Source organism: Streptomyces sp. NPDC052101 (genome assembly GCF_040680235.1).
Lineage (GTDB): Bacteria > Actinomycetota > Actinomycetes > Streptomycetales > Streptomycetaceae > Streptomyces.
In genome coordinates this window covers 57,672-220,234 of sequence record NZ_JBFAWH010000007.1, presented here as the reverse complement: position 1 = coordinate 220,234, position 162,563 = coordinate 57,672, and the positions used below count along the sequence as shown (strand labels likewise).

The 162,563-nt window shown below is 71.2% G+C and carries 143 protein-coding genes, 5 tRNA genes, 3 pseudogenes and 1 riboswitch (1 of these 152 only partly in view); of the genes and pseudogenes, 102 read left to right on the top strand and 49 right to left on the bottom strand.

Translation table 11 applies throughout. The features are described 5' to 3' along the window. Positions 1–3: 3 nt before the first annotated feature. Positions 4–195 (top strand): annotated as a pseudogene (locus tag AB0L75_RS15840) (hypothetical protein); the annotation flags it as partial. Positions 196–326: 131 nt separating this feature from the next. Next, positions 327–614, top strand: a complete 288-nt coding sequence (locus AB0L75_RS15835; RefSeq protein WP_365181092.1) for a hypothetical protein — start codon at positions 327–329, stop codon at positions 612–614. 49 nt (positions 615–663) lie between these two features. Here the strand turns inward: AB0L75_RS15835 and AB0L75_RS15830 are convergent, their stop codons facing one another. The 8 genes from AB0L75_RS15830 to AB0L75_RS15795 form a co-directional block, all read right to left on the bottom strand. After that, positions 664–1,245, bottom strand: a complete 582-nt coding sequence (locus tag AB0L75_RS15830) for an ATP/GTP-binding protein (protein ID WP_031224757.1) — start codon at positions 1,243–1,245, stop codon at positions 664–666. Further along, positions 1,226–1,795 carry a DUF742 domain-containing protein gene (locus AB0L75_RS15825; protein ID WP_365181090.1) on the bottom strand — a complete coding sequence of 190 codons (570 nt, stop codon included), beginning with the start codon at positions 1,793–1,795 and terminating at the stop codon, positions 1,226–1,228. Before AB0L75_RS15825 ends, AB0L75_RS15830 begins: the two co-directional genes overlap by 20 nt. Positions 1,796–1,889: 94 nt before the next feature. Further along, positions 1,890–2,303, bottom strand: a complete 414-nt coding sequence (locus tag AB0L75_RS15820) for a roadblock/LC7 domain-containing protein (protein ID WP_003993185.1) — start codon at positions 2,301–2,303, stop codon at positions 1,890–1,892. A 10-nt stretch (positions 2,304–2,313) separates the two neighbouring features. Then, positions 2,314–5,568 (bottom strand): nitrate- and nitrite sensing domain-containing protein, encoded by a 3,255-nt coding sequence (locus AB0L75_RS15815; protein WP_365181088.1) that lies wholly within the window; start codon positions 5,566–5,568, stop codon positions 2,314–2,316. A gap of 389 nt (positions 5,569–5,957) precedes the next feature. After that, entirely contained in the window at positions 5,958–6,533 is a 576-nt protein-coding gene (locus AB0L75_RS15810; protein ID WP_184970470.1) for an ATP/GTP-binding protein, read from the bottom strand. Continuing rightward, positions 6,514–6,912 (bottom strand): DUF742 domain-containing protein, encoded by a 399-nt coding sequence (locus tag AB0L75_RS15805; RefSeq protein ID WP_009190816.1) that lies wholly within the window; start codon positions 6,910–6,912, stop codon positions 6,514–6,516. Before AB0L75_RS15805 ends, AB0L75_RS15810 begins: the two co-directional genes overlap by 20 nt. Positions 6,913–7,023: 111 nt before the next feature. Next, positions 7,024–7,437 carry a roadblock/LC7 domain-containing protein gene (locus AB0L75_RS15800; protein WP_037654657.1) on the bottom strand — a complete coding sequence of 138 codons (414 nt, stop codon included), beginning with the start codon at positions 7,435–7,437 and terminating at the stop codon, positions 7,024–7,026. A 9-nt stretch (positions 7,438–7,446) separates the two neighbouring features. Next, the gene (locus AB0L75_RS15795) at positions 7,447–11,343 is read right to left on the bottom strand and encodes a nitrate- and nitrite sensing domain-containing protein (protein WP_365181086.1); all 3,897 of its coding nucleotides are present in this window, start codon (positions 11,341–11,343) and stop codon (positions 7,447–7,449) included. 569 nt (positions 11,344–11,912) lie between these two features. On the opposite strand from AB0L75_RS15795, the gene AB0L75_RS15790 reads away from it, so the two are divergent. The 3 genes from AB0L75_RS15790 (at position 11,913) to gltX (ending at position 14,711) form a co-directional block, all read left to right on the top strand. Further along, positions 11,913–12,101, top strand: coding sequence for a hypothetical protein (locus AB0L75_RS15790; RefSeq protein ID WP_365181084.1), 189 nt, complete (start codon positions 11,913–11,915; stop codon positions 12,099–12,101). Between the two features lie 350 nt (positions 12,102–12,451). Beyond that, entirely contained in the window at positions 12,452–13,237 is a 786-nt protein-coding gene (locus tag AB0L75_RS15785) for a fumarylacetoacetate hydrolase family protein (RefSeq protein WP_365181082.1), read from the top strand. Continuing rightward, a complete protein-coding gene (gltX, locus tag AB0L75_RS15780) occupies positions 13,230–14,711 on the top strand; it encodes a glutamate--tRNA ligase (protein WP_365181081.1) in 1,482 nt (493 codons plus the stop codon). The genes AB0L75_RS15785 and gltX overlap by 8 nt, the downstream gene beginning before the upstream one ends. Positions 14,712–14,771: 60 nt before the next feature. Here the strand turns inward: gltX and AB0L75_RS15775 are convergent, their stop codons facing one another. Further along, positions 14,772–15,056: a hypothetical protein gene (locus AB0L75_RS15775; RefSeq protein ID WP_365181079.1), complete on the bottom strand. Its 285-nt coding sequence runs from the start codon at positions 15,054–15,056 to the stop codon at positions 14,772–14,774. 41 nt (positions 15,057–15,097) lie between these two features. Here AB0L75_RS15775 and AB0L75_RS15770 point away from each other — a divergent pair, with 41 nt between their 5' ends. The 6 genes from AB0L75_RS15770 (at position 15,098) to AB0L75_RS15745 (ending at position 16,413) form a co-directional block, all read left to right on the top strand. Next, a complete protein-coding gene (locus AB0L75_RS15770) occupies positions 15,098–15,829 on the top strand; it encodes an HAD family hydrolase (RefSeq protein WP_365181077.1) in 732 nt (243 codons plus the stop codon). Between the two features lie 90 nt (positions 15,830–15,919). Further along, a tRNA-Gln gene (locus AB0L75_RS15765) sits at positions 15,920–15,991 on the top strand. Between the two features lie 21 nt (positions 15,992–16,012). Next, positions 16,013–16,085: transfer RNA gene (locus AB0L75_RS15760), tRNA-Glu, on the top strand. A 62-nt stretch (positions 16,086–16,147) separates the two neighbouring features. Then, positions 16,148–16,220, top strand: a tRNA-Glu gene (locus tag AB0L75_RS15755). 20 nt (positions 16,221–16,240) lie between these two features. Then, positions 16,241–16,312: transfer RNA gene (locus tag AB0L75_RS15750), tRNA-Gln, on the top strand. 28 nt (positions 16,313–16,340) lie between these two features. Then, positions 16,341–16,413, top strand: a tRNA-Glu gene (locus AB0L75_RS15745). Positions 16,414–16,474: 61 nt separating this feature from the next. Here the strand turns inward: AB0L75_RS15745 and AB0L75_RS15740 are convergent. Continuing rightward, positions 16,475–17,119: a MerR family transcriptional regulator gene (locus tag AB0L75_RS15740; protein WP_365181075.1), complete on the bottom strand. Its 645-nt coding sequence runs from the start codon at positions 17,117–17,119 to the stop codon at positions 16,475–16,477. Positions 17,120–17,202: 83 nt separating this feature from the next. Between AB0L75_RS15740 and AB0L75_RS15735 the strand changes: the two genes are divergently transcribed. Beyond that, positions 17,203–17,715 (top strand): DUF4188 domain-containing protein, encoded by a 513-nt coding sequence (locus tag AB0L75_RS15735; RefSeq protein WP_365181074.1) that lies wholly within the window; start codon positions 17,203–17,205, stop codon positions 17,713–17,715. 115 nt (positions 17,716–17,830) lie between these two features. Here AB0L75_RS15735 and ndgR read toward each other — a convergent pair whose 3' ends face one another. Continuing rightward, positions 17,831–18,547, bottom strand: a complete 717-nt coding sequence (gene ndgR, locus AB0L75_RS15730; RefSeq protein ID WP_145883474.1) for an IclR family transcriptional regulator NdgR — start codon at positions 18,545–18,547, stop codon at positions 17,831–17,833. A 206-nt stretch (positions 18,548–18,753) separates the two neighbouring features. On the opposite strand from ndgR, the gene leuC reads away from it, so the two are divergent. From leuC to AB0L75_RS15710, 4 genes are all read left to right on the top strand, one after another. Then, the gene (gene leuC / locus AB0L75_RS15725; protein WP_365181072.1) at positions 18,754–20,178 is read left to right on the top strand and encodes a 3-isopropylmalate dehydratase large subunit; all 1,425 of its coding nucleotides are present in this window, start codon (positions 18,754–18,756) and stop codon (positions 20,176–20,178) included. 6 nt (positions 20,179–20,184) lie between these two features. Continuing rightward, positions 20,185–20,778, top strand: coding sequence for a 3-isopropylmalate dehydratase small subunit (gene leuD / locus AB0L75_RS15720; RefSeq protein WP_365181071.1), 594 nt, complete (start codon positions 20,185–20,187; stop codon positions 20,776–20,778). 265 nt (positions 20,779–21,043) lie between these two features. Further along, positions 21,044–21,274 carry a hypothetical protein gene (locus tag AB0L75_RS15715; RefSeq protein WP_365181069.1) on the top strand — a complete coding sequence of 77 codons (231 nt, stop codon included), beginning with the start codon at positions 21,044–21,046 and terminating at the stop codon, positions 21,272–21,274. Between the two features lie 136 nt (positions 21,275–21,410). After that, the gene (locus AB0L75_RS15710; RefSeq protein WP_365181068.1) at positions 21,411–22,064 is read left to right on the top strand and encodes an HU family DNA-binding protein; all 654 of its coding nucleotides are present in this window, start codon (positions 21,411–21,413) and stop codon (positions 22,062–22,064) included. 71 nt (positions 22,065–22,135) lie between these two features. On the opposite strand, the gene AB0L75_RS15705 is transcribed toward AB0L75_RS15710, so the two are convergent. Next, complete coding sequence (locus tag AB0L75_RS15705) at positions 22,136–22,339, bottom strand: hypothetical protein (protein WP_365181066.1); 204 nt, start codon at positions 22,337–22,339, stop codon at positions 22,136–22,138. A gap of 97 nt (positions 22,340–22,436) precedes the next feature. Further along, a complete protein-coding gene (cofC, locus tag AB0L75_RS15700) occupies positions 22,437–23,075 on the bottom strand; it encodes a 2-phospho-L-lactate guanylyltransferase (protein WP_365181064.1) in 639 nt (212 codons plus the stop codon). 152 nt (positions 23,076–23,227) lie between these two features. Here cofC and AB0L75_RS15695 point away from each other — a divergent pair, with 152 nt between their 5' ends. Genes AB0L75_RS15695 through AB0L75_RS15685 form a run of 3 tightly spaced genes read left to right on the top strand, consistent with a single transcriptional unit; the run spans position 23,228 to position 26,222 of the window. Beyond that, entirely contained in the window at positions 23,228–23,998 is a 771-nt protein-coding gene (locus AB0L75_RS15695; RefSeq protein ID WP_365181062.1) for a lysophospholipid acyltransferase family protein, read from the top strand. Further along, complete coding sequence (locus tag AB0L75_RS15690; RefSeq protein WP_365181061.1) at positions 23,995–25,005, top strand: NAD(P)H-dependent glycerol-3-phosphate dehydrogenase; 1,011 nt, start codon at positions 23,995–23,997, stop codon at positions 25,003–25,005. The genes AB0L75_RS15695 and AB0L75_RS15690 overlap by 4 nt, the downstream gene beginning before the upstream one ends. Positions 25,006–25,064: 59 nt before the next feature. After that, positions 25,065–26,222 carry a D-alanine--D-alanine ligase family protein gene (locus AB0L75_RS15685; RefSeq protein WP_365181059.1) on the top strand — a complete coding sequence of 386 codons (1,158 nt, stop codon included), beginning with the start codon at positions 25,065–25,067 and terminating at the stop codon, positions 26,220–26,222. Between the two features lie 10 nt (positions 26,223–26,232). Here AB0L75_RS15685 and AB0L75_RS15680 read toward each other — a convergent pair whose 3' ends face one another. Together AB0L75_RS15680 and AB0L75_RS15675 are read right to left on the bottom strand one after the other, a co-directional pair. Next, positions 26,233–26,751: a DUF3515 domain-containing protein gene (locus AB0L75_RS15680; protein WP_365181057.1), complete on the bottom strand. Its 519-nt coding sequence runs from the start codon at positions 26,749–26,751 to the stop codon at positions 26,233–26,235. Positions 26,752–26,771: 20 nt separating this feature from the next. Further along, entirely contained in the window at positions 26,772–27,005 is a 234-nt protein-coding gene (locus AB0L75_RS15675; RefSeq protein WP_019889749.1) for an Lrp/AsnC ligand binding domain-containing protein, read from the bottom strand. A gap of 248 nt (positions 27,006–27,253) precedes the next feature. Between AB0L75_RS15675 and AB0L75_RS15670 the strand changes: the two genes are divergently transcribed. After that, positions 27,254–28,219 (top strand): thiamine-phosphate kinase, encoded by a 966-nt coding sequence (locus tag AB0L75_RS15670; RefSeq protein ID WP_365181056.1) that lies wholly within the window; start codon positions 27,254–27,256, stop codon positions 28,217–28,219. Next, positions 28,216–29,016: a bifunctional hydroxymethylpyrimidine kinase/phosphomethylpyrimidine kinase gene (thiD, locus tag AB0L75_RS15665; RefSeq protein WP_365181055.1), complete on the top strand. Its 801-nt coding sequence runs from the start codon at positions 28,216–28,218 to the stop codon at positions 29,014–29,016. Before AB0L75_RS15670 ends, thiD begins: the two co-directional genes overlap by 4 nt. On the opposite strand, the gene AB0L75_RS15660 is transcribed toward thiD, so the two are convergent. The 3 genes from AB0L75_RS15660 to rpmB all read right to left on the bottom strand — a co-directional run bounded on the left by AB0L75_RS15660 (position 29,004) and on the right by rpmB (position 33,570). Continuing rightward, positions 29,004–30,209, bottom strand: a complete 1,206-nt coding sequence (locus tag AB0L75_RS15660; protein ID WP_365181053.1) for an FAD-dependent monooxygenase — start codon at positions 30,207–30,209, stop codon at positions 29,004–29,006. The two genes, thiD and AB0L75_RS15660, sit on opposite strands and share 13 nt — an antisense overlap. 35 nt (positions 30,210–30,244) lie before the next feature. Then, positions 30,245–33,268 carry a BTAD domain-containing putative transcriptional regulator gene (locus AB0L75_RS15655; RefSeq protein ID WP_365181051.1) on the bottom strand — a complete coding sequence of 1,008 codons (3,024 nt, stop codon included), beginning with the start codon at positions 33,266–33,268 and terminating at the stop codon, positions 30,245–30,247. Positions 33,269–33,384: 116 nt separating this feature from the next. Next, entirely contained in the window at positions 33,385–33,570 is a 186-nt protein-coding gene (gene rpmB / locus AB0L75_RS15650; protein ID WP_003993230.1) for a 50S ribosomal protein L28, read from the bottom strand. A gap of 260 nt (positions 33,571–33,830) precedes the next feature. Between rpmB and AB0L75_RS15645 the strand changes: the two genes are divergently transcribed. Next, positions 33,831–35,540, top strand: coding sequence for a DAK2 domain-containing protein (locus AB0L75_RS15645; RefSeq protein WP_365181049.1), 1,710 nt, complete (start codon positions 33,831–33,833; stop codon positions 35,538–35,540). Between the two features lie 37 nt (positions 35,541–35,577). Here the strand turns inward: AB0L75_RS15645 and AB0L75_RS15640 are convergent, their stop codons facing one another. Next, complete coding sequence (locus tag AB0L75_RS15640) at positions 35,578–38,568, bottom strand: tetratricopeptide repeat protein (RefSeq protein WP_365181047.1); 2,991 nt, start codon at positions 38,566–38,568, stop codon at positions 35,578–35,580. Then, a complete protein-coding gene (locus AB0L75_RS15635) occupies positions 38,565–40,403 on the bottom strand; it encodes an HSP90 family protein (RefSeq protein WP_365181045.1) in 1,839 nt (612 codons plus the stop codon). Before AB0L75_RS15635 ends, AB0L75_RS15640 begins: the two co-directional genes overlap by 4 nt. A gap of 222 nt (positions 40,404–40,625) precedes the next feature. Between AB0L75_RS15635 and AB0L75_RS15630 the strand changes: the two genes are divergently transcribed. The 8 genes from AB0L75_RS15630 to mutM all read left to right on the top strand — a co-directional run bounded on the left by AB0L75_RS15630 (position 40,626) and on the right by mutM (position 48,801). Next, a complete protein-coding gene (locus AB0L75_RS15630; protein ID WP_365181043.1) occupies positions 40,626–43,703 on the top strand; it encodes a helicase-related protein in 3,078 nt (1,025 codons plus the stop codon). Positions 43,704–43,808: 105 nt separating this feature from the next. After that, a complete protein-coding gene (gene rsmD, locus AB0L75_RS15625; protein WP_365181041.1) occupies positions 43,809–44,396 on the top strand; it encodes a 16S rRNA (guanine(966)-N(2))-methyltransferase RsmD in 588 nt (195 codons plus the stop codon). Between the two features lie 26 nt (positions 44,397–44,422). Further along, positions 44,423–44,902: a pantetheine-phosphate adenylyltransferase gene (gene coaD, locus AB0L75_RS15620; RefSeq protein ID WP_323376986.1), complete on the top strand. Its 480-nt coding sequence runs from the start codon at positions 44,423–44,425 to the stop codon at positions 44,900–44,902. 57 nt (positions 44,903–44,959) lie between these two features. After that, positions 44,960–46,060 carry an ATP synthase F0 subunit B gene (locus AB0L75_RS15615; RefSeq protein ID WP_365181039.1) on the top strand — a complete coding sequence of 367 codons (1,101 nt, stop codon included), beginning with the start codon at positions 44,960–44,962 and terminating at the stop codon, positions 46,058–46,060. 131 nt (positions 46,061–46,191) lie between these two features. After that, on the top strand, positions 46,192–46,836 hold the full coding sequence (locus AB0L75_RS15610; protein WP_365181037.1) for a DUF177 domain-containing protein: 645 nt from the start codon (positions 46,192–46,194) through the stop codon (positions 46,834–46,836). Positions 46,837–46,838: 2 nt separating this feature from the next. After that, positions 46,839–47,012 carry a 50S ribosomal protein L32 gene (rpmF, locus tag AB0L75_RS15605; RefSeq protein WP_003951102.1) on the top strand — a complete coding sequence of 58 codons (174 nt, stop codon included), beginning with the start codon at positions 46,839–46,841 and terminating at the stop codon, positions 47,010–47,012. Between the two features lie 19 nt (positions 47,013–47,031). Continuing rightward, positions 47,032–47,838 (top strand): ribonuclease III, encoded by an 807-nt coding sequence (gene rnc, locus AB0L75_RS15600; protein WP_365181034.1) that lies wholly within the window; start codon positions 47,032–47,034, stop codon positions 47,836–47,838. 102 nt (positions 47,839–47,940) lie between these two features. Then, on the top strand, positions 47,941–48,801 hold the full coding sequence (gene mutM, locus AB0L75_RS15595) for a bifunctional DNA-formamidopyrimidine glycosylase/DNA-(apurinic or apyrimidinic site) lyase (protein ID WP_365181032.1): 861 nt from the start codon (positions 47,941–47,943) through the stop codon (positions 48,799–48,801). Here the strand turns inward: mutM and AB0L75_RS15590 are convergent. Beyond that, positions 48,774–49,181 (bottom strand): helix-turn-helix domain-containing protein, encoded by a 408-nt coding sequence (locus AB0L75_RS15590; protein ID WP_365181029.1) that lies wholly within the window; start codon positions 49,179–49,181, stop codon positions 48,774–48,776. The genes mutM and AB0L75_RS15590 overlap by 28 nt on opposite strands. A gap of 114 nt (positions 49,182–49,295) precedes the next feature. Between AB0L75_RS15590 and AB0L75_RS15585 the strand changes: the two genes are divergently transcribed. Next, positions 49,296–49,889 (top strand): flavodoxin family protein, encoded by a 594-nt coding sequence (locus tag AB0L75_RS15585; protein WP_365181026.1) that lies wholly within the window; start codon positions 49,296–49,298, stop codon positions 49,887–49,889. On the opposite strand, the gene AB0L75_RS15580 is transcribed toward AB0L75_RS15585, so the two are convergent. Next, positions 49,883–51,172, bottom strand: coding sequence for a CAP domain-containing protein (locus tag AB0L75_RS15580; RefSeq protein ID WP_365181218.1), 1,290 nt, complete (start codon positions 51,170–51,172; stop codon positions 49,883–49,885). The genes AB0L75_RS15585 and AB0L75_RS15580 overlap by 7 nt on opposite strands. A gap of 181 nt (positions 51,173–51,353) precedes the next feature. Between AB0L75_RS15580 and AB0L75_RS15575 the strand changes: the two genes are divergently transcribed. The 5 genes from AB0L75_RS15575 to AB0L75_RS15555 all read left to right on the top strand — a co-directional run bounded on the left by AB0L75_RS15575 (position 51,354) and on the right by AB0L75_RS15555 (position 59,211). After that, positions 51,354–51,635, top strand: a complete 282-nt coding sequence (locus AB0L75_RS15575) for an acylphosphatase (RefSeq protein WP_365181023.1) — start codon at positions 51,354–51,356, stop codon at positions 51,633–51,635. 382 nt (positions 51,636–52,017) lie between these two features. Beyond that, complete coding sequence (locus AB0L75_RS15570; RefSeq protein ID WP_023546484.1) at positions 52,018–52,221, top strand: hypothetical protein; 204 nt, start codon at positions 52,018–52,020, stop codon at positions 52,219–52,221. A 243-nt stretch (positions 52,222–52,464) separates the two neighbouring features. Further along, on the top strand, positions 52,465–56,106 hold the full coding sequence (gene smc, locus AB0L75_RS15565) for a chromosome segregation protein SMC (protein ID WP_365181019.1): 3,642 nt from the start codon (positions 52,465–52,467) through the stop codon (positions 56,104–56,106). Positions 56,107–56,305: 199 nt separating this feature from the next. Further along, positions 56,306–57,724 (top strand): sugar porter family MFS transporter, encoded by a 1,419-nt coding sequence (locus tag AB0L75_RS15560; RefSeq protein ID WP_365181016.1) that lies wholly within the window; start codon positions 56,306–56,308, stop codon positions 57,722–57,724. Between the two features lie 155 nt (positions 57,725–57,879). Further along, positions 57,880–59,211, top strand: coding sequence for a penicillin-binding transpeptidase domain-containing protein (locus AB0L75_RS15555; protein ID WP_365181013.1), 1,332 nt, complete (start codon positions 57,880–57,882; stop codon positions 59,209–59,211). Here AB0L75_RS15555 and AB0L75_RS15550 read toward each other — a convergent pair. Next, entirely contained in the window at positions 59,192–60,193 is a 1,002-nt protein-coding gene (locus AB0L75_RS15550; RefSeq protein WP_365181010.1) for an LLM class flavin-dependent oxidoreductase, read from the bottom strand. The two genes, AB0L75_RS15555 and AB0L75_RS15550, sit on opposite strands and share 20 nt — an antisense overlap. Before the next feature lie 110 nt (positions 60,194–60,303). After that, complete coding sequence (locus AB0L75_RS15545) at positions 60,304–61,758, bottom strand: cytosine permease (protein WP_365181007.1); 1,455 nt, start codon at positions 61,756–61,758, stop codon at positions 60,304–60,306. A 170-nt stretch (positions 61,759–61,928) separates the two neighbouring features. Between AB0L75_RS15545 and ftsY the strand changes: the two genes are divergently transcribed. Further along, positions 61,929–63,134, top strand: coding sequence for a signal recognition particle-docking protein FtsY (gene ftsY / locus AB0L75_RS15540; RefSeq protein ID WP_365181004.1), 1,206 nt, complete (start codon positions 61,929–61,931; stop codon positions 63,132–63,134). 78 nt (positions 63,135–63,212) lie between these two features. Here the strand turns inward: ftsY and AB0L75_RS15535 are convergent. Next, positions 63,213–63,290: pseudogene (locus AB0L75_RS15535) on the bottom strand (DNA primase); the annotation flags it as partial. A gap of 238 nt (positions 63,291–63,528) precedes the next feature. Next, positions 63,529–64,191, bottom strand: coding sequence for a bifunctional DNA primase/polymerase (locus tag AB0L75_RS15530; RefSeq protein ID WP_365181001.1), 663 nt, complete (start codon positions 64,189–64,191; stop codon positions 63,529–63,531). 459 nt (positions 64,192–64,650) lie between these two features. On the opposite strand from AB0L75_RS15530, the gene AB0L75_RS15525 reads away from it, so the two are divergent. The 6 genes from AB0L75_RS15525 (at position 64,651) to ftsH (ending at position 74,405) form a co-directional block, all read left to right on the top strand. Next, positions 64,651–66,129: a hypothetical protein gene (locus AB0L75_RS15525; protein ID WP_365180998.1), complete on the top strand. Its 1,479-nt coding sequence runs from the start codon at positions 64,651–64,653 to the stop codon at positions 66,127–66,129. 343 nt (positions 66,130–66,472) lie between these two features. Beyond that, positions 66,473–67,819: an ammonium transporter gene (locus AB0L75_RS15520; protein WP_365180995.1), complete on the top strand. Its 1,347-nt coding sequence runs from the start codon at positions 66,473–66,475 to the stop codon at positions 67,817–67,819. Next, positions 67,816–68,154, top strand: a complete 339-nt coding sequence (locus AB0L75_RS15515) for a P-II family nitrogen regulator (RefSeq protein ID WP_100828472.1) — start codon at positions 67,816–67,818, stop codon at positions 68,152–68,154. The genes AB0L75_RS15520 and AB0L75_RS15515 overlap by 4 nt, the downstream gene beginning before the upstream one ends. Before the next feature lie 31 nt (positions 68,155–68,185). Then, on the top strand, positions 68,186–70,630 hold the full coding sequence (locus AB0L75_RS15510) for a [protein-PII] uridylyltransferase (protein WP_365180991.1): 2,445 nt from the start codon (positions 68,186–68,188) through the stop codon (positions 70,628–70,630). A 231-nt stretch (positions 70,631–70,861) separates the two neighbouring features. Beyond that, positions 70,862–72,412, top strand: coding sequence for a signal recognition particle protein (gene ffh, locus AB0L75_RS15505; RefSeq protein WP_365180989.1), 1,551 nt, complete (start codon positions 70,862–70,864; stop codon positions 72,410–72,412). Between the two features lie 49 nt (positions 72,413–72,461). Further along, positions 72,462–74,405: an ATP-dependent zinc metalloprotease FtsH gene (gene ftsH, locus AB0L75_RS15500; protein WP_365180986.1), complete on the top strand. Its 1,944-nt coding sequence runs from the start codon at positions 72,462–72,464 to the stop codon at positions 74,403–74,405. On the opposite strand, the gene AB0L75_RS15495 is transcribed toward ftsH, so the two are convergent. Further along, the gene (locus AB0L75_RS15495; RefSeq protein ID WP_365180983.1) at positions 74,402–75,469 is read right to left on the bottom strand and encodes an SAM-dependent methyltransferase; all 1,068 of its coding nucleotides are present in this window, start codon (positions 75,467–75,469) and stop codon (positions 74,402–74,404) included. The genes ftsH and AB0L75_RS15495 overlap by 4 nt on opposite strands. A 524-nt stretch (positions 75,470–75,993) precedes the next feature. Here AB0L75_RS15495 and AB0L75_RS15490 point away from each other — a divergent pair. The 17 genes from AB0L75_RS15490 (at position 75,994) to AB0L75_RS15410 (ending at position 88,949) form a co-directional block, all read left to right on the top strand. Continuing rightward, complete coding sequence (locus AB0L75_RS15490; protein ID WP_365180980.1) at positions 75,994–76,590, top strand: hypothetical protein; 597 nt, start codon at positions 75,994–75,996, stop codon at positions 76,588–76,590. Between the two features lie 308 nt (positions 76,591–76,898). Beyond that, complete coding sequence (gene rpsP / locus AB0L75_RS15485) at positions 76,899–77,318, top strand: 30S ribosomal protein S16 (protein ID WP_071370664.1); 420 nt, start codon at positions 76,899–76,901, stop codon at positions 77,316–77,318. Between the two features lie 5 nt (positions 77,319–77,323). Next, positions 77,324–77,563 (top strand): RNA-binding protein, encoded by a 240-nt coding sequence (locus tag AB0L75_RS15480; protein WP_003973401.1) that lies wholly within the window; start codon positions 77,324–77,326, stop codon positions 77,561–77,563. 82 nt (positions 77,564–77,645) lie between these two features. Next, positions 77,646–78,197, top strand: coding sequence for a ribosome maturation factor RimM (gene rimM, locus AB0L75_RS15475; protein WP_365180976.1), 552 nt, complete (start codon positions 77,646–77,648; stop codon positions 78,195–78,197). After that, positions 78,197–79,030 (top strand): tRNA (guanosine(37)-N1)-methyltransferase TrmD, encoded by an 834-nt coding sequence (gene trmD / locus AB0L75_RS15470; RefSeq protein ID WP_365180973.1) that lies wholly within the window; start codon positions 78,197–78,199, stop codon positions 79,028–79,030. Before rimM ends, trmD begins: the two co-directional genes overlap by 1 nt. 135 nt (positions 79,031–79,165) lie before the next feature. Beyond that, on the top strand, positions 79,166–79,516 hold the full coding sequence (gene rplS, locus AB0L75_RS15465; RefSeq protein WP_361234944.1) for a 50S ribosomal protein L19: 351 nt from the start codon (positions 79,166–79,168) through the stop codon (positions 79,514–79,516). Between the two features lie 63 nt (positions 79,517–79,579). After that, a complete protein-coding gene (lepB, locus tag AB0L75_RS15460; protein WP_365180969.1) occupies positions 79,580–80,275 on the top strand; it encodes a signal peptidase I in 696 nt (231 codons plus the stop codon). Then, positions 80,268–81,359 (top strand): signal peptidase I, encoded by a 1,092-nt coding sequence (gene lepB, locus AB0L75_RS15455; protein ID WP_365180966.1) that lies wholly within the window; start codon positions 80,268–80,270, stop codon positions 81,357–81,359. Before lepB (AB0L75_RS15460) ends, lepB (AB0L75_RS15455) begins: the two co-directional genes overlap by 8 nt. After that, a complete protein-coding gene (gene lepB, locus AB0L75_RS15450; RefSeq protein WP_365180963.1) occupies positions 81,247–82,230 on the top strand; it encodes a signal peptidase I in 984 nt (327 codons plus the stop codon). The genes lepB (AB0L75_RS15455) and lepB (AB0L75_RS15450) overlap by 113 nt, the downstream gene beginning before the upstream one ends. Before the next feature lie 79 nt (positions 82,231–82,309). Next, the gene (gene lepB, locus AB0L75_RS15445) at positions 82,310–83,047 is read left to right on the top strand and encodes a signal peptidase I (protein ID WP_365180961.1); all 738 of its coding nucleotides are present in this window, start codon (positions 82,310–82,312) and stop codon (positions 83,045–83,047) included. Beyond that, positions 83,037–83,561, top strand: coding sequence for an NUDIX hydrolase (locus tag AB0L75_RS15440; protein WP_365180958.1), 525 nt, complete (start codon positions 83,037–83,039; stop codon positions 83,559–83,561). Before lepB (AB0L75_RS15445) ends, AB0L75_RS15440 begins: the two co-directional genes overlap by 11 nt. 56 nt (positions 83,562–83,617) lie before the next feature. Next, positions 83,618–83,926 carry a DUF2469 domain-containing protein gene (locus AB0L75_RS15435; RefSeq protein ID WP_003965949.1) on the top strand — a complete coding sequence of 103 codons (309 nt, stop codon included), beginning with the start codon at positions 83,618–83,620 and terminating at the stop codon, positions 83,924–83,926. A gap of 58 nt (positions 83,927–83,984) precedes the next feature. Further along, positions 83,985–84,380 carry a YraN family protein gene (locus tag AB0L75_RS15430; protein ID WP_365180955.1) on the top strand — a complete coding sequence of 132 codons (396 nt, stop codon included), beginning with the start codon at positions 83,985–83,987 and terminating at the stop codon, positions 84,378–84,380. Beyond that, positions 84,381–86,006, top strand: a complete 1,626-nt coding sequence (locus AB0L75_RS15425) for a YifB family Mg chelatase-like AAA ATPase (RefSeq protein WP_365180952.1) — start codon at positions 84,381–84,383, stop codon at positions 86,004–86,006. It begins immediately after the preceding gene. After that, on the top strand, positions 86,003–87,163 hold the full coding sequence (gene dprA / locus AB0L75_RS15420; protein ID WP_365180949.1) for a DNA-processing protein DprA: 1,161 nt from the start codon (positions 86,003–86,005) through the stop codon (positions 87,161–87,163). The genes AB0L75_RS15425 and dprA overlap by 4 nt, the downstream gene beginning before the upstream one ends. Positions 87,164–87,483: 320 nt before the next feature. Then, entirely contained in the window at positions 87,484–88,326 is an 843-nt protein-coding gene (gene whiG / locus AB0L75_RS15415) for an RNA polymerase sigma factor WhiG (protein WP_365180946.1), read from the top strand. Positions 88,327–88,391: 65 nt separating this feature from the next. Continuing rightward, positions 88,392–88,949 (top strand): helix-turn-helix domain-containing protein, encoded by a 558-nt coding sequence (locus tag AB0L75_RS15410; RefSeq protein WP_365181216.1) that lies wholly within the window; start codon positions 88,392–88,394, stop codon positions 88,947–88,949. 21 nt (positions 88,950–88,970) lie between these two features. Here AB0L75_RS15410 and AB0L75_RS15405 read toward each other — a convergent pair whose 3' ends face one another. After that, positions 88,971–89,564 (bottom strand): M23 family metallopeptidase, encoded by a 594-nt coding sequence (locus tag AB0L75_RS15405; protein ID WP_365180943.1) that lies wholly within the window; start codon positions 89,562–89,564, stop codon positions 88,971–88,973. A 272-nt stretch (positions 89,565–89,836) separates the two neighbouring features. Here AB0L75_RS15405 and rpsB point away from each other — a divergent pair, with 272 nt between their 5' ends. The 6 genes from rpsB to AB0L75_RS15375 all read left to right on the top strand — a co-directional run bounded on the left by rpsB (position 89,837) and on the right by AB0L75_RS15375 (position 95,169). After that, the gene (gene rpsB / locus AB0L75_RS15400) at positions 89,837–90,724 is read left to right on the top strand and encodes a 30S ribosomal protein S2 (protein ID WP_365180940.1); all 888 of its coding nucleotides are present in this window, start codon (positions 89,837–89,839) and stop codon (positions 90,722–90,724) included. Between the two features lie 172 nt (positions 90,725–90,896). Continuing rightward, positions 90,897–91,733: a translation elongation factor Ts gene (gene tsf, locus AB0L75_RS15395; protein ID WP_365180937.1), complete on the top strand. Its 837-nt coding sequence runs from the start codon at positions 90,897–90,899 to the stop codon at positions 91,731–91,733. Positions 91,734–91,937: 204 nt separating this feature from the next. After that, positions 91,938–92,696: a UMP kinase gene (pyrH, locus tag AB0L75_RS15390; protein WP_365180934.1), complete on the top strand. Its 759-nt coding sequence runs from the start codon at positions 91,938–91,940 to the stop codon at positions 92,694–92,696. Between the two features lie 184 nt (positions 92,697–92,880). Then, positions 92,881–93,438, top strand: coding sequence for a ribosome recycling factor (gene frr / locus AB0L75_RS15385; protein ID WP_365180931.1), 558 nt, complete (start codon positions 92,881–92,883; stop codon positions 93,436–93,438). Beyond that, positions 93,438–94,583 (top strand): phosphatidate cytidylyltransferase, encoded by a 1,146-nt coding sequence (locus AB0L75_RS15380; RefSeq protein WP_365180928.1) that lies wholly within the window; start codon positions 93,438–93,440, stop codon positions 94,581–94,583. The genes frr and AB0L75_RS15380 overlap by 1 nt, the downstream gene beginning before the upstream one ends. Positions 94,584–94,722: 139 nt before the next feature. Further along, the gene (locus AB0L75_RS15375) at positions 94,723–95,169 is read left to right on the top strand and encodes an SRPBCC family protein (protein ID WP_365180925.1); all 447 of its coding nucleotides are present in this window, start codon (positions 94,723–94,725) and stop codon (positions 95,167–95,169) included. Between the two features lie 61 nt (positions 95,170–95,230). Here AB0L75_RS15375 and AB0L75_RS15370 read toward each other — a convergent pair whose 3' ends face one another. Together AB0L75_RS15370 and AB0L75_RS15365 are read right to left on the bottom strand one after the other, a co-directional pair. Further along, on the bottom strand, positions 95,231–95,884 hold the full coding sequence (locus AB0L75_RS15370; protein ID WP_365180922.1) for a YceI family protein: 654 nt from the start codon (positions 95,882–95,884) through the stop codon (positions 95,231–95,233). A 174-nt stretch (positions 95,885–96,058) separates the two neighbouring features. Then, the gene (locus tag AB0L75_RS15365; protein WP_365180919.1) at positions 96,059–96,289 is read right to left on the bottom strand and encodes a hypothetical protein; all 231 of its coding nucleotides are present in this window, start codon (positions 96,287–96,289) and stop codon (positions 96,059–96,061) included. 213 nt (positions 96,290–96,502) lie between these two features. On the opposite strand from AB0L75_RS15365, the gene AB0L75_RS15360 reads away from it, so the two are divergent. The 6 genes from AB0L75_RS15360 to AB0L75_RS15335 all read left to right on the top strand — a co-directional run bounded on the left by AB0L75_RS15360 (position 96,503) and on the right by AB0L75_RS15335 (position 102,717). After that, entirely contained in the window at positions 96,503–96,709 is a 207-nt protein-coding gene (locus AB0L75_RS15360) for a hypothetical protein (protein WP_365180916.1), read from the top strand. 88 nt (positions 96,710–96,797) lie between these two features. Continuing rightward, positions 96,798–97,904, top strand: a complete 1,107-nt coding sequence (rlmN, locus tag AB0L75_RS15355) for a 23S rRNA (adenine(2503)-C(2))-methyltransferase RlmN (protein ID WP_365180913.1) — start codon at positions 96,798–96,800, stop codon at positions 97,902–97,904. A 52-nt stretch (positions 97,905–97,956) separates the two neighbouring features. Beyond that, positions 97,957–98,065, top strand: a riboswitch (TPP riboswitch). 70 nt (positions 98,066–98,135) lie between these two features. Continuing rightward, entirely contained in the window at positions 98,136–99,209 is a 1,074-nt protein-coding gene (locus AB0L75_RS15350; RefSeq protein ID WP_365180910.1) for a thiamine ABC transporter substrate-binding protein, read from the top strand. Between the two features lie 44 nt (positions 99,210–99,253). Continuing rightward, positions 99,254–100,855, top strand: a complete 1,602-nt coding sequence (locus tag AB0L75_RS15345; protein ID WP_365180907.1) for an iron ABC transporter permease — start codon at positions 99,254–99,256, stop codon at positions 100,853–100,855. Between the two features lie 20 nt (positions 100,856–100,875). Continuing rightward, positions 100,876–101,895 (top strand): ABC transporter ATP-binding protein, encoded by a 1,020-nt coding sequence (locus AB0L75_RS15340; RefSeq protein ID WP_365180904.1) that lies wholly within the window; start codon positions 100,876–100,878, stop codon positions 101,893–101,895. Between the two features lie 24 nt (positions 101,896–101,919). After that, a complete protein-coding gene (locus tag AB0L75_RS15335; RefSeq protein WP_365180901.1) occupies positions 101,920–102,717 on the top strand; it encodes a maleylpyruvate isomerase family mycothiol-dependent enzyme in 798 nt (265 codons plus the stop codon). A 67-nt stretch (positions 102,718–102,784) separates the two neighbouring features. On the opposite strand, the gene AB0L75_RS15330 is transcribed toward AB0L75_RS15335, so the two are convergent. The 6 genes from AB0L75_RS15330 to AB0L75_RS15305 form a co-directional block, all read right to left on the bottom strand. Next, on the bottom strand, positions 102,785–103,468 hold the full coding sequence (locus AB0L75_RS15330) for an LAETG motif-containing sortase-dependent surface protein (protein WP_365180898.1): 684 nt from the start codon (positions 103,466–103,468) through the stop codon (positions 102,785–102,787). A 188-nt stretch (positions 103,469–103,656) separates the two neighbouring features. Beyond that, complete coding sequence (locus AB0L75_RS15325) at positions 103,657–104,064, bottom strand: VOC family protein (protein WP_365180895.1); 408 nt, start codon at positions 104,062–104,064, stop codon at positions 103,657–103,659. A gap of 120 nt (positions 104,065–104,184) precedes the next feature. Beyond that, positions 104,185–105,666 (bottom strand): hypothetical protein, encoded by a 1,482-nt coding sequence (locus tag AB0L75_RS15320; RefSeq protein WP_365180893.1) that lies wholly within the window; start codon positions 105,664–105,666, stop codon positions 104,185–104,187. After that, a complete protein-coding gene (locus AB0L75_RS15315) occupies positions 105,648–106,388 on the bottom strand; it encodes an ATP-binding cassette domain-containing protein (protein ID WP_365180890.1) in 741 nt (246 codons plus the stop codon). The genes AB0L75_RS15320 and AB0L75_RS15315 overlap by 19 nt, the downstream gene beginning before the upstream one ends. Positions 106,389–106,589: 201 nt before the next feature. Continuing rightward, positions 106,590–107,972: an aspartate aminotransferase family protein gene (locus tag AB0L75_RS15310; protein WP_365180887.1), complete on the bottom strand. Its 1,383-nt coding sequence runs from the start codon at positions 107,970–107,972 to the stop codon at positions 106,590–106,592. Next, entirely contained in the window at positions 107,957–108,475 is a 519-nt protein-coding gene (locus AB0L75_RS15305; RefSeq protein ID WP_365180884.1) for an Lrp/AsnC family transcriptional regulator, read from the bottom strand. Before AB0L75_RS15305 ends, AB0L75_RS15310 begins: the two co-directional genes overlap by 16 nt. 170 nt (positions 108,476–108,645) lie before the next feature. Between AB0L75_RS15305 and AB0L75_RS15300 the strand changes: the two genes are divergently transcribed. After that, positions 108,646–110,085, top strand: coding sequence for a gamma-aminobutyraldehyde dehydrogenase (locus AB0L75_RS15300; protein ID WP_365180881.1), 1,440 nt, complete (start codon positions 108,646–108,648; stop codon positions 110,083–110,085). Between the two features lie 145 nt (positions 110,086–110,230). Here AB0L75_RS15300 and AB0L75_RS15295 read toward each other — a convergent pair whose 3' ends face one another. Next, on the bottom strand, positions 110,231–111,235 hold the full coding sequence (locus tag AB0L75_RS15295) for an aldo/keto reductase (RefSeq protein ID WP_365180878.1): 1,005 nt from the start codon (positions 111,233–111,235) through the stop codon (positions 110,231–110,233). 140 nt (positions 111,236–111,375) lie between these two features. Here AB0L75_RS15295 and AB0L75_RS15290 point away from each other — a divergent pair, with 140 nt between their 5' ends. The 9 genes from AB0L75_RS15290 to AB0L75_RS15250 all read left to right on the top strand — a co-directional run bounded on the left by AB0L75_RS15290 (position 111,376) and on the right by AB0L75_RS15250 (position 121,205). Continuing rightward, positions 111,376–112,224, top strand: coding sequence for a helix-turn-helix transcriptional regulator (locus AB0L75_RS15290; protein ID WP_365180876.1), 849 nt, complete (start codon positions 111,376–111,378; stop codon positions 112,222–112,224). Positions 112,225–112,327: 103 nt separating this feature from the next. Continuing rightward, the gene (locus AB0L75_RS15285; protein ID WP_365180873.1) at positions 112,328–113,521 is read left to right on the top strand and encodes an extracellular solute-binding protein; all 1,194 of its coding nucleotides are present in this window, start codon (positions 112,328–112,330) and stop codon (positions 113,519–113,521) included. An 80-nt stretch (positions 113,522–113,601) separates the two neighbouring features. Beyond that, positions 113,602–113,988, top strand: coding sequence for a hypothetical protein (locus AB0L75_RS15280; protein WP_365180870.1), 387 nt, complete (start codon positions 113,602–113,604; stop codon positions 113,986–113,988). 45 nt (positions 113,989–114,033) lie between these two features. Further along, complete coding sequence (locus tag AB0L75_RS15275) at positions 114,034–116,580, top strand: sigma-70 family RNA polymerase sigma factor (RefSeq protein ID WP_365180867.1); 2,547 nt, start codon at positions 114,034–114,036, stop codon at positions 116,578–116,580. Continuing rightward, complete coding sequence (locus AB0L75_RS15270) at positions 116,577–117,836, top strand: hypothetical protein (RefSeq protein WP_365180864.1); 1,260 nt, start codon at positions 116,577–116,579, stop codon at positions 117,834–117,836. Before AB0L75_RS15275 ends, AB0L75_RS15270 begins: the two co-directional genes overlap by 4 nt. A 66-nt stretch (positions 117,837–117,902) precedes the next feature. Further along, positions 117,903–118,865, top strand: a complete 963-nt coding sequence (locus tag AB0L75_RS15265) for a hypothetical protein (RefSeq protein WP_365180861.1) — start codon at positions 117,903–117,905, stop codon at positions 118,863–118,865. 32 nt (positions 118,866–118,897) lie between these two features. Then, positions 118,898–119,554: a hypothetical protein gene (locus AB0L75_RS15260; protein WP_365180859.1), complete on the top strand. Its 657-nt coding sequence runs from the start codon at positions 118,898–118,900 to the stop codon at positions 119,552–119,554. Further along, positions 119,538–120,503 (top strand): inositol monophosphatase, encoded by a 966-nt coding sequence (locus AB0L75_RS15255; RefSeq protein ID WP_365180856.1) that lies wholly within the window; start codon positions 119,538–119,540, stop codon positions 120,501–120,503. Before AB0L75_RS15260 ends, AB0L75_RS15255 begins: the two co-directional genes overlap by 17 nt. A 153-nt stretch (positions 120,504–120,656) precedes the next feature. After that, the gene (locus AB0L75_RS15250; RefSeq protein ID WP_365180853.1) at positions 120,657–121,205 is read left to right on the top strand and encodes a Scr1 family TA system antitoxin-like transcriptional regulator; all 549 of its coding nucleotides are present in this window, start codon (positions 120,657–120,659) and stop codon (positions 121,203–121,205) included. Here the strand turns inward: AB0L75_RS15250 and AB0L75_RS15245 are convergent. Continuing rightward, the gene (locus tag AB0L75_RS15245; RefSeq protein WP_365180850.1) at positions 121,198–121,668 is read right to left on the bottom strand and encodes a hypothetical protein; all 471 of its coding nucleotides are present in this window, start codon (positions 121,666–121,668) and stop codon (positions 121,198–121,200) included. The two genes, AB0L75_RS15250 and AB0L75_RS15245, sit on opposite strands and share 8 nt — an antisense overlap. A 61-nt stretch (positions 121,669–121,729) precedes the next feature. Next, entirely contained in the window at positions 121,730–123,010 is a 1,281-nt protein-coding gene (locus AB0L75_RS15240; protein ID WP_365180847.1) for an SLC13 family permease, read from the bottom strand. Between the two features lie 101 nt (positions 123,011–123,111). On the opposite strand from AB0L75_RS15240, the gene AB0L75_RS15235 reads away from it, so the two are divergent. Both AB0L75_RS15235 and AB0L75_RS15230 read left to right on the top strand, forming a co-directional pair. Next, entirely contained in the window at positions 123,112–128,958 is a 5,847-nt protein-coding gene (locus tag AB0L75_RS15235) for a TIR domain-containing protein (RefSeq protein ID WP_365180845.1), read from the top strand. Positions 128,959–129,006: 48 nt separating this feature from the next. After that, positions 129,007–129,525, top strand: coding sequence for a hypothetical protein (locus AB0L75_RS15230; protein WP_365180842.1), 519 nt, complete (start codon positions 129,007–129,009; stop codon positions 129,523–129,525). Here AB0L75_RS15230 and AB0L75_RS15225 read toward each other — a convergent pair. Continuing rightward, complete coding sequence (locus AB0L75_RS15225) at positions 129,512–130,690, bottom strand: serine hydrolase domain-containing protein (RefSeq protein ID WP_365180840.1); 1,179 nt, start codon at positions 130,688–130,690, stop codon at positions 129,512–129,514. The two genes, AB0L75_RS15230 and AB0L75_RS15225, sit on opposite strands and share 14 nt — an antisense overlap. 239 nt (positions 130,691–130,929) lie before the next feature. On the opposite strand from AB0L75_RS15225, the pseudogene AB0L75_RS15220 reads away from it, so the two are divergent. Together AB0L75_RS15220 and AB0L75_RS15215 are read left to right on the top strand one after the other, a co-directional pair. Further along, positions 130,930–131,535, top strand: a pseudogene (locus AB0L75_RS15220) (alginate lyase family protein); the annotation flags it as partial. Positions 131,536–131,569: 34 nt separating this feature from the next. Then, the gene (locus tag AB0L75_RS15215) at positions 131,570–133,219 is read left to right on the top strand and encodes a sigma-70 family RNA polymerase sigma factor (RefSeq protein ID WP_365181214.1); all 1,650 of its coding nucleotides are present in this window, start codon (positions 131,570–131,572) and stop codon (positions 133,217–133,219) included. Positions 133,220–133,223: 4 nt separating this feature from the next. On the opposite strand, the gene AB0L75_RS15210 is transcribed toward AB0L75_RS15215, so the two are convergent. Both AB0L75_RS15210 and AB0L75_RS15205 read right to left on the bottom strand, forming a co-directional pair. Next, on the bottom strand, positions 133,224–133,910 hold the full coding sequence (locus AB0L75_RS15210) for a glycerophosphodiester phosphodiesterase (RefSeq protein WP_365180837.1): 687 nt from the start codon (positions 133,908–133,910) through the stop codon (positions 133,224–133,226). Positions 133,911–133,941: 31 nt separating this feature from the next. Beyond that, the gene (locus tag AB0L75_RS15205; protein ID WP_365180834.1) at positions 133,942–135,030 is read right to left on the bottom strand and encodes an adenosine deaminase; all 1,089 of its coding nucleotides are present in this window, start codon (positions 135,028–135,030) and stop codon (positions 133,942–133,944) included. A 186-nt stretch (positions 135,031–135,216) separates the two neighbouring features. Here AB0L75_RS15205 and AB0L75_RS15200 point away from each other — a divergent pair, with 186 nt between their 5' ends. Both AB0L75_RS15200 and AB0L75_RS15195 read left to right on the top strand, forming a co-directional pair. Continuing rightward, a complete protein-coding gene (locus AB0L75_RS15200) occupies positions 135,217–135,936 on the top strand; it encodes a DUF4190 domain-containing protein (protein WP_365180831.1) in 720 nt (239 codons plus the stop codon). A gap of 105 nt (positions 135,937–136,041) precedes the next feature. Continuing rightward, positions 136,042–136,503, top strand: a complete 462-nt coding sequence (locus tag AB0L75_RS15195) for a DUF4190 domain-containing protein (protein ID WP_365180828.1) — start codon at positions 136,042–136,044, stop codon at positions 136,501–136,503. A gap of 47 nt (positions 136,504–136,550) precedes the next feature. Here the strand turns inward: AB0L75_RS15195 and AB0L75_RS15190 are convergent, their stop codons facing one another. Next, the gene (locus tag AB0L75_RS15190) at positions 136,551–137,108 is read right to left on the bottom strand and encodes an NADAR family protein (RefSeq protein WP_365180826.1); all 558 of its coding nucleotides are present in this window, start codon (positions 137,106–137,108) and stop codon (positions 136,551–136,553) included. 209 nt (positions 137,109–137,317) lie between these two features. On the opposite strand from AB0L75_RS15190, the gene AB0L75_RS15185 reads away from it, so the two are divergent. The 8 genes from AB0L75_RS15185 to AB0L75_RS15150 all read left to right on the top strand — a co-directional run bounded on the left by AB0L75_RS15185 (position 137,318) and on the right by AB0L75_RS15150 (position 145,592). Continuing rightward, a complete protein-coding gene (locus AB0L75_RS15185) occupies positions 137,318–138,853 on the top strand; it encodes a gamma-aminobutyraldehyde dehydrogenase (RefSeq protein ID WP_365180823.1) in 1,536 nt (511 codons plus the stop codon). Positions 138,854–138,940: 87 nt separating this feature from the next. Further along, a complete protein-coding gene (locus tag AB0L75_RS15180) occupies positions 138,941–140,188 on the top strand; it encodes a spermidine/putrescine ABC transporter substrate-binding protein (RefSeq protein ID WP_365180821.1) in 1,248 nt (415 codons plus the stop codon). After that, the gene (locus AB0L75_RS15175; RefSeq protein ID WP_365180818.1) at positions 140,185–141,345 is read left to right on the top strand and encodes an ABC transporter ATP-binding protein; all 1,161 of its coding nucleotides are present in this window, start codon (positions 140,185–140,187) and stop codon (positions 141,343–141,345) included. Before AB0L75_RS15180 ends, AB0L75_RS15175 begins: the two co-directional genes overlap by 4 nt. Then, a complete protein-coding gene (locus AB0L75_RS15170; protein WP_365180815.1) occupies positions 141,345–142,274 on the top strand; it encodes an ABC transporter permease in 930 nt (309 codons plus the stop codon). The genes AB0L75_RS15175 and AB0L75_RS15170 overlap by 1 nt, the downstream gene beginning before the upstream one ends. Then, positions 142,275–143,075 (top strand): ABC transporter permease, encoded by an 801-nt coding sequence (locus AB0L75_RS15165; protein ID WP_365180812.1) that lies wholly within the window; start codon positions 142,275–142,277, stop codon positions 143,073–143,075. It abuts the gene before it with no gap. A gap of 35 nt (positions 143,076–143,110) precedes the next feature. Continuing rightward, positions 143,111–144,541: an FAD-dependent oxidoreductase gene (locus tag AB0L75_RS15160; RefSeq protein WP_365180809.1), complete on the top strand. Its 1,431-nt coding sequence runs from the start codon at positions 143,111–143,113 to the stop codon at positions 144,539–144,541. A 155-nt stretch (positions 144,542–144,696) separates the two neighbouring features. Further along, the gene (locus AB0L75_RS15155; protein WP_365180806.1) at positions 144,697–144,996 is read left to right on the top strand and encodes a hypothetical protein; all 300 of its coding nucleotides are present in this window, start codon (positions 144,697–144,699) and stop codon (positions 144,994–144,996) included. A 149-nt stretch (positions 144,997–145,145) separates the two neighbouring features. Then, on the top strand, positions 145,146–145,592 hold the full coding sequence (locus tag AB0L75_RS15150) for a hypothetical protein (protein ID WP_365180803.1): 447 nt from the start codon (positions 145,146–145,148) through the stop codon (positions 145,590–145,592). Here AB0L75_RS15150 and AB0L75_RS15145 read toward each other — a convergent pair. Continuing rightward, complete coding sequence (locus AB0L75_RS15145) at positions 145,589–146,323, bottom strand: phosphatase PAP2 family protein (RefSeq protein ID WP_365180799.1); 735 nt, start codon at positions 146,321–146,323, stop codon at positions 145,589–145,591. The genes AB0L75_RS15150 and AB0L75_RS15145 overlap by 4 nt on opposite strands. Before the next feature lie 410 nt (positions 146,324–146,733). Beyond that, positions 146,734–148,068 carry a 4-aminobutyrate--2-oxoglutarate transaminase gene (gabT, locus tag AB0L75_RS15140; RefSeq protein WP_365180796.1) on the bottom strand — a complete coding sequence of 445 codons (1,335 nt, stop codon included), beginning with the start codon at positions 148,066–148,068 and terminating at the stop codon, positions 146,734–146,736. Positions 148,069–148,381: 313 nt separating this feature from the next. On the opposite strand from gabT, the gene AB0L75_RS15135 reads away from it, so the two are divergent. From AB0L75_RS15135 to AB0L75_RS15120, 4 genes are all read left to right on the top strand, one after another. Next, entirely contained in the window at positions 148,382–150,871 is a 2,490-nt protein-coding gene (locus AB0L75_RS15135; RefSeq protein ID WP_365180794.1) for an ATP/GTP-binding protein, read from the top strand. A gap of 98 nt (positions 150,872–150,969) precedes the next feature. After that, positions 150,970–152,625 (top strand): PucR family transcriptional regulator, encoded by a 1,656-nt coding sequence (locus tag AB0L75_RS15130; RefSeq protein WP_365180791.1) that lies wholly within the window; start codon positions 150,970–150,972, stop codon positions 152,623–152,625. Between the two features lie 120 nt (positions 152,626–152,745). Beyond that, positions 152,746–154,194, top strand: coding sequence for an aldehyde dehydrogenase family protein (locus tag AB0L75_RS15125; RefSeq protein ID WP_365180788.1), 1,449 nt, complete (start codon positions 152,746–152,748; stop codon positions 154,192–154,194). 234 nt (positions 154,195–154,428) lie between these two features. Continuing rightward, positions 154,429–155,796 (top strand): S53 family peptidase, encoded by a 1,368-nt coding sequence (locus AB0L75_RS15120; protein ID WP_365180785.1) that lies wholly within the window; start codon positions 154,429–154,431, stop codon positions 155,794–155,796. A gap of 135 nt (positions 155,797–155,931) precedes the next feature. Here AB0L75_RS15120 and AB0L75_RS15115 read toward each other — a convergent pair whose 3' ends face one another. Together AB0L75_RS15115 and AB0L75_RS15110 are read right to left on the bottom strand one after the other, a co-directional pair. After that, positions 155,932–156,834 carry a fibronectin type III-like domain-contianing protein gene (locus tag AB0L75_RS15115; RefSeq protein ID WP_365180782.1) on the bottom strand — a complete coding sequence of 301 codons (903 nt, stop codon included), beginning with the start codon at positions 156,832–156,834 and terminating at the stop codon, positions 155,932–155,934. 219 nt (positions 156,835–157,053) lie between these two features. Then, positions 157,054–158,067, bottom strand: coding sequence for a LacI family DNA-binding transcriptional regulator (locus AB0L75_RS15110; protein WP_365180779.1), 1,014 nt, complete (start codon positions 158,065–158,067; stop codon positions 157,054–157,056). Between the two features lie 331 nt (positions 158,068–158,398). Here AB0L75_RS15110 and AB0L75_RS15105 point away from each other — a divergent pair, with 331 nt between their 5' ends. After that, positions 158,399–160,336 carry an acyl-CoA dehydrogenase family protein gene (locus AB0L75_RS15105; RefSeq protein ID WP_365180776.1) on the top strand — a complete coding sequence of 646 codons (1,938 nt, stop codon included), beginning with the start codon at positions 158,399–158,401 and terminating at the stop codon, positions 160,334–160,336. Between the two features lie 35 nt (positions 160,337–160,371). Here AB0L75_RS15105 and AB0L75_RS15100 read toward each other — a convergent pair whose 3' ends face one another. Next, complete coding sequence (locus tag AB0L75_RS15100; protein WP_365180773.1) at positions 160,372–160,839, bottom strand: hypothetical protein; 468 nt, start codon at positions 160,837–160,839, stop codon at positions 160,372–160,374. Positions 160,840–160,980: 141 nt separating this feature from the next. Further along, entirely contained in the window at positions 160,981–161,439 is a 459-nt protein-coding gene (locus tag AB0L75_RS15095; protein WP_365180770.1) for a lamin tail domain-containing protein, read from the bottom strand. Between the two features lie 174 nt (positions 161,440–161,613). Here AB0L75_RS15095 and dxr point away from each other — a divergent pair, with 174 nt between their 5' ends. Beyond that, on the top strand, positions 161,614–162,563 hold the 5' portion of the coding sequence (gene dxr / locus AB0L75_RS15090; protein ID WP_365180767.1) for a 1-deoxy-D-xylulose-5-phosphate reductoisomerase. It continues 322 nt past the right edge of the window; only the first 950 of its 1,272 coding nucleotides appear in the window; the start codon lies at positions 161,614–161,616; the stop codon falls past the right edge of the window.

Genomic DNA, 162,563 nt, shown 5'->3' with positions numbered 1-162,563 from the left:
GCGGTGGAGTTCGCCGGGGGGCGTGTGGTGCTTGCTTCGGCGTCTGGGGATGCGACGGTGCGTTTGTGGGATCCGGTGTCCGGTGTGCAGCTTCATGTGCTGGCGGGTCACGCGGGGCCGGTGGGTGCGTTGTGTGCGGTGGAGTTCGCCGGGGGGCGTGTGGTGCTTGCTTCGGCGTCTGGGGATGCGACGGTGCGTTTGTGGGATCCGGTGTCCGGTGTGCAGCTTCACGTGCTGGCGGGTCACGTCGGGCCGGTGGGTGCGTTGTGTGCGGTGGAGTTCGCCGGGGGCGTGTGGTGCTTGCTTCGGCGTCCGGGGATGCGACGGTGCGTTTGTGGGATCCGGTGTCCGGTGCGCAGCTTCACGTGCTGGAGGGCCACACCGGGCCGGTCAGTGCTCTGTGCGCGGTCCGGGCCGCCGACGGCCGTGTGCTGCTCGCCTCCGCGTCCCACGACCGCACCGTGAGGTTGTGGGACGGCGAAGGTTCGCCGGTGGTTCAGATCCCGGTGGCGAGCGAGCCGAGGAAGCTGGTCGCCGTGGGCTCCCTCGTGATCGCTCTCGACCGCGGTGTACTGGCCGTCACGATCGGCAGGACCTCAGGGCCGCAGGCATGACAAAGGCCCCCGTCCCTCTCGGAGGGACGGAGGCCCAAGTCGGTGGTGCCTAACGCAGCCTGGCCATCAGCGCGTGCTCCACCAGGGTGATCAGTGTCGACTTCGCGTCGGCGCGGTGCCGGGCGTCGGTCGTGATGATCGGGGTGTCGGGGCCGATCTGCAGGGCCTCGCGGACCTCGTCGGGGTTGTACGGCTGGTTGCCGTCGAAGCCGTTGAGGGCGATGACGAACGGCAGGCCGCTGTTCTCGAAGTAGTCGACGGCGGGGAAGCAGTCGGCGAGGCGCCGGGTGTCCACGAGCACCACCGCGCCGATCGCGCCGCGTACCAGGTCGTCCCACATGAACCAGAAGCGGTCCTGGCCGGGGGTGCCGAACAGGTACAGGATCAGGTCCTGGTCCAGGGTGATGCGGCCGAAGTCCATGGCGACCGTGGTGGTCGTCTTGTCTCCGGTGTGGGTGAGGTCGTCGATGCCGGCCGAAGCGGACGTCATGACGGCCTCTGTGCGCAGCGGGTTGATCTCCGAGACGGCGCCGACGAACGTGGTCTTGCCCACGCCGAAGCCGCCCGCCACCACGATCTTCGCTGAGGTGGTGGAGCGGGAAGGACCGCCGCTAGAGCTTGCGAAGTCCACTGAGCACCCTTTCGAGCAGTGTCACGTCTGGCTGGCCACCGGCGTTCTCGTCGCCGCCGGGCTGATGGATGGCGACCAGGCCCGCCTCCGCCAAGTCGGCGACGAGAATCCTGGCCACGCCGAGGGGGATCGTCAGCAGGGCCGAGATCTCGGCCACGGACTTGATCTCCCGGCACAGGTTGCAGATCCGCTGATGCTCGGGCAGCTGGCCCTGCATCTGGTGCGGAGCGGCGGTGGTGTGCACCAGTGCCTCGATGGCGAGCTGGTAGCGCGGGCGGGTCCGGCCGCCGGTCATGGCGTACGGACGCACCAAGGGGTTGTTCGATGCGGTCGCGGGCGCCGGCTCGGGGCGGCGCTGCGGCTGCACCGGCTGGATCCGCGGGGCCGGCGGCTGCTCGTACGGCGAGGGGCCGGGGCCCTGCGGAGCGTACGGCTGCCGGTGGCTCGGGGCGGAGGGGAAGTTGTACCGGTTGGCCGACCCGTCGCCCTGGCCCTGGGCAGGGCCGTACGACCAGTTACCCGATGACGAACCGCCTGGGGGTGTTGCCACTTTCTCCTCCTCCGACTGTGCCGGGCACCCATCGCTGTGGCGCCGCGTCCCGAAACCTTACGGCCCCGGGACACGAATACGCACCGTCCGATTACTAGTTGAGAAGGCTCCCCTGAAGCTCCGCACGGAGATCCGGGGTCAGGACCGTGCCCGCGCGGTCCACCAGAAGGGCCATCTCGTACCCGATGAGGCCGATGTCCGCTTCCGGGTGGGCCAGGACCGCGAGCGAGGAACCGTCGGATACGGACATGATGAAGAGGAATCCCCGCTCCATCTCCACAACCGTCTGATTCACGGCACCTCCCTCGAAGATCCGGGAGGCGCCTGCCGTCAGAGACGTCAGACCGGAGGCGACGGCCGCAAGCTGGTCGGCGCGGTCGCGGGGGAAGCCTTCGGACATCGCCAGAAGGAGTCCGTCGGCGGAGACCACCACGGTGTGGGACACCCCCGGGGTGTTGTCCACGAAGTTGGTGATCAACCAGTTCAGGTTCTGTGCCGCCTGGCTCATCGGGCTCACACTAACGCTCCTGGTTGTAGGTGCTGTCAGGACCGAAGCCCTGGCCGTTCGTTTCACTGCCTGCGCTGCGTCCGCGCTGGACGCCCCGACGCAGGTTGCTCAGCCTGCCCCGGACGTCCTCCGGGGCGCGGGAGACCTGGGGGCCTCCCTGGGGGGTGCTCTCGGCGGCGCCCTCGACCAGGTTGGCCTTGGGTACCCGCCGCGGCAGACCGGATGCGGTGACCCCGCCCGCCTTCGGCTTCCGGAGCTGCGCGGCCTGCTGCCACCGCTCGTCGTTGGCCGAACGCCAGGCGCTGTCGCCGTTTGCCGCCGGAGCGCTGCCGTTGCCCGGTGCCGGAGTTTCCTGCTGCACGCGCGCCGCGCCACCCGCGGTACCCGAGCCGTTGGAACCATTCGCGACGGAACCGCGGCGGGGCAGCCCGGCGTCGGTCATCTCGTGGGCGGCGGGAGAGGCCGGTCCCGGACGGTCGAAGCCTACGCGGTTCCGCTCACTCGCGTCAGCGGCCTGCGAAGACTCCGGTTGGGAGGTGTCCGGAGCGTACTGGGCCGGATACCCGTTCTGGTAGGCGTCCTGCTGCGGCCAGTCGTCCTGGTACGACGGGCTCGGGGCGGGCTCGTCGAACGCGGGCTCCGGGTAGCCGCCCGCGGAGAAGCGGTCGCGCTGCGGCAGCCCGCCGCTCTGCGGGTAGTACTGCTCCTCGTACGGCTTGTCGTACGACTGCTCCTCGAAGGAGGCCTGCTGCGGCTGGGCGTACGTCTGCTCCTCGTACGGCTGCTGCGGCTGCTCCTGGTAGGCCTGCTCCTCGTACGACGGCTGCTGCGGCTGCTCCCGGTAGGCCGGCGGGCCGTCGAAGAACGGGTCGGCGTACCCGCCGGAGGTCTCCGCGGTCTCCTGCTGCGGCAGGTCGGGCTGGCCGTGCGTCTGGGCCTCCAGGGCCGCCCGGCGCTCCTCACGTATCAGGGAGCGGCCGACCGGGTCCAGGTCGCGGAGGTCGTCGGGGACCTCCGTGTACTGGCTGTCGTCGAAGCCCAGCTCGGCGGCGGTGCGCATGGGCTCCACCTGGCCGAAGCTCTCGCCCTGGAACTGCTGCTCCGGGATGATCTGCGAGACCGTGAACTCCTCGCGGTCCAGCGGCGCCTCGCCGCCACCACCGTGCGTGATCGCGTCCGGCAGCATGACCAGGGAGGTCGTACCGGCCTGCTCGCCCGAGGGGCGCAGCTGGACCCGGATGCCGTGCCGGTCGGACAGCCGGCCGACCACGAACAGGCCCATGCGCTGGGAGATCGCGGCGTCCACGGTCGGCGGGTTGGCCAGCTTGTGGTTGATGTCCGCGAAGTCCTCGGCGGTGAGGCCGATGCCCTTGTCATGGATCTCGATCATCACGCGGCCGTCGGGGAGACGGGTCGCGGTGACACGGACCTTGGTCTGCGGCGAGGAGAACGTGGTGGCGTTCTCCAGCAGCTCGGCGAGCAGGTGCACGAGGTCGGTGACCGCGCGGCCGTGGATCTCGGCCTCCGGCACACCGGACAGCTCGATGCGCTCGTACTGCTCCACCTCGGAGGAGGCGGCGCGCAGCACGTCGACCAGCGGGACCGGCTGGTCCCAGCGGCGGCCGGGCTCCTCGCCGGCGAGGACCAGGAGGTTCTCGCCGTTGCGGCGCATACGGGTCGCGAGGTGGTCCAGCTTGAAGAGGTTCTCCAGCTGGTCCGGGTCGGCCTCGTTGTTCTCCAGGTCGGTGATCAGGGTCAGCTGGCCCTCGATCAGCGACTGGTTGCGGCGCGAGAGGTTGGTGAAGATCGCGTTGATGTTGCCCCGCAGCAGGGCCTGCTCGGAGGCGAGCCGCACCGCCTCGCGGTGGACCTGGTCGAAGGCGCGGGCGACCTCGCCGATCTCGTCCTTGGTGGTGATCGGGATCGGGGCGACCCGGGTGTCGACCCGGCCGGGGTCGGTGCGGGAGAGCTGGTCGACCAGCATCGGCAGGCGCTGCTCGGCGATGCCGAAGGCGGCGTTGCGCAGCTGGCGCATCGAGCGGCTCATCTGCCGGGCCACGGCACCGGCCAGGATGAACGCGAGCAGCAGGGCCACCACGACGACGGCACCGGTGATGAACGCGGAGTTCTTCGCGTCGTCGGCGATCGACGAGGCCTCGTTCACCGCCTTGTCGGCCATGTCCGACTCGATCTGCCGGTAGGCCTTGTACTTCAGCGTGTTGACCGCGAACCAGTTGTCGGCCGTGATGCCCTTGGCGGCCAGCTGCTGGCGGGTCAGGACGCTGGTGTCCTGCATGGTGGCGAGCGCCGCGACCATCTTGGACGAGTCGGAGGGCGGCGGGACGTAGTTCGGGTTCTTCTGCTTGGCGGCCGCGGCCATCGCCGCGCCGTCCGACTCGATCTGCGCCGCCTCCTGCTTCAGCTTCTGCGCGTCGGCCTCGGTGCCACCGCCCTTGTACTCCTCCAGGGCGATGCGTTCCAGATAGGCGTACGAGGACAGCGACACCCGCTGGGTCGCCAGGTTCCCCGCGTCCGGGCCGGGCTTGACCAGCAGGTGGGTGCCGATGGAGCGCTCCAGCGACAGCGCGGCCTTGGTCAGCGAGATGGCGTAGACGGTACGGCCGTAGGAGGTGATGTTGCCGGTGCCCAGGCCCAGCTCGTTGGCGAACTCCATCAGGGGGTGGGCGACGTCGACGTAGCCCTCCTCCGTCTGTACGCCGTGCACCTTGGAGGTGTAGGCGGCCTGGCGCAGCTGCGTCAGCTCGGGCTCGGCCTCGCGGAACAGCTTCAGCCGGCGCACCAGGCCCGACTTCTGCGGCATGTTCTGCGCCGCCTGGTCGAAGGTGTCGGCGGCCTCGTCGGTGGCCTTGCGGGCCTGCTCGACGGTCGCCTTGTTCTTGCTGTCGGACGGGTTCAGCAGTAGGGGAGCGGCGGTGACGTCACGCTCGTTCTCAAGGGCGTCGGCGTAGGTGAGGGAGGCACGGACCAGACGGGCGGTGTTCTCGGCGTCGCGCGCCTGCTGCCAGGTGTCGATCGAGTTCTTCACCTGGAAGCCGCCCATGACGAGGCCGACCGCCACGGGTATCAGCAGGATCGCGTTCAGTCTGGTCGTCACGCGCCAGTTGCGGGGCGAGAAACGGCCGCCGCTCGACACGGGCGTGGCCGCCGGCTCTCCGCCGGACACAGGGGTGGGCGCCGCAGCGCGCGGCGGCGGGGTGAAGTTGCCCCGTGCCGACGGCTCGGGACCGCTCTTGCTTCGCCTCACTCGACCAACAACCTCTCGGCGGTCGGCACCTACGTCGTGCCGCAGTCTCTCAGAGCCCGGTTCGTCATCGACCCTTGAGTACGTCTTTGACTATTGGGCAGTTCAGGCATTCCAGCACGTGGACCAGCGCTCTTCCAAACAGCGGAAACCTCTGAGCGAGGCCCTTGTAAGTACCAGATAAAACGGTCATAAAGAACGAGCCCCGCCAAAAGGCGGGGCGTTTGTGCGCACAGCGGTACTGCGCGACCGCGTCGCGTGGTGATGCCACGCGATTCCTCTGCCGAACTGTTATGAACACCGGAGCCGACCGTGTCAAAGGCCACAGCCGGCTCCGGACCGTTTACGACAACTGCCGTACGTGAAGATCTACTTGAGGGCACACATGTGTGCTACTTGAGGCGTGCCATCAGGGCGTGCTCGACCAGCGTGATCAGCGCACTCTTCGCGTCGGCGCGGTGCCGGGCGTCGGTCGTGATGATCGGGGTGTCCGGACCGATCTGCAGCGCTTCCCGCACTTCCTCGGGCGCGTAGGGCTGCTGGCCGTCGAAACCGTTGAGGGCGACGACGAAGGGCAGGCCCGAGTTCTCGAAGTAGTCGACGGCGGGGAAGCAGTCGGCGAGGCGCCGGGTGTCCACGAGCACCACCGCGCCGATCGCGCCGCGTACCAGGTCGTCCCACATGAACCAGAAGCGGTCCTGGCCGGGGGTGCCGAACAGGTACAGGATCAGGTCCTGGTCCAGGGTGATGCGGCCGAAGTCCATGGCGACCGTGGTGGTCGTCTTGTCTCCGGTGTGGGTGAGGTCGTCGATGCCGGCCGAAGCGGACGTCATGACGGCCTCTGTGCGCAGCGGGTTGATCTCCGAGACGGCGCCGACGAACGTGGTCTTGCCCACGCCGAAGCCGCCCGCCACCACGATCTTCGCCGAGGTGGTGGCCCGGCCCGCGTCAGAGCTTGCGAAGTCCACTGAGCACCCTTTCGAGCAGCGTCACGTCCGGTGCGCCGCCGTTGTTCTCGTCGCCACCCGGCTGGTGGATGGCGACCAGGCCGGCCTCGGCGAGGTCGGCGACCAGGATCCGGGCCACTCCGAGCGGCATGGCCAGCAGCGCGGAGACCTCCGCGACCGACTTGACCTCACGGCACAGGTGGCAGATGCGCTGGTGCTCCGGGAGCAGTCCCATGAGCGCTGCCGGGTCGGCCGTGGTGCTGATGAGCGCCTCGATCGCGAGCTGGTAGCGCGGCCGGGTCCGGCCGCCGGTCATCGCGTACGGACGGACCAGCGGCTGGTCGCCCTCGTCCCCGTACGGTTCCGCGTACGGATCGTGATGGGCGGTGGGCGGGGTCATGAATCCTCCGGGCGGGACAGCAAGTCGGTCGGTCAAGCCGTCTGTCGGGGGCCGGTGGGGGGATTGTGTCGGCCGGACGGTGGTTTGGTGAGGTGGGTGGTGCCTGGGCGGTCAGTGAAGCAGACTGCCTTGGAGTTCGGCGCGCAGGTCCGGGGTGAGTACCGCACCCGCGCGGTCGACGAGCAGTGCCATCTCGTAGCCGACGAGACCGATGTCGCACTCGGGGTGGGCCAGGACCGCGAGGGACGACCCGTCCGAGATGGACATCAGGAAGAGAAACCCGCGCTCCATCTCGACGACCGTCTGTGCCACGGTGCCGCCCTCGAAGATCCGGGATGCCCCGGCCGTGAGGGAGGTCAGCCCGGACGCGACGGCCGCCAGCTGGTCGGCGCGGTCCCGCGGGAACCCTTCGGACATCGCCAGCAGAAGGCCGTCGGCGGAGACCACCACCGTGTGCGACACCCCGGGGGTGTTGTCCACGAAGTTGGTGATCAACCAGTTCAGGTTCTGTGCCGCCTGGCTCATCGGACTCAACTAACGCTCCTGCGGGTGAGTGGGGCTCGGGTAGCTGCCGGTCTGGCCGCTGCCGGCCTGACGGCCCTGAGCGATACCCCGACGAAGATTGGTCAGCCGTCCGCGTACGTCATCAGGCGCACGCGAGACCTGCGGACCGGCTTGTTGCTGTTGCTGCTGAGCCGTGCCCGGGACGAGGTTCGCCCGGGGCACCCGGCGCGGCAGGCCGGAGGTGGTGACACCGCCGGACGCGGGCTGCCGGACGCGCTCGGCCTGCCGGACGAGTTCGTCGTTCGGCGAGGTACGCCAGGAACCGGTGGCGGGGCCGTTGCCGTTGGCATGGGGGTTGCCGTTGGCGGGGCGCTGCGGAGCCGGGGCGGGTGCCTGCGGCTGCTGCTGCGCGGGCGCGTTCTCCCCCTGCGGACCGCCGTGGAACCAGTTGGTCTCCAGCGTGTCGTACAGCGGGGTACGGCCGTCGACCGGGCCGCTGGCCGGCGGCAGCGCCTCCGGCTCGCGGTGCGCCGGACGCTGCTGCTGCGGGGCGGGCCGGCGCGGGGCGCCGAAGTCTTCCCGCGCGGCCGGCTGCGGGCGCTCGAACTGGCCGGTGTGCGCCGGGTCCTGGCGACCGGGCAGGGCGTGCTGCCCGGTGGAGCTGCCGTCGTAGCCGCCGTCGAAGCCCTGCGGAACCGCGAACTGGCCAGTGGTGTGGCTCGGGTTCTGGCCCATGTTCTGGCCCATGTTCTGGCCCAGGTGCTGGCCCGTGTTCGCCGCGGGGTCGTCCTGCCGCGGCGCCGGCGTGCCGAAGACGTCGGGGCGGACGAACTGACCGGAGTCCTGCCGGCCGTCGTCGGCCTGGTCGAACCGGCCGGGCAGCTGGGGCGCCTCCGGACGGGCGAACTGGCCGGTCTGCTGCGGGTTCTCCGGACGCGTGAACTGGCCGGTCTGCTGCGGGTTCTCCGGGCGGGTGAACTGGCCCGTGTTCTGGGCGCCGCCCAGGCCGGTCGGCTCGGGGCGCGGGAACTCGCCCGTGGCGGCCGGGCCCTGTGCGTCGAACCTGGGTATCTCCGAGGTCGAGCCCGGACCCTGCCGGTCGTCGACGCGCGGCATGCGCGCGGTGTGCGCCGGGTCCTGCTCGTCATGACCGCGCGGAGTGTCCATCGCGGCGCGCGACAGCGGGTCCTGGGCGTTGGCCCAGTCCGGGGTGCGCGGCTGGTCGGCGCCGGGCAGCTCGGCCCGCGGGCCGCCGCGCGGCGGCAGCTGGGGCTGGCGGCCCCGGTCGGAGCCGGCGCCGGGCCGCTGCGGGCCACGGCCGCCGAAGAGATCCTGCTGCGGGCCGCCCGGGTTCGCGGCCTGCAGGCCCTGCGGGGCGCCGGGCGTCTGACCGCCGAAGCCGCCCGCACCGGCACCCGTGGGCACCGGCCGGCCCTGCTGCGGACCACCGAGGCCGCCGGGAGCACCCAGGCCGCCCTGGGGACCACGCGCACCGCCCGGCGCACCGGGACGGCCGCCCTGGCCCGTGCCGGGCAGCGCGGCCCGGGGACCCTGGCCGGGGCCGACCTGACCGCGCGGAGCGGGACCGGCGCCGAGCAGACCGCCACCGGCCGGGGCGCCGCCGAGGGCACCCCCGCTCGCGTTGCCGGCCTGCCGCCGGGCCGCGGCCGCACCCGCGGCGGCCTGCGCGGCGGCGGGGCCACCGGTGCCACCGGGCGCGCCCGGCTTGCCCGGAGCGGGCTTCTTACCGCCCTGGGCGACGTCCACGGGCAGCATGACCAGCGCGGTCGTACCACCGGAGTCGGACGGGCGCAGCTGGATGCGGATGCCGTGGCGCTGGGACAGTCGGCCGACCACGAAGAGGCCCATGCGGCGGGAGACGGAGACGTCCACGGTGGGCGGCGAGGCGAGCCGCTCGTTGATCGCCGCGAGGTCCTCGGGGGAGAGGCCGATACCGGTGTCGTGGATCTCGATCAGCACCCGGCCGTCGGGCAGCGCGTGACCGGTGACCTTGACCTTGGTCTGCGGCGAGGAGAACGAGGTGGCGTTCTCCAGCAGCTCGGCGAGCAGGTGCACGAGGTCGTTGACGACGCGGCCGGCGACCTCGGTGGTCGGCACGGAGGCCAGCTCGATGCGCTCGTACTGCTCCACCTCGGACGCGGCGGCACGGAGCACGTCGACCAGCGGGACCGGGCGGGTCCAGCGGCGGCCGGGCTCCTCACCCGCGAGGACGAGGAGGTTTTCGCCGTTACGGCGCATACGGGTGGCGAGGTGGTCCAGCTTGAACAGCGAGGACAGCTGGTCCGGGTCGGCCTCGCGGGACTCCAGTTCGGAGATCAGCGACAGCTGGCGCTGGATCAGACCCTGGGAGCGGCGCGAGAGGTTGGTGAACATCGCGTTGACGTTGCCCCGCAGCAGGGCCTGCTCGGCGGCGAGGCGGACCGCCTCGCGGTGCACGTCGTCGAAGGCCGCGGCCACCTGGCCGATCTCGTCCCGGGAGTGCACACCGACCGATTCCACGGAGGTGTCGACGTCCTGCGGGTCGGACTCCGACAGCTGCTTGACCAGCTCGGGCAGGCGGTCCTGGGCGACCTTGGTCGCGGTCTCCTGCAGCCGGCGCAGCGAGCGGATCATGGACCGGGCCACGACGAAGGCGCCGACCAGCGACACACCGAGCACGAGCAGGATCAGCGCACCGGAGATGATGGCGTCCTGCTGGGTGGCGCTCTTCAGCTCGCGGGCCTTCTGCTCCATGTCCTCGAGCAGCGTGTGCTCGATCTTCTTCATCTGCTCGATCTTGGTCGAGCTGTCGTCCACCCAGTCCTTGTACGAGCGGGCGTTCAGGGTCTGGATGCCGTCGCGGGAGTCGAAGACGCGCTTGGCGTAGGTGTCCGCGGACTCGATCGTCGGGTTGCCCTCGTCGATCGGCTTGAGGAGTTCCTCGGCGTTGTTGCTCGCGTAGATCTTCCGGAAGATCGCGATTTCCGAGTTCTCGCTCTGGTATGCCGACTGGCCGTACAGGCGGTCGTTCTCGGAGAGGTCGCCCTTGGCGGTGTTGGTCGAGGGCAGGGCGGCGGCGATCGTGGCGCGCTGGACGGAGGCGTACTCCTTGGCGGTGGAGAAGGCCGCCAGGGCGCGGGTGCGGGAGATCATCTCCGGGTTGCTGGACGCCTCGGCCATGTCCTGGGACAGGCTGATCAGCTGGGAGATCAGCCGGTGGTAGGACTCGATCGTCTGGGTTGAGTTGCCGTTCGCCTTGTACGCCGTCTTGCGGATCTTGGCCAGGTCGTCCAGCTGGTTGGCGAGGCCGACCAGCGCGTCGCGGACGCCCTGGAGGTTGCCGTCCTTGCTGGCCGAGTCGATCTGCTCGGAGGCGTTGAGGAAGTTCTCGCGGGCCCGGTCGGTCTTCTCCTCGTAGCCCTTGACCGTGTAGTCGTTCGCGCTCAGGCCGTGCGCCAGGGGACCGGCGGACTGGTCGCGCTCCTCCTGGAGCGCGGCGGCCAGCTCGGTGGCCTGCTTGGTCATGTCCGTCAGCAGCTTCATGTTGTCGAGCTGCTGGATGTCCTTGATGTTCTGGTCGATGCGCAGCGCGCCCAGCGAGGTCGCCGCGACCACGGGCAGCGCGAGCAGCGAGACCAGGCGCGTGGAGATGCGCCAGTTGCGCAGGGCCATCCGCGAACCGGGGCCGGAGGGGCCCTTCGGGGGCTTCACGGTCGGCGCGGGGGTGGCGCCGGTGGTGCCCGACCCGGTGGAGGCGGTCGGGGACGACACGCCGGGGCGTCCGCTGCGCGGACCGCCGTCACCGGACGCGGCCGGGCCCGGGTTCTGGGCGTGCTGGGGCGAGGAGCTGCCCTTCATGGGGCCAGTCCCGTCGTGCGACTCCGGCTCCGCCGAAGCGCTGCCATCCCTCTTGAAACGTCCCTGCACTAGCGTCGCAACCTCTGGACCAGGCGCCCCTCCGCGCGAACGGAGGGACACGGTGTCGGCGTTTGGAGAGCGCCCTGAATGCGCCCTCCGGTGGTCTGGAGTGACCGGCGCTGGTTCCCCCTGTCTCGCCGCCAGTCGGCGCTGGTCGCGCCCCTTGTGCGCCGGTTCGATACCCGCGGCGGTCCGTGGAATTCCAGCACAGTGCCGGATCTCCAACAAGGGCCGTGGACCGAGCTGTGACCTCCGTGACGGGCTGTGAGTGCCGCGTCACCAGCCGTGGAAGCCGTTCCTGGTCATATCGGGCGTATCCCTGCGAGTTACTGCCCGGGGTCAGGTGTCTGAGTCGCCATGATCAGGAGCGGAATGGTGGGTTCAGGGGGTCAATGTCCGTTTCGTTGGCGCAAATTGCCAGTGAGATTTGACCGATTTGTCCGCGACGTCGTGAGCAAACTCACACGTCCATCGTGGGCAGTTGGCGTCTTCGGCGGGGAATCGGATGTTTAGCCTGACGCTTTACGACAGGGACGACTCTGTAAACCGAATCGACCAGAGGGCACAGGATCACAACGGTGAAGACGACGATGATGTTCCACAAGATCGCCAACCCGCGACGCACGACCCTGGCGCATCTCAAGGACGCCGGCGAACTGGAGACGCCCGAGCTGCCGGAGCACTCCGTCGAGCTTCCCCTGCAGACCGCCAACCCCCGGCGCACGGTCCTGGTGGACGTCCCGGCGGGCATGGCCGCCGCAGAGTAGCCGACCGGCGGTCACCTATTCCGCTGAATTCCCGGGAGCGCGTTTCCCGCGGGCCCCGGCCCAGCGGTGACGCGCCCGGCGGAATTCCCGAGGACCGCTTTTCCGGGTGCCCCGGCGATCATCCGAAACACGCCGGCGGCCGCGCCCGAGCGGCCGCCCGCGCACCGTACGGCCCCGGCCACGGCTTCCCGGGGCGCCCGCCGAACGCCGCGAACCCGGAATTCCGGCTCGCCCCATTCCCGTACCGGAAAAGCGCCGCAGCCCCGCCGTACCGGCCGAACACCGGACGGTCCGACCGGTTAACCTGAGGCGTCAGTACGCCGGTTCTCAGTAAGGGGCGCAAGGATCCCGTGCGCATCGCCAGGTTCTCCATCGACGGGAACGTAGCCTTCGGCGCGGTCGAGGGCGACAAGCAGGACGAACTCGTCCTCGACATCATCAAGGGCATCCCGTTCGCGGACCACGAGCTGTCCGGTACGAAGGTGCCGCTGAGCAAGGTCAGGCTGCTTCCGCCGGTCCTCCCGAACAAGGTCGTGGCGTTCGGCCGCAACTACGGCGAGCACGCGCGCGAGCTGGGCAACGAGGTCCCGGACGCCCCCTTCGCCTTCTTCAAGCCCTCCACCTCGGTGATCGGCCCCGGTGACGAGATCCAGTACCCGCCCTTCTCCGAGGAACTGCACCACGAGGCCGAGCTGGCCGTCGTCATCGGCCGCATGTGCCGCGAGGTCCCGCGCGAGCGCGTCAAGGACGTGATCTTCGGCTACACCTGCGCCAACGACGTCACCGCCCGCGATGTGCAGAAGCGCGAGAAGCAGTGGGCCCGGGCCAAGGGCTTCGACACCTCCTGCCCGCTCGGCCCCTGGGTGGAGACGGACCTGGACCTGCGGCGCGCCAACGACCTGACCGTCCAGTGCACGGTCAACGGCCAGCAGCGCCAACTCGGCCGCACCAGCGAGATGATCCACCCCATCGAGGACCTGGTCGTCAACATCTCCGAGGCCATGACCCTGCTCCCCGGCGACGTCATCCTCACCGGCACCCCGGCAGGGGTCGGCCCCCTGAACGTCGGCGACGAGGTCGCCGTCACCATCGAAGGCATCGGCACTCTCACCAACAAGGTTGTCAAGCGTGGCTAGCGCACCCGGCTCCGTACGCGTCCGTTTCTGTCCCTCGCCCACCGGTAACCCGCATGTGGGCCTGGTCCGCACCGCCCTGTTCAACTGGGCGTTCGCCCGGCACCACCAGGGCACCCTGGTCTTCCGCATCGAGGACACCGACGCAGCCCGCGACTCCGAGGAGTCGTACAACCAGCTGCTCGATGCGATGCGCTGGCTCGGCTTCGACTGGGACGAGGGCCCCGAGGTCGGCGGCCCGCACGCGCCGTACCGCCAGTCGCAGCGCATGGAGATCTACAAGGACGTCGCCCAGAAGCTTCTGGACGCCGGCCACGCCTACCACTGCTACTGCTCCCAGGACGAGCTGGACACCCGCCGCGAGGCCGCCCGCGCCGCCGGCAAGCCCTCCGGCTACGACGGCCACTGCCGCGAGCTGACCGCCGAGCAGGTCGAGCAGTACACGGCCCAGGGCCGTACGCCGATCGTCCGCTTCCGGATGCCGGACGAGACGATCACCTTCACCGACCTGGTCCGCGGCGAGCTGACCTTCACGCCGGAGAACGTGCCGGACTACGGCATCGTCCGCGCGAACGGCGCCCCGCTCTACACGCTGGTCAACCCGGTCGACGACGCCCTGATGGAGATCACCCACGTCCTGCGCGGCGAGGACCTGCTCTCCTCCACCCCGCGCCAGATCGCGCTCTACAAGGCGCTGACCGAGCTGGGCATCGCCAAGCAGACCCCGGCCTTCGGCCACCTGCCCTACGTCATGGGCGAGGGCAACAAGAAGCTCTCCAAGCGCGACCCGCAGTCGTCGCTGAACCTCTACCGCGAGCAGGGCTTCCTGCCCGAGGGCCTGCTCAACTACCTGTCCCTGCTGGGCTGGTCGCTCTCCGCCGACCAGGACATCTTCACGATCGACGAGATGGTCGCCGCCTTCGACATCTCCGACGTGAACCCCAACCCGGCGCGCTTCGACCTGAAGAAGTGCGAGGCGATCAACGGCGACCACATCCGCATGCTGGATGTGAAGGAGTTCACCGAGCGCTGCCGCCCGTGGCTGAAGGCCCCGTTCGCCCCCTGGGCGCCGGAGGACTTCGACGAGGCCAAGTGGGAGGCGATCGCCCCGCACGCCCAGACCCGCCTGAAGGTCCTGTCGGAGATCACCGACAACGTCGACTTCCTGTTCCTGGCGGAGCCGGCCTTCGACGAGGCCTCGTGGACGAAGGCGATGAAGGAAGGCAGCGACGCCCTCCTCCGCACGGCCCGCGAGAAGCTGGAGTCGGCCGACTGGACCTCGCCCGAGTCCCTGAAGGAGGCCGTCCTGGCCGCCGGCGAGGCCCACGGCCTCAAGCTCGGCAAGGCCCAGGCTCCGGTTCGCGTCGCCGTCACGGGCCGCACCGTCGGCCTGCCCCTCTTCGAGTCCCTGGAAGTCCTGGGCAAGGAGAAGACGCTGGCGCGGATCGACGCGGCGCTGGCGAAGCTGAGCGCGTAACCGATCACCACACGACAGGGGCGGCAACCGGAACTCCGGTTGCCGCCCCTGTCGCGTCGGTCACTGCGCGTCGTCTTCGTCGATCAAGTAGTGGCTCTCGTCAAAGATCTCCAGCACGACGATGACCATGATCGCGCCGGCCACCATGTACTCCAGCACGATGCCGGGGGCCACATAGGCCTTACGCAGATGCTCGTCAGGCCCAAGCGGTGCGGTCGAGGTCTTCCGGAACGGGTCGCGCGCCAGTATGCGTACGGCCCTGTCCAACTGCGCCCGGCGCTCTGCGGGCAGGGTGTCGTAGGTCGCACGGGCCTCGACGGTGAACTGGACGCGGTACTCGCTCATGGCCGCCACTCTGCCAGCCGCCCGGCGGTACCGTCGGTGGCATGACGATCAGAGCCGTGGTCTGGGACGTGGATGACACCCTCTTCGACTACACGACCGCGGACCGGGAGGGCATGCGGGCCCATCTCGCGGCGGAGGGGCTGCTCGCCGGGTACGGCACATCGGAGCAGGCCCTTGTGCGCTGGCGGGAGATCACCGACGCCCAGTGGGCCCGGTTCTCCTCCGGTGAGGTCGACTTCGTCACACAGCGCCGCGACCGCACCCGGGTCTTCGTGGGCCAGGAGCTGACCGACGGCGAGGCCGACGCGTGGTTCGCGCGCTACCTGGTCCACTACGAGGCCGCCTGGAGCCTCTTCCCGGACGTCCTGCCCGCCCTGGAGGCCCTCGCCACCAGTCACCGGCACGCGGTGCTGTCCAACTCCAGCATCGAGGTCCAGGAGCACAAGCTGCGCACCCTCGGTCTCCTCGACCGCTTCGAGGCCGTCCTGTGCGCCGCCGAGCTGGGCGTCTCCAAGCCGCAGGCCGACGCCTTCCTGGCGGCGTGCGAGGCGCTGGGCCTGCCCGCGCACGAGGTGGCGTACGTCGGCGACCACCCGGAGATCGACGGGCGGGGCGCCGCCGAGGCGGGGTTGCTGTCCGTGTGGATCGACCGCGGGACGGTCCCCGCACCGGCGGCGGAGGAGGCCGTCGTGCACCGGATCTCGACCCTCGCCGAACTCCCCGCGCTGGTCCGCGCGGATACCCGTTTTGGAGCCCCGTCCACCTTCGGGTAATGTTCTTCCTGCGCCGAGGGGAGCGGGCCGGAAGGCCGGAGCCCCGAGGAGCAAACTAGAACGAGAACCCCGCAGGGGGTTGAGTTCCAGTGGCCTATGGTGTAATTGGCAGCACGACTGATTCTGGTTCAGTTAGTCTTGGTTCGAGTCCAGGTAGGCCAGCTCGCAGAGCTCATCTGCAAAGCCCCCGTTGTGTAGCGGCCTAGCACGCTGCCCTCTCAAGGCAGTAGCGCCGGTTCGAATCCGGTCGGGGGTACTGATCCTTCCCGCGAGGACGGCTCGGGTAGCTCCCACCGTCATCGATGCAGGATCGCTAGGGCCCCCGTTGTGTAGCGGCCTAGCACGCCGCCCTCTCAAGGCGGTAGCGCCGGTTCGAATCCGGTCGGGGGTACGACTGGTCTAAACCATCATTGGTCTATGGTGTAATTGGCAGCACGACTGATTCTGGTTCAGTTAGTCTTGGTTCGAGTCCAGGTAGACCAGCTCGGACCTGCGGAAACGCAGTGTCCAGGCCCCCGTTGTGTAGCGGCCTAGCACGCCGCCCTCTCAAGGCGGTAGCGCCGGTTCGAATCCGGTCGGGGGTACCGAACAGGAAGGCCCTCCGCTTCGGCGGAGGGCCTTCGCTGCATCCGGGCCGCCCGAGGATCACTTGAACCCGTACCTCCGGGCCGACTCCTCCTCCTGGGCCAGTCGGCGCAGCGCCTGCAGCATCGGTTCGGTCAGCACCGCGCCGAGCACCGCCGTCTCCACCTTCTCCGCCTCCGAGGGATGCGTCTCCACGAAGTCCAGGTCGAGTTTGGCCGCCTCGTGCATCAACTTGCCGTAGGAGATGAGCAGTTCGAACCCCCACTTGTAGCCGAGCCGGCGGAACGCGGCCACCGACACCACCAGCGAGCGGTACGCGGGGGAGACCGTCGTCAGCAGCTTCGCGTTCGACCAGCCCAGCCGGTCCAGCAGCTCATCCGCCTCCCGGTGCGCGGCCTGCACGAACGCGTCGTCCTCGTCCGGCTCCGGCACCTGCGGCAGCGCCCACAGGGCCGCGCCCAGCCGGATCGTGCGGCCCAGGGAGTCGTCGTCGACGTTCCGCAGCACCTCCCGGACCGTGGCCACGGGAAGCCCGCCGACCTGGATCATCGCGCGCACCAGCCGCAGCCGGCGCACATGCTCGTCGTCGTACTCCGCGGTCGTCGCGTTGATCTGGCGGCCCGGCGCCAACAGGCCTTCGCGCAGGTAGTACTTGATCGTCGCGGTGGACACCCCGCTGCGTCTGCTCAGTTCGGCGAGCCGCATGTCTTGCGCTCCTTCTCGGATAACGGCACTATCCAAGCATCGCTAGTTGGATAGCGCTGCTCACCAATGAGGGGGAAGTGGTCATGGTCACCCGTACGACCGCTGACGCGAAGGGCGAGGTCGTCGTCCTGCTGATCGGGATGCGCATCAACCGCTTCTGGGCGGTGCACCTGTGGCTGCCGGTGATGCTGGCGATGTTCCGCATGCTGCGGGAGCTGGAGAAGGACCCCGCGCGGGGCCTGCGCAGCAAGGTCATGCTGACGGCGTCCCCGCGGACGTACTACATCGTGCAGTACTGGGAGTCCAAGGAGAAGCTGTACGCCTACGCGACCGCGCCCGACGCCTTCCACCACAAGGCCTGGGCGCAGCTCAACCGCAAGGAGCGGTCCGGGAGGCTGCGCGGGCAGGTCGGCATATGGCACGAGACGTACGTCGTGCCGGAGGGCTCGTACGAGGCGATCTACGGGGACATGCCGGCGTTCGGGCTGGCCGCCGCGCACGGACAGGTGCCGCTGGAGAAGCGGGGCCGGTATGCCAGGGACCGGTTCGCCCACCGGTCGTCGCGGCAGGCGCCGGTGGCCGAGAAGGCCGGCTGACAGGGGGCGGGAAGACCGGCTGACGGGGAGACGGGGGAATCGGGGGAGCGAGGAGGGTCTGCCGCGGCGTTGAGGCAGGCCCTCCTCGGTGTTCCCGGGTTCCCCGGAGGATGGCTCAGCCCGAGCGGCGCAGGGCCTCCGAGAGCCGGCCCGCCGCGTCGATGACCGCCTGGGCGTGCATACGGCCCGGGTGGCGCGTCAGGCGCTCGATGGGGCCGGAGACGGACACCGCGGCCACCACGCGGTTGGAGGGGCCGCGTACCGGCGCGGAGACGGACGCGACGCCCGGCTCGCGCTCGCCGATGGACTGGGCCCAGCCGCGCCGCCGTACGCCCGACAGGGCCGTCGCCGTGAAGCGGGCGCCCTGCAGGCCGCGGTGCAGCCGCTCGGGCTCCTCCCAGGCCATCAGGATCTGCGCCGAGGAGCCGGCCTTCATCGTGAGCGTGGAGCCGACCGGGACGGTGTCCCGCAGGCCGGACAGGCGCTCCGCCGCGGCCACGCAGATCCGCATGTCACCCTGGCGCCGGTAGAGCTGTGCGCTCTCGCCGGTGACATCGCGGAGGTGGGTGAGCACGGGGCCCGCCGTCGCGAGCAGGCGGTCCTCGCCCGCCGCCGCCGCAAGCTCCGCGAGGCGCGGTCCGAGGATGAACCGGCCCTGCATGTCGCGTGCCACCATGCGGTGGTGTTCCAAAGCCACGGCCAGGCGGTGAGCCGTGGGTCGTGCCAGTCCGGTCGCGCCGACCAGACCCGCGAGGGTGGCCGGACCGGACTCCAGAGCGCTCAGGACGAGGGCCGCCTTGTCCAGAACGCCGACGCCGCTACTGTTGTCCATGCAACGATACTTGCGTCTCACTCTGTGAAACGCAAGTTCAATTTTCCGTGGAACGCGCCACCCTGGAAGCACACAGCGGCCCGCAGACCAACGGGCCCGGCGGTGGACGCCCGGAATCACGACTTCACGGGCTCTGAAAAGGGAGCCGCCGCTTCCTCAAGATCTCTAGTTGGGTCGGTGCACGTTTACCGGCCGGAGGGAAAGCGATGGGTAGGACACTCGCGGAGAAGGTCTGGGACGACCACGTCGTCCGGCGCGCCGAGGGCGAGCCCGACCTCCTCTTCATCGATCTGCACCTGCTGCACGAGGTGACCAGCCCGCAGGCCTTCGACGGACTGCGCAAGAACGCCCGCCAGGTGCGCCGCCTCGACCTCACCATCGCCACCGAGGACCACAACACCCCGACCCTCGACATCGACAAGCCCATCGCCGACCCGGTCTCCCGCGCCCAGCTGGAGACGCTGCGCAAGAACTGCGCCGAGTTCGGGGTGCGGCTGCACCCGCTGGGCGACGTCGAGCAGGGCGTGGTGCACGTCGTGGGCCCGCAGCTGGGGCTGACCCAGCCCGGCACGACCGTGGTCTGCGGTGACTCGCACACCTCCACGCACGGCGCGTTCGGCGCGCTGGCGTTCGGTATCGGTACCTCGCAGGTCGAGCACGTCCTGGCCACCCAGACGCTGCCGCTGGCCCGCCCGAAGACCATGGCCATCACCGTCGAGGGCGAGCTGCCCGAGGGCGTCACCGCCAAGGACCTGATCCTGGCGATCATCGCGAAGATCGGCACCGGCGGCGGTCAGGGCTACATCCTGGAGTACCGCGGCTCCGCCATCGAGAAGCTCTCGATGGAGGCCCGGATGACCATCTGCAACATGTCGATCGAGGCCGGCGCCCGCGCGGGCATGATCGCCCCCGACGAGACCACGTTCGAGTACCTCAAGGACCGTCCGCACGCCCCCGAGGGCGAGGAGTGGGACGCCGCGGTCGCGTACTGGAGGACGCTCAGGACGGACGAGGACGCCGAGTTCGACGCCGAGGTCGTCATCGACGCCGCGTCGCTCTCGCCGTTCGTCACCTGGGGCACCAACCCCGGCCAGGGCGCGCCGCTTTCGGCGTCCGTCCCCGACCCTGCTTCGTACGAAGACGCTTCGGAGCGCCTCGCCGCCGAAAAGGCCCTGGAATACATGGGGTTGGAGGCCGGGCAGCCACTGCGCTCCATCAAGGTGGACACCGTCTTCGTAGGCTCCTGCACCAACGGCCGGATCGAGGACCTGCGCGCCGCCGCGAGCATCGTGAAGGACCGCAAAGTCGCCGACGGCGTACGGATGCTGGTCGTCCCGGGCTCCGCGCGGGTGGGCCTGCAGGCCGTCTCCGAGGGCCTGGACGTGGTCTTCAAGGAGGCCGGTGCCGAATGGCGGCACGCGGGCTGCTCGATGTGCCTCGGCATGAACCCCGACCAGCTGGCCCCCGGTGAGCGCTCCGCCTCCACCTCCAACCGCAACTTCGAGGGCCGGCAGGGCAAGGGCGGCCGTACGCACCTGGTGTCGCCGCAGGTCGCGGCCGCAACCGCCGTCCTGGGCCACCTGGCCTCCCCGGCCGACCTGACCGACGTCCGTACGCCCGCTGGAGTCTGAGAAATCATGGAAGCCTTCACCACGCACACCGGCCGGGCCGTGCCGCTGCGCCGCAGCAACGTCGACACCGACCAGATCATCCCTGCTCACTGGCTGAAGAAGGTCACCCGGGACGGATTCGAGGACGGGCTGTTCGAGGCCTGGCGCAAGGACGAGAACTTCATCCTCAACCGCCCCGAGCGCCACGGCGCCACGGTCCTGGTGGCCGGCCCCGACTTCGGCACCGGTTCCTCCCGTGAGCACGCCGTCTGGGCGTTGCAGAACTACGGCTTCAAGACCGTGATCTCCTCCCGTTTCGCGGACATCTTCAGGGGTAACTCGCTGAAGAACGGCCTGCTCACGGTGGTTCTGGACCAGAAGATCGTCGACGCGCTGTGGGAGCTGACGGAAGCGGACCCCACCGCTGAGGTCACTGTGGACCTTGAGGCGCGTGAGGTTCGCGCCGAGGGCATCACCGCTTCCTTCGAGCTGGACGAGAACTCCCGCTGGCGGCTGCTGAACGGCCTGGACGACATCTCCATCACGCTCCAGAGCGAGGCCGACATCGCCGCGTACGAGGCCAAGCGGCCCGCTCACAAGCCGCGCACCCTCCAGGCCTGATCCGGACCCCCGACCGAGGCGGGTTCCGGCCACGCCAACACCCCCGTCCGTACCCCCGATCGCCACGATCGGGGGTACGTCCATGTCTGCCCCCGAACGGCCCCGCACCCTTCGCGTGCCGCGCTCAACTTCCCACGTTACGAAGGGCGTTGGCGGGGTACGTGAGTGCTGTGATCGCGTCCTTGGCAAGTGCCTGGAAGGCCATTTGAGGCGGCAGTTGCCCCCTGCGCAGGCGACAACTCGCCCCAGATGGCACAATCTGTGCATGGGACACGACGGCCAACTCCAGCTCTACACGGCGGTCGCGAACCAACTCAAGGAAGCGCACGCAAGAGTGCGCGCACTGCAAGTCCCGGAGGGCGTACGGATGGCGCTGACCCGGAAGCTGCTGGTCATTACGGCCGCGGCCAAGCATGATCTCGCCGCTGCGGCAAGGCGGCTCGAGCAGTTCAATGCGGACCTCGACGAGGGTCGGATCCCCGACGAGGACCACTGAACAGCCCGAGACCACCGAGTCCGTTGCGGCACAAGGGTGATAAGCCCGTTTCGTGTTTGATTTGCGGTATATATCTGCCTAACGTGCGAAAAAGCTTGAACACTTTCGTTCTGGCGATGTCTCCGAAGGGGAAGACGTGAACAAGGCGCAGCTCGTAGAAGCGATTGCCGACAAGGTGGGCGGCCGCCAGCAGGCCGCCGAAGCTGTCGATCATGTCCTGGACGCCATCGTCCGCGCGGTCGTCGCGGGCGAGCGGGTCTCGGTCACCGGCTTCGGGTCCTTCGAGAAGGTGGACCGCCCCGCCCGTTACGCCCGCAACCCCCAGACGGGCGAGCGGGTTCGGGTCAAGAAGACCTCCGTGCCGCGCTTCCGCGCCGGTCAGGGCTTCAAGGACCTGGTGAGCGGCTCGAAGAAGCTCCCGCGCGGTGGCGAGGTCTCGGTCAAGAAGGCGCCGAAGGGCAGCCTGACCGGAGGCGCCGCGGCGACGGTCAAGAAGGCCGCCGCGAAGAAGGTCACCGCCAAGAAGGCGGCCGCGAAGAAGGCCACGGCCAAGAAGGCGGTGGCGAAGAAGGCGACGGCCGCCGCGAAGAAGACCACGGCGAAGAAGACGACCGCCAAGAAGACCACGGCGGCCGCCAAGACCACCGCCGCGAAGAAGGTCACCGCCAAGAAGGCGACGGCGAAGAAGGCTCCGGCGAAGAAGGTCACCGCGAAGAAGGCCCCGGCCAAGAAGTCGACGGCCCGCAAGACCACCGCGAAGAAGGCCACCGCCCGCAAGGCGACATCGTAAGGCCGCCAGGGCACTCACGCGCCGGGCCGGACTCCCCTCGGGAGCCCGGCCCGCGGCGTGTGTAAGGGCAGTTACAGGGTTTGAAGGGTTACGAGGGTGATGCGCAGGGCCTCGCCCTGTCCCTCGGTCTCGATCCGCACGCGTTGGCCGGGGCGCAGCAGCCGCAGGCCTCCGGCGGTGAAGGCGGCGCCGTCGAAGGGCATCGGGGTCCCGTCGTCGAGCAGCACCTGTCCACTGCGGGTTTCGGGGTCGTAGGTGTATGCGGTGGCCTGCATGCCCGTCAGCCTAGTGCGCGCCGTCGCGGGCCGCAGGTCCGCCATGGCTTGTCGCACGCTTCCCCGCGCCCACGGGGAGCTGCCCGTGCGGGCCCCCTCACGACCCCGGGATCAGCAACCCCGCCGACACGGCAGCCGTGTACGGCCCCACTCCCAAGGCCAACGCCGCCCGCAGATCGGCGCCGGTGTCCACGTCCTGCCGTACCGAATCGACGTCGGCGAGGTCCAGTTCCCGCGCCCCGGAAGCCCGGTGCCGGGAACGGGAATCGATACCGAACTCCGGCTGCAATTCCGCGCCCGCCGCCGCGGCCAGCAACGTCGTCCCCGGTCCCGCCGCATCCGCGAGAAAGGCCCGCGGAAACTCCGCCGCGGCCCCCAGTACAACGGCCAGTTCCGCCGCGCGCAACGCCGGCAGATCGGCGTTCAGGGTCGCGATCGGTGTGCGCGGGCGTATTTCGCGTACGACGGCCGCGCCGTGCGCCAGAGCGGCGTTCAGCCCGCCTGTCGCGGTGTCCGGAATGATTCGGGCGCCCAGCGCGGCCAGCTCACGCGCGGCCAGTTCGTCGTCCGTGACCACCACCACATCCGCCACCGCGGAACACGCCACCGCCGCGGCCACCGTGTCCTGCGCGAACGCCAGCGCCAGCCCCGGCCGCACGCCGTCGGCGGCGGTGTCCGCGAGCCTGCTCTTGGCGCGGGGCAGCGGCTTCAGCGGGATGACCAAGGTCCATTGCACCGGCGTACCGTCCTCTCTTGTCGCGATCATTGTCCCCGTGCCATCTGGCGCCGTGGGTGGCGGGGCGTACGGTGTTCTCGACAGACCGGCGGCTCGGGGCGACACTTGTGCGGCCCCTCGCCGGGGTGACAGCCCTAGAGGAAGGTGTCCTTGTGCCCCGCCGCAGAATCGGCTTCTGGTACCGCTTCGCCGCGGTGCTCTGCAAACCGCCGCTGGTGGTTCTGATCAAGCGGGACTGGCGCGGAATGGAGCACATTCCGGCCGAGGGCGGATTTATCACCGTGGTGAACCACAATTCCCACGTGGACCCCTTCGCGTACGCGCACTATCAGTACAACACCGGACGGGTTCCGCGATTCCTGGCGAAGAGCGGACTTTTCAAGAAGGGATTCGTCGGCGCCGCCATGCGCGGTACCGGGCAGATCCCCGTCTACCGCGAGTCCACGGACGCGCTGAGCGCCTTCCGCGCCGCGATCGACGCCGTGGAGCGCGGCGAGTGCGTCGCCTTCTACCCCGAGGGCACCCTCACCCGCGACCCGGACGGCTGGCCCATGACCGGCAAGACCGGTGCCGCCCGCGTGGCCCTGCAGACCAAGTGCCCGGTCATCCCGGTCGCCCAGTGGGGCGCCAACGAACTGCTGCCGCCGTACGCCAAGAAGCCGAACCTCTTCCCGCGCAAGACGCACCAGGTGCTCGCGGGCCCGCCGGTGGACCTGTCGCGTTTCTACGGCAGGGAGATGACCCCGGACCTGCTGAAGGAGGCCACCGAGGTCATCATGGCGGCCATCACCCGCCTCCTGGAGGACATCCGCGGCGAGAAGGCGCCCGAGACGACCTACGACCCGCGCCGCGAGCGAATCGAACAGCGGCGCCGCACCCAGGCACAGACCACGGGCAAGGAACCGGAGGGGCAGGGCAAGTGAGCAAGGCGGTCAAGGCGGCAGTCATGGGCACCGGCTCGTGGGGCACCGCTTTCGGCATGGTGCTCGCCGACGCGGGCTGCGACGTCACCCTGTGGGCCCGCCGACCCGAGTTGGCCGAGGCGGTCAACTCCACGCGGACCAACCCCGACTACCTGCCCGGTGTCGAACTCCCGGAGAACCTCAGAGCCACCTCCGACCCGGCCGAGGCTCTGCGCGAGGCGGACTTCACCGTCCTCGCCATCCCCTCCCAGACCCTGCGCGCCAACCTCGCCGAGTGGACCCCGCTGCTCGCCCCGGACACCGTGCTCGTCTCCCTGATGAAGGGCGTCGAACTCGGATCCACCATGCGGATGAGCGAGGTCGTCGACGATGTCGCCAAGGTCGGCGCGGACCGTATCGCGGTCGTCACCGGGCCCAATCTGGCCCGTGAGATCGCCGCCCGCATGCCCGCCGCCGCCGTCGTCGCCTGCACCGACGAGGCCGTCGCCCAGCGCCTCCAGGCCGCCTGCCACACGCCCTACTTCCGGCCGTACACGGAGACCGACGTGGTGGGCTGTGAGCTGGGCGGTGCCGTGAAGAACGTCATCGGGCTCGCCGTCGGCATCGCGGACGGCATGGGGCTCGGCGACAACGCCAAGGGCTCGCTCATCACCCGGGGCCTCGCCGAGACCGCGCGGCTCGGAGTCGCGCTCGGCGCCGACCCGCTGACCTTCTCCGGACTCGCGGGCCTCGGCGACCTGGTGGCCACCTGCTCCTCGCCGCTGTCCCGCAACCACACCTTCGGCACCAACCTCGGCAAGGGCATGACCCTGGAGGAGACCATCGCGGTCACCAGGCAGACCGCCGAGGGCGTCAAGTCCTGCGAGTCGGTGGCGGATCTGGCCCGCCGGCACGGGGTCGACATGCCCATCACCGAGACGGTCGTGGACATCGTGCACGAGGGCAAGCCGCCGGTGGTCGCCCTCAAGGAGCTGATGTCGCGCAGCGCGAAGCCGGAGCGACGCTGAGCGACCCCGGCGGTCCAACGCTGTCTCAGGGCACTGCCTGCGGGTACTCTCGACGCGATATGAGCACCGAGAACCTCCCCCAGAGCCCTGAGCAGCCGCCTCGCAAGCCGCGCGTGGCCGTCGTGTTCGGCGGACGCAGCTCCGAACACGGTATCTCCACGGTTACCGCTGGCGCCGTCCTGAGCGCCATCGACCGGACGAAATACGACGTGCTGCCGATCGGCATCACGCGGGAGGGCCGTTGGGTGCTCACCGCCGACGAGCCGGAGCGGATGGCCATCACCGACCGCCGCGTGCCCGCCGTCGAGGACGTGGCCGACTCCGCCGACGGCGGCGTGGTGCTCCCCGTCGACCCCGGGAACCGCGAGGTCGTCTACAGCGAGCCCGGCTCGGTGCCCAAGGCGCTCGGCGAGGTCGACGTGGTCTTCCCGGTGCTGCACGGCCCCTACGGCGAGGACGGCACCCTGCAGGGCCTCCTGGAGCTGTCCGGGGTGCCGTACGTGGGCGCCGGTGTGCTCGCCTCGGCCGTCGGCCAGGACAAGGAGTACATGAAGCGGATCTTCACCTCCTACGGGCTCAAGGTCGGCCCGTACGTAGTGATCCGGCCCCGCGAGTGGGCACAGGACGAGTCCGCCGCCCGCAAGAAGATCATCGACCTCGCCGCCGAGCACGGCTGGCCGCTGTTCGTGAAGCCCGCGCGCGCGGGTTCGTCCATCGGCATCACCAAGGTCGACGACCTGTCCGGCCTGGACGAGGCGATCGCCACCGCGCAGGCGCACGACCCGAAGATCCTGGTCGAGGCCGCCGTGCGCGGCCGTGAGATCGAGTGCGGCGTCCTGGAGTTCGAGGACGGCCCGCGCGCCTCCGTACCGGCCGAGATCCCGCCGCCGGACACGCACGCGTACTACGACTTCGAGGCCAAGTACATCGACTCCACGCCCGGCATCGTCCCGGCGCCGCTGACGCCCGAGGAGACGGCGGAGGTGCAGGAGCTGGCGGTGCAGGCCTTCGAGGCGGTCTCCTGCGAGGGCCTGGTTCGCGCGGACTTCTTCCTCACCGAGGACGGCGAGTTCGTGATCAACGAGATCAACACCCTGCCCGGCTTCACGCCGATCTCGATGTACCCGCAGATGTGGCAGGCCAGCGGCGTCAGCTACCCCGAGCTGATCGACCGCCTGGTGCAGGCGGCGCTGCGCCGCTCCACCGGGCTGCGCTGAGCCCGCACCGTCATCTCATGGAGGCGATTCCCTTGGGGATCGCCTTCTTGACGATGTCGGCGAGATCCGTGAGCACGGCCGTGCCCTCGTCCTGCGCGGACATCCCCTTGGGCAGGCTGATCTGCACATAGGCCACGCGACCCGCGGTGGTGAACCGCCAGCTGCCGTCGCCCTGCTTCTCCATCAGCCAGTCGACGCCGTTCACCCCGCCCGCGAGGGCGTCGGGGTCACCGCCCTCGGCCACCTTGGGATCGATCATCTTCGGCGGCCGCGGGACCCCGCAGCGCAGTATGATCGCCGGGTTTCCCCAGCCCGCCGTGTAGGCGGACCGGGGTCCGGGGTCGGTGCGGCTTCGTCCGTCGAGCTTGTCCGGCAGCACCCGGTGCAGTTCCCGGCACACCTTCGCCGTCTTCGCGTCGGGGCTGGGAACCGCCATCGCGGCGCTGTCGTCTGCCGATGAACAGCCCGCGACCGCGATCAGCAGCGCGGGCGCGAGCAGGCCGAGGGGCCGGTGACGGAAGAAGTTCACCGGCCAAGCGTAGACGGGGGCTACAGATGCACGACCGGGCAGGTCAGGGTGCGTGTGATGCCTTCCACTTGCTGGACCTTGGCGACCACCATGCGACCGAGGTCGTCGACCGTGTCGGCCTGGGCGCGCACGATGACATCGTACGGACCCGTCACGTCCTCGGCCTGGATCACTCCAGGGATCTTGCTGATCGTCTCGGCGACGGTCGACGCCTTGCCGACCTCCGTCTGGATCAGAATGTACGCCTGTACCACGGAACCTCCAGGGCGGCCACGAGGATCATGTGGGGAAAAGGAACGCCACGGTATCGCGTCGCCGCTCCCCGCGGGGAGACCTGCGGGAACCGGCCTTGCGCGCCAGGGTGCAGGCACGACGGAAGTTGACGGTCTCCGTGACCGTTTCGACGGTCGTGAAGGACCGTGCCGACAGTCATCTCGACCGTATCGGGGACACTGATGACGCGCGAGTGGGCACGGCATGGCAGAGAAGGGGAGCAAGGGCAATGAAGGGCACTGTCGGTGAGCTGGGGGAGTTCGGGCTCATCCGGGAGCTCACCTCCCGTCTCACCACCACCCCGGCGGTCCGCATCGGCCCCGGTGACGACGCCGCGGTGGTCGCGGCGCCCGACCGGCGGGTGGTGGCGAGCACCGACATCCTGCTGGAAGGGCGGCACTTCCGCCGCGACTGGTCGACGGCCTACGACGTCGGCCGCAAGGCCGCGGCGCAGAACCTCGCCGACATCGCCGCCATGGGCGCCGTACCGACCGCCCTGCTGCTCGGCCTGGTCGTCCCGGCCGAACTCCCGGTGACCTGGCCCAGCGAGCTGATGGACGGCCTGCGCGACGAGTGCCAGGTCGCGGGCGCCTCCGTGGTCGGCGGGGACGTCGTACGCGGAGACACGATCATGGTGTCGATCACCGCGCTCGGCGATCTGCGCAACCAGGAGCCCGTCACGCGCGCCGGCGCCCAGCCCGGCGACCTGGTGGCCGTCACGGGCTGGCTGGGCTGGTCCGCGGCCGGCTACGCGGTCCTCTCCCGCGGTTTCCGCTCCCCGCGCGCCTTCGTGGAGGCCCACCGGCGCCCCGAGCCGCCGTACCACGCGGGTCCGGCGGCGGCCGCCCTGGGCGCGACCGCGATGTGCGACGTGAGCGACGGGCTGATCGCCGACCTCGGGCACATCGCCGAGGCCAGCAAGGTCCGGATCGACATCCGTTCCGGCGCGATCGACATCCCGACCCAGATGAACGACATCGGACAGGCCGTCGGGGTCGACCCGCTGCAGTGGGTGCTGAGCGGGGGAGAGGACCACGCGATCGTCGCGACCTTCCCGTCGGACACCAAGCTGCCGGCCCGCTGGAAGGTCATCGGGGAGGTCCTCAACCCCTCCGCGCTGCCCCAGGTGACCGTCGACGGGGCGCCCTGGACCAGCAAGGGCGGCTGGGACCACTTCGGGGACATCGAGTCATGAGCCTGCCGAGGGTCTTGACGGTGGCCGGATCCGACTCCGGCGGCGGCGCCGGCATCCAGGCCGACCTGAAGACGATGCTGGCGCTCGGCGTGCACGGGATGAGCGTGATCACGGCGGTGACCGCGCAGAACTCGCTGGGCGTGCAGGGCGCCTGGGAGCTGCCGGTGGAGGCGGTACGGGCCCAGTACCGCAGCGTCGTCGACGACATCGGCGTGCAGGCCGTGAAGACCGGCATGCTGGCCTCGGCGGAACTGGTCGAGGCGGTCGCCGAGTTGATCTCCGGTACGGACGCGCCGGCCGTGGTGGACCCGGTGGGCGTCTCCAAGCACGGCGACCCGCTGCTGGCCGCCTCCGCCCTTCAGTCCGTACGGACCAAGCTGCTGCCGGCGGCCACCGTGGCCACCCCCAACCTCGACGAGGTGGCCCAACTCACCGGCGTGCACGTCGAGTCCGAGGACGATCTGCGACGAGCGGCGGCGGCCGTGCTGGCGTACGGGCCGCGATGGGTGCTGATCAAGGGCGGGCACCTGTCGGGGGATGCCGTCGATCTGCTGACCGACGGCTCGTCCGAGCACTGGCTGCGCGCCCCCCGCCTCGACAACCGGCACACCCATGGCACGGGCTGCACCCTGGCCTCCGCGATCGCCTCCGGGCTGGCGAAGGGACTCACCGTGCCGGAAGCCGTCGCACAGGCCAAGGAGTACGTCACCGGGGCGATCGCGGCCGGGTTCGCGCTGGGCGCGGGCATCGGACCGGTGGACCACGCCTGGGCGCTGCGCGGGCCTCACGCCGGGTAGTCGCGCAGTTCGATGTCCGTGGCCGCCTTCTCGGTGAGCCGCTTGAAGAAGCCGCCCAGCAGGCGCGAGCTGAGCAGCCGGTACATCCGGTCGCGGCTGCGGATGCGCCGCTCGGTGGGCGGCGCGAAGAACGGACCCGCGTTGCCGGAGATCTTCTGGCAGCCCTTGGCGAAGCCGGTGATCCGGCTGTCGTACTCGGCGAAGGCCGTACGGTGATCACCGCCGGCCAGGGCGAGTTCACCGGCGAGCACATACGCGCCGACGATCGCCACGCCGGTGCCCATGCCGCCCATGGTGGCGCCGTACCCGGCGTCCCCGAGCAGCGCCACCCGCCCCTTGGCCAGCCGGTCGACATGGATCTGCGCGATGGCGTCGAAGTACAGGTCGTCGGTCGCCTCCAGCGCCTTCAGGACCTGCGGGGTCTCCCAGCCCATCCCCGCGAACCGCTCGGCGAGGATCCGCTTCTGCGCGTCCGTGTCCCGGCGGTCGTACGACAGCTGTTCGGAGCGGAACACCAGCAGGGCGCCGGCCCGGTCCGGGGCGCCGTCGTAGTTGCTGATGCCGACGCACCGTCCGGGCTCGCTGTACAGCAGGCCGCGGCGGTCCAGGCCCAGATGGTTGGGCACCGGGAAGCCGGCCACATAGTGGTGGAAGAACCGCAGGTAGCGGGACTCGTCGCCGAAGACCAGCCGACGGGTGTTCGAGTGCAGGCCGTCGGCGCCGACCACCAGGTCGAAGCGGCGGGGCGCGCCGCGCTCGAAGGCCACCTCGACGCCGTCCGGTGTCTCGGTGAGCGCGGCGATCGAGTCCCCGAAGACGTACTCGACGCGGTCCGCAGTGCGCTCGTACATGATCCGGGCCAGCTCGCCGCGGAAGATCTCCACGTCTCCGCTCATCAGCTGGGCCGGCAGCTCCACACGCGGGCTGCCGTCGGCGTCGACGACGCTCTGCGGGCCCATGTGCGTCTGGTGGGCGTGGATCTCCTCCCAGATGCCCATGCCGGTGAGGACCCTGCGGTGCACGTGGCCGCGGAAGTCGACCGCGAAGCCGCCGCCGCGCAGGTCGGGCGCCCGCTCGACGACGGTGACCCGGGCGCCGTACCGGGCGAGGTTCAGCGCCAGCGCGGGTCCGGCGACGCTGGCGCCGGAGACGAGGACGTGGAGGTGACCCAGGCTGCCGTGGGTGTTCGTCATGGCCGTCAGCCTCGGCGGGCCCGCTGACCGTCCGCCTACCGTTCGCTGACCGCCGCTGACCGCAGCCGTCGGCCCCGCTCGAAGGCCTCCTTGTAGACCTCGGGCGCCAGTCGCGCTCGCGCCTCTCGTTCGGTGGCTGTGACATCGGGGTCGCTGTGTGGCGGGACGCCTCGTAGACCGGTGCCCGCGCCGAGCAGCACGGCTGCCCGTTCGGGGTGCTCGGCGACGGAGGCCAGTGCTTCGGCGCACTCGGCGAGTTCGAGGACGCCGGGTCCCTCGCCGGCCAGCTCCGTCGCCTGCGCGAACCACTCGCGGGCCTCCCCGGCACGCCCCTCGGCGGCGGCCGCCCGCCCCAGGCCGATGAGGATGCGCACGGCCTCGCCCACCCCGAACCAGACGTCGGAACAGGCCCGCAGCCCCTCCTCGTAGTGCACACGCGCGCGTGCCGGATCCCCCGACAGCCGGGCCACGTCACCGAGGCCCCGGCACGCCCCCGCTGCCTTGTCCGGGGCCCCGGCGGTACGGGCGAGCGTCAGCGACCGCTCGAAGTCCGCCGCGGCCCGCTCCGGCCGCCCCTGGTGCAGCAGCACGGTGGCGCGCCCGCGCAGCAGGTCGGCTGTCTCCTCCGGCGCGGCCAGCTCCCCGACGTACCCGAGCCCCTCGTCCAGCAGCTCCAGGGCGCGCCGCGCCTGCCCGCGCAGCCCGTGGTACGTCCCCAGCGGGTCGAGGCAGTTGGCCATGCCCCAGCGGTCCCCGGTGCCGCGAAACCCCTCCAGGCCCCGGGCGAAGCACTCCTCGGCCTCCTGGGCCCGGCCCGCGAACTGCGCCTGGTAGCCGAGTCCCACGTCCAGCAGCGCACGCGCCCACGGGTCGTCGCCGGCGTGCGCCACGGCCCGTTCGTTGGCGTGCGGCCGGGGGCCCGCCGCGACCGACCACAGCACCAGGACGTACGGCAGCCGCAGCGGCCCCGCGTACGCGGCCAGCAGGGCGTCCACCCGCGCGACGAGGCCGTCCCGGTCGACCGGGCCGCCGTCGCCCCCGTCCGCGCCGTCCCCGGCGAGGGTGTTCATCGCGCACAGGACGTACTCCTCGACCAGGCCCGGCGGGGGCGTGTCGCCCACGGCGGCCAGCAGGGCGCGGGCGAGCGGCACCTGTTCGCCGTGCAGTCCGCGCAGCCGCCAGAACCAGGACAGCACGGCCATCAGACGCAGCGCCGCCGCGGTGTCGGTCCGTGTGAGGTGGCGCAGAGCCGCGTCCAGGTTGGCGTGCTCGGCGGTCAGCCGGGCCAGCCAGGGCAGTTGGTCGCCGCCGCGCAGCAGGGGCTCGGCGTGCTCGGCGAGCCGCAGGCAGTAGGCGGCGTGTGCGTCCCGCAGCTTCGGGCCGCCGGTGACGTGCTCGGCGGCGAAGGCGCGGAGGGTCTCCAGCATCCGGTAGCGTCCCTCGGACACCTCCAGGAACGACTTCTCCACGAGCGACACCAGCAGGTCCTCCGGATACGGCACCCCGCACACGTCCTCCACCGCCTGGGCCGTGGCACCCCCGGGGAACACGGTCAGCCGCCCGGCCAGCTCCCGCTCCTCCTCGTCCAGCAGCTCCCAGCTCCACTCCACGACGGCCCGCAGCGTGCGATGGCGGGGCGCCTTGGTGCGGTCGCCGCGGGACAGCAGCCGGAAGCGGTCGTCCAGGCGGTCCGCCAGCTCCGGCGGGTCCAGCGTGCGCAGCCGGGCCGCCGCCAGCTCGATGGCCAGCGGCAGCCCGTCCAGGGCCCGGCAGATGTCCGCCACGCGCGCGTGGCCGTCGAAACCGGGGCGCACCGCCCGGGCGCGGTCCAGGAACAACTGCTCGGCCGGCTCCGGCGGCAGCGCCGGCACCGGAACGAGCACCTCGCCGGTGATGCCGAGGGCCTCCCGGCCGGTGGCGAGGATCCGCACCCCGGGACAGCAGCCGAGCAGCAGCGTGGCGACCCGGGCCGCGTCCTCCACCAGGTGCTCGCAGTTGTCCAGCACCAGCAGCAGTTCCCGGTCCTCCAGCGCGGCCGGCAGCCGCCCGGCGATGTCCGTCGTCGCGCTGCGCAGGCCCTCCCGGATGCCGAGGGCCGCGAGTATCGCGTACGGGATCCTGGTGCCGTCGGTGAGCGGGGCCAGCTCCACGAGGTACGCGTCCGCGCGGGTGCGGGCGGCCTCGATCGCGAGCCGGGTCTTGCCCGCCCCGCCGGGGCCGGTCAGCGTGACCAGGCGGGCGTCGGCGAGGAGCGCGGTGATACGGGCCAGCTCGGCGTCCCGGCCGACGAAGCGGGTCAGCTGGGCCGGGAGCCGGGGCCGCGCACGGCCGGCCTCGGCACCCCGCAGCAGCTCCAGGTGCAGGGCCGCCAGCTCGGGCGACGGATCCGCGCCCAGCTGGTCGGCGAGCGCGCGCCGCGCCTCCTCGTACACCGTGAGCGCCTCGGCGGGCCGCCCGGCCGCGTGCAGGGCGCGCATCAGCTGCCCGTGCAGCCGCTCGGCCAGCGGATGCCCGGTCACCAGGGAGCGCAGCTCGGGCACCAGCTCAGGGCCGGCGCCCAGGGCGAGATCGGCCTCGATCCGGTCCTGCACGGCGGCGAGCCGCAGCTCCGCCAGCCGGGCGGTGGCGGCGTGCGCGTCCGGCAGGTCGGGCAGCGCGGGGCCGCGCCACAGGGCGAGCGCCTCGCGCAGCCGGGCCGCCGCGCCCCGCGGGTCGCCGGCGGCGAGGGTCTCGCATCCCTCCCGGGCCAGCCGCTCGAAGCGATGGGCGTCCACGCAGTCGGCGGGGACAGCGATGCGGTAACCGGCCGGTCCCGCCTCGATCGTCGTGTGCGGGGCCAGCCGCCTGCGCAGCCGCGAGATCTGCGACTGCAGGGCGCCCGCCGCTCCGGCCGGCGGCTCGGCGCCGTACAGGCCGTCGGTCAGGCGCTGTGTGGAGATGGGGCGGCCGGCGTCCAGGAGCAGCAGGGTGAGCAGGGCGCGGGGCCGCGGGCCGCCGGGGTCGATCGGGCCGCCGTCGTCGGTACGGATGTCCAGCGGGCCCAGGATGCCGAAGCGCATTCCCCGGATTCTGGCAGGCGGCCGGAGTTTTCGCGCACGGCAAAAAGCCGGCCCACCCAGAGGTGGACCGGCTCAGTGCAGCGAACCAGCAAGTGGCCGCGCGCTCAGCTGTAGCGTCAGCGCGAGACCTTGCCGGCCTTGATGCACGAGGTGCAAGCGTTCACGCGCTTCGGCGTCCCGCCGACCACGGTACGCACACGCTGGATGTTCGGGTTCCAGCGGCGGGACGTACGGCGGTGCGAGTGCGAGATGTTGTTGCCGAAGCCCGGCCCCTTGCCGCAGACGTCGCAGTTGGCAGCCACGGGTCACTCCAAAGACTTCAGATGCACTTACGGTTAATCCCGGCATGCCGGGATCGAGATCGTACGACCTGAGATCTGAGTGGCGTTGCCAGGGGAACGGCCCGATCGGGATCGGGCAACCGGAGCAGCATACAACGGCTGCGCCCGTAGAACGAAACTACCATGGCAGCTCAGGGCCCCGCTCCCGGCCCTCTTCCGGTGGACACCGCCTCGGGGTCTACGCTGCGTCCACGTCCAGCCAGCAGGTCAGGGAGGCGCAGGTGGCGCAGGTGCCGCAGACATTCCTCGATGCTCTCGCGGTGCGCACCTGGTGCGGTCTGGCACTCGCGGCGCTCGGGCGCGCGCGTGAGGAGATCGACGCGATCAACGTCTACCCCGTGGCCGACGGCGACACCGGAACCAATCTCTACCTCACCCTGGAGTCGGCGGCCACGGCTGTGGAAGCGGTGTTCGCCGGGTACGGGACGGGCGCCGGGGAGCCGTCCCTCGCGGACGCCGTGCGCGCGATGGCCCACGGCGCGCTCATCGGGGCCCGCGGCAACTCCGGGACGATCCTGGCGCAGTTGCTGCGGGGCATGTCCCAGGTGCTCGCCGACGACACCGGGCGTGAGGCCGCCCACATCGACGGGGCGGGGCTGCGGCTGGCGCTGCGCCGGGCCGCGGACTCCGCCCGGCAGGCCGTGGCCCACCCCGTGGAGGGCACGGTGCTGACCGTCGCCTCGGCCGCCGCCCGGGCTGCCGAAGAGGCCGAGGGCGACTGCGGCACGGTCGCGCGGGCGGCCTACGAGGGCGCCCTGACGGCCCTGGCGGCCACTCCGGGCCAGCTGGCCGTGCTCGGCCGGGCCGGGGTCGTGGACGCGGGCGGACGGGGGCTCGTGGCGGTGCTGGGGGCGCTGGTGGAGGCGTTCACGGGGGAGGCGGTACGGGAGGTACCGACAGGCCCGGGGGCCGTTTCCGGCGGGCACACGCGCGTGGTGAGTGTGGAGAGCCCGGTGGGCACGGTGAGCACGACCGATGCCGACCCCTGTGCCGACAGGGCCGAGGCCGGCGGGCCCGCCTACGAGGTGATCTATCTCCTGGAGGCCGACGACACGGCCGTGGCCCGGCTCCGGACCCGGCTCGACGCGCTCGGCGACTCCCTGGTCGTGGTCGGCGGCGACGAGCTGTGGAACGTCCATGTGCACGTCGACGACGCGGGCGCCGCCGTGGAGGCGGGCGTCGAGGCCGGACGGCCGTACCGGATCCGGATCACCCACTTCGGGCTCGGCGACGCGCACACCGGCGGCGAGCGGCTGCCGCGCGAGCGCGCCCAGCGGGCCGTCGTCGCCGTCGTACCGGGCGAGGGCCTGGCCGGGCTGTACACCGAGGCGGGCGCCACGACCGTCCTCGCGCGCCCCGGGGAGCCGCCCGCCAGCGGGGAGCTGGTGCAGGCGCTGCGGCGCGCCCACGCGCGCGAGGTCGTCCTGCTGCCCAACGACGCCGAGCTGCGCCACACGGCCGCCGCGGCCGCCGAGCAGGCCCGCACCGAGGGCATCCGGGTGGCCCTGATCCCGACCCGCTCGGCGGTCCAGGGCATCGCCGCGCTCGCCGTGCACGAGCCGGAGCGCCGGTTCGACGAGGACGTCGTCCAGATGACCGCGGCGGCGGGCGCGACCCGGTACGCCGAGGTCGTCGTCGCCGAGCACCAGTCCTGGACGACGGCCGGCATCTGCCAGGCCGGGGACGTGCTCGGGCTGATCGACGGCGACGTGGCGGTGATCGGCCCCGATGTCACCGCCACCGCCGCGACCGTCCTGGACCGCATGCTCCAGGCCGGCGGCGAGCTGGTCACCCTCGTCGTCGGCGACGAGGCCCCCGAGACCGTCGCCGCACACCTCCAGGCACGCGTCCGCGAGTCCTACCTCGCCGTGGACACGGTGGTGTACCGGGGCGGCCACCAGGGAACCCTGCTGCTCATCGGCGTGGAGTGATCCGCCCTCACGCCTCCCGCCCTCACGCCTCCCGCCCTCACGCCTTAGGCCCTCTCGACTCCGGCACCGTGAGCAGCTGGGCGGCCTCCGCCCGACGCGCCCGGACCGTCTCGTCCTCGTCGTCGGCGTCCTTGTAGGCCGCGAGTACGGCACGCGCGCGTGCTGCCGCCTGTGCGGGCCGGCCGAGGTCGGCCTCCAGCCGGCCGGCGGCGAGTTCGGCGCCGGTACGGTCGTGCAGCCCGTCCGCGCCGAGCGCGCCGAACAGGGCGGCCGCGCGGTCCAGCTGGACGAGCGCCGCCTCGAAGGCGGCCTGGACCACGCCGCCTTCGGCCTTCTCGGCCCGCTCGGTCCCCTCGGCTTCCTCGGCCCGCTCGGCTTCCTCGGTCGCCGAGCGGGTCAGCAGGTCGGCGAACTGGCGGTGGGTGTGGGCCAGTTCGATGGCGAGCTGGTCCCGGGCCACCGGGTCCGCGGCGGCCTCCAGCGCCCGCTCGCACTCCCGTACCGCCTCCGCCATCAGCTCGCGCGCACCCCGCGCTCCGTCGTCCCCGCGCAGCGCCAGCCAGCCGCGGGCGCGCAACGAGCGGACGACGAACGGCGCGTTGCCGAGCGCCCGCCACAGCTCGCCCGCGCGCGCGTAGGCCCGGTCCGCCTCCGCCGGCAGACCGGCCTGGCTCAGGGACTCGGCGGCGAGGTGGGCGAGTGTGGCGTGGTCCTGCTGCTCGGGCCAGTGCCGGGCGATCTCGGCCGCGCGCAGCCGGTGTTCGGCGGCCGCGCGATGGTCGCCCAGCTCGCTCAGGCAGTCGCCGAGCCACCACCGCGCCTGTACGACGGCCCCGTCGCCGTGCGTCTCGGCGGACAGGTCGGCCAGCGCCGACTCCAGCACCTCGGCGGCCTCCGCGCAGCGGCCCTGGCGGAGCAGGAGCCCGCCCAGCTGCTGCCGCGCCCAGCCGCCCAGCGCGCCTCCCTCAGCGGGGGCACCCCCGGCGCCCGCCTCGTCGGCCCAGTGCGCGGCCTCCCACGCGTGCTCGGCCGCCTCGGCGACCGCACCCCGCCCGCCGACGATCTCCGCGAGCTGCAGATGCAGCTGGGCCCGTCCGACCGGCTCCACGTACGGCCCGCCGTGCTCCAGGGCGGACCGCAGCGCCCGCTCGGCCCCGGCCATGTCACCGGCCTGATGGGCCAGGGCGGCGACCTGCGCCTCGTACTCCACCGCGAACCACGGCAGCCCGGCGCTCACATACCCGGCGGCCGCCCGCCGGAACAGCTCCGCGGCCCGCCCGCCGTCCCCGCGCAGCAGCGCCAGCTCGGCGAGCATCCCGCGCGCCTCCGCGTCCCGTGCGGCCAGCCGCACATCGTCCGCACCCCGCCCCCCGACCAGCGCGAGCACCTCACGCACGGCCTGCTCGGCCCGCGCGAGCCCCTCCGCGGCCGTCTCCGCGGACTCCTCGTGCACGCGTCGCATCAGGATCCGGGCCCGGCTCATCACCACCGACGCCGTCTGCCGTACGCCGGTGGCCTCGTCGGCGTACAGGGCGAGCGCCTCGTCGTACAGCCCGTTGACCGTCGCCAGTGCCGCGCCGGCCTCGCCCGCGAGGGCGCGGACGTACGCTCCACGCGCGCGTGCCGCCAGTGCCTCGCCGAGGTCGCCCGCCTCCGTGTACAGCGCCGCCGCCCGCTCGAACAGCTCGACGCCCTCGGGGCCGCGGGCCATCGCCTCGTGGTCGGCGATCTCCGCGCGGTCGCGCGGCGCCAGCTCGGTGCCGTGCGCCGCCCGTGCGACCGCCGCCCACGCCCCCAGGGCGTGCGGCCGCAGTGTGTCCGACAGCCGTCGCGCCTCGGCGAGCAGGGCCGCCAGGTCGGGCGTGTCCGCGCCCTCGGGCGCCGGGCGCTCGGCCTTGGGCGCCGGCGCGGGGCGTACCGTACGCACCCCCAGCGGCAGCCGGTCCGCCAGCGGCCGCTGCGCCATACGCGCGCGTGTCCGCTCGCCGACGTACGCCGTGCCGTTGCGCCGGTCGAACCGCTCGGCCAGATCCAGCGCCTCCACGCGCGCGTGCCCGGCGAGTTCCCCAGCGGTCCAGGACCGCCCGGCCGGCCCCGGCACCCGCTGGCCGGCGAGCCCCAGCTCGGCCAGCCGGTCCATCAGCAGTGCCACCACGGCCAGGTAGTCCAGCCGGCTGCGCGGATGCCCGGTGTCCGTGAAGTACGCCGGCCGCTCGGCGAGCAGCTCCAGGGCGCGCGCCTCGTTCCCGGTCAGCGCGCAGAACTCCACATGGTCGGCGTACGCGCCGCGCATCGACTCCATCGGGCGCACGAGGCGGAAGCCGCGCAGATGGTTGGCGCGCGCCTCGTCCGCGCGGCCCAGGCGCAGCAGCGGGGCCAGCGAGGACGCCAGCACGGTGTGCGGTTCGTGCGCGCAGGCGAACTCGCCCTCCAGCACCGGCCGCCACAGCTGAAGCGCCTCCGCGTCCCGGCCGCGCGTGGCCTGCCAGTTGCCCTGCCCGTGCAGCTCGCACGCGTGGCAGTCGGCCATCGCGTCCCGGTCCGCGGCGAGCCACGCCGCGTACGCCCGCTCCGCCCGCGGCAGGTCCCCGATGTGCTCGGCCACGCTGAACTCGGCGCCGCGCACGGCCCGTTCGGAGTGCCCGGCGAGCCGGTAGCGGTGCTCCATCTCGCCGAGCCACCGCTCGATCGAGGTGAGCGGGATGTGCGGCTGGTCCAGCATGCCCGCCGACATCCACTTGAAGACCCAGTGCAGCGAGTGCGCCTCGTACGCGTCGAAGTCCTCGGGCCGTTCGTCCCACATGCGCAGCAGCCGCGCGAACGGGACGAACATCCTGTCCTTCTCGGAGCTGTAGTTGTAGACCTTCAGCTGGTGCCCGAGCGCCTCGATGACGGCCAGCGGGATGCGGAGGCCCTCCGCCTCGGCCAGCAGCTGCTCCGCGCGGGCGTTGCGGGCCGGGCCCTCCGGCTGCTCGCCGTTCTCCGCCATCGCCCGGCGCAGCGCGTCGAAGTCCGTGATCTCACTCATCGACGGCCGTCCTCCCCGTGCGTGGCCCATTCCAGCAGGCCGATGAAGGCCCGGTTGAGCAGCGCCGAGTCGGCGGGCCGGAGCGGGCGCTGCGCCATCAGCAGAGCCTGCCCGTACAGCGACTCGGTGGCGGTGCCGATCAGCTCCGGGTCCCTCAGCGAGCCGATGCGCCGGACCAGCGGGTTGAGATGGTTGAGCACCAGACGCGCGCGTGGAGCGCTGCCGCGCAGCGAGCCCAGGATGCCGGACCACAGGTCGTCGGCCTGCTCCTCGGCCGCCGCGCGCGCCTGCTCGTGCCGGGCGGCCCGGTCGTCCAGGTGCAGCGCGGGCACCGACAGCGGGTGGAAGGCGCGCAGCACGACATCGCAGTTCAGCGGGTCCAGCCTGGCCCGCGCGGCCGCCAGGAAGCCGGACAGGGCCAGCTCCTCGCCCGGGTCGACCGCGTCCAGGTGCGCGGTCACGGTGTCCGCGTCCAGCTCGGCGACGACCGTCCCCGGCCGCACCGACGGCAGCGCCTCGACCAGTTCGCCGTCGTACGTGTAGCCGCCGTTGACGACCCCGACGCCCTGCGCCGAGGCGATCGGCGCGACCTGCCGGTACTCCTCGACGGTCCGCGTGAAGTGCACCACCGGGTGCCGCCGCGCGAACTCCTCCAGGGACAGCTGCCCGTCGGTCGTCTCGAACGGCAGCCACGGCAGCATCGTGCGCAGCATGTCGCGGTCGTGCCGGGCGAGGGACTTCACCCCCAGGTGGTGCACCGCGAGGAAGGCGCTCAGCCGCTCCGGATCACCGGCGGCGAGCCCCGTGAGCCAGGAACGGATCCTCGTCCCGAGCGCCTCGCGCACGGCGGCGAGCGTCTCGTCCTCGTAGAGCGACTCGCGCGAGGCCGTGGGCCGCAGGCTGTCGGTGTCCAGCACGCACCGCACGAAGAACGCCCAGTCGGGGAGCAGCTGTTCGGCCCGCTCGGTCAGCAGCATGCCCTTCAGATGCACCCGATGGGTGGCCCGCTGGGCGGGGCTCACGGCCGCGGGCAGCACATGCGCCACCCCGCGGATCCCGGCCAGCGGCACATCCAGGTCGATCGAGTCCAGCGGCGCGAACCCGAACAGCTCGCGGCAGTGCCGGGCCAGCGCCACCCGGCGCGCGACCGGGCTCGGATACGGCCGGTCCCAGGGCGCGGGCAGCTCGGTGACCGCCTCCTCGCCCACCCGCACGTCGTACGGCAGCAGCGAGCCGAAGTCCCGGGCCAGGGCCAGCACCCGCTCGGGCGCGAGCCACTCGGCGGCACCCGCCCGCGGGGTCAGATACACGGTGGTGCCCGGCTCGGGCCGGGCCGAGCCGTCGAGCGTGCGCACGGTGTACGAGCCGTCGTCGCGCGCCGTCCACTCCACCGGCGGCGCACCGGGCGTACGGGCGCTGCGGCTGACCACCCGGATCCGCTCGGCGACCAGGAAACAGGCGAGCAGGCCGATGCCGAACTGGCCGAGGAAGTCCGAGCGGGCATCCTGCAGGCCCTCGGCCCGCTTGGAGCTGCGCCCGATGGTGGCCAGCAGCGCGTGCACGTCCGCCTCGGTGAGCCCGATGCCGGTGTCCTCCACCCGCAGGCCGCCGTCCACCGGGTGCAGCCGGACGACCGCCGGGGCGTCCGGCTGTTCCGCGCGCCGGGCGGTGACGGCGTCCACCGCGTTCTGCAGCAGCTCGCGCAGATAGACCTTGGGGCTGGAGTAGAGGTGATGGGAGAGCAGGTCCACCAGACCGCGCAGGTCGACCTGGAAGGTGTGAGGTGGGTGAGGTGACTGGGATGCCTGGGATGACTGTGAGGTCTGGGAGTCCATCGTCACTGCGCCGGAGGGGGAGTGCGTACGGCGCGGGGTCGGGCGGTCCCGACGGGGCGGTGACCGCGAAGGATGGCCGGAGCGCGCCATCCTAGAGCTGGATCAGCCCGCCTGACCAGGGGTTTCCCGGATATTAACGGCCCTTTGGACGAATCCGCAGGGCAATGTCCACGGCGCATCCGCAGGGCGGGGTCTACGGCATTGTCAGTGCCGTGGTGTGCAATGGATCTCGTGCCCGCACTGGAAGAACCACTGAAGCAGCCACTGAAGTCAGTGCTCGGCCCCGCCACCGCGAAGGTGATGGCCGAGCACCTCGGCCTGCACACCGTCGGCGACCTCCTCCATCACTACCCGCGCAGATACGAGGAGCGCGGTCAGCTCACCCATCTCGCCGACCTCCCCATGGACGAGCACGTCACGGTGGTCGCCCAGGTGGCCGACGCCCGCCTGCACAGCTTCGCCTCCGCCAAGGCCCCCCGCGGCAAGGGCCAGCGCCTGGAGGTCACGATCACCGACGGCAGCGGCCGGCTCCAGCTGGTCTTCTTCGGCAACGGCGTCCACAAGCCCCACAAGGAGCTGCTGCCGGGCACGCGCGCGATGTTCGCCGGCAAGGTCTCCGTCTTCAACCGCCGCCTCCAACTCGCCCATCCTGCCTATGAGTTGCTGCGCGGCGACAGCGACGAGACGGTCGAGAGCTGGGCCGGCGCCCTGATCCCGATCTACCCGGCCACCGCCAAACTGGAGTCCTGGAAGATCGGCAAGGCGGTCCAGACGGTGCTGCCCACCGCCCAGGAGGCCCAGGACCCGCTCCCCCCGTCCCTTCGCGAGGGCCGCGCCCTCGTCCCCCTCCCCGAGGCCCTCCTCAAGATCCACCGCCCGCACACCAAGGCCGACATCGCGGACGCCCGCGCCCGCCTGAAGTGGGACGAGGCCTTCGTCCTCCAGGTCGCCCTGGCCCGCCGCCGCTACGCGGACACCCAACTCCCGGCCGTCCCCCGCCGCCCGAAGCCCGACGGCCTCCTGTCGGCCTTCGACGACCGCCTGCCCTTCACCCTCACCGAGGGCCAGCAGAAGGTCGCCCGCGAGATCTCCGACGACCTCGCCACGGAACACCCGATGCACCGCCTGCTCCAGGGCGAGGTGGGCTCGGGCAAGGCCCAGCCGCTGGACTCGCTCGTGCTCACACCCGCCGGTTTCCGCCGAATGGGCGACATGACGGCAGGCGACGAGGTCATCGCGCCGGACGGGGAGGTCGCGCTGATCGACGGCGTCTTCCCGCAGGGAGAACGCGACGTGTGGCGCCTGGTCCTGTCCGACGGAAGTTCCGTGGAGTGCGACGACGAACACCTCTGGATCGTCGGTACGAGCCATGGATGGCACCGGGGCCAGGCACCCAAGGTCATGACGACCCGGGAGATCCGCCTGGACACGCTCGAGGCAGACGGATCCCCGAAGTGGTACATCCCGCCCGCGGCCGCCGTCGACCTCGGAGGCGACTCGGGACTGCCGATGGATCCTTACCTGTTCGGCCGGCTCCTCACAGACGGCTCGTCCCGCCAGGCCTTGCGAGACCCGAACCCGCGGGGCGAGACGTCACACGGCGCATTCGTTCCCGAGGAGTTCAAGAACACCTCGGTCAAGAACCGTCTCGCCCTGCTGCAAGGGCTGCTGGACACCGATGGCACTGCTCACACCGACGGCATGAGCGTCTCCCTCCGCTCCGACTCGCGCGGGCTCGCGGACGACGTCGCCTGGCTCGTGCGCTCGCTGGGCGGCCGTGTGCGCGTCCTGCCGAAGCGGGACGCCTTCGAGGTCTTTGCGGCGCTGCCCGACGAGTACGCCCCGTTCCGCCTGCCCCATAAGGCCGCTCGTGTCCGGCCCCGGCCGAAGTCCGACACCTTCCGGCGCGGAATCCGCGCGGTCGAACACGTGGGGCGAAAGCCGGTCCAGTGCATCAGCGTCGCCCACCAAAGCCACGCCTACGTCACCGACAACTTCACGGTCACCCACAACACCATGGTGGCCCTCCGCGCCATGCTCGCCGTGGTCGACGCCGGCGGCCAGGCGGCCATGCTCGCGCCCACCGAGGTCCTCGCCCAGCAGCACCACCGCTCGATCACCGAGATGATGGGGGAGCTGGCCGAGGGAGGCATGCTGGGCGGCTCCGAGCACGCCACCAAGGTCGTCCTGCTCACCGGCTCCATGGGCGCCGCCGCCCGCCGCCAGGCCCTGCTGGACCTGGTCACCGGCGAGGCCGGCATCGTCATCGGCACCCACGCCCTGATCGAGGACAAGGTCCAGTTCCACGACCTCGGCCTGGTCGTCGTCGACGAGCAGCACCGCTTCGGCGTCGAACAGCGCGACGCCCTGCGCGGCAAGGGCAAACAGCCCCCGCACCTGCTGGTCATGACGGCCACCCCCATCCCGCGCACGGTCGCCATGACGGTCTTCGGCGACCTGGAGACCTCGGTCCTCGACCAGCTCCCGGCCGGCCGCTCACCCATCGCCAGCCATGTCGTCCCCGCCGCCGACAAGCCCCACTTCCTCACCCGCGCCTGGGAGCGGGTCCGCGAGGAGGCCGCGAACGGCCACCAGGCGTACATCGTCTGCCCCCGCATCGGTGACGAGGAGGACGATCCGAAGAAGGCCGGCAAGAAGAAGTCCCCGGAGGACGAGGCGGAGAAGCGCCCGCCGCTCGCCGTCCTGGACGTGGCCGACCAGCTGGCCCGCGGCCCCCTCCAGGGCCTTGAGGTCGAGGTCCTCCACGGCCGTATGCACCCCGACGACAAGGACGCGGTGATGCGCCGCTTCGCGGCCGGCGAGACGGACGTCCTGGTCGCCACGACCGTGATCGAGGTGGGCGTCAACGTCCCCAACGCCACGGTCATGGTCATCATGGACGCGGACCGCTTCGGTGTCTCCCAGCTCCACCAGCTCCGCGGCCGCGTCGGCCGGGGCTCGGCCGCCGGCCTGTGTCTCCTGGTCAGCGAGATGCCCGAGGCCAGCGCCGCCCGCCAGCGCCTGAACGCCGTGGCCTCCACCCTCGACGGCTTCGAGCTGTCCCGCATCGACCTCGAACAGCGCCGGGAGGGCGACGTCCTCGGCCAGGCCCAGTCCGGCGCCCGCACCAGCCTGCGCGTCCTCGCCGTCATCGAGGACGAGGAACTGATCGCGGAGGCGAGGGAGGAGGCGACAGCGGTCGTCGCGGCGGACCCGGAGCTGCAGCACCTTCCCGGTCTGCGCACGGCCCTGGACGCCCTCTTGGACGAGGAGAGAGAGCAGTACCTGGAAAAGGGCTGAGGGAGACTGGCTGGAGGCGCGGGCCAGCATCGGACGTGCGGCTGACGCCGCGCGGCAGCGACCAGCCACACTGAACCTGTAGACACCCACGACCAAGGACCGAAGATGACCCGCGTGATCGCCGGCGCAGCCGGCGGACGCCGCCTGGCCGTCCCGCCAGGAACCGGCACCCGACCCACCTCCGACCGTGCACGCGAGGGCCTCTTCTCCACCTGGCAGTCCCTCCTCGGCGGCCCCCTGGACGGCGAACGGGTCCTCGACCTCTACGCCGGCTCGGGCGCCGTGGGCCTGGAAGCACTCTCCCGCGGAGCCGGCCACGCCCTCCTGGTCGAGGCCGACGCCCGCGCGGCCAAAATCGTCCGTGAGAACGTGAGAAACCTGGGCCTGCCCGGCGCCGAGGTAAGAGCGGGCAAAGCGGAACAAGTCATCAGAACGGCACCCCCCGTCGAGCCGTACGACCTCGTCTTCCTCGACCCCCCGTACGCCGTCACAGACGACGATCTTGGCGAGATTCTCCTCACACTCCGCTCGTTGGGCTGGCTCGCGAAGGACGCCCTCGTCACCGTGGAGCGCAGCACCAGAGGCGGCGCATTCCACTGGCCCGACGGTTTCGAGGCCCTGCGGTCCCGTCGCTACGGCGAGGGAACGTTTTGGTACGGTCGCGCCGCCTCTACGTGCGAAGACGCACGATGACCGGACCGGAGAGCGAGGGAACTCAAGTGCGCCGCGCCGTCTGTCCCGGGTCGTTCGACCCGATCACCAACGGACATCTCGACATCATTGCCCGCGCGTCCCGTCTGTACGACGAGGTCTATGTCGCGGTGATGATCAACAAGTCCAAGAAGGGCCTGTTCGAGATCGAGGAGCGGATCGAGCTGATCCGCGAGGTCACCGCCGACTACGCCAACGTACGCGTCGAGGCCTTCCACGGCCTCCTCGTCGACTTCTGCAAGCAGCGCGACATCCCCGCCATCGTCAAGGGCCTGCGCGCCGTCAGCGACTTCGACTACGAGCTGCAGATGGCCCAGATGAACATCGGCCTCACCGGCGTCGAAACGCTCTTCGTGCCCACCAACCCCACCTACAGCTTCCTCTCCTCCTCCCTGGTCAAGGAGGTCGCGGCCTGGGGCGGCGACGTCTCCCACCTGGTGCCCGCCCCGGTGCTGGAGGCCCTGAACAAGCGCCTGCGCAAGGACTGATGGGGCTACAGTCGTCCCGTCCGTCTCCAACCCGGCTGTAGAGAGTGGCGAGCACAGGTGGACGTGCAGAAGAAGCTCGACGAGATCGTCTCCGCGGTCTCAGGCGCCCGATCCATGCCCATGTCGGCGTCCTGCGTGGTCAACCGCGCCGAGCTGCTCGCGATGCTGGAAGAGGTGCGCCAGGCCCTGCCCGGCTCCCTCGCGCAGGCGCAGGAGCTGATCGGCGGCCGTGAGCAGATGGTCGAGCAGGCCCGGCAGGAGGCCGAGCGGATCATCGGGAACGCGCACGCCGAGCGCGGCTCGCTGATCTCCGACACCGAGATCGCCCGCCGCTCGCAGAGCGAGGCCGACCGGATCCTCGCCGAGGCCCGCACGGAGGCCGAGGAGATCCGCGCCGAGGCCGACGACTACGTCGACTCCAAGCTCGCCAACTTCGAGGTCGTCCTCACCAAGACCCTCGGCTCGGTCGGCCGCGGCCGCGAGAAGCTGCTCGGCACCGGCCCCGGCCTGGACGAGAACGGCTACGAGGACGAGGACGCCCCCGAGCGCAGCCACGACCCGGAGACCCTGCGGCACACCGCCGACCAGTACGTCGACGTCAAGCTGGGCGCCTTCGAGGCGGTCCTCGCCAAGACCCTGGAGGCCGTCGGCCGCGGCCGGCAGAAGCTGCACGGCCGGATCGCCACGGACGACCTCGGCGCGCTCGCCGACGACACCACGACCTTCCAGCACTCCAGCGACGCCGACTACCTCGCCGATCTCGCCGCCCTCGCCGACCAGGACACCCCTGCCGAGCGGACGGCTCAGCCCGCCCCGCAGCAGCCGCAGCAGCCGTCGTACGAGCCGCAGCCGGCCTTTGCCTACGACCAGCAGCCGGATCCCTACGGCGGCTTCCCGCAGCAGCCCGCCGCCTACGCCCAGCAGGACCCGTACGGCTACCAGCAGGCCGACCCGTACTCCACCGCCCCTGGCTACGCTCCGGCGGGAGGCGCCCCCTTCCAGGGCTACGACCAGCAGCAGGCCCCCTACGACCCGCAGCAGGTCCAGCAGCAGCCTCAGCCCCAGCAGGGCTACGCCCTCGACGAGACCAGCCTCTTCGACACGAGCATGATCAGCGCGGAGCAGCTGCGGGCGTATGAACAGGGCCGGGGCCTGTAGCCGCGTACCGGATTGGGCCGAGAGCGAAAGGTCCAGTATCCTGGCTCTTCGGTCGCGCCTACGTCCGCGATCTCCGCTGCCCGCAACACCTACGGGCGGCGGCCCTCCGAGTTCGAAGATCGAAAGCAGGAATGGCTTCCAACGCCCGCCTCGACCACCGCAACCCTCTCGTGTTCGACACACACGAGCTGGGCCGGCGGCCTGGCGCGCTGCAGCGCCTGACCCGCACGATCGACGCTCCCGTGGATCTCGGTGTCCAGGGAGTCATCGGAGTGCCGGAAGGCGCCCCGCTGGAGCTCGAACTCCGGCTCGAGTCGGTCATGGAAGGGGTGCTCGTCACAGGCACCGCCCGTGCACAGGCCGAGGGGGAGTGCGTAAGGTGTCTGGAGCCGGTCGAGCTGCGGCTCGAAGCGGACTTCCAGGAGCTGTTCTCGTACCCTGACGCCGACGACCGGGGCCGTGTGATCGCGGAACCGGGCGACGACGCCGAGGACGACGAGGACAGGTTCTTCCTCGAGGACGGACTGTTCGACCTCGAACCTCTGCTGCGCGATGCGGTGGTGCTCGCACTGCCGATGCAGCCGGTGTGCCAGGAAGACTGCCCGGGTCTGTGCTCCGAGTGCGGGGCGCGGCTCGCGGACGACCAGGACCACCATCACGACGCCGTCGACATCCGTTGGGCGGCTTTGCAGGGACTCGCCGGTTCACTCGAAGACGGCGAGAAGGACGAGATGAGCGGCGCCGAAGCGGGCGTCGACGAGAAGCAGGAGAAGTAGCCGTGGCTGTTCCGAAGCGGAAGATGTCGCGCAGCAACACGCGCCACCGCCGGTCGCAGTGGAAGGCTGCGGTCCCCACCCTGGTTGCGTGCGAGCGCTGCCACGAGCCCAAGCAGCAGCACATCGCGTGCCCGTCTTGCGGCACCTACAACAAGCGCCAGGTCCTCGAGGTCTGAGCGGCTGGTGAGAGGCACCGTGTCCACGCCAAAGAAGAACTCAGCGGACAACACGGCCTCGTCCCACACGCTTCTGGAAGGGCGGCTCGGCTATCAGGTCGAGTCCGCCCTTCTGGTGCGCGCGCTGACCCACCGTTCCTACGCATACGAGAACGGCGGTCTGCCGACGAACGAGCGGCTGGAGTTCCTCGGGGACTCCGTGCTCGGCCTCGTCGTGACGGACACGCTGTACCGCACTCACCCCGACCTGCCCGAAGGCCAGCTGGCCAAGTTGCGGGCCGCGGTGGTCAACTCGCGTGCGCTGGCGGAGGTCGGCCGTGGCCTCGACCTGGGCTCCTTCATCCGGCTCGGCCGCGGTGAAGAGGGCACGGGCGGCCGGGACAAGGCGTCCATCCTCGCCGACACCCTGGAAGCGGTGATCGGTGCGGTCTATCTCGATCAGGGCCTCGATTCGGCGTCCGAGCTGGTGCACCGGCTCTTCGACCCGCTCATCGAGAAGTCCTCGAACCTCGGTGCCGGCCTGGACTGGAAGACATCCCTCCAGGAGCTGACCGCGACCGAGGGACTCGGTGTGCCCGAGTACCTCGTCACGGAGACCGGCCCCGACCACGAGAAGACCTTCACTGCTGCTGCCCGCGTCGGAGGCGTCTCGTACGGCACCGGCACCGGCCGCAGCAAGAAGGAGGCGGAGCAGCAGGCCGCCGAGTCCGCCTGGCGGTCCATCAGGGCCGCTGCGGACGAGCGCGCCAAAGCGGCCAAGGAGGCCGACGGGGACGCCAAGGCGCTCGCCGCCAGCGACGGCGACCCGTCCTCCGCTTCCGCCTGACCCACAGCAGTACCGAGCGCCCGCCCCGCCGCCGACGACGGGGCGGGCGCTCGGCTCATCCACCGCTGTGTACGTCGTCCACCGCTCTGTACGGGGGTCCCGATGCCCGAGTTGCCCGAGGTCGAGGTCGTCCGGCGCGGCCTTGCGCGCTGGGTCGCCCATCGCACCGTCGCCGAGGTCGAGGTGCTGCACCCGCGTGCCGTGCGCCGGCACATCGCGGGCGCCGACGACTTCGCGCACCGGCTCAAGGGCCACCACATCGGCACCCCCGGCCGGCGCGGCAAGTACCTGTGGCTGCCGCTGGAGGAGACCGACCAGTCCGTCCTCGCCCACCTCGGCATGAGCGGCCAGCTGCTGGTGCAGCCCCAGGAGACGCCGGACGAGAAGCACCTGCGCATCCGGGTCCGGTTCGCCGACTCCCTCGGCACGGAACTGCGCTTCGTCGACCAGCGCACCTTCGGCGGGCTGTCCTTGCACGACAACACCTCCGACGGCCTGCCGGACGTCATCGCGCACATCGCCCGCGACCCCCTCGATCCGCTGTTCGACGACGAGGCCTTCCACCAGGCGCTGCGCCGCAGGCGGACCACGATCAAGCGGGCTCTGCTGGACCAGTCGCTGATCAGCGGCGTCGGCAACATCTACGCGGACGAGGCGCTGTGGCGCGCCCGCATCCACTACGAGCGCCCGACGGCGAACTTCACCCGCCCCGTCACCACCGGACTCCTCGGCCATGTCCGGGACGTGATGAACGCGGCCCTGGCCGTCGGCGGCACCAGCTTCGACAGCCTGTACGTCAACGTCAACGGCGAGTCGGGCTACTTCGACCGGTCCCTGGACGCGTACGGCCGCGAGGGCCTGCCCTGCAAGCGGTGCGGTACGCCCATGCGCCGGCGCCCCTGGATGAACCGCTCCAGTTACTTCTGCCCCATGTGTCAGAGGGCGCCGCGCGTCTCGTCGTAACGCGCGCGTGCCGTGAGGACGTCGTCCATGGCGCCCTCCACGCAGTGGATGAGCGCGAGCAGCCGCTCGGCCACCCGGCGGCCCAGCGGAGTCAGTTCGTAGTCCACGCGCGGCGGGTTGGTCGGCTGTGCCTCGCGGTGCACCAGGCCGTCGCGCTCCAGCGCGTGCAGCGTCTGGGACAGCATCTTCTCGCTCACCCCGTCGACGCGGCGGCGCAGCTCGTTGAAGCGCAGCGAGCCCTCGTGCAGCGCTCCGAGCGTCAGTCCGCCCCAGCGGCCCGTGACGTGCTCCAGCGTGCCGCGTGACGGGCAGGCCTTGGCGAAGACGTCGTAGGCGAGGTCGTCGTGGTCCTGGGCGGGGGCGCTGATACCGGCACTCATGGGACAAGGGTACGCGCGCGCAGCGCTAACCACCAGGTTGCACTAACCAGAAGTTAGTGCTTTCCTGGGCTCAGTGCTTTTGAGCTGCCCACGCCGTTCGTTCGAGGAGTCTCTGTGACCACCCCTGTCGTTTCCATCGCCTACCACTCCGGCTTCGGCCACACCGCCGTTCTCGCCGAGGCCGTCCGCGCCGGTGCCGCCGGCGCGGGTGCCGAGGTGCACCTGATCAAGGTCGACGAGATCACCGACGAACAGTGGGAGACGCTGGACCGCTCCGACGCGGTCGTCTTCGGCTCGCCCACCTACATGGGCACCGCCTCCGGCGCCTTCCACGTCTTCGCCGAGGCGACCTCCAAGCGCTGGTTCGGCCAGGCCTGGAAGGACAAGCTGGCCGCCGGCTTCACCAACTCGGCCTCCAAGAGCGGCGACAAGCTGCACACCCTGCAGTTCTTCCAGACGCTCGCCGCCCAGCACGGCATGACCTGGGTCAACCTGGGCCTGCTGCCCGGCTGGAACGCGAGCACCGCCTCCGAGAACGACCTCAACCGCCTCGGCTTCTTCACCGGCGCCGCCGCCCAGAGCAACAACGACCAGGGTCCCGAGGGCGTCCACAAGGCCGACATAGCCACGGCCGAGCACCTGGGCCGCCGGATCGCCGAGACGGCGCGGACCTTCGCGCGGGGGCGTGCCGCCGTACCGGCTCAGTAGCCGAAGTCCTGCGTCCACCAGGGCCCGCCCGGGCCGAAGTGGACGCCGACGCCGAGGGTCTTGAAGTCGCAGTTCAGGATGTTGGCCTTGTGGCCAGGGCTGTTCATCCAGGCCTGCATCACGGCCGCCGCGTCGGCCTGGCCGCGGGCGATGTTCTCGCCGCCGAGGTTGGTGATGCCGGCCGCCGCGGCCCGGTCCCACGGCGACTTGCCGTCCGGGTCGGTGTGGTCGAAGAAGCCCCGCGCCGCCATGTCGTCGCTGAACGCCCCGGCCAGCTTGGTCAGCGAGGAGTTCGCCGCCAGCGGGCTGCATCCGACCTTCGCCCGCTCCTGGTTGACGAGCGTGAGCACCTCGGTCTCGGCGGCGTTCACCGCGGACACCGCCGCCGGCTTGGAACTCGCCTTGGGCGCCTTGCCCGCCGTACGCGACGGGGTGTTCTTCGGCTTGGCGGACGGCGTCGGCTGCTCGGCCGCCGTCTTCGACGGGGTGGGCGTCGGGGAGGCCGGCGTCGTCGTCGACGGGGAGGCGGACGGGCTCGGGGACGGCGGGCGCGTGGCGTCCCGGCTGGCGCCGGCGCCGCCCTCGCGGCTGCCCGCGGTGCCGCCTTCCTGGGTGTCCGCGCCGCCCGAGGTGCCGCCCTGCTCGGCGGCGGTGTTGCTCGGCGCGTCCGCGGCCTGCACCCGCTGGCCGCCGCCGGCGTTCGTGTCACCGCCGAGCTTGTAGTTCTGCAGCCCCGGCACCACGCCCGAGGCCACCGCCGCGGTACCGAGGGCGACCGCGGCGGACACCCCGATCAGGCTCGCGCGTACCGGCTTCGAGCCCTTCTTCCGGCGCCGGCGGCCGGGGGAGGGGTCGCCGCCCGACGTGGAGCCGCCGCCCCCGGGACCGCCCGGGCCCCCGCCCGCGTCCGCGAACAGATAGGCGTGGGCCTTTGCGGTCGCATCGGCATAGGCCGGCGGTCGAGGACCGGACGCGCCGCTGTGGGCTTCCGGGTTCAGATACGGCGCGATGCCCCGGGGCGCCTGTTCACGGCGGACGATCTCACCCGTGTACGAGGTCTGGCCCGTATACGAGTTCTGACCGGTGTACGAGTCCTGGCGGGTGTACGAGTCCTGACGGATGTACGAGTTCTGGCCTGTGTGCGAGTCCTGACGGGCGTGCGAGTTCTGGCCCGTGTACGAGTCCTGCGGATCGCCGCTGCCGCCGGTGGAGCGCTGCGTGCCTATGGCCCCCGTGGCGCGGCGCGAGTCGCGGCCGGCGGCGGAGCGTCGGTGGCGTCCCATGTCCTGGCCCTCTTCCTCGTCCTCGCGGTCGGCCGGCGCCTGCGCGGCGAGTGACTCCCTCTGGCCAACCCGACTCACTCGATCGAGTGAGTTTCATATGAGATTCATTGGGTGGGGACGCTACCCCATGCCGCTGCGGGGCGACGTGTCCTGAGCGACATCGGCCGGTTAGGTTGCACCCATGAGCGAGGATGTTCGACTGGTCGCCTGGGTGCGTGGACGCGTCCAAGGTGTGGGTTTTCGCTGGTTCACACGTGCCAAGGCGCTGGAGATCGGCGGCCTGAGTGGTTTTGCTCTCAATTTGGCCGACGGTCGCGTCCAGGTGGTCGCGGAGGGGGCCCGCGAGGGCTGCGAGGGGCTCCTGGACTGGCTCCAGGGCGCCGACACGCCCGGACATGTGGACGGAGTCACCGAGATCTGGGACACACCCCGCGGCGGCTACGACGGCTTCGCCATCCGCTGACCCGATTCTGTAAAAGCGCGCAGGCCGGCGTGCGGCGAGCTGCCGGGGGCACATGCGGAATGCAGAAACGACCTGGTGGTTGCCAAGGACGGCCCGGCATGGCAGGCTCCGCTGGTACAGCTGATCGTCACGCCCTGAGGGCCCGGATGACTTGCAGCGCCGCCGCATTTCCGGCCGCGCGCGCCCGGTCTGCCCGCCAATACAGGGCGTGATCGTGTTGACCGTCAAACTTTTTGGTGAGACGCTGAAAGCCCCGCGCACCTTAGCTGTTTGGCATGAAGCAGCAGCAGAGCAACACCCGGATGTGCCAAGCACCGCGGGTGCGAATCCCTCACGACCCACACCGCATCGGTCGGTCACTCAGTGTGGAGGACCATCCATCATGGCAAAGGCGCTTCTCGGTTACGTCGGCGGCTCCGACCCTCGACTCCTCGCCGAGATGCGACGGCTGCAGCAGCGCGTACAGGACCTGGAATCGGAGCTGGTACGGATCCAGGCGGAGAACGACGCGCTGACGGCTGCCGCCTCTCAGGACAGGATCATGGAGAGCATCGACGCACACCAGGCGGAGCCTGCGCTCACCTGATCACTGCATCGCTCCACGACAGCATCGCAGCGTTCGGGCTGCCGTATCAACCGCTCAGTTGATCGGGCGACCGTAACCCGGTCGTCAGAGTTGCAAGGGACGCTTCGGCGTCCCTTCTTTCTTTGTCCCGCGCATCCTTTCACCCTCTTTAACGTACGGTGTGCCCTGCATGTTCATTGGCGAAACCGCGCGGTTGCGAGGGTTCGTGGAGTGAGATAGCGGGGCCCGGTAGAGTCCAGCGGCGTGCACCTCAAGGCCCTGACCCTGCGCGGGTTCAAGTCGTTCGCCTCGGCGACCACGCTCCGGTTCGAACCGGGCATCACGTGCGTCGTCGGACCGAACGGCTCGGGCAAGTCCAATGTCGTGGACGCGCTCAGCTGGGTCATGGGCGAGCAGGGTGCCAAGTCGCTGCGCGGCGGCAAGATGGAGGACGTCATCTTCGCCGGCACCACCGGCCGCCCCCCGCTGGGCCGCGCCGAGGTGTCCCTGACCATCGACAACTCCGACGGGGCCCTGCCCATCGAGTACGCCGAGGTCACCATCACGCGGATCATGTTCCGCAACGGCGGCAGCGAGTACCAGATCAACGGCGACACCTGCCGTCTCCTCGACATCCAGGAACTCCTGTCCGACTCCGGCATCGGCCGCGAGATGCACGTCATCGTCGGCCAGGGCCAGCTCGACTCCGTCCTGCACGCCGACCCGATGGGGCGCCGCGCCTTCATCGAGGAGGCCGCGGGTGTCCTCAAGCACCGCAAGCGCAAGGAAAAGGCCCTGCGGAAGCTGGACGCGATGCAGGCCAACCTCGCGCGCGTGCAGGACCTCACCGACGAACTGCGCCGCCAGCTCAAGCCGCTCGGCCGGCAGGCGGCGGTGGCCCGCAGAGCCGCCGTCATCCAGGCGGACCTCCGCGACGCCCGACTGCGCCTGCTCGCCGACGACCTCGTACGCCTGCGTGAGGCCCTCAAGGCCGAGGTCGCCGACGAGGCGGCCCTGAAGGAACGCAAGGAGACCGCCGAACAGGAACTGAAGAAGGCCCTCCAGCGCGAGGCCCTGCTGGAGGACGAGGTACGGCAGCTCACCCCCCGCCTCCAGCGCGCCCAGCAGACCTGGTACGAGCTGTCCCAGCTGGCCGAACGCGTCCGCGGCACCGTCTCGCTCGCCGACGCCCGGGTGAAGAGCGCCACCTCCGCACCCCCCGACGAACGCCGCGGCCGCGACCCCGAGGACCTGGAGCGCGAGGCCGCCCGCGTCCGCGAGCAGGAGGCCGAGCTGGAGGCGGCCCTGGAAGCGGCTCAGCACGCCCTCGACGACACCGTCGGCCACCGCGCCGAACTGGAGCGGGAGCTGGCCGTCGAGGAACGCCGCCTCAAGGACGTCGCCCGTGCCATCGCCGACCGCCGCGAAGGCCTGGCCCGGCTGAACGGGCAGGTCAACGCGGCCCGCTCGCGCGCGGCCTCCGCCCAGGCCGAGATCGACCGCCTGGCCACGGCCCGCGACGAGGCACAGGAACGTGCCACCCGGGCCCAGGAGGAGTACGAGACGCTCAAGGCCGAGGTCGACGGCCTCGACGCGGACGACGCGGATCTGGCCGAGCGGCACGACGCGGCCAAGCGGCAGCTGGCGGAGGCCGAGGCGGCACTGAGCACGGCCCGCGAGGCGCTCACCGCGGCCGAACGCGGCCGCGCCGCGACCCAGGCCCGCCACGAGGCCCTGGCCCTGGGCCTCAGACGGAAGGACGGCACCGGGATACTGCTCGGCGCCCGGGACCGGCTCACCGGCATCCTCGGCCCGGCGGCGGAACTCCTGACGGTCACCCCGGGTTACGAGATCCCGCTGGCCGCCGCTTTCGGCGCGGCGGCGGACGCGATCGCCGTATCGACTCCCGCGGCGGCGGCCGAGGCGATCCGCATGCTCCGCAAACAGGACGGAGGCAGGGCGGCACTGTTGCTGGCAGGCGATGCGCCCGGCGGGGGCGCGGGGCAGCATCAAGATGCGGCTCCGCCGCGGGGCGCGACCAGCCACGACGAAGCCGCCGGACCGACCGCCCCCGCCCTCCACGCGGAGCGCACGGCACCTCCCGGTGGGCGGCTCGCCGCAGACTTGGTCCGCGGCCCCGCCGACCTCATGCCCGCCGTCCGAAGCCTCCTGCAAGCAACCGTGGTCGTCGACACCCTGGAGGACGCCGAGGACCTGGTCTACGCGCACCCGGAACTGACGGCCGTGACCGTCGAAGGCGATCTGCTCGGCGCCCACTTCGCGCACGGCGGCTCCGCCGGGGCGCCGAGCCTGCTGGAGGTGCAGGCCTCCGTCGACGAGGCCGCGGCCGAGCTGGCCGAGCTGGCGGTGCGCTGCGAGGAGCTGGCCGAGGCACAGCACACGGCGGCCGAGCGCCGCAGGCAGGCCGCCGCCCTGGTGGAGGAACTGGGAGAGCGGCGCCGGGCCGCCGACCGGGAGAAGTCGGCCGTCGCCCAGCAGCTGGGGCGGCTCGCCGGACAGGCGCGGGGCGCCGCCGGGGAGGCCGAGCGGTCGGCCGCGGCGGCGGCACGTGCGCAGGAGGCGCTGGACAAGGCCGTGGAGGAGGCCGAGGAGCTGGCCGAGCGGCTGGCGGTGGCCGAGGAGATGCCGGTCGAGGAGGAGCCGGACACCTCCGTGCGCGACCGGCTCGCCGCCGACGGGGCCAACGCCCGGCAGACAGAGATGGAGGCCCGGCTCCAGGTCCGTACGCACGAGGAGCGGGTCAAGGGGCTCGCCGGGCGGGCCGATTCGCTCGACCGGGCCGCCCGCGCGGAACGCGAGGCACGCGCGCGTGCCGAGCAGCGCCGCGCCCGGCTGCGGCACGAGGCGGCCGTCGCCGGGGCCGTCGCCTCAGGCGCCCGGCAGCTGCTCGCGCACATCGAGGTGTCCCTCGTCCGCGCCGAGCAGGAACGCTCCGCCGCCGAGGCCGCCAAGGCCCGGCGTGAGCAGGAGCTGACCGCCGCGCGCACCACCGGCCGCGAACTGAAGTCGGAACTGGACAAGTTGACGGATTCGGTGCACCGGGGCGAGGTACTCGGCGCCGAGAAGCGGCTGCGCATCGAGCAGCTGGAGACCAGGGCGCTGGAGGAGCTGGGTGTCGAACCGGCGGGGCTGGTGGCGGAGTACGGGCCGCACCAGCCCGTGCCGCCCTCGCTCCCCGCCGAGGGCGAGGTACTGCCCGAGGACCCCGAGCACCCGCGCAACCAGCCAAGGCCCTTCCACCGGGCCGAGCAGGAGCGTCGGCTCAAGGCCGCCGAGCGGGCGTACCAGCAGCTGGGCAAGGTCAACCCGCTGGCGCTGGAGGAGTTCGCGGCGCTGGAGGAGCGGCACAAGTTCCTCAGCGAGCAGCTGGAGGACCTGAAGAAGACCCGCGCCGACCTGCTCCAGGTGGTGAAGGAGGTCGACGAGCGTGTCGAGCAGGTGTTCACGGAGGCCTACCGGGACACCGCCCGCGAGTTCGAGGGCGTCTTCAGCCGGCTCTTCCCGGGCGGCGAGGGGCGGCTCGTGCTCACCGACCCCGACAACATGCTCACCACGGGTGTGGACGTGGAGGCGCGTCCGCCGGGCAAGAAGGTCAAGCGGCTCTCCCTGCTCTCCGGCGGCGAGCGCTCGCTGACGGCCGTCGCGCTGCTGGTGTCGATCTTCAAGGCCCGGCCGAGCCCGTTCTACGTCATGGACGAGGTCGAGGCGGCCCTGGACGACACCAACCTCCAGCGGCTGATCCGGATCATGCAGGAGCTGCAGGAGGCCTCGCAGCTGATCGTGATCACGCACCAGAAGCGCACGATGGAGGTCGCCGACGCGCTGTACGGCGTGTCCATGCAGGGCGACGGCGTGTCCAAGGTCATCTCGCAGCGCCTCCGTTAGCGCAGCTATTCAAGATCAACTCACTCTGTGTTCAAGAAGTGAACATAGAGCCCTCGGGTATATCGAAAAACTCACACACGTTGAACTATTGACTTCGAAACTTGAAGGCATAGTCTCTGCAACGTTGCTTTTACCTTCAGGTCTCACCTGTAAGGGCTCAACCCCACCGGCAGCGTTGCCGTGGCCCGAGGAGATACACGTGACCAGCACAGCGCAGGCACCTCAGTCAGGAGCCAGGACGGCTCATCCCGAGCATCTCGGGCACGTCATCTTCATCGCGGCGGCTGCCGCCATGGGTGGTTTCCTCTTCGGTTACGACAGCTCCGTGATCAACGGCGCCGTCGAGGCCATCCGCAGCAAGTACGACATCGGTTCCGCCGCCCTCGCCCAGGTCATCGCGATCGCCCTGATCGGCTGCGCCGTCGGCGCCGCGACGGCCGGCCGCATAGCCGACCGCATCGGCCGTATCCGCTGCATGCAGATCGCCGCCGTCCTCTTCACCATCAGCGCCGTCGGCTCCGCGCTGCCCTTCGCGCTGTGGGACCTGGCCTTCTGGCGCGTCATCGGCGGCTTCGCCATCGGCATGGCCTCCGTCATCGGCCCGGCCTACATCGCCGAGGTCGCCCCGCCCGCCTACCGCGGCCGGCTCGGCTCCTTCCAGCAGGCTGCGATCGTCGTCGGCATCGCCATCTCCCAGCTGGTCAACTGGGGCCTGCTCAACGCCGCCGGCGGCAACCAGCGCGGCCACCTGATGGGCCTGGAGGCCTGGCAGGTCATGCTCGGCGTCATGGTCGTCCCGGCCGTCCTCTACGGCCTGCTCTCCTTCGCGATCCCCGAGTCCCCGCGCTTCCTGCTCTCCGTCGGCAAGCGTGAGCGCGCCCGCGAGATCCTCGCCGAGGTCGAGGGCGAGAGCACCGACCTGGACGCCCGCGTCGCCGAGATCGAGCACGCGATGAAGAGCGAGCACAAGTCCGCCTTCAAGGACCTGCTCGGCGGCTCCTTCTTCTTCAAGCCGATCGTCTGGATCGGTATCGGCCTGTCGGTCTTCCAGCAGTTCGTCGGCATCAACGTCGCGTTCTACTACTCCTCGACGCTATGGCAGTCGGTCGGCGTCGACCCGACGGACTCGTTCTTCTACTCCTTCACGACGTCGATCATCAACATCATCGGCACCGTGATCGCGATGATCTTCGTGGACCGCGTCGGCCGCAGGCCGCTCGCCCTCATCGGCTCGGTCGGCATGGCCGTCGGTCTCGCGCTGGAGGCCTGGGCGTTCAGCGCCCACCTGGTCGACGGCAAGCTGCCCACCGCCCAGGGCTGGACCGCCCTGATCGCCGCGCACATCTTCGTCCTCTTCTTCGCCCTGTCCTGGGGCGTGGTGGTCTGGGTCTTCCTCGGCGAGATGTTCCCGAACAAGATCCGCGCCGCCGCCCTGGGCGTGGCCGCCTCCGCGCAGTGGATCGCCAACTGGGCCATCACCGCGAGCTTCCCGTCGCTCGCCGACTGGAACCTGTCCGGCACGTACATCATCTACACCGTCTTCGCGGCGCTCTCCATCCCGTTCGTCCTGAAGTTCGTCAAGGAGACGAAGGGCAAGTCGCTGGAGGAGATGGGCTGATCCGCACGGAGAGCCCTCCAGGACCGAGGAGAAGGGGCCAAGTCCCCGCTGCCCCTCTCCTCGTATCACCCGCCGCCCCCGCCCCGGCCACTGCCCGGAGCGGGGGCGGCGGATTTCCACTCGACCCGACGGCCACCCCTTCTAGGGTGTCCGTCATGTACACGGAGATCAAAAGGACCGTACTGGTCTCGGGACTTCTGGTCGCGCTCGCGGCGTCCGCGACGGCGTGCGGCGGCCACGCGGGCGGGGGCGGCGCGGACAAGAAGCCCGACGGTACGGCGACTTGGCGACTGTCGTCGAGCCACGGGCTGGGCAACATCATCGTCGGCGGGGAGCCCGTGACGGGATCGAAGCCCTCGGGCATCGACAAGGTCCCCTACCAGCGCACCTATACGGACGGCGCGCTCTACGCCCCGGTCACGGGTTACCGGTCCATGGCGTTCTACCGGTCCGGGCTGGAGGCCATCTACGACGACGTCCTGACCGCCGGGGTGAAGTCCGGCGGCGCCTCGGGTGACGTCCTCACGACCATCCAACCTGGCGCCCAGAAAGCCGCGTTCGACGCCCTCGGTGGCCGGCCTGGAGCCGCCGTCGCCCTCGACGCGCGCACCGGAAGGCTGCTCGCCCTGGTGAGCACACCGTCCTACGACCCGGGGAGCTTCAGCGGCAACACCCTCGGGGATGAGACGGCCTGGAAGGCCCTGATCAGGCACAAGCCCGACCCCATGCTCAACCGCGCCCTGCGCCTGGCCCCCGCACCCGGCGCGACGTTCCACGTCGTGGTCGCCGCCGCCGCTCTGGAACGGGGTTTGTACGCGAGCGTCGACGACACCACGAAAACCCCCCTGTCGTACGCCCTGCCCGGCACCGCGGACACCGTGGCCGGTGACTCCCCGCGGTGCGCGAACGCCTCCATCCGTACGGCCCTCCGGTACTCCTGCGCCAACGTCTTCGCCAAGATGGCCGTCGATGTGGGCCAGTCCGCGCTCCGCTCGACGGCCGAGGAACTCGGCTTCAACGACGAGAAGGTGCTGACCCCCGTCCGAGCCTACGAGAGCGCCTATCCCACCCAGACGCTTCCGGCCGAGCAGCTGGCCCGGACGGGCAACGGGGGCGGAGACGTCGTGGCCACCCCGCTGGAGATGGCGCGGATCATGGCGTCGATGGCCGATGGCGGCCGCCTCGTGGCCCCGCGGCTGGTGGACCAGGTGGTGAAGGCGGACGGCAGCACCGAGAGGCCGACGGTACCGGTTGGCCGGACCGGGCAGGCCGTCTCCCGTCACACCGCGGAGCAACTGCGGTCCGCCCTGACGACCGCGGTGGTCCGGGGCGAAGACTCCCATGGATCCTGGTTCATCACATGCACGCCGCAGGCCGACGGCCGGACCGTCAGCGTCGTTGTATACGTGGCACGCCAGGCGTCCGACGGGGACAGCGCCCAGGCAGCGGAACAGGTCGCCGGGCGGATCACCGCGGCACTGTCCTGACCGCGTCCGGGAGTTGGCCGAGCGCCGGCACCACCCGCTCCGCGAACAGCCTGAGGCTGCGCCGGCCCTCCTCCACCGGCATCCCGCCCGCCAGCGGATGCAGGACGAGACTGTCCAGGCCCTGCGCCACACACTGCTCCGGTGTGAGGATCCGGTACACGCCCTCCGCGCGCAGCTCGTCCACCGTCGTGGCCGCGGACTTCACGGCCGAGCGGATCTGCCCCGACTGCCAGGAGGCGTACGTCCGTGCCTCGTGCAGGAAGTGCTCGCCGTACACGGCCCACGCCCGGTCCGGGTCCTCGGCAATGTGCAGCAGCGGGGTCTCGGCGGCGGGCATCATCGTCCAGCCCTCGGTGCCGTACTCGGTGAGCCGCTCCTTGTAGTACGCCTCCAGTTCCGGCAGATGCGCGCTCGGGAAGAACGGCAGACCCAGCCGGGCGGCCCGGCGGGCTGCGGCCCTGGAGGAGCCGCCGACCAGGAGGAGCGGGTGCGGGGTGGTGAACGGGCGCGGGGTGAGCCGTACGGTACGGCCCCGGTATGTGAACTCCTCGCCGGTCCACGCCTTCAGCAGGGTCTCCAGCAGCTCGTCCTGGAGCCGGCCCCGGCGCTTCCAGTCGACGTCGAACAGGGCGTACTCCTCGGGCCGGTAGCCGATCCCGGCCACCGTCACCAGGCGCCCGCCGCTGAGCAGATCCAGTACGGCGATCTCCTCGGCCAGGCGGAGAGGGTCGTGCAGGGGCCCGATCACCGCCGACATCGTCACGGCGATGTTCCGGGTCGCCCCGAACACCGCGCCCGCGAAGGCGAACGGCGACGGCAGCCAGTTGTTCTCGGCGCCGTGATGCTCCTCGGTCTGCACGGTGCTGATCCCGTGCTCGTCCGCGTACGCGGCCATCTCCAGGGCGGCCCGGTAGCGGGCGGAGAGGGCGGCGGGCGAGGCGCCGGGAGCGACGAGATTGAAACGGACGACCGTGACGGGCATGAGGAGTCCCCCTCCGGTGCGATGCGGTGGAGGGGGACGGTAGCTGACGTGGCGTCAGATGGCTATGGGAAGCCGGGGGCCGGGATCGCGGGACGACCGCGGCGGCCGCCTCAGGCGTCGACGGTCGCGCGCTCCTCGGCCGGCTCGGTGGCCGGCTCGGCCGGGTGGGTCACCGGCGGCTTCGGCAGGGCCAGGTACAGCAGGCCCGAGATCACGATCGTGGCGACCCAGCCGAGGCCGTACTCGCCGATGACGTTGTTCTTCGCGAGCGGGCCGGTGAACCAGTCCGAGGTCGTGAACATCAGGCCCGAGACCAGGCCGATCGCCCAGGCGGCCACGGCCGCGGGGGAGAAGCCGCCCTTGTACCAGTAGGCGCTGGTGCGGGTGGTGTCGGTCATGGCCTCGCCGTCGTACTCGGTGCGGCGCAGCATGTCGGCGCCGAAGACACCGACCCAGGCGGAGAAGGCGACCGCCAGCAGCGACAGGAAGGCGATGAACGAGCCCATGAAGCTCGTCGCCACCAGCATCAGCACCCCGCCGAAGATCAGCGAGATCACGGCGTTCACCGAGACCGCCCAGTGCCGCGGCACCTTGAAGCCGAGGGTCTGCGCGGTGAAGCCCGCCGAGTACATCGACATCGAGTTGATCAGCAGCATGCCGATCAGCGCGATGAACAGGTACGGCACCGCGATCCACGTCGGCAGGATCTCGCCGAGGAAGGACACCGGGTCGGTGGCCGACGCCAGGTCCGGCGTGGACACCGCCATCACCGCGCCCATCAGGACCATGGGCAGCACGACCACACCGGCGCCGCCGACCGCCGTGCCCACGATCGCCTTCGAGGACGCCGTACGCGGCAGATAGCGGGTGAAGTCCGGCGCGGACGGGATCCAGCTGACCCCGCCGGCCGCGATCATGCCGACACCGGTGATCACCGCGGCCGTCGAACCGCCGCCATGGTGCATCACCTTCGACCAGTCCGTGTTCACGGCCAGGTACGCCAGCACCAGCACCGAGAACAGGCCGAAGAAATAGGTCGCGTATTTGTTGCACTTCTGCACGGCGTTGATGCCGAGCCCGGAGATCGCGAAGGTCGCGACCACGAACACCAGCAGCATCACCATGTCGAGCACGCTGTTCGCCTTGAGCCCGAACAGGATGTCCACGATGGTGAGCATCGCGTAGGCGCCGGTGACCGCGTTGATCGTCTCCCAGCCCCAGCGCGCGACCCAGATCAGCGCGCCGGGCAGCAGATTGCCGCGCTGGCCGAAGACCGCGCGCGAGAGCGCCATGCCGGGCGCGCCACCGCGCTTGCCGGCGATGCCGATCAGCCCGACCAGGCCGTACGACACGATCGGCGCGGCCACCGCGACGACGAGCGCCTGCCAGATGTTCAGGTGGTACGCCACGACGAGGCTCGCGCCCATCGTCAGCAGCAGCACGCTGATGTTGGCGCCGACCCAGGTCGGGAACAGCTCACGGGTCTTCGCGGTGCGCTCGTGATCCGGGACCTGCTCGATGCCTCGGGTCTCGAGAGCGCCTTCGGTCTCGACGGTTTTGGTCATGAAGAAATGGCCAGACGTGGGGGGACAGTAGACGATCGGGACTCTACGCGCGTCGACAGAGTCGCGACCATCGTACTTTGCTCCGACTCCCTGCATTAAGCGGCCTTTGTCTCTCAGAGGAAGCCACAAAATGACTCCCCTCGTCACCCATGGCTGATACTGGACGCGTTATGGAAACCGTCATCCTTGCTGTAGTCATCGCCGTGGTCGTGATCGGCGCGCTCGGCGGGCTGATCGTGAGCAGCCGGCGCAGGAAGCCGCTGCCCCCGCCGCCCCCGAAGACGCCCGACATCACCGCGCCCCCGGCCGAGCCGCACGTCGGCGACGAGGCCGAGACGCCGCGCGACGAACCGCGCCGGACGATCGAGGAGGTGGATCTCCCCGGCGGCTCGGCACCGGTCGCCGTAGAGGAGCCTCCGGTTGTCGAAGAGGCTCCCGAGATCGAGATCCCGGAGCCCACCGCAGGCCGGCTGGTCCGCCTGCGCACCCGCCTGTCCCGCTCCCAGAACGCCCTCGGCAAGGGCCTGCTCACGCTGCTCTCGCGTGAGCACCTGGACGACGAGACCTGGGAGGAGATCGAGGACACGCTGCTCACCGCCGACGTCGGCGTCCAGCCCACCCTGGAGCTGGTCGAGGGCCTGCGCGAGCGCGTGAAGGTGCTCGGCACCCGCACCCCCGAGGAGCTGCGCGGCCTGCTGCGCGAGGAGCTGCTCAAGCTGGTCGGCACCGACGTCGACCGCTCGGTGAAGACCGAGCCCGAGGACCGCAAGCCCGGCATCGTGATGGTCGTCGGCGTCAACGGCACCGGCAAGACCACCACCACCGGCAAGCTCGCGCGCGTGCTGGTCGCCGACGGCCGCACCGTCGTCCTCGGCGCCGCCGACACCTTCCGTGCCGCCGCCGCCGACCAGCTGCAGACCTGGGGTGAGCGCGTCGGCGCCTACACCGTGCGCGGCCCCGAGGCAGGCGACCCCGCCTCCGTCGCCTTCGACGCGGTCAAGGAAGGCAAGGAGATGGGGGTCGACGTCGTCCTCATCGACACCGCCGGCCGGCTGCACACCAAGACCGGTCTCATGGACGAGCTGGGCAAGGTCAAGCGGGTCGTGGAGAAGCACGCGCCGCTGGACGAGGTGCTGCTCGTCCTGGACGCCACCACCGGCCAGAACGGCCTGGTGCAGGCCCGGGTGTTCGCCGAGGTCGTGGACATCACCGGCATCGTGCTGACCAAGCTGGACGGCACGGCCAAGGGCGGCATCGTCGTCGCGGTCCAGCGCGAGCTGGGCGTTCCGGTCAAGCTGGTCGGGCTCGGCGAGGGCGCGGACGATCTGGCGCCGTTCGAGCCGGAGGCGTTCGTGGACGCGCTGATCGGTGACTGAGCGGTTACCGGATGCAGCAGCAGACAGGAAGCGCCCGTCCCGGTCGAAGGGGCGGGCGCTCTGTCCTTGGCGGTGCGGTCAGGCTCGCGCCCGTGAGCGGTGGGCCACGTACGCCAGTGTTCCCAGCAGCAGCCGTGCCGCCGGAGGTCGGTGGCTGGGCGGTTACTGGATGCAGCAGCAGGCAGGAAGTGCCCGTCCCGGTCGAAGGGGTGGGCGCTCTGTCCTTGGCGGTGCGGTCAGGCTCGCGCCCGTGAGCGGTGGGGCACGTACGCCAGTGTTCCCAGCAGTAGCCGTGCCGCCGGAGGTCGGTGGCTGGGCGGTTACTGGATGCAGCAGCAGGCAGGAAGTGCCCGTCCCGGTCGAAGGGGTGGGCGCTGCGTCCTTGGCGGTGCGGTCAGGCCCGTGCCCGTGAGCGGTGGGCCACGTACGCCAGCGTTCCCAGCAGCAGCCGTGCCGCCGGAGGCCGCGTCGCCGAGTCCAGCGCGGGCGGGCGCAGCCAGCGCACCGGGCCCAGGCCGCCCCGGTCGGAGGGCGGCGCGGTGATGGACGTACCGGGGCCGAGGCCGCGCAGGTCCAGGGCCGAGGGGTCGTCCCAGCCCATGCGGTAGAGCAGCCGGGGGAGTTCGGCGGCGGCGCCGGGGGCGACGAAGAAGTGGGCGCGGCCGTCCGGGGTGGCGGTGACCGGACCGAGCGGGAGCCCCATGCGCTCCAGGCGGACCAGGGCGCGGCGGCCGGCGGCCTCGGAGACCTCGATGACGTCGAACGCCTGGCCCACCGGAAGCATCACCGCCGCGCCCGGGACCTCGGACCAGGCCTTGCTCACCTCGTCCAGCGTGGCCCCGGCCGGCACCGGGGGCGCGAAGTCCAGCGGGTGTGCGCCCGGCGCGGGGCAGTCGGCGCGTCCGCACGAGCAGGCGCCCGCCGCGGCCCGCGCGCCCGGCACCACCTCCCAGCCCCACAGCCCGGTGAACTCGGCGACGGCGGTGCAGTCCGACGAACGGCCGCGCCGGCGTGTGCCGGAGCGGATCTCGCGAATGCCGCCGATCGTGAAGCCCATGCCCCCTCCAACGGGTCAGCGCGCCGGTGGTTACGACACGGAACGAGACGGAAGCGGAATGTAACGCTACGGCTCCGCCTGCCCGCGTCGCGGCGAGGTCAAGGCGGCGCCTTGAAGCGCAACGAGTGGTGCGTCAGGGCATGTGCGCCCCCCTTGTGCGTCACTCCGCCCACTTCCAGCCGTCCTATGTCAAGTGAATCGCGTGCGGCCGAGCATGAGTTCATTCGAAGGGGTGGCGAATGGTGGCGTTTCAGGGATCCCCGTGGCTGAGCGGGTGATCGTAGGATTACTGTGAGTGTGCGAGTCCGGGAGGCATATGCATCCGTGGGTATGCCGGAGGCGAGTCGTCAGCTCGTTCGAAGGGTGAGAACCGACGGACGGGAAGCCGTATTTACCGGCATTCTGATAGGGCTTGGCGCACTCGACGACAAGTGGTCTCAGGGAGATGGGGGCGTTCCAGTGAGCGGCAACAGCGGAAGCGGGACGAACGCTGACAAGCGCTCCAACGAGCTGCTCGGCTCATGGTTCGTGCGCAGCGGCTGGTCCAAGGGCGAGCTGGCTCGCCAGGTGAACCGCCGGGCACGCCAGTTGGGGGCCAATCACATCTCCACCGACACCTCGCGCGTGCGCCGCTGGCTGGACGGGGAGAATCCGCGCGAGCCGATCCCGCGCATCCTCTCGGAGCTGTTCTCCGAGCGCTTCGGCTGCGTGGTCTCCATCGAGGACCTCGGCCTGCGCGCCGCCCGCCAGTCACCCTCCGCGTCCGGGGTCGACCTGCCCTGGACCGCCCCGCAGACGGTCGCCCTGCTCAGCGAGTTCTCGCGCAGCGACCTGATGCTGGCCCGGCGCGGCTTCCTCGGCACCTCCCTGGCGCTGTCCGCCGGCCCCTCCCTCATCGAGCCCATGCAGCGCTGGCTCGTCCCGAGCCCCGCCTCCCCGGTCCTCGCCGAGCCCGAGCCGCTGCCCGACCCGCGCCGGCCCGGCCGGCTGTCCAAGCCGGAGCTGGATCTGCTGGAGTCCACCACGCGGATGTTCCGGCAGTGGGACGCCCAGTGCGGCGGCGGCCTGCGCCGCAAGGCGGTCGTCGGCCAGCTGCACGAGGTCACCGACCTGCTCCAGGAGCCCCAGCCCGAGGCCACCACCCGCAAGCTCTTCAAGGTCGCGGCCGAACTGGCCGAACTGGCGGGCTGGATGTCGTACGACGTGGGCCTGCAGCCCACCGCGCAGAAGTACTTCGTCCTCGCCCTGCACGCGGCCAAGGAGGCCGGCGACAAGCCGCTCGGCTCGTACATCCTCTCCAGCATGAGCCGCCAGATGATCCATCTCGGCCGGCCCGACGACGCCCTGGAACTGATCCACCTCGCCCAGTACGGCAGCCGCGACTGCGCGAGCCCGCGCACCCAGTCCATGCTGTATGCGATGGAGGCCCGCGCCTACGCGAACATGGGCCAGCCCGGCAAGACCAAGCGCGCGGTGCGCATGGCCGAGAACACCTTCGCCGAGACCGACGAGTGGGACGAGCCGGACCCCGACTGGATCCGCTTCTTCTCCGAGGCCGAGCTGTACGGCGAGAACTCCCACTCCTTCCGCGACCTCGCCTACGTCGCCGGACGCAGCCCCACCTACGCCTCCCTCGCCGAGCCGCTCATGCAACGGGCAGTGGACCTGTTCGCCAAGGACAGCGAGCACCAGCGGTCGTACGCGCTCAATCTGATCGGCATGGCCACCGTGCACCTGCTCCAGCGCGAGCCCGAACGGAGCACGTCCTATGCCTCCCAGGCCATGGAGATCGCCAAGAAGGTCCGCTCCGAGCGTGTGAACACTCGTATTCGAAAGACGGTCGACACGGCCCTCCGCGACCATGGCGACCTCACGGTCGTCATCGACCTCAGCGACCAGCTCGCCGTAGACCTGCCGGAGACCGCGGAGGCGGTCTGACCCACCCGGCCACCCCGCCCCGGCCGCGGCCGGTCCTCCCGAACTGCCCGACTCGGCTCCCCCGCCAGGTCATCGGAGAGGCCCGCCGCGGCCGGCCCGTTTCCGCGGCGGGATCCCCCGGAGCAGGTTGCGTCACGATAACGATCAGAGGGCCGGACATCCGGCAGTTCATCCACGCGTAACACGCAGGGCGCCTTCGTCACCCCGGCGAAACAACGAGGGGCTTCCACCGAAACCGCGCTGCGCCAGTCTCATGGCGCATAACCGGCCCACCCCCCGCTACCCACCGGACCGCCCAGGCACCGCCCGCACGGGGCCGTACCGAACCGACGAGGAGACGCCGATGGCCCCAGCCATCACGCTTGCCGCGGAGGCACCCAAGCTGTCTGCCGCGAACACAGGCTTCATGCTCATCTGCTCCGCCCTGGTGCTGATCATGACCCCGGGCCTGGCCTTCTTCTACGGAGGCATGGTCCGCGTCAAGAGCACTCTCAACATGCTGATGATGAGCTTCATCAGCATGGGGATCATCACCATCCTCTGGACGCTCTACGGCTTCTCCCTCGCCTTCGGCACGCACAACGGCCTCATCGGCTGGAACTCCGACTGGTTCGGTCTCAGCCACATCGGTCTGACCGAGCTGTGGCCCGGATACACCATTCCGATCTTCGTGTTCATGGTCTTCCAGATGATGTTCGCCATCATCACCCCGGCTCTGATAAGCGGCGCGCTCGCGGACCGCGTGAAGTTCTCGGCCTGGTGCCTCTTCATCGCCCTGTGGGCCACGATCGTCTACGTCCCGGTCGCCCACTGGGTCTGGGGCGCCGACGGCTGGGCCTTCAAGCTCGGCGTGATCGACTTCGCGGGTGGTACGGCGGTCCACATCAACGCGGGCGCGGCGGCCCTCGGTGTCATCCTCGTCATCGGCAAGCGCGTCGGCTTCAAGAAGGACCCGATGCGCCCGCACAGCCTCCCGCTGGTCATGCTCGGCGCGGGCCTGCTGTGGTTCGGCTGGTTCGGCTTCAACGCGGGCTCCTGGCTCGGCAACGACGACGGCGTCGGCGCGCTGATGTTCGTCAACACCCAGGTCGCCACCGGCGCCGCCATGCTGGCCTGGCTCGCCTACGAGAAGATCCGGCACGGCGCGTTCACCACGCTGGGCGCCGCCTCCGGCGCGGTCGCCGGCCTGGTCGCGATCACCCCGTCCGGCGGCGCGGTCTCCCCGCTCGGCGCGATCGCCGTCGGCGCCATCGCCGGTGTCGCCTGCGCCGCGGCCGTCGGCCTGAAGTTCAAGTTCGGCTACGACGACTCCCTCGACGTCGTCGGCGTCCACATGGTCGGCGGCATCATCGGTTCCCTGCTCATCGGCTTCTTCGCCACCGGCAAGGGCCAGTCCACCGCGACCGGTGTCTTCTACGGCGACCACACCTGGACCCAGCTGTGGAAGCAGTGCGCCGGCGTCGGCGCGGTCCTCGCCTACTCCCTGGTCGTCTCCGCGGTCCTCGCCTTCCTGCTCGACAAGACGATCGGCATGCGGGTCACCGAGGACGAGGAGATCTCCGGTATCGACCAGGCCGAGCACGCCGAGACCGCATACGACTTCAGCGGCGCCGGCGGCGGTGTCATCGGCTCCTCCGCGCACTCCTCGGCCCTGGCCGCCGCCACGCAGACCAAGAAGGTGGACGCATGAAGCTCATCACCGCCGTCGTCAAGCCCCACCGACTGGATGAGATCAAGGAGGCCCTGCAGGCCTTCGGCGTGCACGGACTGACGGTCACCGAGGCCAGCGGTTACGGTCGTCAGCGGGGCCACACCGAGGTCTACCGCGGTGCCGAGTACACCGTCGACCTGGTCCCCAAGATCCGCATCGAGGTTCTGGCCGAGGACGACGACGCCGAGCAGCTGGTCGAGGTCATCGTGAAGGCGGCCCGCACCGGCAAGATCGGTGACGGCAAGGTCTGGTCCCTGCCGGTCGAGACGGCCGTACGGGTGCGCACCGGCGAGCGCGGCCCCGACGCGCTCTGAGGCGACAGCAGAAAAAGACAGGAGTCACTGGGTGACGGGAACGGATGTGCGCACGGAAGCAGAGGACTCGGGACCCAGCGGCTACGCGGCGGCCCGGCTGCGCCTCCTCACCGAGGGGGCGCGGTCCGGGCCGCCGCGCCGTGCCGCCCTCGCCGAACTGACCGACGACTGGCTCGGCGGCCTGTTCTCCGCGGCGGCCGGCGGGCTCCCGGGCGTCTCCCTGGTCGCCGTCGGCGGCTACGGCCGCGGCGAGCTGTCCCCGCGCAGCGACCTGGACCTGCTCCTGCTGCACGACGGCAGTGACACCAAGGCGGTCGCCGCCCTCGCCGACCGCCTCTGGTACCCCATCTGGGACCTCGGCCTCGCCCTCGACCACTCCGTGCGCACCCCGGCGGAGGCCCGCAAGACCGCCACGGACGATGTGAAGGTCCAGCTCGGTCTCCTGGACGCCCGCCGTCTCGCCGGCGATCCCGGCCTCACCGCGGGCCTGCGTACGGCCGTGCTCGCCGACTGGCGCAACCAGGCCCCCAAGCGCCTGCCCGAACTCCAGGAACTCTGCGCCGAGCGCGCCGAGCGCCAGGGCGAGCTGCAGTACCTCCTGGAACCCGACCTCAAGGAGGCCCGCGGCGGCCTGCGGGACGCCACCGCCCTGCGCGCCGTGGCCGCCTCCTGGCTCGCCGACGCCCCGCGCGAGGGCCTCGCCGACGCCCGCCGGCGGCTGCTCGACGTCCGGGACGCGCTGCACCTGGCGACCGGCCGCGCCACCGACCGGCTCGCGCTCCAGGAGCAGGACCAGGTGGCTGCCGAGCTGGGCCTGCTGGACGCGGACACACTGCTCCGGCAGGTCTACGAGTCGGCACGCGTCATCTCGTACGCCAGTGATGTCACCTGGCGCGAGGTAGGGCGCGTGCTGCGTTCGCGCGCCGTCCGTCCGCGCCTGCGCGCCATGCTGGGCGGCGGCAAGCCGGTGGCAGAGAGGTCGCCTCTGGCCGAGGGTGTCGTCGAGCAGGACGGCGAGGTGGTGCTCGCCCGTGCCGCACGCCCCGAGCGCGATCCCGTGCTCCCCTTGCGCGCCGCGGCCGCCGCCGCACAGGCCGGCCTCCCGCTCTCCCTGCACGCCGTACGGCGCATGGCCGCCACCACACGCCCCCTGACCACGCCCTGGCCCGCCGAGGCCCGCGAACAACTGGTCACGCTGCTCGGCTCCGGCCGCCCCACCGTCGAGGTCTGGGAGGCACTGGAGGCGGAGGGCCTGATCAGCCGACTCCTGCCGGACTGGGAACGGGTCCGCTGCCGCCCGCAGCGCAACGCGGTCCATCTCTGGACAGTCGACCGGCACCTCATCGAGACGGCCGTGCGCGCCTCCGAGCTGACCCGCCGCGTCAGCCGACCCGACCTGCTCCTGGTCGCCGCCCTGCTGCACGACATCGGCAAGGGCTGGCCCGGCGACCACTCGGTGGCCGGCGAGATCATCGCCAAGGACGTGGCCGCCCGGATCGGCTTCGACCGCCCGGACGTCGCCGTGCTCTCCCTTCTGGTCCGCCACCACCTGCTGCTCATCGAGACCGCCACCCGCCGCGACCTGGACGACCCGGCCACCGTCCGCTCGGTCGCCGAGGCGGTCGGCACCCAGAGCACCCTGGAGCTGCTGCACGCCCTGACGGAGGCCGACGCCCTGGCCACCGGCCCCGCCGCCTGGTCCTCCTGGCGCGGCTCCCTCGTCGCCGACCTCGTCCGGCGGGCCTCCGCCGTGCTCGCCGGGGACGCCCCCGAGGAGCCGGAGCAGGCCGCGCCCACGGCCGAACAGGAGCGGCTGGCGATCGAGGCGTGCCGCACCGGCGGCCCGGTCCTCGCGCTGCGCGCCCAGAAGGAACCGGCCACCGAGGAGGAGCAGTCCCAGGAACCCCTCGGCGTCGAGCTGCTCATCGCCGTACCCGACCAGCCCGCCGTGCTCCCCGCCGTCGCCGGTGTCCTCGCCGTGCACCGGCTCACCGTCCGCACGGCCGAGCTGCGCACGCTGCGGCTGCCGGACGACGTCGACGAGGGCGCCGTGCTGCTGCTCAACTGGCGGGTCGCCGCCGAGTACGGCTCCCTGCCCCAGGCCGCCCGGCTGCGCGCCGACCTCGTCCGCGCCCTCGACGGCTCCCTGGACATCACCTGCCGCCTCGCCGAACGGGACGCGGCCTACCCCCGCCGGCGAGGCTGGGTCGCCCCGCCGCCCCGGGTGACGGTGGCCCCGGCCGCTTCCCACCACGCCACGGTGATCGAGGTCCGTGCCCAGGACGCCCCGGGCCTGCTGCACCGGATCGGGATGGCCCTGGAGAAGGCGGGGGTGCGGGTGCGGAGCATGCATGTGTCGACCTTGGGGGCCAACGCCGTGGATGCCTTCTACGTCACGACGGGCGCGGGGGAGCCGCTGCCCGGGGAGGACGCCGGGTCACTGGCGCGGGTGCTGGAGGAGACGTTGCGGGCGTGACCTTGCGGGCGTGACCTTGCGGTCATACTCATGCGTTGATCAGTCGTGCTCCCCACAGGCGTGGGGGTGGTCCGCCGGCCCAGCAGGTCCTCAGGATCGCCAGGGCATGGTCCCCGCCGCTGCGGGCTGTACGGTCTCGCCCGCTCTTCACGGCGGGCGAGACCGATTCGCTTGCGGGGCCGGATACCCTGGAGGGCGACCCAGCTTCCGACGCCGAGGACCGACGCCGCCGTGTTCGATACTCTCTCCGACCGCCTTTCAGCCACCTTCAAGTCCCTCAGGGGCAAGGGCAGGCTCAGCGAGGCGGACATCGACGCCACGGCGCGTGAGATTCGCATCGCGCTTCTCGAAGCGGACGTGGCCCTGCCTGTAGTGCGGACGTTCATCAAGAACGTCAAGGAACGGTCCCTCGGAGTCGAGGTCTCCAAGGCCCTCAACCCCGGCCAACAGGTTCTCAAGATCGTCAATGACGAGCTTGTGCAGATTCTCGGCGGCGAGACCCGGCGTCTCCGCTTCGCCAAGCAGCCGCCCACCGTGATCATGCTCGCCGGTCTGCAGGGTGCCGGTAAGACCACCCTCGCGGGCAAGCTCGCCAAGTGGCTCAAGGAGCAGGGACACTCCCCGCTGCTGGTCGCCGCCGACCTCCAGCGCCCGAACGCCGTCAACCAGCTGAGCGTCGTCGCCGAGCGCGCGGGCGTGGCGGTCTTCGCGCCCGAGCCGGGCAACGGCGTCGGCGACCCGGTGCAGGTCGCCAAGGACTCCATCGACTACGCGAAGACCAGGGTCCACGACATCGTGATCGTGGACACCGCCGGCCGCCTCGGCATCGACCAGGAGATGATGCAGCAGGCCGCGGACATCCGTGACGCGGTCAGCCCCGACGAGATCCTGTTCGTCGTCGACGCGATGATCGGTCAGGACGCCGTCAACACCGCCGAGGCCTTCCGCGACGGCGTCGGCTTCGACGGTGTGGTGCTCTCCAAGCTCGACGGTGACGCCCGCGGTGGTGCGGCGCTGTCCATCCGGCAGATCACCGGCAAGCCGATCATGTTCGCGTCGAACGGCGAGAAGCTGGACGACTTCGACGCGTTCCACCCGGACCGGATGGCCTCCCGCATCCTCGACATGGGTGACCTGCTCACCCTGATCGAGCAGGCGGAGAAGACCTTCAGCCAGGAAGAGGCCGCCAAGATGGCCTCGAAGCTGGCGTCCAAGAAGGGCCAGGACTTCACCCTGGACGACTTCCTGGCCCAGATGGAGCAGGTCAGGAAGATGGGCTCCATCTCCAAGCTGCTCGGCATGCTCCCGGGCATGGGCCAGATCAAGGACCAGATCCAGAACATCGACGAGCGGGACGTCGACCGCACCGCCGCGATCATCAAGTCGATGACCCCGGGTGAGCGCCAGGAGCCGACGATCATCAACGGCTCCCGCCGTGCCCGTATCGCCAAGGGTTCCGGTGTCGAGGTCAGCGCGGTGAAGAACTTGGTCGAAAGGTTCTTCGAGGCCCGCAAGATGATGTCCCGCATGGCCCAGGGCGGCGGTATGCCGGGCATGCCGGGGATGCCGGGCATGGGCGGCGGCCCCGGCCGGCAGAAGAAGCAGCAGAAGAAGGCCAAGGGCAAGCAGCGCTCCGGCAACCCGATGAAGCGCCGGCAGCAGGAGCTGGAGGAGGCCCAGCGCCGCGAAGCCGCCGCGCAGGGCGGGAACGCCTTCGGGCTGCCGCAGCAGGGCGGCCAGGACTTCGAGCTGCCGGACGAGTTCAAGAAGTTCATGGGCTGAGTTCACCGCTGGGCATGCCAGGGGTTGGTCATTGTCGTAACGTCCGCATATGACCAACCCCGCCCCGCCGCGCAAGTCGCCCGACCAGCCCTGGCGTACCGAGGGCACGCCCGAGGAGCCGTCGAAGCAGCCGCCCGGCGGGGGCAGGATGCGCGGGGGCTGGTGGCGGCTGATCCTCACCGCGCTGGTCGTGTACCTGATCGCCAACCTGGTGCTGTCGTACTTTGACCAGGCCAACGAGCCGACGATCTCGTACACCGAATTCAGCAAACAGGTCAACGACGGCAACGTCGCCAAGATCTACGCCAAGGGCGACTCGATCCAGGGCCAGCTCAAGAAGGAGCAGAAGAACCCGGACGGCGGCGCCACCTACACCAAGTTCAACACCGAGCGGCCGTCCTTCGCGCATGACGACCTCTGGGCGAACCTGACCAAGCACAGCGTCACTGTCACGGCCGAGCCCGTCGTCCAGCACCGCAGCTTCCTCTCCAACCTGCTGATCTCGCTCGCGCCGATGCTGCTGCTGATCGCCGTGTGGGTCTTCGTCGCCCGGCGGATGAGCGCGGGGCTCGGCGGCGCGGGCGGCATGCTGGGCCGCAAGGCACCGCCGAAGCCGGTCGAGCTGGTGCCGGGGGAGAAGCGCACCACGTTCGAGGACGTGGCCGGCATCGACGAGGTCGAGGGCGAGCTGAACGATGTCGTCGACTTCCTGAAGAACCCCGACGCCTACCGTCGTATGGGCGCCAAGATGCCCCGCGGTGTGCTGCTCGCGGGCCCGCCCGGCACCGGGAAGACGCTGCTCGCGCGCGCCGTCGCCGGCGAGGCGGGCGTGCCCTTCTTCTCGGCCTCGGCGTCCGAGTTCATCGAGATGATCGTGGGCGTGGGCGCCTCCCGCGTACGGGAGCTGTTCGCGGAGGCCCGCAAGGTCGCGCCGTCGATCATCTTCATCGACGAGATCGACACCATCGGGCGGGCCCGCGGCGGCGGCGCGTCGATGGGCGGTCACGACGAGCGCGAGCAGACCCTGAACCAGATCCTCACCGAGATGGACGGCTTCTCCGGCTCGGAGGGCGTCATCGTCATCGCGGCCACCAACCGCGCCGACATCCTCGACCCGGCCCTGACCCGCCCCGGCCGCTTCGACCGCATCGTCCAGGTCTCGCCCCCGGACCGCGGCGGGCGCGAGGCCATCCTGGAGATCCACACCCGCGACATCCCGCTGGCCCGGGACGTCGACCTCGCCCAGGTCGCCCGTACGACCCCGGGCATGACCGGCGCGGATCTGGCCAACCTCGCCAACGAGGCCGCCCTGCTCGCGGTCAAGCGCAAACAGGAGCGCGTGACCCGGTCCGACATGTCCGACGCCCTGGAGAAGGTCCAGCTGGGCGCGGAACGGCCGCTGGTGATGCCCGAGGAGGAACGCCGGCGCACCGCCTACCACGAGAGCGGACACGCCCTGCTGGGCATGCTCCAGCCGGGCGCCGACCCGGTCCGCAAGATCACCATCGTGCCGCGCGGCCGCGCCCTCGGCGTCACCCTGTCCACGCCGGACGCGGACAAGTACGCGTACACCGAGGAGTATCTGCGCGGCCGGATCATCGGCGCGCTCGGCGGCATGGCGGCCGAGCACGTCGTCTACGACGTGATCACCACCGGCTCCGAGAGCGACCTGGAACAGGTCACCAACATCGTGCGCGGGATGGTGTCCCGCTGGGGCATGAGCGAGCGGGTCGGCCGCCTCTCCGCGCTCCCCAACGACGCCCAGCAGGCCTACGGCCTCGCCGCCGCCCCGCAGACCCTCGACGTGATCGACACCGAGATGCGGCGGATCGTGGACGAGTGCTACGAGGAGGCGTGCCGCAAACTCCGCGACCACCGCGGCCAGTTGGACGCCCTCGCCGAGGCGCTGCTCGCGAACGAGACGCTGGAGGAGGCGGACGCGTACCGAATCGCCGGGATCACACGCCTGTCCAAGGACCTCGGCGGGGCCTAGGGCACCCGGGCGACGAGGTAGCGGAAGACGTTCGGCATCCACACGGTCCCGTCCGGGCGCCGGTGCGGATGCAGGGCCTCCGCCAGCTCCTTGTCGACCTGCTTGGCGTCGGTCGCCGCGATCGCCGCGTCGAACAGGCCGGTCGACAGCAGCCCGCGTACGGCGCTGTCGGTGTCGGCGTACCCGAACGGGCAGGCCACTCGCCCCGAGCCGTCCGGCTTCAGCCCGGCCCGCTGGGCGACCTCCTCCAGGTCGTCCCGCCGGGCGGGCCGCCAGCTGCGCGCGCTGCGCAGGGGATCGGCCAGTTTCGTCGCCACCCGCAGCACCGAGGAGGTGGCGCAGCGCTCCGGCGGCCCCCAGCCGGCCAGCACCACGGCGGCCCCGCGCGCGGCCCGCGGCAGCGCGTCCGCCAGCAGTTCGTCGAGCCCCTCGGAGTCCCCCGCGAGGCAGCCGATCGGCTCGAAGACGGTCACCAGGGTGTACGCGGCCGTCTCCGCGTCGGCCACGTCACGGGGCGAGCCGTCCAGGAGCCGCACGGCCGCACGCGCGCGTGGGCGGCTTCTTCCGTCACGCGGACCGGGTCCGGCGGGCGCGCCGCCGCCGGCGCGCGCACCGTGGGCGTCGGGGACGTCGCCGCCTTCGCAGCGTCGACCGTGTCCGCCGGGGATGCCGTCAGCCCGGCCGCGAGGATCGTGTGCGCCGGGTGCGCCGCTGCTTCCGCCGGGCGAACCATGCCCCCCGGGAATGCCGCTTCCGGTGTTTGCGCGCAGGGTGTCCGGCAGCAGGCGGGCGCGGGCGAGTGCGAGCCGTTCGGGGGAGGCGGTGTCGACGCCGGTGACCGCGGCGCCTCTGCCGGCCGCCAGCAGCAGGGCGAGCCCGGAGCCGCAGCGCAGGCCCAGCAGCCGGGTGGCAGGGCCCACTTCGAGTCGTTCGTGGACGGCTTCGTAGAGCGGCACCAGCATCCGCTCCTGGATCTCGGACCAGTCACGCGCGCGTGCGCACAGGTCCACGCGGGGTGCGGAATCCGCGTGCGACGCGTGCTGGCGCACGAGCGTAGGTGTCATAGGTAAGCGCCCCAATCCGCCGACAGTTCGCCGCTGTGCCCGGTTGCGTGGCCCCCGTGCCGTGCGCGCGTACTTCCCACGTATGCCAGGTAACTCCCGGCTCGCGGCCCCGTCCAGGGGGCGTGTGGCCCCGCTTGGGGTCCGGGCCCGGGTGTGGCGAGATTTCACATCCCGGCAACCTGGATGGCCGTACGGTGTCCGCTTCGGGCGGAACGGGCCGGTGCCGGGGGGTCGGGCCATGCGGGGTAACGTCACGCGCGTCATGAACGCTGACCGAGGTGAGGCTTCGCGCCGAGGGCGGCCGAAAGGTCTCTTGCGTCATCGGCGTCCACTGTGACGCGGAGACGTACTGGCGAGGTCGTAGTGCGGACTACGCACCGGCTTGGTATGACCTGTGAGGCTTCTCCGCAGATCAGCGCACCCGCCCTCGTCCGGACGCATCAGCGGCAACTGACGGGTACGTGCAAATTATTTGGGATGCCCCGGAATAGGAACACAGCGGCACCCCCGCTCGTTGTCATTACGTGAGCACGACACAGACACCACCTGTTCTCGCCGCAGAGCTGGCGCAGGCGTGGGCCGACATTCAGCGGTACCACCCCGAGCTGCCGGACCTTGCCGCGCCAGAGTCCCTGATCGGAGAGTCGTCGTCCGCGTGCGGTCACGAACTCTCCTTCGAGCGACTGCTCCATGAGGCAGTCCACGGCATCGCCGCCGCCCGTGGGATCCGCGACACCTCCCGGGCCGGCCGCTATCACAACCGCCGCTTCCTCGCGATCGCCGAGGAGCTGGGCCTCGACCACCCCGAGGAGCCGCACCCGAGCAGCGGCTTCTCCCTGGTCACGCTCAATCCCGAGGCCAAGCGGCGCTACCGCCCGACCATCGAGCGGCTCCAGCGCGCGCTGAAGGCCCACACGGCGGCGACGACGTCGGACACCACCCGCAGCTTCCGCGGCCCGGCCGCCCGGCACGGCTCCTCCGGTGGTGGTGTCCGCGTCAAGGCGGTCTGCGACTGCGGCCGCAACGTCCGCGTGGTCCCCTCGGTCCTGGCCCAGGCCCCCATCGTCTGCGGCGGCTGCGGCAAGCCGTTCCGCATCCCGGAGGTCGCGGGAGCGGCGTAATCGCGAGACGGGCCATGGAGTACCGGCATCTCGTGGGTGCCGGATCGTGGACAGCGATGAGCCGGGCGGCGCACCCGACGTGAGGTCATCTCCACGCCGGGTGCCTCACCGGCATGCCCAGGCGCAGCTCGCCTCCCCCTCGGCCGGAGGCAACCCACGGGGTATGGCACAATGGCTAGCTGTACTCGACAGCCGCACAGGACCCCTCTCTCCTCCGGCTGACGCGTCCATCGGGCACTCGGGTACCGCAACCCCACGCGGCAATCTCGCCGTGCCCAACCACGTCAATTCCAGGAGAATCCACTCCCGTGGCAGTCAAGATCAAGCTGAAGCGTCTGGGCAAGATCCGTTCGCCTCACTACCGCATCGTCGTCGCCGACTCCCGTACCCGCCGTGACGGCCGGGCCATCGAGGAGATCGGCAAGTACCACCCGACCTACAACCCGTCGGTCATCGAGGTGGACGCCGACCGCGTGGCGTACTGGCTGGGTGTCGGCGCGCAGCCGACCGAGCCCGTTCTCGCCATCCTGAAGAAGACCGGCGACTGGCAGAAGTTCAAGGGCGAGCCCGCCCCGGCGCCGCTGCTCGTGGCCGCTCCGAAGGCCGCCCGTCCGTCGTTCGAGGCGCTCGGCGGTGACGACGAGGGCAAGGGTGAGGCGATCACCCAGAAGAAGAAGGCTGAGAAGAAGGACGAGGCCGCTGCCGAGTCCGAGTCGACCGAGGCCTGAGCAGCATGCTCGAAGAGGCGCTTGAGCACCTCGTGAAGGGCATCGTCGACAACCCTGACGATGTGCAGGTCGCCTCGCGCAACCTGCGCCGCGGGCGCGTGCTGGAGGTCCGGGTCCACCCCGACGACCTCGGCAAGGTGATCGGCCGCAACGGCCGTACCGCGCGCGCCCTGCGCACCGTCGTGGGCGCCATCGGCGGTCGCGGTGTCCGCGTCGACCTCGTCGACGTGGACCACGTCCGCTGACGCTTCATTGCAACCGGCTCGGGCCGGGGAGGGCCACTGGGCCGTCCCCGGCCCGCAGTCGTATGACAGGAGATCAAGCACAGTGCAGCTCGTAGTCGCACGGATCGGCCGTGCCCACGGCATCAAGGGCGAGGTCACCGTCGAGGTACGCACCGACGAGCCGGAGCTGCGGCTCGCGCCGGGCGCCGTCCTGGCCACCGATCCGGCTTCCACCGGTCCTCTCACCATCGCCACCGGCCGGGTGCACAGCGGCCGTCTCCTCCTGCGCTTCGAGGGCGTGGCCGACCGCAGCGCCGCCGAGGCCCTGCGCAACACCCTCCTGATCGCCGACGTCGACCCGGAGGAGCTGCCCGAGGGCGAGGACGAGTACTACGACCACCAGCTCATGGACCTCGACGTGGTCACCGAGGACGGCGAGGAGGTCGGCCGGATCACGGAGATCTCGCATCTGCCCTCCCAGGACCTGTTCATCGTGGAGCGCCCGGACGGGACCGAGGTGCTGATCCCCTTCGTGGAGGAGATCGTCACCGAGATCGACCTGGAGGAGCAGAGGGCGGTCATCGCGCCCCCGCCCGGCCTGATCGACGACCGCGCCGAGATCGACTCGTCGAAGGACTCGGGAGACGAGTCGTAATGCGTCTCGACGTCGTCACGATCTTCCCCGAGTACCTGGAGCCCCTGAACGTCTCCCTGGTCGGCAAGGCACGCGCGCGTGGACAGCTGAACGTCCAGGTGCACGACCTGCGCGCGTGGACGTACGACCGGCACAACACGGTCGACGACACGCCGTACGGCGGCGGCCCCGGCATGGTCATGAAGACCGAGCCCTGGGGCGACGCCCTGGACTCGATCCTCGCCGACGGCTACGAGACCGGTGCCCGGGGACCCGCGCTGATCGTCCCCACCCCGAGCGGCCGCCCCTTCACCCAGGAACTCGCCGTCGAACTCTCCGAGCGCCCCTGGCTGGTCTTCACCCCGGCCCGCTACGAGGGCATCGACCGGCGCGTGATGGACGAGTACGCGACCCGCATGCCGGTGTACGAGGTGTCCATCGGCGACTACGTCCTCGCCGGCGGCGAGGCGGCCGTACTCGTCATCACGGAGGCCGTCGCCCGGCTGCTGCCCGGCGTCCTCGGCAACGCCGAGTCCCACCGTGACGACTCCTTCGCGCCCGGCGCGATGGCGAGCCTCCTGGAAGGCCCCGTCTACACCAAGCCGCCCGTCTGGCGCAGCCGGGACATCCCGGACGTGCTGCTCAGCGGCCACCACGGCAAGATCGCCCGCTGGCGCCGCGACGAGGCCCTGCGCCGTACGACCGCCCACCGGCCCGACCTCATCGAGCGCTGCGAGCCCAAGGCCTTCGACAAGAAGGACCGCGAGATGCTGTCCATCCTGGGCTGGGAACCGGATCCGGCGGGGGAGCCGTACGGCCGATTTTGGCGGCGGGCCGAGGGCGTGGAAGAATAGACCGCTGTTGTGCGCCCGTCCGGCGTGCGCCCCTGCCGCAGGGGGACACGACGCCCGCCCCGACCCGCACACGACTTCGTGCAAACACCTAGTTGCCGTTGATGACCTGTGGCATCAGCGAAGAAAGCAGACGAAATGTCTCACCTGCTCGACACCGTCGACGCCGCGTCGCTGCGCAGCGACATCCCGGCCTTCCGCCCGGGCGACACCGTCAACGTCCACGTGCGCGTCATCGAGGGCAACCGCTCCCGTGTGCAGCAGTTCAAGGGCGTTGTGATCCGCCGCCAGGGCTCTGGTGTCCGCGAGACCTTCACGGTCCGCAAGGTCTCGTTCTCCGTCGGCGTCGAGCGCACCTTCCCGGTGCACACCCCGATCGTCGAGAAGATCGAGCTGGTCACCCGCGGTGACGTGCGTCGCGCCAAGCTCTACTACCTCCGTGACCTGCGCGGCAAGGCCGCGAAGATCAAGGAGAAGCGCGAGAGCTGAGCGCTTCCCCGGTGTCACGGCCCTCACCGGGGCCACAGCGGGGCCGGATAGCATCTGGCTCCGATGGACACCGAAGCACAGCCGACGGAACGCGACCGCTCCTCCCACCCGGAATCCCCGGGGCCGGAGGGACGGTCGCGTTTCGCGTTGGTGACGCGGATCGCCGACTGGCTGCCGGGCGGCCGGATCACCCTCACCCTCTTCGCCTGCCTGCTGTTTTTGCTGGTCCTCAACGCTTTCGTGGTGCAACCGTTCCAGATTCCGAGCGGATCCATGGAACAGGGGTTGAGGATCGGGGACCGCGTTCTCGTAAATAAGTTGGCGTACCGTTTCGGTGCCCAGCCGCGCCGCGGCGACGTGATCGTGTTCGACGGCACCGGGTACTTCGGGGACGCCGACTACATCAAGCGCGTTGTCGGGGTGGGGGGAGACCATGTGGTCTGCTGCGACAAGAAGGGACGGATCGAGGTGAACGGCCGCACGGTCGACGAGTCCGCGTTCCTGTACCCCGGGGACACCGCCTCCAGCGTGCCCTTCGACGTCGCCGTGCCCGCCGGCCGCCTCTTCGTCCTCGGCGACCACCGCAGCGACTCCAGCGACTCCCGGGACCATCTCGGTTCCCCCGGCGGCGGCATGATCCCGGTCGGTGACGTCATCGGCCGCGCCGACTGGATCCTGTGGCCCTACGCGCACTGGACCCACCTGACGCGGCCCTCCGCCTACGCGCGCGTGCCCACACCGGGCGGTGCGCATGGGTAACCGCGGCAAACCGCGCGGGGTGCCCAGTGACCCCGCCGACAACCTGCTGCCCACCGGCTCGCGCCGCACCTCCACGCCCGGCGGCGGCCGTACGCGCGCGGAGCGGCGCAAACTCCAGCGCAAGGTCAAGCGCAAGCGCCGCCGTTCAGCCGTTCGGGAGATCCCCCTTCTGGTCGGTGTGGCCGTGCTGATAGCGCTGGTCCTGAAGACGTTCCTGGTCCAGGCGTTCGTGATCCCGTCCGGCTCGATGGAGCAGACGATCCGGATCGGCGACCGCGTCCTGGTCGACAAGTTCACCCCGTGGTTCGGCTCCAAGCCGCAGCGCGGAGACGTCGTCGTCTTCCACGACCCGGGCGGCTGGCTGGCCGACGAACAGACAGCCAAGAAGCACGACCCCGTCGTCGTCAAGCAGCTCAAGGAAGGCCTCACCTTCATCGGCCTGCTGCCGTCCGACAACGAGAAGGACCTGATCAAGCGCGTCATCGGGGTCGGCGGTGATCACGTCAAGTGCTGTGACGCGCAGGGCCGGCTCACCGTCAACGGCGTACCCCTCACCGAAGCGGGCTACATCTATCCAGGGGACGCCCCGTCCGCCCAGCCCTTCGACATCACCGTCCCCAAGGGGCGGCTGTGGGTGATGGGCGACCACCGGGGCAACTCCGCGGACTCCCGCTTCCACCAGAACACGCCGTACGGCGGAACGGTCTCCGAGCAGTCGGTCGTGGGCCGGGCCGTCGCCATCGGCTGGCCGATCGGCCACTGGACACGCCTGCAGGAACCTAAAACCTTCGCAAGCGTCGCCAACCCCGTGTCGGGCGTGACCGCCGGTCCCCAGCTGTCGCATAGGGTTGCCTCCGAGAATCCGAACGGAATATCCCAGCTCCCGACCCCTGCGGAACTCCCGCTCGTTATGGGAGTGGTGGGCCTGCACCGCATGCGGGGCAGGCAGCGGCACAGAGTGAGGAGTTGGCGTGGGGGATGTGGCGGTTGGCGCACGGTCGGGGCACGACGGCGAGGAGCACCGCGGACACCCCGTGGAAGCGAACGCCCCCGTGCCGGACGGCGCCATGACCTCAGAGAATGACCCGGCGGGCGGCCAGGACGGGCCCGGCGAGGAGCAGCGGCCCCCGGCCGGGGCCGCGGGTGCGGGCGAGGCGGTCGGCCGGCCGAAGAAGCAGCCGCGCTCCTTCTGGAAGGAGCTGCCGATCCTCGTCGTGATCGCGCTGGTCCTGGCGCTGCTGATCAAGACGTTCCTGGTGCAGGCGTTCTCGATCCCGTCCGCCTCGATGCAGAACACCCTCCAGGTGGGTGACCGCGTCCTGGTCGACAAGCTCACCCCGTGGTTCGGCTCCAAGCCGGAGCGTGGCGAGGTCGTGGTCTTCCACGACCCGGACGACTGGCTGGCGGGCGAGCCCGCGCCGACCCCGAACGCCGTGCAGAAGGTCCTCAGCTGGATCGGCCTGATGCCGTCCGCCAACGAGAAGGACCTGATCAAGCGTGTGATCGGCGTCGGCGGCGACACCGTGCAGTGCAAGGGCACCGGCCCGCTGATGGTCAACGGCCACGCGCTGAACGAGCCGTATGTCTACGCCGGCAACACCCCGTGCACCGATGACGAACTCGGCGGCCAGTTCAAGGTGAAGGTCCCCAAGGGCTACATCTGGGTGATGGGCGACCACCGCCAGAACTCCCGCGACTCCCGGTACAACCAGTCCGACAAGCACCACGGCATGGTCCCGGTCAACGACGTCGTGGGCCGCGCGATCGTCAAGGCCTGGCCGATCACCCGCTGGGGCACCCTGCCGATCCCGGACACCTTCGACCAGTCGGGCATCTCCCAGCAGTCCTCGGCGTCCGCCGCTCTGACGGTGGCCCCGCAGGGCGTGGCCGTCGCGGCGGTGCTGCCGGTGGTGGTGTGGCGGCGGCGCAGGGCGGCGAAGTCGGAGCGCGGCTGAGCCCTGGTGGACGCCCTGCCGGACGGAGTCACCCGGATGGCTGGGCAAGCCCCTGTACCGCCGGGTAGGGTCCGGGTCCATGAGTGGTGAGAGCAGGCATGGGCTCGGACATCGGCTGTCCGGAGTGGCCGTGGCACTGGGTCTGGTGCTGTTCCTCGGAGGCTTCGCCTGGGCAGCGGTGAGCTACCGGCCGTACACCGTGCCCACCAGCTCCATGACGCCCACGATCGACGCCGGCGACCGGGTGCTGGCGCAGAAGGTCGACGGCGGCGAGGTGCGGCGCGGTGACGTCGTCGTCTTCGAGGACAAGAGCTGGGTCACCAACTCCAAGGTGGTCAAGCGCGTGGTCGCGGTCGGCGGCGACACCGTCTCCTGCTGCACCGACGGCAAGCTGACCGTCAACGGCAAGCAGATCGACGAAACCTATCTGCCCAAGGGCAGCCTGGCCGAGAACCAGAACTTCCCCACGGTGAAGGTCCCCGACGGCCGGCTGTTCCTGCTCGGTGACGAGCGCCAGGGCTCCCTGGACTCCACGGCCCACCTCACCGACGCGGCCAAGGGCACGGTCTCCCGCGACGCCGTGACCGCCCGGGTGGACGCCGTGGTCTGGCCCTGGAAGGGCTCGCTCAAGAGCCCCACCGGCTTCGAGTCCCTTGGCGCCCTCTCCCAGCCCGGCCCGCTGGACACGATCGAGCTGCTGATCCTCTCCGGCGCCGTCCTGGTCCTGGTGGGCGGCGCCTACGGTCCGATCGCTGGCCGCCTGGGCCGCCGCTCCCGCACCCGCGGCGCCCGCCCGGAGGCGGCCGGTGTGCGCTGAGCCCGCGCGGACCGGTGAGGAGTCGTACGAGGGCGGTCTGCGCAGGGTGGCCCGGGTGGTGCTCCTCGACCCGGAGGACCGCATCCTGCTGCTGCACGGCCATGAGCCGGAGGATCCGGCCGACGACTGGTGGTTCACCCCGGGCGGCGGTCTCGAAGGCGCCGAGACGCGTGCGGAGGCCGCGCTCAGGGAGCTGGCCGAGGAGACCGGCATCACCGACGTGGAACTCGGCCCGGTGCTGTGGCGGCGCAGGTGCTCCTTCCCGTTCGCGGGCCGCCGCTGGGACCAGGACGAGTGGTACTACCTGGCCCGTACGACCCAGACGGAGACCGAGGCCCAGGGCCTGACGGATCTTGAGCGGCGCAGCGTCGCCGGAGCACGCTGGTGGACGTGTCAGGAACTGACCCGGGCACATGAGACGGTGTATCCGACCAGACTCGCCGAGCTGTTGCGCACGCTGCTCGACGAAGGTCCCCCGGCCGGTCCTGTGACCCTCGACGCGGAAATCGTCTGAGGGCCCGTCGGACTGGCGCACAATGGTGGGATCGCACGGCTGAAGGGGAACATGCCATGAGCGCCGAGGACCTCGAGAAGTACGAGACCGAGATGGAGCTGAAGCTCTACCGGGAGTACCGAGACGTCGTCGGTCTGTTCAAATATGTGATCGAGACCGAGCGGCGCTTCTACCTCACCAATGACTACGAGATGCAGGTGCACTCGGTCCAGGGCGAGGTGTTCTTCGAGGTGTCGATGGCCGATGCCTGGGTCTGGGACATGTATCGGCCGGCCCGCTTCGTCAAGCAGGTCAGGGTCCTCACGTTCAAGGACGTGAACATTGAGGAGCTGAACAAGAGCGATCTGGAGCTGCCGGGCGGGTGACGGTGTTTTCCACAACCGCTGAGTAGCCCACCAAGATCAACATCTGTGGCCGGGATGCGTGACCGTTGGCGCCGGAGGTGGTGCCGACATGAGCAACGCACGCAGCGCGCTCGGCAGGTACGGCGAGGAGCTGGCCGCACGGCGGCTGGCCGAGGCCGGAATGGCAGTGCTGGAGCGCAACTGGCGCTCCGGCAGGTCCGGTGAGATCGACATCGTGGCCAGGGACGGTGACGTCCTGGTCGTGTGCGAGGTGAAGACCCGCAGGGGCGGCTCCTTCGAGCATCCGATGGCCGCGGTGACCCCTGAGAAGGCGGCCCGGCTGCGCAAACTGGCCGAGCACTGGATCCAGGCCCACGGCGGGGCACCGCCGGGCGGCGTCCGGATCGACCTGATCGGCGTCCTGCTGCCCCAGCGCGGCGCCCCGTCCGTCGAGCATGTGCGGGGGGTGGCCTGAATGGGATTCGCCCGCACCTGCTCGGTGGCCCTCGTCGGCGTCGAGGGCGTCGTCGTAGAGGTCCAGGCCGATCTCGAACCCGGTGTCGCGGCCTTCACCCTGGTCGGCCTCCCGGACAAGAGCCTGACAGAAAGCCGCGACCGGGTCCGGGCGGCGGTGGTGAACTCGGGCGGCGAGTGGCCGCAGAAGAAGCTCACCGTCGGACTCAGCCCGGCGTCGGTGCCCAAAGCCGGCTCCGGCTTCGACCTGGCCGTCGCCTGCGCGGTGCTCGGCGCCGCCGAACGGATCGATCCACGTGTCCTTTCGGACATCGTGATGATCGGGGAGCTGGGCCTGGACGGCCGGGTCCGACCGGTCCGCGGCATCCTGCCGGCCGTGCTCGCCGCGGCCGACGCCGGGTACGAACAAGTGGTCGTGCCCGAGTGCGCCGCCGCCGAGGCCTCGCTGGTCCCCGGCGTCTCGGTGCTCGGCGTCCGCAGTCTGCGGCAGCTCATCGCCGTCCTCACCGAGGAACCCGTCCCCGACGAGGAGCCGGACGAACAGGGCCGCCCGGACCCCCTTCTGGCCGGCCTGCGCATGCCCGGCACGGGTGCGGCCACCGGCGTGCACAGCCTCGGCGCCGCCCAGCACGACCACGATCACGACCTGGCGGACGTCGTGGGCCAGACCTCGGCCCGTACGGCCGTGGAGGTGGCCGCCGCCGGCGGACACCACCTGTTCCTCGAAGGGCCGCCCGGCGCGGGCAAGACCATGCTCGCCGAACGGCTGCCCGCCGTCCTGCCCCGGCTCACCAGGGAGGAGTCCCTGGAGGTCACGGCGGTCCACTCGGTGGCCGGGCTGCTGCCGCCGGGCAAGCCGCTCATCGACGTCGCCCCCTACTGCGCCCCGCACCACTCGGCCACGATGCAGTCACTCGTCGGCGGAGGCCCCGGCATCGCACGACCCGGAGCGGTCTCCCTCGCCCACCGCGGCGTGCTGTTCCTGGACGAGGCACCCGAGTTCCACAGCCAGACCCTGGACGCCCTGCGGCAGCCGCTGGAGTCGGGGCACGTGGTGATCGCGCGCAGCGCGGGTGTGGTCCGCTTCCCGGCACGCTTCCTCATGGTGCTGGCGGCCAACCCCTGCCCCTGCGGCCGCTTCTCGCAGCGCGACGCCCTGTGCGAATGCCCGCCGTCGGTGATCCGCCGCTACCAGTCCCGGCTCTCCGGCCCGCTGCTGGACCGGGTGGATCTGCGTGTCGAGGTCGACCCGGTCACCCGGGCCGAACTCACCGACCCCGGCGCCCGGGGCGAGTCCACGGCGACCGTGGCCGAGCGCGTACGGCAGGCACGCGAGCGCACCGCGGCCCGCCTGGCCGGAACACCGTGGCGCACCAACAGCGAAGTGCCCGGCCGGGAGCTGCGCAGCCGCTATCACGCCGTGGCCGGCGCGATGAACGAGGCCGAGCGCAACCTTGAGCGCGGTGTGCTCACCGCCCGCGGCATCGACCGGGTCCTGCGCGTCGCCTGGACGGTCGCCGACCTCGTCGGGCACGACCGTCCGGACGCGTCCGACGTCGCCCTGGCCCTTCAGCTGCGCACCGGAGTCCCCCGAGGGGTGCCGATGGCCATCGGGGCGCTGGCATGAGCACGGGCGAGGACCTCGAAGACGACGTGCTCGGACGGGTCTTTCTCTGCCGGGTCGTCGAGCCGGGGGACGAGGCCGGGGGACGGTGGGTTCGGGAGTTCGGGGTGGGGGAGGTGGTGCGGCGGTTGACGGCGGGGGCGGAGGCGTTGCCAGGGGTGAGCGAGGTCCGGTGGGCCGGGCTGGTCGCGCGGGCCCGGCGGGCCGAGCCGGAGCGGGATCTCGCCGTGGCCCGGGCCGCGGGGGCGCGGTTTGTGGGGCCGGGGGACACCGAGTGGCCCAGGCAGCTCGATGATCTGGGGGACGCCCGGCCGATCGGGCTGTGGGTGCGCGGCCGGCCCGGTCTGCGGATATGGGCGCTCCGGTCCGTGGCCGTGGTGGGCGCCCGCGCCTGCACCGAGTACGGCACCCATGTCGCCGCCACCCTCTCCGCGGGGCTCGCCGAGCGTGGCTGGGTCGTGGTCTCGGGCGGTGCGTACGGCATCGACGGCGCCGCCCACAGAGGCGCCCTCGCCGCCCGCGGAGCCACCGTCGCGGTCCTGGCCTGCGGCGTCGACCGCCCCTACCCACGCGGTCATACCGCACTGATCGAAAGGATCGCGGAGCAGGGACTGGTGGTCGGTGAGCTGCCCCCGGGAGACCATCCGACGCCGAGCCGGTTCATCCTCCGCAACCGCGTCATCGCCGCCCTGACCAGGGGCACCGTCGTCGTGGAGGCCGCCTGCCGCAGCGGCTCGCTGGCCACCGCGCGGGCCGCACAGCGCCTCGGCCGGTTCACCATGGGCGTGCCCGGCCCCGTCACCAGCGCACTCTCCGCCGGTGTCCACGACATGCTGCGCGGCGAGGCCGCCCTGGTCACCGATGCCGCGGAAGTCGTGGAACTGGTGGGTGACATCGGTGAGCTGGCGCCGGCCCGCCGCGGCCCCGTCCTCCCGCGCGACCTGCTGGCACCCGCCGCCCGGGCGGTCCTCGCGGCCCTGCCCGGCGACCGCGCGGCCTCCGTCGAGGAGATCGCGCTCTCCACGCCGACCACGCGGGACGAGGCGATCGCGAGACTGTACGAACTCCGAGCACTTGGTTACGTCGAACGACACGGCGACGGCTGGAAGTTGACACGCCAGGCGGTGATATCGGTCCGTACCGGTCGTGGCCCGTGCTGACCGAGCGTGTTCGGCCGTCCGGGGGAACCCCCGACGCCCTTGATGTTTCCCGGAGTTGACGCTCCGGCCGGTCACGCAGAGCGAGTCGCGGGAAGCGCGCGTGCGGCCGGTCGGAGCGCCCCGCGACCGAGTGGAGCGTCGCTGTTCGCACACCGCGACAGCTCAGTCACGCTACGCTCACGAGGCGATGACACAGATCCCGCCAACTCGGCACCGGACCGACAGCTCACCCAGGTAGCCCACTCCCCCCACCGAACCCCATCCCGTCCCACTTAGCGGCACTTCACAGCACTTCACGGCAGAACGGCACAAGGCGACGAATGCCCCAGCACACCTCCGGGTCCGACCGGGCGGCGATCCCCCCAGCCGCCCGCGACGGTGGCAGCGTGCGGCCGCCCGCTCCCTCGACGCTCGACGAGCTGTGGCGGTCGTACAAGGCGACGGGGGACGACCGGCTGCGGGAGCAGCTGATCCTGCACTACTCGCCGCTCGTGAAATACGTCGCGGGACGGGTGAGCGTCGGGCTGCCGCCCAATGTGGAGCAGGCCGACTTCGTCTCCTCCGGCGTCTTCGGGCTGATCGACGCGATCGAGAAGTTCGACATCGACCGGGAGATCAAGTTCGAGACCTACGCGATCACCCGGATCCGGGGCGCGATGATCGACGAGCTGCGGGCGCTGGACTGGATTCCGCGGTCGGTACGGCAGAAGGCGCGCAACGTGGAACGGGCCTACGCCACCCTGGAAGCGCGGCTGCGGCGTACTCCGAACGAGGGTGAGGTCGCCGCGGAGCTGGGCATGGAGGTCGATGAACTCCATGCCGTGTTCAGCCAGTTGTCGCTGGCCAACGTGGTCGCGCTGGAGGAGCTGCTGCACGTCGGCAGCGAGGGCGGGGACCGGCTCAGCCTCATGGACACGCTGGAGGACACCGCCGCGGACAATCCGGTGGAGGTGGCCGAGGACCGGGAGCTGCGGAGATTTCTCGCGCGGGCCATCAACACCCTGCCCGAGCGGGAGAAGACCGTGGTCACGCTGTACTACTACGAGGGGCTCACCCTCGCCGAGATCGGCAATGTGCTCGGGGTCACCGAGAGCCGGGTCAGCCAGATCCACACCAAGTCGGTGCTGCAGCTGCGCGCCAAGCTGGCGAGCTTCGGGCGCTGAGTCTTCCCTTTCCGGGACGCGGTGTCCGTAAAGTGGTTGACGTGCCAAGGATTCGAGCGGCCTCCGTGGCCGAGCACCGGTCGATGCAGCGAGCCGCCCTGCTGGACGCGGCTCGGTCATTGCTGTCCGAGGGCGGGACGGAGGCCCTGACCTTCCCGGCCCTCGCCGAGCGCACGGGGCTGGCTCGCTCGTCCGTGTACGAGTACTTCCGGTCGCGGGCCGCCGTGGTCGAGGAGCTGTGCGAGGTCGACTTTCCGCTGTGGGCGGCGGAGGTGGCCGCCGCGATGGAGCGGACCGACTCGGCCGAGGGCAAGGTCGAGGCGTATGTGCGGCAGCAACTGGCGCTGGTCGGGGACCGGCGGCACCGGGCGGTCGTCGCCATCTCCGCGAGTGAGCTGGACGCCGGGGCACGGGAGAAGATCCGGGCGGCGCACGGCGGGCTGGTCACGATGATCGCCGAGGCGCTCGGGGAGATGGGGCATGAGCAGCCTCGGCTCGCGGCGATGTTGCTGCAGGGGGTGGTGGACGCGGCGGTGCGGCGCATCGAGCTGGGCGCCGCCGAGGATCCCGCGGCCATCACCGATGCGGCGGTGGCCATGGCACTGCGGGGCGTGAAGGGCTGAGGCCCGCTGGGGCGGGCGCGGTTACGCGGGAATCGGTACCCCCAGTACGGGCAGCAGCCTCGCCGGCCCCCTGTGCAAAAGCCAAGGCGGGAGCAGGGACAGCGGGTCCAGGTAGGTCTTTCCCCGGCGCAGGCCCCAGTGCAGGCATGCCGTGGCGCAGTGGGAGCCCCTCGGATCCGTCGGGTCCACCGTGCCGACCACCTCGCCCGCCTCCACCTCGTCCCCCTTTCGGACCGACGCAGTCACCGGCTCGTACGTCGTACGCAGATCCGTGCCCGACAGGTCGACCGAGACGACCCCGCGCCCCGCCACCCGCCCCGCGAACGACACCCGTCCCGGTGCGACCGCCCGTACCGGGGAACCGGCCGGCGCCGACAGGTCCACGCCCCGATGGCCGGGGCCGTACGGCGTGGACGGTGGCTCCCAGCCCCGCAACACCAAGGGGCGGACGCCCACCGGCCAGGTGCGGGCGATGGCCGGGACCGGGGCCTGAGGGGGTGGGGCCGGGGCCGCAGGAGGAGGATCCGCCCAGGCCCAGCCGGGCAGCAGGGCCGCCCACGCCAGACCGAGAAGCAGACCTGCTGACACCAGGGCGTATCGCATCGCTCGTCGCATGCGACGACCCTCCCGCACCCCGCCGATCATGGCCGGAGTCTGTGGACTACTCCCCGGTTGGGGGCAGTGGCGTCACCCGGTGCCCCGGCGGTCCCGTACACTTCTTCTGGCGATCCGGGTCACCGGGTCGACTTCGCACGCCCCGACACCAGGCCTTCACACGGTCGGTGTCAGCGCCTCTCGGTCCTCAGCGGCAAGGCGCGTCGCGGGCGTCAGGCGCGGGAGCCGTCCGGCATCCGCGGCACAACCGAGAAACTCAAGGAGATACGGCCATGGCCGTCGTCACGATGCGGGAGCTGCTGGAGAGCGGCGTCCACTTCGGTCACCAGACCCGTCGCTGGAACCCGAAGATGAAGCGCTTCATCTTCACCGAGCGCAACGGCATCTACATCATCGACCTGCTCCAGTCGCTGTCGTACATCGACCGCGCCTACGAGTTCGTCAAGGAGACCGTCGCCCACGGCGGCACGGTCATGTTCGTCGGCACCAAGAAGCAGGCGCAGGAGGCCATCGCCGAGCAGGCCACCCGCGTCGGCATGCCCTACGTCAACCAGCGCTGGCTGGGCGGCATGCTCACCAACTTCTCGACCGTCTACAAGCGTCTGCAGCGCCTCAAGGAGCTTGAGCAGATCGACTTCGAGGACGTCGCCGCGTCCGGTCTGACCAAGAAGGAGCTTCTCGTGCTCTCGCGCGAGAAGGCCAAGCTGGAGAAGACCCTCGGTGGTATCCGCGAGATGCAGAAGGTGCCGAGCGCCGTCTGGATCGTGGACACCAAGAAGGAGCACATCGCCGTTGGCGAGGCCCGGAAGCTGAACATCCCGGTCGTCGCGATCCTCGACACCAACTGCGACCCCGACGAGGTCGACTACAAGATCCCGGGCAACGACGACGCGATCCGCTCCGTCACCCTGCTCACCCGCGTGATCGCCGACGCCGTCGCCGAGGGCCTCATCTCCCGCTCTCGCGTCGCCACCGGTGACAAGGGCGAGAAGGCCGCGGGCGAGCCGCTCGCCGAGTGGGAGCGCGACCTGCTCGAGGGTGAGAAGAAGGACGAGGCCCCCGCTACCGAGGCCGCTCCGGCTACCGAGGCCGCTGAGGCTGCTCCGGCCGCCGACGCCGCGCCGGCCGAGGAGAAGGCCGCCGAGGGCGAGCAGGCCTGACGCACGCGTTGACGGCGGGGGCGGTACATCCCACAGCGCCTTCGGCGCGGTGAAGTCCGCCCCCGCTGTTCACCCGTAGGTCTGCGCGCCGTACGCGCTCCGCGTTCCTATGTGGAGTGCACACCGTGCTGATCTGAAGATCTTCCAGACTTCGAGAAAGACTCACAGACTCATGGCGAACTACACCGCCGCCGACGTCAAGAAGCTCCGTGAGCTGACCGGCGCCGGCATGATGGACTGCAAGAAGGCGCTGGACGAGGCCGAGGGCAACGTCGACAAGGCCGTCGAAGCGCTGCGCATCAAGGGCCAGAAGGGCGTCGCCAAGCGCGAGGGCCGCTCCGCCGAGAACGGCGCCGTCGTCTCCATCATCGCCGACGACAACTCCTCCGGCGTCCTGGTCGAGCTGAAGTGCGAGACGGACTTCGTCGCCAAGGGCGAGAAGTTCCAGGCCGTGGCCAAGGCCATCGCCGAGCACGTCGCCAAGACCTCCCCGGCCGACCTCGACGCCCTGCTCGCCTCCGAGATCGAGGCCGGCAAGACCGTTCAGGCGTTCGTGGACGAGGCCAACGCCAACCTCGGCGAGAAGATCGTCCTGGACCGCTTCGCGCAGTTCGCCGACGGCTTCGTGCTCGCCTACATGCACCGCACCATGCCCGACCTGCCCCCGCAGATCGGTGTCCTGGTCGAGCTGGACAAGCCGAACGCCGAGGTCGCCAAGGGCGTCGCCCAGCACATCGCCGCCTTCGCGCCGAAGTACCTCGCCAAGGAGGACGTGCCGGCCGAGGTCGTCGAGACCGAGCGCCGCGTCGCCGAGGAGACCACCCGCGCCGAGGGCAAGCCCGAGGCCGCGATCGCCAAGATCGTCGAGGGTCGACTCAACGGCTTCTTCAAGGACGCCACCCTGCTCGGCCAGCCGTACGCGCTGGACAACAAGAAGTCGGTCCAGAAGGTGCTGGACGAGGCCGGTGTCACCCTGAAGCGCTTCTCGCGCATCAAGGTCGGCATCTGAGTCCGTACCGCGATCGACGCGCGACCCGCGGAGAAATCCCGATAGGGTCGACAGCAGTCGTCCGCGCACACCGCCACACCCGGGCGTGGGGCGGACGGCAGCAGATCTGACGAGGAGGCCATTGCCGCGCATGGGAGCGAAAAGCGACCCCATCGGCAATGGCCTTCTTCGTATGTGCAACACGTGAAAGAGGCGGGATCTCCCATGACCACCAAGGCCCAGAAGAGCGACGACGGCAAAGTACGCGGCCGGTTTCTGCTGAAGCTGTCCGGAGAGGCCTTCTCCGGCGGCGGGGGCCTGGGCGTGGACCCGGACGTGGTGCACAAGATCGCCCGCGAGATCGCGGCCGTCGTCCGGGACGGCGCCGAGATCGCGGTCGTCATCGGCGGCGGCAACTTCTTCCGCGGCGCCGAACTCCAGCAGCGCGGCATGGACCGCGCCCGCTCCGACTACATGGGCATGCTCGGCACCGTGATGAACTGCCTCGCCCTCCAGGACTTCCTGGAGAAGGAGGGCATCGACAGCCGGGTGCAGACCGCCATCACCATGGGCCAGGTCGCCGAGCCGTACATCCCGCTGCGCGCCGTGCGTCACCTGGAGAAGGGCCGCGTGGTCATCTTCGGCGCCGGTATGGGCATGCCGTACTTCTCCACCGACACCACCGCCGCCCAGCGCGCCCTGGAGATCGACGCCGAGGCGCTGCTCATGGGCAAGAACGGCGTGGACGGCGTCTACGACTCCGACCCGAAGACCAACCCGGAGGCCGTCAAGTTCGACGCCCTCGGCTACGGCGAGGTCATCACCCGCGATCTCAAGGTCGCCGACGCCACCGCCATCACGCTGTGCCGCGACAACAAGCTCCCGATCCTCGTCTTCGAGCTGCTCGCGGAGGGCAATATCGCCCGCGCCGTCAAGGGTGAGAAGATCGGCACGCTGGTGGGCGACCAGGGCAGCCGGGACTGACCGGCACACCCCCGTCGCCCGGGGAACGCCACCTGTCCGAGGGACGGACGGGACGCGCCCTGGCCGGGGGATGGACAATGTCCTGCCGGTCGGGAACCGTGCAGGAAGAAGACGCGACGCAGCCGGCCGCCGCCCCACAGAGGTACCGCAGCCGGGCCTTACTCAAGACACGCAGGAGCAAGTGGTGATCGAAGAGACCCTCCTCGAGGCCGAGGAGAAGATGGAGAAGGCCGTCGTGGTCGCCAAGGAGGACTTCGCCGCGATCCGCACCGGTCGTGCGCACCCGGCGATGTTCAACAAGATCGTGGCCGACTACTACGGTGCGCTGACGCCGATCAACCAGCTGGCCTCGTTCTCCGTGCCGGAGCCGCGCATGGCCGTCGTGACCCCGTTCGACAAGAGCGCGCTGCGCAACATCGAGCAGGCGATCCGCGACTCCGATCTGGGCGTCAACCCCAGCAACGACGGCAACATCATCCGGGTGACGTTCCCCGAGCTGACCGAGGAGCGCCGCCGCGACTACATCAAGGTCGCCAAGGGCAAGGCCGAGGACGCCAGGGTCTCCATCCGTTCCGTGCGCCGCAAGGCCAAGGACGCCATCGACAAGGCGATCAAGGACGGCGACATCGGCGAGGACGAGGGCCGCCGTGCGGAGAAGGACCTCGACGACACGACGGCGAAGTACGTCGCTCAGGTCGACGAGCTTCTGAAGCACAAGGAAGCGGAGCTGCTCGAAGTCTGATGAGCGACTCTTCCTGGGGGGCGCCGCCACGGGCGGGGCAGGCCGGCTACTGGGGGCCCACCGTGGGTGGGCCTGTCCAGGGGGTCGCCCCGGCGGGTCCCGCGTACGATGCGCCTGAGGCGCAGCACACTCGCCCCATGCCCATCGTGCCCGACACACCCGCGTACGGCGGAGACCAGGACGGCGACCGGGGGGCCGCTCGGCCGAGCGGCCCCTTGTTCCAGGACGAGTTCCGCCCCGGGTCCACGCGGACCCGGACAGTCCCGGCCGAGAACCAGAATCCGGAGCCCATGCCCGACGCCCCCCAGCCGGCGCCAGCGCCGCAGAAGAAGAGCGCGGGCCGTGACCTGAGTGCGGCCATAGGGGTCGGAGTCGGGCTCGGTGTGGTGATCATCGCCTCGCTGTTCATCTACAAGCCCGTGTTCGTCGGCGTGATCGCGGTCGCGGTCGTCGTCGGCCTGTGGGAGCTGACCAGCAGGCTGCGGGAGCGCAAGCAGATCAAGGCGCCGCTGGTGCCGCTCGCGGTGGGCGGTGCGGCGATGGTGGTCGCCGGGTACGTCCGCGGCGCCGAGGGCGCATGGGTGGCCATGGCTCTCACCGCACTGGCCGTCCTGGTCTGGCGCATGACGGAGTCACCGGAGGGCTACCTCAAGGACGTCACGGCGGGCGTCTTCGCGGCGTTCTATGTGCCGTTCCTGGCCACGTTCGTCGCGATGATGCTGACCGCGAAGGACGGCCCCTGGCGCGTCCTGACCTTCCTCCTCCTCACGGTCGTCAGCGACACCGGCGCGTACGCGGTCGGCTGGCGCTTCGGCAGGAACAAGCTCGCCCCGCGCATCAGCCCCGGCAAGACCCGCGAGGGCCTGGCCGGCGCCGTACTGTTCGCGATGGTCGTGGGCGCGCTCTGCATGCAGTTCCTGATCAACCACGGCACGTGGTGGCAGGGCCTGCTGCTGGGCCTCGCGGTCGCGGCCAGCGCCACGCTGGGCGACCTCGGCGAGTCCATGATCAAGCGCGACCTGGGCATCAAGGACATGGGCACCTTGCTCCCCGGTCACGGAGGCATCATGGACCGCCTCGACTCCCTGCTCCCGACGGCCCCGGTGGTGTGGCTGCTGCTGGTGATGTTCGTCGGCTCGGCGTGAGCCGGCGTGCGGTACGGCTCTGGGCCTCGTCTTCTGTCCTGGGCGGGGCCCGTTGTCGTACGGCCCTTGAGGCCTGTGGTCCCGTGACCGCTGGAGTGAGACGATTCTCGGGCAAAGCCCTCTACGAAAGGAGGGCGTCATGTCCGCCTTCCATGAAGAGATCGACGTCGACCGGAGTCCGGGTGACGTCTGGGCGTACGTCAGCGATCCCGCTCATCTGCCGGAGTGGCAGGAGAGCGCGGTGTCGGTCGAGCAGCTGGACGACGAACCCTTCGGGCTCGGCTCCCGGATCCGGATCACGCGGCATGTCGGCGGCCGCGACATGCCGATGACCATGCAGGTCACCGAGTTCGAGCCGCCGCACTCCTGGGGCCTGCGCGGCATCGACGGCCCGGTGCGCGGCCGGGTCCACGGCGAGGTCACCCCGCTCGCCGACGGCCGCACCCGCGTGACCATGGACATGGACTTCGAGGGCCACGGCATCGGCAAGGTCCTGCTGCCCCTCGTCGTACGGCCCCAGGTCCGCAAGGAACTCCCGCACAACGAGCAACTGCTCAAGGAGCGGCTGGAGCAGACGGTGGCCTAGCCGACGGCCTGCCCGGCGTGCACCCGGCGCGGACCGGACCTGGCGCGGACCCGGCCGTTCCTCAGGCCGTGGACGTGACGCGGATAGCGGCGATGTCGAACTGCAGCCGGACCGTCTCGCTCACCATGGCGCCGCCCTGGGCCATCCTGCCGTCGTAGCTCAGACCCCAGTCGGAGCGATGGATGGTGGTGGTGCCGTCGAAGCCGACCCGCTCGTCACCGAACGCGTCGGTCACGTGACCGATGTAGGTGAGGTCCAGGTCGACGGGCCGGGTGGTGTCCTTGATGGTGAGGTCGCCGGTCATCCGGTAGACGTCCTTGCCCGCGAGCTGCACCGTAGTGCTCGTGAAGGTCATCCGCGGATGGCCCGCGGCGTCCAGGAACTGCCGGCCGACCAGGTGGGCGTCGCGCTGCTCGACACCGGTGTCCACGCTGGCGGTGTAGATCACGATGTCGGCCCGGGAGCGAGTCGGGTCGCGGCCGTCGAAGTGGAGGCGGCTCTCGTACTCCGGGAAGGCGCCGCGCACCGTCGTCACCATCGCGTGCCGCACGGAGAACCCGATCCTGCTGTGCGCGGGATCGATCAGCCAGTCGCCGGTGAGGCCCGCCAGCTCGGGATCGGGCAGGACGGCGGTGGCGGTACGGGCACGGGGTACCGCGGGGGCGGCGGTCGGCTGCGCGCGCCGATGGGAGGAGTTGCGGCCGAAAAGGTTCATGGCTCATGTGGTTACGTGAGCGCCAGGGACGGGACAAGGCCCGACCAGGAAACCCGACCGTTCGTCAGCAGAACTTCACAGTCACCGGCCGCGTCCGGAGCCGCTCGGCGACGGCCCCGCGGAGCGTGTCATGGCCCCCTACCAGCGCGTTCGGCGCGGATAGGGGGCCTGGTCCTAGATGCTCGGGTGGCTGACCAGGTTGCCGTTCGAGCAGCTGTTGGAGTGGATGGGGACGTAGGCGGTCAGGATCGGCAGCACCGGCACCTCTGCCCCTTCCAGCCCGCAGACGGATGCCGGCGCGAAGGTCCAGGTGCTGAAAGGGGTCGACTCGTTGCCCGCGTGGGCGGGAGCTGCCATGGCGATGGCAGCCACGGCCAGCGTGGCGGTCATGATGATCTTTCGCATGCTCGCTCCAACGACCATGCCGATCACCGGACACGGCTCACCACGGGCATGTCCCCCGCCTGCCCGAACCGGCTGCCGGTCCTCCGTTCGAATGTCCTTGTTTGGGGTGTTGACGTCATGTCTGCGGCATATAACGATATGCGGAATGCGAGCGCCGGCCCTTCACCCAGTGAACCGCGCGGCGCTCCCGTCTAGGCCCTGAGGAGGGCGGCAATGAAGACGTTCCGGAGGCACATCCCGGGCAAGAAGTCGGCGGTGGCGGTAATGATCCTCGGGGTGTTCGTCCTCGTCGCTCCGACCGCGACCGCCGCCCCACAGAGCCCGAAGCCCCAGAGCCCCGGCTTCGACCGCTGCGTCCACAGCGCCGGTCCGGCCGGACGCTACTACTACCCGGGCTACTCCAACGTCCCCTGCGTCTGAGCGACGCATCGGTCTGCGAACGTCGGCAACCACCGCACGGGCCACGGGGCGCGGGTCACGGAATTTGATCTGAGACACTGGTACGGCTATGCCTAAGCCCGGAGAACTCACTTTCGTCGCCCCGCGCGGAGCCCAGAAGCCGCCGCGGCACCTTGCCGATCTCACGCCCGCCGAGCGCAAGGACGCGGTGGCCGAGGTCGGCGAGAAGCCGTTCCGCGCCAAGCAGCTCTCGCAGCACTACTTCGCGCGGTACGCGCACGACCCGGAGCAGTGGACCGACATCCCCGCCGGGTCGCGCGGGAAGCTGCAGGAAGCGCTGTTCCCGGAGCTGATGACCGTCGTACGGCATCTGTCGACCGACCAGGGGACCACGCGCAAGACGCTGTGGCGGCTGTTCGACGGGACGCTCGTCGAGTCCGTGCTGATGCGGTACCCGGACCGGGTCACCATGTGCATCAGCTCGCAGGCGGGGTGCGGGATGAACTGCCCGTTCTGCGCGACCGGGCAGGCGGGGCTGGACCGGAATCTGTCCACCGCCGAGATCGTCCATCAGATCGTCGACGGGATGCGCGCGCTGCGCGACGGGGACGTGCCCGGCGGGCCCGCGCGGCTGTCCAACATCGTCTTCATGGGCATGGGCGAGCCGCTCGCCAACTACAAGCGGGTCGTGGGTGCGATTCGGGCGCTCACCGATCCCGCCCCGGACGGGCTCGGGCTGTCGCAGCGCGGGATCACCGTGTCCACCGTCGGGCTGGTGCCGGCCATCCACCGGTTCGCCGACGAGGGCTTCAAGTGCCGGCTCGCGATCTCCCTGCACGCCCCCGACGACGAGCTGCGCGACACCCTCGTCCCCGTGAACACGCGGTGGAAGGTGCGCGAGGTGCTGGACGCCGGGTTCGAGTACGTCGAGAAGAGCGGGCGCCGGCTGTCGATCGAGTACGCGCTGATTCGCGACATCAATGACCAGGCCTGGCGCGGTGACCGGCTCGGGCGGCTGCTCAAGGGCAAGCCCGTGCATGTCAACCTGATCCCGCTCAACCCGACGCCGGGCTCGAAGTGGACCGCTTCCCGGCCGGAGGACGAGAAGGCGTTCGTCGAGGCCATCGCCGCGCACGGGGTGCCCGTCACCATCCGGGACACTCGTGGGCAGGAGATCGACGGAGCCTGTGGTCAGCTCGCGGCCACCGAGCGGTAATCTGACCCGGTCCACATATCTTCATATCCAGACACCTTCTCCGGACATCTTCATATTCCGACAGGGGAGCGCCACAGCGCTGAGAGTGCGGCGGACAGGGCCGCAGACCCTCTGAACCTCGCCCAGGTCATTCTGGGTAGGGAGTTCGGTCATCACTCAAGCTGTTGCGCCCTGCCCAGATCCCTGGGCAGGGCCGCGTCTCTTCCTGGCCAACCCCCAGGAGGACATCCAGTGCACAACAAGACCTTCATGGCCGTGGCGGTCGGGCTCGGCCTGATCGGCCTGTCCGCGTGCGGTTCCGGCGCGGGCAAGTCGTCCGCGGACTCCAAGACCGTGACCCTCGTCAGCCACGACTCGTGGGCCGTCTCCAAGACCGTGCTGCGGGACTTCGAGAAGAAGTCCGGGTACAAGGTCAGGGTCCTCAAGGACGGCGACGCCGGGCAGGCCGTCAACAAGGCGATCCTGACCAAGGACAACCCGCAGGGCGACGTCTTCTTCGGCGTCGACAACACCCTGCTGTCCCGCGCCCTCGACAACGGCCTGTTCCAGCCGTACACGGCCAAGGGCCTCGACAAGGTCGGCGCCGCGTACCAGCTAGACGGGGACAAGCACCGGGTCACGCCCGTCGACTACGGCGACATCTGCGTCAACTACGACAAGGCCTACTTCAGCAAGCACAAGCTGACCCCGCCGCAGTCCTTCGCCGACCTGGACAAGCCGCAGTACAAGAACCTCCTGGTCACCGAGAACGCCGCCACCTCCTCGCCCGGCCTCGGTTTCCTGCTCGGCAGCGCCGCGCAGTTCGGGGACGGCGACTGGCAGGGCTACTGGAAGCAGCTCAAGGCCAACGGCGTCAAGGTCGTCGACGGCTGGGAGCAGGCCTACTACCAGGAGTTCTCCGGGTCGTCGGAGGGCAGGAAGGCCGGCGGTGACCGGCCGCTGGTGGTGTCGTACGCCTCCTCGCCGCCCGCCGAGGTGATCTACGCCAAGAAGCGGCCCAGCACCGCCCCGACCGGTGTGGCGAGCGGCACCTGCTTCAGGCAGATCGAGTTCGCGGGGCTGCTGAGCAACGCCCAGAACCCCAAGGGCGCCAAGGCGTTCCTCGACTTCCTGGTCTCCAGGGAGTTCCAGGAGGACATGCCGTTGAACATGTTCGTCTACCCGGTGCTCCAAGGGGCCAAGGTGCCCGCCGAGTTCACCGAGTACGGGCCGGCCGCCCAGCACCCCGAGACCATGGCCCCCGGCAAGATCGCCGCCAACCGTGACCAGTGGGTCAAGTCGTGGACCTCGCTCGTACTGAAGTAGTCCCTCGAAAGGACCGCGCGGGGAGCGCGGCGCGGCTCGGGCTGATGGCCCTGCCCGTCGCGTTCTTCGCCGTGTTCTTCGCCTGGCCCGTGGCCGCGATCGTGGCGCGCGGGCTGAAGGTGGACGGCGTCTGGCGGTTCGGCCGGATCACGGATGTCCTCGGCCAGCCGGACATCCGGCACGTGCTGTGGTTCACCACCTGGCAGGCGCTCGCCTCCACCGCGCTCACCCTGCTGCTCGCGCTGCCCGCCGCCTACGCCTTCGCCCGCCTGGACTTCCCGGGCAAGCGGCTGCTGCGGGCCGTGGTCACCGTGCCGTTCGTGCTGCCGACCGTCGTCGCCGGCAGCGCCTTCCTCGCCCTCGTCGGACACGGCGGGCTGCTCGACCAGCTGTGGGGCCTGCGGCTGGACACCACGGTGTGGGCGATCCTGCTGGCCCATGTCTTCTTCAACTACGCGGTGGTCGTACGCACGGTCGGCGGGCTGTGGGCCCAGCTCGACCCTCGGCAGGAGGAGGCCGCCCGGATGCTGGGCGCCTCGCCGCTGCGGGCCTGGCGGAAGGTCACCCTCCCGGCCCTCGCGCCCGCTGTGGCCGCTGCCGCGCTGATGGTGTTCCTGTTCACCTTCACCTCCTTCGGCGTCGTGCAGATCCTCGGCGGCCCCACCTTCTCCACCCTCGAAGTGGAGATCTACCGGCAGACCTCCGAGGTCTTCGACCTCTCCACGGCCGCCGTCCTCACCCTGGTCCAGTTCGCGGCCGTCGGCGCGATCCTCGCCGTGCACGCCTGGACGGTACGGCGCCGGGAGACCGCCCTCAGGCTCGTCGACCCCGGGACCACCGCCCGCCGCCCGCGCGGTGCCGGCCAGTGGGCCCTGCTCGCCGGTGTCCTCGCCACCGTCGCGCTGCTACTCGTCCTGCCGCTCGCCGTCCTCGTCCGCCGCTCCCTGGACGCACCCGGCTTCGGCTACTACCGGGCGCTCGCGAACGCCGACGGCGGTACGTTCCTGGTGGCGCCCGTGCACGCGGTGTGGACCTCGCTGCAGTATGCCGCCGTCGCCACCGCCATCGCCGTGGTGATCGGAGGTCTCGCCGCCGCCGCGCTGGCCCGCCGGGACGCCGGACGGCTGCTGCGGGGCTTCGACGCGCTGCTGATGCTGCCGCTCGGAGTGTCCGCCGTGACCGTCGGCTTCGGTTTCCTGATCGCGCTCGACAAGCCGCCGCTGGACCTCAGGCAGTCCTGGATCCTCGTCCCGCTCGCCCAGGCGCTGGTCGGCGCCCCCTTCGTCGTACGGACCATGCTGCCCGTGCTGCGCGCGGTGGACGCACGGCTGCGGGAAGCGGCGGCCGTGCTCGGGGCCTCGCCGTGGCGGGTGTGGCGGGAGGTGGATCTGCCGATGGTGCGGCGGGCGCTGCTGGTCGCGGCCGGGTTCGCGTTCGCCGTCTCGCTCGGCGAGTTCGGGGCGACCGTGTTCATCGCCCGGCCCGACAACCCGACGCTCCCGGTCGCCGTGGCCCGGCTGCTGAGCCGCCCCGGCGACCTCAACTACGGCCAGGCGATGGCCCTTTCGACGATTCTCATGCTGGTGTGCGCCGCCGCGCTGATGATCCTGGAGCGGCTGCGCACCGACCGGACGGGGGAGTTCTAGATGCCGACGGGGGAGTGGTGATGCTGCTCAGCCTTGCTGCCGCGACCGTGCGCTTCGGCGGGCGGGCCGTGCTCGACGCGGTCGATCTCGATGTCGCCGAGCACGAGGTGGTGTGCGTCCTCGGACCCAGCGGCAGCGGAAAGTCGACGCTGCTGCGGGCGGTCGCCGGGCTCCAGCCGCTGGACTGCGGGCAGGTGCTGCTGGACGGCCGCGACCAGTCGGGCGTACCCGCGCACAAGCGGGGCGTCGGCCTGATGTTCCAGGACCACCAGCTCTTCCCGCAGCGCGACGTCGGCGCGAACGTGGCCTTCGGGCTGCGGATGCACGGTGTCGCCAAGGGCGAACGGGGCGCCGAGGTCGGGCAGTTGCTGGAGCTGGTCGGGCTGCCGGGCGCCGCCCGGCGGGCCGTGGCCTCGCTGTCCGGCGGTGAGCAGCAGCGCGTGGCCCTCGCCCGCGCGCTCGCCCCCCGGCCCCGGCTGCTCATGCTGGACGAGCCGCTCGGCCAGCTCGACCGCTCGCTCAGGGAGCGCCTCGTGGTCGAGCTGCGGGAACTTTTCGGCCGGTTGGGTACGACCGTGCTCGCCGTCACCCACGACCAGGGGGAGGCGTTCGCACTCGCGGACCGGGTGGTGGTGATGCGGGACGGGCGGATCGCGCAGTCCGGCACGCCCCTTGAGGTCTGGCAGCGGCCCGCCGACGCGTTCGTGGCCCGCTTCCTCGGCTTCGAGAACGTGGCCGAGGCGACCGTCGTCGGTACGGCGGCCGACAGCCCCTGGGGCAAGCTGCCGGTGCCCGACGGCTCCCCGCAGGGCGCCCGCACCCTGCTGGTCCGGCCCGCCGGGGTACGGCTCGTGGCGGCCGCCGCCGGCCTGCCCTGCACGGTGACCGCCCGCACCTTCAAGGGCACCCATGTGGCCGTACGCCTCCAGGCGGCCGACGGGCCGCGCCTGGAGGCGGCCTGCGCGCTGCGGGACGCGCCGGAGGTGGGGGACGCGGTCGGGGTGGAGTTCGACGTGGCCGAGATCGTCGTGCTCGGGTGATCATCCGCCCTTTAGGGTGGGCCCATGACGCTCCTCGCACACGATCGCTACTGTGACGAAATCGCCCACCAGGTGGGCCAGTTCAGGGCCCTGGTGGCCTCCGGGGCCGATCTGTCGGCCACCGTGCCGACCTGCCCGGAATGGACCCTGGAACGGCTCGTACGGCACATGGGCGGCGCCCTGCGCTGGACGGCCACGCTGGTCCGGACCCGGGCCCAGGAGATGATCCCGCACGATCAGGTGCCGCTCGGCGAGGGACCGGAGGCCGAGGGGGACGCCGCGGCCCTGGACGCATGGCTCGCGGAGACCGGCGAGCTGGTCGTCGGGGCGCTCCGCGAGGCCGGTCCCGAGGCCGAGGTGTGGTCGTGGACCGGCATGGCCACGAGCGGGTTCTGGGCCCGCCGGATGACCCACGAGATCACCATCCACCGTGCGGACGCCGCGCTCACCGTCGGGGAGCCCTACGAGGTCGCGCCCGAGGTCGCCGCCGACACGCTGGACGAGTGGCTGCAGCTCGTGGAGTGGGTGCAGCGCTCCGGGACGCGCGAGTGGGGCAAGGAGCTGCGCGGCCCGGGCCGCAGCATCCATCTGCACGCCACCGACGCCGGCCCGGACCTGAACGCCGAGTGGCTCGTCGAGCTGGGCGAGGACGGCGTCAGCTGGCGGCGCGGGCACAAGAAGGCCACCGTCGCCCTGCGCGGCCCGCTCACCTCCGTGCTGCTCGGTTTCTACGGCCGGGTGCCGCTGGACACCCCCGGTCTTGAGGTCCTCGGCGAGCGTGAGCTGCTGGAGTTCTGGCTGAAGCAGGCCACCTTCGGCTGAGACGCGACCGCGGCCCGTCCCCTGGGGATAGGGGGACGGGCCGCGGTGCGGTACGAAGGGCGGGGCGTCAGCCGTTGCCGCGCGCCCCACGACGGCGCATGCCGAAGTAGACCGCGCCGCCGCCGACGACGACCAGCGCGCCCGCGATGCCGGCGATCAGGCCGGTGTTGGAGCTGGCGCCGGTCTCGGCGAGGTTCGAGTGACCGGCCGCCGGGGAGGGCGCGTTGCTCGGCGCGCTCGCCGGGGCGGAGCTGGGCCCGGAGGCCGACGGAGCGGGGGTGGCCGGGGAGGACTTCGTCGGCGTCGGCGTCGGCTTCGAGGAGGCCGGCGCGGTCGGGGTCGGGCTGGCGGTCTTGCAGGCGGTGGACGGGGTCGTCAGGCCGGGCTGGATGTCCTCGTCGACGATGTTGGCCGCCTTGATGTGGACGCGGTACGTCGCGTTCGGCTTCCACTCCTCCGGGAAGCTGACCGGAGTGCCCTGGGCCGAGCCCTTGACCTCCTGCTCGCCCACCTTGGTCTCGACACCACCGCTGTTCGTGGCGAACACGGTGATCTTCGCCGGGGTGCCGGAGGCGTCCGTGTCGGTGACGACGATGACGCCCTTGTCGCCGTCGCACTTGGCTTCGGCCTTGAAGTCACGGATGTTGCACGCGAGCGCGGTGCTGGACAGACCCAGCACCACCGCGGCCGAGGCGGAGGCAACACCCAGGATGCGCACGGAACGGCGTGCGCTGCGGCGAGTTATGGACACGTTTGTCCTTTACAGAGTGCATAACTGCGGGGGGTTGATGAGGAGTTGGGACGACGGATGAGGTGAGGTCCCAACCTCCCCAAGAGGCTCACAGGTTTATAAGCGCTCCGTAAGTAGTGTCAATGCATATGCCGCCAACGGGTGTTGGCTTTACCTGCTTATTAAGCACCGTGACGTTTGACGCAGGGTCAGCCCTGCACGGCGGCCGGGTCCATCCACATGACCTCCCAGGTGTGGCCGTCGAGGTCGTCGAAGGCGCGGCCGTACATGAAGCCGTGGTCCTGGGTCTGGCCGGTGGGCGTGCCGCCCGCCGCGATCGCCTTGTCGACCAGCTCGTCCACCTTCTCGCGGCTCTCCGCGCTCAGGCAGACGAGCACCTCGCTGGTGGTGGTCGCGTCGGCGATCTCCTTCTTGGTGAAGGTCGCGTAGAACGGCTTGGTCAGCAGCATCGCGAAGATGGTGTCGCTGATCACCACGGAGGCGGCGTTCTCGTCGCTGAACTGCGGGTTGATCGAGTAGCCGAGTTCCGTGAAGAACTTCTTCGAGGCGTCGAGGTCGTTCACGGGCAGGTTCACGAAGATCATCTGCTGGTACATGGGGTCTCTCCCGTGGTGGTTGGTGCTGGGGTCAGCGCGTTCGGTGGGTAGACCGGGGGCCCCGCGAGAACTCATCGGTCGCCGGAGAGTTTTTTTCGGAAGGGCGCCGCGACGGGCCGCTCAGCGGTCCACGGGGAGTGCCGCCAGGGCGGCGACGAGGAGGGTGAGCGGGCCGAACAGCGCCAGCAGCGCGGCCGCGCGCAGGGCCGCGGCCGCGCGCAGCGTCGAGACCGGAGCGCCGAGCCGGAGCAGCGCGGCGGTCGTGTCGGCCCGGCACTGGCGGGTCTCCACGGCCGCGGTGAGCACGGTGGCGACCGTGCAGCCGGTGACGAGCAGCGCGCCGAGGGTGGTCAGCGGGCCGAACGCCGGTGCCGAGCCGGCGTACAGCGTGATCATGGCGTAGCCGGCGGACGTGACCGCGCTGACGACGCCCAACGGGCGCCCGATGCGGGTGGCTTCCGTCATCAGGACCCGGCCGGCGAGGAGGCGGAGGGCGCCGGGGCGGGTGCACTGCAGGAGCAGGCCGCACAGGTGGGTCAGGCCGGGGGCGGCGAGGACCAGGCCGGTGGCGGTGAGGAACCAGCCGGCGAGCACGGTGACGTTCGAGCGACCGGCGTAGGACTGGACGGTGAGGCCGGTGGTGAGCAGGGCGATGCCCCAGGGGAAGCCGGCGGGGGTGCCTCTGGGGGGCTGTGCGCCGAGGTCGGTCCAGTCCGCGTCCGGGGCGGGGAGCTCGGGCGGGGGCGCGCCGTCCACGGACTGGCTGCCGCCCTGACCGCCGCCCTCGGCCGACTGCCCGCCGTCCCCCATGGACTGCCGGTCGGCCGCGGTCGGTCGATCGCCCGCGGACTGCCGGCCGTCTGCCTTCTCCCGGCCGTCCGCGGTCCGTCGGTCGTCCGCGGTCCGTCGGTCGTGCGCGGTCGGTCGGTCGTCCGCGGCGTGCGGGTCGTCCGCGAACTGCCGGTCGGCCGCGGCCTGTCGGCCGAAGCGGGCGCCGAATCTGCCGTACGCGCCGAACGTCTCCCGGGCCACCGCCTGGCCGTACGCCCCGAAGCGGCCGAACTTGTGCGGGCCCGGGGCGGAGGGGAGGGGCTCTTTGGGGTGCAGTGCCACGGCGACCGTCGCCGAGGCGAAGGCCGGGAGCAGGGCCAGCAGGGTCGCGGCCGCCGGGACGGGAAGGGGCCGGCCCGCCGCCAGGAAGTCCGCCGCCGCGCCGTCGAAGGGCATGCCCGTGAGGTCGCCGCGCAGATGCAGGAAGACCAGCAGGGCCAGCAGCGAGCCCAGAGCGCAGGACAGGGCCGTGGTCAGCGCCGAGACCGCCATCAGGCGCGCCGGGCCGAGGCCCACGGCGGACAGGCCGGGGCGCGGCCGGGTGCCGGGGTCGGTGCGGGCGACGGCGAGCGCGAAGTACACCGTGGCGGCGAACGGCACCGCGCACCAGGCCAGCCGCAGCGCGGCGGCGTCCGCCTGCTCCGGGTGGTTCAGGGCGTAGCCGAGGCAGGCCAGCATCAGGAAGCCGGTGCCGCCGGCCGCCGCGGTCACCAGCAGGCGGCGCAGCTGGACGGCGGGCCGGGCCGCACGGGTCAGACGGAGAGCGAGCACGCGGCCCGGCCCTCCTTGTCCGGGACGTCCGGCAGATACAGGGTGCGCACGCTCCGGCCGTCCAGCAGGGCCACGCTGCGGTCGGCGAGGGCGGCGGTGTCAGGGTCGTACGTGGCGAGCAGCACGGTGATGCCGTGCGAGCGGGCGGCCGTGATGAGCGTGCGCAGCACATGGGTGCGGTCGGCGCGGTGCAGCGGTGCCGTCGGCTCGTCGGCGAAGAGGACCATGGGGGCCTGGGCCAGCGCCCGGGCGAGCGAGACGCGCTGGCGCTCGGCCTGCTGGAGTGCGTGCGGGCGGTTGCGGGCCTTGTCGCCGATGTCGAGCCGCTCCAGCCACTCCAGCGCGGCGACCTTGGCCCTGCGGCGGGGGGCACCGCGCAGCATCAGGGGGAGGGCGACGTTCTCCCAGGCGTTCAGCTCGGGAACCAGGACCGGTGTGGGGTCGATCCAGCCGAAGCGGTCCCGGCGCAGCCGCTCGCGGCGCATCGGGCCCAGGGTGTGCAGGGGGGTGCTGTTGAACCACACCTCGCCGGTGCGCACCGGCAGCAGGCCGGACAGACAGCGCAGCAGGGTCGTCTTGCCGCTGCCGCGCGGCCCGATGACGGCGAGGATCTCGCCCTCGCGCACGGCGAGCGAGACCCCGGCGAGTCCGGGCGACCCGTCGGGGTGCCTGAAGTGCAGCGCGCGTGCCCAGAGCACGTCGTTGTCCGGCGGGGCCTCCATGGGCGTACACCTCGGTTCTGATCCGCTTGTCCCGTGCCTGTTCCCTCGTCCGGGGGAACGAACGCTGGGCTGATCGGTCACTGGAACGCTAGGCAGCCGGTACCGGAGGGCCGGACAGCACACGGCCCCGGGCCGCCGTTCTCACTCGAACGGGGGCACCGGGGCCGGTGTTGATCATCCAGAAGGATCATCGGAGGATGATCAGAGCTTCGTCCACGCCTCCGTGAGGGTGGCGCGCAGGATCTGCTCGATCTCGTCGAAGGTCTCCTGGTTGGAGATCAGCGGCGGGGCGAGCTGGACGACCGGGTCGCCGCGGTCGTCGGCACGGCAGTACAGGCCGTTGTCGAACAGCGCCTTGGAGAGGAAGCCGTACAGGACGCGCTCGGTCTCCTCCTCGTTGAAGGACGCCTTGGTGTGCTTGTCCTTCACCAGCTCGATGCCGTAGAAGAAGCCGTTGCCGCGGACGTCGCCGACGATCGGCAGGTCGTGCAGCTTCTGCAGGGTCTGCAGGAAGGCGCCCTCGTTGTCCAGGACGTGCTGGTTGAGGTTCTCGCGCTCGAACAGGTCGAGGTTGGCGAGACCCACGGCCGCGGAGACCGGGTGGCCGCCGAAGGTGTAGCCGTGCAGGAAGGTGTTGTCGCCCTTGTAGAACGGCTCGGCGAGCTTGTCGGAGATGATGCAGGCGCCGATCGGGGAGTAGCCCGAGGTCATGCCCTTGGCGCAGGTGATCATGTCCGGGACGTAGCCGAACTTGTCGCAGGCGAACATCGTGCCCAGGCGGCCGAAGGCGCAGATGACCTCGTCCGACACGAGCAGCACGTCGTACTTGTCGCAGATCTCGCGCACGCGCTGGAAGTAGCCGGGCGGCGGCGGGAAGCAGCCGCCGGCGTTCTGCACCGGCTCCAGGAAGACCGCGGCGACGGTGTCCGGGCCCTCGAAGAGGATCTGCTGCTCGATCTGGTCGGCGGCCCAGCGGCCGAAGGCCTCCGGGTCGTCGCCGAAGAGCGGCGCGCGGTAGATGTTGGTGTTCGGCACCTTGTGCGCGCCCGGGACGAGCGGCTCGAACGGCGCCTTCAGACCCGGCAGACCCGTGATGGACAGGGCGCCCTGCGGGGTGCCGTGGTAGGCGACGGCACGCGAGATGACCTTGTACTTGGTCGGCTTGCCCTGCAGCTTGAAGTACTGCTTGGCGAGCTTCCACGCGGTCTCGACGGCTTCGCCGCCACCGGTGGTGAAGAAGACCTTGTTCAGGTCGCCCGGGGCGTAGTCGGCGAGGCGCTCGGCCAGCTCGACGGCCTTCGGGTGGGCGTAGGACCACACCGGGAAGAAGGCCAGCTCCTGGGCCTGCTTGAAGGCGGTCTCGGCGAGTTCCGTGCGGCCGTGACCGGCCTGGACCACGAACAGACCCGCGAGACCGTCGAGGTAGCGCTTGCCCTTGTCGTCGTAGATGTAGGTGCCCTCACCCCGGACGATGGTCGGGACGGGGGAGTTCTCGTACGAGGACATGCGGGTGAAGTGCATCCACAGGTGGTCGTACGCGGTGCGGCTGAGGTCCTTCTGGGTCACGGTTATCGGGTTCCCCACATGTAGGTCTGCTTCTTCAGCTTCAAGTAGACGAAGCTCTCGGTGGAGCGCACACCGGGGAGCGCCCGGATGCGTTTGTTGATGACGTCCAGCAGGTGGTCGTCGTCCTCGCAGACGATCTCGGCGAGGATGTCGAACGAGCCCGCGGTCATCACCACGTACTCGACTTCCGACATGCCGGTCAGCGCGTCCGCGATCGACTCGACATCACCCTCGACATTGATGCCGACCATCGCCTGCCTGCGGAAGCCCACGGTGAGCGGGTCCGTGACGGCGACGATCTGCATCACGCCCTGGTCCAGCAGCTTCTGGACGCGCTGGCGCACGGCCGCCTCCGACAGGCCGACGGCCTTGCCGATCGCGGCGTACGGCCGGCGGCCGTCCTCCTGGAGCTGCTGAATGATGGCGAGGGAGACGGCATCCAACGTCGGGGTGCCGTTCCTGGACTCGCGGGACGAGTCCCTCTGGTCTGCGCTTCGACTGGCCACGACCTCACTGTGCACGACGTCTCGACAGTTTCGCAAGGCCCAAGCGATGAAATTCGTTGTTTGGGACTTCCAGTCTTGCGGATTTCGCAGAAGTGGTGGTGTCGGGGGTGTTGAAAACGTGGGCCTGACGACTAGGGTGGGTGTCTCAGTGATTGGACAGTGAGAACCAGATCAGGAGGCCGGCAGTGAGCACCGAGCTGCGTCGTCTGCGCAACCACATCGACGGTGAGTTCCGGGACGCCGCCGACGGACGGACCACCCAGGTGGTCAATCCCGCGACGGGCGAGGCGTACGCGACCGCGCCGCTGTCCGGGCAGGCGGACGTGGACGCCGCCATGGAGGCCGCTGCCCGCGCCTTCCCGGCCTGGCGCGACACCACCCCCGCCGAGCGGCAGAAGGCACTGCTGAAGATCGCGGACGCGTTCGAGGAGCGCGCCGAGGAACTGATCGCGGCCGAGGTGGAGAACACGGGCAAGCCGACCGGGCTCACCCGCTCCGAGGAGATCCCGCCGATGGTCGACCAGATCCGCTTCTTCGCGGGCGCGGCGCGACTGCTGGAGGGCCGCTCGGCCGGCGAGTACATGGAGGGGATGACCTCGATCATCCGCCGTGAGCCGGTCGGCGTCTGCGCCCAGGTCGCCCCCTGGAACTACCCGATGATGATGGCGGTGTGGAAGTTCGCCCCGGCCATCGCCGCGGGCAACACGGTGGTCCTGAAGCCCTCGGACACCACCCCGGCCTCCACCGTCCTGATCGCCGACATCATCGGCTCGATCCTGCCCAAGGGCGTCTTCAACGTCATCTGCGGCGACCGCGACACCGGCCGGCTGATGGTCGAGCACGACACCCCGGCGATGGCCTCCATCACCGGCTCGGTCCGCGCCGGCATGTCCGTCGCCGAGTCCGCCTCCAAGGACCTCAAGCGGGTCCACCTGGAGCTGGGCGGCAAGGCCCCGGTCGTCGTCTTCGAGGACACCGACATCGCCAAGGCCGTCGAGGACATCTCCGTCGCGGGCTTCTTCAACGCCGGCCAGGACTGCACGGCCGCCACCCGCGTCCTCGTCCAGGAGTCCATCCACGACGAGTTCGTGGCCGCGCTCGCGAAGGCGGCCGCCGAGACCAAGACCGGCCAGCCGGACGACGAGGACGTCCTCTTCGGCCCCCTGAACAACCCGAACCAGCTCCAGCAGGTCTCCGGCTTCATCGACCGCCTGCCGGCCCACGCCAAGGTCGAGGCGGGCGGCCAGCGGGTCGGCGACAAGGGCTACTTCTACGCCCCGACCGTCGTCTCCGGCCTGAAGCAGGACGACGAGATCATCCAGAACGAGGTCTTCGGCCCGGTCATCACCGTCCAGTCCTTCACCGACGAGGACCAGGCCGTCCAGTGGGCCAACGGCGTCGAGTACGCCCTCGCCTCCTCGGTATGGACCAAGGACCACGCCCGCGCGATGCGCATGTCCAAGAAGCTCGACTTCGGCTGCGTGTGGATCAACACCCACATCCCGCTGGTCGCCGAGATGCCCCACGGCGGCTTCAAGAAGTCCGGCTACGGCAAGGACCTGTCGGCGTACGGCTTCGAGGACTACACGCGGATCAAGCACGTGATGACGTCCCTGGGCGAGTAACGCTCCGCTGGGTTCGGCCGCTTGTCGGCCGCGGGCGCGTGGGGGCTGGTCGCGCAGTTCCCCGCGCCCCTGGGGAGTTGGTCTGCTACGGCGTCGGCAGCGCGGCCCCGGACGGGCTCACCTACCCGTCCGGGGCCGCGCTGTGTCACTCGCCCGCCATGAACTCCAGCTCCTGCTCGGTTAGTTGGAGGCTGGCAGCCTGCTCCCAGTCCGCCATCTGCCCCGGGTGCCGCGCCCCCGCGATCGCCCCCGTGACGCCCCTGCGGGCCAGCACCCAGGCGATCGCCACCGACCCCACCGTCGTGCCGTGCGCCGCCGCGACCGTCCGCAGCCGGTCCACCGTACGGAGGCTGCTGTCCAGGTGGGTCGTGAAGTCCGGGTGGGTGCGGCGCCAGTCGGACGGGTCGAGGGAGGCCAGCCGCTCCCGGGTGAAGGTCCCGCTGAGCAGGCCCGAGTGGAGCGGCTGGTAGGGGATCACGCCGGTGCCGTGGTCGGCGGCCCAGTCGATCTCCGGCTCGGCCGAGCGGTTGAGGAGGGACAGCGGGGGCTGGACCGCGTCGACCGGGGCGATGCGCTGCGCCGCCGCCAGCTGCTCGGGCGAGTGGTTGGACAGCCCGATCGCCCGTACCTTGCCCTCGGCTTTCAGGTCGGCCATCACCTGCCAGTACTCCTGAAGCGGGGTGGCCTGCGCGTCCTCGGGGGGCTCGGTGCCGTCCCAGTTCAGGGACGCGCCGGTGTCCGGCCAGTGCACCTGGTACAGGTCGATCGCCTCCACGCCGAGCCGGCGCAGCGAGTCCTCGACCTCGCGCCGTACGCTGTCGGGCTGCATGATCCGGCGGGGTGCCGCAGCCGGGTTCTCCGGGTCCCAGACCAGGCCCACCTTCGTGAAGACATACGGCCGGTCGGCCGCGGGAAGTTCGGCCAGCGCCTTGCCGACCACCTCCTCGGAGTGGCCGAGCCCGTACACGGCCGCGGTGTCGATCCAGTTGACGCCCAGCTCGACCGCCCGGTGCACGGTCTCGATCGACTGCCGGTCGTCCTGCGCACCCCAGGTGAAGCGCCAGCCGTCGCCGCCGAACGTCCAGGCACCGAGCCCGATCACGGAGATGTCCAGGCCGGAGGAGCCGAGGGGGCGGAGGGGGAGAGTCATCGTCGTACGTCCTTGTCACGCTTGTCGGTTCGCTGACGTCCACAACTCTGCGCGCCCCGGACCACCCCCAACAGGCAAGCTTTATAGGGGGGAAAGACTTGACCACCCATCTTCGCCGCGGGCGCTGAATACTCGAAGACATGACGACACCCGGCGAACGGCGCACCGAACTCAGTCAGTTCCTCAAGGCCCGGCGGGCCCGGCTCACCCCGGCCGACGTCGGCCTGGCCGCGTACGGACCCCGGCGCGTGCCCGGGCTGCGGCGCGAGGAACTGGCGCAGCTGGCCGGGGTCAGCGTCGAGTACTACGTACGCCTGGAACAGGGCCGCAACCCGCACGTCTCGGACTCCGTCCTGGAGGCCGTCGGCCGGGCGCTGCGCCTGGACCCGGCCGAGCGGACGCATCTGCGCAACCTGGCTCGGCCCGACCGCGCCCTGCCGGACGCGGCACCGGCCTGCGCGGCGGTACGGCCCTCCCTGCGCCGGCTGATCGACGCCCAGCCCGGCCCCGCCTACGTCTGCGGCCACCTCACTCAGGTGCTGGCCTGGAACCCGCTCGCCGCTGCGGTCTTCGGCGACTTCGCCGACGTACCGGAGGACCGGCGGACGTTCGCGCACCTGATCTTCCTCGATCCGCCCTACCGGGACCTGTTCGCGGACAGCTGGCGGGCGAAGGCGGAGGCGACGGTGGCCTTCCTGCGGGTGAGCGTGGGCCGCTATCCCGACGATCCCGCGCTCGCCTCCCTCATCGGCACGCTCGCCATGAAGAGCGAGGAGTTCGCCGCGCTGTGGGCCCGCCAGGACGTGGCGGACAAGGGCCCCGGCCGCTACACCCTTTGCCATCCGCTGGTCGGGCCGCTCGCCCTGGACTTCGAGGTGCTCCACACGCCCGAGCCCGGCCAGGTTCTCGTCAGCTATCTCCCGGCGCCCGAGCCGGGCGCGGCCGAGGCGCTGGGGCTGGTGGGAAGCTGGGGGCCGGCCGAGGCGTGAGCGGTGGGTGACCGGCGCTGATCGACAAGGTGTCGGACAGGCGGGGGCATGCTCGACGCAGCGTCGATTGTCCGTCCGGCGGGCGGGCGGGCATCCTTCCGGGGTGCCCCTGACTTCCTCTCGTACGTCCGCGATGTCCCGCCGTTCCCTTCTGCGCGCCCTCGGCGGCACCGCCGCGCTCGGCGCCCTGGCGGGCTGCGGGGTGCCCGCCGCCTATGTCGCGCCCGGCGACCGGGCCGTCGCCGATGACTCCGCGGCCGACAAGAAGCTGACCTGGGCGAACTGGCCGCTGTACATCGACACCGACGACAAGAACCCGAACCGGCGCCCCACGCTGGACACGTTCGTGAAGCGCACCGGCATATCCGTCGACTACGCCGAGGAGATCAACGACAACGACGAGTTCTTCGGCAAGATCAGCCCCGCGCTGATGAACCATCAGTCGACCGGCCGCGACCTGATCGTCATCAGCGACTGGATGTGCGCCCGTTTCGTGCGCCTCGGCTGGGTGCAGCAGATGGACCGCGCCCACCAGCCGAACGTGGCCGAGTACCTGGACCCGCTGCTCCGATCACCGGCCTTCGACAAGGGCCGTCTCTTCACCGTCCCCTGGCAGTCGGGCATCACCGGAATCGCCTACAACCGCAGGAAACTCGGCCGCGAGATCCGGCACGTCAAGGACCTCTGGGCCGGCGACCTCAAGGGCCGCGTGACCCTCCTGTCCGGCCTGGACGAGTCCTTCGCGCTGCTCATGCAGGGCGACGGCGTGGACATCACCCGGTGGACGGCGGACGACTTCCACCAGGTCTGCGACCAGGTGGAGCGGCAGGTCCACCGCGGGCAGATCCGCCGCTTCACCGGCAACGACTACACCAAGGACCTGGTCAGCGGCGACGTGCTGGCCTGCCAGGCCTACTCGGGCGACGTCATCCAGCTCCAGGCGGACAACCCCGACATCCGCTTCGTCGTGCCCGAGGAGGGCGCCGAGCTGTGGTCGGACTCCCTGATGATCCCCAACCGGGCCCGCCACAAGGCCAACGCCGAGCGCCTGATCGACTACTACTACGCCCCCGAGGCCGCCGCGAAGCTCGCCGCCTGGGTCAACTACGTCTGCCCGGTCCCGGCCGCCAAGGAGGTCCTGGCGGCCTCGAAGGACAAGGACACGGCGGCCCTCGCCGACAACCCGCTGATCTTCCCCGACACCACGATGCGCAAGCACCTCGCCATCGCCCGCGACATCACCTCCACGGAACGGGTGGAGTTCGCCAAGCGCTGGAACAGGATCGTGGGGCTCTAGGCGGTCGTCCGCGCCCTGCGGACGTGCGTGGGCGGCCTTCTACCGTGGAGGGCCGTACGAGTCCGAAGGGGGCCTGGAACATGTCGGTATGGGGGCTGGTCATCGAGACGACCGTGAGTTCCGGTGATCGTAAGCATGTCGAGGCTTGTGTGGTGGCGCACGTCCACGGATCCCGTGCCGAGGCGCTCGCGGAGCTGGAGCGGCGGGCCCGGAGCTATGCGCCCGAGCACCCCCGAAGCCCCCGGCGCCGTCGGCTTCTTCGGGAGGGAGACGGGTTCCTCCTCGTCGTCGACGGGGCGTGGCAGTCGTTCGCCACCCGGTTCACGGTGGCGGAGCTGCTGGAGGACTCCGCCGCGGATGAACCGGTGGGGCAAGTTGAAGAGGTTGAGGACGTCGACGACGTCGAGAAGTACGCCGACGGGGTGCCGGTGAAGCCCGCCTGGCTGGGGCGCAACGACCTGTCGTGAGCGTGTGTCCGGCATACGATGGCTTGCCGTACCAAAGGGGGAGCCGTGGACCGAGCTGAAGTCGGCGCACTCGTCCGGGCGGCCGTGGACGGCGACACGGCAGCCTGGAAGGCGCTGGTGGAAGGGCTGAGCCCGCTGGTGTGGTCCGTTGTGCGCGCGCACCGGTTGCCCGACGCGGACGCGCACGACGTCTACCAGAAGGTGTGGTTCAGCTTCGCTCGGCACGCCTCGCGGATCCGCGAACCGGACAAGGCCGGGGCCTGGCTGGCGGCCACCGCGCGCCACGAATGCCTCAGGGCGCTCAAGGGAATGCCGCGACCGGCCCCGGCCGACGAACCCCGGACGCCCGGCCGAGTCGACGAGGACCCTGTGCCCGACGCGGCGTTACCCGACCCCGAGGGGGCGGCCGCCGAGGGCGAGCGGGTCCGGCAGCTGTGGGAGGAGTTCGAGCAACTCGGGGAGCGGTGCAGGCAGTTGCTGCGCCTGCTTCTGGCCTCCCCGCCGCCCAGCTATCGGGAGATCTCCGTCGCACTGGGCATCCCCGTCGGCAGCATCGGACCGATGCGCCAGCGCTGTCTGCGCCGCCTTCGCGCCCGCCTCGACGCCAGGCACACCGGTCGTGACGCCGGGCCCGGCAGCCCTGCCGACCCGGCCGCTCCCGAACCGCCCGCACCCCAGTGCAACTTCACCGCCGGTCCTCCCGCCCCCGCACCGCAGGACCTGCCGGAGCCGCGCGTCCGGGACACTCGGCGTCCTGGTGAAGGCGCGCGGAGCGCCGCACCGCCCGGCCCCTACGAACTCAACCGGCTTGTCACCGTGGTCGGCCTGCTGGAGGAACCCGAAACGCTCGACGAGCCGGATCTCCTGGTCGCACCGGACGAGTTCACGCTCGACTACGTCCCACCGGCCTGGTACAGCACGGACGCGGGGGACGAGCCGCATCCCGAGCCGCCGGCACCAGCACCGGCACAGGCACAGGTACCGGGACCGGTACCGGGACCGGTACCGGCGAGTGCTCCCCCCGTCCCACAGGCGCCGCCAGGGTGGCCGCCGGCCTCGGCGGGCCCGCCGCAGCCCTTCTTCGTTCTGCCGCCCCCGGACGCGGCCCCCGCAGGGCCCGCCTCGATGGAACCCCGGTCGCTGGTCGCCGAGTTGGTCGAGCAGACCTCGCCGGGCCGGGTCGTACCGCTGCATGTGCAGATCGTCCAGGGCGGTGAAAGAGGCGCGCCCCTGCGCTCGTTCCGCCTCCCGCCGGCCGGGGCGCAGGTGATCGTCACCCTGCACGCTCCCGGTCTGGAGGCCGTCGACGACCTGCACCAGGCCCTGCACGTCATGCCCGGCGTGGACTCGGACGTCCTGCTCTTCAGGCTCAGAGCGTCGAAGCCGGGGCTGCACGAGGTGACGGTCCGGGCGTTCAGGGGCGGCACGTTCCTCGGCGAGGTGATCTGCCAGATGTCGGTCGGGCACGGCCAGATCACCAGGGACGGCCCGCAGCGCCACGCGCCGCTGGCCTCCGTGGCGTTCGATCCCGGAGAGGTCACGCTCCAGGTCCTCAAGGAGGACGGAGCCGGCGCCTACAGCTTCCAGCTGATCAGCGAGACGTTCTACGCACGTGAGGTCGTCGACTTCCGGGGCGGCGACCCCCGCAAGGGGTCCGAGGCCATCTACGCCGAGCTGAGGAAGGCCGCGAAGGCCGCGGCGGGCGGCGGAGGGGGCAGGGACGCCTCCTGGCTGTCCGGCCGGCTGAAGAGCCAAGGCGTGGAGCTGTGGAAATCCGTGGTCCCGCAGCGCGTCCAGAGCCAGTTCTGGGCCGAGGTCGACCAGGTCACGGCCTTCACCGTGCTGGGGGAGCACGACATCGTCCCCTGGGAACTGCTGTATCCGTTGAACGAGGGACACGAGGACCGGGGCTTTCTCGCGGAGTGGCTCCCCGTGGTGCGCCGGGTGCACGGGCAGGACCGGGTCCGCAGCCTGAGACTGCCGCGCGTGGCGTATGTGGTGCCGCCCGGCTCGCCGGACGACGCGGGCGAGGAGGTGACGTCCCTGCGGGCGCGTCTGGGCACGACGGTGTCCGACGCGGGGGTGCTGACCGACGGTGCGGCGCTGACCGCGCTGATCGAGGGCGGGCACGCCGGTCTGCTCCACTTCGCCTGCCACAACGCCTTCACCGGCACCGGCTCCTGCGTGACCATGGCCGACGGACCCTTCGACCCCATCGAGCTGGCGTCTGCGGTACAACTGCGCACCCTGCGCCCCCATCGCCCGCTCGTGTTCTTCAACGCCTGCCGCAGCGCGGGGGAGATCGAGTGGTTCGGCGAGAGCCTGGGCTGGGCACCCCAGTTCCTCAACGCGGGGGCGGGCGCGTTCGTCGGCACGCTCTGGCCCGTACGGTCACGGTCCGCGCTGCAGTTCGCCGAGACCTTCTACGACCAGTTGATCACCCGTCGGCAGCCGCTCGGCAAGGCCTCGCTCCTGGCCCGGCAGACCACGCGCGACCAGCATGCCGGCGATCCGACCTGGCTGGCCTACGCCGTGTACGGCAGCCCGGCAGCCACGGCACACATCGCGGAACCGAGGGAGAGCAGTACGTGAAGGATCCGGTCTTCGTCATCCACGGAGTCGCCCAACGCGACCCCGACGAGTTCACCGCGTCCGTGTCGGCGCTCGCCGCGGCGTCCGGCGTCGACATGGTTCCCGTCCACTGGGGCGACCTGGGCGCGCAGGAGCGGTTCATCGACGCCGCGCTGCCCGCCTACCCCGGCCGCCACCGGGACACCCTGCGCGACGGCGTGGAACCGGACGGCGAAGCATCGGCGGACGTTCTGGCCGAGCCCCTGCCGGATCTCCTGCCGGATCTCCTGCCGGACCCCGTGGCCGCCGCGCTGTTCACCGACGCGATCGACGAGACGCGGCAGCTGTCGCAGGTCGAGGCCGCCGTCCGCGCACAGCTCGACGCACCGGACGATGCGCGGGACGAGGGGCAGGGGCTGCGGGACGGTGGCGGCGGCTCGCCGCTCGATGCCGATCAGATCATCGAGTACCTGCGGGAGGCGTGGGCCGACACCGAGTGGCTGTGCCGTACCGGCGACGCGCGGTTGCTGCGCGAGACGGGGCGTTCGCTGGCCCGGTCGCTGCTGGACGAGGCCGAGGCCGAGGCCGACCGGGACGACCCGTACGACGGTCTGCGCGGTGGCGGACCCGGCGGACCCGGCGGGCACGACCGCGTCCGCACCCTGGTGCGCCGCCGGCTGGCCGATCTGGACCGGGTCGCGGGCGCGGCCGTCCAGGCGGTGGGCGCGCGCCTGAACCACGCCGTGCGGAGCCGGTTCGGGCCCGGCACCACCCGCTTCCTCGGTGATGTGCTCGTCTACCAGCGTCACCGGGACACCATCCACGCCCGGGTGCGCCAGGTCATCGACGAAGTCCACCCCGACCTGGGGCGCAGTGCCGCTCGCCCGGTGCGCGTCGTGGCCCACAGCCTCGGCGGTGTCATCGCCGTCGACATGGCCACGGCCACCGTGCCCCTGTGGACCGAGTCCCTGGTGACGTTCGGTTCCCAGGCGGCCTTCTTCCACGTCTGCGATCCCCGGGGAGGACAACTGACCCCCTACGGGGGCACCGTGCCCGTTCATCTCCCGGCTTCCCTGAACCGCTGGACCAATCTCTGGGAGCCCCTGGACGTGCTGGCCTTCGCCGCCGCCAAGGTGTTCCGGCTGCACGACGGAACCGCCCCGGTCGACCTCCCCGTCAGCCATCGGGCCGGCACCGGGATGTGGACGCACTCGGCGTACTGGAACCTTCCCTACGTCGCCTCGGTCATCGGTGACGTCATGCGCTGGGACGGCTGATTTGACGCATGGCTGACCAACGGCCCTTGCTCCTACGATGGAAGTCACCGTCGGGGGAGGGTGGACGTGACGAGCAGCACGCCGCAGGGGGCCGGGCGCCGCCTGGAGAACGCGATCGCCTGGACGCTACGGAACCTGGACGGGGTCATCGCCATCGCCGTCGCCCTGGTCGTCGGGGCCATGGACGTCTTCAGCCAGAGCATGGACCCCAACATCGTCTCCGGCGCCACGCTGCTGGTGCTGGCGGCGCTGGTGTACGGCTCGCTCACCGAGCGCCGGCGGCGGATGGCCGACCTCCGCGTCGCGACGCAGGGAACCAGCCGGGCCATCGAGGACCTGGCGATGGTGCGCGCGCTCTCCGGGGCGGAGACCGCGCTCGCCCACGAGCAGGCCCGGCGTACCACCAGCCGCTGGGTGTTCAAGGGCGGCACCGGCACCTATCTGCGGGCCGTGACGCTGCCCGAGTGCATGCTGGAGGCACAACGCCAGCGGCGCTCCCTCAGCATGAAGATCGACATCATCAATCCCGCCGACGACCAGGTGTGCGCCGCGTACGCCCGGTTCCGCAGCACCTTCGGGCCGGGGCCCGGCGGCGGCGTCGCCGAGTGGACCGTCGAGCGCACCCGCAAGGAGGCGTACGCCACCGTCGTCGCCGCGAGCTGGCACCGGCAGCGGCTGGACACCCTGGAGATAGACGTCCACCTGTCCTCGGTCGCACCGGCGCTCCGCTTCGACCTCTCGGACACCTGCCTGATCATCACCCAGGACGACCCCAGCCGGGTCAGCCTCTACGTGGAGCGGGACCGGCCGCTCTACGACTACTACGTCACCGAGCTGCACCAGAGCCGCGAGCAGGCGGTCAAGCTCGATCTGCGCGAGGCCGTCCCCCTCGCCGACGAGCCCACCGTCGACGAGGTCAGACGCCTCCTCGACCGGCTCGGCCTGCCACTTCCGTCGAGCTTCAGCGATCGTGACGTCGGCGACATCATCGACAAGGCGCTGCGCGCGGAGAATCCGTACCGCAGGTGAGCGCCGTGTTCCGGCCAAAGGGGGGAAGGAACATGGACTACCCGGCCCTCGAACGGGCCGCCCGGCGGCACGCCACCGCCGAGCTGGTACGACACGCCGTCGCGGAACTGGACCGGATCGTCTCCGGCCGCCACGACCTGCACGCGGTACGCCATCCACTGGGGTTCGTCTGCCTGCCCGTCCTGCGCGACGGCGACGACGGCGTCTGTGTCCACGTCTTCGGTGCACCGGAGGCCGAACCCGACCACTCCGTACCCCAAGTCCACTGCCACAGCTGGGACTTGACCAGCACTGTGCTGTACGGGCGGCTGGACAACAAGCGTGTGGACGTGGACGACGACACCGGCGAACCCACCCACCGGGTCTTCGAAGTGCTCAGCGATCCGTCCGGCGTCGACGAGTTGCGTCCCACCGAACGGCTGGTGCGCCCACGGCCCGGCAGAGAACAGACCAGCGCGCGGGGCCAGAGCTACACCCTCCCGGCGGGGGCGTTCCACACCAGCGTGGTACCGGACGGCCGCCCCACCGCCACCCTGGTCCTGGGGCGCACCCTGCCCGGCAGGCTGGACCTCTCCCTGGGCCCGCCGTCCGCCCCCGGGCACCGCATGGTCCGCCGGACGTGCGACGCGACCCAGACCGCCCGGATCGCTCGGACCGCCCTCAGGAGGATCCATGAGCCCGAACCCTGACCCGTCGTCCGGATACGCCGTCGAGCACCGTACGGCCGTGGGCGCCGCCGAGGAGGCCGGGGCGCTGCTGCGCTCCCGCTTCCCGGACGGCTTCGCCGCCCGGGCCAAGGGCCGACTCGGCGACGTCGTCACCGACTTGGACCTGGCCGCCGAGCAACTGGTGGTCGGCCGGATCCGGGACCGCTTCCCGCACGACCGCATCCTCGCCGAGGAGTCCGGTGAACTCGCCGGTGACGGCGGCGGCCGCACCTGGCTGATCGACCCCCTCGACGGCAGCAACAACGTGGTGATCGGGCTCCCCGTCTACGTCGTCGGTGTCGCCCTGTGCGTCGAGGACACCCCCGTCGTCGGCGTCGTCCACGACCCGAGCACCGGCCGCACCTGGTCCGCCCGGCGCGGCGGCGGGGCCCAGGGGCCCGGCGGGCGCCTCACGGTCCCCGCGAGCGGTCGCCCGCTGCCCGTCGCCGGACCCCTGCTGGCCTGGACCCAGGGCCACACCGTCTCCCGCGACGACCCCGTCGCCTGCGCCCTGCGCCACACCCTCGAACTCCGCTCCCGGCGCCTCCTCCAGCTCTGGGCGCCCCTCGTCGCCTGGGCGATGCTGGCCCGGGGCGACATCGACGGCTTCGTCGGCTACCGCGCGGAGGCGATCGACCTCCCCGCCGGAGCGCTGCTCGCCCGCGAGGCCGGTGTCGCCCTGCGGCACCTGGACGGCGCGGAGTTCGGCGGCGGCTTCGGCGGCCCCGACACCGGGCGCTCCTTCGTCGCCGGGCGCCCGGAGATGCTGCCGCACCTCCTCGACCTGGTCAGCCCTTTCTCTCCCGGCACCGAGGGCACGCACACGGCGGGAACCGCCCCGACAGGTCCAGCGGCGCGGCGTTCTTCGGCGGCCGGTACGTCACCGTCGGGCCCCACGTCCGTCCACCGTCCCGGGAGACCGCCAGCGTGAGGTACACGCTGACGAACCCGTCCTCTTCCTTGTCCCGCATTCCCGCGCCTTTCACTTTCCGTGGCGATACGTGCACAGAGTGAGGTGGGCGGGAGTACCTTCGGAAGATGACCGAGCGTGACAACCGGGTGCGCACCAGGGGGAGTTGTACAGGTGGCCATCGAGGACAATCCGCGTACGCGGGAGCAGTACGGGCAGGAGCTGAAGCGGAGGAGGGAGGCGGCGGGACTCACACAGGAGGAACTGAGCCAGCGTGTCGTGATGTCGCGCACGCATATCGCCCACATTGAGGCGGGGCGGCGCAGGCCGGACATCGAAGATGCGCGGCGGCTGGATCGGGAGTTGGGTACGGACGGGTTTTTCGTGCGGTTCCTGCCGACGCTGGATGGCAGGCAGGTGGCGGAGCACTTCGCCGAGGCGATGGAGTTCGAGAGCCAGGCGACGATCATCAAGGAGTACGCGCCGAGCCTGGTGCCAGGCATACTCCAGACGCAGCGTTACGCGTACGCGGTGTTGAATTCCGGTTACCCTCGCAACAATGACGAGCAGCGTGACAAGCTCCTTGTCACACGCCTCGAACGGGCCCGCATTCTCGACAGCTTCGACTCGCCCGAGTTCTATGCCCTTCTCAGCGAGGCGGTGCTTCGGCAGGTCGTCGGGGGTCCCGACGTGATGTGCGAGCAGCTACGGCACATCATTTGAGCTGCGCGGTCTTCTTGACGCCGATCTTCTTCACCAGGCGTACGGCGGTGACGACGCGCTTGGAGGATCCCGCCGGGGTGAACGCGGCGATGAACCCGGCGACGGTCGCGGCGCACCACAGGACCTTCTTGGTGGTGGACCACCAGGACGGGTCGATGACGATCGGGAAGGCGCTCTTCGCGTCGAACTCGACGTGCTGGACGAGCCGGTTGCCGACGACCTTGTAGCTGGTGGGGACGTCCTTGCCGTGGGCGTCCTTGGCCCAGGGCGCGTCGAAGAAGCCGGCGGGGTCCTTCCGCGGCTGCTTATCGGCCTGGTCGTCGCCCTCGGAGTACAGGGACACCGAGCCGTCGTCGTGGGTGACGGCCTTCATCCCGGCCGGGATGGTGAAGCCGGTCTCGTAGTCGTGCGGTGCGGTGCCGTCCTTGAGTGATCGTTTTGCGGCCGAAATAGAAGCACACATTGCCTGATCTTGGCTAATTTTTGGTTGTTTCTTGTGGCCGTGTGGCGGGGAGAGGGGTCGTCTAGCGCGTCAGCGCCAGCACCGTCACCGACGCGACCACCGCCGCCGTCGCCAGTACCGCGCCCGTGCCCATCTGCCGCGCCACCGGCACCCGGACGCCGTACGCATGGCAGCGCTCGTACCACAGGAGGGTCGCCAGGGACGCCCAAGGGGTGATCACGGGGCCGGCGTTGGTGCCGGTCAGCAGGGCGAGGAGCTGGTCGTGGTTGGCGACTGGGACCGCCGCCTCCCCGGCGAGGTAGACGGGGAGATTGTTGAGGGCGTTGGACAGGCCGCCGCCCACCGCCGCCGCGCGGAACAGGCCCAGCGTGCCGCCGTCGTCGCCGACCGCCGAGGCCAGCAGGTGGTGCAGTCCGTGCGCGTTGACCGTCTCGACCACCAGGAACATGCCGGGCACCATCACCAGCAGCCGCCAGGGGATCAGCGACAGCCGGATCGCTGACCGGTCGCGGACCGCGAAGGCGGCCACGGCGACGAGCGCGGCCGTCGTGGAGGCCATCCACAGCGGCACGTCGGCCACCAGGATGGCGACCAGGAAACCGGCGCAGGCGAGCGCGCAGGCCCGGAAGAGCACCGGATCGGCGGGGCGGTGCACGGCGGGCGGCACATAGCGGTCGGCCGCGTCGGGGTGGACGTCCGCCGCGCGCGCCGCACCGGGTCCCGACACCGGTACGGCGGTCATCAGTCCCGACTCGTCGGCAACAGGCCCCCCACGCATGCCCCGCCGCCAGAAGAACAGCCACAAACAAGCCATCGTCACGATCAGCGCGGCGAGTTGCGGCGCCCACATCCGGCCCGCCAGGCCCAGCGGGGACAGCGCGACCCGGTTCGCGGCCAGCAGGTTCGTCAGGTTCGACACGGGCAGCAGCAGGCTCGCCGTGTTGGCCAGCCACACCGTGGTCATCGCCAGCGGCACCGGCGCGATGCCCACCCGCGAGGCGAGCGCCAGCATCACCGGTGTCAGCAGGACCGCTGTCGTGTCCAGGTTCAGGGCGATCGTCGTGACCGAGGCGAAGGCCATGCACAACAGGAACAGGAGGGGATAGCTGCCCCGCCCGGCCCTGGCCACCCGCGCCGCCAGCACGTCGAACACCTCGGCCCTGCTGGTCAGTTCGGCCAGCACGATCACCGTGCCCAGGAAGGGCAGCAGCGGTGCGATGCGGGTCATCGCGTCGGATGCGGAACCGGTGGGCAGCAATCCCGTGGCCACACAGAGCAGTCCGGTCGCCAGCAGACCGATCGCCACCCGGTCGAGGACATGCAGACGCAATAAGGCACGCACGGTTGGAAGGGTCGCACAGTTGTGCCCTGCTGTGACCTGGGCGCCGTCGAACGCCTGGAAACGACCGGTATCAGCCTCTCTTTTCACGGCATCATGCATACATGGTGGCTCGTCAGAACACCCCGGGGGACACCGGGCCATTGGACTTCTTCATCAGCTACTCGCCGGCCGACGAACGCTGGGCGTCCTGGATCGCCTGGACCCTGGAGGAGGCCGGGTACCGGACGGTCCTGCAGGCCTGGGACTTCGTGCCGGGCACGAACTTCGTCGACTTCATGGACCGGGGGGTGAGCGAGTCCGCCGCCGTCATCGCCGTACTGTCGCACAACTACGAGCGCTCCCGGTACGGGCGGATGGAGTGGCAGGCCGCGCTGCGCGCCGACCCGGACGCGCCGGAGCGGCGGCTGATCACCGTGCGGGTCGAGGACATCCCGGTGGAGGGGCTGCTCGCCACCATCACCTACGTCGACCTGGTGCCGGTCGCCGATCCGGCGGCGGCCCGGGAGCTGCTGCTCGCCCGGGTCCGGCAGGCCCTCGACGGGCGGGCCCGGCCCAGCGCCCGCCCGGACTACCCGGGGGCGAACGGCCACCCCGTGCCGCCCGCCCCGTCCGCGCCGAGCCCCGGACGGCCGCTCGGCGGACCCGGATGGGCGGGGCGCCGCAGACCGGCGGCGCCGCCGTCGTATCCGCGGGTGACCCCGGAGGTCCGGGAGCGGGAGGCGGTCACCGTGCTCCAGCTGGCCGGACCCGCCTTCGGCCGGGGCCAGGACCCCGCCGAGCTGCAGGCCGCGATCTGGGGCGACCTGGTCGAACTGACCGACGCGGGGGCGCCCTCGCCCGATCTGCTGGTCGTCACCGGGGACCTCACCGCCTCCGGCAGCCGCCGCGAGTTCGAGCAGGCCCTCGCGTTCCTCACCGGGCTGCGCGCCCTGCTCGGGCTGGAACCGCACCGGGTCGCCCTCGTCCCCGGCGGCCAGGACGTCAACCAGGCCGCCTGCCAGGCCTACTTCAGCACCTGCGAGGCCGACGAGATGCCGCCCCGGCCGCCGTACTGGCCCAAGTGGCGGCACTTCGCCCGGCTGTTCCAGGAGCTGTACCAGGGGCTCGACGTCGTCTTCGACAGCGATCAGCCCTGGACCCTCTTCCCCGTGCCCGAACTGCACACCGTGGTCGCGGGGTTGAACTCGTCCATGGCCTACAGCCATCGGCGCGACGACCAGTACGGGCTGATCGGGCGGGAGCAGGCCGCCTGGTTCGCGCAGGCGCTGCGGCCGCACGAGACCGAGGGATGGCTGCGGATCGGCGTCGTACGGCACTCGCCCGGCGCCGCCCGGCCCGCCGCCGGTGTCCGCAGGGCCGGTGCGCCGGGTACGGCCGCGCTGGACGGCAGCGGCCCGCTGCGCGACACCGATGTGCTGACCCGGCTGACCGCGCCCCGGCTCCATCTGCTGCTGCACGGCCCGGCCGACTCCGGCGCCGCGCGGCCCGACCTGGCCACCGGCTCCGGCGAGGTGCCGGTGATCGGCACGGCCCGGCCGGGCGGGCACCAGCTGCTGCGGGTCAGCCGCGACCAGCTGGCCGTCTGGCAGGGGCCGGGCGAGCCCCGGCGGCGGCCGGTCCCGTGGCGGCGGGCCCAGCGGGCCCAGCGGGCCTTCGGGCCGCAGACCCCGGACGCCGCACCGCCGGCCGTCCCCGGCGGCGGCCCCGCGCCCGAGACCGAGCCGCGTGCCGTGCAGACCCCGGCCGAGATACTCCTCGCCCGGGTCGCGGAGGTGTGCCGCACCCGCCACGAGGGCGCCCAGATCCGCCCGGTGGACGGGCCGGTGCCGCAACTGCTCGTCACCTGGACCCAGTCCGGCTTCGTCCGCCAGCAGCGCGTGGCCGTGCACACCGGCACCCCGGCCGCGGATGACGTCGACCGGTTCGCGGCCCTCGTGCACGCCGCCGACGCCGAGACCGAGGCCGAACTCGTCCACGACGGCCCGCCGCCCGCCCGCGAGCTGCGCGACGCGGCCCGCCGACGAGGCATCCGGGTGCGCAGCTTCACCGAGTTCCAGGGCCTGCTCGACCTGCGCGGATACGTCTCCGCGCAGAGCGAGCGGCTGCGCACCGACCCCCGCTATCCCCCGGGCATGTACCTGCCGCAGCGGTACCGTGAGGTGGAGCGCCTCGACGCGGAGGACCGCGACGGGCTGGTCGACGAGATGCTCCGGCTGCTCGACTCCGACCAGGGGCGCTTCCTGCTGCTCCTCGGCGACTTCGGACACGGCAAGACCTTCGCGCTGCGCGAGCTGGCCCGCCGTATCCCCGCCGAACTGCCGTACCTGGTCCCGCTGTTGATCGAACTGCACGCCCTGGACCGGGCCTACTCCTTCGAGGGACTCGTCGCCGGCCACCTCGCCGCCCACGGCGTCGACAACATCGACCTGCGCGCCTTCCGCTACATGCTCCAGCAGGGCCGCATCGTGCTGCTCTTCGACGGCTTCGACGAACTCGTCAACCAGGTCACCTACGACCGCGCCGCCGAACGCCTCCAGGTGCTGCTGGACTCCGCCGTGGACAGCGCCAAGATCCTGGTCTCCAGCCGCACCCAGCACTTCCGCTCCCAGGGCCAGGTGCTCACCGCGCTCGGCGAACGCGTCGGCCTGCTCCCGCACCGCCGGGTCCTGGCCGTCCAGGAGTTCACCCCGCAGCAGATCCGCGCCTACCTGGTCAACCGCTACGCCGGCGACGACCGCGCCGCCGACCACCGGCTCCGGCTGCTCGACGCCATCCCCGACCTGCTCGCCCTGTGCCGCAACCCCCGGCTGCTCGGCTTCGTCGCCGACCTCGACGACGACCAGCTGCGCGCGGTCGCCGGTGCCGGACGCGCCCTCAGCCCCGCCGGGCTGTACCAGGAAGTGCTCACCGCCTGGCTGGGCTTCGAGGCGCAGCGCGGCGGCGGCAGCCCCGGCCGGGCCCCCGGACTCTCCCTGGACCAGCTCTGGGACGCGGTCACCGCGCTCGCCCTGCGGCTGTGGGAGAGCGGCCAGGACTCGCTGCGCCTCGACGAGCTGACCGATGTCGCCGAGACCCTGACCGGGCTCGCGGACGCCCGGCTTTCGGTGCCGCAGACCGCGCACGCCATCGGCTCCGGCAGCCTGCTGGTGCGCAGCGACGACGGCGTGTTCCGCTTCATCCACGGCTCGGTCGTGGAGTGGCTCGTCGCCCGCGAGTGCGCCCGCCGGCTCACCGACGGCGACGACATCCTGCTGCACCGGCGCCAACTCAGCCAGCTGGCCGTCGAGTTCCTGTGCGACCTCGCCGACCACCGGATCTGCCAGGCATGGGCCGAGCGGGAGCTGTCCGGCACCTCGGGGGACGCCTCCCTGGAAGCCGCCCACGCCAACGCCGTGAAGATCCTCAGCCGGCTCCGGGTGCCCGCCCACACCGATCTGCGCGGCGCCGCGCTCGCCGGGGAGGACCTCTCCCACCGCGACTTCTCCGGCGTCGACCTCACCCGCGCCGACCTCACCGACGCCCGCCTCGTCGGCGCCGGCCTCTCCGGCGCCGTCCTGCGCGGCGCCCGCCTCGTCGGCGCCCGCCTCGACGGCGCCGATCTGACCGGCGCCGACCTGCGCGGCGCCGACCTGAGACGGGCCCGGCTGATCGGCACCGACCTGACCGGCGCCCGGGTGGACGGCGGCCGCTGGCGCCGCGCCGCGCTGATCTCGGCGACCACCGGGACCCTGACGGACAGCCCCGAGCTGGCCACCGCCTCGATCGCGCCCGGCATGGCCGTCGACTCCGGCTTCAGGCCCTCCGCGGTCGGTGTGCCGTACGGCTTCGACATGCGCACCAGCCGGCTGCCCGAACCCATCTCCTACAGCCCCGACGGCGAACTGCTCGCCGTCGGCAGCGAGGACGGCGGCGTCCTCGTCTGCGACGCCGCCACCGGCATGCCGCTGCGCACCCTGCAGGGCCACACGGGCCGGGTCTACGCCGTCAAGTGCCGCGCTCGCGTCCTCGCCACCGGCAGCGCGGACGGCACCGTACGCCTGTGGGACCCGGTCTCCGGCCGCTGTCTGCACCGGCTGGAGATCCACCCGGACGGCGTCTGGCCGCTCACCCTCGACACCGAGGGCGTCCTCATCGCCACCGGCGACGCCGACGGCGTGGTCACCGTCTGGGACACGGCCTCGGGCACCCCGCTGCACCGGCTGCCCGGCCACACCGCACCCGTCTACACCGTGGCGTTCGGACCGGACGACACCTCCCTGGTCACCGGGGACGCCTCCGGCGCCGTACGGCTGTGGGACCTCGCCACCGGGCGGCAGACCGGGGAACTGCCCGGCCACCAGGGCGCGGTGTACCGGGCGCGGTTCAGCCCGGACGGCACCCTGCTGGCCACCGCCGACCGCGGCGGCGACCGGGCGGGCGGCACCGTGCGGATCTGGGACCTCGCTGCCCGCACCCTGCGGCATGCGTTCACCGGGCACTCCGGCCGGGTCTACACCCTGGACTTCCACCCCGGCGGCGCCCTGCTGATCAGCGGCGACACCCAGGGGGAGGTACGGCTGTGGGACCTGGCCGCCGGAGGCTGCGCCGGGCTGCTCGGCGGCTGCCGCGGGGCTGTGTACCAGGTGCTGTTCGACCCCGGCGGGACCCTGCTCGCCGCCGGGGACAGCGCAGGCGTGGTCCGGCTGTGGCGGATCGACCCGGCGGCCGACCCGGTCGCCGCGCCGCTCAGCCGGCAGCCCGCCGAGCACCGCGGCTCGGTGTGGGTGTGCAAGTTCCGCCCGCACGGTGACACGCCCGCCCAGGGCCCCGGCGCGCTGCTGGTGACCGGCGGCAACGACGGTGTCGTACGGCTGTGGGAGCCGGCCACCGGCCAGGGCCGGCGCATCCTGCGCGGCCACGGGCGGCGCATCGGCACCCTGTCCTTCAGCGCCGACGGCGCGATGCTGGCGGCCGGCGGCAACGACGGCGTGGTCCGGGTCTGGCACTCCGCCTCCGGCCGGCGGCTGCGCGAACTCACCGGCCAGAGCGACCGGCTGGTCTCGGCGGCGTTCGGGCCCGCGGGCCCGCTGCTGGCCACCGCGAGCAGCGACGGCGACATCTACCTGTGGAACGCGGCCACCGGCGAGTACCAGCGCGAACTGGACGTCGAGACCGACCATGTGTGGGCGGAGGCGTTCAGCGCCGACGGCGAACTGCTCGCCACCGCCAACGACGACGACACCGTACGGCTGTGGTACCGGGCCACCGGAGCGCATGTCGCCACCATCACCGAGCACTACGGCCGGGTCCGCGCGATCGCCTTCCGGTCCGACGGCGCGGTCCTGGCCACCGGCTGCGACGACCGCAAGGTGCGGATCTGGGACATGGACGGCCGCCGTATCACCAGCGAACTCGACGGCCACACCGAGCGGGTGTACGCGGTGGCGTTCGCCCCCGACGGCTCCTGGCTGGCCAGCGCCTCCTGGGACGGTACGGCGCTGATCTGGCGGGACGGCGAGATCGCCCACCGTCTCACCGGCCACACCGGCAAGCTCTGGACGGCCGCCGCCCACCCCCGGCGCCCCCTGCTGGCGACGGCGGGCGACGACCGCACGGTCCGCCTGTGGAACCCGGAGACCGGCGAGGAGACGGCGCTGTTGACGGGCCACACCGGGCGGATCCTCGCGGTGGCGTTCAGCCCCGACGGCTCCCTGCTGGCCAGCGGCGGCGAGGACGGCACGGTACGGCTGTGGCACGTCCCCGCGGACGCCCCCGCCACCCTGCGGGCCACCCTGGTCGGCATGCCCGCCGGCTGGGCGGCCCTGTCCCCGACCGGCGGTTACAAGTACGAGGGAGACGTCACCGGCGAGTTCTGGCACGCGGTCGGGATGTGCCGCTTCGAACCCGGGGAACTGGACGGCCATCTGCCGGGCGTGCGGCATGTGGCCCTGGACGCGCCGCTGGAGTAGTCGGGGGGCTTTTTTGAACGTGTTCAATTGACGGCGTACGCTCATCCCATGAGCGACAGAGCCGCCCTGCTCAAGGGCATTCGCGTCTGGCTGGCCCTTTTCGTCGTGTGCCTCGTGCTCAGCGGGGCGACCGCCTTCCCCCTGGTCCACGAACTGCGCTGGACCGAGAGCGCGTTGCGGGCGCTGTCCGTGCCCCAGTACCTGCCGGGACTGGCGCACTGGATCGAGCGGGTCCGCGACGGGCTCGACACCGCCGACACCGACTACCCCTTCCTCCTCTACGGCACCGACTGGCTGGCCTTCGCCCACCTCGTCATCGCGGTCGCCTTCCTGGGGCCGTACCGCGACCCCGTCCGCAACATCTGGGTCGTCGAGTTCGGGATGATCGCCTGCGCCGGGATCATCCCGCTCGCCCTGGTCTGCGGGCCGATCCGGGGCATCCCCTTCTGGTGGAGCCTGATCGACATGTCCTTCGGGGTCTTCGGCGTCGTCCCGCTGTACGTCGTACGGAAGAAGATCAAGCGGCTGGAGGCGCTCACCGCCCCCTGGGCCGTCACCGCTGTCTGAGCGCGGCGAGCACGATCCGCTGGGCGACCGGGTTCGCGTCCTCCCCCTTGGCGTCCGTCGAGTCCACCGAGTAGACGAGGGTGCGGCTCAGGTCCCGGGTGGCGGCGATCGCCGTGCTGTAGCCGTACCGCGCACCGGACTTGGTCCAGTACACCGTGCCCTCGTACTCGAACCGCCGAAGTCCGGCGCTGTAGCTGGCGGTCCCCTCCTTCACCTGCGGAACCGTGAACATCTCCTGCAACTGCGGCTCCGGCACGACCCGGCCCGAGAACAGCGCCGTGACCAGCCGCTCCAGATCGGCCGTCGTGGAGATCATGTCGCCGGCGGCCCAGCGGTCGGCCTGGTTCCACTCCGTGACGTCCACGAACTCCGTCGTCCCGTCGGCCCGGGTCACCTTCTGGTAGCCCTGGTTGTGCGGGCTGCGGATGCGCGGGTCGGTCCCCGGGAAGTACGTGTGGTGCATGCCGGCCGGGCGCAGCACCAGCCGCGTCGCCTCGTCGGCGTACGCGTGCCCGGTCACCCTCTCGATCAGCATCCCGAGGATCGTGTAGTTGATGTTCAGGTAGTCCTGCCGGTCCCCCGGGGAGAACTCCGGGCCCTTCGCCACCGCCGACGCCACCACCTGGGCCGGGGTCAGGGTGTCGAAGCGGTGCGCGTACTGGTCCTGGAAGTCGTCGCCCCAGCCGTCGCCCGACGGGATGCCACTGGTGTGGTTCAGCAACTGCCGTACGGAGACGGGCTCGAAGGCCGGGGTGAGCAGCCCCGGGAGGTAGTGCTGGACCGGGGCGTCCAGGTCGATCCGGCCCTGCGCGGCCAGCCGCAGCACCGTCGCCGCCGTCACCACCTTCGTGGTCGAACCGGCGCGGAAGAGCGCGTTCGGGTCCGCCGCCTGGCCGCTCGCCAGATCGTGCACGCCCGCGCTGCCCCGCCAGGCGCCGTCGCTGCCGCCGACCCGCACCAGCGCGGCGGTCGCGTCGGCATCGGGCAGTCCGGCGAGCGCGGCGCGCAGTGCCTCGGCGTCCGGGCCGGCGGTCGGGCGGGCCGTCGTCCGGTGGGCCGCCGTCGTGGTGGGGGCGGCGAAGGCGGGGGCCGCCAGGGGAGCGGCGGACAGGGCCAGGACCAGGGCGGTCGTGGTGAGGACGGCGGCACGGGTGCGTGGACGCATGGATGCTCCGTAAGTCGTCGGGCCGCCCGGGTGGGGCGGGTCCGGTCGGTGAGCGGTACGTGATGATCCTCCGGCGCCGCGCCGGTACGCGGATCGTCGGCGAGGAGGACACCCGACCCGGGTCCGACCCCGGGCAACGGGCCCCGGCACCGGGGGAGTTGTACGGGGCGCCCCCTAGGGGGACGGGCAGGCCCGCGGCCGGCGCCGGACCTGCTCCCGGCCCGCGCGATGCCCCCGCCAACTACTGGGCCAACTGGGACCTGTGCAACCTCGCCTCCCTGATGGCGATCGGCATCCTCCTCGACGACCGCGCCACCTTCCGCCGCGCCGTGACCTACCTGGAGCACGGCCACGGCAACGGCGCCCTCAGGAACGCCATCCCCGTCCGCTACGACGCCCAGGGCCTCGCCCAGTGGCAGGAGAGCGGCCGCGACCAGGGGCACTCCATGATGGGCATCGGACTGCTCGGCGCGATCTGCGAGATGGCCTGGAACCAGGGCGTCGACCTCTACGGCCACGACCACGACCGGTTCCTGCACGCCGCCGAGTACGTCGCCCGCTACAACCTCGGCAAGGACGTGCCCTTCACCCCGTACGGCTGGCGGTCCGGCACCGGACACGGGCAGTGGCGGGAGCAGACCGTGATCTCTGCCACGGCCCGTGGCGAGATCCGCCCCGTCTGGGAGATTCTGCACCACCACTACGCCCGCCGCCGCGGGCTCAGCACGCCGTACGTCACGGCCATGGCCGAGAAGGTGCGCGCGGAGGGCGGGGGCGGCGACTACGGGCCCAACAGCGGCGGCTACGACCAGCTGGGCTTCGGGACGCTGCTCTACAGCAGGTGACGCGAGCGTGAGAGACGTACGGGAGACGGGATCGGTGGACGGGCGGCACTGGCGCGACACCGTCGCGGCCGCGCAGTCAGGCGACCGGCAGGCCCTGGACGACCTGGTCGCGGGCTGGCTGCCGCTCGTCTACAACATCGTCGGCCGCGCGCTGAACGGGCACGCGGACGTCGACGACGTCGTACAGGAGACCATGCTGCGCGCCGTCGGCAACCTCGGCTCGCTGCGCGACCCGGACAGCTTCCGGTCCTGGCTGGTGGCCATCGCCATGCGGCAGATCCGGGAGCGGGCGCGCCGCGGATCCGCCGACCCGCTGCCCCGGAACACGCCCGGGGGTAGCGCCGACTTCGCCGAACTCACCGTGCTGCGGCTGCAGTTGGAGGGTCAGCGGCGCGAGGTGGTGGAGGCGGCGCGCTGGCTGGACGACGAGGACCGCAGGCTGCTGTCGCTGTGGTGGCTGGAGGTCGCCGGCGAACTGACCCGGCGCGAGCTGGCGCAGGCCCTCGACATCAGCCGGCAGCACGCCGCCGTGCGCGTCCAGCGGACGAAGGGGCGCCTTGAGACCGCGCGCGGCATCGTGCGGGCGCTGGACGGCGCCTGCCCCGAGCTGCGCGAGCTGACCGCCCGCTGGGACGGGCGGCCCGACTCCGTCTGGCGCAAGCGGCTGGCCCGGCATCTGCGCGGCTGCGGCTACTGCGGGGAGGCGCCGGAGTCCCTCGTCCCGGCGGAACGGCTGCTGCTCGGCATCGCCCTGGTCCCGGTCCCGGCCGGCTTCACCCTGTCGCTCGCCCTGGGCGGCAGGACGGCGGCAGCCGCGGGCGCGGCCGGTTCCGCCGGCTGGTCGGCCAAGGCGCTGGGCGCACTCACCAAGCCCGCCGTGGTGCTGGCGGCAGGCGCGACGATCGTGGCGGGCGGTGCCTATGTGGCTGTACGGCCCCCGGACCACCGGCCGCACCCGGCGGTCACGCCGACGGCGACCAGCACGGCCGTACCGCCACCGGTGACCCGTCCGCCGTCCCGTCCTCCGTCTCCCCCCGCCTCCCCGACGCCTTCGGCCGGCCTGTACGGCACGGTCGTCGACGCCGTGGACCGGGCGCCGGACCCGGACATCCCGCCCGCCGCCCTGCCGCACCGGCCCGAGACCGGTGTCACCAGCACCGGCGGCGCGCACGCCGTCATGAACCACCGCGGCGACCGCGTGACCCTGCGGGGCAAGGGCTATGTCCTGGTTCGCTGGCAGATCTCGCCGCAGTACCGGGCCGGCAGCCTCGTCATGCCGGCCTGGACCGGCCTTGCGGGCAGGCTCTTCCATGTGGCCTCGGGCGGCGGCCGCCGCATGGACGACGCGCTCGGCACCGACCCCGCGGTCACCGGCATGGGCAACCCGGCCGTCGGCTACGCCGTCCTTCCGCCCGGCACCCAGCAGATGTGGCAGAACGAGTACTTCTACCTGGACGGTACCGTCACCCTCACCCAGAACGAACGCGGCGCCGACTACGGCCTCAGCGTCTTCCCGAGCACCTGGGACGCGGCCGAGAAGGACATCACTTCCGGCCCAGCCCAGGGCGCGCGGCGCTACGGCCTGGTCCGCGACACCGGCACGGACTCCGCACCCGTCCCGCAGTACGTCACCCGCGCCACCCCGCCCGACACGTCGACGGTGGCCCAACGCTCGCGGGTGTAGGTGCTCAACCGCCGTTGCGCAGGGCGTGCAGGACGTCGACGCGGTTCGTGGTGATCGAGTCGACGCCCAGGTCCAGCAGCCGGCTCATCGAGCGGCGGGTGTCAGGGGTCCAGACGGACAGCAACTGGCCGTCGTGGTGGACGCGGGCCGCGAGGTCCCGACTGACCAGCGGGAAACGGTAGTTGAGCCAGCGCGGGCGGACCGCCGCCAGCAGCGTGGGCCGGGGCGGGGCGAGGGACGTCCAGGTCAGCGCGATCTCGGCGGCCGGGTCGGCGGCGCGGACCGCGAGCATGGCCTCGGCGCCCGCGCAGTAGTAGGTGCGCTCCCGGGCCCCGCACTGCCGGACCACGTCCATGACCCGGTCCGCCGTCCGCCGGTCGACGCGCCCGCACAGGTCCACCATCACCCGGCTGTCACCGGTCGCCGCCAGCGCCTGTGCGAGCGTCGGCACACCGCCCGCCGTGAGCCCGCGCAGCTCGTCGGCGGACAGCGCGGAGAGCGGCCGGTCGTGCTCCCACAGCCGCCGCAGCGTGTCGTCGTGCAGCAGCACGGGGACGCCGTCGCGGGTGAGCCGTACGTCGATCTCGACCGCGTCCGCCCCCCGGTCGAGGGCGGAACGCAGCGAGTCGACGGTGTTCTCGCGGAAGCGGTAGGGGTCGCCGCGGTGGGCCACGGCGGTCACGGTCTGCATGACCCCCATTGTGGTGGGCGTACGGCTCGGGTCAGGAGGCGAGCCAGGTGCTGGTGTACGTGTCGATCTCCGCCGCGATCCGCGCCTTGCCCCCGGCGTCCAGGAAGGACGCCTCCACGGCGTTCTTCGCGAGGTCGGCGAGGCCCCGCTCGTCCAGGTCGAGCAGCCGGGCGGCCACCGCGTACTCCTTGTTCAGGTCGGTGCCGAACATCGGCGGGTCGTCGGAGTTGATGGTGACCAGCACCCCGGCGCGCACGAACTCCTTGATCGGGTGCTCGTCCAGGGTGCGGACCGCGCGGGTGGCGATGTTCGAGGTGGGGCAGACCTCCAGCGGGATGCGGTGCTCGGCGAGGTGCGCGAGCAGCTTCGGGTCCTGCGCGGAGCTGGTGCCGTGCCCGATGCGCTCCGCGCGCAGCTCGTGCAGCGCGTCCCACACCGTCTGCGGGCCGGTCGTCTCGCCGGCGTGCGGCACGGAGTGCAGACCGGCGGCGATGGCCCGGTCGAAGTACGGCTTGAACTGCGGCCGGGGCACGCCGATCTCGGGGCCGCCGAGCCCGAACGACACCAGGCCCTCCGGGCGGATCCGCTCGTCGGTGGCGAGCCGTGCCGTCTCCTCGGCGGACTCCAGGCCCGCCTCGCCCGGAATGTCGAAGCACCAGCGCAGCACGGTCCCGAACTCGGCCTCGGCCGCCTTGCGGGCGTCCTCGATCGCCGCCATGAAGGCCAGCTCGTCGATGCCGCGCCGGGTGGAGGAGAAGGGGGTGACGGTCAGCTCGGCGTAGCGCACCTGCTGCCGGGCCAGGTCGCGGGCCACCTCGAAGGTCAGCAGCCGGATGTCCTCCGGGGTGCGGATCAGGTCGACGACCGACAGATACACGTCGATGAAGTGCGCGAAGTCGGTGAAGGTGAAGAAGTCGGCCAGGGCCTCGGGGTCGGTGGGGACCTTGGAGTCGGGGTGGCGGGCGGCCAGCTCCGAGACGATGCGCGGGGAGGCGGAACCGACGTGGTGGACGTGGAGTTCGGCCTTGGGCAGTCCGGCGATGAAGGTCCGCAGATCGCGGTCGGCCGTGCCGGCGGCGGGTACGGAGCTGCTGTCGGTCAAGGGATCCTCCCCTGGCAAGGCGCCGACGGCCCGGTGCGGGCACGGCGCGGGTGATCGGCTGATCGGTGGTACGACGACATCGTAGGCGGGCGGCCCACGTGCACCTCGCCCGCCGCCCGGGCCCTGCGTGACCGCTGCGGGACCGGGCCGCGGCGGTGTGACGGCGAGGCCGTAGCATGGCGGGACAGAACGACCGAGGGGGACATGCCCGTGAGCGACGGAGCGCAGCCGAGCGGAGCCCCGGGGGGCGACTACAACCCGTGGGCGCCGCCCGAGGACCGGCCTTCGCTGGAGAAGAAGCCGCCCGCGGCGCACGACCAGCCGCCCGTGCAGCCGCCGTCCGTCCACAATCAGGCGACCCTGACCTCCCTGCCGGCCGACGGCTTCCCCCCGCCCGCATCCCCTCCCGGTTACGCCCCGCCGGCCGCCGCGCCCGGTTTCGGCGCGCCGGGCATGGCCCCGATGGGCGGCGAGGCCGTACCGCCTCCGCCGATCGCACCCTCCGGCCCCGGCATATCCGTACCGCCCGCGACCGGCGGCTACGGCTACCCCGGCTATCCCGCGGGCTACGGCTGGCCCGGCATGCCGATGGCCCCGCAGAACGGTCTGGGCATCGCGGCGATGGTGCTCGGCATCCTCTCCCTGTGCCTGTTCTGCCTGTACGGCGTGGTCTCGTTGGTGCTGGGCATCCTCGCGGTGGTCTTCGGCATCAAGGGCCGCCGGCGGGCCGATCGCGGCGAGGCCACCAACCGCGGCCAGGCCCAGGCGGGCCTGATCATGGGCATCATCGGCATCGTGCTCGGTGTCGTCGTGATCGTCCTGCTCGCGATCGGCATCAACGCCGCCATCCATCACAGCGAATCCCACCCGTACGACGACGGCTCCGCCCGCAGCGTCTCGGCGACGGTGGCCGCCGGCCGCTGAGTCCGCCAGGCCGCGGCCTTCGGCCGCCCGTCGGCCGGAACCCCCTCCCTCTCCTCTGCGCGGCCATTACGATGCCTTGATCGTCAACGGAGGGGAAAGCACTTCATGTCCAACATCAACCCCGACGCCGGTGGTTTCGGACCGCCGGCCCCGCAGCAGCCCCCGGGATACGGATACCCGCAGCAGCCCGCGCCCGGCTACGGCTACCCCCAGTCGGGCCCGGGGCCGTCCTACCCGGCCGGCCCGCCGATGGGCTACCCGCAGGCCCCCGGCTACGCCATGCCGATGCAGCCGAGCAACGGCATGGGCACCACGGGTCTGGTGCTGGGCATCATCGGCGTGGTCTGCAGCCTCACCTTCTTCCTGGAGATCATCGGGATGATCCTGGGCATCCTGGCGATCATCTTCGGTGCCATCGGCCGGGGTAAGGCAAACCGCGGCGAGGCCAACAACAAGGGCGCGGCGACCGCCGGTCTTGTCTGCGGCATCATCGCCACTGTGCTCTTGCCGGTGCTGGTCTTCCTGTTCTTCGCGAGCCTCGTCGGCGGAGTCAGCGCCTCGTCCTAGGCCGCCACTGATTCGTCGCGTTCAGGGCCGGTCTCCGGGCCGGCCCCTCAGGCCCCCGCCAGCCGCTCCCGCGCCTCCATCAGCGCGAACCCCAGCAGATTCGGTCCCCGCCACCGCTGCGGATCCGACGCCCCCTCGTCGTCCGCCGCGAGGCCGATGCCCCACACCCGGTCCAGCGGGCTCGCCTCGACCAGCACCCGGTCACCGGTGCCCAGCAGAAACGCGCGCAACCCGTCATCCGCCGCGAACTTGTGCACGCTGCCCTCGACCACGATCCGGAAGCGCTCCCGCTCCCATATCGCCTCGTCGAAGCCCTTGACACCCCGCCCCGCCTTCTTCGCCTGGGCGGGGTGCTCCGCGGCCAGCACCCGCCGCTCCGCCTCCGCGTCCTCGAACAGCCGGGCCTTGCCCGCCATCATCCAGTGCTCCGCCGTCGCGTACTCCACGCCGTCCACCACGAACGGTGACGGCCACCACTGGCTCAGACAGCTCGCGCCGATGCTGCCGTCCGGCCTCGGCCGGTGCCCCCAGAAGTGCAGGTACTTCACCTTCGCCCCGGCCCGGACCTCGCTGATCAGCGCTTCCACCCCGTCGATCTTTCCCATGCACGCGAGTGTGGCACGCACCACTGACACTCCGTCCGTCCTTTTCCGTCTCCACTCGACACCTGGTCGACAGATTCCGTCGCGTAACCAAAAGGCAACAACGGAATCACTTGTTGGAGTCCTATTGCTCTGTCAGGATCGGCACTCAAATCGAGCTGGAGCTACGCCACCCACCCCCCGGGACGGGGCGAACGGCGGAGGAGAGCGACATGCACAACCCGGGCACCGCCACCCCGGAACGATTTCCCGCCGAGGAGCGATTCGCCGACGGCGCGCAGTTCATCGCCGGCCGGCCGGCCAAGGGCACCTCGGGCCGTACCCATGCCGTGGTCGACCCCGCCACCGGCGCGGAGGTGTACCGCTACGAGCTGGCCGGTACCGACGACGTCGACGCGGCCGTCGCCGCCGCGCGCGACGCCTTTCCGGGCTGGGCCTCGGCCACCCCGGGCGAGCGCTCCGACGCGCTCCACCGGTTCGCCGCCGTGCTCGCCGAGCGCGCCGAGGACTTCGCCCGTGCGGAGTCCCTGCAGTGCGGCAAGCCGCTGAAGCTGACCCGCGAGTTCGACGTGCCGGGAACGATCGACAACACCGCGTTCTTCGCGGGCGCCGCCCGGCACCTTCAGGGGCAGTCCGCCGGTGAGTACTCGGGCGATCACACGTCGTACGTCCGGCGCGAGCCGATCGGCGTCGTCGGGTCCATCGCCCCCTGGAACTACCCCCTGCAGATGGCCGCCTGGAAGATCCTCCCGGCGATCGCCGCGGGCAACACCATCGTGCTGAAGCCCGCCGAGCTGACCCCGCTCACCTCGCTGCTCTTCGCGCAGGCCGCCACGGAGGCCGGGATCCCCGACGGTGTGATCAACATCGTCACCGGCACCGGAAGGGAGGCGGGGGAGCACCTGGTGGGCCACCCCGATGTCGCCATGACCTCCTTCACCGGGTCCACCGCCGTCGGCAGGCGGGTCGCCGAGATCGCCACCGCCACGGTCAAGCGGCTGCACCTGGAGCTGGGCGGCAAGGCGCCCTTCCTCGTCTTCGACGACGCCGATCTGGAGGCCGCCGTCCACGGCGCCGTCGCCGGCGCGCTCATCAACACCGGCCAGGACTGCACGGCCGCCACGCGCGCGTATGTGCAGCGACCGCTGTACGAGGCCTTCGTGGAGCAGACCGCCGCGCTGATGGAGAGCGTGCGGCTCGGAGATCCCTTCGCTCCCGGCACCGACCTCGGGCCGCTCATCTCGCATGTCCAGCGGGACCGGGTCGCCGCCTTCGTGGACCGTGCGCGTGCCTACGCGCGCGTGGTGACCGGCGGCGAGGCACCCCGGGGCGACCTGGAGAAGGGCGCCTACTACCGGCCGACCCTGATCGCGGACGCCGCCCAGGACAGCGAGATCGTCCAGTCCGAGATCTTCGGCCCGGTACTGGTCGTACTGCCGTTCGACGGTGATGATGAGGGGATCCGGCTGGCCAACGACACCCCGTACGGCCTCGCCGCCTCCGCGTGGAGCAGCAACGTCTACCGCGCGGGCCGCGCCACCCGCGAGATCAAGGCGGGCTGTGTGTGGATCAACGACCACATCCCGATCATCAGCGAGATGCCGCACGGCGGGTACAAGGCCTCCGGCTTCGGCAAGGACATGTCGGCGTACTCCTTTGAGGAGTACACGCAGGTCAAGCACGTAATGTTCGACAATACGGCGGTCGCCCGCAAGGACTGGCACCGCACGATCTTCGGGGACCGGTAGCAGCTGCCTCACCGGCTGCCGCCGGGTGTGACGATCCGGCCCTCGACCAGGCCGACCACCCAACCCTCCCGAAAGGGCACCACGCGCATGGAGCAGTACGAGCCCGACCGCCTGACGCCGGTCGAAGCCGCCGCCGTACGCCGGAGTCTGCGTAACGGCCGGGCCGCGATGCCCCGCCGGTCGCTGCTGCGGGCCTCCGCGGGCGGCGCGCTCGCGGTCGGCGGACTCGGGGCGCTGAGCGCCTGCGGGATCCCTGCGGCGACCAAGACGCAGGGCGGTGTGTCCGCCGACGACCACTCGGCCAAGGAGAAGGTCGTCAACTTCTCCAACTGGCCCGAGTACATCGACGTGGACGACAAGACCAAGCGCCACCCCACGCTCGACGGGTTCGCCCGGCGGACCGGCATCCAGGTCAAGTACACCGAGGACATCAACGACAACGACGAGTTCTTCGGCAAGATCCAGCCGCAGCTCGCCGCCGGCCAGGACACCGGCCGTGACCTCATCGTCCTCACCGACTGGCTGGCCGCCCGCATGATCCGCCTCGGGTACGTCCAGAAACTGGACCCGGCCAACGTGCCGCACGCCTTCGCCAACCTGTCGGACCAGTTCCGCGCCCCCGACTGGGACCCGGGCCGCGCCTACTCCTACCCCTGGCAGGGCATCTCGACCGTCATCGCCTACAACAAGAAGGCGCTCGACGGCATCGAGGTGAAGTCGGTCTCCGACCTGCTCGACAACCCCAGGCTCAAGGGCCGCGTCGGCTTCCTCACCGAGATGCGCGACAGCATCGGCATGACCATGCTCGACATGGGCAAGGACCCGGCGAAGTTCACCGACGACGACTTCGACGCGGTCATCGCCCGCCTGCAGAAGGCCGTCGACAAGGGCCAGATCCGCCGCTTCACCGGCAACGACTACACCTCGGACCTGGCCAAGGGCGACTTCGCCGCGTGCATCGCCTGGGGCGGCGACATCGTCCAGCTCCAGGCGGACAGCCCCGACGTCGGCTATGTCATCCCCGACAGCGGCTACATGACCTCGACCGACAACATGCTGATCCCCAACAAGGCGCGCCACAAGACGAACGCCGAGCGGCTCATCGACTACTTCTACGAGCCCGAGCCGGCCGCCCAGCTGGCCGCGTACATCAACTACGTGAGCCCCGTCGCGGGAGTGCAGCCGTTCCTTGCGAAGATCGACAAATCGGCGGCGAGCAACCCGCTGATCATTCCCGACAAGGCCATGCAGGCGAAGTCCCATGCCTTCCGCGCGCTGACGCAGAAGGAAGAGACCGCCTACCAGCAGAAGTTCTCGAAGCTCACAGGGGCGTGACGACGATGACGACACCAGACAACAGCGGCGACGTCCGCCTCTCCGGTATCAGCAAGACCTACGCCAACGGCTTCACCGCCGTACAGCCGCTGGACCTGACCGTGCCGCAGGGCTCCTTCTTCGCCCTGCTCGGCGCCTCCGGCTGCGGCAAGACCACCACCCTGCGCATGATCGCCGGCCTGGAGGAGCCCACCACCGGCACCGTCTTCCTCGGCGACCAGGAGGTCACCCACCTGCCGCCGTACAAGCGGCCGGTGAACACCGTCTTCCAGTCCTACGCCCTCTTCCCCCACCTCGACATCTTCGAGAACGTCGCCTTCGGTCTGCGCCGGCGCGGCATCAAGAGCGTGAAGAAGCAGGTCGAGGACATGCTGGAGCTGGTCCAGCTCGGTGAGCAGGCGCGCAAGAAGCCGCACCAGCTCTCCGGCGGCCAGCAGCAGCGCGTCGCCGTCGCCCGCGCCCTCATCAACCACCCGAAGGTGCTCCTGCTCGACGAGCCGCTCGGCGCCCTCGACCTCAAGCTGCGCCGCCAGATGCAGCTGGAGCTCAAGCGCATCCAGACCGAGGTCGGCATCACCTTCGTGCACGTCACGCACGACCAGGAGGAGGCCATGACCATGGCCGACACGGTCGCCGTGATGAACGCGGGCCGTGTCGAGCAGCTCGGCTCGCCCACCGACCTGTACGAGAACCCGAACACCACCTTCGTCGCCAACTTCCTCGGCACCTCCAACCTGATCGAGGCCGAGGTCGACACCAAGAGCGGCGACGACATCGTCCTCAAGGCGGGCGGCGGCAAGCTCGTGCTGCCCGAGGCGCGATGTTCGGCGCCCACGAAGGCCGGCGGCAAGGTACTGGTCGGTATCCGCCCCGAGAAGATCTCCCTCGCGCACGCCGACGACGCGGGCGAGATCCCCGAGGGCCGCAACCGCCTCACCGGCAAGATCGCCGACGCGAGCTTCATCGGCGTCTCCACCCAGTACGTGATCGACAGCCCGGTCTGCGACGAGCTGTCGGTGTACGTGCAGAACGTCGAGCGCGACGGCCGGCTCGTGCCCGGCGCCGACGTCGTCCTGCACTGGAGCCCGGCCCACACCTTCGGCCTGGACGCCGCCCAGGACATCGACGCGGGCACCGAGGAAGAGGTTGCCGCCTGATGTCGACGCTCACCGAGGCGCCCCCGCCTCTCGCCCCCGCCGAGCCGGAGAACAAGCCCCCGCGCAAGCGCGGCCGGTTCACCCCGTACTGGCTGCTGCTCCCCGGCATCCTCTGGCTGATCGTCTTCTTCGCGCTGCCGATGATCTACCAGGCCTCCACCTCCGTGCAGCAGGGCTCCCTGGAGGAGGGCTACAAGGTCACCTGGCACTTCGCGACGTACTGGGACGCGTTCAGCGAGTACTGGCCGCAGTTCCTGCGGTCCGTCCTCTACGCGGCCGCCGCGACGCTCCTGTGCCTGCTGCTCGGCTACCCGCTGGCGTACCTCATCGCCTTCCGCGCGGGCCGCTGGCGGAACCTGATCATGATTCTGGTGATCGCGCCGTTCTTCACCAGCTTCCTGATCCGCACCCTGGCCTGGAAGACGATCCTCGCCGACAACGGCCCGGTCGTGCACATCCTCAACTCGCTGCACATCCTGGACCTCACCAACTGGCTCGGCTGGACGGCCGGCGACCGCGTCCTCGCCACACCGCTCGCGGTGGTGTGCGGACTGACGTACAACTTCCTGCCGTTCATGATCCTGCCGCTGTACACCTCGCTGGAGCGGATCGACGGACGGCTGCACGAGGCGGCCGGCGACCTGTACGCCAAGCCGTGGACCACCTTCCGCAAGGTCACCTTCCCGCTGTCGATGCCCGGCGTGGTCTCCGGCACGCTGCTGACCTTCATCCCGGCGGCCGGTGACTACGTCAACGCCGAACTCCTCGGCTCCACCGACACCCGCATGATCGGCAACGTCATCCAGACGCAGTTCCTGCGGATTCTCGACTACCCCACGGCCGCGGCCCTGTCCTTCATCCTCATGGCCGCCATCCTGGCCATGGTCACGATCTACATCCGCCGGGCCGGGACGGAGGATCTGGTCTAAATGCCCTTCGTCAACTGGTTCAAGCGCCATCTCGTCGTCATCGCGGGAATTCTGACGCTCTCCTATCTCCTGCTGCCGAACGTCATCGTGACGGTGTTCTCCTTCAACAAGCCGAAGGGGCGCTTCAACTACGAGTGGCAGCACTTCTCCCTGGACGCCTGGAAGCAGCCGTGCGGCGTCGCCGACATGTGCGGCTCGCTGTCCATCAGCCTGCAGATCGCCGTCTGGGCGACGATCGGTGCCACGATCCTCGGCACGATGATCGCCTTCGCGCTGGTCCGCTACCGCTTCCGGGCGCGCGGCGCCGTCAACTCGCTGATCTTCCTGCCGATGGCGATGCCCGAGGTCGTCATGGCCGCCTCGCTGCTCACCCTGTTCCTCAACATGGGCGCACAGCTCGGCTTCCTGACGATCCTCATCGCGCACATCATGTTCTGCCTGAGCTTCGTCGTCACCGCGGTCAAGGCCCGTGTGATGTCGATGGACCCGCGTCTGGAGGAGGCCGCCCGGGACCTGTACGCCGGTCCCGTGCAGACCTTCCTGCGGGTCACCCTGCCCATCGCGGCACCGGGAATCGCCGCGGGCGCGCTGCTGTCCTTCGCGCTCTCCTTCGACGATTTCATCATCACCAATTTCAACGCCGGCTCGACCGTCACCTTCCCGATGTTCGTGTGGGGTTCGGCGCAGCGCGGCACACCGGTCCAGATCAATGTGATCGGTACGGCCATGTTCCTCGTCGCCGTCCTCATGACGCTGGCCTCGATGGTCATCAGCAATCGCCGTAACAAGCAAAAGGCATAAGCCTTTCAGAAAGTCCTTTGTAGGGAGTTGAAATCATGGCCCCAAGCGCCATGAGTCGTGGCAAAGACAACTGGATCGCCTCTCTCTCCGAAGCCCTGCCGGTCCCGTACTGGCTGGAAGACCCCGGCAAGCCGCCCGCCGAGCCCGCCCTCACCGGCACCGACACCTGCGACCTGCTGGTCGTCGGCGGCGGCTACAGCGGACTGTGGACCGCGCTCAACGCCAAGGAGCGCGACCCGCAGCGCGATGTGGTGCTGCTGGAAGGCCGCGAGGTGGGCTGGGCCGCCTCCGGCCGCAACGGCGGCTTCTGCGCCGCCTCCCTCACCCACGGCCTGCCCAACGGGCTGGCCCGCTGGCCGGGCGAGATCCACCGGCTGGAGGAGCTGGGCCGGCGCAACCTCGACGAGATCGAGGCCGCGGTCGCCCGGCACGGCATCGACTGCGACTTCGAGCGCACCGGCGAGATCGACGTCGCCACCGAGACCTACCAGGCCTGGGAACTGCGCGACTGGCACCGGGAGTTGGCGGAGCAGGGGCTCGCGGACGGCATCGAGTTCCTCGACGCCGACGCCGTGCGCGAGCAGGTGGCCTCGCCCACCTTCGAGGCGGGCCTGTGGGACCGCCGGGGCGTGGCCATGCTGCATCCCGCGAAGCTGGCCTGGGGCCTGAAGAAGGCGTGCATCAAGCTCGGCGTGCGGGTGTACGAGCACACGCCCGCGCTCACACTGAAGCACTACGGCGCGGGGGTGACCGTACGCACCCCGTACGGCGCGGTCCGCGCCCGCCGGGTCGCGCTCGGCACCAACATCTTCCCGAACCTGCTGCGCCGCGTGCGCTCCTACACCGTCCCGGTCTACGACTACGCGCTGATGACCGAGCCGCTCTCCGCAGGCAAGCTGGAGTCGATCGGCTGGAAGAACAGGCAGGGACTCGGCGACTCCGCCAACCAGTTCCACTACTTCCGCCTCTCCGCCGACAACCGGATCCTGTGGGGTGGCTACGACGCGATCCACCACTACGGCGGCCGGGTGCGTGCCGAGTACGACGACCGGCCGGAGACCTACGCCAAGCTCGCCGGGCACTTCTTCACCTGCTTCCCGCAGCTGGAGGGCGTCCGCTTCACGCACGCCTGGGGCGGCGCGATCGACACCTGCTCGCGCTTCTCGGCGTTCTTCGGCACCGCACACCAGGGGAAGGTCGCGTACGCGGCCGGCTACACCGGCCTAGGGGTGGGCGCGACCCGCTTCGGCGCGGACGTGATGCTCGACCTGCTGGACGGGGAGCGCACCGAGCGCACGGAGCTGGAGATGGTCCGCAAGAAGCCGCTGCCGTTTCCGCCCGAGCCGTTCGCCTGGACCGGGATCGCCCTCACCAAGTGGTCCCTGGCCCGCGCGGACGCGCATGGCGGCCGCCGCAATCTGTGGTTGCGGACGATGGACCGGCTGGGTCTGGGCTTCGACAGCTGATCCCTTCTGGTGGCTTTCGCGGCTTTTACCCGGTCCTTATGGCCGCGTCAAGCCACGAGTTTTCGGAGCATGACCTGGCTGCCGCATCCGGGCGTACTGGATGCACGGTCCTCACCGGGAGGCACCGGCTACCACCGGATCGGCAGGAGAAGGTCATGACCCGCATCACCCGCAAGCACGACGAACTCCGTCCCAAGCGCCGCCTGGCCCTGGCGACGGCGGTGGCCTCCGCCGTCGCCGTCGCCGCAGGTGTCATGCTCCCGGCCGCGGCCGCCTCGGCGGCACCGATGCACCAGGCGGCCGCCGTGACCGCGGCGCCCCGGCACGACCACCGCGACTACTGGGACCGCGACCACCGCAGGCACTACTACTGGGACTACGACAACCACCGGTACTACTACTGGGACCACCACCACTGCTACTACGTGTACTGGGACTCGGAGTACGACTGGTGATCCTGGTCGGCACCGTAGTGTGACCTAAGTCACTTCAACGGGGACGCGGAACCCGCGTAATGCCCCCGGAAGGCCTCCCTCTCTCCTCCCGACGCGACCGCGCAGAACGTGCGCACAACGGTCGGGCGACAGAAGAGGGAGGCCTTCTGATGACTGGGGCGAAGACGGCCGTCGAATGGCTGGCATCCGTCGCACCGGACCCCGAGGCCTGCCGCTGGGAATGGGAGCGCAACCTCCTGGGGATCGCGCTGCTGCCCGCCGGCAGGACCTGGGACGTACTGATCCTGCCCGGCGACCTCGGCTATCCCACCCTGGACGTGCTCACCCGGATCCTCGACCGGCCCGGCCCGGTACTCGTCGACTTCGGTGACAACCGGGTCGGGTTCTTCGTGCCGCCGGGCACCGCGGCCCGCTGGGTCGGCACCGGCATCCGCACCGCGGGCCCCGGCACCTGGATCGTCGTACCGCACCCGGGCCGGATGACCCGGGGGGTGCGCTGGCTGGTACCGCCGGACGGCTCGGGCACGCTGACCGACCCGGCGCTGCTGGAACTGGCGATGCACGAGGCGGCGGCCGGGCTGGCAGGGGGCGGCTAGCGTCGGGGGCCGGATGTCCCGACGGCATCACCCTGGTCGGCTCCGGCGGCAGCGGCACCGGGCAGTCGCCCGCCGCTCCGGGCTCTGCTCGAACGGGGAGTTCCGGAAAGGCTTCGACGCGTACCCCGGCCGACGACCAGGCCGAGGAGGGTCAGCAGCACGGTGCACAGACACCAGCTGGCCACCACGTCCAGCGGCCAGTGATAGCCGTGCCGGACCAGGCCGTACGACACCCCGAGGACCAGGGCCGCGGCCACGCCGGCCAGAGCGCGGCGGGCGGCCGGGGAGCGCAGCCAGGGGAGCAGGAGCAGGGTCGCGGAGCCGTACGCGACGGCGGCCGTGGCCGTGTGGCCGGAGGGGAAGTAGCCCACGGCCGGGGGCACCACGGGGGTCCCCGGCCGTGCGGTCCAGTCCTTGAGCGGTACGACGACCACCGGGACCAGCACCATCAGGAGGGCCGCGGCGAGCGGCGGCAGCCACCACCGTGGCGTACCGGTGCGACGGCCCCGCCACAGCACGTATCCGATGGCGAGCAGGAGGACCGGCAGGGCGACCTGGACGTTGCCGCCGTCGGAGAGGATCTCGGAGCACCGGTCCGGATGGACGAGGGCCCGGCTGAGGCGGGCGTCCAGGCGCAGCAGCGGGCCGTGGTCCACGACCTGCCAGGTGAGCAGGGCGAAGAGCACGGCCGGGAGGACGAGCAGAGGGGCGCGGCGGGAGGCGGTCGACACGGCGCCCAGCTTCGCAGGTTCTTCGGCCCGCGGGAGCCGGCGCGGCTGAGAAGGAGGTCGGCCGCCTCGGAACAGGGGGGGGTGGTTTCGAGGCGGCCGTCCGGATCGGAACGTCGCGCGCCCCGGGGGGTTTGGGGCGGCGACCGTCCGATCGGTGAGGAGATCCCGGAGCCGTCAGGCGCCGGTTGTGTGCGCGAGGGCACGACCAGGTCGAAGCTGGGGAGGCCTCGCCCTGAAATCGCCCACAGTCCCCTGTGGACGGGGTGTATCTCTCATCTGGGTAGAACCTACGGCAGCCCGGGGCGCTTGGGCAGACGGAATCGCGTCCCGTCATCCACCTCGCACACGTTCTTCACACGGCCTGCCGCAGGTGCCTTCAGAGGTACGGACCACTCGCCCGGATGAGTCGCTCAGATGGCCGAGAAGGCCTGCTCGATGATGTCGAGACCCTCATTGAGCAGGTCCTCGCCGATCACCAGCGGGGGCAGGAAGCGCAGCACGTTGCCGTAGGTGCCACAGGTCAGGACCAGCAGGCCCTCGGCGTGGCAGGCCTTGGCGAGCGCGCCGGTGGCCTCCGGGTTCGGCTCCTTGGTGGCGCGGTCCTTGACCAGCTCGATCGCGATCATCGCGCCGCGCCCACGCACATCACCGATGATGTCGAACTTCTCGGCCATGGCGGTGAGGCGACCCTTCATGATCTCCTCGATGCGCTGGGCCTTGCCGTTGAGGTCCAGCTCCTTCATGGTCTCGATGGAGCCGAGCGCACCGGCACACGCGACCGGGTTGCCGCCGTAGGTACCACCGAGGCCACCGGCGTGCGCGGCGTCCATGATCTCGGCGCGGCCGGTCACGGCGGCGAGCGGAAGCCCGCCGGCGATGCCCTTGGCGGTCGTGATGAGGTCCGGGACGATGCCCTCGTCCTCGCACGCGAACCACTGCCCGGTCCGGCAGAAGCCGCTCTGGATCTCATCGGCGACGAACACGATCCCGTTGTCCGCGGCGAACTGCCGGATCGCCGGGAGGAAGCCCTTCGCCGGCTCGATGAAGCCGCCCTCGCCGAGCACCGGCTCGATGATGATCGCGGCGATGTTGTCCGCACCGACCTGCTTGGACATCTGGTCGATGGCCTGCGCGGCGGCCTCGGGGCCGGCGTTCTCCGCGCCGGTCGGCCAGCGGTAGCCGTAGGCCACCGGCACCCGGTACACCTCGGGCGCGAACGGCCCGAAGCCGTGCTTGTACGGCATGTTCTTGGCGGTCAGCGCCATGGTGAGGTTGGTCCGGCCGTGGTACCCGTGGTCGAACACGACCACGGCCTGCCGCTTGGTGTAGGCACGCGCGATCTTGACGGCGTTCTCGACGGCCTCGGCGCCGGAGTTGAACAGCGCGGACTTCTTGGCGTGGTCGCCGGGGGTCAGCTCGGCCAGGGCCTCCGCGACCTCCACGTACCCCTCGTAAGGGGTGACCATGAAACAGGTGTGGGTGAAGTCGGCGAGCTGGGCGCTCGCCCGCCGTACGACGGCCTCGGCGGAGGCACCGACGGAGGTCACGGCGATACCGGACCCGAAGTCGATGAGCCGGTTGCCGTCGACGTCCTCGATGATCCCGCCACCCGCGCGGGCGGTGAAGACCGGCAGCACCGAGCCCACGCCCTGGGCGACCACGGCGGTACGGCGGGCCTGCAGCTCCTGCGACTTCGGGCCGGGGATGGCGGTGACGACGCGACGCTCCTGCGGAAGTGCGGTCATGAGGGCTCCTGACGATCTTGCGTACCGGGCGGTCTGATCTGGCGTCCCGGACGATTCCGGGCGGTGCGCTTTCGGCCGCTTACCTATCTTTCTTCGCAGGCTAGGGCCGGGGGTGGGGGGTGGGCATGCTCCATGTGGGCGTTGTCGGCGACAACGGTTGTCCGGAGTGGATATAGAGGAACCGGGAGGGCGACGCGTCGGCGTGCGCGCATCTCATCGTGCGCCTGGCCACGCAATCGCTGAACTCCCCTTGCGAGGGCATTAGATTGACTCGCTGACGGTGGACGGAACGGCTGGTCAGGGGGCAACGGCGATGGACAGCGACGGGACGCAGGACGCGCGGGGCACGCATGCTCACCCCGTGCCGCGCCCAGCGGAGCCGACGGACACGCCCGCGGCGCCCCGGAACGGGCCCGCGGCGCCGTACAACAGCGCGGCGACGCCGTACGAGGCGCCCGCCGTGCCGCCGCGGCCGACGCGGGCGCCTGGCATGCCGCCGCCGGCCGCACGGCCAGGGGTCGCCCCCCACCCGTCGCATCCCGGCGCGCCGGTCGCCGACTGGCTCGACCAGCCGCGCCCGGCCGTCGAGCCCGGTATCTGGCGCTACGGCTACAGCCCGCCCAAGGTGGCACGCCAGGGCCGGCGCCTGGCCCCCGTCACCATCGTCGGCTTCGTCGTCCCCCTGGTCGTGGGACTGCTTGTGTGGTCGCTGTGGCGGCACGGCAGCCTCCCCTACCAGTGGACCACCCTGAAGCTGCTCACGCCCGACGACTGGTGGTGGGCCGGTACCACGTCGCCGAAGGGCTACCAGGGTGCCGAGGTCAAGACGGTCGCCGACGGTGTGTTCTTCGCGATCCTCGTCTACGCCATGGCGCGCCTGGGCAGCTGGTACGACGTCGTCCGGCACTTCGTCACCCGACGCGAACAACCCGCTCGCGCCCTCACCGCCGCCCTCGGTGCGCTGATCGTGCTGGCCTTCGTCTTCCCGAGCTGGTTCGGCCTCGGCTGGGATGCCCTGCCCGTGCAGGATCCGTTGTTCTCCCTGATCGTCCTGCTCAACGGCGGCGACTACGGCGTGTTCGCGTCGAAACCGCTCACGGACGGGCTGTACGCGCTCATCACCCTGCTGGTGCTGTGGCCGTTCGCCCGCATCGGCGGCTGGTGGCCCCTGGCGAAGGAGACGCTCGCCGCGCGGGCGCGGGCCGGCACGGCCGAGGCCGGGCAACCGGCCGTCGACCGGCGGCCGTCGCAGTGGCCGGAACTGCGCGAGGCCGGTCAGCACCAGGCGGCGGACGTGCTCGCCGCCGAGGTGCACGCCGGCCGGATGAACGACGTGGACTGCGTCAGGGTCGGGCACATGTGGACCCTGGCGCGCGCCCGGGCCCGGGTCTCCTCCTTCACCGACACGGTGCTGCGCGAGGGCGGCGCCGCCTGGACCCACCCCTCCGGCACACGTGACCTGCCCGGCCGGGCCGCCCGGCACGATCTGCTCGCCGGGCAGGTACGCATCGGGCAGTGGGCGGCGGGGGACCGCACCCCGCTCGCCTACAGTGGCGCCGGGGCGGCTCTCGCCCCGGACACCCTGGGCACCTCGCTGCTGGCCGTCGGGCCCTCGGGCTCCGGCAAGACACGCCATCTGATCCGGCCCGTCGTCGAGTCGCTCGGCCTGCAGGCGCTGGCCGGACAGTGCGCCGTAGTCGCCGTGTGCGCGGCCGGCACCCCGCTCGGGCCCGACTCGGCCTACGACGTGGCCGTGCGCCTCGGCGACCCGGCGTCCGTGCATGACCTCGACCCGTACGCGGACACCGACGACCCTGACGAGGCGGCCGCTTTCCTGGCGGAGGGGCTGGTAGGTGACCTGGACATGGTGAGCGGTCAGCGGGCGGTCACCGCGCTCGCCCAGCTGCTCGGACCCTACCGGGCGGCCTATGGACGCTTCCCGGCCCTGCCCGTGCTGCGGGTACTGCTGGAGGGCGAGGCCTCGGCCCTGGCCGCGCTGAGCGGTGCGCTCACCGGGGAGGAGCACGCCGCCCAGCGCCGCGAACTCGACGCACGCGCCCGGCAGGCGGGTACTGCGGGCGATCCCGGGCCCGTCCTCGCCGACCGGCTCGCCGTGCTGGACCGGCCGGCGTTCGCCGAGTTCTTCGGCGGGGACGGCGGAAGCGCTCGGCCGTTCTCCCTGCGTGCCGTCGCCCACCATCCGCTGCGCGTCCGTATCGAGCTGCCCGACCGCGGACACGAAGAGGCGTCCCGCATCGTCACCCGGCTGCTGCTCGCCCAGTTCGCCGCCGTGGCGTCGGCGGACGAACGGGCCCACTTCGTCTGCCTCGTCCTGGACGACGCCACCGGCGCCGTGACGACGGAGTCCGTCCGGCGTATCCAGCGCCTGCGTTCCCGCAATGCGGGCGTGGTACTGGCGCTGCGTACGGTCGGTGACGTCCCCGAGGCGCTGCACGGGCCGCTGTACGCGGCTGTGGGCTGTCGTATGGCGTTCTCCGGGGTGACCACCTGGGACGGCGGCAGGTTCGCGGAGGCCTGGGGCACGCAGTGGGTGGAGACCCGGGACGTGGCCCGGCACACCGTCTTCGCGGACCAGCCGATGACCCGCGCGATCCACGCCCTGCGCAAGCTGGTGACCGGCAGGGCGGTGACGACGGAGGCCGTCACCGTGCGCCAGGTGGAGCGTGAGCGTTGGTCGGCCTCTGAGTTGGCTCATGGGGTGCCGGCCGGGCATGCGGTGTTGTCGTTGACGAGCGTGCGGGGGGAGCATGCGCCGCCGTTGCTGGTGGATCTGCGGGGGTGAGCGGCGGTGCGGGGACCGTACGGTGAGGCAGGATTGGGGTAGGCCGTTCATACGGTTCGGCCAAAAGATCACCCCGTCTCCCGCACCGTGAAGGCCCCATGCCCCCTACCCTCGCCTCGCTCGTCCACCACTCCGCGCTCAAGCTGACCGTGCGCGCGGGCGAGGATCGGCTCGACGTGCCCGTGCGCTGGGCCCATGTCAGTGAGCTGGCCGACCCCGTGCCGTACATGGAGGGCGGTGAGCTGCTGCTGATCACCGCGCTGAAGCTGGACGCGGAGGATCCCGAGGCCATGCGGCGGTATGTGAAACGGCTGGTCGGGGCGGGGGTGGTGGGGCTCGGGTTCGCCGTGGGGGTGAATTACGAGGAGATTCCCGAGGCACTGGTGGACGCCGCCAGGGAGGAGGGGCTGCCGCTGCTGGAGGTGCCCCGCCGCACCCCGTTCCTCGCCATCAGCAAGGCCGTCTCCGCCGCGATCGCCGCCGACCAGTACCGCGCCGTCACGGCAGGGTTCGCCGCACAGCGCGAGCTGACCAGGCAGGCGCTGAGCGCCGGACCCGAGGGGCTCCTCGGCGCGCTCGCCGCCCAGGTCGACGGGTGGGCCGCCCTGTACGACGCCTCGGGCGCCGTCGTCGCGGCCGCGCCCGAGTGGGCCGGCCGGCGCGCCGCCCGGCTCACCGCCGAGGTCGAACGGCTGCGGGAGCGGCCCGCCCCGGCCTCCGCCGTCGTCGGCGGGCCCGAGCATGAGGACCGGGTCGAGATGCACTCCCTCGGGACCGGCCGGCGGCCGCGCGCCGCGCTCGCCGTGGGAACCGCCGCCGCCCTCGGCACCGCCGAGCGGTACGCCGTGCACTCCGCCATCGCCCTGCTCACGCTCACCACCGAACGCTCCCGCTCCCTGCACGCGGCCGAACAGCGCCTCGGTACGGCGGTCCTGCGCATGCTGCTCGCCGGGGAGCCCGACCACGCCCGGGCGGTCGCCGGGGACCTGTACGGCGGGCTGCTCGACGCGCCGTTCCGGATGGTCGTCGCCGAGTCGGTGCCCGGATCCGCCGCCCGGGTGCACGCGGATGCCCACGGCCACGTCGCCAAGTCCGGGTCCGGGGGCGCCGCCCTCGCCGCCGACACCGGCGGTGATCCGCTCGGCGGGCTCGCGGAGGGGATGGAGGCGGCCGCCGCGCGTTCCGGGGAGGCCGTGCTGGTCGTGCCCGAGGGGGAGCGGCTGGTGGTGCTCGCCGCCGACGGGGGCGCGGCGGTGGCCGCCTGCATGCGGTACGCGGCGGCGCTGGAGGCGGCCCGTGCGGCGCCCGAGCAGGCCGGGGGAGAAGAGGAAGAGCTGGTCGTGGGGTTGTCCGCGCCGGCCGGGCCGATCGCCGCGGCGGCCGCCTACAAGCAGGCCGAGCAGGCGCTGTCCGTGGCGCGGCGGCGGGGCCGGGTGCTGGTGGAGCACGAGCAGCTGGCCGCGGGGTCGGTGCTGCCGTTGCTGGCCGACGACGCGGTGAAGGCGTTCGCCGACGGGCTGCTGCGGGCGCTGCACGAGCATGACGCGACGGGGCGGGGGGATCTGGTCGCCTCGCTGCGGGCGTGGCTGTCGCGGCACGGGCAGTGGGACGCGGCCGCGGCGGATCTCGGGGTGCACCGGCACACGCTGCGCTACCGGATGCGGCGGGTCGAGGAGATCCTGGGGCGGTCGCTGGACGATCCCGACGTACGCATGGAGCTGTGGCTCGCCCTGAAGGCGACCTCCAGCGAGTAGTCCAAACAGTAGTGTCCCGCGCCTCTACTGCTACGGGTCGGACAAGCGACCCCCGGGCGCCCCCGCCCTACCGTGGACCACGAAAGCCAAGTACACCCCCAAACGCGGAAGGGCCGGGACATGACTTCCACCCACGCCTTCTGGCTCGCCGGACGCCAGGTCACCGGCGAGGACACCTTCGACGTCACCTCCCCGTGGGACGGCCGGACCGTCGGCAAGGTCAGCGTGCCGACCGACGCCCAGGTCGAGGAGGCCGTGGCCGCCGCGTACGCCGTGCGGGACGAGTTCGCCGCCACCCCGGCGCATGTGCGCGCCGCCGCCCTCGACCACGTCAGCAAGCGACTGGTCGAGCGCACCGAGGAGATCGCCCGGCTGATCTCCGCCGAGAACGGCAAGCCGATCAAGTGGGCCCGGGGCGAAGTCGGGCGCGCCGTCTCGGTGTTCCGCTTCGCGGCCGAGGAGGCCCGGCGGTTCAACGGCGGCGAGGCCCAGCGGCTCGACACCGACCTCGGCGGTCAGGGGCGTCTCGCCCTGACCCGGCGCTTCCCGAAGGGCGTCGTGCTCGGCATCGCGCCGTTCAACTTCCCGCTGAACCTGTGCGCCCACAAGATCGCCCCGGCGATCGCGGCCGGCGCGCCGATCATCCTCAAGCCGGCGCCGGCCACCCCGCTCTCCGGCCTGATCATCGGCGACCTGCTCGCCGAGACCGAGGGCCTCCCGGCCGGCTCCTGGAGCATCCTGCCGGTCGCCAACGACAAGATGCCCGCCCTCGTCCAGGACGAGCGGCTGCCGGTCATCTCCTTCACCGGTTCCGAGAAGGTCGGTTACGCGATCATGGACTCGGTGCCGCGCAAGCACTGCACGCTGGAGCTGGGCGGCAACGGCGCGGCCGTGGTCCTCGGCGACTTCGCCTCCGACGCCGACCTGGACTGGGCCGCGACCCGCATCGCGACCTTCTCCAACTACCAGGGCGGCCAGTCCTGCATCTCCGTGCAGCGCGTGATCGCCGACGCCTCGGTGTACGACCGCCTGCTGCCGCGTATCGTCGCCGCCGTCGAGGCCCAGGTCACCGGTGACCCGACCGACGCCAAGACGGACGTCGGCCCGCTGGTCAGCGAGGACGCCGCGAGGCGCGTGGAGTCCTGGGTGAAGGAGGCGGTGGAGGCCGGCGCCACGCTGCTCACCGGCGGCGACCGCGACGGTGCCGCCTACGCGCCGACCGTCCTCACCGACGTACCGGCGGACACCACCATCGCCTGCGAGGAGGTCTTCGGGCCGGTCCTCACCGTGCAGAAGGTGGACGGGGAGGCGGAGGCCTTCGCCGCCGTCAACTCCTCCAAGTACGGCCTCCAGGCAGGCGTGTTCACCCACGACCTGCAGGTCGCCTTCCGCGCCCACCGCGCCCTGGAGGTCGGCGGCGTGGTGATCGGTGACGTCCCGTCCTACCGCGCCGACCAGATGCCGTACGGCGGCGCCAAGCAGTCCGGTGTGGGCCGCGAGGGCGTCAAGTTCGCGATGGACGACTACACATACGAGCGGGTGCTGGTCCTGACCGGCCTCGCGCTCTGACCTGCCACGGACAGGTCAGCCGGAGACGGCCGCAGCCCACTGTGCGGGGGCTGCGGCCGTTTTCCTGTGTTCTGCCCGTTTTCTGCTTCCTGGTAAAGGAATTGATATCGGCTGTTCAAGAGTCTTGCCCCGAGTCTTGTTCTGTCCATGTCTCACCCGATGAGATGCGCCTGACCACTTCGTCCGAGTCGGGTTCGTCCCGATCGGGACGGCACAGGACACTCAGGGGACCACATGCACATAGCCCGTTCCGGGCGCGGCGTCGCGGCGTCCGCCGCCACCGTCGCGCTCGTCGCCGCCGCACTGGCGGCCACCTCCCAGGCCGGCGCCACCACCGCCGCGCCCGCCGGCGTACCGCACACCAAGGCGATACCGGCCATCGCGGGGCACAACCTGGTCCATGGCGTGGCCAGCCCCCTCCCCATCGCGCAGTGCGAGTCCAAGTGGCACATCGCCTGCTACAACCCGCTGCAGTACCGCACCGCGTACAACCTGAACCCGCTGTACAAGAAGGGCATCACGGGCAAGGGCCGGACGATCGTCATCGTCGACTCCTTCGGCTCCCCGACCGTCCAGCACGATCTGGACGTCTACAGCAAGCAGTTCGGGCTGAAGAGCACCAAGGTCAACGTCGTCAAGTGGGGCAACGTCCCGCCCTTCGACCCCAAGAACTCCGACATGACCGGCTGGGCCGGCGAGACCACGCTGGACGTCGAGATGGCGCACGCCGTCGCGCCGGACGCCAAGATCGTGCTGGTGGAGACGGCGGTCGCGGAGACCGAGGGCACCACCGGTCTGCCGGAGATGATGTCCGCCGAGAAGTCCATGATCGACCACGGGGTCGGCGACGTCATCAGCCAGAGCTTCGGCGCCACCGAGAACACCTTCCCGGGCTTCGACAAGGGCGACTTCTCCAGCATCAAGAAGCTGCGGTACGCCTTCGAGGACGCCAAGCGCAAGCACGTGACCGTCCTCGCCTCCTCCGGTGACGGCGGCGCCACCGACGCCATGGCGGACGGCAAGACGTTCTACAAGTACCGCGTCAACTCCTGGCCGTCCTCCGACCCGTTGGTCACCTCCATCGGCGGCACCCAGCTGCACCTGAACGACAAGGGCGACCGCGTCAAGCCGGACAGCGTCTACAACGACAACGGCGCGGGCGGCGGCGGCCAGTCCCACGTGTTCACCCGCCCGTCCTTCCAGGACAGCGTGAAGAACGCCGTCGGCACCCGCCGCGGCACCCCGGACATCTCGATGGCCGCCGCGGTCAACGGCGGTGCCTGGGTGTACGGCAGCTACGACCCGACCGCCACCGGCTGGGACGTCTCCGGCGGCACCAGCGAGGCCAGCCCGCTCTTCTCGGGCATCGTGGCCCTCGCCGACCAGGCGGCCGGCCACCGCGTGGGCGACATCAACGCGGCCCTCTACACCCTCCTGAAGCAGAAGAACCCGGGCATCGTCGACGTCAACGACGGCACGGACAACAGCTACCAGGGTGTCAACGGCTACAAGGCCGTGAACGGCTACGACATGGCCACGGGCGTGGGCACGCTGGACGCCCTGCGCTTCGTGCCGGCCCTCGCCAAGGCGAGCCGGGGCTGACCTGCACCACAGCGCACACCGAACGGCCCGGGTCCCCGACCCGGGCCGTTTCGCATGTCCCGCCATGGAGGAGGGGCCCGGCACCGCAGCCTTCCGGTGCCGGGCCCCTCCCCGTCGTCGGACTCCCGCGGACCCTCAACCGGGGAGGCCGACGTGCGCGAGCCGCAGCGGGCCGCGCAGCCTGAGGCGGACGTCGTGCACACCGGCGGCGGCGAAGCCGGCGGCCAGGGTGGTGCAGGCGTAGACGTCGGCGGTGGGGGCGGCCGGGGTCAGCGTGGCCAGCACGGGGCCGCCGTCCAGGGACAGTTCCAGTACGCCCGCGCCCGCCACCTGTGCCGTCACCTCGCGCACGCCCGTACCGAAGTCGCAGGAGCGGTGGACCAGTTCGGCCGTCCCGTCGTGCGCCGGCGTCACCGCGTCGCCCGCCGTCCGCGTCCGGTCCACGATCGCGACGCCGGACCGCTCGTCGAAGTCGGCTCCCTCCAGACCGCGTCGGGTCACCGGGCGCGGGGCCGGGGCCGTGCCGTCGAGGTGCACGATCGTGCGCAGCCGGATGTCCTCGCTGGACGCGCCGACCAGCAGGTCGTACGGCCCTTCCTCCAGCTGCCGGCCGCCCCGCGCCACGTCCCAGAACTCCAGGGCGGTCAGCGGGATGTCGAAGGCGACGCGGGCCGGCTCGCCGGGGGCGAGGGCCAGCCGGCGGTGGGCGAGGAGTTCGCGGCGCGGGCGCGGCACCGACGGGTCCGCCGCCCGCCCGTAGAGCTGCACCACCTCGTCCGCCGACCGGTCTCCGGTGTTCGTGACCGTGCACGAGACATGCGCCGTGCCGCCCTCGACGCGCGCCCCCGGCAGCCCCTCCAGCACCGGGCCGCCGAGCCGGGCGCGCACCCGGACCGCGTCCGCACCCCACGGCTCGATCCGCACCGTCTCCTGACGCCCCCTCCACTCCAGCACCCCGTCCCGCTCACGGAAGGTGCCGACAGTGGGGGAGGACTGGGCGAGAGAGACCTTGGGCCGCGTGACGGCGGGCTGATTCACGGCGTGCTCCTGAAGTGAGGAGTGCAGACAGGGAAGCAGGCAGGGGGCGCGCCGGGGCGGGGCGTGAGGGTGGCCCAGGGAAGGGGAACAACGGCGGCCCCCGGGGCGTGACCGGCGGGTGCCGGGAGGGCTCGGTCGGCGGGGCCGGGAGGCGAGGTCGGCGAGGTCGGCAGGGTGTGAGCGGTGGGGTCCGGGGTCCGGCCGGTGGCTGCAGGGGTGTCAGGGCGCGGTCGGTGCCGGGCCCGAACTCGCGCGTACGGTCAGCTCGGGGGGGAGCAGGACGACCTCGTCGCCGCCGCGGCCGTCCAGCTTGGCCACCAGGTGCTCGACCGCGCTCCGGCCCATCTCCTGTGCCGGGATGGCGACCGAGGTCAGCCGCACCGAGGCCTGGACGGCGACCTGGTCCGGGCAGATCGCGACCACCGACACGTCCTCCGGCACGGCCCGGCCCTGCTGGCGCAGCAGCGCGAGCAGCGGCTCCACCGCCGACTCGTTCTGCACCACGAAACCGGTCGTCGCCGGGCGCTCGTCGAAGATCCGGGCCAGGGTGAGGGCCATCGCGTCGTACCCGCCCTCGCACGGGCGGTGCAGGACGCGGACACCCGCCTCACTGGTCCGGGAGCGCAGCCCGTCCAGGGTGCGCTCGGCGAACCCGGTGTGCCGCTCGTAGACCGCCGGGGCCTCGCCGATGACGGCGATGTCGCGGTGGCCGAGCCCCGCCAGATGCTCCACACACAGCGCGCCGGTCGCCGTCCAGTCCAGGTCCACGCAGGTCAGACCCGCTGAGTCGGCCGGCAGGCCGATCAGTACCGAGGGCTGGTCGGTATCCCGCAGCAGCGGCAGCCGCTCGTCCTCCAGCTCGACGTCCATCAGGATCATGGCGTCGGCGAGACCGCTGCCGGTCACCCGGCGCACGGCGTCGGGCCCCTCCTCTCCGGTGAGCAGCAGGACGTCGTAGCCATGCGTGCGGGCCGTGGTGGCGACCGCGATGGCGATCTCCATCATCACCGGCACATACATGTCGGTGCGCAGCGGGATCATCAGCGCGATGATGTTCGAGCGCTTGCCGGCCAGGGCGCGGGCGCCGGCGTTCGGGTGGTAGCCCAGCTCCCGGATGCTCTGCTCGACCCGCTGCCGGGTGGTCGCGGAGATGGACCGCTTGCCGCTGAGGACATAGCTCACCGTGCTCGCCGAGACTCCGGCGTGCTGGGCGACCTCGGCGAGGGTGACCATCCGTGCTCCAAGCTTTGTGAAGCGCTTCGACAATGGGCGCTGTGGATGTAGATGAGGGAGGGTGTGATGGACACTATCCTCAGCCGGGCGTGGTGTAAAGAGGCTGTCGAAGCGCTTCGACAGTGCTGGGACAGCCGTTCCGGAGCCGGCTGTGCGGCAGGGGGCTGCAGCAGCAGTACACACCCGCGCGCCGCGGCTTTGGCAGGGCTTTCGGCCGGATGGACGCGCGAGGGGTGGTGGGGTCGGCCCGTTTCGGGTACCAACGATCCAGTAGCACTGGTCGGTAGCGAACGATCCGCAACCATCCCTCTTCGCGGCGAGGTGAGCCTCAATGTCCGCCCCCACCACTTCACGCACCACCGTCACCGAGCGCGAGGCACGCCGGGTGGCGGAGGCCGCCCGGGAACAGGACTGGCGCAAGCCGAGCTTCGCCAGGGAACTGTTCCTCGGGCGCTTCCGGCTCGACCTCATCCATCCCCACCCGCTCCCCGACGACGAGTCCGTGCGACGCGGTGAGGCGTTCCTCGCCGAACTGCGCGCGTTCTGCGAGAGCACGGTCGACGGGGCCCGCATCGAGCGGGAGTCCCGCATCCCCGACGAGGTCGTGGCGGGCCTGAAGGAGCTGGGCGCCCTCGGCATGAAGATCGACCCCAAGTACGGCGGTCTCGGCCTCACCCAGCTCTACTACAACAAGGCCCTCGCCCTGGTCGGCTCCGTGAGCCCCGCCGTCGGCGCACTGCTCTCCGCCCACCAGTCGATCGGCGTACCGCAGCCGCTGAAGATGTTCGGCACCCAGGAGCAGAAGGACGCCTTTCTGCCGCGCTGCGCCCGCACCGACATCTCCGCGTTCCTGCTCACCGAGCCGGACGTCGGCTCGGACCCGGCCCGCCTCGCCACCACGGCGGTACCCGAGGGCGACGACTACGTCCTCGACGGGGTGAAGCTGTGGACCACCAACGGCGTGGTCGCCGATCTGCTCGTCGTCATGGCGCGGGTGCCGAAGTCCGAGGGGCACAAGGGCGGCATCACCGCGTTCGTGGTCGAGGCGACCTCTCAGGGCATCACCGTCGAGAACCGCAACGCCTTCATGGGCCTGCGCGGCATCGAGAACGGCGTCACCCGCTTCCACCAGGTCCGGGTGCCCGCCGCCCACCGCATCGGGCCCGAGGGCGCGGGCCTGAAGATCGCGCTCACCACCCTCAACACGGGCCGGCTCTCGCTGCCCGCGATGTGCGCGGGCGCCGGCAAGTGGTGTCTGAAGATCGCCCGTGAATGGTCGGCGGAGCGTGAGCAGTGGGGCAAGCCGGTGGCGCTGCACGAGGCCGTCGGCTCCAAGATCAGCTTCATCGCGGCCACCACCTTCGCCCTGGAGGCCGTCCTCGACCTCTCCTCGCAGATGGCCGACGAGGACCGCAACGACATCCGCATCGAGGCCGCACTCGCCAAGCTCTACGGCTCCGAGATGGCCTGGCTGATGGCCGACGAACTGGTCCAGATCCGCGGCGGCCGCGGCTACGAGACCGCGGAGTCCCTCAAGGCGCGCGGCGAACGGGCCGTCCCGGCCGAGCAGATGCTGCGCGATCTGCGGATCAACCGCATCTTCGAGGGCTCGACGGAGATCATGCATCTGCTGATCGCCCGCGAGGCCGTCGACGCCCATCTCTCGGTCGCCGGAGACCTCATCGATCCCGACAAGTCCCTGTCCGACAAGGCGAAGGCGGGCGCCCACGCGGGCGTCTTCTACGCCAAGTGGCTGCCGAAGCTGGTCGCCGGACCAGGGCAACTGCCCATGTCCTACGGCGAGTTCAAGCGCAGCGTCGATCTGTCCGGGCATCTGCGCTATGTCGAGCGCACCGCCCGCAAGCTGGCCCGCTCCACCTTCTACGCCATGTCCCGCTGGCAGGGCCGGATGGAGACCAAGCAGGGCTTCCTCGGGCGGATCGTGGACATCGGTGCCGAGCTGTTCGCGATGAGCGCGGCCTGCGTCCGCGCCGAACTGCTGCGCAGCCGGGGCGAACACGGCCGCGAGGCCTATGAACTGGCCGATGCCTTCTGCCGGCAGTCCCGCATCCGCGTCGAGGAACTCTTCGACCGGCTGTGGACCAACACCGACGCCGTCGACCGGAAGGTGGTCAAGGGCGTTCTCGGCGGGTCCTACACCTGGCTGGAGGAAGGGATCGTCGATCCGTCCGGGGACGGCCCGTGGATCGCGGACGCGACCCCCGGACCGTCCACGCGCAAGAGCGAACGCCGCCCCTACGGCGACTGATCCGCTCCTGCGCCCAGCGACCGGGCGCCTGGGGGTCAGTTGCCCCAGGTGCCCGGGTTCACGGCGCAGTTCCAGCCGGAGCCGCGCAGGGTGAACTTCACCCCGTAGGTGCGGGTGTTGAGCAGGTGCGTCTGCACCTTCACGCCGAGGCTCGCCTTCTTGTTCAGCGTCCCCGTGTACACGGTCACCGTCTGCGACGTCTTCTGGGTGACCCTGCCACCCGTGGCCCTGGCCGAGCCGAAGCGGATGTTCTTGACGTTCGTGATGGTGAAGCTGACCTTCTTGAAGCTCTGGGTGGTGCTCTTGTTCTTGATGCCGAAGTACAGGCCGCCGTTGGTCACCCAGCCATGCGAGTCGACGTAGAAGCTGGTCGGGTAGACCAGGTTGAGCGGGCAGCCGGAGCGCTGCGGCGTCTGGGTCGCGGCGAACGCGCCTCCGGCGAGACCGAGCTGAGCTGCGGTCAGGAGACCGGCCGTCGCCAGGACGGTCGCAGTCGTGCGCATACGGTTCATGATGGTGATTCCTCCCCCTTTGTGGCCCTTCTTGGCGGGCGCCTACGGAAGGATGCCATGATCGGCGGCCAAAGGTGCACTTTTTCTTCGGTACTTGTCCTGAGAGGTACTTGTCCTCCGCCGCGACAGCCGTCAGCAGTACGTGTCGCTCGGGTCCCGCGTGGTCCACGAGCAGGAGTCGACCCTGGCGCCGCTCGCCCTGGTGAGGGTGGCCGTGTCCCTGTCGTTGTTCCAGACGTAGGCGCGGCGGCCCTGGTACTTGTCCGACGCGGTGTCCGAGCCGCGACCGGTGTGGATCTTCATGTACTTCCCGGCGCCGATCCTGACGTCCGGGAAGACGTACCGGTGGCCGGCGGCGTCCTTCAGGATCCAGCCGCTGAGCGAGACGGCCGTACCGCTGGTGTTCCTGATCTGCACCCACTCGGCGTTGAGGCTCGCGTTGGAGCGGTTGTCGGTGCCGGGGCTGTCGAACCAGACGTGGTAGATGGACACGCCCCCGGCCGCCTGGGCCGGGGTGCTGAGCAGGGTGCCGGTGAGCAGGGCCGCGCCGGCGAGGGCGGGCAGGGCGGCGCGAAGGCGCACAGTACGCATGGAGATCCCCCCAGGATGTCGTCCGCGAAGTGTTGCGACTGAAGAGTTACCACAGGATCTTCACCGATACTTCACAACGGGAAAAATCGCTTCATCCGGCGACGAAACCCTTCGACGCACCCGCCCGGGGGATGCCCTGTCCTGACCGTCACTGCTTGCGGCAACAATGGGGGGATGACCGACAGCCTCACCCATCCGGCACCCCTCGCCGACCCGCATCTCGTCTACGACCCCGTCGCGGGCGACGGCCCCAAGGACGTGGTGATCCTCGGCTCCACCGGATCGATCGGCACCCAGGCCATCGACCTCGTACTGCGCAACCCCGACCGCTTCCGGGTCACCGCCCTGTCCGCCAACGGCGGCCGGGTCGCCCTCCTCGCCGAGCAGGCGCACCGGCTGCGGGTGCGGACCGTGGCGGTCGCCCGCGAGGACGCCGTACCGGCCCTGCGCGAGGCCCTCGCCGCCGAGTACGGCGCGGGTGAGCCGCTGCCCGAGATCCTCGCCGGACCGGAGGCGGCCACCCAGGTCGCCGCCTCCGACTGCCACACCGTGCTGAACGGCATCACCGGCTCCATCGGCCTCGCGCCCACCCTCGCCGCCCTGGAGGCGGGCCGCACCCTCGCGCTCGCCAACAAGGAGTCCCTGATCGTCGGCGGCCCGCTGGTGAAGGCGCTCGCCGAGCCCGGCCAGATCATCCCGGTCGACTCCGAGCACGCCGCCCTCTTCCAGGCGCTGGCGTCGGGGACGAGGGCCGACGTCCGCAAGCTCGTCGTCACCGCCTCCGGCGGCCCCTTCCGCGGCCGTGGCAAGGCCGAGCTGGCGCACGTCACCGTCGAGGACGCCCTCGCCCACCCCACCTGGGCGATGGGCCCGGTGATCACGATCAACTCCGCGACCCTCGTCAACAAGGGCCTGGAGGTCATCGAGGCACACCTCCTCTACGACATTCCCTTCGACCGCATTGAGGTGGTCGTGCATCCCCAGTCGTATGTCCACTCGATGGTCGAGTTCACCGACGGATCCACGATCGCCCAGGCGACGCCCCCCGACATGCGCGGGCCCATCGCCATAGGCCTGGGCTGGCCCGAGCGCGTCCCGGACGCGGCGCCCGCGTTCGACTGGAG

Excerpts from the sequence above, each read along its gene's own strand:
- ndgR (WP_145883474.1), bottom strand. The coding sequence starts at position 18,547 with ATGGACAACAGTAGCGGCGTCGGCGTTCTGGACAAGGCGGCCCTCGTC.
- AB0L75_RS15545 (WP_365181007.1), bottom strand. The coding sequence starts at position 61,758 with ATGACCAAAACCGTCGAGACCGAAGGCGCTCTCGAGACCCGAGGCATC.
- AB0L75_RS15095 (WP_365180770.1), bottom strand. The coding sequence starts at position 161,439 with ATGCGTACTGTGCGCCTTCGCGCCGCCCTGCCCGCCCTCGCCGGCGCG.
- AB0L75_RS15775 (WP_365181079.1), bottom strand. The coding sequence starts at position 15,056 with ATGAGCGAGTACCGCGTCCAGTTCACCGTCGAGGCCCGTGCGACCTAC.
- mutM (WP_365181032.1), top strand. The coding sequence starts at position 47,941 with ATGCCCGAGTTGCCCGAGGTCGAGGTCGTCCGGCGCGGCCTTGCGCGC.
- AB0L75_RS15155 (WP_365180806.1), top strand. The coding sequence starts at position 144,697 with ATGACCCGCATCACCCGCAAGCACGACGAACTCCGTCCCAAGCGCCGC.
- AB0L75_RS15130 (WP_365180791.1), top strand. The coding sequence starts at position 150,970 with ATGCCCCCTACCCTCGCCTCGCTCGTCCACCACTCCGCGCTCAAGCTG.
- AB0L75_RS15290 (WP_365180876.1), top strand. The coding sequence starts at position 111,376 with ATGACGACACCCGGCGAACGGCGCACCGAACTCAGTCAGTTCCTCAAG.
- AB0L75_RS15575 (WP_365181023.1), top strand. The coding sequence starts at position 51,354 with ATGAGCGAGGATGTTCGACTGGTCGCCTGGGTGCGTGGACGCGTCCAA.
- rlmN (WP_365180913.1), top strand. The coding sequence starts at position 96,798 with ATGCCTAAGCCCGGAGAACTCACTTTCGTCGCCCCGCGCGGAGCCCAG.
- AB0L75_RS15405 (WP_365180943.1), bottom strand. The coding sequence starts at position 89,564 with ATGCGACGAGCGATGCGATACGCCCTGGTGTCAGCAGGTCTGCTTCTC.
- rpsB (WP_365180940.1), top strand. The coding sequence starts at position 89,837 with ATGGCCGTCGTCACGATGCGGGAGCTGCTGGAGAGCGGCGTCCACTTC.
- AB0L75_RS15640 (WP_365181047.1), bottom strand. The coding sequence starts at position 38,568 with ATGAGTGAGATCACGGACTTCGACGCGCTGCGCCGGGCGATGGCGGAG.
- lepB (WP_365180966.1), top strand. The coding sequence starts at position 80,268 with ATGGGTAACCGCGGCAAACCGCGCGGGGTGCCCAGTGACCCCGCCGAC.
- AB0L75_RS15185 (WP_365180823.1), top strand. The coding sequence starts at position 137,318 with ATGCACAACCCGGGCACCGCCACCCCGGAACGATTTCCCGCCGAGGAG.
- AB0L75_RS15365 (WP_365180919.1), bottom strand. The coding sequence starts at position 96,289 with ATGCGAAAGATCATCATGACCGCCACGCTGGCCGTGGCTGCCATCGCC.
- AB0L75_RS15705 (WP_365181066.1), bottom strand. The coding sequence starts at position 22,339 with ATGCAGGCCACCGCATACACCTACGACCCCGAAACCCGCAGTGGACAG.
- AB0L75_RS15820 (WP_003993185.1), bottom strand. The coding sequence starts at position 2,303 with ATGAGCCAGGCGGCACAGAACCTGAACTGGTTGATCACCAACTTCGTG.
- trmD (WP_365180973.1), top strand. The coding sequence starts at position 78,197 with ATGCGTCTCGACGTCGTCACGATCTTCCCCGAGTACCTGGAGCCCCTG.
- AB0L75_RS15480 (WP_003973401.1), top strand. The coding sequence starts at position 77,324 with ATGCTCGAAGAGGCGCTTGAGCACCTCGTGAAGGGCATCGTCGACAAC.
- AB0L75_RS15195 (WP_365180828.1), top strand. The coding sequence starts at position 136,042 with ATGTCCAACATCAACCCCGACGCCGGTGGTTTCGGACCGCCGGCCCCG.
- ftsY (WP_365181004.1), top strand. The coding sequence starts at position 61,929 with ATGGAAACCGTCATCCTTGCTGTAGTCATCGCCGTGGTCGTGATCGGC.
- AB0L75_RS15105 (WP_365180776.1), top strand. The coding sequence starts at position 158,399 with ATGTCCGCCCCCACCACTTCACGCACCACCGTCACCGAGCGCGAGGCA.
- rplS (WP_361234944.1), top strand. The coding sequence starts at position 79,166 with ATGTCTCACCTGCTCGACACCGTCGACGCCGCGTCGCTGCGCAGCGAC.
- AB0L75_RS15180 (WP_365180821.1), top strand. The coding sequence starts at position 138,941 with ATGGAGCAGTACGAGCCCGACCGCCTGACGCCGGTCGAAGCCGCCGCC.
- AB0L75_RS15295 (WP_365180878.1), bottom strand. The coding sequence starts at position 111,235 with ATGACTCTCCCCCTCCGCCCCCTCGGCTCCTCCGGCCTGGACATCTCC.
- AB0L75_RS15515 (WP_100828472.1), top strand. The coding sequence starts at position 67,816 with ATGAAGCTCATCACCGCCGTCGTCAAGCCCCACCGACTGGATGAGATC.
- leuD (WP_365181071.1), top strand. The coding sequence starts at position 20,185 with ATGGAAGCCTTCACCACGCACACCGGCCGGGCCGTGCCGCTGCGCCGC.
- AB0L75_RS15360 (WP_365180916.1), top strand. The coding sequence starts at position 96,503 with ATGAAGACGTTCCGGAGGCACATCCCGGGCAAGAAGTCGGCGGTGGCG.
- AB0L75_RS15120 (WP_365180785.1), top strand. The coding sequence starts at position 154,429 with ATGCACATAGCCCGTTCCGGGCGCGGCGTCGCGGCGTCCGCCGCCACC.
- AB0L75_RS15160 (WP_365180809.1), top strand. The coding sequence starts at position 143,111 with ATGGCCCCAAGCGCCATGAGTCGTGGCAAAGACAACTGGATCGCCTCT.
- dprA (WP_365180949.1), top strand. The coding sequence starts at position 86,003 with ATGAGCACGGGCGAGGACCTCGAAGACGACGTGCTCGGACGGGTCTTT.
- AB0L75_RS15260 (WP_365180859.1), top strand. The coding sequence starts at position 118,898 with ATGGACTACCCGGCCCTCGAACGGGCCGCCCGGCGGCACGCCACCGCC.
- AB0L75_RS15435 (WP_003965949.1), top strand. The coding sequence starts at position 83,618 with ATGAGCGCCGAGGACCTCGAGAAGTACGAGACCGAGATGGAGCTGAAG.
- AB0L75_RS15380 (WP_365180928.1), top strand. The coding sequence starts at position 93,438 with ATGAGCGACTCTTCCTGGGGGGCGCCGCCACGGGCGGGGCAGGCCGGC.
- AB0L75_RS15610 (WP_365181037.1), top strand. The coding sequence starts at position 46,192 with ATGGCTTCCAACGCCCGCCTCGACCACCGCAACCCTCTCGTGTTCGAC.
- AB0L75_RS15685 (WP_365181059.1), top strand. The coding sequence starts at position 25,065 with ATGAGCACCGAGAACCTCCCCCAGAGCCCTGAGCAGCCGCCTCGCAAG.
- AB0L75_RS15370 (WP_365180922.1), bottom strand. The coding sequence starts at position 95,884 with ATGAACCTTTTCGGCCGCAACTCCTCCCATCGGCGCGCGCAGCCGACC.
- AB0L75_RS15555 (WP_365181013.1), top strand. The coding sequence starts at position 57,880 with ATGTACACGGAGATCAAAAGGACCGTACTGGTCTCGGGACTTCTGGTC.
- lepB (WP_365180961.1), top strand. The coding sequence starts at position 82,310 with ATGAGTGGTGAGAGCAGGCATGGGCTCGGACATCGGCTGTCCGGAGTG.
- AB0L75_RS15770 (WP_365181077.1), top strand. The coding sequence starts at position 15,098 with ATGACGATCAGAGCCGTGGTCTGGGACGTGGATGACACCCTCTTCGAC.
- pyrH (WP_365180934.1), top strand. The coding sequence starts at position 91,938 with ATGACCACCAAGGCCCAGAAGAGCGACGACGGCAAAGTACGCGGCCGG.
- AB0L75_RS15805 (WP_009190816.1), bottom strand. The coding sequence starts at position 6,912 with ATGACCCCGCCCACCGCCCATCACGATCCGTACGCGGAACCGTACGGG.
- AB0L75_RS15375 (WP_365180925.1), top strand. The coding sequence starts at position 94,723 with ATGTCCGCCTTCCATGAAGAGATCGACGTCGACCGGAGTCCGGGTGAC.
- AB0L75_RS15635 (WP_365181045.1), bottom strand. The coding sequence starts at position 40,403 with ATGGACTCCCAGACCTCACAGTCATCCCAGGCATCCCAGTCACCTCAC.
- AB0L75_RS15315 (WP_365180890.1), bottom strand. The coding sequence starts at position 106,388 with ATGGAGGCCCCGCCGGACAACGACGTGCTCTGGGCACGCGCGCTGCAC.
- AB0L75_RS15340 (WP_365180904.1), top strand. The coding sequence starts at position 100,876 with ATGCTGCTCAGCCTTGCTGCCGCGACCGTGCGCTTCGGCGGGCGGGCC.
- AB0L75_RS15530 (WP_365181001.1), bottom strand. The coding sequence starts at position 64,191 with ATGGGCTTCACGATCGGCGGCATTCGCGAGATCCGCTCCGGCACACGC.
- AB0L75_RS15345 (WP_365180907.1), top strand. The coding sequence starts at position 99,254 with ATGGCCCTGCCCGTCGCGTTCTTCGCCGTGTTCTTCGCCTGGCCCGTG.
- AB0L75_RS15165 (WP_365180812.1), top strand. The coding sequence starts at position 142,275 with ATGCCCTTCGTCAACTGGTTCAAGCGCCATCTCGTCGTCATCGCGGGA.
- AB0L75_RS15190 (WP_365180826.1), bottom strand. The coding sequence starts at position 137,108 with ATGGGAAAGATCGACGGGGTGGAAGCGCTGATCAGCGAGGTCCGGGCC.
- AB0L75_RS15135 (WP_365180794.1), top strand. The coding sequence starts at position 148,382 with ATGGACAGCGACGGGACGCAGGACGCGCGGGGCACGCATGCTCACCCC.
- AB0L75_RS15670 (WP_365181056.1), top strand. The coding sequence starts at position 27,254 with ATGAAGGGCACTGTCGGTGAGCTGGGGGAGTTCGGGCTCATCCGGGAG.
- AB0L75_RS15630 (WP_365181043.1), top strand. The coding sequence starts at position 40,626 with ATGGATCTCGTGCCCGCACTGGAAGAACCACTGAAGCAGCCACTGAAG.
- leuC (WP_365181072.1), top strand. The coding sequence starts at position 18,754 with ATGGGTAGGACACTCGCGGAGAAGGTCTGGGACGACCACGTCGTCCGG.
- AB0L75_RS15235 (WP_365180845.1), top strand. The coding sequence starts at position 123,112 with ATGGTGGCTCGTCAGAACACCCCGGGGGACACCGGGCCATTGGACTTC.
- AB0L75_RS15655 (WP_365181051.1), bottom strand. The coding sequence starts at position 33,268 with ATGCGCTTCGGCATCCTGGGCCCGCTGGACATCCGTACCGACGACGGC.
- AB0L75_RS15110 (WP_365180779.1), bottom strand. The coding sequence starts at position 158,067 with ATGGTCACCCTCGCCGAGGTCGCCCAGCACGCCGGAGTCTCGGCGAGC.
- AB0L75_RS15660 (WP_365181053.1), bottom strand. The coding sequence starts at position 30,209 with ATGACGAACACCCACGGCAGCCTGGGTCACCTCCACGTCCTCGTCTCC.
- lepB (WP_365180969.1), top strand. The coding sequence starts at position 79,580 with ATGGACACCGAAGCACAGCCGACGGAACGCGACCGCTCCTCCCACCCG.
- gabT (WP_365180796.1), bottom strand. The coding sequence starts at position 148,068 with ATGACCGCACTTCCGCAGGAGCGTCGCGTCGTCACCGCCATCCCCGGC.
- AB0L75_RS15125 (WP_365180788.1), top strand. The coding sequence starts at position 152,746 with ATGACTTCCACCCACGCCTTCTGGCTCGCCGGACGCCAGGTCACCGGC.
- rsmD (WP_365181041.1), top strand. The coding sequence starts at position 43,809 with ATGACCCGCGTGATCGCCGGCGCAGCCGGCGGACGCCGCCTGGCCGTC.
- AB0L75_RS15100 (WP_365180773.1), bottom strand. The coding sequence starts at position 160,839 with ATGCGCACGACTGCGACCGTCCTGGCGACGGCCGGTCTCCTGACCGCA.
- AB0L75_RS15200 (WP_365180831.1), top strand. The coding sequence starts at position 135,217 with ATGCCCGTGAGCGACGGAGCGCAGCCGAGCGGAGCCCCGGGGGGCGAC.
- AB0L75_RS15520 (WP_365180995.1), top strand. The coding sequence starts at position 66,473 with ATGGCCCCAGCCATCACGCTTGCCGCGGAGGCACCCAAGCTGTCTGCC.
- AB0L75_RS15735 (WP_365181074.1), top strand. The coding sequence starts at position 17,203 with ATGGTCACCCGTACGACCGCTGACGCGAAGGGCGAGGTCGTCGTCCTG.
- AB0L75_RS15550 (WP_365181010.1), bottom strand. The coding sequence starts at position 60,193 with ATGCCCGTCACGGTCGTCCGTTTCAATCTCGTCGCTCCCGGCGCCTCG.
- AB0L75_RS15225 (WP_365180840.1), bottom strand. The coding sequence starts at position 130,690 with ATGCGTCCACGCACCCGTGCCGCCGTCCTCACCACGACCGCCCTGGTC.
- AB0L75_RS15325 (WP_365180895.1), bottom strand. The coding sequence starts at position 104,064 with ATGTACCAGCAGATGATCTTCGTGAACCTGCCCGTGAACGACCTCGAC.
- AB0L75_RS15245 (WP_365180850.1), bottom strand. The coding sequence starts at position 121,668 with ATGTGTGCTTCTATTTCGGCCGCAAAACGATCACTCAAGGACGGCACC.
- tsf (WP_365180937.1), top strand. The coding sequence starts at position 90,897 with ATGGCGAACTACACCGCCGCCGACGTCAAGAAGCTCCGTGAGCTGACC.
- AB0L75_RS15255 (WP_365180856.1), top strand. The coding sequence starts at position 119,538 with ATGAGCCCGAACCCTGACCCGTCGTCCGGATACGCCGTCGAGCACCGT.
- AB0L75_RS15425 (WP_365180952.1), top strand. The coding sequence starts at position 84,381 with ATGGGATTCGCCCGCACCTGCTCGGTGGCCCTCGTCGGCGTCGAGGGC.
- whiG (WP_365180946.1), top strand. The coding sequence starts at position 87,484 with ATGCCCCAGCACACCTCCGGGTCCGACCGGGCGGCGATCCCCCCAGCC.
- ftsH (WP_365180986.1), top strand. The coding sequence starts at position 72,462 with ATGACCAACCCCGCCCCGCCGCGCAAGTCGCCCGACCAGCCCTGGCGT.
- AB0L75_RS15280 (WP_365180870.1), top strand. The coding sequence starts at position 113,602 with ATGTCGGTATGGGGGCTGGTCATCGAGACGACCGTGAGTTCCGGTGAT.
- AB0L75_RS15580 (WP_365181218.1), bottom strand. The coding sequence starts at position 51,172 with ATGGGACGCCACCGACGCTCCGCCGCCGGCCGCGACTCGCGCCGCGCC.
- AB0L75_RS15170 (WP_365180815.1), top strand. The coding sequence starts at position 141,345 with ATGTCGACGCTCACCGAGGCGCCCCCGCCTCTCGCCCCCGCCGAGCCG.
- AB0L75_RS15335 (WP_365180901.1), top strand. The coding sequence starts at position 101,920 with ATGACGCTCCTCGCACACGATCGCTACTGTGACGAAATCGCCCACCAG.
- AB0L75_RS15715 (WP_365181069.1), top strand. The coding sequence starts at position 21,044 with ATGGGACACGACGGCCAACTCCAGCTCTACACGGCGGTCGCGAACCAA.
- AB0L75_RS15570 (WP_023546484.1), top strand. The coding sequence starts at position 52,018 with ATGGCAAAGGCGCTTCTCGGTTACGTCGGCGGCTCCGACCCTCGACTC.
- AB0L75_RS15495 (WP_365180983.1), bottom strand. The coding sequence starts at position 75,469 with ATGACACCTACGCTCGTGCGCCAGCACGCGTCGCACGCGGATTCCGCA.
- thiD (WP_365181055.1), top strand. The coding sequence starts at position 28,216 with ATGAGCCTGCCGAGGGTCTTGACGGTGGCCGGATCCGACTCCGGCGGC.
- AB0L75_RS15800 (WP_037654657.1), bottom strand. The coding sequence starts at position 7,437 with ATGAGCCAGGCGGCACAGAACCTGAACTGGTTGATCACCAACTTCGTG.
- AB0L75_RS15150 (WP_365180803.1), top strand. The coding sequence starts at position 145,146 with ATGACTGGGGCGAAGACGGCCGTCGAATGGCTGGCATCCGTCGCACCG.
- AB0L75_RS15230 (WP_365180842.1), top strand. The coding sequence starts at position 129,007 with ATGAGCGACAGAGCCGCCCTGCTCAAGGGCATTCGCGTCTGGCTGGCC.
- AB0L75_RS15740 (WP_365181075.1), bottom strand. The coding sequence starts at position 17,119 with ATGCGGCTCGCCGAACTGAGCAGACGCAGCGGGGTGTCCACCGCGACG.
- AB0L75_RS15590 (WP_365181029.1), bottom strand. The coding sequence starts at position 49,181 with ATGAGTGCCGGTATCAGCGCCCCCGCCCAGGACCACGACGACCTCGCC.
- AB0L75_RS15210 (WP_365180837.1), bottom strand. The coding sequence starts at position 133,910 with ATGCAGACCGTGACCGCCGTGGCCCACCGCGGCGACCCCTACCGCTTC.